The following is a 180,489-nucleotide window of genomic DNA, read 5'->3' on the forward strand; positions in this document are numbered from 1 at the left end:
CCGGCCTGGTCTCCGACCGCGCCGCCGAGAGGTGATCACCCACCGGACAACACGCCAGGCCAGCACGCCCGAGTCTCAATCGAGCACCACGCCGTAAGCATTCCCGGGTCCTCGTCTGCGCAGTGTCGGCTCCTACGCAGGTGCGCGCCCGGCACACACGCCCCGGGCATGGTCATCTGAACGGTGTGGCGGAGCCGGTGACTTCGACGTCGCTCATGTCGTTCTGGTCCAGGTAGAGGCGCAGGCTGCTCATGCTGGCTTCCCGGTCACCCCCCGGTCCGACCTGGATCCGGTAAACCGGCAGCGGCCGCCTGGCTCGGTTGCCGATGACCTCGGGCAGGTCCAGGGCCACGTACGGCGCGATCATCCCTCGGGCTTCGCGATACCTCAGCTCCGGGGCGGAGGGGTGGGGCTGGTGGCGGTAGATCAGACGCCACTCGCTCTCTTCGGCGAAGTCGGGGTGCTTGCAGGCGGTGGCGAAGTCGATCACCCCGTCCTCAAGACGGTATCCGAACTCATTCAGGAGCCTCAGGTCCATCGGGTCCTGCGGGTCCTGCGGGTCCTGCGGGTCCTGGTCAAGGATGACGACCAGTTTGCGGACGAGGTCTTCGCACAACTGCTCCTGCCGGGCGCGGTCGTAGATGACCTTGCGCAGGCGCAGGCCGTGATTGGCCCCGCTGGCCCACACGTGGGGGTCCTTGGGCTTGAATTCGAGGGCGTAGGCGCCTCCGCCGGTGCCGGCCGCAGTGTAGGCGCGCCACTGGCTGAGCACGTTGCCCTTGGAACAGAAGCAGGTGACGAACAGGTGCGGTCGCTTGCTGAAATAGTCGTTCAGCGCGGCGCCGTCGTGAGCGGTCAATCCGGCGAGAACGCTTCGGGCGCTGTCGCTCTTGACATACTGGACGGCGTCCTCCAGATAGTGGAGGACGATTCCGAGTCCGTACGAGAACTCGGAGGTGTCGTTGAGGTGGTGGACGTGAGTGGCCCACAGGGTATTGGAGCCGAGGATTCCCATGAGACCGGCGGCATTGGTGTAGTGCCACAGGGCTTCAGGCAGATCGGCCTGGTCCTGGTGAATCTGCCCGTCTCGCCACTCGTGGTAGGTGTCGGCCATCGCCTGCACCAGCGTTGACGCGTCAGGGGCGTGCGGGTGGCCTGACGGAGGGTTAGTGGTCATGTCTCTCCATGTGTTTGTGCCGATTCGTTCGTTGCGACCATCATACCAAGCTTTAGCGTCATATTGACGATAACTAGTAGGTGTACCTCGGCACCGTGTGCAGCTGGCCTGCCGAACTCGATCACCTCGGCTTCGACGAAGCCGTAGTGCGCATGTCGGACAGGCCTCAAAAGCGCCGCAGCGCAGTCTGGCCGCCCACGGCAGGCCCGTGGGCGGAGCCCCTGCGTCCTAGGCTGGTATCAGGGCCTTAACCGAACCGGGCCGGGAACACCGCTCAACACTGGGACGCACATGGACGAGGATCCGCAGCCCGCACACGTCACCCGATGGGACGTCACCTCCGAAGACATCCCCGCACCGCTGCTGGCAAAGCCGGCCTCGGATCGGGTGTACCTGCTGCCGGACAAGACAGTGAACGGAATCGGGGTCTACCGCGACGACGTCGCCGGCCTGGTCAAGACGCTGCGGTATGAGAGCGTGGACGTGGAGTTCGCGTACCCGCGGGAGTCCCGTCGGTATCTGAGCGAGTACAGTGCGACACCCGTCGTGGCCACGATCGCCGTGTCGGTCTCGGCGTCTCTGACTACAGCGCTCGTCCAGTGCATCGTCAGGATCGCCTGGGCACGGGCCCGCTCAGCGATGGGCGGCAACCCTCCGACGGCCGAGGTCGGCAGCGCACAAATCACGGTGAAAATCGCAGAGATCGAGCGCACCGACGCCGGGACCGTCGTGCGGGGCCTCGAGGTGACCGGCCCCGTCGGGAACCTGGAGGAACTCCTTCGGGCGGCGGTCACCGGTCCGCAGCCGGGCGCTCCCGTACTGCCTGAGGGAAGCCCTCAGGCACCTCAGACAGGTGAGGAGGCTGGCACGTGAGGTTCTCCGGCCAGTTGATCCGCAGCAATGTTCGGCTCCCGCCGGCTGCGGGGCCGCTGCGCGAACAGATGCTTCTACACGAGGGGGCCTCGGTCTTCCGGGAGTCGGTACGGGGCTACGCGGCGGTGTGCCGGACAGCAGGGTTGTACCTGCGAGACGGGCAAAACCTCCCGGCGTGGCAGCGGACCACCTCGCACCTCGAACGCCTGGGGATCCACCGAGTACAGCCCCAGCAGGAGTACCTGCGCGGCGTCTGGTCACGCGCCGCGAAGGAGGCCCACAGCACAGCGTGGAGGCATGAACTCGGCCCGACACAGACAGTACTGATGGGCCGGAAGGCGCGGACCGACGCACCAGATACGGACCGCTACGGGCTGGTTGCGGACAGAATCGCCGTCGTGCACGCGGGTCCGTTCGAGCGCGCGGGTGCCGGGTGGGGCGAGCTGGAGGAAGTGGCGCGCCGCTCGCTGAACCAGGCCGTGGACGCCTTCAACTTCCTCGAGGACAGCCACCTGTCGGACCTCGCGCACCGACATGCCCACGAGGTAGCCGCCCTGACTTCGGGCCTGTTCGGGTGCGCTTTTGAATACCGTGAAGGCACCTACTGGGACGTGTGCCCGGTGTCGCTCATGCACCAGCGATGGGGCATGTCGATGGGGTTCACGGCGATCCGGATGTGCTCGATCTGCAGCGAGGACCTGGATACCTGCCCCCATCTACTCGGCACCCGCTATCAGGTGACCGTCACGCGGACGGATGAAGGTCAGTGCAACGTCTGCGGCACCCAAGAGTGCCCTCACAAAGTTGGCCAGAGCGTTGGAGCGTACCCGTACCCGGTCATGGCTGACGGCGCGATCCACGAGGTGAGCATGGTGAGCAGACCCCGTGACCCCCTGGCGCGTCTAAACAAGATCGAGATATCCATGGATCTTCTTACAAAGACACTCGGCAAGGAACCCACCGGACAGAAAATCACCTGCTACCGATGCCTGCATCCGTGCAGCGGCTTTACCCATCCCTTCGAAACGCCGTGAACTGGTTGGCGCTCGACGATCCTGCGGCGCGTGACGATGCCCGACCGAAGCCGGGGAGCAGCGCCCGCCTCCGGATGTCAGCCTTCGCCAAACGACAGTCCGGCGACAACATCACGCCACATGGCCAGCACTTCCGGTTCAACCCTGCCGAAGCGTTGCGCCGAGGCCAGGTCAGCAACAAGCCGAGCTCGCAGGAGAGGCCGGTCCACCACACCGGTCCGACTGGCAAGCAGCAGGTGGGTCATCGCCCGCAGCACGTAGGCCTCGGAGGGCGCGGGATGGAAGCGAACCGCCTGGTCGCAATGATCTACAACCTCGTCCCAGCGGTCCTCCTCCCGGAGTAGATTCACCAGACTGGGCGGAGCATGTGCAGCTGCATGTCCGCAGCGAAGTCCCGCTGAGTGCAGGGGATGCGGTCGCGGATCGCCGGCGGCAGGCGCTGGGGGATAGTGGCAACGTACGCCGGGTGTCGTGGTGGAGTTGGTTGAGCGGTCGGTCGCCGGGATCACCATGCATGCCCGTGTGCGTGCGGCCGAGGGGCTGTGCCCGCACTGCGGCAGGACGTCCGATCGAGTGCACGGCCGGTATCTGCGACGACTGTCGGATGCGGCGGTCAGCGGCGCCCGAGTGGTGATCGAACTGCTGGTCCGCCGGTTCCGGTGCCTCAATGCCGCGTGCACGGCCGTGACGTTCGTTGAACAGGTCACGGGGCTGACCAGCCCGCACGCCCGCTTCACCCCGCTGTTGCGCGGGATGTTGACCAGCATCGCGGTGGCGCTGGCCGGGCGGCCGGGGAGCCGGCTCGCGGTGGCCCTGGGGGTTCCGGTGGCCAAGGACACGCTGTTACGTCTCCTCCGATCTCTTCCAAAAAGCCCACAACCAGTTCGGCGCAGCTGCAGGAACCATCCTCGAATCGCACTCCTGACCGACGCGTTCCGCCTGTCCGGCACGTCCCGCACTCGCAGCGCGGGGGCCGCTGGCGGGCAGTTCGATACGGCTCTACTTGCGTGGGGTGCGGTGGTGCCAGCTGGCATGCAGGCCGGCGAGGGCGGCGCTGTAGCCGGCCAGGGCCTGCGGGTCGACGTGGCCCACCAGGACCAGCGCGCATCCCGCAACGAGGATCGCCAGAAAAACGGCCAGATCGGTAGGAAAAGGGCCACGCGGGGATGGAATCGTCGGCATGCTGGACTCCCGGAAGTTGACGCCTCATCGGCACAGTGCCCTGAGGAGTTCGCGGTCCCCGCACAACCGGTGCGGGCTCGTCTCCGTCCAGATTCGGGACCAGCGGTTTGTAGCCGAAAGAGCGTAGATCGTTCTAGTTCCACCCGCACGAAAGAACAGGGGGCATCCATGGCGGGGACGCAGACGCCGGACAGCGCCGACGGCGACAGCAACAGTGAGGACGGCACTGCGGGGCCGCGCTTACCAGGGCGTCCGGCCAACAGACTGGACCCAGCCGACTTCACGCCGGCTGTCTACACGTGGTTGGCACACCTCCAGGAGCTGACCGAACGCGTCTTCACCACCCGCGCTGCGGCGGCGAAAGCATTGGCCGTGCATCCGACCACGCTGTCCAAACGCCTGAACGGGCACGACCTGTGCGACCGCGAATTCGTCACCCGGTTCCTCGACGCATGCGAGCGGGCCGGACATCCGCCCAGCCCCCAGGTCCGCCAACACACCACAGACCTCCACCTCGCCGCCCTGGCAGCAAGCACGAAGGCCGCCGACAGAGCAGCGCACCGCGGCTACCTACAGGCCGACGCCCTCCAAGCCGCGCACCTGCGCCAGGCACAACTAGAGGCCCAGGTCGAAGGGCTCCAGGACCGGGCCCAGCAGGCCGAGGCCCAGATGCGCCAGGCCCACGCGCAGATCCACGCCCTGCAGGACACCCACACCCACCAGCACGAGGACCTCGTCCGCGAGCGCGACACCGCCGTACACGAACGCGTCCAGGCCGAACACCACCTCGCAGACACCCAACAGCACGCCCAGGCCATCCGCCAGGAACTGCACGACACCCGCGAGCAGCTGCGCCAGTCGCGGCTGGAGGTGGCAGCGCTGACCGAGGAGCTCCTGGCCACCCGGGGGCAACTGGAGTCGCTACGCACCGAGCAGCAGCGCCGGCGTGACGACGACGCGGTGGTGGCCGAAGCCCTGGCCGTCACCGAACGCGCCCTGTCTCAATCTCACGAAGCCGCACGCCAAGCCCTTGTTCCATCAGCCGCAACAACCCCGACCACGCCCGCGCCCGCGCAGACCGCGCCGTCAGCGCCGCCCCCGCCCTCAGACTGGGTGCCCCTGTCCCGAAGCATGTTCAACCTCGTCCACGAACTGGAGACCATGAACGGCCCGGTCGGCTTCTGGCGGGCACGGCGGCGACTACGCGCCGTCGCGCGCGAATGGACCCCAGAAGAGATCAACGGCCTGGTACAGCACATGAACCTCATGCACTGGTACTCCCGCGACGCCCGCCGGGTCATGCGCTACACCCGCGTCCGAGTCCACCCCCTGCTCGAACCCCCCAGCCCACTACGCCGAACCTGGGCCAAACTACGCCGCACCCGCCTGCAACCAGCAACCTTCACCTTCCACCGCCCACCCAGAACCACCCCCGACACCGACTCCGAATCGAACCAGTGGGTCGGGATCATGTAAGCCACCGATCCCAGGGCACCGGCCCAAGACGCGCACCGCCTGGCACGTCCTGCTCGCCCGCCACCAGACCCGAAGGCCAGCGCGAGTTTTTCCAGACCTGGGGCAACGCCTGACCCCCGCCGCCCCGACCGCCGCACGAAGAGAAGGCCAACCCCCTGCTCGCCCTGGACCGGTCAGCCCAGCAGGTACAGCCAGGCAGACCAGCCCAGGACAGGGGATGTCCGAGTCCGCGACCGCCCGCACACAGCAGCCGACCTGCATAAACGTGCTGACGGTCCAGCAGCGGACGCGCACCCTACAGCACGGCATACGACACCCCATACGGCACCGCATACGACGGGGCAGACGGCACCCCATACGGAAGGCCCACCTACCGGTCGCCGAACTGACCCTTCAGAGCCTCGCCGTACAGCCGGTCCCGGCCGGTCGCCGCCCGGGCGGCCTTGTCCGCCCGGGCCTTGGCGTCCTGGAGCCGTTCCTGCTCGCGCCGCGCCTCGGCCTCCGCTGTCGGTAGGTTCGGATATTCGCCTGTGCGGAATAGTCGTTGTGCTCACAGCTCCGACAGCACCGATGCGGAGGTGGATGCCTCCGGGGGCGTTGAATCGTGGTCGCTGGCGGCTGTCTAAAGTCACGTGCATGTCGAGGACCACACCGTCGCGCCCGCTCGATGTCGAGGCGCTCTTCCCGGAGCTGACGACTTACCGGGGTACCACCACCCGGCTCCATCCGCGCCCGGGACGACCGGATGCGACGGTGAGCTCCGTGGGCGGTCCGCTGCTGTGGCCGTCGGACGAACCCTGGCCGGCGTGCACCGAGCCTCACAGCCACGCAGGCGGCCGACGTCCGGCGGACATCCACCAGCGACGGCAGGTCCTGGCAGCGGCATGGCGTCGGGAATCGAACCCTGGTCCTACCGACGAAGAACGTGAGCTGCTCAAGGAACTCGATCGACGGCATCGCGTTGAAGAGGCCGCGGCAGCCGATCCGCTGTCGCTGATCGGCCTTGCCCAGCTGTATCGGAGGGATATCCCGGACTTGCCGGCCGGGCCGGACGGCTGCGATCTGCTCCAGGTGTTCTGGTGCCCGTTCGACGCACACGGCCCGAGCGGCTCCGGGATGCTGCTAGACCTTCGCTGGCGCCGGTCTTGGGAGGTCACCGACGTGCTGACCGCGCCGCCGCAGCCGCAGGTCGTCGGCTATGAGGGGTACGTGCCGGAGCCGTGCGTGCTGCATCCGGAGCAGGTGGTCACGTACCCGTTCGCCGGCCTCCTCCCGGAAGACTTGTGCGCCCGGATTGACGCCTGGGAAGAAGCCCTGGAGGAAGAGGCCGAGCAATCAGCCGACGAGAACGCCGCGGCACCGGTGGGTTACCAGTACGACCTGTCCATCCCACCGGGCTGGCGGGTCGGTGGCTTCGCCTCCTGGCACGCCACCGACCCGTACCCGATGGACTGCCTGACTTGCGCGACACCGATGCATCTGCTGCTGACCATCGACAGCACGGAGTGGGACGGCGGAAGCGGCAGCTGGAAACCGCTGGAGGAAGAGGACTTGCCCCCGCACCCTTCCGCCAGGCCGACCGAGGTCACCGTGGGCCGCTGGGGGGAACTCAACATCTTCGCCTGCCCCGACGATCCCGACCACCCGCACCGCTGGAGCATCCAGTAGAACCCTCACGATCGGCGAGCGACTTCCGCCGCGTAAGCGGTTCTGGTGGCCCCGGCGGCCCAGCGTTCGGCAGCTGTGGGGCTGATACCGAGGTGACGTTGGAGGACCGCGGGGGGATCTGCGTGCAGAGGTCGAGGAGGGCCGCGCATCGGCCCGACTCGGGCGGGAGTCCGACCTGTCGGAGCCGTATCGCGAGCGATTTGTTGTTCAGTGGCTTCCCAGGACGCTGGGTCGGAAAGAGCCAGGGTGCGTTGAGCTCGTTCGAGTTCACCGGACGCGCATGGTCGTTCGCGATCTCGACCAGCTGGAGGACAAGCTCGTCCAGGGGCTGCGACAGTCTCAGTCCAGCGCATCGTTGCGATCCTCGGCCGTCCCAGGGGATAACCGCCACGGGCCGCCACGCTGCTCCCACGGGTCGAGGAGCACGTTGCGATTCTCGGCCGTCCAGGGGACGACCGCCACCCCGTCTCACCGGTCATGCAGGGCGTGATCCAGTGGGAGTTGCGATCCTCGGCCGTCCCAGGGGACAACCGCCACGCCTCCACCTCGTCCTTCGCCGCCTGAACCATGGGGTTGCGATCCTCGGCCGTCCCGGAGGCCGACCGCCACGCTGCCTGAGCAGCGAATAGACGCTACTCGATGGCCGAGGTGCCGGTCCTCGCGGCGATCAAGTGCTGAGAATTCGGACATTTGGCAGATCCCCCTGGGGCGGGTCGGGGTGGGTCATCCGACGAGGCGGGTGAGGGTGACGCCGTCGGGCAGGTCGGTGTCCTGGACGGTGATGGTGTAGTCGTTGATGGTGCGGGCCGAGGCGTCGCCGGGGCCGGTGGCGGTGACCCGGTCGAGCAGGCCGCGGGCGGGGGCGCGGCCGTACTTGTCGTCGTGGGAGAAGACGTACAGGCCGCGCAGGCTCAGGCCGCCGCGGGCGGCGGCGCGGTCGTGGTCGAGCATGAGGGTGAAGGCCCGCCAGAACATGGCCAGGTCCTGGGAGGTGACGCCGGTGCGGGCGGCCAGGGGGGCGCTGAAGTGTCCCTCGCCGAGGTAGAGGCCGTAGGGCACGATGTGCTTGGAGCCCATCTCGGTGACCTTGCCCGCGTCGACGTCCTCCTGCTTGGTGGGGGTGACGCGGGTGATGCCGAACTCCAGTGGGGTGATCGGGTCGATGGAGCGGGAGAAGCCGAGCTGCATGGGGCCCTGGACGCGGCCGGCCTGCTTGTCCTTCTTCCCGGTGGTCATCACTGCGCCGAACATCCGCACGTCGAAGAACGCGGCGCACATCCAGGTGCGGGCGTCGAGCTGGCCGGCCCCGTCGCCCAGGGCCGTGTAGGCGCGTTCGTGCTGGGCGTTGAGGGCGACGCCGGCCTCGACGTAGATGTCGTAGCCGGGGGTCTTCTCGTCGTCGTTGAACATCGCGACGGTGTTGCGGATCTTGCGCTTGATGGCGACGTCGGTGATCAGGCCCTGGCCGGAGACCGGGTCGGTGCGCGGCATGCCGCCCATGTCGGGGTCGCCGTTGGGATTGCTGTCACGGGCCTCGATGAGGAAAGCGAAGTCGTGCTTGCGGTTCGGGTCCAGGTGCGGGGGCAGCTGCGCGTCGGTCATGGCAGGTCCTTAAGAAGGTCGGGCGGTCTGGGAGGACCGGGTGTCGCTGATGTCCGTGAACGCGAGAGCAGTGCAGCGGGTGGTGGCAATGCGTTGGGCCGGGTTGCCGGTGGGAAGTCAGTCCTGGTCGGGTGCCGGGTCCTCGGCGTCGCGGTCGCGCTTGGCGGCCATGTAGGAGGCGCGGGCGGCGTTGTCCTCGGCGCGCTGCTGCTCGTAACCCAGGACGAAGCGGGCCTGCTGGCGCATGGTGAGCATCGCGGGAATCTCCCGCTCCCGGGTGGGACCGGCGATCGCGGCGAGGACGTCCGTCAGCTTGTCCCGCAGGGCCCGTTCGGTGCCGGGCTTGTCCCGGCGCAGGCGCTTGAAGTGGGCGTTGGCGCCCTTGCGGAGGTTGGGCAGGACGGCGGCGGGCGCGGTCATCACCGAGCCGAAATACTTGTCGCCGATGGTGGTGTTCAGGTCCGGCAGCGCCGAGCGCTGCACCGCCTCCAGCACGGCGAAGGCCCGGCCGCACAGGTAGGCGACCTCGGTGTCGTTCTCGTCCAGACGGGGCATGGGCCGCGTCCCTTCTTCACGAGTGGGATTGAGGAGCAGCCTGAGCAGGGCTGTGCGTGGGGCGTCCAGGCGGTGGTCGGCGCGGATGCGCTGGAGCAGGTGCGGCAGCAGCCGCTCGGGCACCGGGCCGCGGCGCAGTGCGGCGCGCATGAGGTCGCTTTCGATGCCGTGCAGGCCGCTGCGGGGGGCGTACTTCTTGGCCTTGGGGTCCCAGCGTCCGCTGGCGGCGGCCATCTGCCAGACCGGCACGCAGCGCAGCCTGCCCTGCCAGCCGTCGAAGACCTCGTGGTCGGCGAGCCAGGCTCCGATGTTGGTGCGCAGTTCCTGTACGGGGATGTCGAGCCAGTCGCGGACCACGACGCGGGCGTTGTTCAGGCCCAAGGTGAGCGCGTAGTAGGCGTTCGGGTCGACCCGCCGTGCGGCCACGGTGTCGGGTCGCTCGTTGAGGGAGTCCCGCAGCCGGGCCACGGTCTGCGGTTTGGGGTCGTTCAGTGCAGCGAACAGCTGTTCCTGGACCGGTTCGCGGGTCCACCACACCGTCACCGAGTCGGCGGTGCGGCGCCGGTGCTCGTCGTGGGCCAGGAGGGAGTTGAGGGCGGACATCGCGCGCGAGCCGCAGCGCTCGCACACCGGGGTGTTGGCCAGTTGCAGGACTCCGCCGCGTCCTTGGGCGGCGGCGTTGATGCTGACGATCTGCGCGTCCTTGCCGAGCCCGGTGGTGGGGATGGCCCCGGACTTGATGCTTTCGGGGATCGTCGCCAGCAGGTCGCCCTCCTGCCCGCACACCAGGCACAGCCCCTGCGGGCCGCCGCCGCTCTTGCGCCGACGTACCGCCTCGGCCCAGAAGCGCTGCGCGGAGGGCAGCAGATGCAGCCATTGCCCGTCGACCATCGGTGCGACCGTGTCGCTGTGCGGCAGGTCCTCGGGGATGTCGAGGTCGATCAGCGCGTTCTCGTCGCGCAGGAACCGCGCCACGGCCCGCGCCCCGGGGTCCTCGGGTGCGCCGGCGGCCCAGTCCCGGACCAGGGCCGTGTACTCGTCGTTGCGCCGGGCTCCCTCGCTCCTTGCGGCGGCAGACGCGGTGCCGTCCGTGAGGTCGGGTTTGGGCTGGCCGAGGACGTACTGGGCGGTGTCCACCAGCAGGGACGGCGGCGGGGTGCGCCCGGAGCGGTAGGCGTAGGGGGCGTCGGTGACCAGGGCGGTCTCCTTCGAGCCCTTGGGCACACGGCGCGGCGCCAGGGTGGCCCCCGCGCCGTCGGAATCGATGATCAGGGCCCAGTGGATCTGCTTGGGCCGGTAGTAGGCCGGCGGCAGCGACGAGGCGGGACTGCCGGCGTACTCGACCAGGCGGTGCAGCAGCATCCCCCGCTCACCGCCCCTGCGCATCGGCACGCCACGGCGCGGCGGGCATCGCGACCTCGTCCTGGCCCAGCGGGTTCAACGGGACCTCCATCACCCCGTCCACCAACCGCGCCCGGAACCACCGGTACTGCTCGGCTCCGTCGGCCGTGTGGGCGATGGAGTGCAGCATCACCCCCAGCTCCTCCGTGCGCTCGATCGGCGCCAGGTCCGGACTGGCGGGGCGGAACGCGGCGCTGAACTCCCGGCAGCCCAGGAACGGTTCGGAGAAGCACGCGCCGCGCTCCACCCGGCGGCGCAGCTGCTCGCGGTACTTCTCCTCGGTCGTGGTGGCGTGCGGGGCCAGCAGCACCTGGGCGTGGATCCGGTAGGCGACGTCCTTCAACGCCATGGTGTTGCGCTGGTCCCGGTCCCCCTCCACGTCGTAGCGCCGCCGCGGATCGCGTCGTAGCGCTGCGACCTCGGTGGCGCTGATGACGGACTTGACCTCGTTGCGGCGCACCGACATCCACTCGATCCGCCGGAGCACCTCGATCCGCGTCACCACATAGCGGAACTCCGGCTTCCAGAAGATCGCCTCCAGGACCCCGACCGCCGCCGAGGGCGTGATCACCGGGTAGGAGACCCGCTCCACCTTCAACTCCGGGCGCGTGAAGCACGCCATGGGTCCGGCGACCTCCACCACCAACGCCGGAAACGGCCAACCACCGTTGCCACGTACCTGACGGCGCGGCACTTTCACTGTCGTATCCATGGGCCCGTTTCTCAACTCCTGCCCTCCGAAACGCCGGAGTACGAGCCCCTGCATACGAGGCTTGCCGACACCCGGGGACGCTATCCGCCCCCACTGACAATCCACCCCCCCAGGACAGCCCTGCGCCCGAGGATGTCCAAGGCCGTCCATATCGGGGCTGAAGTTGGACACTTGCGCCAAGTCGTGAGGCAGCCTCACTGTTCAACAGGCCGCTCGCCGACGTGCCCGCATACCTCGTGGCGGTTGCCGCCACAGGGACGTCAGACAACGAACCCGGCGCGGTCCTCCGGTGTGCTGGGGTCCAGACCGCGGCGCTGGTCGTAGTCGCCGTGCCACAGCAGCAGGTCTCCGATGACGGGATCCGCCAGCCCGGACTTCACCGCGGCCTCGGCCTCGTGGCGAGGGAGTGAGGCGATGTGCGGCTGCAGGCCGCGCAGGACCTCCGGGCCGCGGGGGTAGGGGGATCGCAGCATGGCCACAGCCGCCTCGATGGCGTCGCGCTCGTCCTCGCGGCGGATTACCACGACGGGACGGCTCAGTCCGTCCTCGATCATCTGGAACCGGGTAGCCACCTCGGGGAAGTCGAGATTGCGGCGCAGTTCCTCGATCTCGGCGCCCAGACCGGAGTCCTGCGTGCCCTGCTGCAGCGCGTAGCGTTGCGGGTAGTAGCGCTCCAGCGCCGCCAGGTCGTCGGGATCGGCCAGTCCCGGGCCGAAGTACATCCCGGTCGCGGTCAACGCCGCCTCGTAGGCGGAACCCTTGGGCTGTCCGGCATCGGCGGCGGTGAAGACCACGACCACCCCCTCGGACAGCCGTCCGTCGCGGTTGCAGCGTCCGGCGGCCTGCTGCATCGACTCCACCGGCGCCCATGCCCGGTACACCCGGGGGAAGTCGAGGTCCACGCCAGCCTCGATGAGCTGGGTGGACACCACATGCACCGCACGCCCCTGGGCCAGCAGTGTACGCACCTGGTCGATCGCCTCCCGGCGGTGACCGGCGGTCATCCGGGTCGACAGGTGGATCACCGTCGCATCGTGCGCCGCCGCGTCCTCGATCAGACGGTGCAGCGTGGCCGCGTCCTTGGTCGTGTTCACCACCGTCAGCGTCTGGGCGTGCTCCACCGCCTCCGCCGCCATACCCGCCAAGGTCACGTCCGGACCGACCCGCCACTCGTAGCGCACCCGCCGCAACTGCTCGAACAGCCCCGCCACATCCCGGACCAGGGATCGGCGTTCCACGCCCGCGAACCCCTGGAGCGACCAGAAGCTGGGCTGCGTCGCCGACACCAGCACCACCGTCGCCCCGAAGTGGTCCACCAGACCCCGAAGCGCGCTGAGCACCGGACGCAGCAACCGGTCCGGCAGCGCCTGCACCTCGTCCAGCACGATCACCGAACCGGCCAGACGGTGCAGCTTGCGCATCGCCGACGGCTTCGAGGAGAACAGCGACTCGAAGAGCTGCACCGTCGTAGTGATCACGAACGGGGCATCCCAGTTCTCCGCCGCCAGACGCGACCATCGCGACCGCTCCGCAGCCTCCGCCTTCTCCGCCTGCGTCAGCGCGGAGGTGCCCCCGTCCTGGTCCAGGTCGACCGAGCTGTGGTGCTCCAGGACCGCCCACCGCTCGCCCGACCCGGCGTCCGGTTCCAGCAACTCCCGGTAGACCGCGGCGTTCTGCTGGGTGATCGAGATGTACGGGACCGCCAGGACCACCCTGCCCAGCCCGTTCGCCTGCGCGTGCCGAAGCGCGAATCCGCCGGCCGCGATGGTCTTCGCGCCCCCGGTCGGGACATGCAGCACATACATCCCCGGTGGCCGTGCCGCCGCCTCGCACGCCTGCTCGTAGACGTTCTGCCGCACGGCGTCCACCGGCGAGGGCGGCCGGTCCGCCAGGAACTTCGACCGCCGCTCCTCGTACCGGGCCAGCAGCGCGGCGAAGTCCGCCTGCGGCCGCAACCGCACCGGGGCCGCGTCGAAGTGCGACTCGGTGTCGAGGTAGTCCGCGTCCACCACGCAGCTGAACAGCATGCGCATCAGCAGGTCCACACCCAGCCTCGCCTCCGGTAGCGCAAGGCCCGTCAGCCACGCCGGCAGGGGAGGCCGCGGATCGGGATGAATCTCCGGAATGATCTTCTCGACCAGTCCGATCGCCTCGGCGGCCATCGTCGCCAGCTCGCCATCACCACGGATCCTGGTGAGCTCCTCGGCCAGCCGCTCGGTATCGGGCAGCCCGCCGTGGTGGCCGTACACGACCGCACCGAACTGCTCCGGCAGGTACCTGGCCGCCAGGAACGTCCCCGCATGCTTGTGGGGCACCCCCACCGGCCCGCTCCCCCTCCACTCCGCCCGCCGCAGGCCCTCCTGCCAAAGGCAGCAGCCCTTCCCCACGTCATGCACCAACGCCAGGTACGACGCACAAGATCCCGCCCCGAACACCGCACCGAACCGCGCCGCAAGGGCCGCAGAACCACGCAGGTGATCCTCCAACAGATGCCGGACACCGGGAGCCTTGTTCCGGCTGTGCCCCAGCAACTCCCGCCCGCGCGATACCCGGTCCCCGCCCCCACTAAAGCCGACAGTCTCCATGGTCCGGACCGTAGCGGCAGCCACTGACACCGGCGCCAGAACGACCAACCTGCCCGAACTCCGACACCGACCTGCCGACATAAGCCAAAGTGACACATAGCAAATCGGAAGCCTCAGGACACCGGACGCCCGGGGCAACACCCACTTCGGAACCTCAAACACACACACGACACGCGGATCGCCCCGAAGGACAATGCCCGAATTGCCACTACTCGACCATCCACAGTCCGGCACCCCCGGACTTCCAGTAATGTCTTACCCCTGCTCCAGCGGAGTGGCGGTCATCCCCCGGGACGGCCGAGGATCGCAACTGTTCGGTCTCCGCTGCGGCACCCGAACAACTTCCGGGTGGCGGTCGTCCTCCGGGACGGCCGAGGATCGCAACCTGGTGAGCGCCGGCATCGTGTACGAGATCATCGCGGGTGGCGGTCGTCCTCCGGGACGGCCGAGGATCGCAACACCCCGCACTCCACCGTCAAGCGCAACCGGGCCGGCGGTGGCGGTCGTCCTCCGGGACGGCCGAGGATCGCAACGCCGTTGTCGAGCCACCAGCTGAGCGGGTGCCAGCGCGTGGCGGTCGTCCTCCGGGACGGCCGAGGATCGCAACGTCTACGTCGGCGACGGCCAGATCGTCGAGGCTGAGGTGGCGGTCGTCCTCCGGGACGGCCGAGGATCGCAACACCGTGACGTGCCACCCGTGCATGAGCGCGATGGACAGTGGCGGTCGTCCTCCGGGACAGCCGAGGATCGCAACGTCACGCCCGGGCCCGTCACCCGGGACGCCTCCCCGTGGCGGTCGTCCTCCGGGACGGCCGAGGATCGCAACATCGTCGGCTCCGGCATGATCGTGGCCCTGTCCTGGTGTGGCGGTCGTCCTCCGGGACGGCCGAGGATCGCAATTGGATCGCGGTGGTGACCTCGCCGATCAGAGCGACGTGGCGGTCGTCCTCCGGGACGGCCGAGGATCGCAACACGATGTCGTGCAACTGCTGCTGCGTATACGGCATGTGGCGGTCGTCCTCCGGGACGGCCGAGGATCGCAACAACGCCTACGAGTCCGACCGTGCAGGCGAGCAGTGGTGGCGGTCGTCCTCCGGGACGGCCGAGGATCGCAACACCATGGTCTGCAAGTACTTGTACCGCAGCTCGTCGTGGCGGGCGTCCTCCGGGACGGCCGAGGATCGCAACATCGACGACGCCATGTTCGTGGCGTCCACCGGCTGGTGTGGCGGTCGTCCTCCTGGACGGCCGAGGATCGCAACGGCGAGTACGACGGCGGGTCGGCGATGACCGCGACGGGTGGCGGTCGTCCTCCTGGACGGCCGAGGATCGCAACATCCTGACCGCGGCCGGCACCCCGGTGGCGGGCCTGGTGGCGGTCGTCCTCCGGGACGGCCGAGGATCGCAACTGGCGTCCGGACTGGCACGCTGCCGTCGTAGCGGGTGGCGGTCGTCCTCCGGGACGGCCGAGGATCGCAACGCTCCTGCGCTCGTCCACGCGCAGATGATCGAGCCCGTGGCGGTCGTCCTCCGGGACGGCCGAGGATCGCAACTTCCCAACGGTGGCCTGGGGGCCGCAGGGGTGGGCGGTGGCGGTCGTCCTCCGGGACGGCCGAGGATCGCAACCTCGGCACGCTCCCGCGCTGAGACTGCTACGGCTGGTGGCTGTCGTCCTCCGGGACGGCCGAGGATCGCAACCGGGACGGAATCGGTAGGGTCCGGAGTCATGGTCTGTGACGGTCGTCCTCCGGGACGGCCGAGGATCGCAACCAGCTACTCGCGGACCGCAAGATGATGAACCACGCCGTGGCGGTCGTCCTCCGGGACGGCCGAGGATCGCAACCAGGCCGTGGGCGCTGTCACCGGCTTCGCCCAGGTGTGGCGGTCGTCCTCCGGGACGGCCGAGGATCGCAACGACACGCAGGTGAGCAGGTCGGCGCAGACGAACAGCGTGGCGGTCGTCCCCCGGGACGGCCGAGGATCGCAACGAACCGACGACGCGCAGGTGCCGCCCCGGATCCAGGAGTGGCGGTCGTCCTCCGGGACGGCCGAGGATCGCAACGAGGTTGTCAACACCGAGACCAACGAGGTGAAGGCGAGTGGCGGTCGTCCTCCGGGACAGCCGAGATTCGCAAACGGGTCCATGCCCGTCGAGTCCGCATAGCCCTGCAGGGTGGCGGTCGTCCTCCGGGACAGCCGAGGATCGCAACAGCCAGCACGGCCTGGGGACCTGCCGACACTGCCGCCAGTGGCGGTCGTCCTCCGGGACGGCCGAGGATCGCAACCACAAGTGGGTCAAGCCCATGCCGACGAGCGCCAACGTGGCGGTCGTCCCCTGGGACGGCCGAGGATCGCAACCTCACTGGCACCGGCACCGGCGAGCCCCAGGGCTTGTGGCGGTCGCCCTCCGGGACGGCCGAGGATCGCAACACCGCGATGGTCACCGTGACCGTGACCGACCCCGGGTGGCGGTCGTCCTCTGGGACGGCCGAAGATCGCAACGGTCAAGAGCGGCGGCAGCCAGGACAGTGCCGTCGCCGTGGCGGTCGTCCTCCGGGACAGCCGAGGATCGCAACTTCTTGGTGCCTATGGCGGTGCCCAGGATGCCGGTGTGGCGGTCGTCCTCCGGGACGGCCGAGGATCGCAACAGCGCCATGTGCATCGCCCGGCCCAACGCCACGGGGTGGCGGTCGTCCTCCGGGACGGCCGAGGATCGCAACCGCGCTTTGGCGGCCACATGGGTTATAGGCGGGCCAGTGGCGGTCGTCCTCCGGGACGGCCGAGGATCGCAACGTAGCGATGTCGTCCGATTCGGCGAACGCCACGGGGTGGCGGTCGTCCTCCGGGACGGCCGAGGATCGCAACACCACGGTCACCGCGAACGTTGCCGAGGTGAAGCCGGGTGGCGGTCGTCCTCCGGGACGGCCGAGAATCGCAACACCTACACCACGGGCCAGAAGACGACCGCGCTGGAGGTGGCGGTCGTCCCCTGGGGCGGCCGAGGATCGCAACATCGCGTGCGCGCTCTCGCCTGGGCTTGTCGCGGGGCCCCTCAACCGGACGACCCCTGCTCCATCGCAATGCGCAGCGCCTCGAGTCCACGTGATCCGTACGCCTTGACGGACCCGATCGAAATGCCGAGTGCGTCAGCTACCTGCGCTTCGGTCATGTCCGCCATGTAGCGCAGCACCAGGATCTCCCGCTGACGGCGTTGCAGCCCGCGTAGTGCCGTCCGCAACTGATCGCGTTCCAGTGCCTCGTACGCGCCTTCTTCAGCGCTGGCCATGTCCGCTGTGAAGCTGGGCAGCAGCCGCAGTCCCATGAGCCGGCGGCGCAGGGTGGAACGCGACAGGTTGACGACGGTCTGCCTCAGGAAGGCGAGGGTCTTCTCCGGGTCGTGCACCCGGCGGCGGGCCACATGCACGCGGATGAATGCCTCCTGGACGACGTCCTCGCAGGAGGCGAGGTCGTCCAGGAGCAGGGCGGCCAGGCCGAGCAGCGGCCGGTAGTGCGCCTGGTAGATCTCCGTGAGGGAGTAGACGGTGATGCCGTCCAGGTTCTGTGAGGCCCGCACTTCGCTGGTTCCGAGCGACGAGGCTTGCACCGTGCTGAGGAACCGGCCTGCCTCTTGGCCTGCGCTCCCGTCGGGGAGCCGGTCCAGTACCCCGCCAGCGGACCTGATCTGACGGATACCAGTGGACATGCGCTGTGCCTCATGCGCGTGGGCCGGATCGTGGGCGGCGTCGCGCGAGGCGGCGTCGGCCCGGTCGAGGAGTCCCTCGTCGAGGTGGTGGGCGCTGCTCATAGTAGGCCGCCCTCCTGGAGGTCGTTGCGCAAAGTGCTGCGGAGCCGGTACAGGCGGGTGCGTACGCGTGCGGCCGGAATCGCCAACTGCGCGGCGATCTCGCCGGGTGGCACTCCGTTCAGCCGCAGCTCGACGATGCTGCGGTTGGTCTCGTCGAGGGTGGCCAGGTAGGAGGTGATGGTGTCGCGGCCCACCACCTCAGCCTCCAGAGTGGTGGAGGTCGCGATCAGGGAGAGCCAGCGGTCGATGTCGTCGCCTTCATCGGTCAGCCTCTCGCGGGCGAGGTGCGCGTAGTCTCGCGCCCAGCGCTTGAACGTGTCCTTGAAGGCAAGGACGACCGCGCCGACGAAGAAGCTCCTCAGTGACGCACCCAAAGCTGGATTCCATAATCCTTCGTGCAGAGCACGACGGTGAAACAGCGCCAGGCCCGCCACCACCGCGTCATGAGCCAGCTGCTCACGGGCATCGCCGTCCTCGCGGAGCAGGGCACGCAGGTCCTCGGTGAGTGTGACCGGATGCCCCCGCTCGGCACTGTGCCGATAGATCTCACCGGTGAAGATCCACTTACGCAGCAGCGGGCGGCCGTACGCGGCCAGCTCTCCCCGGAAGACCTCGTAGCGGACCCCGGCGAACCCGGCCGCATGCAGTTCCCGGAAGAGCTCTACATCCGCACCGTGTCGGCCACTGTCCTCGATCGCACTCCCCCACGCACCCGGACCACCGGGGCCCGGGGGGCGACGAACAGTCACCTCGCCCTCGGGCGGGGCAGCGGGTCGCACGCTGCGCGTGTACGACCACCCCATCACGTCTCCAGGCGCCTCGTCGATGCGGGCGCCACCGCAGGGCTGGGCCAGCACATCGTTGTATGGCGGACGGTTGTACGGCCGTGACGGTCTTTTTCAAGATTTTTTGAAAACCTTCCGGAACCCCGTCACAACAGTCCCCTGCATCTCCCTATAGACCACTGTGACAGGCCCACGAATGCCCGCGGCACGCCGCTGCGAACTCGCCTGAGACCCGAACGCGCCTTCTACTGGCGGCCGCTGACGACACGATGGAGGACCAGCACCGTGGCATCTCCCAAAAAAGACCCCGACCAGCGCTGGCGGGACCCCTCCACGATGTACGGCGCCGTACTCGCCGCCCTCCTTGGCAGCCTGATCTTCTGGGGCATCACCACCCTCACCCAGCACCTCACCATCCACTGGCACTAGACGACCCGAAGCGAATGGATATCCCGCCACCGGCGACCGAGCGCTGGGTCTACGTGAAGACGGGTCCTGTCCCGGATGTCTCTGGGTATATCCGGGTCCTGACCAGCGGTGAGTAGAGATGCGTGGGACGCCGTTCCGGCGCCTTGTCGGGCAAATCGGTCGGATTGGCCTCGTGCCTACAGACGACCGGGACCCGATACTTCGGCGGGACGGGCCTGTGTGACTGGTGTGTTGCGTGCGCACGGCGCCACTGGAGTTAGTACGGTACCCCCAGGAACGACAGGCCCGGGGTCTCGATCCGCCCAGCCACCCCGACATAGCCCAAGGAAATGTCCAGGCGCAGCTGCGCCAGGGTGAAGACCGTCAGCCACGCCGCCCCCGAGCGAGGCGTCCAACGAAGAGGTGCCCAGCCGCTCGATCGCCTTGGCGACAGTGACCTGATCGACCGGGCCCTCAGTGTTCCACTCGAACCGGGCCACCGGCTCCTGAAGCTGGTCGGCCATACGCCTCGAGAGCCGGGACGCCGACGCGATGTAGTCGACGTTCAACGCCCCCACCCCGACCACCTCAACACGCCGTAACCCGGCCACCGCACCCCCTGCCGACACACCGTCAAACCGGCATCTCCCCCAGGGATACAGGCACCGCCGCAGGCACGACAAGGACGCAGCGTGCTACCGCGCCCCGGGGCATCGAGCCCCGCCATGACGCACCGCCTCGGACCTGCTCACGCAGACCTCGGATCCATCCGGGATGACTAACCAAGAACGTAAATCTTGATTGACGATTTTGATTTTACTTCAAAGATTGCTACCTTGGTTGCATGAGTGAATCAGAGCACCCTCGCCTGATCCCGACCGGCACCTGTTGGTGCGGCTGCGGCGCGGAGGCCGGTATCGGATCCTTCTTCGCACGTGGCCACGACAAGGTCGCCGAAGCCGCCCTGCTGGCCGTCGAGTACAGCAGCTCGGTCCCCCAGCTCCTGCACAAGCACGGCTACGGCCCCGCCCGCTCGGTGTCCGCCGAGGCGGTGCGCAGCGGTGGGTGGCAGGAGTGCCCGCTGGGCTGCGGGTACAAGGGCGCGCCGCTGAGCGTGAAGAACCACTTGAAGAAGCACTAGCCAACCCACCCGCCGGGCCGAGGACGAGGGATCTGTGATGGACAGCAAGGCTTACAGCGCCGGGTTGGCTGACCTGCGCACCCTGCGGGACGAGATCAAAGTCCTCCGCAAGGAGCTCGATGCCCTGGAGGGAGACCGCGACCGCGCTGTGCGCGAGCTGGGCAGCCATGCCAAGGCCAACCCCGACCGGATCGCCCCGGCCGCCGGCCTGACGGTGGGTGAGGTCGTCGCCCTGGTGCCCGCCCTGCGAGGCCCGGCACCGACCTCCGGACCTGACACGCCCCCACCGGCCCAGGAAGGCGTAGCAGGTGGTTCCGCGCCCGCGCAGGCCGCGCAGGCGATCGCGGCGCCGGTGGGTGCGCTGGCCCCGGACCTGCGCGAGCAGCCGATCCCGGCGACGGCCGAAGCCGTTCTCGAGTCCGCCGAGGTGCCCGACGTCGAGCAGGCTGCCACGGTCGCCGAGCCCGCCGCGGTGGCGGAGGTCGTTCCGCAGGAGTCGGAGCCTGCGGCCGCATCTGCAAGTGCCTGGGCCGGTGCGACGGTACGGGCGCAGGTGCAGGTCTCGGTGGAGCGGGAGCTGCCCTCGATCCCGGCCGGAGAGGCCGGAGACCGGTGGGCAGCGGTGACGGCGAACCTGACCTCCAAGCGCCCGAACTTCACCCAGCAGCCGCGCGCGATGGCGTTCCTGGACGCGGCAAGTGGGGTGCTGGTGCACCGCGACCAGGTCGTGCGCGTCGACCTCGGGGGTGGGTCGGCGGCCGAGATCCTGGCTGCCGTGTACGCCACGGTGCCCGAGAGTGTGGAGCGGATCTACATCACCGCCGGCGACCCCTGGCATCGCGACGCCGCCCGCTACCCCTTCCTACGCGACGCGGTCGCCGCCTGGCTCAACGCCGACGTACCCGGCTGGCAGGTCGAAGCCTCCCGCGGCAAGGACCGCCTGGCCGGACACCTGGTCCACCCGCGCAACCCCGTCGGCCGCTGGCAGCGCGGCGACCAGCACACCGAGATCCGCAACGTCGCCGAATGGTTCGACCCCGACGGCGCCGACCCCGCCATCGTGCGCGACGCCTTCGTCCTGCTGTGGAAACAGCTGCACCACCTGTGGCCCGACGTGGTCCTGATGGGCTCACCCTCCCAGACCGGACGCGACCTGTGGTCGCGCACCATCCCCTCCAAGGCGGGCTCCAAGTGGGCCGACGGGTTCCCGGTGATGTCCGAGGAGATCCGCGGCCTACTGCACGCCACCGCCGGGCAAGGCCGCACCGAGCTGTTCCAGCCCCCGCAGGTGCCCGCGCAGCTGCCGCAGCTGGTGGAGTTCGACCGGACCTTCGCCTACGCCAAGCACGTCTGGGCCTCGGGGGTCGGCGCCCCGCAGCGCGTCACCGCCGCATCCTTCGCCGCCTGGTCGACCAAGGAGCAGACGAACGCGTTGTTCGCCCCGTCGCACTGGCACATCCGCGTCACCGTGCCCGAGGGCTGGAACCATGTCGGAATCCTCCCGGCCCCTGCCCCCGGCGAGCGGGCCTGGCACTACCCCCACACCCCGGGGCAGTCGTTCACGACCTGGGCCGGGGGCGCGGAGGTCAACCTCGCCCTGCGCAACCCGATCGCCCCGTGGCGCATCGAGATCCTGGACGGGCTGCTGTGGGAGTCCGGCACCCCGCTGCGCGAGTGGGGCACCCGCCTCAAGGACTCCTGGGGTGCCCTGCAGGCAATGAGCCAGATCCACGTGGATGAGCGCCAGCGATTCGCCGCCCGCCTGGCCTCCCGCGCCGTGCGGAGCATCCTGTTGTACGGCATCGGCGGCTTCGCCCAGCGCCCGAGGATCACCACCGGGTCCACGCCGATCGGGCAGGAGTCCCAGGTCCCGGCCGGGGCGCAGATCATCGGCATGGACACTGAGCGCATCACCTGGCAGCGCAACACCGGCTTCGCCCGCGACCCGTACGCCCACCCCGAGTGGTCTGCCGGCGTCTGGTCTGCCGCCCGCGCCGCCCTGCTGTCCAGTCGGATGCGTGAGGACGACGTCTCGGTGGGCGCACTGCACCTGCCGCCCGGGGCGGTGGTCGCGTTCCGCACCGACGCGATCTACACCACCGCGGATGCCACCTGGCCCTACCACGGGCAGCCCGGCGACTACCTGAAGAAGGGTCACCTGTCCGGTCCGGTGGCGGCACCGACGACGGAGGAGGAGTTCTTCGCCCTCCAGGCTGCCGGACGCCTTCAGTTCGCGCAGGCGCAGGCTGAGGCCGGGACGCAGGCGGGCCGGTGACCCCGCGCCGACGCCGCCCCGGAGGTCAGGGCCAGTCGCCGCAGCAGCCGAACGAGGCCGCCCAGCTCACCCAGCAGCTTCTGAACGCGGGCTACACCAAGAAGGACGTCGGCCAGATCATCGGCCGCGACCCCTCCCTCGTCAGCCAGTTCTTCACCAAGGGCAAGGGCGCCTCGTTCGTCACCGCGCTGCGCACCGCAGTGCAGGCCATGACCGTGGGCGCGGCCAACAACGTCGCCGAACTGAAGGCGGTGGCCGCCCCGCAAGTATCCCGCCGCACCACCAATACCGGCCGCAAGGCCCGCGTGCGGGCCAAGGACGTCGTCGCCACCCCCGGCAACTCCTTTATGGCCCGCGCCGCCCAACAGCACATCGCCTCCGGCGGCGCCCGCCTACGCCCGGTCGTGGAGAAGACCGCGGCCGTCGCAGGGAAGCTCGCGTTCACGGTCCGGGCGAAGAAGGGCGCATTCACCCACAACTCCGGACGCCTGGCCGACAGCGCCGGGATCCGTCGCAACGTCGTCCAACGCCGCGACGGCACCGAGGAACGCGCATACGGCAACAGCCTGGGACCGGGCACCGGCGAATTCGGCTTCGACGCCGTCGAATGGATGCACCGCGTCGACCAGGCCGACGGCGACGTCACCGCCGCCGTCCGCGGCTGGCTCATCGAGACCGGACGCATCCACCCCGACGCCGTCATCACCCACATCGAGATCCGCGGCTGGAAGCCCATCGACTGAACTGGTCAGGAACCCTCCCGGGCGGTCTGGGTCCGCATGTCCGACGCGCTCATCCAGATGCCGACCACCTGGGCCGTACAGGCCCATGCGCGCGGGCGGCCTCTACGGCTTCACCTGGAGCGGTCCTGCCGTCGGCGCCGGCCACGGCGTCGACATCCCCCTCCATCTTCGTCAACGCCGTAGCGATCTAGCACAAGGCGATCTGGCCATCGGCTGGCCGCAACGGCGCAGGAAGGCTCGTGTCGTTGCCCAAGGCAGCGTGCAGGCGCAGGGTCAGAGTGGTGTTGCGGTGGGGTTCGGCGGTGGCAAGGGCGCGGCGTAGGGCTTCCTCTTCGCCGACGAGGATGACTTTGTGTTTGCCGCGGGTGACGGCGGTGTAGAGGAGGTTGCGGCGCAGTATGAAGGCGCCGGTGGTGGTCAGGGGGATGACGACGATGGGGTATTCGCTGCCTTGGGCGCGGTGGACGGTGATGGCGTAGGCGTGCAGGACGTCGTCGAGCTCGTCGAAGGTGTAGGTGGCAGTGTCACCGTCGTCCAGGGCGATCTCGAGTTCGCGTTGTTCGGTGTCCAGGTGATGACGGTGGCGGTGGTGCCGTTGAAGACGCCGTTGGTGCCTTTCTTGGGGTCGTTGCGGGTGGGCATGACGCGGTCGCCCAGGCGGAAGGGGCGGCCGTCGCACCAGTGCTGGGCGTCTGTCTCGAGGGCGGGGTTGAGGGCGTCCTGCAGGCGCAGGCCCAGTTCGTGGGTGCCGGCGGGGTGCTTGCGGGTGGGGCACAGGACCTGGATGTCGCCGGGGCCGACGCCGTAGGCGCCTGGGAGGCGGTGGGTGACCAGGAGGGTTCCAGGACCAGGTCGGGGATGTTGTTGGGGTTGTTCTCGCGCAGGTACCAGAAGTCGCCGCCACCTCCTTCCTGCATGGCGTGGGGTTTGCTACCTGACGCCCTGGCGGATCTCTTCGAGCCGCGTCATCAGCCGCTGGTAGCGCTGGGACGCGGCCTGGGAGGAGCCCAAACCCTGGTGGGGGGCGATCTGCCTCCAGTCCATGCCCCGGCGCCGGGCCTCGATGACGACCTGCGTCTCCAACTGGTCGACCTGGTTGCGGATCTGCTCGAAGAGTTCGAGCGCGGCAGCGAGGTCGTCGGTGGTGACGTCCGGGATCCGCCCCTCGGACTGCTGGTGGTTAGCGGAGGCGAGCAGCACCTTGCCGAGCAGCGCAGCGTCCAGTTCCAACTGTCGGGCAGGTGCCCAGTGGGCCTTCGGGTCGTTGACATCAGGGCGCCCGGCGACGCCTTCGAGTCGGCCGCGGGCCTGCTGGTGCGAGTCGAGTGCCATAAACCGATCCTGCCACAACGAATCAATTAAACAACGCAATGTTGCCTAATTGGGCAACGAGTGCCAGGTGGCCCCCCGGCGCCACCCGCGCGAGGGGCGGAGCGGACGCGGCCGCGACGGCGGTTGGACTACGCGTCGTTGACGAGCCCGAGCCTTCTGGAGAGAGCCCCTGATCCGGTGGTCAGTGGTGGCTGTTGTTGTGGCGGAGTTGGTCGGTATGGCGGGTGATGGTGTCGATGCGGGCTGCGAGGTGGGGGTGGGTGGCCTGCAGGTGCTGGTGGGTGTCGGCGAGTGGGTCGATGAGGTTGGCGGCGTCGTTGTCGGCCAGGGCGGCGGCGAGTTTGGTCAGTGGGGTGTCGGCATGCGCGGACAGGTCGGTCAGGGCGGTGATCTGGCCGGCGAGCTGGCGCAGGTCGGCGGCGTTGGCCCGGGCCCAGGCGGCGATGGTGCGGTCGGCGGCGCGGCGCTCACGGGTGGCTTGTACGCGTTGTTCGCCGGTGGTGCCTGGGGTTCCGGGGCGTATGCGCAGGTAGCGGCGTTCGGCGGCCTGGCGGCTGGCGACGCCCAGGGGGTGGGCGAGGTCGGCCCAGCTGGCGCCCGCCTCGCGGGCTGCTTCGATCAGTCCGGGTTCCCATCCGGCGAGTTGGTCGCGCAGCTCGCGCAGCAGGAGCAGAGCGGCCAGGGCCTGCTGCGAGCTGGTCTGCCTGGGTTCGGGTTGCTGGCTCGTGGGTGGCGCCTGCGCGGTGTGTACGGCCTCGTTGATCGCGCTCAGCGCTGCCGCGGCGGCGAGGAAGGATCTGGGGTCGCCGGGCTGCTCGGCTGCGGTCATGGGGCGCCCTCCATCGGCGTCGTCCAGTTGACGACATTGTGCTTGTCATCGTTTGGATGACATGTTACAACGGTGTCAGGTGAAGCGCATTGGCAGTTCCTGCCTGAACCTTTGGAGGTGTTTCGCGATGTTGATGCGCACCGACCCGTTCCGCGAACTCGACCGGCTCGCCCAGCAGCTGACGGGGACCAGCGGTACCTGGTCCCGGCCCTCGGCGATGGCGATGGACGCCTACCGCGAGGGCGAGGAGTACGTGATCGCCTTCGACCTGCCCGGTGTCACCAAGGACGCGATCGACATCGACGTCGAGCGGAACATGCTGACCGTCAAAGCCGAGCGTCGGCCGGTCACGAAGGCCGACGACGTGCAGATGGAGCTCTCCGAGCGGCCCCTGGGCGTCTTCTCGCGCCAGCTGGTGCTGGCCGACACCCTGGACACCGAGCGCATCGACGCCCACTACGACGCCGGAGTCCTGACCCTGAGGATCCCGATCGCCGAGCGCGCCAAGCCCCGCAAAATCTCCATCGGCGGGGAGTCCGCGCACAAGCAGATCAGCGGTTGAACCGGGTTCACACCCGCGCAGGCGGCGGAGGACGGGAACCGATCTCTCTCCCTCATCCCGTCCTCCGCCCCTCCTACCGGTACCAAGACGAAGGGGGCCATGGTGGCCATGCGATGGGATGCGTTCCTGAAAGAGGTTCAGGACCGCGGCGAGTACGGCACCCAGCTGGAAGCCGAACGGGCAGCGCGCACTGTCCTGGCGCTGCTGGGGGCACATCTGGTCGGTGAGGTCCGGGCCGAGCTTGCCGCCCGGCTCCCGGAGACCTTCGCTGTGATCCTGCTCAACCCGCTGAAGGCCGCCGAACCGCTGCCCGCGGACCGGTTCGTGCGAGCCACAGCGGCCTGGATCGAAGGCGCCACCGAACAGACGGCGACCTGGGACGTCAGCGCCGTACTGAGCGTGGTCGCCGACGCCGCGGGCACGGACCTCACCCGCCGCATCCTGCTCCAACTCCCCGTCGGCTACGACCTTCTCTTCGGCCACCCCCAACCCACCTGACCTGAGGACAAACCCCCCGCGCAGCAAGTAGGCGCGAGCGGGGTTCGCCTCGGGAAGGGCGCCAGCCAACGAGAACATCCCTCGCACGAGAAAGGCAATCGTCCACCGATGTCCCCCCAGCCTGAACCGGCTCCGACCACGCCGGGCATGACCTTCGAGCAGATGCTGGAACGGATCCGCTACGAAGGCCTCTACCCCACCCGGGAGAAAGCCGAAGAGGTCATGCGCGCCGTGCTGGGGGCCCTCGGCCGTCAGCTCACCGGCGACGAACGCGCGGAGCTCGCCGCGCGCCTGCCCGTCGAAGCCGCCCTCACCCTCACCGCCCAGCAACCCGAGACCGAACCGCTCACCGGCCTGGGCTTCGTCAAGGACCTCGCCACCCGCACGGGCTCCACCCCCGGCACCGCACGCTGGGACACCGGCGCCGTCCTCGCCACCATCACCCACCTGACCGGCCCCGGCCTGATCGACCGGATCCTCGCCCAGCTCCCCTCCGGCTACGCACTCCTGTTCGGCCGCGCCGAACTCACCCAAGCCGCCTGAGACACCCGACTCCGATCTCGGTACAACGCGTGCCGTTGGCTGTGGACCTGATTTGCACAACCATGCCGGCTCCGGCGATGACATCGCCGGAGCCGCGTCTGCGTGTGTGCCCGTTGGTCAGGCCGCGACGCCGCCGGCGGCCGGCGGAACATCACCGGGGGCGCCTGCCGCCTGCCGCCTGCGGTCCGCGGTCCGCGGTTCAGGTGCCGGTCTTGCGGTGGGGGTCGGCAGCGCGGTGGCGCAGTTCTTCGTTGATGCGCAGGGCTTCTTCGAGTTGGTCTTCGAGGATGACGATGCGGCAGGCGGCATCGATGGCGGTGCCCTGGTCGACCAGGTCGCGGGCGCGCATCGCGATGCGCAGCTGGTAGCGCGAGTACCGGCGGTGGCCGCCCTCGGAGCGCAGCGGGGTGATGAGGCCGTGTTCGCCCAGTGAGCGCAGGAAACCGGCGGTCGTGCCGGTCATCTCGGCGGCGCGGCCCATGGTGTAGGCGGGGTAGTCGTCGTCGTCGAGGCTGTCGGGGGTGTGGGGTCGGTTGGTGGCCGTGGTCACTGCACCTCTTCTTGTGGTTGGGGGACGCGGCGAGGGGCCCCGGCGCCGTTGCGGCTCCGGGGCCCCGAAGGGTTTGACACCATCTACCGGCCTTGGCCGGGTTCCCTATGTCCGCACTGCCCCTGGGGGATGGGGGCTGTGCGGGGATCGCGTATGCGTGACCGGAAACCACCGTCCTTCGTACTTGGGGGTCTGCGGTGTCCGCCCGGGTGAATGCCTCACGGGCCGGGCGATCCTGATGGCGCTCTGTCCCTCCGTTCATCCTCTAGTACTGACCGGAACTGCGAACTGCGGGTACTTCTCGGTAACTGCTGAACTGCGAACTGCGGGTACTTCTCGGTAACTGCTGAACTGCGAACTGCGGGTACTTCAGAACTGCCACCTACTGGTACTGCTCCGGCGGCCCGCATCGGCCACCTGGTCCGACAGCCAGCCCCGTCGCCCGACCTGCTCACCTGCTTGGCTTGGAACCCCACTGCCGAACTCCCAGCACGCGCGCCCGCAGTCCGGCGCCTTTGCTGAGATACCGCGTACTTCACCTGCTGGCCCTGCCCAACACAACTTCACTTGCCGCACCTGTACGGGCTGCGGTAAGCGCTGGTGGCAGCCCCTGACACTGCGGGCCACCCGGTCCGGCTGCCGACCCCGTCGCCCTACTGCACCAACCCTGGCTTCAGGACTCCGCAACCGTGCCGACCTGCGCACTTCTCTACTACTGCCGCCAGTTCGTGTCTGGCGGGTACCGCTTGACCGCGTCTACGAGAGAAACACTAACCACAGCGGCCCCCGATGTCTACTCCAGCCAGCACAGTTTTTGAGCTGTTTGAAGGGAAGATTGTCTCCGCCCCCGCAACGCCCCTGCCCAGGACGACGAGCGGAACCAAGGGAGAGTGGAAGGGCCACAAGCCGCGGCGCCGGTGCGCGCACCCGAGCCCCGCGCCTTTCCGAAGCGGCCCTGCGCCTGCTGACCCATCGCCAGTTCCGCACCCTCAGCGACGATGTCCGCCTCACAGCACTGTCGGTGCTCGGCGTTGGCGTGCTCGACGCAGATCCGGCGGGAGGACTGGCGGCGACGCATTTCGCGCCAGCCGTACCGCTCGGTCAGCGGCGCGTTGTCGATGTCCTTCGGCCTCCTGGGCGGGGCCGAGACCTGGCCGGGAAACTCGTTGGCCAGACCCCGGTAGCCGTCATCGACCTCTGCTTTGACCTGCGGATACTGGCGGAATTGCTCCGCGATGCCTTCGGTGCGCACGGCGGTTTGGTCGTGCATCCGGCCGGGCCGCTCGGCGCCGGACCACAGGGTCCGGCCCTGCTGGTCGCTGATCGTGGTCGTTTTGATGGTGTTCTGCCTGCGCTTTCCGGAGATGAACGCCCGCCTGCCGGGGCGGCCCGCCTTCGGACGGCGAACCTGGGTCTCCATGCCGTCGATGCGCAAGCTCACGCCCTCGGCATCGGCGTAGGCGAACACGTCCTCCAACGTGCGCAGCCGGATGCCCGGCCGGTCCGGCACGGCGAACCCGCGTGCGGCCAGCAGCGGTCGGACCTCGCTGATCGCCCGGCCGACGGTGGAGGAGCCCACCTCGTAGATCACGCCCAGCGCCGCATGCGTCAGCCCGGTCCGCAGATGGACCAGTGTCACCAACACGCGGTCGATGAAGACCAGTTCGTAATTCGGGCCGGCTCCGATCTCGCGTTGCCGGGCGCCGGCACGCCGCTCGTGGCGTCCGGACTCGCAGCGTGCTTCCCAGCACGGCGCGAGCTCCTCGATCAACTCGCCCAGATATTGGCGCGAGATGCCGCAGAAGGCCGGGTGGGCCATGGCCGCGCGGGCCAGCTTGATGTTCACACCGCAAGAACCCGCGCGGCCCTCGACACGTCACGGCCTGCCGGGCAGAGGTCAGACCCGGTCGAGGGGCCGATGCGGCTCGTCCGGGAGTTCTACTGTGATCGTGTCGCCGGGACGCACCACGCCGCCCACTTGGACGACGCTCATGATTCCGGCCTTGCGCACGATGGCCCCGGCCTCGTCACGGCCGACGACCTTCTTCAGCAGCCCGTCCTGGAAGTTGTCGATCTGCAGGCAGGGATTGCGCAGGCCGGTGACCTCCACGATCGCCTCGCCGCCGACACGCAGCAGTGTCCCAACGGGCAGGGCGAGCAGGTCGATGCCGCTGGTGGTGATGTTCTCGCCGAGATCGCCGGGCGTCACGTTGAATCCCTCTCCGCCGACTTCGGTGAAGAGTTCCTCGTGGATGAGGTGGACCTGGCGCAGGTTCGGCTGGGTGGGGTCCTGCGCGACACGCGAGCGGTGCTTGACCGTGACGCCGGCGTGTACGTCCCCCTCCACACCGAGCCCGGCGAGCAACGTGATGCTGGCCCGGTTGGGCTTGGTGAACGAATACTCGCCGTTGCTGCTGACTGCCGATACTGCCCCGCCCATCCCGCGGACCCCCTGCTCGGTAGCGATGGTTCGCCAAGAGCCTAGCCTGCGGTTCTGAGGGCACAGCACCCCGCGAGCAATCGCGGGTCAGGCCGTTAGAGATCACACAGTTGGGGGCTGGCGTGCTATCTTTGTGAGCGATCGTTCAACTATGGAGGTACGGGTGGGCCGCAGACAGCTCTGGGACCGGGCAGAGGTCCTGGCCTCGGCTATGCGACTCTTCCGCCACCGGGGTTACCTCGGCGCCTCGCTGCGGGACATCGAGGAAGCGACCGGGCTGCACCCGGGCAGCCTGTACCGGGTCTTCGAAAGCAAGGACGGCCTGTTCCGCGCCGCCCTGGACGCTTACAACGACCAGGTGGTACAGGGCCGGGTCCGGGCCCATCTCCTTGAGCCGATGGACCCCGTGGCGGGCATCCGGTCGTTCTTCACCTCAGCGTTCGAGACCGGCCTCGATCCCGATCCGGGCTGTCTGCTCACCAACACCGCCGTGGAGTCCTTCACCGTTCCGCAGGCCGCCGCCGGAGTACGCCGAGGGCTGGACGCGATCGAGTCCGGCTTCGCAGACGCGCTGACGCGGGCCCGCGCCCTGGGCCTGCTGTCGGCGGATCTGGACGTCGAGGCGTCGGCAGCCCGGCTGTTGGCGCTCTATCAGGGTCTGCTGGTGCTGGTAAGGGCCGGCACGCCCCTCACGAAACTGCACACCATCACCGATGGCGCGATGGCGTCGATCGGCCCCGAGAAAGACGGACAGCGATGAGTGACTCACAGCAGCTCTGGACGAACTATGCCGCGTGCTGGTCGGCCGACCCCGACGAGCGGCTCGCCGCCCTTCGCGCGGTGGCGGTCGAAGACGTCGCCTACCGGGACCCAGGCACGGAGGTCGGCGGGCTGACCGAGCTGGCCGCCTACATGACCGGATTCGCAGGAGCCTTCCCCGGTCACCGGTTCCGCATAGACGAGGTACTCGACCACCACGACCGCTCGCTCGCACGGTGGACCCAGCTCGGCGAGCAGGACGAACCCGCCATGGCAGGCGTGAGCACCGCGCTCCACCGCGACGGCCGACTCGCCGACATCACCGGGTTCTTCTTCGCGTGAGCGGATCTCGCAGCCTCGCCGAGCATGTCGCCGATCAACTGGCGCCGCTCGGCGAGGTCACCATCCACCGCTACTTCGGCGGCTGGGCACTGCGCAGCCACGGCAGGCAGTTCGCAATGGTGATGGACACCCTCTACCTCCGCGTCGACAGCGCGGCCCGCTCCTTCTACGAGAGGGCCGGGTCCACGCCGTTCACCTACCACGCCGCGGGCCGCGAGGTGGTGGTGCACACCTACTACAGCGTCCCGCCGGACGCGATGGACGATCAGGACGGACTGTGCTCCCTGGCCCGCACGGCACTCCGCTGATCAGCCGATCCCCAACCGCCGCACCGACGGCACACCGCTCAGAACTCCGCCCCCCCGGTCGCTGCAAGCGGCCCGTCCGCCCCTCGAAAGGGTTGTCGTCCCGCTCATGGCCCCGGCCGGACGTACAGGGCTCCGGCCAGGGCCGGTCCCGGTGGGCCTGAGCAGTTCCGGCGCGCCCTGCGAGACCCGATCAGGACCGAGCGCGCGTGCCGGCGTCCTCTCCGGAGGGCCCGGGGACCGGGGAGATGGCGTTGTCGCGGATGGTCCTGGCGTACCAGTGCGCGCTGTCCTTCGGAATGCGGCGCTGGGTCGGGTAGTCGACGTAGACCGCTCCGAAGCGCTTGGAGTAGCCGTAGGCCCATTCGAAGTTGTCCAGCAGCGACCACAGGAAGTACCCGCGCACGTCGACTCCGTCGGCGATCGCGCGGTGCACGGCGGCGAGGTGTGCCTGGACGTAGGCGATTCGCTGCGGGTCGTGGACCTGGCCGTCGGCGGTGAGTTCGTCGTGGTAGGCCGCGCCGTTCTCGGTGATCACCAGGGGCAGCCCGGGGCGGGTGCGGGCGACGTCGGTGAGCAGGTCGTAGAGGCTGTCCGGGTCGACCGACCAGTTCATCGCGGTGAGTTCGCCAGGAGACTGGTGGAACACAACGGTCTCGGAGCCGGGCCACGGCGAGTGGTCGCTGGCGCCGTGGGCGTCGTTGCGGGCGGCCTCGCGCGGTGTGAGCCCGGTGCCCTCTGCGGGGGCGGAGACCAGGGTCGGTGAGTAGTAGTTGATGCCGAGCAGGTCGATCCGGGCGCCGATGGCTTCCTCGTCGCCGGGACGGACCAGCGTGTCCCAGTCGACCAGGTGCGCGGTGTCCGCGCGCAGGTCCTGCGGGTAGCCGCCGCGCAGGATGGGACCGGTGAAGATCCGGTTGCCGACGGCGTCGATGCGGCGCGCCGCGTCGAGATCGGGCTCACTCGTGGTGAGGGCACGGACCTGGTGCAGGTTCAGGCTGATCGCCGTTCGGGCTCCGGCGGGGAGCTGGGCACGCAGGGCGGCCAGGGCGCGGCCGTGGCCGAGGTTCAGGTGGTGTGCGGCGCGTAGCGCGTCACCCGGGTCGGTGCGCCCCGGGGCATGGACGCCCGATCCGTATCCCAGGAAGGCCGAGCACCACGGCTCGTTGAGCGTGGTCCACACCGACACCCGGTCGCCGAGTGCCTCCGCCACGAGGGAGGCGTACTCCCCGAAGCGCTCGGCGGTGTCACGATGCGGCCAACCGCCCGCGTCCTCCAATTCCTGCGGCAGGTCCCAGTGGTAGAGGGTGACCACGGGGTCGATCCCGGCCTGCTCCAGTTCGTCGACCAGGCGCCGGTAGAAGTCCAGTCCGCTCTGCAGGGCCGGGCCCCGGCCGGTGGGCTGGACCCGGGACCAGGAGACGGAGAACCGGTAGGCCTTGAGCCCTAGTTCGCGCATGATCGCGACGTCGTCGCGGTAGCGGTGGTAGTGGTCGACGGCGACATCGCCGGTGTCCCCGCCGGCGACCTTGCCGGGAGTGTGGCTGTAGGTGTCCCAGATCGAGGGTGTCCGGCCGGCCTCGGCGGCTGCGCCCTCGATCTGGTACGCGGCTGTCGCCGCGCCCCACACAAAGCCGGGCGGGAACACGAGTCGCTCGCGCTGCGCTTCGGTACGAGGCCGGGGGGAGCGCTGCACGGTGGAGGTGGGAGGGTTCACGAGAGGGTCTCCTGGAGGAGTGAGAGGGAGTCGGGGGCACACAGCGGGCCTTTTGCCAGCCGGGCTCAGCCCTTGATGGCGCCTTGGGTGATGCCGCCGACGATGTGCTTGCCGAACAGGACGAAGACGAGGAGCAGGGGCAGGGTGCCGATCAGGGCGCCGGCCATGATGACGGACCAGTCGGTGGACCAGCCGGTGCCCAGTCCGGCCAGGGCGACCTGGACGGTGGGGTTGGTCGAGCCGTTCATGGCGATGATGGGCCACAGGAAGTCGTTCCAGGACTGCACGAAGGTGAGCATGCCGAGCACCGCCATGGCCGGCCTCGCGATGGGGACGACCACGTGCCAGACCGTGCGCAGCGAGCTGGCGCCGTCCATCCTGGCGGCTTCGAGCAGTTCCGTGGGAAGCGCCTGGACCAGGTACTGCCGCATGAAGAAGACGCCGAAGGCGGTGACCAGGGTCGGCAGGATGAGGGCGCCGAGGTGGTTTCCCAGGCCGAGGTTGCGCATCAGGATGAAGAGCGGGACGACGCTCAGCTGGGCCGGCACCGCGAGGGTGGCGACGACGAGGCCCATCAGCACGCCCCGGCCACGGAAGTGGAGCTTGGCGAAGGCGAACCCCGCGAGGACCGAGAAGGCGACTGTGCCCAGGGTCACGGACCCGGCGACCAGGGTCGAGTTGAGCAGGGCGACGCCCATGCCGCGACCGCCGGCGTTGCTCCACACGTAGGCGAGGTTCTTGAACAGGTTGCCGCCCGGCACGAGCGGGGGCGGAGTGGACACCACGCGGTGGGCGTCCGTGGAGGCGGCGACCAGGGTCCAGTACAGCGGGAAGAGCGAGGCCAGCGCGACGAGCGCGAGAACGACGTAGGTCAGCGGTCCGGCGTGGTGCTGGCGGCCCGCGCGGGTCGGGCGAGGTATCAGTCGGCGACGCCCGGGGTGCGCGTCTGCCGGTGACGGCTCTGTCGGCGAGGGCGTGACCGCGGCGACCTGGCCGTGGCTGGGTTGGGTGGTGGTCATGGGTTGTCTCCCGTCACTGTGAACGGCGCAGGCGGCGGGCGATCAGGGCGTTGGCCGCTCCGACGAGCAGCAGCAGCGCGAACATGATCCAGGCGATCGCGGAGGCCCGGCCGAGCATGCTGTTGCGGAAGCCCTGGTCGTACATGAACACGCCGAGCGTTTCGTACTGGTTGGCGGCGCCGCCCTGGTGACCGCTCTGGCCTCCGAAGAGGTAGGGCTCGCCGAAGAGCTGGGTTGCACCGATGGTGGAGACAACGACCGTGAACAGGATGGTCGGGCGGAGCGCGGGGATGGTGACGTGCAGGAACTGCTTCCAGCGTGACGCGCCGTCCAGTGCGGCCGCTTCGTAGAGTTCACCGGGCACGGCCTGCATCGCCGCGAGGTAGATCAGGGCGTTGTAGCCGGTCCACCGCCAGGTGACGATGACCGCGATGGCGATCTGCGAGGTCCAGTGGCCGGCCTCCCAGTGCACCGGACCGGCGCCGACCAGGCTGAGGAGCCAGTTGGCCATCCCGCCCTCCGGGCTGAAGATCAGCGCGAAGACCAGGGTCGCGGCGGCCACGGAGGTGGCGTAGGGGGCGAGCAGAGCGGTCCGGAAGAAGGCGCTGCCGCGCATCTTGTAACTGAGCAGGTGGGCCAGGCCCATGGCCATGAGCAGCTGCGGCACGGTGGAGAGCACGCCCAGGGTGACGGTGTTGCCCAGGGCGTTCCAAAAGAAGTGGCTCGGTGGGCCGGTGAACAGGTCGAGGTAGTTCCCGAGGCCCACCCACTGGGACTGGTTGACGTTGTACAGGCTCACCTGGTGCAGCGAGAGCCAGCCCGTGTAGAGCAGCGGAAACAGTCCGAAGGCGGCGAAGACCAGGAAGAACGGCGCCACGTACACGTACGGGGATGCCTTGGTGTCCCACCGGTACAGGCGACTGCGCCAGGCCTGACCCTGCGCCGCCCGGCCTCGGTCTTGATCCGGGCCGTCGGGGGGTGCGGATCTACTACGGCCGCCGCCGCGCCAGTGTGTCGAAGTGGCCACGACTAGGGCTCCCTTTCTCGGGTTTGGTCGGCTGTTCGCCTTCCGTCGGTGCAGGACACCGACGGAACCGGCACCCGGGCGGGTCGGCGCGTCCCGCCCGGGAACGAACGGCTACTGGACGCTGCTGTCGATCTGCTGGACGGTGGCGTTCCAGGCGTCCGTCGCGCTCTTGTGGTTCTGCTCGACGAGCAGGATTCCGTTGCCGAAGTCGCTCTGCAGGTCGCCCGAGTGCGGGCCGATCTCGGCGGGTTGGATGGCCTTGGCCGCGGTGGAGAAGATCTGACCGATCGGCGCGTTGGGGCCGATGAAGGGGTTCTTGAAGTCGGTCACCCCGGCCAGGCTGTACGCGCCCACGTTGGAGGGGATGTTGCCGACCTTCTCGAAGACCTTGGCCTGCTGGGCGGGTGCGGTCAGCCACGCGGCGAGTTGCTCAGCCGCCTGCGTGTGGGCGCCCGAAGACGGCACGGCCAGGAAGGAGCCGCCCCAGTTGCCGGCGGCGGGGGCCTGCGCCACGTTCCACTTGCCGGCGTTGGCCGCACCGGAGAACTTCTGGATGTTGGCCTGCTGCCAGGACGGGCAGATGGTGGTGGCGAAGGTCGACTGGGAGAACGCGGTCTGCCAGGGCGTGTCGAACTCCTTGAGGCCCTCGGACTCGCCCGCCGCGTCGGCCTGCATCGCCAGACTCCAGGCCTGCTTCACGCTGGCCGAGTTCTTGTAGTCGAGCTTGCCGCCCGAGTAGTACTGCGTGGTGCTGCTGGAGACGACGCCGTTGAACAGGCCCGTCGCGGAGTCCATGAAGTGGGTGCCCTTGGGCGCCTTCGCCTGGAACTGCTGGCCGACCTGGACGAACTTGGCCCAGTCGCCCGCCCACAGCGCGCTCACCGCTGCCGGGTCCGAGGGCAGTCCCGCGGCCTTGAAGAGGTCCTGGCGGTAGCAGACGGCCATCGGGCCGACGTCGGTGCCCAGCCCGATCGTCTTGCCGGAGGCGGTGGTGGCCTGCGCCCACTTCCAGGGCAGGTAGTCGCTCTTGTTGACGCCGGGCGCCTTGCTGAGGTCCTCGAACGCACTGCTGAGCGCATCGGAGGTGGCCAGGGAGATCCGGCCGACCTCCAGCGCCTGAATGTCGTCCAGCCCACTCCCGCCGGCGAGGTGGGTCTGCAGGGCGGTCCAGTAGTCCGTCTCCAGGGTGGTGGTGTCCTCCTTGATCGTAATGTTCGGGTGCGCGGCCATGTAGGCGTCGAACAGACCCGCCTCCTTGTAGCCGAAGGTGCCGAAGTCACCGACCGTCAAGGTGATCTTGGCGTTCGGGTCGGCCGCGCCCTGGGACCCGCCGGCGCTCGACGAGCAACCCGAGGCGAGCAGCCCGACAGATGCGGACACTGCCAGCGCCGTGAACACAGCTCTGCTACGAGACCGGGCGACGCGGACAGCGGGGGACGTACGCATGGGAACTCCTTGATCGGACGGTGCGGCTGGGCGAAGTGGCTGGGCCGACAGGACTGGGTGGGGCGGGAACCGGCGTGAGGCCTGGCTCATTCTGGAAGCGCTCCCATGAATTTGCCTGACTCTCAGGCATATAACAGCAGGGTGATTGGATACCCATGGCCATAACTGGGAGCGCTTCCAGTTGCCTGGCGTGAAGACTGCTTCCTGCGCGGCCACCGTGTCAAGGGGGAGTCGACCAAGTTGCCGGAGTGTGTCCAACCGCCGAGGAGGGTCTACGCTTCGGGCGTTCACTCCGGATGACGGATAGAAGAACGAGCGAGGTGCACGTGAAACGAGGGACCACCCACGACGGGCCCGGCCCGTCGGCAAGTCCCCCCGCGGCACCCCACCCCGGTGGGGCGACTCTCGACGATGTGGCGGCGCTGGCGGGAGTGGCCCGTAGCACGGCCTCCCGAGCGGTCAACGGTTCGCACGAGGTCAGCGAGAAGGCCCGGGCCGCGGTCCAGCGGGCTGTCGCCGAGCTCGGCTACGTGCCCAACGGCGCGGCGCGCGCCCTGGTCAGCTCCCGTACAGACGCCATCGCGCTCGTCGTCCCGGAGACCCAAACCCGGTTGTTCTCCGAACCGTACTTCTCGGACGTCATCAGCGGGGTCTCCATGGAGGTCGCAGCCGCCGACATGCAACTGCTGCTCATCCTGGTACGCAACGAAGGCGAACGCAGGCGCCTGACGGCCTATCTGCGCTCGCACCGCGTGGACGGGGTGATCCTCGTGTCCGTGCACCGCGACGACCCGCTGCCCACGCTGCTCGAGGAACTCGGGACCCCCACCGTGCTGGCCGGACGCCGGGGTGAGAACGAGTCTCTCAGTTACGTGGCCGGGGACAACCACGGCGGCGCGCGAACGGCCGTGCAGCACTTGATCGGCGCAGGACGCACACGCATCGCGACCATCGCCGGACCACTCGACATGGAGGTGGCACGGACCCGCCTGGCGGGCTACCGCGACGCTCTCCAGCGGGCCGGACAGGCTCCGACCGACGATCTGGTTGAGGTGTCGGACTTCACCGAGGAGGGCGGTGGAACGGCCATGCGCGCCCTGTTGCGGCGCGCTCCGGACATTGACGCAGTTTTCTGCGCCTCCGACGTCATGGCGGCCGGCGCACTCCAGGCGTTGCGATCGGCCGGGCGGCGCGTGCCGGAGGACGTGGCCCTGGTCGGCTTCGACGACTCCATCATCGCGCGCCACACCACCCCCGCCCTCACCAGTGTCCGACAGCCGGTCGAGGAGATAGGCCGCGCCATCGCCCGGCTCCTGCTCGACCAGGTCGCCGAGCCCAAACGGCCAAGACGTCAGCTCATCCTGCCCACCGAGCTGGTGGTACGCCAGTCGGCTCCCGGTGACAGAACGTCGGCAGCGAAGAGCTGACTCCGGCGCACGCGGGAGCGCCGGAGGGGCGGTTCACGCGCTGCCCGGCGTCGCGGACTCCGGCGGTGATGTCCCGAGGACCTTGCGCGACCGCTTCACGCCGAAGCGGCCCCGCAGGCCGGACAGCAGAAAATGCCGCTCCTGTGACAGCGGGGGCGGCAGGGTGTACCGGGCCACGTCAGTGACACACCAGCACGCGTCAGCAGACGAACCCCGAAGCAACCGGACCCTGTCAGTGCCGCTCCCGACATCCCACGGTCTGTCAGAGGGGCATGGAGGCATACGGGGGCGTGAAGATCTCATTGGCGTTCACGAACACCGTCTGGTCACCGAGGGCATCGCTGCCGAGGTCAACGGCTTCGGGGGCGGCGTCCGCCGGGTCGTGACCACTGCGGGTCGAGGAGCCGCAGGAATGCCTGCTGGGCGTCGCGCGTGAAATTGGACTGCCTGTCGTGGCGCCAGAGCTTCCCATCGTCTCCGGCGCCCGGGCAGCGCGTGTTCCACGCATGGCGCAGGTCCTGCCAGGTGCAGTCGACGGGCTCGACGTAGTAGACGAACGAACCCGGCGGATCCGCCTTGCGAGGCCGCCCCCGGCGCTCGGCGTCCCGAGTGTTGACGGGGTGGTGGAGCAGGTGCGGGCCGACGTGCTCGGCGAGACGGTACGAGCGCAGTGCCTGGGCGCGCATCGGCGGATCTGCCTGCTCGCCGAACGGATCTGCCGTACAGCTCAGCGACCTGCTGCGGAGGCAAGGACGGGTCGACGGTAAGGACGACCCGGGTACCGGCGGCACCGCTCGTGCCGTGACGGATCTCCGCGGAGGCCGTGTAGGTGAGGACCGTCGGAGAGAATCCGGTCAGGACGAACTGGGTTGCCCAAGCCGGTGCCAGCGGTAGCGTCCGGCGAGCTTCTGGGACAACTCAGCGAGCTCACCGAGCACGCCGGTGCCGGGGACACTCTGCTTGACCGGCAGTCCGGGCTGAGTATCGGCCCCTCACGCTCCGAGATGCGAGGCCAGTTCCCCAGAGGGAGCCTGGAGATCATGGCCGCCGCCCGGCGGCCCGAGGCGAGATCCAGCTACTCGGAGGTTCTCATGGCCCTACTGATTGAGATCGACTTCCCAGGTGTGACCGCGAAGCAGTACGACACCGTGGACACGGCCGCAGGCACACGATCGTCGCAACCGCCCGAAGGGCTGCTCTTCCACTCGGCAACTATCACGGACGCGGGTCTGCGCATCGTGGACCTCTGGAAATCATCTGGCGCGCTGGACGCGTTCATGTCGAGGATGCTGCCAGCGCTCAAGGAGGCCGGCTTCCCGGAGGTGGGTCCGCCCAAAACCACAGAGGTCTACTACTACTACCCTCAGCGATGACATAGTTTCGCCGGTCTCCTGCCCTGCCCGCCATCGCACTGTCCGCTCGGCCGCGACCTGCCCGACACCGGCCGGGAAGCCAGCGTCACCCCGCCTGCGACCGGCTGTCATCACTGCCCAGTGCCGGTTCGGTGCGACACAAGGGCTCTCGACCAGGTGGCCGTGCTGTTGGCCTGACCTGGTGTCATGCCGCCTTGGGCAGGGCGCTCGTGGTCGGCGGTCCGGTTTTGAGTCCGCCGGCCGGAGTCGCAGCCATATCCGTCCGGGCAACGGTTGACCCGCATCTGCACCCTGGCTTCGAGCTGTGCGTTGACCCTGGCCAGCTCCTGCTGCATTTCCTTGTGCTGTGCGCTCAGCGCCTCGAAGTTCACCATCAGCTGCTTCAGCAGTTCCTCCGAGCGGCAGTTGGTCTCGAAGTCGTGCTCGGCCAGCTCGCTGGAGATCTGGTCGCTGCGCTTCGCGGCGATCAGCAGGATCGCGCCCTGCATAGCCGCCAGGCAGGACAGCACCAGGTTGAGCAGGATGAACGGGTACGCGTCGAAGCCGTGCGTGCGGTTGAGGCCCATCCACACGGCCAGGACGGGTCTACAGGGTGATCCGGCCGGTCAGCCACCAGACGATCCGCGGCTCCGCTCGAGTGCTGCAGGTCAGGGCTGGTCGCCCACGAGGGCGATTGCGCGCGTCTCGGGAACTCCCAGCATCAGCAGGCTCGTGATCGTCGCTGCTCGGGCGCCGAGGGTCCCGTTCGACAGGTCGCTGTCCGCGATGGCGAACACGACGCCGTAGGCAACCTGGCTCAGAATGCCCGCCGGCAGGTGCTGTGCGAACACGTCGCTGTCCTGGCCCCGTTTCACGAGGTCGGCGAGGAGCTCATCGACTGGCCCGAGCAGGCCGTGGATCGCCTCGCCGTACTCGCCACGGCGCAGCGCCAACAGCACTCGGTACCGGTGCGCCACCGGCCAGACGCGGGCGATGAATTCGACCCACGTCGCGTCCGCTTCTGCGTCGGAGGCGTTGACTTCGGTGAGCACGGCTGTCACCTCGGTGACGGCCCGTTCCGTGAGTGTCCGAAGCAGGTCGAGGCGCGAGGGGAAATGGCCATAGACCGTGCGACGGACGACGCCGGCAGCGGAGGCGATGTCGCCCATTCCGGCGTCGGGGTTCTCTCCCAGCACATCGAGGGCGACGTCGAGGATGCGATCGCGTGTCTCGTTCATCGAGCGCACACGGGAGGACTCGGTGGGCACGACACCATTATTGCACACCAGTGTGCAATGAAGTAGATTGCACACTGGTGTGCAACGGAGAGTTGCGCTGTGCTTCGAAGCTCAGGAGAGAGAAGAAGGCAATGACCGCACCGACACCGCCGGCCTCGACCCTCGTCCGCCCGTTCACCGTCTCGATCTCGGATTCGGAGATCGACGACGTGAAGCAGCGACTGGCCAGAACTCGATGGCCGGACCCGGAAACGGTGGGCGACTGGTCGCAAGGGGTTCGCGTAGCGAACGCCAGATCTCTGGTCGACTACTGGGAGCGCGGCTACGACTGGCGGCGCTTCGAGTCCGAGCTCAATCGCTTCCCCCAATTCCTGACCGAGATTGATGGGCTGGACATCCACTTCATCCACGTCAGGTCCAAGAATCCCAACGCGATGCCGCTGATACTCACGCACGGATGGCCGGGCTCGATCGTCGAGTTCCTGAAGCTGATCGGCCCGCTGACCGATCCGGTTTCGTTCGCAGGAGACGCCGCCGATTCATTCGACGTCGTCGTCCCGTCGCTCCCCGGGTTCGGGTTCTCCCAGAAGCCCACGGAGACCGGGTGGACTGTATCGCGCATCGCAAGCGCGTGGGTGGAGCTGATGAAGCGTCTCGGCTACACGAGATGGGCCGCGCAAGGCGGCGATTGGGGTGCCGTCGTCACCACCGCCCTCGGGGCCATGCAACCTGAGGGGCTTCTCGGAATTCATCTGAACACCCAGTACGCCTTTCCCGCACAGATACCCGACATCTTGTCGCCCGAACAGCGCTACGCCGTGGAGACCCTCGCCCTCTACACCGGCGATCTCGGTGGGTCGAACCACCTTCAGGGCACGAAGCCGGAGACTGTCGGATTCGCCCTGGCGGACTCTCCCGCCGGTCAGGCAGCCTGGATCTACGAGAAGTTCCAGTCCAAGACCGACAACCACGGGCTCGCCGAGGACACCCTCAGCCTGGACGACATGCTCGACGCGATATCCCTCTACTGGTTCACCAACAGCGCAGCGTCGTCCGGCCGCATCTACTGGGAGAACAAATCGGCCACTCTCGCCGGCCCGAAGCTGACGCTTCCGGTCGCGGTGACCGTCTTCCCGAGGGACATCCCACGCCTGCCACGAAGTTGGATCGAAGACACCTACAGCAATCTGATCCACTACGGCGAGGCCGACAAGGGCGGGCACTTCGCGGCCTTGGAACAGCCCGTGATCCTGGTCAGCGAAATCCGCACCGGCCTGCGCACCCTTCGTTCCTGACGCCAACGCGCGCGACATCCGGCCGCCGGACTTCGAGGCCGGCATCGAGCGCGCGGTGCGCGGCCTGAGAGGACCGGAGGGCCACGACGGGGCCATCATCAGCTGGCACCTGGCCACCGCCCTGTCGCGGATCATGCCCCGCGAGGCGTTCCGGCCCCTGCTGGGCTGAATGCCGCGAGCCCTCCGCCGAGATCGCCGCCAGCACGGCCGCCCGCCGGGCTGAGCAGGCGCTGGCTCACGCGGGAAGCTGACCGACCGGCCGGGGGCCGGGGCGACGCGCGGTCGACACGGTGCGCCGCCCCGGCAGGTCGACCATGCGGGTGGCCTCCCCCGGACCAACGAGCACACCGGGCCACCGTCACGGGCCGGTCGTAGGATCGGCCGGTGCCCGACGACCACACCCCCGACCCCTCGCCGACCGATCGCCAGTGGGACGCCCTCGGAGAACTCCGCCGCCTCCAAGAGCAGGACCTCCCCGCAGGATGGGGAACACCCAGTCCGCACCTCGCGACGCTGAAGCCGACGGTGACCATGGGCCTGGTCGACCTGGAGGAATCCGGCACCCCCGACCGGCGCCGACGCCAGTGGACTGCTGCCCTCACCCAGGCCGGGCACGACGTCCTGGACCAGGACGACGCGGAACCCACCGAAGCCTGAATCAATATGACGAGATTGGCGGCGTGGTCGATTCCGCCGGTCGGCCTGGTCGCGAGCGCCGTTCGCGCTGCAAGCTTCCGACGAGGCCGACCGATGTCTTGCCGCCCCGTCCGCGCGACTGGAACCCTCTGAGGGACCGACAGCCGCAGCGCCGCGGGAGGCCCTCCGCATGGATGCGCACCTGCACCCCCACGTCAGTCCACGCCGCCGAGCGGCGCTCGGGACCGTACTGCTGGCCGCCACGCTCGCCGTGCTCCCCGCCTGCGGCTCCTCGAAGGACCTCACCGCCGCGGTCTCCTCCACCGGCTCATCGGCCGCCACAACCGCGAGTTCCAGCCAGACCGCCGGCACCTCCGCGAGCCCAAGCACCTCTGCGAGCGGGAGCCCGTCCGCAAGCGGGAGCGCCTCCGCGAGCACGAGCCCGTCCGCCACCCGCGCAGCCGGCGTGACCGTCAAGCCGGACCCGACCCGCGCCGGGACCTCTCTCACCCTCACCGTCTCCGGTTGCAAGGGCACCGGCGGCATCGGCTCCTCCACCGCCTTCAGCGCCGACGCGCCGCTCTTCCCCGCGTCCGGCGGCGGCAACCTACTGACCGGCCACGCCACCGTCAAATCGGGTGCCCTGCCCGGAACTTACTCCGTCAAGGCCACCTGCAGCGGCGGCGGCATCGTGACCGGCACCCTCACCGTGATGGGCGCCCCGCCCTCCAGCGGCCACATCGGTACCGGCGCAGGCGGCAGCGTCACCCGCGGCACCGACCCGGCGCTGGCCGTCCTCGGCGCCCTGCTGCTCCTGGGCGGCGCCGCCGCCTGGTGGCGGGCACGACCCCGCGCCGGCGGTCATGGCCGCGCCCGCTGACGACCCGGGGCGGCGCCGCGAGCGCCGCAACGCGCTGCTCGTCGGCGTGGTGGGCGCGCTGCTCATCTGGATGGCCGCCCACGGCGGCCTCCAGACGGCCCCTCAGCCGCCTCCCTCCGCGGCCCTCGCCCGCACCGTCGACGGACGCGGGCCGCTGCCCGCCTCGGCCCCCGAACGCGTCCGCATCCCCGCGATCGGCGTCGACGCCCCGACCACCGTCCTCGGCCTGGCCGCCGACGGCCGGATCGCCGTGCCGTCCTACCGCGAGGCCGACCGCATCGGCTGGTACCGCTACTCACCCGTCCCGGGCGCGTCCGGCACCGCCGTCCTGGTCGGGCACGTCGACACCCCCACCGGCCGCGCCGTCCTCTACCGCCTCGGCCAACTCCGCCCCGGCGACCGCATCCTGATCGACCGCCGGGACGGCAGCACCGCCGTCTTCACCGTCACCCGCGTCGCGGCCTACGCCGACAGCGCCTTCCCAGCCGGCCAGGTCTACTCCCTCTCCAGCCCCCCGCAGCTCAGCCTCATCACCTGCGGCCACGGCTACGACCCCGCCACCCACCGCTACCTCGGCAACGTCGTCGCCTTCGCCCGCCTCACCACCTGACCATCTCACCGCTTCCGGAAAACGCAAAGCCGCAGCCGCACTGGAATTCCAACCGGGACCCCAGCCGCCCTCCGCACCGCGGCCCGCCCCAGCGGCACCCCCTAGGGCGGCGCAAGACCGACGGCTGGATCCAGGCGGGGTGTGCCGCCGCGGCGAGCAGATTGCCGCCTGCCAGGCCGGTGTTCCGTCGCTCCAGGCCGCCCGTATGACCGCCGACCCGCCGGACACCAGGTCGACCGACCGGTGCCCCCGGCCCCCGGCCCACGCTTTCAGCGTGGGCGCAGCAGGTGAGCCGCGGAAGGGCTCGGCAGCACGCGTGGCCCTCCGAGGACTTCAGCCAGGCCTGGACCATGCAGAGCCCCAACAACAACGCCCTCGAGCATGTCCGCGAACACCTGCAGCTGGCCCGCGAGCAGGAGATCCACGTCTTTCGGATCCCCGGGACCGACTTCATGTCGACGACGATCGAGTACATGGTCGGCTAAGCCGACCACCACGGGAGCGGAGCAGGCAACCGGGACGGCGCCAAGGCCGAGGCCCTACTGCCCCACCTGCGGGATTCCTGGCAGGAGGACCAGTCCTACGCCTCACCTCGCCAGCGATACCAGGACCTCCAGAACTGGAGCGGCGCCGCCCAGGCACGCGGCCAGCAGTTCGAGATCCTGTGGCGTGACGCCCTGGCCCTGTACGGATGGCACCCCAAGAAAACCCGCATCCAAGGCGAGGACAACGACTTCACCGCCCTCTACAACGGCCTGCACATCCTCGGCGAAGTCCGCTGGTTCGCCGACCCGATGACCGGCGCAAAGATGCGCGAATTCCTCGGAAAACTCGACCCACGCCCCCAGACCATCGGCCTGTTCGTCTCCCAAAGCGGCTACGACCACGGAGCCCGCAGCGTCGTACGCCGAGCAGCCAACTCCAAGACCGTCATCCTGTTCAGCCAACCCGAAATCGACGACGTACTCCTGAACCGAACCAACCCGGGCACCCTCTTCAACGAACGACTGCGCGACGTCTACGACTACCTCTTCGAAAACCAGCAACCTCAACACCCATTCCCCCGCCGTCATCAGACCCACCACCCCCGTGACAGCCCCGAGCGCCCCGAAACACCACCCCACGACAGTGAAAAACACCCGCCGTGCCACCCTCATGACAGCAGCACCAACACCCACCAGGCCCGGCTGAACAGCTAGAACGGCCACCCAGCTGACATACCGTCACTGACAACGTGCCCACTGACACCAAACCGGCATGTCGCATGTGGTGGGTCAGGGCGTCGGCCGATCGGTGTGGCGGTGGAGCCGTCCGTGGTTGCGCCACCACAGGACCTGTCCGTCGGGTCCGCGCAGGAAATCGCAGCGGGTGCCGATCGGCCGGCCGGAGGTGTCGAGGTCGAGTCCGAAGTCGGGGCGGTAGAGGGCCACGCCGAGTTCGCTGGTCTCGTTCTGGGTGGTCAGGGTTCCCTGCAGGCGGCCCTGGTGGGCGCGGAACTCGACGTGGGCGTCCTCCCACGTGCCGGCTTCGTTGATCCGCCTGCTCAGGTAGTGGCCCTCGTAGGGCGCCAGTTCCGCGGCGCTCAGGTGTCGGGGTTCGGCGGGAAGGTTGCTGACCTGGGCGAACCGCCGCAGTGCCCAGTCGTCGGTGAAGAGCTCGTCGCGCAGGCGCGAGCCGCCGACCGAGTTGGTGAGCAAAGTGAGCGCGAAGCCGCGGCCGGGCACCATCAGGAAGCCGGAGATCTGGCCCGGCCAGGTGCCTCCGTGTTGCACGATCCGTGGTCCTTGGGCCGTGGGCCGCAGCATCCAGGTGATGCCCATCCCGTCCAGTTCAACGACGAGCGTGCCGCCGGGTCCCGGCCGCGAGCGCATCTGGGTCAGTGACGCTTTGCTCAGCAGCCTGGTGCCGTTGCGGGTGGTGCCGTCGCCGAGGTGGAAGCGGGCCCAGTCGAGCTGGTCGCGCACGCTGGAGATCAGGCCGCCGGTCGGCGCGAGACTGCGCGGTTGAGGCCAAAAGGAAGGCTCCACAACCGCTTTGCCGTTGATGACGTTGTGCGGGGCGGCGATGTTGAGGCCGATGATCTCGTCGCTGAAGAAGTGGCTGTGGCGCAGCTCGAGCGGGTCGAGGAGCAGGCGGCGTACCGCGGCCTCGTAGGTGAGGCGGCTGGCGACCTCCAGGATGCGGCCGGCGACGCAGAGCCCCGCGTTGTTGTAGGCGAACGTTCGGCCGGCCGGTGTGAGCTGGGGCAGGCGGGTCATGGAGTCCACGAGGCGGGCGACGGCGTTGTCGCCGCGGCCGAAGTCCTGGTAGTCGTCGCCGAGCCAGCCGGAGCTGTGGTTGAGGAGTTGACGTAGCGTCACCTTGCGGGAGGCGCTGCGGTCGGCCACCGCGAACTCGGGCAGGTACCGGCGGACGGGGGCGTCGAGGTCGATCGCGCCGCGTTCGACCAGTCGCATCAGCGCCGTGCCGGTGAAGGTCTTCGTGGTCGAGCCGACCCGGAAGAGCGTGTCCGCGTCGACGGGCACGGGCTGGTCGACGTTGGTAACGCCGTAACCCCTGACGTATGCGCGGTCCCCCAGCAGCACACCCACCGCCGCCCCGGGGATCGCGTAGGCCGTCATGGCGGTCTCGATCTTGGCGTCGAGCTCGCACAGCAGCGAGGAGAACGCGCTGTCCCCGGTGCCGGTGGATCGTCGGACGGCGGCGCGGGCCGGTGCCGGTGTGAGCGACAGGGCCGCGCCGCCCGCGGCGATGGCGAGCAGGTTGCGGCGCGAGAGGGGGCGGGCGGCCTGGTCCATGGCTGCCTGCTTCATCTCGGCGCAATGACGAATCGCACGGGCCGCACCGAGGCCACGCAACGGGTGTCGGGGGCTTCGGGGCGTTCGTAGAAGGAGGTGATCACGTGTGAGCCGCAGGGGTTGAAGATCACGCCGTGCGCGACGCCGGCGAGCGTCACCACCGTCGAGTTCCGCAGCGTCAGCGCTGCGTAGCGTCCCCAGACCGCGCCCGTCTGCGCGTCGAAGCTCCCGGAGATGGCCAGGGTCGGGATGGTGCTGCGGGTGACCGCGCGGATGGACGGGTCCGCCGCGGGGACGTCCCAGGCCCGGCAGGCCTGGCGCAGGAACGCCAGCTGCGGCGCTTGGGCCAGGACGGACGTGGGGAAGGTCGGGAAGGCCCTCAAGCCGGCCGTCAGCTGCTCGCGCGCGGTCTCGAAGGGGACCCATTCGCTGCACCACACGCTCAGGGACAGGCCGTGGGCGAAGATTCCCTCGCTGCCGGGCAGGCGGGTGCTCGCCCACTGCTCGGCGACCAGCTGCGGGTTGCCGTGCGCCAGCTCGTCCACGGCCAGCGGGAAGTCGGCGGGAGTGTGGCTGGCCCGGATCATCCAGTTCACCAGTGCTCCGCCGTCCAGGACCACCCTCACCGGCCCGACCACCCCCGGCACGGTCACCCGGGTGGTGACCGGGTGGGCCTCCAACCGGCTCACCAGGTGGGTGAACACGGCGGCGAGCTGCGGGTAGCGCCTGCGGCAGGCGGGCTGCGCCGCGCACGCACCGGTCATGTTGTCGAACGACTCCTTGACGCTGCTCCAGGTCCAGCCGGGCGTTGCCACCGATGGCGGCACCACCCCGTCAAGGGTCACCGAGCGGATCCCCTGCGGGTGCCGGCGCATGTAGGTCAGCGCCAGCTCGGTTCCGTAGGAGTGGGAGAACACGTTCCATTCCCGGATGCCGAGTGCCGTCCGCAGGTCCGCCAGGTCGGCCGCGCTCTCGGTGGAGTTGTACGCCGCGAGGTCAACGCCCTCGGCGGCCAGCCGGTCGCGGCAGGCGGACACCGCCTGCACGTACAGGCGACCGGTGGAGGGGGCGTCGTAGCGCAGCCCGATCCGCTGTTGGTAGAACCGGTCGATCTCGGGGCAGGTCAAGGCGGGTGGCGAGGACAGTGTCCCGCGCTGCGACATGACGACGAGATCGCGGTCCCGGTTCAGGCCGGTCTCGGTGAGCACCGGAATGTCGCTGATGGCGTCCTGCCCCGGGCCCCCGGGCAGGAACACGATCGGGTCCCCGTGCGGCCCCGGAGACTGGGAGGGGACGATCGCGACGGCGAGTCGAAGCTTTCGCCCGTCAGGCCGGGTCCGGTCCTGCGGCACCACCAGGTATCCGCAGCTGGCCCTTACGCCGTGCGGAAGCGTGGGCGGGCACGGGCCCGGCACGAACCGCGACGTGTGCCCCGTCCTCACCACGGACCCTTCGGCCGCGGCTCCGCTCGGCACCGCCGCCAGAGTCGTAGCCAGCAGGCCGGCCAGGACGGTCAGCTTCGCGGCTCTCATCACGACACCTCAAATCTGCTGCAGACACCCGGAGTCACCGGCCCGCGACTGGCAGGTCGACACGCCATCAGGTACCCGGTCCCACGCACAGCTCACCGAGGATCACCCTTTAGAAGGACACGGCCTACTGGCTTCGTAGGTGACGCTCACATACGAAGCCAGACGTGGTTGCCAGTCCCATCCACCGTTCAGGCGGCACCGTCGCCGACTCGACGACAGATTCCGGTTGGAGCAACTAGCTCGGGGGGACCGGGACGTCGTAGATGTTGCCCGGGGTCACGATCTCGGTGATCGCCCGGGCGAGAAGCGTGGACGGCGCCTGACCCTTGGAGCTGATGTCCGTGTTGATCAGAAGTACCAGTGTGGCCTTGTGCGAAGGCAGGTAGACGGTCACGCTCTCGTAGCCGGGCGTGGAGCCGTTGTGCCCGATCCATCCGTTGGCCTCGAAGATGCCGAGGCCGTAGCTCGCACCGGGGAAGCCCGTCGGAAGCACCTTGAGCCGCTCTGCCTGGGTCTGCGGACTGAGCAGGGCTCCGGTGGCAACGATCTCGGCCCAGCGACGCAGGTCCTGGAAGTCGGAGATCATCGCCCCGGCCGCCCAGGCCCAACTGGAGTTCCAGTCGGTGGTGTCCGCGATGTCGCCGCTCAGCGTCTGGTTGGTGTAGCCGTGTGCGTGCGGCTCGGGGATCTGGGCGCCCTGGGGGAACAGCGTGTGGTGCAGGCGGGCCGGGCGCAGCACCCGCTGGTGGATGAAGTCGGCGAGGTCCAGGCCGCTGACCTTCTCGACGACCAGACCGAGCAGGATGAGGTTGGTGTTGGAGTACTGGAACGTCTCGCCCGGCCCGAAGGTGTTCTGGTGTTTGAATCCGTAGGCGAGCAACTCCTGCGGAGTGAACGAGCGACTCGGGTCGCTCAACAGAGCATGCTGGAAATCCGGGTCCGAGGTGTACGGGAACAGGCCGCTGCGCATTTCGGCGAGCTGACGCAGCGTGATCTGGTCACCGCACGGGACGCCGTCGATATAGGTGGAGATCGGGTCGTCGAGCCGGATCCCGCGCTCGTCGACGAGCTCGAGCAGCGCGGTGACCGTGAAGGTCTTGGTCTCGCTGCCGATCCGCATGAAGAGGTCGGTGGTCATCGGTCTGCCGGTGGCGGTGTCGGAGACACCGGTCGCGCGTGCGTAGCTTCCCCTGCCCGGCAACCACACACCGGCGATGACGCCGGGAATGGCGGCCTGCTGGCGGACGCCCTCGATGGCCGCGTCCAGCCGAGCGGTCAGCTCCGGACCGAGCCCGCCGGGCGGGCAGTCGTCCTCGTCGTGCGGGGTCCTGCTCTTGCCGTGAGCCGCTGCGGTGGAACTCGTTGCCATCGGGGCCAGCACCGACGCCGCGAGGAGCGCCGCGGTGAACGCACGACGGGAGGGGTTGCTTTGCATATCGGACGCTTCTTCCGGGTCATGGGCTCAGGTGGCAACGTCACCATCCGGACCCCGGCTGGAGGTCTGTGTCCGGTGCGCGTCCTGGCGAGTCCACTCGTTTGGAGCCGCGCAGGTATTCGAGTGCAACGGGTCACCAGTCCACGAAGCGAAGCAGCCCGGCGGACCTTCCGGTCACAGCGCCAGCCTGGCTCGGCGTCTCGCGGAAGCGGAAGAAGCGTTGGCAGAACGGGGGCTGGTCGATGTCGAGTGGGCCGATGCTGACTCATCGACGAGTGGTCCGCCGGCGGCATGCCGCGCGACCTCGGGCGGGAATGGGTCCCTCAACGCCCCCGGCCCTCACTACACGATGAAGCGGCCGTGACAGGCGCAGTGAGAAGGAGACCCACGGATCGAGACGGACGAGGTAAATCCCGCCGCTCAGAGCACGACGCACTGAGAATCCGACACCACGGATGAGACTGAGTGAGTACCCGCCAGCTGCAATGCGACAGGACAGATGTTCGCCACTCGGCGCGCGAAGCGGACGCTCAGTACACCGCTGTTGGCATCTGCCGTCGCCTGCAGATTGCTGGGCAGGGACGACGGGAGGGTGTAGGTCCAGGTCCCGTCCGAGGTGGTCGTCGCAGTGCCGATGGTCGGCAGCGCCGCATCTTGCGAGGTCTCGGTCAGAGAGTCCGCGCCGCTGAGCGTGACGGTCATGTTGGGTACCGGAACGCCCTTGGGTGTGGCTCCTTTGAAGGGAAGGGTTGACCAGGCGCTTCGCCAGGTCTGATGGTTGGGCGCGGTGGCAGCGCACCGGCGTTTCAGCAGGTGGGCGGTGGCCACCGACACGCGACCTGCGTCGGCCGCGTCCGTGATGGCAGCTGCAGTCCGCAGCGGCCGAAGAGGATTACGTGCTGATGCGGCCGATCCCAGGTCGGTGCAGGTCAGGGCTTCCCAGGAGCTACACCCTTCGCACGATGGAAAGCATTCCGTGCGAGCGTCGCTCCTGTGGACGGTCGGGGCGGGCCCGCTCCGGAAAGCCCTCCCCCGCCCGGACTGGCCGACAAGACCGTCGTCCACGGCGTCGCTTCCATCTGCCCCCAGACCACCACCGTGGCCGGGAAGAACGGACCCGAGATCGACTACGCGGTGAACGCGTCCGGCAACTGCGTCGTGGAAGCCACCACGGCCACCGGTTGATCGGGCCCGGTGTGCCCGTGCTGCTGCGGGTCACCTGCCTGCCGGAGAAGGCCCGCTGTCTGCTCGACCTGCGGCTGGTCGGGTTGTGCGGGGATAACGCCGGACGTCGGTCGAGCGGACGCACCGTCAACTTCTGCGGCCCGACGCTCCTCTGAAGCGCTTCGACCCGACGTCGTGCCAGCCATCCCCCGTACGCCCTTTCGACTGGTCGAACGCACCGAGCTCTGCGGCTCCAACTCACTCACTGCGACGGTGCCATCCTAGGGCGCGACTGCAGCCGCCGGGGCGGTGGTGGTGCCGAGCCGGAGTTTCAACGCCGCCTGCCCTGGTGTCCGCTGTTTCTTCCGGTGTTCCAGGGGTTGTCGCCACCGGGAGGACTCTGACTTCCGGTGCTCGACGGAGTTGTCGTCGGCTCCGTGGACGTGGGCGGCGCTGAGGGGATGCCGCTGGTGGGTGGGGCGGAGGGGGTGGCGTCGGCTGGACTGGTGGCCGGTGCGGGTGGTGCGGTGGATCGGGTGGGACGGGGAACCGGCGTCGCCGGGGCGGAGGCGGTGGCATGGCTGTGCGGTGTAGGCAGAGCCTTGTGGGTGGTGGGTCTGGGGTTGGCGCGGTGTGTCGGCTCCGAACTGCTGCGTGGTGTGACGGCAATGGGCGAGGGGACGATGCTCGGCATCGATGGGCCCTTGTGGACGAGGGCGGGTCTGTCGGCATTTTGGTCCAGCCAGGCTCCCAGTCCGGCTGCGACCCCCAGAACGGTCACGGCTATGCCGACCGGCACTGCCAGTCTCCGAGCCCTCGTGGTCAGCACAGTCCGGCCCAGGCTTCGGACGAGGCTTCGGCCCAGGCGGGCGAGGAGGTAGATGGTTGCCGCAAGGGGCGTCGCGAGCAGGAGGAATCCGAGGACTGCGGCGATGCTGCCGACCACGTTTCCGTGGGAGATTGCGCTGGTTGCGGCCTGGGCCTGCGTGGTGAGGGACCGTAGACCGGTCCGGATCAGGCTTGGAAGGTTCCACACCATGTAGATGAGTTCGGCCGCGATCAGGGGGATGACGGTTGCGACCCAGGTGGTGACGATGATTCGGGAGCGGCGGGTGAGCTCTACCGGGCGCGGGCCGGCGTCGCGGCGGCCCGGCAGGGCCCGGCGCAGGACGGGCTTGATCTGTCCGAACAGGTCGGGAACGCCTGCCAGGTCGGAGAGGATGTAGTAGCCGTCGAGCCGCACGATCGGCACCAGTTGCTCGAGGATCTCGAAGTGGCCCAGGTAGATCGCCGCGAGCAGGAACGGCTGATCCGTCAAAGCGTAGATACCTGCCAGGGCGAGCATGTAGACGACGTTGAAGTAGACCCCGCCGAGGTCCGTACGCAGCCGTCCGGTGCGGGTGATGCGGTAGACGTCGGTGACGTCGGTGAACAGGGACGGCCACAGGAGGTAGATTCCGCAACCGATGCGGCCGGGCTTGGCACCTCCGAAGTGGCAGGCGGAAGCATGTCCGAACTCGTGGAACAGGAGCGAGGCCACGGCCAGGCCGAATACGGCGAGGAGGAGCACGGGTTCGTTGAGGACGCCCAGGAGGGCGGATACGGCCCCGTGGATGAGGAAGAGCCACGCGTCCATGGCTGCGGCTGCAAGCAGGACAAGGACGACGATGGGCCCGTAGTGGAGCCAGGACAGAGCCCGAGCGATCCTTGCTACGGCTTTGGGTGCGACCAGCGTGCGGCGTCCTTTGAGGGCGAGCAGCAGGTCGGAGCGTGGGGCGTCGGCGGCAACCCGAGTGTGACCGGGTGCTGCGACGACGCCGAGGGGCTGGAGCTTGCGGTCGATGAGGAAGTCGATGTCCTGGGCGGTCACTTCGCGGGCGAAGGTCGCGCTGACGCGGGCCGCGATGCGTTCGGCGTCCCGCGCTCCGTCGATCGCGCAGACGAGGTGGTAAAGCAGTTGGGACAGCTGGACGACCTGGCCGTCGATTCGGCGGACGGTGAATGTGGGCTCGGCGAATCCGGCTCCGTGGTATTTGCCGTGCAATACCAACCCGTCGGTCAGCCTGGGCACTTGGGCATGATCCTTTGCCCGGTTCTGCGCGGGGGGCTGGGGCTCTAGTGCTTGTGCTTGCGCTTGTGGCACCGCGGCTACAGGACCGGGGCGGGTTTGTCTTCCCGCTGCGTGCCGACCGCGTTCCGTGGCCACGATGACGGTGCCTCCTCCCGTTGTCGGGATTGTCGGGTTGAACGCCAAACCGGGGTGCACCCGTTGATACGGGGAGCGGGGGTGGTGCGTGATGTGCTGGTGGCGCTTTGCGGCAGAAGTGCTTGGCCGGGTTGTGCCTGTGCGGAACGGCTGTGGAGGGGGCGGGGGTGGTCCACCCGGTCGGGCAGAATTCGGTTCCGGGCGAGTGGAAGAGTTGTGAGGCGCGGATGCGCTTCGCCCCGGTATTAGTGACGTGGTGGCACCAACGGAGGGCCGTTGGTGCCACCAGTCTGTGCAGTGCGCGCCTTCGGGTGGGACGACTAGCGGTGGCCGCGGTCCCTGTCGCCGTCGTGACCGCGGTGATCGCCACCGTCGTGACCGCGGTGATCGCCACCGTCGTGACCGCGGTGGTCACCACCGTCGTGACCGCCCCAGTCACCGCCGCGGTGGTCGCCACCGTTGTGACCGCGGTGGTCACCACCGTCGTGACCGCGGTGGTCACCGCCGCGGTGGTCGCCACCGTTGTGACCCCCCCAGTCACCGCCGCGGTGGTCGCCACCGTTGTGACCGCGGTGGTCACCACCGTCGTGACCGCCGTTGTGACCGCCCCAGTCACCGCCGCGGTGACCGCCGTGGTGGCCGCCCCAGTCGCCGCCGCGGTGGTCACAGAGGTGGCTGCCGAGGTGCGGGGCGCCGGCGAGCGGGACGTTGGTGTGCGTCGCGGCGCAGTCAACGCCCTGCGACCCGACTACCAGGACTTCACCGCGGTGGTGATGGATCGGGAAGGAGTAGCGACCGCCCCCCGAGCAGTTGAACTTGAGCATGCCCAGGGCCTCTCGGTTCGGGAGAAGACCCGATTCCTGGGCCTCAAGTTCGTTCTGGCTGAACACAGATGTTTTCCTTCCATCGGATTGCCCGGCGATTGACCTGGCGCGGCGCTATCGAGCGCCGCGGTGCTCGCCGGAGATCTGCTGGGCCAGACCGTATGGGTGCTTTGGCGGATTAAGCAAGCGCCTCCAGTAGGTGTTTCGCGGATCGTGCAGGCATCGGGCAGACATCTCATTCCGTCAATAGATGCCCTGTGACCTGGGAAAATCGATAGGGGTGCTGATTTTATTCCACCGCCTTTGCTGGGAGAAATTCGCCACCTCCGATGGGTGGCATCCGTGTGCACACGCCCCTTCGGATCAGCTCAGCACGGGGACGCTTATTGGATTTCACCGCATTTGCTGGAGAAAATTCGCCGTTCCGGGCAGGAGCGTCACCCGAGGCGGGTGCGTCCGACGCCTGCGGAAACAGAACACGGGCGGTTCGTGCAGACCGGGGCGGAACCTGCCGCGTGTCGCGGATCGCGGCGGCGGGCGGGCAGATGGGCCGCCTCGCCAGGCGCGGTGTGTCAGCTTGCGTGCGTGCGCCGACTGGGGGCTGCAGCCTGCAGCGATGTCGTGGCTCGCGCTTCACTGGCCGCAGCTTCCCGGCGGTGGCCAGGGGTGGCGCAGTGCTGGCATTCCGGACGCAGGCGCAGGAGCCTCAGGGCGTGGGTGAAGGAGGAGTACCGGCAGCGGTAGCCCAGCGCCGCGACTTCCTCGAAGAGTTCAGTCGCCCGCAGGTGGGGCTGTTCTGCCAGGCGGAGGCGGCAGTATTCCTCGAAGGGAGCGAACGAGCCGGGCGCCGCACGGCGGGCGGCCGTGGTGCGGCCCCCGTGGATGTACGCGCGGATCGTGGCGCGATCCCGGGCGAGATGTCGGGAGATCGCGGCGATCGGCCAACCCTGCCGGAAGAGGGCATGAGCTGTTTTCTCTTCTGATTCGGTGAGCATGCGTCACCCCTGTGTTTGTCCTGTGTGCGAGTAGAGGTTCGGTCAACCGGCTGACACGCGCAGTCAAACCTGGACGCCGTCACCCGTATGGCCCACAGAATGATTACGCAGAGTAGCCAATTTGTAGTGACGCAGTGTATCCAGATGCCGGTGGCTGCCGCAGGTCCGGCGACTGGCCCCCGGTCGTGATCCGGCAAATCAACTCCCGCTCAGGCCCTGCTGCACCGGCTCGAAAAATCCTCGCCCGCTGGTATCTGAACTGGCCTTTTCGCTGACCGTTGACAGCCTTTGGCGCCGACTTGCATCTACTGCGCGAATCTCCGACCGGATCCAGGAAAGACTTGTCGGCCAAACGAGTGAGGTGCGCGATCCGTTTCGACGGTGGCATCCGGAACTCTACGTAACAACCGTGTAACTGACTGGAGCTTTTCCATTACTCAGTGCCACTCTTGCCCATGCCTTCCCAACAACGATCGGAATCAGCACCATGACACGCCAAACCTCTGCCCTGGGCGACATCTTCGGCCGCGAATCGGCATGCATCGAGCTCGGAGCCGAGCCCAGCCGGTCCTCGCGAGCTCTACGGCGCACACGTCCGCGCCACCTGGTTGTGCTCCTCGCGGCCTGCGGGGTCGCCGGCGTCGTTGCCGCGGCGAACAGCATCGGACTGAGCGCCGCCGCCAACCGCACGGCCATCGCCACGAGTTCCCCGTCTGTGATCAGCGGTTCCACCGGCTCCGCCGCGCTGGGCATCGCCGCCTGGCTCGGCGCCGGAGGGCAGGCCGAACTCACCGCCCTCGGGAGCGACTTCAGCCGACTCGCCGCCGATGCCTCGACCAGCGGCGCCCTCGACAACTCCACGTTCGCACAGCACTGCTCACACCTGGTCGCAGACGTTGCGGACGCCGAGCGTTTTCGGCCGATCCCCGACACCCAAGCCCAGGCTTACTGGTCCAAGGCGCTCGTCGCGATGCACACCGGCGGCGTCGACTGCGTGGCAGGAGCCACTGGTCGCAACCGCGCCCTGCTCGACCAGGGCTTGGCAGAGGCCGCCGCCGGCACCGACGATGTCCAAAACGCGGCCGACCGCTTCCAGGCTCTGACGGCCCGAGCCAAGTCCTGAGGATCATTTCGCGTGGACGGCCCTGACGGCGTCCCAGTTCGAGATTCTGCAGCACAGGGTTTCCGCCCGCCTGCGCGAGCCGCCGGGGGTGTTGAACGGCGCTCAGGATGTGCCCGTGAACCGCGAGCCCGGAACGCTTGCCGGCGGGACACCCCCCGGTTCACACGCACGGCGCCAAGCCTGCCAAGCATTCACCATCACGAGTCCCCCTGCGCTGCTCCAATTCCGCGTCGATTGCTCTCCTGTCGCCTTACCCCGAAAGCGCGGCCGCCGCGAACGGGGCCGCTCTCGTCCTTTGGAAGGGCGCCGGAGTCAGTCGCGGGGATTCACATCACACACCCCTTGCGCTACGTTGGAAAACATGTTTAACAGCGAATTAAGTGGATCTCAGGGACCCTTCAACCAAGTCCCTCCGCCCTCCGATCCCGCTATCCGCGGCCTCGTTGCCGCGGTACGCGAAGGGGACGACCTGTCCGTTCGCAGCCTTCTGCGCTGCATGGCCATGTATGCCGGCTGCCGCACCGTGGTCGGCCTGTACACAGCGCTGTACGAGGAACTCGGCCCCCCTTAGGAAGATACGTGCGACCCAAGGAGTGGAATCGCGCGCCGGTGAACCACACGGGCAATTGTCCGGCGGTCCGACTCATAGCCACGGCTCCGGCGGACCTGAATTGCACACGCCCGACAGCCCAGGATCTTCGCGAATGTGGGAGTGAGCACGACAATGACTCGGTAGCTGGAATTCACGAACAAGGGGTGTGACGTCGGCATATGCTTGCTGCCCATGACGCCGGGCGCCAGCTCGAACCGGGTCGGCTTCCAGTCACCACGGCACCTCGGACGCGTACGAGACAGACTCCCGGCGATCCGGATCAACGCCGACGCCTTGCCTCCGGACCCAGTCGACGTTGCCGAGGCACAGCGGGAGCGCAGGAACTAGTCGTACCGGAGCGGAACACGGACACCGGTGGTCGGATCGCGAGCCGCAGGGGGCGGTCCACGCAAAGACCCCTGAGCCTGGCTGGGGACGCGCCGACGCCAGGCACAACGGAATCATCGGGACTGCTGCGCCAGTCCCCCAGCCAACCAGCATCGTCGGCAACTACGGAGTCACCCCATGGCACACGTCCACGTCCCGCTGAATCACAGGGACAACGCAGGCAAGTCCACCCGCACCGCCGACCAGGGGGTTCCCCGTGACGGCGAGAAGGACCTGGAGCACACGCAGAGCCCTGTCCGCCGCACCGGGTCCCCGACGGCCGCAGTTGTGGTCCGCTACTGCACGATGCGTACCAGGGCGGCGGCCGACTCCTCGAGGCGGGCGAAGACCTGCTCAAGCCTGCCCTGGAGCAGACCCTCGACCGAAGGTGCGGTCGATGACAGGTAGCCGGCAGCCGGACCGCAGCGACCTGCCCGGCGACTCGGCGGTGACGCCGACCCCGACGGACGAGCGACCGGAGAGGTGGCCCGCGCGCCTCATCCCGATCGAACGGTGCGCAGCCAATCCGCGCAACCCACGTGACGGGACGGGAGACCTGTCGGACCTGGAGTCCCTGGGGGAAAGGCAGTTGCAGAGCTGCCTGGCCGTCACCTCCGAGGCGTACCTGAAACTGTGGCCGGAAGACGCGGAGGCGATCGGGGCTCGGGCGGAGGTCGTTGTCATCGCGGGGAACCGACGCCTCAGGGCCGCGCGCCGGTACGGGCGGGCGGACCTCATCGTCGTGGTGGATGACTCGCTGGCGGTCAGCCGGGCAAAGGTCATGCGGGCCGCCCTGGACGAGAACACCATGCGTCGAGACCTCGATCCGATAGAAGAGGCCAAAGCCGTTGTGGCAGTGGTGGCCCAGTACGACACCGCGAAGGACGCCGGGGACGCGGAAGGCTGGTCCGGCACGTGGATGACCCAGCGCAAGCAGCTCCTCAACCTGCAGGCAGAGGTGCAGGAGCTGGTTCGGGCGCGGGCGCGTGATCCGCACGCCTACGGCATCCCGATCCGGGACGCACGTCGGCTGGGCGCCATCAAAGGCGTCGCCCGCCTGTCCGCGGCTGAGCAAATCGCCCTGTGGATGCAGATGCGTCTCCATGACCGTGCCCGGAAGGTGTCGGACAGCGCCGCCAGGCGGAAGGCGAAAGACACTTCGGCCACTTCCGCATCGACCGAATTTTCCGCGGAAAATCGGGAAGCTGCCGTTGCGGCGGGCTCGGAGCGGAGACCACCGGGACCGGCCACCGCCGCCTCAGCCACGGATGCCGACGGCCGATCGGCTGCCAAGCCCGGTCGTCTGGCCGGAGTCCCTGCTACCAGCCCGCGCCGGCGTGATGCCGCCGAAGGGGAGAAGCAGTCGACACGCGATCGTCCGGATCCGGTGGTCACCGACCCGACCGCAGCAGCGATACAGGTACCAGCATCCAGGAGCGGTCACCGGCCGGCGCTCCACGGTGATCCACCACCACGCCACGATGTGGTGCCGGCTCACGAAGCCGGCGTCGGAACCGTCGACTGGAGCAGTCCGAAGTCGATCGCGGAGCAGATCATCGCGCACCTGACGCCTGCTGAAATCGTCGATGTCGGCGGATTCCTCCTTGAATACGTGGACAGCCTCCCGCACTCGGCGCGCTGACCAGCGGTCCCGGACCTCTTTGGGCGGGGGTAGGCCCTGTCGGGGCGATCAAGTAGGACCAGGCGCGTCTGCGGCTCGAAACGTTCGCGGCGCGGACGGTGGGCTCGCTGGCACACGGGGGTCAGCGAGCCCACGGCGACCGAGGCTCCACGACGCGAACGTGTACCACCTGCGCGACGCCGACTTCGCCGCGTGTTCCCGGCCGGGGCCCAGAGCTCCGGAATCGTCCAGCACCTCGGGCCCGGCCCGCAGTTGGTCCACCCTGGTGGCACAGACGAAACAGCAGTGAGCGCGCGTCCGCGGGACGCCGGGCGATCAGCGGAGCGGCGTACGGCAGCGTCCAGCCGGGCCGGAGACCGGCCGGCTGCAGCGCCCGGCGAACCAGGCGAGCGGTGATCCACGAGGACGTGCTCGCCGTGGTCCGCGTAGGGCCTTGAGCTTCGTGGTTCCCGTTCGGCTCTTGCTATTGAGGATCTAGGCTCGGAGCGACGTGGTCGTGGACTTGTGGGAGGGGCATGTCGGTGGAGACTGCTGGGCTGGTGGAGATCGCTTCGGAGGATGAGCTGCGGGAGTTGCTCGGTGCGCCGACGCCGCGGGACGCGGGCAAGGTGCGGACGGTGTTGCACGAGCACGACAAGGCGTGGTTGGCGGCGTCGCCGTTCTGCCTGCTGTCGACGGCGGCGGCCGACGGTAGTTGCGACACGTCCCCGAAGGGCGATCCTCCCGGCTTCACGATGGTCCTGGACGACACGACGATTGCGATCCCGGAGCGGCCGGGCAACCGACGGGCGGATGGCTTTCGCAACGTGCTGAGCAATCCTCACGTCGGCGTGCTCTATCTGGTCCCCGGGCGCGGCGACACCCTGCGCATCAATGGCCGGGCTCGTCTGATCCGGGAGGCGCCGTTCTTCGACCAGATGACGGTGAAGGGCCACCGGCCGCAGCTCGCGTTGATCGTGGAGATCGAGGAGATCTTCTACCACTGCTCCAAGTCGTTCCTGCGGTCCGCACTGTGGAAGCCGGAGACGTGGGATCCCCAGGCCGCGCCCTCCCGCGCGCGTATCGCCAAGAGCCTGGAGCGGCCCGAGGAGGCCCTTGAGGACCTCGAGCGTTACTACGGACCGCAGTACGGCGACCGCATCTACGGCTGACGGCACGAGTCCACTGCCGCGACCTGGCAATCGGACGTTTCGCCTCGGCTGGTCCGCCGACGTCTGCCCGCCGAGATGGGCAGCCGAGGTGGGGGCAGCCGCGCCGCAGGGATCCCCTCCCCCGGTCGCAGTCGGCTTCGGCACGCGTGGTCCGGGGTGGGGAAAGGACTTGCTGCACGGCGGCCCATGAGTGGGCCAGTGGATTCGCCAAGGAGCTGAGGATGACCCGAGGGCTAGGGCGATGCCGCAGGGTCGGCCACAAGGCCAGCGAGTCCCCTCTCCTATAGATGATCTATGGCGTGGGCTAGGCTGTCCCCGTGACCATCACCACCATTCAGGTCGACTCCGAAGTACGCGACAGGTTGCGCGCTCTCGCCGAGGCCGAGCACACCACCATCGGCCGCGTCGTCGCACGCCTGGCCGCCCAGGCCCTCACCCCCCAGGAGGTCGAGGCGCGCAGGGAGGCGGCCCGCACCACCCTGCGCGCACTGGGGGCGAACCTGGAGGACGACCCTGCAGCCAGGGCCCGCGCCGTGGACCTCTGGTCCCGGATCGAGGCACCCGGCGCGTGAGCCCCAGCATCATCGCCCTGGACCACACCGCGCTGGCCGCGCTCGGATCCGGGCACCGCTTCTTGTCCCACGTCGTCGACCAGGCGCATGCCAACCCCGACCGCAGAGTCCTGATCGCCACGGCCTGCCTGGCCCAGGCCGAGCAGGACCGCCCCGGCTCCGCCGAACACTTCGGCGCACTGCCGGCACTCGCCTTCATCGACCTCGACTTCGCCGCCGCCTGCACCATCGGCAGCCTCGCGGCCCGCGGCCACTCCTGGGCCGTCGCCCACGCCGCCCACCTGGCCCGGCCCAGCGTCGACTGGCCCCACGGCCTTCCCCTGCTCACGGCCGTCCCCGACGCCTACCGGGACCTCGGCGTACGGGCCTTCCCGATCGACCCGCCCTCCTGAGGCGCGCCACAGACGATCTGCCCGTCCGTCGGCAAGGCCGGTCCGCGCGGCACCCGATACGCCGGCAGCATCGCACCTGGTGGCCTGTCAGCGGAGGCGGACAGCACAGTGCCCCGTGGACCGGGGCTTGCCGGTCCACGGGGCGCAGCGGCAACCGATCAGTGACCTGTTGCCTTTGCCTCCAGGACGAAGACCGGGATCTCACGGTCCGTCTTCTTCTGATAGTCGGCGTAGTCGGGGTAGGCCGCAACTGCGCGGTCCCACCACAGGGCCTTCTCTTCTCCGGTGACCTGGCGGGCGGTCATCTCCTGGCGCACAGGCCCGTCTTGGAGTTCAACGCGCGGGTCGGCCACGACGTTGTGGTACCAGACCGGATGCTTGGGAGCACCGCCCAGAGAGGCGACCACGGCGTACGTACCCTCATGTGCGACCCGCATCAGCGGGCTCTTGCGAATCTTGCCGCTCTTGGCGCCCCGCGTCGTCAGGATGATGACGGGCATGCCCCGCATCGTCGTCCCCTCGGTGCCGCCTGAGCTCTCGTACAGCTCGACCTGATCACGGACCCACTGCGCCGGGCTCGGCTCGTACTCACCCTCAAGAGGCATGCTGCCCGTCCCATCTCCGAAGTCTCGCATCGCGATCACCGCAGCCGCGACGCGTCCGCCACCCACCAGGCCACGAGGCCTTCGCTCAATCTATCCGGCCCACGGCACTGCGACCGCTCTATCCCACGCGGTGTCGGCGAGTGCGGATCCTGTGCCGCGCCGGGCGTGGTGAGAGCCGGCCGTAAGCAGATCGGCACCCGGGGAACGGCTTTGCACAGGTCAGCGCCCTGGAAGTCGGTCGCCCGCGGCATGCGACCGGCCGCCCGCCGTGCTGCCCGCCGACGCGCCACGTACTGCCTCACACCAGGATGCAGGTCACGACGCACTCGGGATGCGCTGATGAGCGGCGAGGTGAGGGATCGGGGTGGAAGGCCGTTGGTTAGAGCCAGCCTCTTTGGGCGGCTTTGAGGCCGGCTTCGAAGCGGCTGGTGGCGTTGAGGCGTTCCATGATGGAGGCCATTTGGCGCCGGACGGTGCGCAGGGATATGCCCAGGCGGTGGGCGGCGGTTTCGTCGGTCAGGCCGGAGCCCAGGAGGCGTAGCAGTTCGCGTTCGGTCTCGGTCAGGCCGGTGTCAGGGTCGTGGGTGCGGGTGGCGCCCAGGGGGACGGCGGTGGCCCAGGCTTGTTCGAAGAGGTGGGCCAGGGCGGTGACCAGTCCGGGTTCGGTGACGTAGAGGGCGCCTTTGCGGCTGTCGGCGGGGTCGATAGGGACCAGGGCGTGGGTGAGGTCGGTGATGATCAGGCGCTGGGGGACGACGGGGGCGGTGCGGACCTCGCCGCCGTTTTCCATCAGCCAGTTGGCGTGGGCGGTGGTGGACGGATCGTTGCGCACGCTGTCTTGGTACAGGGATCTGATGCGCACGCCGCGGGCGAGGGCCTGGGCGTTCAGGGGGCGGCCGGCGGCCAGGTCCTCGGGGCGCTGGGCGCCGCCGGGCATGACGCCCAGACAATCGGTGGTCACGGTGCGGCCCATGGTTTCCAGGCGGCTCTGGATGGCGTCCATGCCCAGCAGGCGCTCGCCGTGGGTGGCGCCGGTGTCGTGGGTGTCGGCGCGGTCGGCGACCAGGCGGGTGACCGCGGCGCGGGAGGCGGCGAGTTGGGCCTGGCGGGCGGCCAGGTCGGCTTCCTGACGCAGCAGCATGTCCGCGAGCCCGACCTGCGGCTGGACCGCGCGCCATTGGCCGGGGCGGTCGCGTGAGGCGCGTACCAGCATCAGATCGGCCAGGTCGTCCAGTGCGATGTGGATCTGGGTCTGGCCTATGCCCAGAGTCTGGGCGAGGTCGGCGACCCCGAGGCCGGGGTGGTCGAGCATGGCCTGGTAGACCGCTTCGGCGGTCGTGGACAGGCCGAGTGTCTCCAGCATGGTGATCCCCCCTCGATGGCGCCGCCTGCGCGGCGGTTCCGAAGAGCTCGATGGCAGCCAGCCCACAAGCCCGGGGGACGGTCTGCCGCGCAGCCGCCTGCGGCAGGCCGTCCCGGAAACCGGCGCGCAGATCGGCGACCGCGAGCAGACGAGCACAGTGCAGGGAGATGTCGCTGGCCTCCCCCGGCGCTACCTGCGTGCAGGCGCGGCGCCCCCCGACAGGGTAGCGTTGCATAGATGCGACGCGTTGCATAGATGCGACCTGGGGGGGCTGGTGGTGCGCACGGGACGACCGCACCTCGCGTCGGCCCTGGGCCGCAGACCCCGCGCGCCGACACGAGCATCCACACCTGACAGCGGATCCAGAGCTGCTCTCCTCGGGCCGACTTCGGCGCTTCCGCTGGTCTGCCCGGTGTGTATCGTCAGCGCGGTGAGCAGTGCCGGGCCGCCCGTCGCGGGGCACGCATCCATAACGAGCCAGGGGATTTGGGGATTCAATGACGCCGAGCGACAGACGGGAGGGGCCCGCCGTGGCGATGGGCGAGGACACGCCTGAGCGGCGCACGCTGGCGCAGAAGATCGAATACCTGCGGCGCCACACGGCCGAGGATCCTGACCGGCCGCCGTCCTACCCGCAGATCGCCGAGGCGATGAACGCGTCGGCCGGCGAAGGGAGCATCACCCGCCAGCACCTGTGGAAACTGGCCACCGGTCACGCCGACAACCCCTCACTTCGGCACTTGGAGCTCCTGGCCGAGGCATTCGGTGTCGACCCCTCCTACTTCGCCAGCCGCTCACCCGACGGGCTACGCCAAGCCGTCCAGGCGGCGACCGTCGACGGCCGGCGTCACCCGCTGGGACAACTGCTGGACCTGCTCGCCGACTACTTCGGGGTCGACGTCGCCTACTTCTTCGACGATGAGGCGACCAACCGCATCAATGAGGAGATCAAGTTCCTGGACGCCATCGCCGGCGGGGACATCCGCAGCATCGCCCTGCGCTCGGCGGGACTGTCCCCCCAGGCGCTGGCTGAGATCAACCGACAGATCGACCTGGCACGACGCGAGGAAGGCCTTGATTAACCCCCTGGCCCGACGGCGACATCCGCGGCGTCCAGCGCCACAAGGTCCCACGCTCGCCGAACTGATGGACCGGGCCGAGGAGCGTCTGGCCCATCTGCCGCCCCTGCCCCAGCCCTTCACCGCCGAGTCCCTGGCCGCAGCCCTGGCCGAACAACGCGGACGGGCGATCATCATGCGCCCCCTGCTGGCGGCCGGCCCGGGCCTGCCGTGCGGCCTGTGGCTCGCGTTCCCGACCTGGGACCTGGTCTGCTACGCCGCCGACGGGTCTGCTCTGCTGCGCGAACAGATAAAACTCCACGAGCTGGCCCACATGATCTGCGACCACCGCGGCGACCTGGACGACACGGCACTCGCCGCGATGCTGCCCGGCTGCTCCCCGCGCCTGGTCCGCCGCAAGTTGGGCGCGCAAAGAGTCAGCGCACTGGGACGTACCAGCTACACCAACGCCCAGGAGCAGGAGGCCGAGATGCTGGCCACGTTCATCGCCGAGCGTGCCGCCGAAGAGCCGCTGCGCGCCGACCGGCTCCTGATCAGCCTCGCGGACCGGCGTCCGCCCCGCCGCCGGGAGGAAACCCCGTGACCTGGTTCGTCCACGTCCTGCTGCCCGTCCTTCTCCTCGCCTTCTCCGTGTGGGGCCTGCCCTCCGCCCGCGGCACCTACCAGCAGCGCTCCCTGATCGCCACCCTGGTCCTGCTGGCGGTCGCGCTCACCATCGGCGCCCCTGCGGTGAGCCAGGCACTGGACCGCGTCCTGGGGGTCACCTCGATCACCACCGTGCTCCTGGTCCACCTGGCCATCGTCGGTGGAGTCGTGTGCCTGACGGACTTCACCCACGCCCTGTGCACCGGGCAGGCAGCCTGGCAGCTGCGGCCCCGCCACACCGTCGCAGCCGCCCTGGCAGCAGCACTGAGCGTGCTCTACCTGGGCTACATGCCCCATGACGCGTCCGCTCTGGACTACACCCAGTCCCGGGGCCGCACCACCGAGATCGTCTTCCTCACCCTGTTCTACCTGTGGATGCTCTACGTCGGCGTGCAGGTGTCCGCGCTGATCACCGGCCGTAGCAGGCAGCTCAGAAAGGAGCGCAGGCCTTCGGGCGGCATCGTGCTCCTGGCAGCCGGCAGCGTGACCGGAGTCCTGTTCGCTACCTGGCGCGCGCTCTACATGATCACCCTGCTGGTCACCGGCAGCAGCATCATCAACACCGCGGAGGTCATCTCGAAGTACCTGATGACCACCTCCATCCTGCTGTTCGTAGCCGGCGCCGTCACCGCCCCCGTCACGGCGCTGCTGCACACGATCCGCGGACTGTGGGTACTGCACCGCCTCAGCCCCCTGTGGTCCGACCTGACGTCGAGCGTTCCCAACGTCGTGCTCAGCCAGCCGCCTTCGACCCCCTGGCGGCAGATCCGCGCAGGCAGAGTGGGCGTGCAGGTACGCCGCCGCGCCGTGGAGATCCGCGACGCCACACTGACCCTGGCCGGCCACACCCCGAGCGACCTCATGGACCGCGCCCGCACCGCCGTCGCAGCGACCGCACTGCCGCCCTCACAAGCCCCGTTCCACGCCGAAGCCCTCTGGCTGCGCGCCGCACTGGCACTACCGCGCACCGACCCCCCGGTATCGACGGCCTCGCTGAATCACGACCACAGCCACGACCACGACGGCAAGCTCGAGATCAGCCGTCTGGTCCGGCTCGCACGCGCGTACCGGCGTCCCGCCTGCCCCGATCTCGCGCCAGCACCCACCGATTCCGCATCCGCCCCCCTCTCGGGGGCGCCACCGGTAGCCGGGCCAGGGCGGACCTGACCTCGATGCTCGGCACGCGGCCTCGGCTGCTGGTGCAGCCTCAACGTTCCTGTACGCCAACGGCACCGCTGGCGTGGCGAGCGCCGACGCGGGACAGCGGCCACCTGCCGATCACCTGCTGACGCAGTGGGTGGGGTGGACCGCCTCGGATTGGGCCAAGCAGATCGGCACCGGCCCGACCCGCGCAGGCACCGAGATCCGTCGCGTGCGGGCCAAGCCCGTTAGCCGGCATGCAAGTTGGCTGGCCACAGGAAGGCGTCCGTCACCGCGGGCAGCCCCAAAGGCCCTGCCCGGACGATCTCGACCACCTGCACGCACCATGACGAACACCCCGACTCGGGCGCGTAGTTGGCGGAGGTCGTGGCACCAAGATGCAAGCGCGGTTGGTGCCAACCGAAAACCCTTCTGTGCAGGTCAGCGGTCCGGCAGAGTCTTCCTCAGAAGGAACGGCCGCCAACACCGGCCACCAACAGCGGGTCCGCCCGCCGCCTTCACCGCACCGCGTCGATCACCCACCTGCGCCGCTGAGAGGGAACCACCATGTCTTCTACCGCCCGCCACACCACCGCCGTCGCCGCCACCGCCCTGGCCCTGGGCCTGGCCGCGCTGCTGGGCGGGCAGGCCACCACCGCCCAGGCGCATACCCGCCCGGCCACCGCCACGGGCGTCACGCCGGTCTCGCTCTCCGCCGCCACCGTGCAGCCCGACGAACTCACCTGGGGATGAGCCACGATGCACCTGGTCCTCGCCTGCCTGATCCGCAGGCAACCGGGGCGCACCCACCCACAGGAGGCAGCAGAGGTCGTGGACATCCTGTGGGCCCACGCCACCGCGGCCGACCACCTGGAACACGCCCGCGCCCACGCCCACCCAAGTCGCGTCGACCTCCTGCTCTTCCTGCGCGAAACCGCCGATCAGGACCCACAACACCAAGCAGCCACGCTGCTGGCCCGCTGCCACCGCGCCTCACCCCTGCTGCGCGAGAGGTACCGGCCACCAGCACCGGAATACGGGCAACCCCCCGCACCGCTCACACCCCTGACCAGCGGCCACCTGACGTCTCCCACACCTGAGGAGGACACCCCGTCGTGATCGCCATGGGCCGGCAGTGGCAGTTGCGCAGGAGTCCTTCGGCACCCAGTAGGTCCGCGTCCGCGATCGGCCCAGAAGCCGAAGGCAAACGTTCTGGAGGTCAGTGCCGAAAGGCGCCTGAAGCCGCACGAGCGGCATCCCACTGATCGTCAGACCGCTGCACCCGCAGGGCATCGGTCCTTGAACATCAACCCGAACCCCCGGGCCGCCCGCCCTCGCGCTGAGCCCATCCGATCCCGGCCCCGCACAACCCTTCCCACCCTATCCCCGGCTCTTCACGCACAAGCCCTGCCCACGGCTGTTCCTGCAGGCCAGCCGACCCCCGGCGCCCGTGCACCGCGGCCACTGCCCGCACTGCCCACTGCCGCGTCCCGCGCCTCCAGGGCCGACGGGAGAGCCCGCTCTGCCACGACACCACCGCACACGCGGTTAACCAACTTGCCTCGCCCTGACGGCTGTTCCTGCAGGTCAGCCGTCCGACCACCCACACCCGAAGCCGACTCGCACCTGACCCACATGACGCACCACCACATTCACGTCCTCAGGAGGATCCGCCATGTCCACGCGCCCACGCACAGCCCTTGCCCTGTCCATCGCCGTGGCAGCCGCAGCCGCAATCGGCCTGGGAGGGACCACCTCCTCGTTCGCAGCCACCTCGCCCCATCCCGGCCACTCCAACCCCGCAGCGCCATCGGCGCACAAGGACCGCGGCGGCAACGGCCAGGGCCCCGTCACCCCCGTCACGGGGACCACCGGGACCACCCGCAGTGCCCGAAGCCTGATGTCCCCGATGGTCAGCGCACCGACGATCACCCGTAGCCAGGTCCTGAGCCGGGCCGACTCCTGGGTCAACCTCGGCCTGTCCTACGACCAGAGCGGCTCCTACGCGGGCTACCGCACCGACTGCTCCGGCTACGCCTCCATGGCCTGGCACCTGGACGCCTCGCTGGACACCACCAGCTTCGTCCCCTCCGGTGTGGCGTCATGGATCAGCAAGGGTGCCCTCAAGGCCGGAGACGCACTGCTGAACGACTCCGCCGGCAACGCCGGGCACATCGTCGTGTTCGACCACTGGGCCGACTCGTCCCAGAGTTCCTACGTGGGCTACGAGTTCACCGGCAGCGGGGTCCACCACCGGACCATTCCCTACCCCTACTACGCCGGCTACGGCACGTTCAGCCCGGTCCACAACAACAGCGTCGTCGACGACCCCACCAGCCCGCCGCCGGCGCCTGCTCCGGACCCGGCGTTGGGGGACAAGGGTTCGGTACTGGGGCTGGGGACGAGCCCCACCGCGTACACGTTCACCCGTGACGCTTTGACCGGGCACCTGCAGGTCACCACGCTGGGCCCGGGAGGATGGGCCACCAAGGACCTGACCAGCAGCGTCGGCACCCCCGTCTCGGCCGGTGGGGCACCGGCGGCATTCGTCCAGCAGGGCGGCACCGTGGGCGCGGTCACCGCCGACGCCGCCAACGGACACCTGCAGATCACCTACCTGTCCACCGCCGGCGCATGGGCCACCGCCGACCTGACCGCATCCGTCGGCACCCCCGTCACCGGCGGCGCCCTCAGCACCGCCATCGCCCCCGACGGCACCCTGTACATCTTCAGCCGCGGCTCCACCAACAGCGGCCACCTCTCGGCGACCTACCTGAGCGGCACGGGCGGGGGCTGGGCCACCGCCGACATGACCACGATGGTCGGCACCCCGGCCTCGGCGGGCGGAGCACCCTCCACCTTCCTGCAGACCAACGGCACCCTCGGCGTCGCCACCGCCGACGCGGCCAACGGGCACCTGCAGATCACCTACCTGCCCAAGGGCGGCGCCTGGGCCACCTCCGACCTGACCGCGTCCGTCGGCACCCCCGTCACCGGCGGCTACACCAGCAACCTCATCGCCCCCGACGGCACCCTGTACATCTTCAGCCGCGGCTCCACCAACGGCGGCCACCTCTCCGCCACCTACCTCAACACCAGCGGCACCTGGGCCACCGCCGACATGACCAACCAGGTCGGCACCCCCGCCTCCGCCGGCGGCGCACCCTCCACCTTCCTGCAGACCAACGGCACCCTCGGCGTCGCCACCGCCGACGCGGCCAACGGCCACCTGCAAATCACCTACCTGCCCAAGGGCGGCAACTGGACCACCTCCGACCTCACCACCCAGGCCGGCACCCCCGTCACTGGCGGCGCCGTCAGTGCCATGACCGACGCCGACGGAACCCTGGCCATCTACAGCATCGGCTCCACCAACAACGGCGACGTCCAACTCACCTACCTCCCCACCAACGGCACCTGGACCACCGTCAGCATGACCACCACCGCCGGCACCCCCCACGCCGGATAACCCCACCCCACCACCGAAGAGCGCCGGCGCCGGCCCCGCACCACGCCCCTCGGGGTGAGCTGCGGGGCCGGGCCCTGCGGCCCCGTTTTCCTGGCAGCACCGAGATGAGGATCAGTCATGACTCCGACCAGCCGCCGCACCTCGACGCGCAGCGCCCTTGCCGCTCTCGCCCTGGCCGCAGCCCTGAGCGCAACGGCCGCGGGTTCCGCCCAGGCCGCCACGGCGAGTTCAGCCACACAGACAAAGACCGTGTCCTACCGCGGCCACCAGTTCCGCATCCCCCTGTCCTGGCCGGTAGTTGACCTGAGCGCGCACCCCACCAGCTGTGTCCGGTTCGATCAGCACGCCCTGTATCTGGGAACCCCGGGGGCCGACCAGAACTGCCCCGCCAACGTCTTCGGCCACACCGAGGCCCTCCTGGTGGAGCCGGCGACCAACAACGCTGCCGGCCAGGGCACCACGGATCAGAGCATCAACCACCAGTACCTGACGACAGCCGCAGACATTCAGGTCACCGCGACGTACGACACGGACAAGCAACTCGTCCGGTCGATCCTCGCCAGTGCCGCCCTGCCGACCACCGCGCCAACCACGCGCCCCCAGGCGGCCCCGCGCAGTACGGCGTCCTCGCAAGCCGTAGCCGCCAACGCGACCAACTACACCGGGAAGGGCTTCGACGCCTGCGCCGCGCCCAGCGCCGGCAGTATGTCCACGTGGAAGGCCGATTCCCCGTACGGTGCCGTGGGCATCTACATCGGCGGTGCGGACCGCGGCTGCAGCCAGCCCAACCTGACCTCCTCATGGGTCCAGCAGCAGGCCTCCGCCGGCTGGCACTTCATGCCGCTGTACGCCGGCCTGCAGGCGAGAGCGATCACCTCCCCGACCAGCGACGGCACCGCCGCCGCGGACGACGCCGTCGCCCAGGCACAGAGTCTGGGCTTCGCAGCCGGCACTCCCCTGTACTACGACATGGAGGACTACAGCCACGCCTACAGCTCCACGGTGCTCAGCTACCTGTCCGCCTGGTCCAAGGAGCTGCACGCCAAGGGCTACAACTCCGGCGTCTACAGTTCCTCCTCCTCGGGCATAACCGACGTGGTCAACAGCAAGGGCAGCGGATACGCCCAGCCCGACGTCCTGTTCGACGCCAACTGGAACGGCGTTGCGGATACCAACGATCCGGTCATCCCGAGCGGTGACTGGGCGCAGCACCAGCGGGTCCACCAGTACACCAGCAATGTTCAGGCGAGCTACGGCGGCGTGTCGATCCCGATCGACCAGGACTATCTCGACGTCTCCTTGAGCGTTCCCTCTCCTCCTGCGCCTGCTCCGGCGTTGGGGGACAAGGGTTCGGTGCTGGGGCTGGGGACGAGCCCCACCGCGTACACGTTCACCCGTGACGCTTTGACCGGGCATCTGCAGGTCACCACGCTGGGCCCGGGAGGATGGGCCACCAAGGACTTGACCAGCAGTGTCGGCACCCCGGTTTCGGCCGGTGGGGCACCGGCGGCGTTCGTGCAGCAGGGCGGCACGGTGGGCGCGGTCACCGCCGACGCCGCCAACGGACACCTGCAGATCACCTACCTGTCCACCGCCGGCGCATGGGCCACCGCCGACCTGACCGGCTCCGTCGGCACCCCGGTCACCGGCGGCGCCCTCAGCACCGCCATCGCCCCCGACGGCACCCTGTACATCTTCAGTCGTGACTCGGGCGACAGCGGCGACCTCTCGGCGACCTACCTGAGTGGCACGGGCGGGGGCTGGGCCACCGCCGACATGACCACGATGGTCGGCACCCCGGCCTCGGCGGGCGGAGCACCGTCGACGTTCCTGCAGAGCAACGGCACCTTGGGCGTGGTGACCGGGGACGCGGCCAACGGGCACCTGCAGATCACCTACCTGCCCAAGGGCGGCGCCTGGGCCACCTCCGACCTGACCGCGTCCGTCGGCACTCCCGTCACCGGCGGCTACACCAGCAACCTCATCGCCCCCGACGGCACCCTGTACATCTTCAGCCGCGGCTCCACCAACGGCGGCCACCTCTCCGCCACCTACCTCAACACCAGCGGCACCTGGGCCACCGCCGACATGACCAACCAGGTCGGCACCCCCGCCTCCGCCGGCGGCGCACCCTCCACCTTCCTGCAGACCAACGGCACCCTCGGCGTCGCCACAGCGGACTCCGCGAACGGCCACCTGCAGATCACCTACCTGCCCAAGGGCGGCAACTGGGCCACCTCCGACCTCACCACCCAGGCCGGCACCCCCGTCACCGGCGGCGCCCTCAGCGCCATGACCGACGCCGACGGAACCCTGGCCATCTACAGCATCGGCTCCACCAACAACGGCGACGTCCAACTCACCTACCTCCCCACCAACGGCACCTGGACCACCGTCAGCATGACCACCACCGCCGGTACCCCCCACGCCGGATAACCCCACCCCAACTCGACTAGCGACAACCGCAGTTGATTCTCGCCTCCAGTGGGTCCACCTGGCCCGGTCCCGCCCGATTCATGCGATCGGGCGGGACCCCTTTCTTCTCCATGCCCGAGCAGGCAACCGTCCTGCTCCACCACCACCGAAATCCTCTGAGGACTCACCGTGTCCAAGCTCACCCGCAGGAACACGCTTCTGGCCGCGCTGGCCGCTGCTGCGGTCTCCACCCTTCCGATCCTCGCTGCCGGTCCGTCGCATGCTGCCTCCGTCAGTACCTGGGAGAAGGTCGCCCAGTGCGAGAGCGGCGGCAACTGGAGCATCGACACCGGCAACAGCTACTACGGCGGTCTGCAGTTCTCGCTGAGCACCTGGGACGCCTACGGCGGTCAGCAGTACGCCGCGTACCCCAACCAAGCCACCGAGGACCAGCAGATCCTCATAGGTGAGAAGGTCCTCGCAGCTCAGGGCCAGAAGGCATGGCCCACCTGCGGCCCGGCAGCGGGGCTGGGCGCCGACACGACCCCGCCATTCCCCACCGCACCCCCTACCAGCCCGCCGCCTGCGCCTGCTCCAGCGTTGGGGGACAAGGGTTCGGTGCTGGGGCTGGGGACGAGCCCCACCGCGTACACGTTCACCCGTGACGCTGTGACCGGGCACCTGCAGGTCACCACGCTGGGCCCGGGAGGATGGGCGACCAAGGACCTGACCAGCAGTGTCGGCACCCCGGTTTCGGCCGGTGGGGCACCGGCGGCGTTCGTCCAGCAGGGCGGCACCGTGGGCGCGGTCACCGCCGACGCCGCCAACGGACACCTGCAGATCACCTTCCTCTCCACCGCCGGCGCGTGGGCCACCGCCGACCTGACCGCATCCGTCGGCACCCCCGTCACCGGCGGTGCCCTCAGCACCGTGGTCGCCCCCGACGGCACCCTGTACATCTTCAGCCGCGGCTCCACCAACAGCGGCCACCTCTCCGCCACCTACCTCAGCGGCACCGGCGGGGGCTGGGCCACCGCCGACATGACCACGATGGTCGGCACCCCGGCCTCGGCAGGCGGAGCACCCTCCACCTTCCTGCAGACCAACGGCACCCTCGGCGTCACAACAGCGGACTCCGCGAACGGCCACCTGCAGATCACCTACCTGCCCAAGGGCGGCAACTGGGCCACCTCCGACCTCACCGCGTCCGTCGGCACCCCCGTCACCGGCGGAGCCCTCAGCACCGTGGTCGCCGCGGATGGGACGCTGTACATCTTCAGCCGCGGCTCCACCAACGGCGGCCACCTCTCCGCCACCTACCTCAACACCAGCGGCACCTGGGCCACCGCCGACATGACCAACCAGGTCGGCACCCCCGCCTCCGCCGGCGGCGCACCCTCCACCTTCCTGCAGACCAACGGCACCCTCGGCGTCGCCACCGCCGACGCGGCCAACGGCCACCTGCAAATCACCTACCTGCCCAAGGGCGGCAACTGGGCCACCTCCGACCTGACCACGTCCGTCGGCACCCCCGTCACCGGCGGCGCCCTCAGCGCCATGACCGACGCCGACGGAACCCTCGCCATCTACAGCATCGGCTCCACCAACAACGGCGACGTCCAACTCACCTACCTCCCCACCAACGGCACCTGGACCACCGTCAGCATGACCACCACCGCCGGCACCCCCCACGCCGGATAACCCCACCCCACCACCGCTGGTCGGCCTGCGGGTACGCCGAGGGTGCCGGGGCGCTGTCGGCAGGGTGGCCGCGGGCGAGGCGAGGTCCGGCGGCGCTCGTCACGGCAAGTTGAGTGCGTCTGCGACTGTGGCGAGGTAGTCGATGTGGGCGTCGACGGAGTCCAGGCCGAGGCCCATCGTGGCCACCGAGACGTGGGTGCCGCCTGCCTCGCGCCAGGCGTCGACCTCCGCCGTGAGGCCGCCTGCGCCGCCTGCGCCGCCGTGAGGAAGCACCACATACTCCGCGCCGAAGGCTTCGACCGACCTGCCGAGGCCGTCCACGCGATCACGCAGCCGTTGCCAGGCGTCGACGACGTGGTCGGTGCCGCCGCCACCGAAGAAGATGAAGCCGTCCGCGAGCCGGGCGGCCCGGTCGAACGCGGCTTCGCTGGATCCGCCGAGCCAGATCGGGACGGGCCGCGTCGGCCTCGGCACGAGTGCGGCTCTGTCGACCCGGTCGAAGCGGCCCGAGAAGTCGACGACAGGTTCGGTGAACAACCGGCGGAGCAGCCCGATCTGCTCCTCCTGCCTGGCGCCACGGGTGCGGAAGTCCTGCCCGAGGGCCTGGTACTCGACGTGGTTCCAGCCGACCCCGACACCGAGGCGCAGTCGACCGCCGGACAGGAGATCAACATCGGCCGCCTGCCGGGCCACGAGCGCTGTCTGACGCTGCGGAAGGATCAGGACCCCGGTGGCGAAACTGATTCGCTCGGTGATGGCGGCCAGATGGGCGAACATCACGAACGGGTCGTGGAACGGGTCGTGCTCCGCGTAGGGGCCGGTGAGCCGAGGCGTCCGGTCGGCGTGAACAGCGCCGAGCACGTGGTCGTAGGCGAGGAGATGGTCAAATCCCAGGTCCTCGACTGCTCTCCCGAACCGCCGAACAGCGCTCGGATCTCCTCGAAGCTCGATCTGCGGGTACACGACTCCGATCTGCATGGTCCTCAGTCTGGCCCGTGACGGGCGGGCCGGGCGCACCGAACCGCCGGTGTCACCTGCGGGAACGTGCCGGTACCGCGCGGTCCTTGGCCTGACCGCGTTCCGGGTTCGTCGCGGGGATCACCCCCTGTTCGGACGACGTGCCGCTTTGCAGCGCACCGGTCCATCGCGGTCGGGCCGAGCGGCCGGTTTCGGCTGGCCGCTGGTGACCGCTTGTCTCCACCGGGCCGGCCCGGGGGTTGGTGTGAACGCCTCGCCACGGTCACGTCTGCGCGTCGGCGGCATCGAGTTCACCCCACCGAGCAGCTCGCGCAGCTGGCCGCACTCCGGCACGACGGCCGGGAGCGAGCGGGCGCACTGCTGAGGTCACCGGCTCCGGTGTCCGGTGGCCGCTGAAGTCAGCAGCAGCCGCGGTGGCCGATGACTTCGCTGGTGAGAAGCTGTGCTGACTCCTCGTCATGCCGCGGATGCGGTCTCCAGGGCCGGTCGCCTGGTTACGACCGGGAATCGGTTGTGTGGCGAATCAGCCGACTGTGGAGCGCGCCGGGCTGCAAACACATCCCATCGGCATGACCCATACCTCCCGCTCCGCCAGACGGGGCTTTGCTTGGCGCGTGACGCTGGCTGTTGCGACCGTGTCGACGGCAGTGCTCGCCACGGGCTGCGCATCGACCCACGCGTTCTACGGCGTCCGCGCTGTCCCGCCGACCCCCTCGGTCGTGGCCACCGGCAGCGCCTATCCCTACTACCTCTACATCCACTGCGGCATTCGTTTCGCTCACTTCGCGGGGCGCTGGTGGCAGGCGGACGCACCCGGGCCGGCCCCCACGGCAGCAGGGGCGAACACCGAGGCGTACGGATCGATGGAGCTGATCGATGCGAACCACGCGCGCTTCCTGGGCGACGGTGTCCCCACCGTGGACTTCCACCCGTACACCGGCACGCCGCCCGCGTGCAGCTAGGACCGGCTCAGCGCCGGGGGCTGCGCCAGATCTGCTGACAGGGGTTCAACTGTTCTATGGTCATCTGGTGAATATGGGACGGGTGAGCAGTGCGGCGTTGATGTTGTCCGGGGCGGCTGGGGTTGTGGTGCCCGAGCGGGTGGGTGTCGCGCTGGGTGTGTCGGCCGTAAGCGCGCGGGGGATGGCCGAGATCCGGGCCGGCCTGGGAGGTACCTACGCTGCCTTGGGCGGCTGGGCGCTGGTCTGCGCCGAGCCCGCGGCCGAGACGGCGGTCGGGTTCACCTGGCTCGGCGCGGCGGCGGTTCGGGTCGCTTCGCTGGTGCTCGACCGCCCGCGGACCGACTGGACGTACTGGGCCTATCTGGGCGCCGAGGTCGGCTTCGGGGTGACTGCCCTGGCATCGGCGAGGGCGCGCAAGCACGCGGCGTGACGGCTGAGGCGCGCGAGTCTTTGCCCTGGGTTGGCGAACCGGCGCGGTGAGTGCCTCGGGCCGTGGCGGCGGGCCGTCAGTGCGGTGTCGGGGCCATGCCGGTGCTCGTAGCGCAGCGGCCCGCGTTCTCGTCGGATGGGGTTGCGGGATAGGCGCAGATCGAGCGCGCCGTGGTGGCCAGGAAGGTGTGCGAGTCCTCGGAGCACACCGGCCAGGTATGGTTTACCGCGATGCTGAACGGAGCGCGTGATGAGTCACGCCCGCTGGAAGACAACCCGCGAGAGGAAGCTCATCGAGGGCTACCGGGAGTCCGCGCAGATCCAGGAGGAGCGCGCGGAAATCCGCCTGTGCATGGCCATTGCGAAGGTCATCTACGATCGGCGCGTCGAGCTGGGGCTCTCTCAGTCCGAGCTGGCGCAACGGGCAGGCCTGACTCAGACTCAGTCCAAGGTGTCGCGTATCGAGGGTGCCGACGCGGTACCGACACTGCCCCTGCTGCGGCGCCTGACCACGGCCCTCGACGGCTCGTTGAGCATCGTGCTCGACGGCAACACTGAGGAGATCCGCTTCGTTGCCCACGCAGCCTAGGCTGCCGAGCCCTTGAAGCATCGGCACCGCAGACGCCCGGGCAAAGCTGTTTGCCCTCCGGGACCGGGTGGGAAATGATCTCGGCCGTGACGACTCTGCTGCCCATCGTGCTCGCCGTTTTCTTCGTCGGGCTGATCAGACGCTCCCCGGGCCGTGCCCGCCTCGCGCGTTGGATCGGCCCCTTCAACCCCAGCGCGCGATGGGCCCGTACCCGGTTCGACCCGGCCGCGTACGCACTCGCCCCCCGGGAGCAGCTCAGCGCGCGGCGGGCCGGGCCGCCCCCGCCCGCCTACCGGCTCAAGGAGATGCAGGCCATCGCTGACGCGGCGTGGGAGGGTGACTGGCGCCCGGCGGCCGCGTATGTCGAGGCGGCGGGCCAGGACTGGGACGAACGCTGGTCCCGGCTGGAACTGTTGCAGGAGATCGCCGCTCGGGGCGACGCGTGGCTGGGCGACTGGCGGCGGGAGCGGCCGGACAGCTGTGACTCAGCCACGTTGCACGCCCAGCTGCTCGTGCACCGCGCCTGGGAGATCCGGGGCAACGAGTACGCGAACCGGGTTCCGGCGGCGCGGATGGCCACGTTCAGGGAGTTGCTGCCCGCCGCGATACGGGTTGCGCGTGAGGCCGCCCTGCTGGCGCCGCAGGACCCCGGCCCCTGGGTCGTGATGGTCACCGCCGCCCGCGGAGCCCGGTACTCCCGCGATCAGTTCCGCCCGCTGTGGGAGGGGCTCCTCGCTCGCGCCCCTCATCATTACACCGGCCACTGGCAGGCCCTGCAGTTCTGGTGCGCCAAGTGGGCCGGCTCGGACAGGCTGATGCTGGAGTTCGCCGAACGTGCCGTGCGCTGCGCGCCGGTCGGCAGTGCGCTGGCCGGGATGCACCTGCACGCGTTGTACGAGCTCGAGAAGCGCGGCGCCACCGCGCTGCCGTCCTCCCGCAAGGCCAAGGTCCTGCTGGAGGACGTCGCCCGATCGCTCCACCAGGTTCCCGCCGACGACGAGCGGCTGCCGCAGCTGCGGCATCTGCTGGCGTACTACCTCGGCAGGGCCGGCCTGTACGACGCGGCGCTGGAGCAGTTCCGGCTGATCGGGCCCTGGTGCGGAGCGGAGCCCTGGACGAAGGAGCCCGACGCCGTAGCGGCGTTCGATCGTGCCCGCGCCGTGGCGGCGCGGAAGGCTGCGGCCAGCGCGGGCTGACGCGCTCCGGCGGGCGAAGGCGTGGCCACGGGGCCGCCGACCGTGGCGAGGTGGCCCGTAGCCGGCGTGGGTGCCAGGCCTTGCCCTTGCGCGGCAGGAGGTTGAGCGGCCCGAACTCGTCCACGCGTACCACCCGGCCATCGGCCAGCGGGCTGTCGTAGAGCGCCAGGACCTTGTGTATCTTGGCGATGAAGTCCGGGTCGTTGGAGGACTTCCAGGTTGTGGTGGTCTGCCAGGAGACCTTGCCCTCGCAGGATTCGCCGTAGCGTCTCGCCGCCTATCGCCGGGACGACGGTCTGCGTGACCCTGTGCTCGGCCGGTTTGGTCAGGCTCCATGTGGAGAAGGCAGTGATCTTCCAGTCGGCAGGGAACATCCGGGCGATCAGGCAAATGTGCTCGCGCACCTGGCCGCTGATCGTCCTGGGCCGACCCCCGCTCCATTTTTGGGTCCAATGCCTCGAACCCCCGCTCGTCGAACGCGTGGATGACGTCACGCACGTAGTCGGCGCCGACCTGCATCAACGAGGTGATGTCCGGGACCGACTGGCCTTGCGCGGACATCATCACCACGATCGCCCCCCGCGGGTACCGGATCCTTCGCGGTTCGGCTGACCCGCTGCAACCGGCGACCCTCCTCCATGTTCACCGGCCGGACGAACACTCCTGGACGACGCCCCACAAGCACCTCCACGATAATGACCTGAAAGCAAACTGCGGATCAATTCCACGGCCAAGGATCTGAGACGAGCCACTAGCCGACTCCTGTCCCCCAACTCTGGCCCCTGGCACCGACAGTTGTGTTTATTGGCGGTGGTTTGACGCTCCGTCACAGTGCTGGCGGGGGCGTCTCGGTCAGGGCTGTTCAGGTAAGCAGTCCCGCAACGAAGACGAATACTCCGCCCAGGGCAGCCAGGGCCATGGAGTACTGGACGTGGCGGTGCTTTCTCCAGGCGATGTCGCTCATCTTGACAAGCTGAAGGCTGAGTACGGGCAACATGTCCTGATTGAGGAGCGCATCGGGGAGCCTGTCCGGATCCCAGTGCCGAAGGTGGCCGAAGTAGATGAGGTTCCGGGGGGATTCCGCTTGGAGGTCCTTCACTGATCGAAGCCGGGGCACAACTACGAGGATCGCGAAGGCCGCGGACATCAGAAGGAGCAGGACCCCGAGCCACAGTATGGCTTTGTCGCCCAGCCCATGCAGGTGACCGAAGACGTGGGTCGTCTGGGAGAGCGCGACGACCCCCGCAAGCGCCGCGGATTCCAGGGTCAATGCGAAGGACGCCTTCGCGTCAACCCTGGCTGTCCACTCCCCGATGGCGCCATGGATTCGCCAGGCGGTCTCGGTCGCTTCCTCCGGGGTCACAGCTTCCACCAGTTGCTCGGCATGAAGGTCATCTGGCCGGTGCGCCCCACCCCGCGCATCTCGCTCGCCGGCATGTCGCGGGCACCAGCATTGTGTGGCGTGGGTGTGCCGCCACGACCGCTGCCCTCCGGCAGTAGCAGCGGCCGGATCCGCTCTCGACGGGGCATCACTCAGATCTCGCCATCGACGAAGTCCAGTGGCACCGACCGGTACCCCTTGACCTCCTCCGGGACTTGGAGTTGGCGAACCCTTGCGGATGCCACGAGCGAGTTCAACAGGCTGGTGAGGGCAGCGGAGAGCGCATCGCTTGTGTTCTGCACGCCCTCCTCGGCGACGAAGGCCGCTACCGTGGAGATCTTCTGCAGCACGGCTTCACTCGCCGCGCCGAAGCCGTAGGTGATGATGTGCGGGTACAACCTCCAGGCTGGGTTTCGGAGTTCGTCCAGGTCCTGCTGCCATGATCCCGCGGGCTGGTCGGTGGGAACGCCATCGGTGAGCAGGAAGACCACCGGACGCAGCACCTGCGTTCCGGCCTCGGACAGGGCCCGCACATCGTCGGTGATCCGGGTTCGCAGAAGCTGCATCATGGGGCCAAGATTCGTCAGCCCCTCGCAGGTGACGGTGGGCAGGCTCTGCAGTTCCTCGATGTCAGTCATCGGGGTGACGAGATGCGCCTGGGTGTTGAACGAGATCACTGACAGGTGGATGAACTCCGAGGTCTGCGGACTTGTGAACAGTGTGTCGTAGATGTTCAGCAGCGTGGAGTTGAGCAACTCCTCGTAGCGTTTCATGGAGCCGGAGGTGTCCAGTACGAGGTAGGCAGGCAGGCCTTTGGATTTGAAGTCCGCAGCGAACTCGGGGCTTTGGTTCACATTTTCCTCCAGTGGTTGGTCGACCGCCCGAGCTAGACCCAGCCGAGGGCGAAGTGCGCTAGGAACAGGGCTATGAGGAGCAGGACGGCGCCGGTGACAACGACAAGGGCATGGTTGCTTGACTCCTGCCGTTGTACCGGCTGGGGCGATGCAGTGGTCGCGACAGGCGGCTCGGGGGCGGAGGTCGGTGTAGGCAGCGGTGCCGAGACGGACGCGGGCTCGGGCGCGGACGTTCGCTGCGGCGTGGCGGGCTTCGGCACACGGTTGCGCAGGTCGACGTTTCCGGTGACGTTGCCGGGGTTGGGCACCGACCGGACGGCCGGGTCCACCAGGGACGGAGAAGACGGCGCCCCCACCCTGATCTGGCCTGTGACATTCCCAGGCGTGGCGTTCACCGGCACGTTCGCGGCAGCATGGACCGGCGCGGCGGCGAAACCCTGATCCGCTGTGTGGCGAAATGCCACGACCAGCTCAGTCGGCCCTGGGCGATCGGTCGCGCGTGACGCCGTGAGGGCTTGCTCCAGCGTGTCGGTGAAGGGATTGCTGCCGATCAGATCGACCAAGGCCCGGTATGCTTCCATGGGATCCTGGCGTACGCCCGTCAGGCACCGCACAGTCAGCATCGCTAGCTTGTAGCGGTCACTGTGGATGGTCAACGGTTGCTTTTTCTTCTCGGGAAACAGCGGATCTTCCCAACCGACCGACTGGATCCACTTGCGCGTCCCGAACGCACAGGTATCCATGTCGATGACGAAGGCCGCGCCGGTTCCCTGTTCCCAAAACGCGTTGTTGTACGACCAGTCCGCGTAGACGATGTCGTACCGGGCGAACAGAGCGCCCACTGCGAGCAGTTCCGCCATGGCTCGCAGCCGCACGCTCAGATCGGCGGGCTGGATACCCCGCTTGGCGCAGGCATCACCGGACATGACCAGCCAGTCGAGCAGCAGGGGCGTGGCGTCCGTTGCTGTCCCGCTCAGCTTCCGCAACCGCACGAAGAACGAGTCCGGGGCCTTGGCCATCACCACGCCGACCACTTGCGGTCCGTCGAGGATCCTGGCGACCGGCCAGGCGATAGAGGCGTCGACCAGGGTCTGGTCGCGCTGGGACATGAGGGTCGGCAGGTAGACGAGCTTCCGCAGATCCGCCGCAGCGGTGTCCGACAGAGGTTTCTTGTACATCTTGGCGATCCAGCCCTTGCTGCCAGCGATTTCGTAGACGATCCGCGACTCGCCGTTCTCACGGTCCAGTACCCGCCCTTCCGGGACCTCCTCGGGGCCCACCGCAGGGCAGAACGGGCTGTCCGACCACGTCCTCAAGACTCCCGCCTCCCATCTGTGCACCAGACGACAACTGCGGTGCGGTCGTCGTGCATCTGTGCCTGGTCAAAGCCAACATCGAGGAGGAACGCACCGACTGCGGGCGGCTGCTGCCATCTTTGAGCGAACCAGCGCCGCGCACCAGGGCCGGTGGCGAAGGCGTCAGCGATGCCATCGGTCGTCAGCGCCAGCGCGTCTCCAGACTCCAACTCGTTGACTCCGTAACTGACGTGGTCGAGGTCGTGGGGCAAAAAGTGATCGATGGATCCGGCGTCATAGCCGCCCTTTTCCTGGCCGATCAACTGGTCCCACGCGCCTTCGCGCAGTCTCCAGGCACTCACGTCGGCCACGGCCGCCAGCCAGACTCGGCGGATGCCGTCGGAGTGCGGACGCGCGGGTACAACGGCGGCGACCGCTACGGCCCGGACATCGTCCGCGTCCCAGTTGCGCTGCTTGGCAGCGGCGTACATTTGCCGGGCGGCAGCCAGGAACACCTCCCTGTGGTCGATGCACTCTAGTTCCGTACCGCGGTCCAGTGCTTCGCGCAGCGCGCCAACCAGCGCGGCAACCGCAACCTGTGCCCCGATCTCGGAATGTCGGCTGTCGGACATGCCGTCAGCCACGGCCGCCACGAGGTGACGGCCGGCGCTGTCCTGTCCGATCCGGTACGCGTCCTGTCGGGCGATGGCCCGGCCGCGGTGACCGGGACCGATGACCGACGCTGCCCGGATATCCAGGCCGCCGAGCACCGCCTCGTCGGCTGCGATGCCGGGTGGCGAGGGCATCGAGGGCAGCAACCACGGCGCTCCGGTGGCCCGCGACGCCTTCTGCAACACAGGAAAGCGGCCGTCCGTCGGCCGTGGTACACCGGAAGGGACCTCGGCCAACGCCGGTTCACGGGCGGCCTGCGGCTGGTCCGTGAGGGGTCGCGGCGGTGACGCGGCCTGTCGGCGGGCGCCCGGCAGGAGCACAGCTCCGTTGTCCTTCCGTGTGAGGGAGACGCGCTGCGGCAGGTCGAGGGGCAGCCCGCTCGTCGCATCCCGAGGCGTGCGGTACGGGATGCGCGTGGCAGCGCCGGGCGGCTGCGGTGCCGCGACAGGCGCTTGGTCCGGGCCGGTCGCCGCTGTCCTGACGCCCTCCTCGCGCTGGGTGGAACGCAACCGCTGCCACGTGAGTCCGCCAACGAGTGCCAAGGCGCCCGCGACAGCCGCACCGAACGGCCGGAATCCAGCCAAAGCAATCCCTCCCCCTAGGAACACCGCGCCGACGGCCATGGTGGTCACCGTCAGCCGCATGAGCCGTAGCGCGGCGCCCGCGTGCCGTCGCGGGTCCCGCCCCGACCGGGCGGGCGCCTCGCTAGAGCCCGCCCTGTGCTGCCCTTGTCGTCCGTTCATCCCCCGTTGCCGCCGCTACCGTTGTCACGCCTTCGGCCCACCGGGGTGGTGCCAGTGACGTTCGCGGAGCCCGACGGATCGGCGGCATCCGGCTCGGCAGCGGGCGGCTGCGGCGCGGGAGCCGGCGGGAACGGGGGCGGGGGTGGGACGTCTCCCTTCGTCAGGGTCGTTTCCGGCTGTACGTGCAACTGCGGGGGCTGTGCCGGGTTGGAGACGGCCTGCTTGTCGTCGGGGTGGTAGCGCGGTTTCGGTGGGGTGCCGTTGGTGGCCGGGCCCATGACGATCCCGGCCACCACTTGGGCCTGCTGCGGCTGTCCGGGGACCGGCGCCTGCCCGGCCATGCTGCCGGGACCCTGCGTGGAGGATCCAGGCGGCATCCCGGTCCCTGGTTGGAGCTGGGCGGGCGCGGGACCAGTCGGCGCGGACAGCTCCTGCGGTCCGGTCCCGAACAGGGGCACCGGCCGGTGCATCTCCTGCCACATGGTCTGTGCCTCGGCGGGCTGGATCAACTTGGCGTCGATCAGGTCGCGCAGCATCTGGGCCTTCTGCTCGACCGCCACGTCGTGCCGGTTGCCGAGCTGCAGCATGATCTCTTGCAGCTTGCTGGGATCCTGGGCGATCAGCCGCAGCACTAGGCCGCCCTCGCCCCGAGCCGCGGCCAGGAGTGCCTTCTCCCGTTCGGCCTGCAGCTCCGCCTCCAGCTTGTGCTCCGTCATCGCCACCACGTGTCCGGCCTGAGCTAGTTGATTGTCGAACTCCTTCTGCTTCACGGCCCGCAGGTGGTTGGAGGCATGCTCGTCCAGATACAGCCGTACGGTGAGGGTCGTGACGGTGATGCCGATGGGCAACGGGTGCTGGTAGGGGCACACCGACATCCGCACGAAGCTCGCCAGGTCCTCCAGCCGCTCAATACCGTAGAGGCCCGAGTGCTGCCACAGCAGGTCCCTCATGGCGACGCAGACGGCGACCTGGCCGTCAGCCACGGATTTGATGCCCCGGTTAACCACCTCAGCGGCATTGGTGACCTTCCATCGCGCCTCCAAGGACGATTGGAAGGGGAATCCCCCAGTGCCGCTGGGCAGGACATCACTCCACCCGACCACATGGTCGCTGGTGTCCACCTCGTAGCGGAACTCGTATTTCATCGAGGCCCACGCCCCCGGCCTGCGGCTCAGCTCCACGACCTGTCCATCGTCCGTAGAGAACAACAACACCCGGCCGGGGCGGGCCGGGGCTCCGCGGTCGCCCATGGTGACCGGGGACGGCCCTGTGATGAGCAGGTCTGTTGGCATGTCGTTCACCATGCGGTACTCCTTCCATTTCCATCGAGATAGGCCAGAACGGTGCGGCCGGTCAGAGGAGCGCCGCGCCCCCCCGAAGCCCGAATCCATTCCATAGCCAGATGCCGAGCGATCAAGGTCGTGCGCCGGTCGTCGGCGGCACGGTCGAGCAGCGCGGCCAGCGCGGTACGTCCGCGCGGTTCGGACTCGACGAGGTAGGCCCATTCGGACAGCACCTCATGGGCTGGTTCATAGACGTCCGGAGAGTTGAGGGTCTGCTTCCACAGCGCCGCCACCTCGCCGCGCCGCACCGGGTCTTGAGCAGTGGTCGCCAGCAGGCCGGGCCACATCTGTGGGTCGTCTGTGGCCCGCTCGACACGCGTAGTCGCGTCGCTGTCAGGCAATGGGTCGACAAGGTCGGCGGCCGCGTAGAGAAAAGCCAGTTCGCCGACGAAGCGACGCTGCGTGCCGTGGTTGCCGGAGACAGTCCACTGGTCGATCAGGTCCAGGGCGTCCCGGCAGTAGCGGCCGTCCTCCAGCGCCATGTACTCGGTGAGGCTGCGGCAGACCGCGTCGATGACCATGGCTTCCTCGGCGCCAGCCAGCGCGTGTAGCAACGTCCATGCCTGCTCGGTACCGCCGTCCAGTTCGAACACCACCCGCCAGGCCCGTGCGGCGGTGGCTTGCAGCCTGGGGTTGCTGTCGCTGCTCCATGCCTGCACCAGGTTGTACGCAGCCGTGGCGTGGCGCGCCTCGGTCGATACGACATGCAGTGCGGTGGCCGCGGCATCCCGCAACTGCGGGCTTTCGTCGCCGGCCCACGGCAGGAGGATCTTGGCCCGCACCGTTTCAAAGGCGTGCTTGGCCAGGACGCCCGCAGCCACGGCCGCCCGTACTCCCACCGTCGGCAGTACGGTCGCGGCAGAGGCGCGGAGCCAGGCGGGCAGCACCTCGCGGATTTCGTCGTACTCGCTCCACACGTGCTCGAGGACCTTCAGGGCCACGCCCTGGTCGCGGTAGCGCACGACGAGACCTCGGGCACCGCCGTACCGGGTCTCAACTTCAGACTCAACGAGGGTCGCGTGGATCGACTCCAGCCGGGCAAACCGCGTCCGTGCGAGCGCGGTACCGCGCGGCCGGTCGGGATTGTCCGGGCTCTCCTGGATCTGTAGCCGCTCCTCGAGGTCACGCGCCAACGAGGCGACGGATTCGTAAGCTTCCCCGCCGAACGTGGCGACTGAGATGGCCAGGCACTGGCGCGCCAAGTCTTGGAGATTCTCCAGCCATCGGGCGAACGACTGCCCGTCGCGCAGCTCCAGCCGGTCGCGGACCTTGGCGGCCACCCCGTCCTCGGCGACGGCGGTGGCTGCTTCAGCGAGCAGCCTGCCGAGTTCTGCGGCCCGCGCGGCAGGCGCCCCGTCCAGCAGGTCCCGCAGAAGCTCCGCCACGTCGGGCTGGGCCAGGATCCGGCGGCTGCGGGCTGAGTCGGCAATGCCGAGGCGCCAGCGCAGCTGTGCCGAGGCGATATCGGTCCCGTCCGGAGGTGTGGGCGCGTCGATCAGGTCGCGCACAAGTCCGGTGTCGGGGAGCTGCACGGTGGCCGCCACCGTAATGACGAGGCGGGCGCCTTGTTTGAGCAGTTCGGAGCCCAAGCGTTGGACGTCGAAGAGCGTCAGCCCGTCCGCGGTGGTCTGGGGCAGGTCGGCCAGTACGTAGCCGCAGCCCTGCTGCAGGTCGCCACTGTCGACACGGCTCAGGTCAGTGGCGGGGTCGAGCAGGTACAGGCCCCGGTGACCGGCCCCCAGGAGCAGCGCGCGCGCCAGTGCCTCCTTGCCAACACCAGCGGAACCGCGCAACAGAACAACGGACCGTGACCGCATCAACTGGATCAGCGCGCTGTGCTCGGCGGGCGACACGAATGGCACGAACGCCTGACGCGTCTCGTCGAGTTCCTCGGCGGACAGTGGACACACGCGAATGGAGTGCCCGCTGGTCATGTTGTAGACGTACTGGCTGCCGCCGAAGATCTGCGCGGCATCGACTCGCAGGCCGCTGATCGCATCGCGTTCGGCGCCAAGCCGCTCGCCAGCGGCGCCCGGTCGGCCCGAAGGGACAGACAGCCCCTCGCGTGGATCCTGTTTGACGTCGCCGGTCGCGGCCCCGCCGTCGCCCTGGAGCGCGGGCTCTGCGGCGGGCTGGGGGGGCACCGGAGCGCCGCCGTCTACCTCTGCTGGCATTACTCGGTACCGTCCTTTTCGTGCTGGTCGCTGCGGCGGCCCCCCTGGATGAAGGTCTGAGGCCCGTGGACCACCTGGTCGCCGCCAAATACCTGTCCGACGTCTCCGAAGGTCGGGTTGGAGAAGGGTCCGGACAGCGCCGGTGCCCCAGCTGTCGGTGTGGGAACATGTGGGCCGGTGGCAAGGGCAGGTCCGGGTGTCGAGCCGTTGTCAGGGGCTGCCTCCTCGATGCCTGGTGGAATGTCATAGCCGGGTACGCGGATCCAGGCACTCTCACCCTGGATCTCCTTGGCCTCGAAGAGCACTCGGCGGAACGTCTGACGTTCCACAGCCGGATGGCCGTGGCGCACTGTGCGGCGATACCAGTCGCTGGAGACGGCCAGTGCCATGCCGGAGCGGCGGGCCTGGGCCAGTGCAGTGCGCAGCGGCGCGATGTCAACCAGTCGGCAGGCGCTGTTGAGCTCTTCGCCTGCCCAGCCGTGCTCGTCCTGGGCGACATCCCCGTCGTGCAGGGCGACCCGTAGGCGCATGGCGCCTTCCTCGCTGCTCGTCCTGGCGTGTTCGCGCAGGTTGTCGTGGAGCAGGTCCACGAAACGTCCCGTCAGGTCGACTTTGTCGACCGTACCGGGGAGCAGCCAGAAGAATCCGTCGCCCCGGTCGGCTGGCCGCGGTCCGTTGCGGTGATCGATGCCGGCTTCGTCGAAGGCGGCCTCGACCAATTCGTACAGCCGTTTCCGGAGCCAGAGTTGGACCGGGTTGCTTCTGCTGCCGAACTTCTCGATGTCGACGACGAGGATCGAAAAGTGCTGTGCTTTGGTTCTCATGCAGCTCTCTGTCCTTCCACCGGTGCGGCGCCCAGGCCGTCGTCCCCCGGATCGTGCAGCTCGGCGGTCTGGGCACCTAGGTCATGGATAGACCTGGGGCGTGGGGCTCACAGCGTCAGATGACGCACTCGGGCGGTCCGGGCCTAAGCCGTCTCTCGTTGGGCTTCGCGCTCACTCCTGGGCCCATCTGCGGAGTCTGTGCAGGTCGAGTACTACGGTGCGACCACGACTGGTGACCACCAACTCGGCCTGCTGCATTGCGCGCAGGACCCGCACGACTGATTCGCGGGATATCGCCGCAGCACCGGCCAGTTCCTGCTGGTTCATCTGCACCGCGAGGGCACCAGGGGGTTCTGATATCTCAACGCCGTGCCGCACTGCGACGTCCAACAGCACTCGCGCGAGCATGGATCGTGCCGAACGTGCGCCGTGCTCGGCGCGCTGGTCGTCCGACTGGCGCAACCGGGCGACGACACTACGCAGGACAGCCAGGGCCAGCGTGCCATGCTGTTCGAGCAGCCGGCGGAAAGCGTCGGCTCCAAGGACGACGCCCTCCACACGCTCGAGGGCGGTGACCGTCGCCGAGCGGGTGATACCGTCCAGGCAGGAGAGCTCTCCGACGAGTTCTCCGGGGCCGCGCAGGGCGAGCACGCTGGTGTAGCCGTTCTCGGATTCTGCTGTCACCTTGGCCAGACCGCCAACGACCAGGACGACATAGTCGGGGGGGCCGCCCTCGCGCATGAGGCACTCGCCACGCTCCCATCCTCTGACCCGTCCAGCAGACCGGAACAGGAGCAGTTCTTCCGGTGTGAAGGGTTCGTTTGGTTCCGAACGGCGTGCAGAGGAAGGCTGGAACATCACTCGTGGCACTCCCCCCCGGGCTGTATAATCACTGTACAGATAAGGGGAGTTGCCGTGCGTCACTTCCCGTAGAGACCTTTCGCCGCGGACCGACCGCGGGCGCGTGCCCGTCCAGGACGTGACGGCAGTTCTCCCAGCGCCAGGCCGCGGTCGGTTCTCCCGCCCCGGGCGACCCGCGGAACGCGTCTCAGCGCCACCTACCGAGGCAGAGCAGTGCGGTCTGCTGGCTGGGCCGCCTGGCCGGGCGCCGAAGCTGAGCCTGCTCGGTTGTGTCGGCGCAGATGTTTCGCCGCGGCATTCCCCGGTGGCGAGCGCAGAGACACGGGTGCTCCGGACAAGGAGTCGTGGTCGGTAGGGTGGCCCGCGGGCGAGGCGATGGCGCCGTCGGCCTGCGATCGGGTCTGGAGGCGTTGGTGGTGGGCGTTGCGCTGTTCACGCTGGGCGGCACGATCGCGATGGCGGGGCCCGGGCAAGGCGGTGCGGGCGGGCTCGTGGTCGCCCGGTTGAGCGGGGCCGACCTGACGGCGGCGGTACCGGCCCTGGGCGAGCTGGGGGTGCCGCTTGAGGTGCACGACCTGGACGCGGTGCCCAGCGCCGACCTGACGTTCGCCCAGATCCTGGCCCTGGTCGACTCGGCGTCGGGTGCGGTGGAGGCCGGGGCGTGCGGGGTGGTGGTCACCCAGGGCACCGACACCCTGGAGGAGACCGCCTTCCTGGTGGACCTGCTGTGGCCCCGCGCCGAGCCGTTCGTGCTGACCGGGGCGATGCGCAACCCCACGCTGGCCGGGCCCGACGGCCCGGCGAACCTGCTCGCCGCGGCCCGTACCGCCGCCTCGCCTGCTGCCCGCGGCCTGGGCGCGCTGGTCGCGTTCAACGACGAGATCCACGCCGCCCGCTGGGTGCGCAAGACGCACAGCACCAGCACCGCCGCGTTCGCCTCGCCGAACACCGGCCCGATCGGCCACGTCATCGAGGGCCGGGTCCGCGTGCTCACCGCCCCGGCGCGCCACCGACCCTTGCCGCTGGGGCCGGTGGCGGTGGACGGTGTCCGGGTGGCGCTGCACACCGTCACCCTGGACGACGACGCGGACACGCTTCTCCCCCTGGCCGGAACAGCGCAGGGGCTGGTGGTCGCCGGCTTCGGCGTCGGCCACGTCCCCTCCGCGCTCGCCGGCCCGCTGGGCGCCCTGGCGCAGCGCATGCCCGTGGTCCTGACCTCGCGTACCGGCGGCGGCTCGGTGCTGCGGCACACCTACGGCGCGATCGGCTCCGAGACCGACCTGCAGCGCCGCGGACTGATCAACGGCGGCCTGCTGGACCCCTACAAGGCGCGGATCCTGCTGCGCCTGATGCTGGCCGGCGGCGCCGACCGCGAGGCGATCGCCGCCCGGTTCGCGGAGCACGGCTGACCGGTGGGGAGGCGCGGGCGGCGGCTTGAGCCAGGGCAAGGGGTCTCCGCGTCGCAGGATGGCCCCGGTCGATACCTGCGGCTGCGGCCGCGCGCGATGTCAACGATGTCGGCGCGGCTGCCCGGGAAGGGCAGGCGGCTTCAGTCGGTCGCAGGGCTAATGAGCGGTGCTGCTGGGCCTGTCGGCTGTTCGGAGAACGACTTCGCCGTCTCGAGGGGCGCCAACTGTTGGCCGCTTCATCAGCGTCTCTCAATGATTCGGGCATTTCGGCTGGTTGTCAGTGGTGGCCGATAGGTTGACGTGGTGATCACGACGCACGCCTACCGGTTTGCGCTGGACCCGACTGCGCGTCAGGTCGGCGCGCTGCTGCGGCATGCCGGTGCGGCTCGTGTGGCGTTGAACTGGGGTCTGGCGCGGGTGAAGGCGAACCTGGGCCAGCGGGAGGCGGAACGGTCCTACGGTGTCGCCGAGGCCGAGCTGACGCCTTCGTTGTCGTGGTCGATGTATGCGATGCGCAAGGCGTGGAACCAGGCCAAGGGCGAGGTAGCGCCGTGGTGGTCGCAGTGCTCGAAGGAGGCGTACGCCACCGGTCTGGATCACCTCGCCCGCGCGCTGGGCAACTGGACGAACTCCAAGAAGGGCAAGCGCAAGGGCCCGCGTATGGGCTTCCCTCGCTTCAAGTCGAAGCGGAAGACGAACCCGTCGTGCCGGTTCACCACCGGCACGATCCGGCTGGAGGAGGACCGCCGCTATGTCACCCTGCCGGTGCTGGGCACGATCAAGACGCGTGAGTCCACCCGCAAGCTGGAGCGCCGGATCGCGAACGGCACCGCCAGGGTGATGTCCGCGACGGTCCGCCGGGAGGCACCCCCAGGCCGTGCCGTCGACGTGACCCGGCCCGCGCGGTCGCCACCGGCAGGTGGGGGCGGTCGCCAGCCGCGCGGCCCCCGGGACCCGGCGATGCGCGCGCCTGCGCACGAGCGTGCTTGGTCGACTCCAAGAAATGAACGCGGAAGCCCCGTAGGACCCGGGGTTCCGGTTCCGGAACAGGGTTCCCTGTTCAACTCATTGACGCGTGCATGGCGCGCGAGTTAACTCGCATTCCAGTTCCTGTCGTGACGCCCACTCAGCACCTCGACTACGAACGGATGGTCCCATGCGCGCTGCGCGGAGAATCCCACGTCGCACGACCGGTCTGGTGGCGGCCGTGGTCACCGTCGCCACCCTGGGCGGACTGGGGGCGGCCACCCCCGCCCCGGCCGCCGCCGGCACCCCCGCCTACCTCGACGCCCACCTCCCGGTCCCGGCCCGGGTCGCCGACCTGCTGCACCGGATGACGCTCAAGGAGAAGATCGGCCAGATGGACCAGCTGGCCCTGGTCACCGTGCAGGGCAACTGCCAGTGGAGCGGCGGCGCGCTCAACCAGTCCTGCCTGCACAGCGTCCTGGTCGACAACGCGGCCGGCTCGATCCTGTCGGGCGGAGGGATGCCGCCGGCCACCAACAGCCCCAAGGACTGGGCGGACCTGACCAACCAGATCCAGCACTACGCGATCGCCAACTCCCGCCTGCACATCCCGATCCTGTACGGCATCGACGCCGTCCACGGCCACAACAACGTGCTGGGCGCCACCATGTTCCCCCAACAGATCGGCATGGGCTCGACCTGGGACCCCGCGCTGGAGCGCAGCGTCGAGCAGTCCACCCAGCGCGCGGTGGCCGCCACCGGCATCAACTGGGCCTTCGGGCCGGTCACCGAGATCGCCAGGGACCAGCGCTGGGGCCGCTACTACGAGGCGTTCTCCGAGGACCCGCTGCTGACCGGCACTATGGCCGCCTCCGCGGTCAAGGGCCTGCAGGACGCCTCCAGCGGCACCCGGATCGCCGCCACGGTCAAGCACTTCGCCGGCTACTCGCAGCCGCTGAACGGCCACGACCGGGTGCCGGCCGACTACTCCGCCCGCTACCTGCAGGACACCGTCCTGCCCGCCTACAAGCAGGCGCTGGCGGCCGGCGCGCTGAGCGTGATGGCCGACTCGGGCGCGGTCAACGGCGTGCCGGTGACCGGCTCGCACTACCTGCTCACCACGGTGCTGCGCGGCCAGTACCACTTCGACGGCGTGGTGGTCAGCGACTGGAGCGACATCCGCAACCTGCAGAGCGCCTACCACGTCGCCGCGAACTACCCGCAGGCCATCGCCGAGGCCGTCACCGCGGGCGTCGACATGGCGATGGAGCCGACCAACGCCGCCGACTTCACCGCCTCGGCGCTGACCGCCGTGCAGCGCGGCCTGATCTCCCCGCAGCGCATCGACCAGGCCGTGTCCCGGATCCTGGCCATGAAGTTCAAACTGGGCCTGTTCGAGCACCCGTATGTGGACGCGTCCAAGGCCGACGCGATCGTCGACGGCGCCGACCTGGGCCTGGCCCGCACCGCGGCCACCGAGTCCTCGGTGCTGCTGCGCAACCAGAACAACGTGCTGCCCTTCCGCGCCTCGGTCCACAAGATCGTGGTCACCGGCCCCTCGGCGGACAACCTGAACAACCAGCTCGGCGGCTGGTCCATCGGCTGGCAGGGGGTGCCCAACGGCGTCACCGTCCCCGGCACCACGGTCCTGGCCGGCCTGCGCAAGGGCGCCCCGCCCGGAACCGGCATCGACTACCAGGCCGACCCGGCCGCCGCCGTCAGCGACCTTCAGTCCGCGGACGCGGCCGTGGTGGTGGTCGGCGACACCCCCGGCGCCGAGGGCCCCAACGACCACCCCAACCCCACCCTGGACCCGGCCCAGCAGGCGCAGGTCGCCGCGCTGCAGGCCACCGGCAAGCCGGTGGTGGTCGTGGTCCTGGCCGACCGCCCGCTGGTCCTGGGCAGCGCCGCGGGCACCGCGGGCCTGCTGATGGCCTGGCTGCCCGGCACCGAGGGCGGCAACGCGGTCGCCGACATCCTGTACGGCAGGGCCAACCCGAGCGGGCGGCTGTCGGTGTCCTGGCCCAAGGCGATCGGCAACGAGCCCGAGTTCTACACCCAGCTGCCGGGCACCAACGGCGGCGCCGACTCCGGCTACAGCCCGCTGTTCGCGTTCGGCGCGGGCCTGTCCTACACCACCTGGCAGATCGGCGCGCCGGCCCCCGACCGCACCAGCACCGCGGGCAGCGGCGCGCTGCACGTCGCCGTCCCGGTGTCCAACACCGGGGCCAGGGACGGCGAGGTGGTCGTCCCGCTGTATGTCTCCCAGCCGGTGAGCCGGGTGCTGACCCCGGCCAAGTGGCTGGTCGGCTTCACCCGCGTGCACCTGGCCGCGGGCGCGCACGCCACCGTGCGCATCGAGGTCCCGCTGTCCGCGCTCGCCCACACCGAGGGCGACGTCGACGGTGCGGGCAGCCCCACGGTGGAACCCGGCCAGTACACGCTCCTGGCCGGCGACAGCACCACCGGCACCGCGTTCACGGTCAACTGACGGGCACTCACCGGGGTGTGGGCGGCGGCGTTCGGGGCCGGCGCCCGCGTCCCGGTGGGTGCGCCACAGTGGGAGAGGCCGCCTGACGGCGTGTCATCCGCCGTGGCGGGGGCGGCGTGGCGCACTGCGCGGCCTCTCCGTCACGGCGCGGCCTCTCTATGCGACCGGCCAGGTGCCCCAGGGAAGCATCAGGTGCGGATGTCGCGCTGCTGCACGTCTTTGAGGACGGAGGCCACGGCTACGAAGTCGTTGTCGACGTGCAGGACGGTGAGCCCGTGGTGGACGGAGGTGGCGCACATCAGCAGGTCCAGCGCCCCCGCGCTGCGGTGCTGGCCGGCCTGGGTGAGTTTGTACTGCGCGGTGTCCACCCATCGCCATGCCGTCTTGGGTACCGGGGCGCGGCGGCACAACGCGTCGAGGTCCTCGGCCAGTTCGTCGCGGTGCGCGGGGCCGGTGGCCGAGTACAGGAACTCGGCACGGGTCGGCTCGGCGAGGTGGAAGACCCTGGCCTGGATGTGCCCCGCCCACGCCTGCCGGGTGCCCGCGTTGCGAAACAGGTACCACAGGGCGGAGGTGTCGAGGAGGTAGGTCACCCGGCCCATGCCTCCCTGCGGGCCCGCTTGGCCGCCGCGTGTGCCTCGGCGGCCTGGTCGAACTCACCCCGGGCGCCCCGTGCGGCGAGCCGGTCGAAGGCCTCGAGAGCCTTGAACCCGGCCACGACGTCGCGCAGCGCGGTGTTGACCGTGTCCTTCTTCGTCTTGGTGCCCAGCAGGCGCATGGCCTCGGCCAGTGCTTCGTCATCGAGTTCGATCTGCGTCACAGACATCGGAGCCGCCCCTTCGTATCCTTTGTATGTAAACAGCATACGCTACATACAAGCTTCGCTCAGTGTCGATGCGGGCCAGGTCGGCGCGGCCGGATACGCCACGGCGGGCCAGGTTGCCTGACGGCGTGTCATCCGTCGTGGCGGGGGCGGCGTGGTAGAGGTGGTACTCGGCGCGGTACAGGTCCCGCGCGATCCGAGACCCGAGGGAGGGTCGACAGGCGATGGCCGACGAGGCGGACGTACCCGGGCACCCGGCCGCACCCGGGACGGTGACGGTGGCCAGCCCGTTCCCGGTGCCGCGGACGGTCGACCGGCTCGAGCGGGCGATCGAGGCCGCCGGGCTGGCGCTGTTCGCCGTCGTGGACCACAGCGGCGCGGCCCACGGGATCGGGCTGGCCATGAACGACACCAAGCTGCTCGTCTTCGGCGATCCGCGGGCCGGCACGCCCGCGATGCTGGCCGCCCCGCTGCTGGCCCTGGAACTGCCGCTGAAAGTCCTGGTGTGGGCCGACGACCGGGCCCGGGTGTGGATCACCCGCCAGGACGCCGCCGAGCTGGGACGGCGCTACGCGGTGCCCGAGGAGCTCATGCGGCCCCTGGCCGGTGTGCCGCGCCTGATCACCGCGGCGCTGGCCGGCTGAGCAGCCGCGGGCGCGCGGCAGGTGCCGGGGCGCGCGGCAGGTGCCCGCGCCGCTGCTCGGGCCGCTGCTCGGGCCGCTGCTCAGGCCGCTGCGCGCACCGAGGAGTCGGTGTCCTTGCGGGCGGCCTGCGCGGGCGAGGGCCGGTAGTCGACCATGAAGAAGGCCACCACGGCCGCGACCAGCAGGACGCCCAGCGCGACCGTGGTCGCCACCGTGTAGCCGTGCACGGCGGCGACCGCCTGCACCAGCGAGGAGTGGGCGTTGCGTCCGAGCAGGTAGGCCGTGGTGGCGCTGGCCGCGATGGTGTTGAGCAGGGCCGTGCCGATCGAGCCGCCGACCTGCTGGGCGGTGTTGATGGTGGCCGAGGCCGCGCCGGTCTCGTTCGGGGCGACCCCCAGCGTGGCCAGGCTCATCGAGGGCATGAAGACCAGGCCCATCCCCACGCCCAGCAGGACCTCGGCGGGCAGCACCATCGCGTAGTACGGGCTGGACACCTTCATCTGGGTCAGCAGCGCCATGCCGGCGGCGGCCAGCAGCAGGCCGGGCACGATGAGGTTGCGCGAGGGCACCCGGGTCATCAGGCGCGCGGCCAGACCGGTCGAACTCGCGATGATCGAGGCGGTCATCGGCAGGAACGCCACACCGGTCAGCACCGGCGAGTAGCCCTTGATCACCTGGAGGTAGTAGGTGAGGAAGAGGAACAGCCCGAACAGTCCGACCACGGCCAGGCCCACCGAGAGCGCGGCGCCGCCGCGGTTGCGGTCCGTCACGATGTGCAGCGGCAGCAGCGGGTGCGTGGTGCGCCGTTCGACCAGGACGAAGCACACCAGCAGCACCACGCCCAGGGCCAGGCAGGTCAGCACGAGCGGGTCGATCCACCCGCGCGGCTCGGCCTCGGAGGTCCCGTACACGATCGCCAGCAGGCCGCCGCAGCCCAGCACCGCGCCGGGCAGGTCGAGCCGGATCCGGGTGCTCTTGCCGATGTGGTCGCGGGTGAGCAGGAAGAACGCCGCGCAGGCGGCGGCCAGGGCGATCGGCACGTTGACGAACAGGCACCAGCGCCAGGACAGGTACTCGGTCAGCAGGCCGCCGGCGATGAATCCGATCGCGCTTCCGCCGCCGGCGATCGCGCCGAAGATGCCGAACGCGGTGGAGCGTTCCCTGGGGTCGGTGAAGGTGGTCGACAGCAGGCCCAGGGCCGAGGGTGCCAGCAGCGCGCCGAAGGCGCCCTGCAGCGCCCGGGAGGCGAAGAGCATCGCGGGGGTGAGCGCGAAGCCGCCCAGCGCGGATGCGGCGGTGAAGCCGAGCAGGCCGATCATGAAAGTGCGCTTGCGGCCGAAGAGGTCGCCGATCCGCCCGCCGAGCAGCAGCAGGCCGCCGAACGCCAGCGTGTAGGCGGTGATCACCCACTGCCGGTCGCCGTTGGAGATGCCCAGGTCCTTCTGCGCGGAGGGAAGGGCGATGTTCACGATCGTGATGTCGAGCACGATCATCAGCTGGGCGACGGCGATGACGGCGAGCGCCCGCCAGCGGCGGGGGTCGGGCATCGGGTCGGCAAGGGCGCGTTGTGAGGACACGGGGCCAGCCTTCCGACGGGGGTGCCGTCGGGCGTGCGCAGACGGCACTTCTCTCCAGCGAAGCTCGCCGGCCGGCACGAGGCAAGAAAATATCGGATCAAATGCTGATGAAACAGAATTTTCGCGCCGGCCCGGGGCGGCGGCGCCGCCGGGCGCGGCCGCCGCGCATCGGGCCCACCGGTCGGATCACAGCGCCGGTGCCTCCTCCAGCAGGGGGTGTCCCCACGTGTCGGTCAGTGCCGCCTCCAGGGCCGCGCCGACCCGGTACAGCCGGTCGTCGGCCATGGCGGGGGCGATGATCTGCAGGCCGACCGGGAGATCGTCCTCCGGGGCGAGGCCGCAGGGCACCGACATGGCCGCGTTTCCGGCCAGGTTCGACGGAATGGTGCACAGGTCCGCCAGGTACATCGCCATCGGGTCGTCGGCGCGCTCGCCGATCGGGAAGGCGGTGGTGGGCATGGTCGGCGAGACCAGCACGTCCACCTGGGCGAAGGAGCGGGCGAAGTCCTGGGTGATCAGGGTGCGGACCTTCTGCGCCGAGCCGTAGTACGCGTCGTAGTACCCCGAGGACAGCGCGTAGGTGCCCAGGATGATCCGGCGCTTGACCTCGGCGCCGAACCCCGCCTCGCGGGTCAGCGCGGTGACCTCCTCGGCCGAGCGGGTGCCGTCGTCGCCCACCCGCAGCCCGTACCGCATGGCGTCGAACCGGGCCAGGTTGGAGCTGGCCTCGGACGGCGCGATCAGATAGTAGGCAGGCAGCGCGTAGGTGAACGACGGGCAGGAGACCTCGAGGACCTCGGCGCCCAGGGCGCGCAGGACCTCCACGGACTCGTGGAACCGCTGCATCACGCCGGCCTGGTAGCCCTCGCCGCCGAACTCCTTGACCACGCCGACCCGCACACCCCTCAGGTCGCCGCCGGCGCCTTCGCGGGCGGCCTGCACGACCGGCGGGACGGGGGCGTCGATGCAGGTGGCGTCGAGCGGGTCGGGCCCGGCGATGGCCTGGTGCAGCAGCGCGGTGTCCAGGACGGTACGCGCGCAGGGCCCGCCCTGGTCCAGCGAGGAGGAGTACGCGATCAGGCCGTAGCGCGAGACCGCGCCGTAGGTCGGCTTCACGCCGACGGTGCCGGTCAGCGCCGCGGGCTGGCGGATCGAGCCGCCGGTGTCGGTGCCGATCGCCAGCGGGGCCTGGTACGCGGCCAGGGCCGCGGCCGAGCCGCCGCCGGAGCCGCCGGGCACCCGGGACAGGTCCCAGGGGTTGCCGGTGGGGCCGTAGGCGGAGTTCTCGGTGGAGGACCCCATCGCGAACTCGTCCATGTTGGTCTTGCCCAGGATCACCACGCCCGCGTCCTTCAACCGCCTGGTGAGCGTGGCGTCGTAGGGCGGCAGCCAGCCCTGCAGGATCTTGGATCCGGCGGTGGTGGGCACGCCCTTGGTGGTGAAGGCGTCCTTGAGCGCGAGCGGGACCCCGGCCAGCGGGCCGAGTTCCTCGCCCCTGGCGCGCTTGGCGTCCACCGCGTGGGCGGCGCTGAGCGCGCCCTCGGTGTCGACGTGCAGGAACGCGTGCACCTTCTCGTCGACCGCGCCGATCCGGTCCAGGTGCGCCTGGGCGACCTCGACTGCGGACACTGCGCCGGAGGCGATGGCTGCGGCCGTCTCGGCTGCGGTACTGCGGACGATGTCGGAGGCGTGGATGAGGTCTGTCATGGCGGCTTGGTTCACTCCCAGGATCTGCGGCGTCTTGAGACGCTGGTGCTCAAGGCCGAAGTACCGGAGAGTACTTGCTCGCGGGCGGGTCGCGGGCGCACTACCGGGCCGCGAAGGCCGTCACGCGGTTGGTGACGTCCTCGAGCGGCTTTCTGCAGGGCGTGCCCGCGCTGCCGGCGGTGCCGATGTTCAGGGCCCCGAGCAGCCGTTCGTGGTCGGCGAGCCGCAGCAGTGCCGGGGCGGTGGGGCTGGTGGCCAGGCGGCCGGTGCGCCAGATGCTGCCGTAGCCGCGGGCGTGCAGCAGGAGCATCAGCGCGTGGGCCATCGAGCTGGTCGCGGCCAGCTGTTCCCATTCGGGCACCTTGTGGTGCTCGTGCGGGGTGAAGACCAGCACGGCCAGCAGTGGGGCGCGCAGGTGCTTGCGTTTGATCTGCTGGTGCAGTTGCGCCGGGCCCTCGGCGGCCAGGGCTTCGGCGAGGGCTTCGCGGTCGTCCCCGCGCAGCAGGATCCAGCGCCAGGGCCGGAGCCTGCCGTGGTCGGGGGCGGTGGCCGCGCCGCGCAGCAGGTAGGTGAACTCGGCTTGGCTCGGCGAGGGTTCGGCGAGTACCTGCTCGCTGCGTCGGGTCAGGATCGCTGTCATGACGTCCACCGGGACCTCCGTCGGGCCGGTCGTGTCGGATGGTGCGGGTCGGGTCGGATGTGCGGGTCGGGTCGGGCAGGTCGCGTCGGGCCGGGCAAGTCGCGTCGGGCCGGGGCGCAGGGAAGGTGCAGGGATCGGCTTGGACCGACCGGCACATGGGGGGCGGGTGAAGGAGCGGGCCGAGGGCCGGGCGAGCGCCTCCCCCACCCTTCGGGCGGGAGGTGCCCCCTTGCCCGCGACGCCGCCCCCCATGTGCCGGTCGGTCTCAGTCCTCCTTGCAGCCCGGTGGCTGGGCGGCGCGGCGGCGGGAGGTGGCTGGGGCGCGGGGGCCGCGGGGGCGGTGCTCGGCCAGGGCTTTGCGGTACTCGACGGCGACCCGGTCGAACTTCAGGTGCAACTCGTCGGCGATGTCGTGTGGCAGTTGCTCGGGGCGCTGGCTCTCGACCACGATCCGGTCCTGCTCGGCCAGGGTCTCCTGGAAGGAGATGTAGCGCTGGTCGTCGCCCGCCAGGTCGAAGTCGCGCGACTGGTAGCAGTAGCCGACCGAGGTGTCCTGGTCGACTGGTTGCGCGGCGAAGAACAGGACGCGGCTGCGCCCGCTGTGCGGGTAGTGGCTGCGCAGGTGGATCGTGTGGGGCAGGGACAGCAGGTAGGTGTTGGTCATGGTGCCGGCGGCGCTGTCGAGGTCGTTGACCCCGTCGGCCGAGGGCACGTTCATGGTCAGGCTGTAACGCAGTTCGTGGCCGGTGCGCTCCACCCGGTGCTCGGGCACCACCAGGTCGCTGCGCAGGCCGAGCAGGCCGTCGTGGAGCCAGCCCAGGTGGCCGAAGTCGGTGAAGTTCTCGACCATCCGTGCGGCACTGGTGCGCCAGGTGTAAGGGGGGCAGGGCGCGTGGCGGAAGCCCGCGGCGCCCCACTCGGGAAAGGCGGGGATGCCCGCCCTGGGTGTGCCCAGGCACACCCAGGTCATGCCGTAGCGCTCCTCGCAGTGGAAGGCGGGTACCGCCGCCCCGGCCGGAACGGCGCGGTCCGCGGGCAGTTGCGGGATGGTGGTGCACCGGCCGTCCCCGGCGAAGCGCCAGCCGTGGTAGGGGCAGGTGATCTGCCCGTCGACGACCTCCCCCAGGGACAGTGCGGTGCCGCGGTGCACGCACAGGTCGCGCAGGCAGCGGGCGGTGCCCGTGCGGTCGCGCCACAGCACCAGGGGGCGGCCGAGCAGGACCGTGCGCCGCGGTGCGTCGGTGAGGTCCGATGCCCACCCCACCGGGTGCCACCAGTCGAGCAGCGAGTCGGGGCGGTCGACTTCACGCCGGGTCAGGCCGCGGCGTGCGCCGGCCCGGGGTTCCTGGTGCGCTGGGGTGGTCATGGCAGAGCTTCCCGTAGGCGTGGTCTATGGGCGTGGTCTAGGAGGGTGCTGAAGATCTAGGCCGGATCAGGGAGCGGCGTCCTGCGGCTTCGATTGCAAGGCGGAGGAGGGAGCCAACCGTGGTTGGTTGGGGACCGACGACAACGCGGCAAGCGGAGTCGCAGGGCGTCGCGAGCCCGGCCTAGATCTTCAGCACCCTCCTAGTAGTCGGTGCGGTCGGCGAACGCCGTCCAGGTGTCGAAGGGGCGGCCTTGGCGCTGGTGGCGCAGCCGGGTGACGGGCATGGACCAGGTGGAGCGCGGCCGTTCCAGCAGTTCGTAGAACTCCAGGTCGTCGAAGCCGGCCTGGGCGGCGTCGTGCCGGTCGGCCGCGAAGACCACGCGTTCGACGCGGGCCCACAGCGCGGCGGTCAGGCACATGGGGCACGGTTCGCACGAGGAGACCAGGAGCGCGCCGTCCAGCCGGAAGTCGGCGATGGTGCGGCAGGCCACGCGGATGGCCATGACTTCGGCGTGGGCGGTCGGGTCGTGCGAGACGGTGACGCGGTTGCCGCTGCTGCCCAGGACCTCGCCGTCGCGCACGATGACCGCGCCGAAAGGGCCGCCGCCCGCGCCGACGTTGCTCACGGCCAGGTCCAGGGCCAGTTCCATCCAGGCTTCTTCCCCGGTGGTCGTGGCGGTGCGGGCGGCGCGGAGCCGCTGGGTGACGGACATGGGCTGGCCCTTCGGGTTCGGTGTGGGGGGTGGTTCTCGTCGGTTGGGATGTGCCCGGCGCCCCGGGCGGGTGGGGCGTTGGGGCGTTCAGCCGGACTTGGCTCCGGGCAGGTCGTCCTGCTGCAACTCCTCGGCGAACGACTGCCACACGTCCGCGTAGCCGTGCACCAGTTCCGACATCGGCCCCTTGCAGTGCAGCGGCACCACTGCGGCGATCTTGTGCCGGTCGCGGACCACGACGGCGCAGGCGTCGAGCATCCGCAGGACCAGGCGCCCGGTCTCGCTGAACCGCAGCGACGGGTCGCGCCGCAGCGAGTCGAAGATCGCCAGTAGTTCGGCGGGCGACTTCGCGCCTGCGCTGCGGCGCGGCGCGGCGCGTTGCGGCTTGGGCTCGACGGCCTTGAGGCCCAACTGCTGGGCGGGGACCGGGTCGTCGCCGCGGCGGATACGGTCGCGCACGTCGGCCACGGTGGCCGGGGAGATGCCGGCCTGCTGGCCGATCTGCCGCAGGGACGCCTGGGGGTCCTGCCGGATCAGCTCGCCGGCCAGGGCGCGGGCGCGGGCGGAGTTGAGCGGCCTGGCCCGGCCGTCGCGCCCGATCCGGCGGCCGCACTCGGTGGTGTCGTCGCCGGTGCGGCGGCGTATCTGCGAGACCTTCTTCGCCGACAGTCCGGCGATGGCCGCCACCGCCCGGTCCGACCATGCCGGGTGGGAGGCGAAGATGCGCTCGGCGGCGGCCGTGCGGTCCTGCAGTGACAGCGGGAGCCCCTGGGCGACGTTCATCGCCACCGCGAGGAGGAAGGCGTCCTGTTCGTCGCCGTCGAAGAACCGCGCCTGGATGTGGTCCTGGCCCCTGAGTGCGGCTGCGCGCAGCCGGTGTGCGCCGTCGACGACCTGCATGGTCGCGCGGTGCACCAGGATCGGCGGGAGTACTGCTTCGCACTGGGCGAGCGAGCGTGCGTAGTCCAGGTCCTCGCCGGCCACGCGCGGCGTGTAGGCCACCGCCAGTGCCGCGAGGGGAACCAGTTCGACCGGGCAGTCTCGAATTCCCTTGTCCCGCAACGCGATCAGGTAGTCCGAGCTGTCGCCGGCGCTGGGGTCCGCTCGCTGACTGGTGTTCATTGCGACTCCTCTGGGCACGGTCGGCATGGCTCTGGCACGGTCGGCATGGCGATGAACCACTCGCTGAGAAGCTGTCGTCCGGATTACCGGGCCCCGGTCACGGTCCCCAGGTCAGGTCGTTGGGGGTCGCGGACGCCACCGGCTGGACGGTGGTGGCAGCGCGCTGGACCGCGGTGGCGCGGTGGTGGATCGGCGCGGAGGTGTGGGTGCCGAGCGCGGCCGGGGTGAGCAGCAGCAGGCCGGCGGCGAGAAGGGAAAGGGGGAGTATCTTGGCGGCGGGCACGGCGGACAATGAATCGTTCCCCTATGAGGATTGAGGTGTCCGGAGAATCCCCGGAAGTGGCTCCGGGATGGTTTTCCGACCTATTGGCTGGTCGTTCTCCGGTTGGTGTGGCATTCACTGTGCCCACCGCCTCAGGCGGCGGGAAGGGCCGTGGCCTGGACGGATCCTGCAGTGGCATATTGCGTCCAGCGTGCGCTACGGCGGGCCCGGCTCGCCGGTGTCGGTGCGGCCCAGGAGCTGCTCGTAGTAGGCGACGGGCAGGACGGCGTTGCAGGTGAGCAGGCGGAATCCGCGCAGTTCGCGGCTGCGCAGGGCGCGTCGGCACAGGAGGGCCGCGGCGTCCTCGGCCGCCTCCAGGGTGGTGCCGAGCAGGAACAGTCCCAGGACGGGGCCGGGTGCGGGTGCGGCGCTGGGGTGCAGTACGACGTGTTCGAGTCGGTCCGCGGAGCGTGCGCAGCGCAGTATGACTTCGGGGGTATCTGCAGGCAGCTCCTCGTTGCTCTCCGACACCAGCTGAGCGTGGATGAGATACATGCATCAATGGTGGTTCCGCACCAATCCCAGGCATAGGTCTGCAATGTGGACCTTTTATGCCATTGCAGAAAGCGTCCTCGGTGATCCGGCTCCGCGGGCGGGCGCGGGCGGGCGGATCACCGGGTTTCCTGCGCGCTTTCTGTGATTCCAGGGCGAGCCGGTCGGGCATAAGATAATATCGGCAGTTGTCGACTGGCGAAGGCGTGTGATGCTGGAAGCTCTGGGACTCGATCCGTTGTCGGAGCAGTTGTACCGCTCGATGCTGGCGCATCCGAGTGAGGGCGTGGCGGAACTATCGGTTCGCCTCGCAAGAGCCGAGACGGAGATCCTTGAGGCACTGGCCCGGCTCAGCAAGCTGTCGCTGATCCGCCCCTCGGAGCAGGACGGCAGTGGATTCCATCCGGTCGCGCCCGAAATCGCCATGGAGCTGCTGCTGACCCGCCAGCGGGCCCGGCTGGCTGCGGAGCAGTCGAAGGTGGAGGCCTCGCGGGCAGCGGCAGCCCAGCTCATCGCGGAGTATTCGACGCTTCGGCCCCAGCGCGGCGACCCGGACTCCGAGCGGCTGGTCGGCGTCGAGGCGATCCGCGAGCGGCTGGCGCGCCTGGGGCAGGACACGCAGTGCGAGGTCATGACGTTCGCGCCCGGCGGCGCGCATCCCGCCTCGGACCTGCAGGCCAGCCGGGGTCCCAACGCGGCGCTGCTGGAGCGGGGGGTGCGCATGCGCACGGTCTACCTGGACAGCGTGCGCAACCACCAGCCGACGCTGGAGCACGTGGGCTGGCTCAGCGCCCGGGGCGGGGAGGTGCGGACCACCGCGAGTCTGCCCACCCGGCTGATCATCATCGACCGCCGGCAGGCGCTGCTGCCCGCCCAGCTGGGCGATGCCCGTGAGGGGGCGGTGCTGCTGTGGGGCGAGGGGACGATCGCGGCGTTGTGCGCCCTGTTCGAGTCGGTGTGGTCGGACGCCACCCCGTTCGGCACCAAGCCGGCGCCGGACGCCCGGGGGCTGCCGCGTCAGGAGGCGGAGGTGCTGCGGCTGCTGGCCCTGGGACTGACCGACGAGGCCATCGCCAACAAGCTCGGGGTCTCGCCCAGGACGGCCCGGCGCATCGCCGCCGAGCTGCTGGAGCGGCTGGAGGCGCGCAGCCGCTTCGAGGCCGGGGTCCATGCCGTCCAGGACGGCTGGCTGCCCCCGACGCGGTAGGCGCCGGGGCCGGGGGTCACCGCCCGCCGGCCGGCGGGGTCCGCGGCGCGGGCGGCCGCTTCCAGGGCGGGAGCAGGATCGGGTCGGAACCGGTCATCAGCGTGTTCCTTTCTGCGCCGGGTCGGGCGGGGGGTTGGGGGTTGGGGGTTGCGGGTTTTGGGTTGCGGACGGTCGCCGGGGTCACGCGGCGACCGGCTCCTTCCTGGTTCCGAGCCGCTCGAAGGCCTCGTCCACGCTGTCGGCGACCTGGATCAGGCGGCGTTCGCCGACGGACAGGAAGCCCTCGCCGACCAGGTGGTCGAGCATGTCGAGCATGGGGTCGAAGAACCCCCGGCAGTTGACGACGACCAGGGGCTTGGCGATCAGGGCGAGCTGGTTCCACGTGGCCACCTCCATCAGCTCGTCCAGGGTGCCGATGCCGCCGGGCAGGATGGCGAACCCCGAGGACAGCCGGTACATCAGGTCCTTGCGCTGGTGCATGGAGCGGACCACGAAGATCTCCCCGCGGGCCTGGTCGGCGCGTTCGCGCTCGTGCAGGCTGTGCGGGATGACCCCGGTGACCCGGCCGCCGCCGGCCAGCACCGCGTCGGCCAGCGCGCCCATCACCCCGATCCCGCCGGCGCCGTAGACCAGCCCCACCCCGCGTCGGGCGAGCGCCGCGCCGAACTCGGTCGCGAACTGGATGTACTCCGGGCGGACGCCCGCGCGGGCTCCGCAGAACACGCCGATGCGGTCGCGTTCCTCGATGGTCGGGTGCATGGCTTTCCTCACTGACGATTGGGGTCCGGGAACTGCGAGGGGGCGCACGGGCGCGGGGCCCGGGTGCCGGCGATGCGAAGCGCGGTGCGCAGGAGCACCTGGGCGCCGGCGGCCAGGTCCTCGGGCTTGGTGTCCTCCTCGGGGACGTGGCTGAGTCCGCCGATGCTCGGAACGAAGATCATCCCGATGGGTGCGATGTCGGCGACCACCTGGGCGTCGTGCCCGGCCCCGCTCGGCAGCACCTGGTGGGGCAGGCCCAGTTCCTGCGCGCTTGCCTCGATGGCGGTGCGCAGCGCGGCGGCGGCGGGCACCGGCCGGGACCGGGTGCGGGCCACGACGTCGATGGCGGTGCCGGTCTGTTCGGCGATCTGCCGCAGCGCGTCGCGGAAGGCGTCCTCGGCGTGCTGCATGCGTGCGGCGTCGGTGTCGCGCAGGTCCGCGGTCAGCCGCACGCAGTCGGCGATGGTGTTGGGCGAGTTGGGGTGCACGTCCAGCTGTCCCACGGTGGTCACCCGGCAGATCCCCTGCTCGCGGGAGATGCTCTCGGCGGCCAGCGCCACCCGGGCGGCCGCCGCGACCGCGTCGCGCCGCCCGTCCATCGGGGTGGTCCCCGCGTGCCCGGCGACCCCGCGGACCTCCACGGTCAGCACCGCGCGGCCGGTGATCACGTCCACGATCCCGATCGGGGTCGCGCTGCGCTCCAGGACCGGGCCCTGTTCGACGTGCAGTTCCAGGTAGGCCGCCACCGAGCCGGCCGGCCACACGGCGCTGCCCAGGGCCCCCAGGTCGCCGCCGGCCAGCGAGAGGGGCTCGCGCAGCGGCCGCCCGTGGTGGTCCAGCGGTTCCAGGGGCAGGTCGGCGAGCCGTCCGGCGAGGACCATGGAGCCCCAGAACGGCTGCGGGAACAGGGCCCCCTCCTCGTTGGCGAAGGCGACCGCGACCGGTTCGTGCCGCGGGTCCAGGCCGGACTCGGCGACCACCTGCACGACCTCCAGCGCGGCCAGCACGCCGTAGGCGCCGTCGAGCCGGCCCGCCTGGACCACCGTGTCCAGGTGGGAGCCCATCAGCAGGACCTTGCGGTGCCCGGCGCCCGGCGCCCGGCGGCGGCGGATCAGGATGTTCCCGGCGGCGTCCACCGAGGGGACCAGGCCGGCCGCGGCGGCCTGGTCCATCAGGTAGGACCGGGCCTGGCGGTCGGCCGCGCTGAAGCCCTCGCGGGTGATGCCGCCGGTGGCGCCGCGGCCGATCCAGGCGAGTTCCTCGATGCGCCGGATCAGCCGGTCGGTGTTGACCGCCAGGTCCAGCGGCAGGTCCAGCGACAGGTCCAGCGGCAGGTCCGGCGACGCGGTGCCGTGCTGGACGACGGTAGAGCTCATGGGTCCTCCCCAACCTTCTTCGATGGCACCAAGGAGCCGGTGACCGTGGCCGGTCGTCTCACAGGTGGCGGCCCCACCACTCCAAGATCGCCTCGAAGCGCGCCACCCGGTGGCTGGGCAGCCCGGAGCGCGACATGTCGTGGCCCTCGCCGGGGAACAGCAGCATCTCGACGGGCACCCCGCGGGTCTTGAGCTCCACGAACATCCGCTGGGCCTGCTCGGGGGGGCAGTGGCCGTCCTCCTCGGACTGGATGATCATCATGGGGGTCTCGATCTGGTCCACGTAGGTGAGCGGGCTCATCTCCGCCCAACGCTCGCGGTCCGGGCCGTACAGGGCGGTGGCGACGGCCACCCCGGCGTCGCTGCAGGCCGCGTAGCTGTCGATGGCGTACAGCCCGCGCTCGCCGATCGCGGCGCCGAACCGCTTGCCGTGGTGGGCGAGCATCCACGCGGCCATGTAGCCGCCGAAGGAGCCGCCCATCACCCCGACCCGGTCGGCATCCAGGTCGGGGGCCTCCAGCGCGGTGTCCAGGAGCGCCAGCAGGTCGGGGGCGGACCTGCGCGGCAGGTCGTCGTTGACGTAGCTGCCGTGCGCCTGCCCGTAGCCGGCACAGCCGCGGGGGTTGCCCAGCACCACCGCATAGCCCGCGCTCGCGTACACCTGTGCCTCGTCGAACGCGGCCGGCCCGGTCAGGGTGTAGCCGAACTGGGTGAACGGGCCGCCCTTGATCTGCAGCAGTACCGGGTGCGGCCCCTGCCCCGCCGGGCGCACCACCCAGCCCTGCAGCGGGTAGCCGTCCGGTGCCACGGCGGTGAACTCCTGCATCGGCAGCAGCTCTGCGCGTTCGGCCAGTTGGCGGCCGAAGGAGGTCAGGGTCCGTTCGGTGCCCGCGCGCAGCGCCACCAGGTCGCCGGCGCTTCCCGCGGTGGACACGACGGCGGCGATCGTGGTGCCGTGCGGTCCCGCGGCGACCGCGTACCCGTTGACCTGCCGGGCTCCGGTGAGCACCGGCTGCGGGGTGCCGCCGTCGTGGGGCACCAGGACCAGGTTCACCTCGCCGCGGTGGTCGTTGGCGAAGTACACGCCCTCGGCGGCCGGCACGATGGTCTGGCTGGCGAAGCTGAGGTGGTAGCTGTCGTCGGTGAGCAGGCGGGGGCGGGCCGAGCCGTCGGCGGGCACGGTCCACAGCCCGTAGCTGCTGGTCGCGCTGGGGTGGTTGTGGGCGTCCAGCGGGGCGCCGACGAAGTACACGCCGGCGCCGTCGGGGGAAAAGCGCGGGGTGAACTGGTACATCCCGCCGTCGGTCAGGGCGCGCAGGCCGGTTCCGTCCGGGGCGCACAGCCAGATGTCGTTCCTGGAGTCGTCACCCCAGGTCTGGTGCCGGGCGGAGATGAAGGCCAGCAGCCGGCCGTCCGGGCTCCAGGCCACGTCGCCGTGGTCGTGGTTGCCGCTGGTGACCTGGGTGGGTGCCGGGTCCTGGGCGAAGGGGTCGGTGACGAAGATGTGGCGCGGGCGGTCGAGGGTGTAGCCGAACCCGTCCATGCGGTGGTGCAGCTTGGTGATCCGCCGGGGCCGCTCGTTGCGCGGCGCGCCCTGGTACCGGCCCGCTTCGGGCACCCGTGCGGTGTAGGCGATCCGGCGCGAGTCCGGGCTCCAGACCGGCTGCCCGGTGCCCAGCGGGTGGTCGGTGACGGCGCGCGGTTCGCCGCCGTGCAGGGGCAGCAGGTGCAGCTGCGCCGGGCCGCCTGGGCCCGGGCGCTGGAAGGCCAGCCAGTTCCCGTCGGGCGAGAAGGCAGGGGCGCCGTCGTGCGGGCCCTGGGTCAGGCGGCGCGGCGGGGTGTCCCCACTGGTCTCTGCCAGCCACAGCTCGCTGCTGTAGTCGTCGGCCTTCAGGTCGGGGCGGGTCACGGCCACGACGGCGTACCGGCCGTCCGGCGACAGTGTGGGCAGTCCGAGAACCGGGAGCAGATCAATATCGGTGGGAAGCATGAAAGCGAATTTATTTGCGGGGCATTGGCGTGTCAATGGAAAGCGGATTGGGCGGATGAATTGCGCCCGTCCGGGCCTGCGGCCGCTATCCGCCCGGGCCCGGGAAAGCGGAATCATTCGCGTGCGCGGGCGCACCGGTTTTATGCGTGCACCGGTTTGTCCGTGCGCCGGTTTTGTCCGTGCGCCGGTTTCCCCGTATCCGGGGAATGCCTGGTGCCCGACAGTCCGCCGACTGCCGGGTTCGTGTTCGCCGCGGAATGCGTTCGGCGGCCGTCCGGATTTCACGGGCAGCATTCACCGCCGGCGGCCAGGCCCCGGCCCGGGTGGAAGCTGCGGCGCCACCTGGCCGGGACCGGCACCGCGGCGCCGGGCCCGGTGGCGGCGCAGTGCAGCGCCGCGCCGGGGCCGCCCGACGGGTAGCGGCCCGGGAGGCACTCCTCCAGCAGCAGGCCTCGCGGGGGTGCGTTCAGCCGGTAGCCGCGCACGGTCGTGGCCGGGTCCTCGCGCATGCTCTGCCTCCTGGGTCTGCCGGCCGGTCCCCCGGCCGGGCGTCGGTGCCGGGCGTGGGTGCCGGGTGTCGCTGCCGGGCGTCGGTGCCGGGCGTCGCTGCCGGGTGTCCGGATCGCGGCAGCGGTCCTCACACCAGGGCGAACCGTGCCTGCGGGGCGATGTACAGGCGGTCGCCCTGGTGCACGTCGAAGGCCTGGTAGAACGCCTCGACGTTGCCCAGCACGCCGTTGCAGCGGAACTCCGCCGGCGCGTGCCGGTCGGTGGCCAGACGCTCCAGCATCCGCTCGGGGGTGCTCTTGGCCCGCCACATCGACGCCCAGTGCAGGAGGAACCGCTGCACCTGTTCGGTGCGCGCTGCCTCGCCCCGGCGCCGGGGCGCTCGGGGCCCGGCGGCCAGGTGGTCGGCGAAGGCGCCCTGCGCCACGGTCAGACCGGTGATGTCCGCGATGTTCTCGCCCACCGTGCGGGTGCCGCTGACGGTGTGACCGGGAAAACCCCGCGGCTCGTACCGGTCGCACTGGGCGACCAGCAGCGCGGTGCGGCGCGCGAATTCGGCGCGGTCCTGGGGCGCCCACCAGTCGCGCAGGCGGCCGCGTTCGTCGTAGCGCGACCCGCGGCTGTCGAACGCGTGCGACATCTCATGGCAGACGATCGACCCGAGCAGCGCGAAGTTGCGGGCCGGGTCCCCGTCGGGGGAGAAAATGGGGGGCTGCAGCAGGGCCGCGGGAATCACCACCTGGTTCAGCCCGTGCCGGTAGTACGCGGTGACGGCCTGCGGGGTGACCTTCCAGTCCGAACGGTCCACCGGGGTGCCGAGTTTGGCCAGTTCCCGCTCGATGTGCCGGGCCCGTCCGCGCTTCACATTGCCGATCAGGTCCGCGGGATCCACCCACGGGTCGGTGCGCGCCTCGGCGTTGCGGGGGAAGCCGATCTCGAAGACCATGCCGTCGAGCTTGCGCAGGGCCGCCGCGCGGGTGCTCTCCTGCATCCAGGTGGCCTGCTGCAGGCGTGTGCGGTAGCTGCGCACCAGGCGGTCCACCAGCCCCGCGGCTGCGTCCAGGGTCCCGGGGGCCAGGTGCTCGGTGAGGTAGCGCTCCCCCACCGCGTCGCCCAGGAAGGTCTCCACGAACGAGATGGCCCGCATCGGGCGCGGCCGCGGCCGGGTGAAGCCCTTCAGGGCCTGGGCGTAGAAGCTGAAGTTGTCCGCGAACACCTCGCGCGGGCCAAAGGGCACCATCTCGTGCACGTACCGCCAGGTCAGCCAGAGCTTGAGGGAGTCCAGGTCGTGCGCGTGCCACCAGGAGTCGAGGGCGGCCAGGAACGCCGGCTGCCGCACCCACACCGTCGCCTGGGGCCGCACCTGGCCCAGGCCCTGCAGCCAGGGCGCCCACGGGAAGCCGCCCTCGTGCGCGGCCAGGTCGGCCACCAGGGACGCCTGCGGCTTCGCCGACGCCGCTGCGGCGGGGGCCGCGGGGGTGTGCCCTGCTGCCAGGTCCGTCTCCAGGCGCAGGACCTCGGCCGCGGCGCGGGACGGGTCGGGCAGTCCTGCGTGGGCGAGCATCACGCGCACGTGCGCGGCGTACTGCTCGCGCAGCGCCCAGCTGTCGGCCCGCTGGTACTGGGCGGCCGCGGGCAGGCCCAGGCCCCCCTGGGACAGGATGAGCACGTACTGGCTCGCCTGCGCGGTGTCGGTGGACACCGCGAAGTCGACCGCGCCGCCCACGCCCTGCGCCTGGAGCCGGCCCAGGACCCGGGCCAGCTCCTGGCGGCCGGCCGCTGAGCGGACGCTGTCCAGATCGGCCTGGAACGCCGCCGCTCCCCGCTGCTCGATCCGGTCCTCGTCCATGAAGCTGGTGTACAGGTCCGCGATCTGACGCCCGGTGACATCGCCCGCGCTGCGCGGCCCGGTCACCGCGCGGTGCACCAGCGCGGCCACGTCGTCCTGCACCTTGTCGGCCAGCAGGGTCAGCATGCTGGCCTCGGCCCGGTGCGCCGGCAGGACGAACGCCTCGCTCCACCGGCCGTTCGCGAAGCGGTGGAAGTCGTCCTGCGGCCTCACCGCCAGATCCAGGTCCAGATCCAGGTCCGGGTCCAGAGCCGGGGCCAGGTCCGGGGCCAGGTCCGGGGCCGGGTCCAGGTCCGGGGCGGGGTGCTGGGGCAGCGCGCGGGGGGTCGGCGCGGCGTCGTGGGCCAGTGTCATCGTGGCGACCCGGCGCCGGCGGACCGGGCATCGAGGGCCGGCTCGGCGGACCTGCGCACGCCGTTGAAGAACACCAGCACCGCCAGCAGTGCGAAGGTTCCGGCGGCAAGGAACCCGTAGCGCGGCTCCATGAAGCTCAAGATCGCTCCTCCCACCACGAAGCCGATGGCCGGGCCGGTGTTGGACACGGCCCCCAGTGCGGCGAACGCCCGGCCGCGGTGGCTGTCGGGGACCCGCAGGTTGATCAGGATGTGGGTCACGGTGGCCTGGGCCCCGTTGCCGATCCCGCCGAGCACGTAGCAGGGAACGATCCACCACACGCCCGGGGCCAGGCCGGTGCCCAGGATTCCCAGCGCGATGCACACGAAGGAGCCGATGAGGATGGCCTCGTGGCTCAGCTTCTTCATCCGGCGCACCACCAGCCCGCCCGGGACCAGGCCCGCCATCCACGCGGACATCACCAGGCCGTAGACGCCTTCGGAGGCGTGGAAGGTCTCCCGGACGTAGAAGACGATCAGGACGTTGATGATGCACGCGCAGGCCATCACCGCGCCGCTGAGCACCAGGACCGAGCGCAGGAAGCGGTCGGACCTGACCTGGTAGTCCTGCACGGCCTGGTCGGCGGGACCCTGCGGGGCCCGGGCCGCGGCGCCGCGGCGGCTGTTCAACCGGGTCCGGATGGCCAGGCCGCCCAGGGCGACCGCGACGAAGCTCACTGCGTCGATCACCAGCGGGATCGTCACCCCGAAGTGACCGGTCAGGAACCCGGCGACGCCGGGGGCCGCCACCATGCCGGCCATGGCCGTGGTCTGCGAGATCGAGGAGGCACGCGGGACGTTCTCCTTGCCGACGATCGCGCTCGGCAGCCCGCCGAACACCGGATGGGTGAAGGCCAGGCCGGCCGAGAGCAGCACCGACAGGGCGATGAGCACCCCCGGGGAGGTCCACTGGGTCATCGCCAGGCACACCAGCGCCTGCAGCGTGGCCACCGTCACGATGAGCTTGCGGCTGTCGAACCGGTCCGCGACCTTGCCCGTCAGCGGGGAGAGCAGGACCGCCGGCACCGTCGCCGCCAGCAGCAGCGCCATCACCGCGTAGGAGCCGGCTCCGCCCGCCTGCAGCATCAGCGTGATCGCGGTGGCGGCCGCGATGTCGCCGGCGAACGACAACCCGCGCATGCCCGCCAGGATGTAGACGTCGCGCCAGGCCACGCCCGCCGGGGGATCCAGGCGGGCCGGGGCGGTCAGTGAAGCGGTATCGGCCATCAGGTCTCACGTCCTCTTCTCGTCAGCGACTTCAAGGACGCCGAGTCGGGCGAGTCCCTGCGCGGCGCGCAGGGAACGGGTTTCGGAAACTCCAGGGAAGAAGGTGGCGGCCGTCACCGCGGGACCGCTCTCCAGTGCCCGCAGCGCGGCTGCCACCGCGTCCGGTACCGCCAGCCGGTGGCCCTTGACGAACAGGCTGGTCCTGGCCCCGTCGCTGGCGCCGATCTGCACCGGGACCGCGCTGCGGCGCACTCCCGCGCCGGGGGCCAGGGTGTCCGCGGCCGAGAGCCGCTCGAACTCGCGCGGGCGCGCCGCTCCGCCGCGCACGCGTCCGGTCCCGGCCAGGCGCCGGGCCTCTGACGCCGGGTCGACGGCCGCCAGGCGGTCCTGCAGCAGCCGGAGCCGGGCGGCCAGCGCGGTGACCGCGGTGGGCTCCTGGTCGCCGTCCAGCGAGGGGAACCCGTGGAACGCCTCGTCGGCCACGATCGCGTCCACGGTCTCGCGCAGCAGGTCGCGCCACCGGCGCGGCTGGACCCCCACCGACAGGTGCAGCGACATCTCGCGGTTGGCCGCGGCCGCGTGCGGGGTGCCGTGGGGCACGTAGAGCACGTCACCGGGGGTGAGCGTGACCTCGATGACCGGCTCGCCCAGCTCTTCGAGGGTGTGTGACCCCTCGTCACCGGGCCGCACCTGCGGGGTGCCCCAGACCTTCCAGGTCTTGGTCCCGTTGACCTGCACGACGAACACGTCGATCGAGTCGTGGTGGGGGGCGAATCCGTCGTTGCCGGCGGGCGTCACGAACAGCACGACCTCGGTGGGGCAGGCGAACGCGTCCGCGAAGGGCTCGGTCAGCCGGCGGGTCGAGGGCAGAATGTGGTTCAGCGAGTTCCAGGTGACCGTTCCACCCGATCGGAACAGCTCGTACACCTTGTCCGCGCTGACCGCCTCCGCGAGCGCCGCCCCGCGTGCCACCGTGCGGGTGTAGGCGCTGCTCGGCACTCCCTTGCCGCCCTTGGTCACCCGCAGGTACGAGGTGGGGGCCACCTCCAGGGCGAGCAGGTCGTCCAGCTGCCCTACCGAGGGCAGATCGTGAAGGCGACCGGCCAGGGCGCCCTTGTGCAGGAGCGGCTTCTTGTTGAAGTGCTCCGCGAAGAACACGTCCCGGTCGCCGACGAAGTCCTCGAAGGAGTAGGTTTCCACCTTCTCTTGCCTCCACTAGTGGTGTGTGGCCCTGCCATGGGCCGGTCCTCCCGCCGCAGGACACCGTCCAAGGGCGGTCGTCCGAGGGCGCGTTGTCCCGAGGAGCGTTGTCCCAAGGGCGTTCGTCCGAGGGCGGGAGGGCCGGCCCGCCGGTCAGCCGGCCGCGGCCAGCTCGAACACGCCCAGCCGGGTGAGTCCCTGCGCGGCCTTGGTCGAGCGGACCGCGTCCACGCCCGGGAACACCTGCGAGGCCGCGATCGACATCCCCGAGCCCAGGGCCGCCAGCGTCTCGGCGACCGGCGAGGGAACCGCGATCTTGTGGCCGCTGACGGTCATCTGGGTGCGGCCGTCCACGTTCGGGCCGAACACCACGGGCGCGCTGGTGCGCCGCAGTTGCGCGTCCGGGCCCAGGCCGTCCATCCGCGCGACGGTCTGGAACGTGTTGCCCGACGAGCTGCCGTCCATGTGCCGGCCGCGTTCTGCCAGGCGGTCGAGCTCGGCCTCCGCGTCCACCGACTCCATCCGCGCCGCCAGGGCCAGGATCTTCTCCTTGAACAGCGACCCCACCGAGGAGTCGCGCAGTTCCCCGATGTGCGGGTACCCGGTGAACTCGGCGTCCTGGACCACCTCTTCGAAGGTCTGCTGCAGCAGGTCGCGCCACATGCGCGGACGCATCATGATCGACAGGTGCAGCGACGCCTGGCCCTCGGCGGTCGCCGCGTGCGGCGTGCCGTACGGCAGGTAGAGCACATCGCCGGGCTCCAGGGACACCTCGATGGCCGGCTCCCCCAGCCCCTCCAGGGTGTAGTGCCCGTTGTCGCCCAACCGCTGCGCCGGCGGGTTCCACAGCCGCCAGTGCTTGGTGCCCTCGAGCTGGACGATGAACAGGTCGACCGGATCGTGGTGGGGCGGGTAGCCCTTCTTGCCCGACGGCGTCAGGAAGGCGACGGAGTCGGTCCGGACCGCCATCTTGTCGCTGATGATCCGCGTGAAATCCCGCAGTTCAGGGACGATCTGGTTGAGCGAGCACCAGGTGACCGTGGCACCGGCGCGAAACAGCTCGTAGATTTTCTCCGGGTCGACCGCGTCCGTGACTGTGGCGCCCTGCACGACGACATTACGGGTGTACCCCATCTCGGGAACCCCGTCGCCCTTCAGGTTGACCTTGATGTAGGGCGGTCGGATGACCTCGAGATTGACCAGCTCATCCAGCCGGCGGAGGGAGAGAACCTCGCGCGGATCCCCCGGAAGAGCCTTCTTCCGCAGCATCGGCTTCTTGTCGAAGTACTCGGCGAAGAACGTCTTCTCGTCTCCCACCAGGCCCGCGAATGTGTATTCCGTCATGCCTGCCCCTCATTCATTCTCGTGTTTCCAGAACTTTGGAACGCTGGATTCGCTTGACATAGAGCCATGGACAGGACGGGGGCGCCGCGCGTGCCGTCAACCAACCGCGCGGCGCTCTTCGCATCGCCCGTGACCAGGAAAGCCCCACCTCGTACAGCGTCATCGCGAATCTATCAACGAGGCTGATGGGCTCACTGTTCGTCTACGGTGAAGGGGCGGCGTCGAGTGCAACGCCGCCCTTCACACTACGTCCTACACCTAATTACTGGATGTTGGTGTAGTACGAGGTCGCGAGCAGCTCGTCGGCACCCTCGATGAACTCGATGTCATCGAACTCAACAACAACGGTGGTGGTCTCCATGTCCTTCTCCTCTGCTTCGTTTCCAGCGAATCCTTTTGACCCGCTCGAACTGATGCAATCTTGTCCCGGCGGCAGATGGGCGTCAAGGATCAGTGGAGTCGGCGGCTCTTGTACGGTCCGCCGCGGCGTGTTTATCAGCGCACCTTCCGTCCGGAATTGAGGAGAACCGGTACGTGTGCGGTCTTCTTCGGCGTTCGCGGCGGCGGGCTTTTCCGGCGCCCGGGCGTGCGCCGGGTGCCGGCCGGGTGCCGGTTCCCGCGTTCAACCGCGGACCTCGGCAGTTGAACAGCCCCGCGCGGGGCCGGCGCAGCCGGCGCCCGGCAGCACTTCGCCCCGCCGGATCAGTCCGGCGGGGCGAGGCAGGAGGCGCAACGGTCCTACGGCGCGCGGCCGCAGGCCCCTTGGGCCCCGGTCGGCGCGCGCCGACCCTACCGGGAGCCGTCCACGACGGTCCTGGCGTAGTTGGCCAGCGAGCGGTTGTACCGGGGCAGATGGCGCGACAGCGCGCCCAGCGCGAGCCCCGCCGCCTCCCGCTCCCTGCCGGTGTCGATCAGTGCCAGCGCCAGGAACGCGGTGACCGCGTCGTCGAGGGCGTCGGACCCGGCGTCCCGCTCGGCGCTCAGCAGGGCGACGCTCTCCTTGGCCTGGCCCAGGTTGCGCAGGGTGCTGGACAGTTGGATCACCGCGCGGCGGCGGCGCTGGCCGGTCAGACCCACCGCGAGGGCCTCCCGGTACAGGGGTTCGGCCAGGTCGCCCTGGCCGGTCGAGTCGTGGGCGCAGGCCCGCTCGAACAGCGCGATCGCGTCACCGGGCGGAAGCTCGGCGGTCAGGGCTTGGATCCGGGCGCGGAAGTCGGCGGGATCGTAGTCGTCAATTGCGGCCCACAGCGCGGCGATGCGCTGCTCCCACGGCTGTTCGGTTGTCGTCATCGCCTCAGCCTTTCAGACCCCGGGCCGGATTCCTAGTGTGCACGAAGGAACGCCGCCGCCTGGGCCGACCGCGGGTCAGGCCACCCAGTGCGGACGCGCCCCAGCGGCGGTCAGCACCGCACCGTTGTCCAGGGTGGCGGCCAGCCGGCGCACCGCCTCGTGCAGCGTGTCGGGGGGCAGGGCGTAGGGGATGCGCAGACGGTGCTCGAAGGTCCCGGGTTCCGCGCCGAAGCGGGCACCGCTCTCGATGCGGACGCCGTGTTCGACGGACCGGTCCGCCAGAGCCGAGGCGATGGGCTGGCCCAGGTCGACCCACAGGGCCAGTCCACCGGTCGGCTGCCGCCAGGTCCACTGCGGCGTGTACCGGCCCAGCGCCTCGGCAAGGGCGGTGCGCTGCTCGCGTACCTGTCCCAGGCGCGTGGCGCGCCACCCGTCGGTGCTCTGCAGCAGCGAGACCGCCAGGAGTTGGTCGACCACCGAGCCGGCCACGTCCATGCTCACGCGCACGCCGGCGAGTTCGGCGACCAGGCTGGGCGAGGCCCGCAACCAGCCGATGCGCAGACCGGCCCAGTGGCTCTTGCTGAGCGAGCCGATCGTGATCACGTGGTCGTCCTGGCCCGGCGCGGCCAGCGAGGCCAGCGGCGGCGACACGGCGGCGTCCAGGGCCAGGTCGGTGAGCGTCTCGTCGACAACCAGCCAGGTGCCCGACCGGCCGGTGGCGTCCAGCGCGTGGGCGCGCTGTTCGGCGGGCATGAGGCAGCCCACCGGATTGTGGAAGTCCGGGATCAGGTAGGCCAGGCGGGGCACCACCTGACGCAGGGTCGCGTCCAGCGCGTCGAGGTTCCAGCCGGCGCCGGTGACCGGGACCGGGGCGGTGCGCAGCCGGGCCCGGCGGATCGCGTCCAGGGCGTTGGGATAGGAGGGGTTCTCGACCAGGACCCGATCGCCCGGTCCGCACAGCAGTCCCAGCGTCAGCGTCAGCGCCTGCTGCGCCCCGGAGGTGATCAGGATCTGGTCGATGCGCGTCGGCAGGCCGCGCCGGGTGTACCGCTCGGCGACCGCGGCCCGCAGCTCCGCCAGCCCGAAGGGGTAGTAGCCGGGAGTTCGGGCGAACTCGGCCAGGCGTGGCGCGGTCTGGGCGAAAGCCTGGGACAGCGCGTGCTGGGGCAGGCCGAAGGCGGCGGTGGTGAGGTCGATGCTGGTGTCCGGGGGCGGCAGCAGGCGGCTGTCGCCCGCCGGCCCGGGCAGGGCCGTCCAGGTGCCCGCGCCCCGGCGGCTGTGCAGATACCCGCTGTCGCGCAGCAGACCGTAGGCCGCGCTGACGGTGGTGCGGCTCAGCTGCAGTGCGGGGGCGAGTTCCCGCTCGGGGGGCATCCGGGCGTGCAGGGCGATCCGGCCCTCCAGGATCAGGGTCTGGATCGTGGCGGCCAGGTGCTGGTACGCGGGCCGGTCCACGGCCGCCGTGGGCTGGAGCAGTGCGGCAAGCCGGCGAGCGGCCAGCGTTCCGCCTGCCGCCTGCTCGGTGCGTGTCTGCGACATTGCGCTGCCCCCAAGAGCCGTACTGCCCGGACCAGGTGAAGGTACAGACTCCCGCGTGTGCCGCGCTCGCTCAACGGGACCGCGCACCGCTCCGCGCGCTCACGGCAGGCAGCTGCGCTGCCGGTCCGAGCGGCCTGGCGCCGCGTCAACCGGCGAGGGCCCGGGTATGGCGCAGGTCACGACCGGGGGCGCCGGCTCAAGATCCACAGTGACCGGGTGGTGGGCGCTGCTCACCGCGTGTCGACGATGTGGGGCAGCTCACCTGGGCCCCGGTGTGGCCCGGGCCACTAAAACCGCCGCCCGGGAGGGGGCAGCTGGCCGGATGTGCGGTCGAAATGCGTGATTTCCTAGATCAATACCGTGGGTAACGCCACGGTGGCCTGCGGTTTCTGTGAATCCCTTGGACGCGCGCCGCTCGTTGCCTACGTTCGAGGAAGTGCAACGAGCACCCCGGGTCCGCCCACCTGCGCATGTTCTCCGCCTGTCAGCGAGAACACGCCCGCCGCCCTCGTCCCGAAGCGGCCAACGGTGGGGACCGGACGGCACGGTGACGCCTCCCGCGTGAACCGGCCGTCCGCGAGGAAGCCGAGCAGCGGATCGAAACGCGCCCACAGCGCGCGCTGCGCCGTGCCGTCCCGGGCCTGTCGAGAGGAACCTTTTGCTCTTCCGCCGCCAGTCCGACGCTGCCCGCACCACCACCCGCACCACCACCCGCATCCGTGCCGCCGTCATCGCCGGTGTGGTCGTCGCCGCCCCCGTGGCCGGCCTGGTCGCCGCCACCGGCGCCTCCGCCGCCGACACCACCTCCGCCTGGAACGCCGTCGCCCAGTGCGAGAGCAGCGGCAACTGGGCCGCCAACACCGGCAACGGCTTCTACGGCGGCCTGCAGTTCACCACCTCCACCTGGGCCGCCTTCGGTGGCACCCAGTACGCCGCCAGCGCCAACCAGGCCAGCTCCGGCCAGCAGATCGCCGTGGCCCAGCACGTCCTGGCCGCCCAGGGCCCCGGCGCCTGGCCGGTCTGCGGCCCCAAGGCCGGTCTTTGACCTGACCTGCGGCCCAAAACGCCACAGCGGTGGGCCCGCACCCCGCGAGGGGGGCGGGCCCACCGCTGTGCGCTGCCCGCCCGGGCACGGGCCCGCGAGGGGTGCGGACGCCCGCGCGCCGGCGGCGGGATCGGGGCGCGGGAGCGTGTCTTGTCCCGTCCCGCTGCGAGCGTCGCGCGACCCTTCTGAGACCGTGGAGCCCGCCGCGAGCAGCAGCCCCGGCACAGCAATCCCACTGGAGGAGTCGCACGATGGACCTGGCCCGCGCCCCGTACGAGTTCGCCGGCGCTGCCGCCGACGAGATCCGCGCGTTGAACTACCGGACGCTGGACGGCGGTTACCCCTCCCCCGGCGACGTGTACGACACCGCCCACGCGCTGAGAACCCTGGCGCAGCGCCTGCCGCAGGCGCTGGAGCAGTTGGGGATCGGGCTGGCGGCCCTGGCCGACGGTGACCAGGTCCGGATCACCTCGGGCGCGCCGGGCACCGACACGGTGCCCGAGCGGCGCCGGCAGATCGCCGAGGCGCTGGACGCGGGGCTGCGGGCGACGGACGTGCTGGAGCAGGCCCTGGCCGTGGTCACGCGCCTGACCAGCGACCTGGTCTGACGGCCTGGTGCGCGCGGCCGCCGAGGTCCGGGGGCGGGGGGCTGTCAGAGGTGGTGGCGCTGGTGCTGTTTGGCGTCCCGGTAGCGGTCGTGGGCCTGGCGGGCCGCGGGGCGGTTCGAGGTCTCGGCGACGGCCACGTCCCACCAGGCGTGGGCGGCCAGCGCGGGCAGGGTCGGGTCGGGCGGGGCGGTCTCCGCGTAGACGGCCGTCGGCCGGTCGGCGGCGCGGGCCTCGCGCAGGGCCTCGCGCAGCTGGTCGACGGTGTCGGCGCGCAGCACGGCCAGGCCCAGGCTGCGCATGTTGGCGGCCAGGTCCACCGGGAGCGGGTCGCCGGTGTAGCTGCCGTCGGGTGCGCGGAAGCGGTAGGCGGTGCCGTAGCGTTCGGCGCCGACGCTCTCGGACAGGCCCCCGATCGAGGCGTAGCCGTGGTTCTGCACCAGCACCGGGATGATTTTGATGTTCTCCTGGACGGCGGTGACCAGTTCGGTGGGCAGCATCAGGTAGGTGCCGTCGCCGACCAGTGCGAAGACCTCGCGGTCCGGGGCGGCCAGGCGCACCCCCAGGGCGGCGGGGATCTCGTAGCCCATGCAGGAGTAGCCGTACTCGACGTGGTACTGCTGCGGGTCGCGCGGGCGCCAGAGCTTGTGCAGGTCCCCGGGCATCGAGCCGGCCGCGTTGACCAGTACGTCGCGGGGTTGGAGCACCTGGTCCAGGACGCCGATGAGTTGGGCCTGGGTGGGGCGGGCGGCACCGTCGGGGGCGGCGTAGGCGTCGTCGACGGCCCGGCGCCACTGGTCGGCGTCGCGGCGGTACTGCTGTTCGTGGGCGGTCGGCACGCGGTGGCCGGCCAACGCGCGGGCCAGCTGGTCCAGGGCGGTGCGGGCGTCGGCGACCAGGGGGTGTCCGGCGAGTTTGTGGGCGTCGGGTGCGGCGATGTTGAGGTTGACGAAGCGCACCTGCGGGTCGGTGAACAGGGTCGCGGAGGCGGTGGTGAAGTCGGTCCAGCGGGTGCCGACGCCGATGACCAGGTCGGCGCGGCGGGCGGTGGCGTTGGCGGCGGCGGTGCCGGTGTGGCCGATGCCGCCGAGCGCGGCCGGGTGGTCGAAGGGCAGGGATCCCTTGCCGGCCTGGGTCTCGGCGACGGGGATGGCGGTGGTGTCGGCGAAGTGGCGCAGGGCCTGCTCGGCGCCGCTGTGGTGGACGCCGCCGCCGGCCACGAGCAGGGGGCGGCGGGCGGCGCGTACCAGGTCGGTGGCGCGGGCGAGTTCGTCGGGGTCGGGGTGGGGGCGGCGGATGTGCCAGGTGCGGTCGGCGAAGAAGTCGGCGGGCCAGTGGTGGGCCTGGGCCTGCACGTCCTGGGGCAGGGCCAGGGTGACCGCGCCGGTGTCCACCGGGTCGCTGAGTACCCGCATCGCCTGCAGGGCTGCGGGGACCAGCATCTCGGGGCGCCAGATCCGGTCGAAGAAGCGGCTGACCGGGCGCAGCGTGTCGTTGACGCTGAGGTCGCCGGCCCAGGGGGTCTCCAGTTGCTGGAGCACCGGGTCGGCCGGGCGGGTGGCGAACACGTCGCCGGGCAGCAGCAGCACCGGTAGCCGGTTGATGGTGGCCAGGGCGGCGCCGGTGACCAGGTTGGTGGCGCCCGGGCCGATGGAGGTGGTCACCGCGTGGGTGCTGAGCCTGCCGCGCTGGCGGGCGTAGCCGACCGCGGCGTGCACCATCGCCTGCTCGTTGCGGCCCTGCAGGTAGGGCATGGCGTCCGCGCCCTGGGCGCCGGCCTCCAGCAGTGCCTGGCCAAGGCCGGCGACGTTGCCGTGGCCGAAGATCCCCCAGCAGGCGGTGATCAGGCGCTGCCGCCGGCCGTCGCGCTCGGTGTACTGGTGGGCAAGGAAGCGCACCAGGGCCTGGGCGGTGGTCAGGCGCACGGTGCCGGGGGCGGCGGTGGGCGGGCTGGTCATCGGGGGCGGCCTTCCGTGGGGGCGGGCGCGGTCGGGGCGGGTCCGGTCGGGGCGGGGGCGGTGGGGGCGGTGTAGAGGGGCAGCCGGGGGTCGGCCGGCTCGTGGGGCCAGGTGTCGCGGACCCAGGCGTGGGCGGGGTCGTCGCAGATCAGCCAGGACCGTTCGGGGCCCGGTCCGGCCATCACGTTGAGGTAGTACATGGGGTAGCCGGGGGCGGCCATGCAGGGGCCGTGCCAGCCGTCGGGCACCAGCACCGCGTCGCCGGTGCGGACTTCGGCCAGGACCTCGGAGCGGCTGGCGCCGCCGGAGGGGTAGACCCGGTGGTAGCCGGTGCCGGGGCCGCCGTGGGGGGCGTCGGCGATGGTGAACCAGTAGATCTCCTCCAGCCGGGACTCGTGGCCGGGCCGGTCCTGGTCGTGCTTGTGCGGGGGGTAGGAGGACCAGTTGCCGGCCGGGGTGAGCACCTCGACCGCGATCAGCCGGTCGGCCTCGAAGACGTCGGCGGCCGCGAAGTTGTTGACCTGGCGTGCGGCGCGCCCGGCGCCGCGCAGTTCGACGGGTACCGCGCAGGCGGGGCCGTAGCGGACCGGCAGGCGTTTTTCGCAGCGGGCGCCGGCCAGGGCGAACCGGCCGCCGGCGGCGGAGGTGAGCTGGGCGGTGCTGTCGCGGGGCAGGTAGGCGAAGTCGCTTACCGCGCTGAAGACGTCGGGGCGCCCGTGCAGTTCGAGGCGCTGGTCCTGGCAGGTGACGGTGAGGGCGCCGGACAGCGGCAGGACGATCCACTCGCTGTCGCGGGTGTGGAGGCGGCGCCCGGCTCCGGGGTCCAGGTCCAGGATGCGCAGGGAGGTCCGGTCCCAGCCGGCGCTGTGCGGGTCGATCCGGCAGCGGTAGCCGTCTCGGGCCGCGCTGCCGTCGGGCAGGTGCAGCCGCCGGGGCGGCCCGGCCGGGTCCAGGGCGCGGTCGGCGGCGGGGCCCGGGGCGGGGCCGGGAGCGGGGCCGGGAGCGGGAGCGGGGGCGGGGCCGGGGCCGGGGGCGGGGCCGGGGGCGGGGCCGGGGGCGGGGTCGGGGGCGGGGGCGGGGGCGGGGGTCATGCGGTCACCGGCCGGGGGCCGGCGGGGCGCGGGGCTGCGGGGCGGGGGGTGGCCGGGGGGACGGCCAGGGGCGGATCGCCGGGCCTGCGGCGGCGGTGACGGACCATCAGCGACTCGATCTCCTGGGGGTCGGGCATGTCGTCGGCGCAGGCCAGGCGGCCGGCGACCAGCGCGCCGGCGGCGTTGGCGGTCTCGATGACCTCGCGCAGCGGGCGGGCGGCGCGCAGTCCGGCCGCCAGCGCCCCGCCGAAGGCGTCGCCTGCGCCCAGGCCGTTGACGACCCGGACCGCCAGCGGCTCCACCCGCACCTCCTCGGTGGCGGTGCGGGCCAGCACCCCGGCGGGCCCCTGCTTGACCACCGCCAGGCGCACCCCGCGTGCCAGCAGCAGGTCGGCGGCGCGGTCCGGGTCGCGGGTGCCGACGGCGACCTGGACCTCGTCGCGGTTGCCGACCGCGACGGTGGCCGCCTGCAGAGCGCGGGCGTACCAGTGGGGCGCCTGGGCGGGGTCGGCCCAGAAGGAGGGCCGCCAGTCCAGGTCGAGCACGACGTCGGCGTGCGCGGCGGCGTGGTCGGCGGCCAGCAGGGTGGTGCTTGCGGAGGGTTCGACGGCCAGGCCGCCGCCGGTGATCCACACGATCGCGGCGCGGCCGATCGCGTCCAGGTCCAGGTCCTGCGGGGTCAGGCACTGGTCGGGGGCGACGGGGTGGCGGTAGAAGAGGATGGGGAAGTCGTCCGGGGGGTGGATCTCGCAGAAGACCACCGGGGTCTGCCGGCCGGGGACGGTGACCACGTGCCGGTCCTCGACGCCGAAGCCGCGCAGCGCCTGGCGTACGTAGGGCCCGAAGGGGTCCTCGCCGACGCCGGTGACCACGGTGGTGCGCAGGCCGTGGCGGGCGGCGGCGACCGCGACGTTGGTGGCGGTGCCGCCCAGCGACTTGGCGAAGGTGCGTACGTCGGCCAGCGGCACTCCGGTCTGCTGCGGGTACAGGTCGACGCCGACCCGGCCCAGGGTGACCAGGTCGTACGGCGCGGGGGTGCAGGGCGCGGAGGCGGGGGTGGGACGTGCAGGGGTGCTCACGGTGCGACCGTCCCGCCGGGGCCGGTGGCCAGGGCGGCCAGCAGGTCCAGGCCGGTGCGCACGTCGCGGGCCGGGCCCTGGCCGGGGGCGGGGTCGGCGTGCAGCACGGTGTCCTGCTCCAGCACGTACCAGCCGCGGTAGCCGCCTGCCTCCAGGGTGCGCACCAGTGCCGGCACGTCCAGGTCGCCGTGGCCCAGCGGGCGGTACATGCCGCGGGCGACGGCGTCGGCGTAGGAGGTGCGGCCGGCGCGGACCTGGTCGGCGGCGGTGGTGTCGACGTCCTTGAGGTGGACGTGGGCGATGCGGTCCGCGGCGCGCCGGGCCAGGGCCAGCGGGTCGGTGCCGCCCGCGAGCAGGTGGCCGGTGTCCAGGCACAGGGCGATGCCGGCGCCGTCCAGGACCCGCAGCACCTCGGGTTCGTGTTCGACCATGGTGCCGATGTGCGGGTGCAGGGTGGCGGTGATGCCGCGGGCGTGGGCCAGGGCGGCGAGGTGGTCGAGGTTGGCCAGCAGGGTCTTCCAGCCGGCGGTGTCCAGGTCGGGGCGGCCCTCGTAGCCGTCGCGGCCGGTGGCGGCGGCCAGCACCAGGGTGTCCGCGCCGCAGGCGACGAAGGCGTCCAGGGCCGTGGCCAGGGCCGGCAGCGGGTCGTTGGCCGGGTCGTGCAGCACGGCCGGTACGAAGCCGCCGACCGCGGCCAGGCCGTGTGCGCGCAGCGTGGCGGCGCGGGCGGCCGGGTCCTCGGGCAGGAATCCGTCCGGGCCGAACTCGGTGGCTGTGAAGCCCAGTTCGTGCATCTCCTCGAGCACCCGGGCGACGGGCAGTTGGTGGCCCCAGCCGGGGACCTCGCACACCCCCCAGGAGATGGGGGCGGCGGCGACGCGCTCGAGCAGCGGGGCGGCGGCGGGGGTCGTCATCGGGCACGCTCCTGGGTGACGGGGGCGGGGGCGGGGACGGCAGCGACGGGGGCCGCGGGTTCGCCGAGGGCGGTGAGGGCGGTGAGGGCGGTGGTGCGGACGGTGTCGAGTTCGACGGGTGCGCCCAGGCGGCGGGACAGTTCGCAGGCCTCGGCGATCAGCAGTGCCTCCAGTGCGTCGCGTCCGGTGCAGGGGCTGGGCGCAAGGCCCCGGGCGACGTCCAGGAAGGCGTCGAGTTCGGCGAGGTAGGCGTCGTGGAAGCGGCTGAGGAAGTCGGGCCAGGGGTCGGCGGGCGCGCCCGGGGCGCCGGGTTCGGCGGAGGTCATCGGCGCCCTGGGCCCCAGACCCACGGTCAGCTGGTCCTTGCTGCCGGCCAGTTCCATCCGCACGTCGTAGCCGGCGCCGTTGTAGCGGGTGGCGTTGCAGCTGACCAGGGTGCCGTCGTCCAAGGTGAGCAGGGCGGCGGCGGTGTCCACGTCGCCGGCCTCGGCGAAGAAGGACGCGCCGCGGTTGGACCCGGTGGCATACACCCGGGTCACCTCGCGGCCGGTGACCCAGCGCACGATGTCGAAGTCGTGCACGCTGCAGTCGCGGAACAGGCCGCCGGAGGTGGGCACGTAGGCCGCCGGCGGCGGGGCCGGGTCGGCGGTGACGGCGCGGATGGTGTGCACGAAGCCCAGCGCGCCGGAGCGCAGCGCTGCGCGGGCGGCGTTGTAGCCGGCGTCGAAGCGGCGTTGGAAGCCCAGTTGCAGGGCGGTGCCGTGCCGTTCGACCTCGCGCAGGGCGCGCAGGGTGCCGGCCAGGTCCATGGCGATGGGCTTCTCGCAGTAGGCGGGCAGGCCCGCCCGCGCGGCGCGGGCGATCAGGTCGGCGTGGGCGTCGGTGGCGGTGGCGATGACCACCGCGTCCAGGCCCGCGGCCAGCACCGCGTCCACGCCGTCCACGCTGTCCAGGGCGGTGACGGCGGCCGGTGCGCCGGCGAGCCGCTGGGCGGTGGCCCGGGCCGAGGCCGGGTCCGTGTCGGCGACCAGGAGCTCGGCGACGGCGGGGTGGTGGGCCAGGGTCCTGGCGTGGAAGGAGCCGATGCGGCCCGTTCCCAGCAGACCGACGCGCATGGTGGATGCCTTTCATTGAGCAGCAGCCTCAGTCCAGGAGGCCGGAAGGGTCAGACATCGGGCCGGGGAGTCGGGTCCCGGCCCTCCGCCGGGTCAGCTCGGCCGCGGTGATGTCCGCCTTCTCGAAGCAGCCCAGGACAGCACACGCCGGTTCTCACGATTCTCGCTGTACTTCGGGTGCCCGCACGGGTTGCACATCTGCGACACAGCGGGACCGGGTCGAGCGGTCGATTCTGATCAGCGAGGTGAGGAAGAGCATCCGGGGCTCCGCATTGGGCCAAGGGGGTGGGGGCCATTATCCGTTGCTTCGACTATCAAGGAATCTCGGCACCCCCGGCCTTTCGGTCCGAAAGGTCCGTAACGGTGTCACCACAGCGTGAGGGCCGCGCGCGGCGGCCCGCGCACCCGGCCGGGCGGCCGGGCGGCCGGGGACCCGAACGCGCCGCGGGCGGCCGAGGATTAAGGGCGCCCTATCGGCACCTGATGGCTGGTCTAGACCCTTGACGCCGGGATTGGTCCACACCACTGTTTCCCAGAACGGCCGCTCGGTCCGGCCCCGCGCCCTCCTGGCGCGGCGCCGGTCCCTGCCGCGCCCGGTCCCCGCTCAGCCAAGCCGTACCCTCTCGGAGGCGCCACGTGCACGTACGCCGACCCCACCGCGCCGTGGCCGCCCTGGTCACCGCCGCCCTGGTCGCACTCGGTTTCACCGTGGTCGACAGCACCGCGAGCGCCGACGCCACGAACCTGGTCGCCAACCCGGGCTTCGAGAGCGGCAACCTGTCCGGCTGGACCTGCGACACGGGTACCGCCGGCGTGGCGGCCTCGCCGGTGCACTCGGGCTCGTACGCCCTGGCCGCGGTGCCGACCGGGTCCGACACCGCCCAGTGCACGCAGAGCGTCGCGGTGCAGCCCAACTCCAGCTACACGCTGTCCGCGTACGTCCAGGGCGCCTACGTCTACCTGGGCGCCACCGGCTACAGCTCGACCTGGACGCCGTCGACGAGCGGCTGGCAGCAGCTGTCCACCTCGTTCACCACCGGTGCCTCGACCACCTCGGTGACCGTGTACCTGCACGGCTGGTACGCCCAGGGCGCCTACCACGCCGACGACGTGGTGCTGACGGGCCCGGCCGGACCGGGCCCCAGCCCCAGCCCGACGCCGACCCCGACGCCCACCCCGACACCCACGCCCACGCCCACCCCGACGCCCACGCCCACGCCCACGGTGACGCCGACGCCCTCGCCGACCGGCACCGGTGGGGGCGGGTCGCCGTGGCACCCGTCCTCGCTGTCGATCGGAACCGTCTACACCCCGGGCAGCACCGTGGACGCCTTCTTCAGCACCCTCAAGTCGCACGGCAAACTGCCGAACTACGGCTACGAGTACCTGATCGGCAGCGACTTCCCCAACTGGGCGGCGACCACCACGACCATGGTCACCCACTCCCAGCAGCTCGGAATGACCCCGGTCATGGTCGACTACGGCATGAACGGCAACATCGACGGCTCCGGCGTCGACTACACCAACATGCAGAGCAGCAGCTGGCTGACGACCTACTTCCAGGCCCTGCGCAGCGCCGCGACCGCGGCCGGCACCGCTGCCGCAGGAAAGCCGGTCGGCTGGGTGGTCGAGCCGGACATGCTCGGCTACCTGCAGCAGAACTACGCGGCCGGCTACGGCAACGACGCCGCGAAGATGCCCGCCGCCACCGGCGCCGCCTACTCCTCCGGGGTGCTCGCCGCCGGCAGCGACCCGGCCTTCGGCAACAGCCTGACGGGCCTGGTCGCGGCGATCAACTACACCATCAAGAAGTACGACCCGTCCGCGTTCGTCGGCTGGCAGGTCAACACCTGGGCCGTGCGCGACGCGCTGAAGGACACCGACACCCAGGGCTGGAGCGCCGGGCGCCAGTCGGTGACCAACGTGGCCACCCAGGTCGCGGCCTTCGCCAAGAGCGCCGGCATCGGCGCCCGAGCCGACTTCGTGGCCTTCGACCAGTGGGGACAGGACTTCGGCATCCTGCGCGACCCCAACCCGGCCGCCGACATCCGCTACCTGAACGCCGCCCACTGGAGCAACTACCTGCTGTACGTGCAGACCATCCGGCAGTCGCTCGCCCTGCCCGCGGTCCTGTGGCAGATCCCGGTGGGCCACCTCAACTCGACCCTGACCGCCAGCCCGACCTACTGGAACGCCTCGGGGAAGTTCCCCGACCTGAGCGACACCGCCGAGCAGAGCCAGGACTCCGCCTCCACCTTCTTCTACGGCGACTCCTTCACCGCCGGCGGCAACAACCTGGCCTTCTACAGCGCCAACCCGGGCGCGGACCCGAAGATCTCGGTCAGCGGAAACACCGTCAGCTGGGGCCCGCACATCCCCGAGGCGGCCGCCGCGGGCGTGGTGGCGATCCTGTTCGGGGCGGGCACCGGCACCGGCACCTACGGCGTGCCCGAAATGGTCGGCACCGACCAGAGCGCCCCCGGCGACTTCGACTACTGGGTCACCCGCACCCAGTCCTACCTCGCCAGTCCGACCCCGCTGCCCTGAACCGGCCCGGCCTGCGGCTGCGCCCGGCGGGCGCAGCCGCCGGGCGGGATAGGGTGATCGCGTGACATCAGCAGCCTCGGGCGGACCGGGGCCCCGCGTCGGCCAGCGCCCCGCCACCTTGCGCGCCGAGTACCGCGAGCAGACCAGGCGGCGGCTGCTCGCGGCGGTGCGCGAGGTGCTGGAGGAGTCCGACTACGCGGCCACCACCGTCGACGAGGTGGTCGGCCGGGCGGGCACCAGCCGCGCCACCTTCTACCTGCACTTCCGCTCCAAGGCCGAGGCGGTGGGGGCGCTGCTGGAGGAGGTCACCGCGTCCGACCGCGGCTGGTACACCGTGCTGGAGCAGGCGATCGGCTCGCAGGCCCGGCTGCGGGTGTGGATGGACGACGCGCTGCGCTGGTACGAGTCGCACGCGGGGCTGCTGGCCGCGCTCAACGAAGCCGGCGCGGTGGAGCGCACGGTGGCCGAGCGCCGCTCGGCCTCCATCGAGCGGCTGGTGTCGACGATGACCGGCTACCTGGAGCGCCGCCCCGAGGGCCCGGCCCGCGCGCAGGCGCAGCTGCGGCTGCAACTGCTGGTGCGCCAGCTGCACCAGGTGGCGATGGACACCGCGGTGCAGCGCAGCTGGCAGCCGGACCGCGAGGCGCTGCTGGACGTGATGGCGGCCAGCTGGCACGCCGCCCTGGGAGCGCCCGGCCAAGAACCCTGATCCCTGACGGACTCAAGGGCCCTGGCCGGGCGGCCGCGGGGCGCTACTCGGCGCCGGCGCCCAGCAGGACGCGTTCCTGGACGGCGGCGAAGTCCGGCTCGGCCGCGGCCTTGCGCCGGCCGCGGACGCTGCCCGCCCAGCCCAGCGCGAACGCGGCGGGCACCGAGACCAGGCCGGGGGTCTGCAGTGGGAACCAGGCGAAGTCGGCGTGCGGGAACAGCGCGAACGCGGACCCGGAGACGGTGGGCGAGAACGCCTGCAGGCCCACCGCGCACAGCAGTCCGCCGTAGACCGTCCACAGCAGTCCGGTGCGGTTGTAGCGGCTCCAGAACAGGCTGTAGAGCAGGGCGGGCAGCACCGCCGAGGCGGCGATGGACACCGCGAGGGAGGACATGAACTGCACGTTGTAGCCCTGCGCGGCGATCGCCAGCACGATGCCCAGGGTGCCGACGGCCAGCACCGACCAGCGCACCGCGCGCACCTCGCCGGCCTGGGACAGGCGGCCCTTGCGCACGGCGTGCGCGTGCAGGTCGTGCGCGAGGGCGGCGGCCGCGGCCAGGGTGATGCCGGCGACCACCGCCAGCACGGTCACGAACACCGAGCAGGCGACCGCGGTGAACAGCGCGCTGCCGGCGGTGGTGCCGGTGCCGCCCTGCAGGACCCCGGCCAGCAGCAGCAGCGCGCCCTGCCCGTTGGGGTTGACCGCGCCGATCATCCGGTCGCCGACCAGGGCCGCTGCGCCCAGCCCGATGACGGCCACCAGCAGGCAGAAGGCGCCGACCATGCCGATGGCGTAGCGGGTGGAGCGCCGGGCGGCGCTGCCGGTCGGGGAGGCGTTCACCCGCATGATCATGTGCGGCATGCAGGCGGCGCCCAGGACCACGGTCAGCTGCAGGCCGATGAAGTTGAGCCGGCCACTGGCGGTGGTGCCCAGTTGCAGGCCCGGGTGCAGGTAGGCGGCGCCCTGCCCGCTGCCCGCGGACGCGGCGCTGAGCAGGGCGTCGATGCTCCAGTGGAAGTGGCTCAGCACCGACAGGGCCACCGCGACCACCGCGGCGAAGGTCAGCACGACCTTGACGATCTGCACCAGGCTGGTGCCGCGCATACCGCCCAGCACGGTGTAACAGATCATCAGCACGCCGATCAGGGCGGTGCAGACCTGCTGCGCGCCGGGCCCGGTCAGGCCCAGGACCTGCGCGGTGGCCGAGCCCGCACCGGAGAGCTGGACCACCAGGAAGGGCAGCGAGACCGCGAGGGTCACCACGGCCGCGGCGATGCGCGGCGCGGCGCCGCCGGCGCGCATGGCCAGGACGTCGCCCAGGGTGTAGCGGCCCGCGTTGCGCAGCGGGCGGGCGATCAGCAGCAGCACGCCCAGCGCCAGGACGGTGCTGACGGCCAGGGTGAAGCCGTCGTAGCCGGACATCGCCACGATGCCGGTGGTGCCGAGCAGGGTGGCCGCGGAGATGTAGTCGCCGGACAGGGCCAGCGCGTTCTGCAGGGGCGTCAGGGTGCGGTTGGCGGTGTAGAAGTCGGCGACCTCGTCGCCTTCGGGGCCGACCATCACGCACAGCAGCAGCGAGGCGCCCACGAAGATCAGGAAAGCGATCAGGACCAGGGTCTGGGTGTTCGCGCCCAGGGCGGCGGGGTTCATCGGCCGGTCACCGGGCGCTGGTCCCACGGGTCCTGGTAGCGGGGGGCGGCGCCGTAGCGGTCCTCGCGCGGGTTGCCGTGCGGGGCCTGGCGCGGGTCGCCGTACTGGCTGTGGTGCAGGCCTTCGCCCAGGGTCTCGGCCAGCGGGTCGCAGGTGCGCGTCGAGCGGCGGTCGAAGCGGGCCGCGGTCCACAGCAGCCCGACCGCCTGCGCCACGCCGAGCACGATGCCCAGGGTGACGCGGCCGAACACCTCGGTGCCCAGCAGTCCGCCGCCGGTGCAGGCCAGCAGCACCATGACGGCGAAGCCGGCGGCGTTGGCCACGGCGAAGCCGCGGCCCAGGCGCGCCGTGGCGCGGTTCAAGGTGGCCAGTTCGCCCGCGGCCCGGTCGCGGGCGGCCCACGCCGCGGGCGGGTCCAGCGGCGCGCCGGGGTGGCCGGCCGCTCGATGGCGGGAGCGGAAGCTGTCGGGCGGGAGGTGTGCGGCTGGCATAGGGGCGTTCCTCGAGCGGGGGTGAGGGGGGTGAGGGGGTGGGGTGCGTCGCCTGTCGGGTGGTGCGCCACCCTAGCCAGCCCCATGCCTAGTGACTAGACATCTGTCCAGTCACTCCACATTCGAGACCAAGGCGGTATCCGGCGCCCATCGGGCCGCGACCCCAGGTTCCATCCAGGACAGGAACAGTCCTGGATGGAACCTGGGGTGGGATCACCGCGATCAACCGGACGGCGGTCGATCGTGCGCCCGCGCGACCAGTCCAACCGGGCCGACTCGTTCCGCCTGGTGCAGGACGAGAGCGTGCAGGACGTGCTGGCGTTCTGCAGGCAGTCGCCAAAGAGACCGCCGAGATCGTCGGCGCGCTGCCGGACCTGGTGCACACCGTCGAGCTGCCCAAGGCCCCTGGGTTTCACCTGGTCGAGGAGCTCGCCGGCACGCCGACATCCTGCGCGAGTCCATCGACGGGGTGACCGCCTTCGCCCCGCTCGGCTGGAAGCGGCGCGGCGGCCCCGCCGGTAACCGCGGGCCGGGGCCGGGGACCCCGGCGGGCGGCCTCGCGGCCCTGTGGGCCTGGAAGTTGACGCTCCGTCGACCAGGGGCCACCCCTTAGGCTGGCGAGGTGATCGTCAAGGAAACCTTCCACATCCGCAGGACCCTGCCGTTCGTGCGGTTCGACCTCCTGCTCGCCGCGGTCAGCGGCACCGCCGCCTACCTGCTGGTCGACCTCGCCGGCCTGCGCTGGCTCGCGCTGCCCTCGCTGCTGGCCACCGTCCTGGGCACGGCGCTGGCCATCCTGCTCGCCTTCCGTGCCAACACCGCCTACCAGCGCTGGTGGGAGGCGAGCACCATCTGGGCCCAACTGACCGGCCAGTGCCGCACCCTGGTGCGCGTGGCGCGCACGGTGACCGACGCCAAGCTCGCCGACCCCGCGGTGGACCCCGACACCGTCCACGCCTGGCAGCGCGACCTGGCCAACCGCCAGGCCGCCTGGGCGCACAGCCTGGCCCGGCAGCTGCGCGGCCAGGACCCCACCCCCGAACTCACCCGCCTGCTGCCGCCCGAGGAGGCGCCGCTGGTGCTGGCCGCGGACAACCGGCCCGCTGTCCTGGCCCGGCTGCAGAGCCAGGCCATCTTCCGCGGCTACGCCGCCGGGATCCTGACCGGCCTGGACAACTTCCAAATGGAGACCGCGCTGGCCGGGCTGTCCACCCAGCAGGCTCTGGCCGAGCGGATGAGCACCACCCCGATCCCGCGCCCGCACGACTACCTCAGCCGCATGTTCGTGCACTGCTACGTGGTGGTGTTCCCGTTCGCCGCGATCAGCGCCCTGCCCGCCTACCGGTGGCTGGTGATCCCCAGCGCGCTGCTGATCGCCGTGTTCTTCCGGATGGTCGAGCGCGTCGGCGCCTCCACCGAGGAGCCCTTCGCCAACCGCACCCAGGACGTGCCGATCACCGCCCTGGCCACCAACCTGGAACGCGACCTGCTCGAACTCCTCGACGTCCCCCAGCGCCCGGCCAAGCCCGTGCCCGTGGAGGGCTACCTCTGGTAGGCGGCCGGCCCGAGGTCAGGTGCGCGGTTTGGTGCGGCGGGTCGCATCGGCGGTGGCCGGGTCCTCGGGCCAGGGGTGGCGCGGGTAGCGGCCGCGCAGGTCGGCGCGCACGGCCCGGTAGCCCTCGCGCCAGAAGGAGGCCAGGTCGCCGGTGACCGCGGCCGGGCGTCCGGCCGGGGAGAGCAGATGGACCGTCAGCGCGACCCGTCCCCCGGCCAGGGCCGGGGCCGCGCTCCAGCCGAGCAGCTCCTGGACCCTGGCCGCCAGCACCGGGCGCTCGCCCGAGTAGTCCACCCGGATCCGCGAGCCCGACGGCACGGTGATCCGCTCGGGGGCCAACTCGTCCAGCCGCCCGGCCGCGCCGCTCGCCCAGGGCAGCAGGCGGGTCAGCGCCGCCGCGGTGTCCAGGCGTTCCAGGTCCGCGCGGCGCCTGGCCCGCGACAGCTCCGGTTCCAGCCAGGTCCCTGCCCCCGCCTGCAGGGCCTGGTCGCTGACGTCGGGCCAGGGCTCGCCGAGCCAGCGGTGCAAGAACGCCAGCCGCTCGCGCAGCGCGGTGGCCCGGGCGGTCCAGGTGAGCAGGCCGCCGACGCCCTCGCGGGCCAGACCCTCCAGCAGTGCGGCGCGCAGCAGCGCCGGGTCGGGGTCGGCCAGCGCGTGGGCGCTGAGCTCGATGGCGCCCAGCGCCTCGACGCGCCGGGCCGCCACCTCGCCGCGGCGGCTGCCGGCGGGCACCGTCCAGCGCACTTCCTCACGGGTGGTCAGCAGCGCGGCGCCGGCCCGCCGGGCGGTGTCCTCGTCGATGACGGCGGCGTGCTGGATGCGGGCCGAGGGCGAGCCGGCGGGGCGGTCGGCGACGGCCACCGCCAGCCAACTCGACGCGGGCAGCGCCGAGCCCGCGCTGGTGGTGGCGGCGGTGCCCGAGGCCATCAGGTAGCTGCCGCGGGCGCCGGGTTCGGGGCCGGCGGCGGCGCGGGCCTGAGCGATGCGTTCGGGGAAGGCCAGGGCGACCAGCAGCCCGGCGACGGCCCGGTCGGCCCGGTCGGCGGGACCGGCGGGACCGGCCTGGCCCGCCGGTCCCCGGTCCGGCACGGGCAGGTCGGGCGACAGCGGTCCGGGCGCGGGCAGTTCGGGCGCGGCCGGGTCGGGCGCGGCCGGGTCGGGCGCGGCCGGCTGCGGCGGCGGGGTGCCGCCTTCGCGCAGGTGCCGGCGCAGGCGGCGCGCCTCCTCGCGCCAGCGCGCCGCGTACGGGTCGCGCCCTTCTCGCACCGTGCGCCACACCGCGGACAGGTCCTCGCCCAGCGCCCGCGGCGGCTCCTCGGACAGCAGGGCGACCAGTTCGGCCGCGCGCCGCTCCCCCACCAGCGGCGCGCCGTCCAGCAGCGCCCGCGCCAGCCGCGGGTGCAACCCGGTGCGCGCGATGCGCAGGCCGCGGGCGGTGGCCCGCCCCTTGGCGTCGACCGCGCCCAGCGCGGCCAGCGCGGCACCGGCCGCGGCCATCGCCCCGGCCGGCGGCGGGTCGGGCAGGGCCAGGCCCCGCGCCTGCGGATCGCCCCAGCAGGCGGCCTGCAGCGCGAACGAGGTCAGGTCGGCCAGGGCGATCTCCGGGGTCGGCAGGCGCTGCGCCCGGGCGTCCTCGACCTCGGCCCAGCACCGGTAGACCGCGCCCGGCGCCTCGCGCCCGGCCCGCCCCGCGCGCTGGCGCCCGGTGGCCAGCGAGGCCCGCACGGTCACCAGGCGCGAGAGCCCGCGCGCGTGGTCGGTGCGCGGCTCGCGGGCCAGCCCGCAGTCGACCACGGTGCGTACCCCGGGCACGGTCAGCGAGGACTCGGCGACCGAGGTCGCCAGGATCACCCGGCGCCGCCCACCCGCGCTGAGCGCCGCGTCCTGCACCCGCGCGGCGGCCCGGCCGTGCAACTGCAGCACCTCGACCGCCCCGCCGGGCCCGCCGACCGCGCCGGCCGCGTCGGGTCCATCGGGTCCGCCGGGCCCGCCGAGCAGGTGGGCGACCCGGCTGATCTCGCCCGCGCCGGGCAGGAAGCACAGCACGTCCCCCTCCCGCTCCCCCAGCGCCCGGCGCACGGTCGCCGCCACGTGCTCCAGCAGCGCCGGGTCGGTGCGCGTGCCCTGCGCCGGGCGCACCGGGCGCGGCGCTGGCGTCCACAGCACCTGGACCGGGTACGCGGCGCCGTGCGCCTGCACCACCGGCGCGGGCCCGCCCACGTCGCCCAGCAGCGCGGCCCAGGCGGCGGTGTCGGAGGTGGCCGAGGCGCAGACCAGGTGCAGGTCCGGGCGCAGCGTGGCGCGCACGTCGAGGAGGAACGCCAGGGCGGTGTCGGCGTCCAGGTGGCGCTCGTGGCATTCGTCGAGCAGGACGGTGTCCACGCCGGCCAGTTCCGGGTCGCGTTGCAGGCGCTGCAGCAGCACGCCGGTGGTCACCACCTCGACCACGGTGTGCGGGCCCACCCGGCGCTCGCCGCGCATGGTGTGGCCGATGCGCCCACCGGCCCCATCGGCCGCTTCGGTGGGTTCGCCGAGCAGCCAGGCCATCCGCCGGGCGGCGGCGCGCACCGCCAGCCGGCGCGGTTCGGCCACCAGCACCCGCCGCGGCGGGCCGGGCAGCTCGTCCACCAGGCCGGCCAGGGCCAGCGGGACCAGGGTGGTCTTGCCCGTGCCGGGCGGGGCCGCGAGCACGGCGGTGCCCCGCCGGGCCAGGGCGCGTTGCAGCTCGGGGACGGCGTCGCGGACGGGGAGATCGAGCCAGGCGGGGTTCACCGTGGCAGTCTCGCCGATCGCCGGGCCGCGCGGCGATCGGCGCCCGCGCCCGCGCCGCCCGCCGCGTCCCGGTACCGGGCCACGGCGGTGGCGCCGGGCGCGGTCCGGCTCGGGGCCGGCGCGGCCCTGCGGGCGCATCGCCGCCGGCCCGTGCCCCGAGCCCTGCGCCGTCAGCCGTGGGCAGTCCCGGGGGCCGGGCAGCGGCGCCCGGCCGTGTCCGCAGGTCGTGGGCGGGGTAGGGGGCCGGTAGGCGGCTGCGCGGGCGAACCGGCTCGATGCTGCGCGCCGGCACGCGGCCCGCGGAGGCGGTCATGCGATTCGCGATCGGCCGGGCCCACGGGCACGGCCCCGGGGCACAGGCCCGCCCCCCGATCGAGGGCAGGGTCCTGTTCGGCTCCGCGCCGCCCACCCCCGCCGCGCCGCCGCCGCGCCGGCGGCGGCCGCGGCGCGAGCGCACCGGTACGGAACCGGTGACCGCGCTCAGCGACCTGCCCGCGCGACGGCTCCTGGCGGGCATCTTCGCCCCGGTCTACCTGCTCGGCGCCGTCCTGTTCGCGCTGCTGGCGGCCAACGTGCGGGCCTCGGACCAGTCGGGACGCAACTTCTTCACCGGCCTGGCCGCGTTCTGCGCGCTGCTGGCCGCGGCCGCCGCGGTCGACCTGCTGGTGATCAGGCGGCGGATGGCGGCCGAGCACCGCGCCGGCACCGACCGGCGCCACGACCGGCCCCCGGTGATCCGCGGGGACGTGGTGCGCGGCGCGATCGAGCCGGTGCGCTCCTTCCGCCTCGAGCACGCCGGACACACGATCACCGTGACCGTGCGCGGCGGGCCCGCCCCGCGGATCGAGCTCCTGGTCGACGGCGCCGCGCTCGCCTACCGGTACCCGCACGGCGCGGGCCCCGCCGTGCTGGACGGCGAGCTGCCCGGCGATCCCCCGCGCCCGTTCCAGGTGCGCGTGGACCACCCGCGCCCGGGCCCGCGGGCGGCGTGCACGCTGCTGCTGGACGGCCACGAACACCGCGTCCCGGAACAGAACTGAGGCGGTACTGCCTGCGACCGCAGATGTCTGAGGAGGAGGCGGAGCTGCTGCACGAAGCCGCTGCCCGGCGGCGGGGGCCGGTCCGGCTCTGCCGGGCCTGTCAATCGAGGACCGTTGGTGGGTGGCCGCCCGGTCAGCAGCCGGACGGGGCGGGCGCCAGCGGGTGGGGCTGATGCGCTGGTCGGCGGCAGCCGAGTAGCCCCGTCCAGCTGGGTTTCCTGAACTCGCCCGTGCCAGTTGGCCTTCCGCCCATGCCCGGTGACCTCGACGCGGACGTCCACGTCCGCGATGAAGTCGCGGCCGGGCACGTGGCGCGCATCGGCCCGGCCTGCGCGGATCTTGGAGTCGAGCACCGCGCCGCGAGACTGAAACCTCCAGCCGCAAACCGGTAGGAACGCCGTCCTACCGCGCGCTACAGTGGGGGCATGACTGCGAGAAAGCTGTCGATCTCGGTACCGCCCGAGGTCGAAGCGACGATCAAGGAGGCAGCCGCCGAGGAAGGCAAGCCGGTCTCCGCCTGGCTGGCCGAAGCCGCTGTCGAGAAGGCCCACGCCGCCGCCCTGCACGCGGCCGGTCGCGCGGCTGCCCGTGAACTGGTGGCCGAGTACGAGACCGAGCACGGCTCACTGCCCGAGGAGTCCCGTAGCCGTGCCCGTCAGTTCCTCATAGAGGCCGGCCTGTTGGACGAGGAGCCCTGGCCGGCGGCCGGATAGTGCGCACGATCGTCTACGACACCGGCGCGCTCCTGGCCGCCGAGCGGCGCAACCCCGACTTCCTCGCCCTGCACGACGAACTCACCGCCGCCCGCATCCGCCCCCTGGTGCCCGTGGTCGTCCTGGCCCAGGCATGGCGCGGTGGACCGCAGCACCAGATCTCCCGTGTCCTCAAGGGCTGCGACGTCCTGCCCGACGACCAGCGCGTCGGCCGCGCCGCCGGTATCGCCTGCGGGGCCTCCGCGACCGCCGATGTGGTCGACGCCATCGTCGTGGTCACCGCCGTCCAGTACCAGGCGTCCGTGGTCACCAGCGACCCGGGCGACCTGCACCATCTCGCCCAGTCCATCGGCGTCAAACTGAAGGTCTTCACCGTCTGAGGACTGCGTTTAGGCAGGTCAACGGCGGTTTGGTGGTGCGTCGAGGTGCGTGGTTGTGCGCCGAGGTCCAGGATTGTTGCCGTCAGCACTGCCGTCAGAGGTATAGACCACTTCTCGGCGCTGGAGCACCGGGACAACTCCTGGGTCGGCAGCGGTCCCGGACCCCACACTGAGCACATGACCGTACGCGAGGAAGCACACCGCCTGCTCGACGCGGTGCCGGAGGACCGGCTCCCCGACGCCGTCGAGCTACTGCGCCAGTGGGCTGAGGTGGAGCGCGGCGAACGCCCCCGCCGTCGGTTCCGCACGACTGCCGTCTTCGACGGCGAACCTGACCTTGCCGCGCACTCGAAGGACATTGTCCGCGCCGCCTGGGCCGGCGAGGAGCCTCGGAGCGCGTGATCGTCATCGACGCCGGCCCGATGGTGGCCAACGCCAACCGCAAGGACGACTACCACCTGCAGTGCGTCGACCCGCTCCAGAACTTCCCCGGCCCGCTACTGCTGCCCGCACCGCTCCTGGCCGAGATCGGCTCAAACCGGCGATAACTAAAGGCCGGAGCACTGCGGATAGTTCCGGTAGCGCTCCTTGCCGAAGCCGGGTGGCCGGCCCCGGCCCTGCCTCGCCTGGCGCGGTTGGTTGCCTGGTCGGCCCTCTCGGGGATTGCGTGCCGGATCCCGCGTCTACGCAGGTGGCAGGTGGAGGCCCTGCTGCGGGACGCCCTGGAGCCGTCCCGGGCCGAGGAGGGCACCGTCATCTGGTTCGCCTTCAAGCAGAGCCCGACCGTGTTCGGAGTCTTACACACCTTCGAGGACGAGCAGGGCCGTCAGGCGCACATCGACGGGCGGATCGCCGACGCCCTGAAGCAGGTCGGGCCCACGATGTTCGCCACCGCCCCCGAGGTGCGCACCACCGACATCCCGACCGTCAGCTCCCGCCCGCCTGAGCGCGAAGGACCCGCGCCCGGCCCGCGCCCCGGCGGCACGGGGCGCGGTCGGCGGTTCCATCGTCAGCTTCGGGTTGACGATCCACGATCGTCAACCTATGGTTGACGCATGGAGAATCCCGTCCGCGCGACGAATCCCGTCCGGCTCGACGACCTGATCGAGGCCATCAAGAAGGTCCACTCCGACGCCCTGGACCAGCTGTCCGACGCGGTCATCGCCGCGGACCACCTCGGCGACGTGGCCGACCACCTGATCGGCCACTTCGTGGACCAGGCACGGCGCTCGGGTGCGTCCTGGACCGAGATCGGCCGCAGCATGGGCGTCACCAAGCAGGCAGCCCAGAAGCGCTTCGTCGCCAAGGGCCCCGACGTGCCGTCAGACCTCGACCCCAGCCAGGGATTCAGCCGCTTCACCCCCCGGGCCCGCAACGTGGTCATGGCGGCGCAGAACGAGGCCCAGGCGGCGGGCAACGACGAGATCGGCCCCGGGCACCTGGTGCTGGGGCTGCTGAGCGAGCCGGACGCGCTTGCCGCGCGCTCGCTCCTGAGCCAGGGCGTGACGCTGGAGGCGGTGCGGCAGGCCGCGACCGCGGCGCTGCCGGCGCCGGCCGAGCAGGTGCCCGCGCTGGTGCCCTACGACGCCCGGGCGAAGAAGGCGATGGAGCTCACCTTCCGCGAGGCGCTGCGGCTGGGCCACAACTTCATCGGCACCGAGCACATCCTGCTCGCGCTGCTGGAACTCGAGGACGGCGCCGGCCCGCTGACCGGCCTGGGCATCGACAAGGCCGCCACCGAGGCCGACATCGTCCAGACCCTGGCCGCCATCACCGCCGCCCGCGAACAGCAGTAGACCCGTACGACGCTCACCCCCGCGCCGGGCCGCAGCCCCGGCGCGGGGGTGAGCGTCGTGCGCGGCGTCACACCTGCGGGCACACGCGCGGACAGCGCCGGGGCGGGCGCTTGACAGCCGAAAGCTAATCGCAGTAGCTTTATGGCTATCAAAGCTCGCCAATGGAGGTCGGCATGAGCACCACCGCACCGAACGGCGCCGCGCCGCCCGCGACCCGGTACCTGCAGATCCCGCGCGCCGACGGCAGCACCGGGCGCATCGCCTACGACGAGCGCGGCGCCGGCCCGCTGGTCGTGCTGGCGCCCGGGATGGGCGACATCCGCGCCACCTTCCGCTTCCTGGCCCCGCTGCTGGCTGAGGCCGGCTACCGGGTGGTCACCGTCGACTACCGCGGCCTGGGCGAGTCGGACACCGGCTGGCAGGAGTACGACTCCCAGGCCACCGGCCGCGACCTGGCCGCGCTGCTGCGCCACCTGGACGCCGGGCCCGCCCTGCTCTACGGGAACTCCTACACCGCCGCCTCCGCCGTGCACGTGGCCGCCGACCACCCCGAACTGCTGCGCGCGGTGGTGCTGGCCGGGCCCTTCGTCCGCGACGCGCCGGCCACCCTGGTCGGCCGGATCGGCACGGCGCTGATCACCCGTCCGCTGCTGACCCGCCCGGTCTGGTTCGCCTGGTGGCCCAAGATGTTCCCCCAGCGCCCCGCCGACTACACCGAGTACCTGGCGCGGGTCACCGCCAACCTCAAGGAGCCCGGACGCACCCAGGCCTACGCCCGGATGTGCGCCGGCAGCCACGGCCCGGCCGAGGCGAAGCTGACGCGGGCCAAGGCGTCGGGCGTGCCGATGCTGGTGGTCATGGGAACGGCCGACGCCGACTTCGCCGACGCCGCCGCCGAGGCCCGCTGGGTCGGCGAGCAGCTGGGCGCCGGGGTCGAACTGCTCGACGGCCGCGGCCACCACCCGCAGGTCGACGCCCCGCGCCAGGTCGCCGACCTGGTCCTGGGCTTCGACCCGCAGTCGCCGACCAGCGCGAAGTAGGGACGCACCCGATGGCCCGGGCCGGACTGACCCAGCAGATCGTGACCACCCACGCGCTCGACGTCCTGGACGCCGCAGGCCCCGCCGGGCTGACGCTGAAGGCGGTGGCGCAGCGCGCCGGTGTCGCGGCGCCCTCCCTGTACAAGCACGTGCGCAGCCTGGAGGACCTGCGGGTGCTGATGGCCGTCCGGGTGCTCACCGAGGCCGCCGAGCGGATCGGGGCCGCGGTGATGGGCCTGGCCGGGGACGAGGCGCTGCGCACCTTCCTGCGCGAGTTCCGCGCCTACGCCGGCCAGTACCCGCACCGCCACACCCTGCTGGAGAGCCCGCCGCCCGCCGCCGGCGAGCACGGGCCGGCCCTGGAGGCCGCCAGCGCGCACCTGGTGGAGATCGCGTTCGCCACCGTGCGCGGCTACGGGCTCACCGGCGACGACCTGGTCCACGCCGTGCGCGCGCTGCGCGCGGTGGTGGTCGGCTTCGTCGGCCTGGAACACAGCGCCGGCTACCTGCTGCCCACCGACCTGGACGCCAGCTTCGCCTTCCTCACCGACCTGCTCGCCGCTGGCCTGAACCGCCACGCCCACCCACCGGGGACCCAGGACCGGGCGTGACCGCCGCCGGGCGGCCAGCCCGGACTGTCACTTCACCAGTGGCCGCAGGCGGGCGGGCCGCAGCGATACGATCCCGCACATGAGAGCCGCCGGAACGTTCAGCGTCGCATCCTTCGTCCCGACCGAACTCGTGCCGCAGCCGGCCGTACCCACCGGGACCCCGGTGGGGGTCGCGACCATGGAGAAGCACTTCGAAGGTGAGGTCGTCGGCCGCTCCGCGACGCTGTTCACCGCCGCGTTCGACCAGGCCAGCGGCGTGGGAACGTACGTGGCAATGGAGTCCTTCGAGGGCTCGCTGCACGGCCTGCAGGGCGCTTTCAACTTCGCGCACTCGGCGACGACCTCCGGCGCGGACCGCTCCGCCGAGTTCTTCACCATCGTGCCGTCCAGCGGCACCGGGGAGCTTGCCGGGATCTACGGCGCCGGGGGGATGGCGATCGACGCCGACGGCACGCACCGGATCTGGTTCGACTACGACCTCAGCTAGAGCCCCTCCGTGATGCTTCCGCGCGCCCCCTCTTCTCTTCGGGCCCCGTGACGGCCCAGACCCATCAACACGGTCGGCGTGCCTCGTCAGACGGGGCGGCGGGCTACTGACGCCGGCCGTTTCCACCCCCGCCCGGCGCGCAGGCCCGAAATCGCCGAAGCAGCTCAAGAGCGGGAGGGCTGCCTGGATCGAAGCCGTGAATCCCCTGCTGTCCGGCAGGAACGCTCGGTCCCCACAGTCGGACACCGTGGCAGCGGAAGCAGAAGGCGATCTCGAACAGGAGGTCGGTCGGGCTGCGCGCACGGATCCCCCAGCCGGGGATGAAGCACCGATGCAACTCGCTGCCCGGCACGTCGGCGATCAAAGCCAGGACCTGCCGGACGTGATCGTCGTCCCACAGCGCGACGCTGTCGCCGACCATGCCCTGCGAGTAGGGGTAATTCATACGGCCAGTGATGCGGACGACCTCGAGCAGTTCGGTCCTCTCACGGGCGGCGGGAAGCAGCACGGGAACAGAATTGCTGATCATGGGCCCGCGCGCCAGAGCCGGGAGCGAGGACGGCACGCGCCTCAAGGGGCCGATTCGCCATGCCGGGGCAAGCAATATGGGGATACACTTAATGTAAGTGTAGTTCTATATTCTGGCGGTGTCGTGGACAAGCCTGCAGCCATGTTCGACCGGGACCACGAGTGGTCCGCGTTGTCGCGTTTCATCGAAGATCCGCAGGCGGGGGCGACGCTGGGGGTTGTCTCCGGGCGGCGCCGCCAGGGTAAGACGTTCCTACTCGACGCCGCCTGCACCGCCGCCGGCGGGTTCTACTTCGGCGCCACCGAGGCCACCGACCCCGAATCGCTGCGCCGGATCAGCACAGCGCTCACGACCTACTCCCGTCCGGCCAGCCCGTACCATTTCGCGGACTGGTCCGAGGTGATCGACGCCCTGCTGGCGCTCGGGCGCGAACGGCCCGTCCCGGTGGTCATCGACGAGTTCCCCTACCTCGCCAAGGCCAATCCGGAACTGCCCTCGCTGATTCAGCAGGCCTTCCGTCCGCTGCGTCAGGAGCGCACCGGCTCGCGGACCCGGCTGCTGCTGTGTGGCTCGGCGCTGTCGTTCATGGGCAAGCTCCTGTCGGGGAACGCGCCGCTGCGCGGCCGGGCCGGACTTGAGCTGCTGGTCCGTCCCCTGGACCATCAGCTGGCGGCCCGCTTCTGGGACATCACCGACCCCCGCCTCGCCCTGCAGGTCAACGCCGTCGTCGGTGGCACCCCGGCCTACCGGCGGGAGTTCGCGCGCGGTGACAGTCCACGCGACCTGGCGGACTTCGACGACTGGGTCACCCGCACCGTCCTGAACCCCGAGACCCCGTTGTTCCGCGAACCGCGTTACCTGCTCGCGGAGGAACCCGACCTGCGCGACACCGCGCTGTACCACTCGGTGCTGGCCGCGGTCGCCGAGGGCAATGCCACCCGCAGCGGCATGGCGAGCTACCTGGAGCGCAAGGCGGCCGACATCGCGCACCCCATCACGGTGCTGGAGGACGCCGGCCTGCTGCACCGCGACGCCGACGTCTTTCGCGACAACCGGCCCGCCTATCGGATCGCCGAACCGCTGATCGGCTTCTACCACGCGATCATGCGCCCGGTCTGGGACCAGTTGGAGCGCCCCGGCGCCGCTCCCCGGGTCTGGCAGGCGAGTCGGCGGCGTTTTGCCAGCAACATCTTGGGGCCACACTTCGAACAGGTCTGCCGTGAGTGGACCCTGCACCACGCCCCACCCGACGTGCTGGGCGCACTACCCGCCCGGGTCGGCCACGGCACCGTGAATGACGCCGCACGCCGCACCGGCCACGAGGTCGATGTCGCGGTCGTCGGCATCGCCGACGGGGTGAAGGCCCCGCTGCTGGCGATCGGCGAGGCCAAATGGAACGACACCATGGGCCTGGGGCACCTCGAACGCCTGCGCCATATCCGCACCGTCATCACCGCCGCAGGCCGCTACGACACCCGAGCGACCCGGCTCATCTGCTTCAGCGGCGCCGGCTTCACCAGCGATCTGCGGGACCTGGCCGAGCAGGACGAATCCGTCCAACTGGTCGATCTGCGACGGCTGTACGCAGGAATGTGACGCTCCGCGTCCCAGGCCCAGGCCAGGTCGGGGCACTCCTGCCGCATCCGGCGCGGGGACACGCTTCTGCAACCCCCGGGCCGCGCCTCCCCCGGGGGGCGGGGGCGGACGGCGCGTCAGGTGGGGGTGGTGATGGCCGCGGGCGGGCGGGTGTAGCTGAACTGTTCGGCCACCCGGATGCTCAGCGGGCCGGGGTGGGCAGGGCGGAGGCGCGCGGGGGCAGGGCCGGGGAATCCCCCGGGAGTGATTCGTGCACGGCGGACCGGACCTGCTTGGCGCGGCCGGCACGCGTCAGGCCGTCCCCTGTCACTCCTTCGCTTGTCCCGCATGGCGAGGGACTCGGCGGGCTCCGACGATGAGGGCGCGGACGCAAGCCCGCGAAGAGATCGGAGACCGCGCGTGGCGACGTTGACGGTTGGGTGTCTTCCCACGCCGACAGGAGCCGAAGCCCCCTTGGACACCCTCACGGACCTGCAGAAGCAGCAGTTGATCACACTTCAGGACTGGGCGGTGGTGACCTGGCCGCAGGGCGCCGAGAAGCCCAGGACCCACCATCTGGCCGGTCTCACCGGGGTGGGCGCGCACGAGGCGCACTGAGCCGACGCCACCGCAACCGGCAGCCCGGGGCCCACGGGCCGGGCAGCCGGCGCCCCGGGCCGCGGCACCCTGCGCGGAGCGTCACCGGCCTTGACCGACGCCGACCCCGACTGCTGCCGCCCGGCCGGAACGGAGACCCGATGACGCAGTCCACCGACGCGAACGGCGCCGGGGGTCCAGTCGCACGCCTGCTGCCGGGATTCGCGGTGCTCCGCTCCTACCCGCGGGACTGGCTTCGGGGGGACCTGCTGGCCGGCGTCACCGTCGCCGCGTATCTGGTGCCGCAGGTCATGGCGAACGCGAGCGTGGCGGGCCTGCAGCCGGTCGCCGGGCTGTGGGCCATCCTGCCGGCGCTCTTCCTCTACGCCTTCCTCGGCTCCTCCCGGCTGCTGTCGGTCGGGCCCGAGTCGACCACCGCACTGATGACGGCCAGCGTGGTGGGGCCACTGGCCGGCGGTAACGCGGAGCACTACGCCGTCCTCGCGGCGGCGCTCGCGGTGGTCGTGGGGTTGATGTTCCTGCTCGCCTGGGTGGCCCGCCTGGGCTTCGTCGCCGACCTCCTCTCCCAGCCGGTGCTGATCGGCTACCTCGCCGGGGTCGCAGTGATCATGATGGTGGACCAGCTGACCAAGATCACCGGGGTCGAGACGACCGGCTCCGGCGCTTTCCCGCAGCTGGTCTCCTTCCTGCAGAACATCTCCCAGGCCCACCTCGCGACAGTGGTCTTCAGCGTCGTCACGCTGCTGTTCCTGTTCCTCGCGGCCGCCTTCCTGCCGGGCGGCGCACCGGTCCCGCTGCTGGCGCTCGTCCTTGGCACCGCGGCGGTCTCGGTGTTCGGCCTGGAGGCGCACGGCATCGCGGTGATCGGGAAGATCCCGACCGGTCTCCCGCACCCGTCGTTCCCCTCGCTGAGCGAGTTCCACAAGCTGGCACTGCCGGCCGTCGGTGTGCTCCTGGTGGGCTACACCGACGTGATCCTGACGGCGCGTGCCTTCGAGTCCCGGGGCAGCGGCGAGCGTCTGGACGCCAATCAGGAGCTGCTGGCGCTGGGCGTGGTCAACCTGGGCACCGGCGTCCTGCACGGGTTTCCGGTGAGCAGCAGCGCCAGCCGCACCACCCTGGCCAAATCCGGGGGCGGCCACTGCCAGGCGTACGGACTGGCGGCGGACATCGTCGTGGTCGCCGTGCTGCTGTTCCTGGGCCCGGCGCTCTCCCACACGCCGTCGGCGATCCTGGGCTGCCTGGTGGTCTTCGCCGCCGTTCGGATGATCGACATCGCGGGCTTCCGGCGGCTCGCCTCGTTCCGCCGCCGCGAGCTGCTGCTGGGGCTCGGGTGCCTGGTCGGCGTCCTGGCCCTGGACATCCTCTACGGAGTGCTGGTGGCGGTGGGTCTGTCCGTGGCCGAGCTGCTCACGCGGGTGGCGCGGCCGCACGACGCGGTGCAGGGTCTGGTGCCCGGGGTGGCCGGCATGCACGACATCGACGACTTCCCCGAGGCGCGGACGATCCCGGGTCTGGTGGTCTACCGCTACGACTCACCGCTCTTCTTCGCCAATGCCGAGGACTTCCGGCGGCGCGCGCTGGCGGTGGTGGCCGAGCAGTCGAGCCGTGTGCGCTGGTTCGTGCTCAACACCGAGGCCAATGTCGAGGTGGACATCACCGCGCTGGACTCGCTGGAGGCCCTGCGCGACGAACTGACCGGCCGCGGCATCGTGTTCGCCATGGCGCGGGTCAAGCAGGACCTGCGCGACGAGCTGGACGCCTACGGGCTGACCGAGTCCGTCGGTGCGCAGCGGATCTTCCCCACGCTGCCCATGGCGGTGGCGGCGTACCGGTCCTGGGGCGGCGCCGGCGGGAACGACCCGGGTGACGAGCGGCCGGGGTCCGGCCCGACGGGCCCCACCGGCAGGCCCGGATGAGCGGTGCCGATCCCACCGCAGCGCACCGCGGGCCGAGTGGCGAGCCCAGGTCCGCTCACCGACGCTCGGCTCCAGACCTCGGTGCGGTTCGACTCGACGACCAGGCGAAGCTCTCGGTGGCATCGCTCGGTATCCGGGCGCGGACCGGGGCGGCCAGCCGCCCCGGTCGAGCCACCGTGAGCGGAGCAGAAGGGCAGGTGCGGAAATGACGGACAAACAAGCCAAGCGCATCGCGAAGTTCATCAAACCGCTGCGGGTGAAGCCGGGGTCCCAGGTGGACCTGCGCGACTTCGATCCCCGCTACAAGGCGGGGATGAAGAAGCGGCAGGGGGTCGAGCTGCTGAAGACCGGTGTCTCGTTGCTGACCGAGTATCAGACGCGGCTGGCCGCCCAGGACACCTACGGGGTGCTGCTGTGTCTGCAGGCGCTGGACGCCGGGGGGAAGGACGGCACGATCCGCCACGTCATGAGCGGGGTCAACCCCCAGGGCGTGCATGTCAGCAGCTTCAAGGTGCCGTCGGTGGAGGAACTCGACCACGACTACCTGTGGCGCTACGCGAAGAGGCTCCCCGCGCGCGGGGACATCGCGATCTTCAACCGCTCGCACTACGAGGAGGTCCTGGTGGTGCGGGTGCATCCGGAGCACCTGGACCGGCAGCGGCTGCCGGAGGCGGCACGCGGGGCAGGCATCTGGGAGCGTCGGTACCGGGAGATCAACGACTGGGAGCGCTACCTCACCGACAACGGGTTCACGGTGGTGAAGATCTTCCTGAACCTCTCCAAGGAGGAGCAGCGCACCCGCTTCCTGCGGCGCATCGACCTGCCGGAGAAGAACTGGAAGTTCTCCCAGGCCGATGTCCGTGAACGACGGCGCTGGGACGACTACCAGCAGGCATTCTCCGAGATGCTCTCGGCCACCAGTACCCCGTGGGCGCCGTGGTACGTCGTACCGGCGGACCGCAAATGGTTCGCCCGTATCTGTGCCGCCGCCGTACTGGCGCACACGCTGATCACGATCGACCCCCGGTACCCGGTGGTCAGCGAGCAGGCCCGCCGGGATCTGCTGACCGTCAAGCGCGAGTTGGAGGAGGAGGCTCCCGCCGGGGAGCCGGCCGATCCGTTCGCCGCCGAGCAGAGCCGCCACCCGGAATGAGGGCCGGAGTGCGGGCCGGGGCGCGGGCCGGGGCGCGGGCCGGGGCGCGGGCCGGGGCGCGGGACATGGGCGCCGCGCAGCGCCGACACGCGAGTGGCTCGCCGGCGGCCAGGCGCGGACAACCAGATCGGAGAAGGCAAGCATGAGCACCGAGGCAGACCCCGTGGGGCGGCGGCCGCCCGAGCGGACCGACTGGTACGCGCGCGCGCCGCAGGAGGTCGCGCGCGTGCTGGGCGTGGATCCGCAGATCGGCCTGTCGGCTGCCCGCCGGTCCCGGAGGGCCACGGCAGGTTCCTGAGTCACCCTCCATGCCGCCAGTGCCGCGCCTGCCATCATGTTGATCTTGCTGTTGGCTTGGTGGGTCTTGGTGGTGAGGGGGTCGTAGCAGGTTCCGTCGCGCCGGCAGGCCCACAGGACACGCAGCCGGGCGCGGGCCAGGCTGCGGATGGCGTGGGGGCGCCGGTTTGTGGCGGTGCCGTGCCGGTGTTCGGTGCCGGGCGGCCAACGCCGGTGGTCATTCGTCCGAGTGGTCGGTCCTTCGGCAGGCCAGGACCCCGGGCAGCCTGCTGAGCTGGGCCATCAGCAGCTGCTGGTCGCCGGAGCCCTCCACCCCCAGGGATACTTCCGCCGTGTGCTCCTCGCCGTGCTTGCCATCCGCGCTGGAGCCGCCGTGATCGCCCGTGAGAGAGGCCAGCTCGCTCAGGACGAATCCGGCGTTCAGGCAGGTCAGCACCAACTCGCGGAGCATACCGATGCGCTGGACGTAGGTGATCCGGAACGTGTAGCTCACCGCGCGCATGACCGGCAGGCGATGGGCGACCGGGCGAAGCACGAGAGTGATCAGCAGATACCCGGCCGTCGCCATGGACGCCAGCACCGGCAGGCCCGCTCCGGCCGCTGAGCCGATCGCGGCGACCAGCCAGATGCTCGCCGCTGTGGTGAGCCCGCGCACCGAGCTGCGCTGCACGAAGATGACACCCGCCCCGATGAAGCCGACCCCGGAGACGATCTGCGCGGCCATCACGGCCGGGTTGATCCGCACGGCGGGCCCGTACTGCACCATGTCGAGGAATCCGTACTTGCTGACGAGCACGAACAGCGCGGCGCCCACGCCGACCACGGTGTAGGTGCGCAGGCCCGCCGCTTTCTGGCGGACCTCGCGTTCCAGGCCGACGATTCCGGACAGCACGAAGGCGATGCCGAGCTGCGCGAGCTGCGCCCAGCCCTGCCCGAAGGGTTCCGTGATTCCTGCCGCGGCCCACGTCATCGCACTATCGTGACCTGGATTCCCACGCGTGGGGGGCACGTGGCCGGGGTGTGTCGTGTGCACCCACAAGACACAGCCGTTCCCCGCGGCCGGCTCGAGCCGGCGACCCCGGCTGCGGCGCACCCCACGCCGCGCCTGCCGAAACGCCCGCCCCCGGGGGGCGGGGGCGGAGGGTGCGTCAGGTGGGGGTGGTGATGGCTGCGGGCCGGCGGGTGTAGCTGAACTGTTCGGCCACCAGGACGCTCAGCGGGGCCGGGGTGGGCAGGGCGGAGGCCCGCGGGGGCAGGGCCGGGGCGGGGACCGGCAGTTGCGCGGACACGGTGTCCAGGCGGCCCTGGGACACGGTGGCGGACAGGGTCACCACCGCGCCGCCCGGCCGGTGCGCCAGCGCGTCCAGCCAGGTGCGGTCGCCGGGCGGCTCGTGCGCGGCCAGCTTGGCGGTGTCGACGCCGACCTGGTACGCGGTGTGCTGTCCGGTGGCGTCCTCGCTGACCACCGGCTCCAGGCCGGTGACGCTGTCGCTCCAGGCCACGGCGCCCAACAGGGTGGTCAGCTGGAACGGGTCCAGGCCCGGGGCCTGGATCTGCGGGAGGGTGTCCGGGTCCTGCTGCCCGGCCTGGGCCAGGTCGTGGCCCTGGCCGTTCAGCGCGGCCGGGGTGGAGGCCTCGAAGAACACGTCCCCCACCCGCACGGCGACCACGGTCCTGGTGCCGCCGACGGTGAGCTGGGTCTGCCCGGTGCGCCGGGCGAACTCCAGCACCACGCTGCCCTGGCCCGCCAGGACCGGGCTTGCGCCCGACTGGAGGGTCTCGGTGACGTCGGCCGCCACCGCCGGCAGCGCGGTGGTGTGCTGGTAGGCGTCGCGCAGCGCGGCCAGCACCTGCACCTGCACCCCGCCGGCCGCGGGGGTGGCCGCGCAGCCGGCGCTCAGCGCCAGCACCGACAGCAGCGCCAGCGCGCCGGCCACCGCGGCGGCCGGGCGGGGCTGGCTCACGGGCCCTCGCCCGGGGCGAAGTCCCCGCTCAGGGAACTGACGACCCATTGCCCCGCGGCGTTCTTGACCAGGGTGGCGGTGTAGGTCATCACGTTGACCGGCGAGGCCGTGGTCCACGAGCCGTTCGGCTGGCGCTGCTGGAACTTGGCCCACACGGTGACCTGGGCCTGCACGGTGGCCCTGGACCCGGCGACGGCGACCTGGGTGAAGGCCACCTTCGAGGCGCCGGCGCCCAGGTTGCGGAACGCCGGATCGGCCTCGTAGGACACCGCGTTGCGCAGGCCGATCGCCTCGTGCTGGGCCTGGGCAGGGGTGAAGTGCGCCGCCAGCGCCGCCAGTCCGCCGGCCAGCTGCTGCTGGCGCACCTGCGGTGCGGCCTGGGGCGCGACCTGCCCGGCGAGCAGCGGGTGCAGGGCGCCGGCCGGGGGCGCGTCGGCCGCGCGGTCGGCCTGGATCGCCGCGGTGAACGCGGACTTGACGGTGGCCAGCTGCGCGGCGTCGCTGTGGACCGCGCCGGCCACCGTCTGCTGGTCGCCGGACGCGGACTCGGACCAGTTCACCGCGGCGGCGCCGGCCGCCGCGGTGAGCGCCAGCGCGCCGACCGCCATCCGGGTGCGCCGGGTTCGTTTCACCGGGGTCATCGTCCTGCTCCCAATCGCTGTAGTCGTGCTGCTCTGGCGGCCCGTGCCGGTTGGCTGTACTGGCGGGGCCGGTCAGTTGCCGGCGTTGATGTGCTCGAAGTAGATCGTGGTGGTGGCGTAGAGGGCGTTGTAGGGCTTGAGGGACCAGAACGCGTGGTAGCGGTTGGAGGTGTGCTCGTCGATGTAGTTGCCCTTCCAGGTGGGGCTGTTGGGGTCGGTGCCGTAGCCCACCTGCATGGTCACGTGGCTCACCCCGGAGCCCTGCCCCCAGTCGAAGAACAGCGCGTCGCCGGTGACCATGGCGTCCGGGGTCCAGTACCCGGTCGAGGAGCCCGGGGCGGAGCCCTCCGAGGAGCCGCCCGGGTTGTCGGCGAACAGGAAGCTGTAGTAACCGTCGGCCGCCACCCAGGCGTTGGCCCAGCTGAAGCCGCCCGAGCCGGAGGCGAACCACCAACTGGTCGCGCCGGCGGGGCTCTTCCCGGCGTTGCGGAACGGGTAGCCGCCGGCCCTGGCCGCCTGCGAGAAGAAGTTGGTGCAGTCGTTCTTGACGAACATCGGGTACGCGGCGGTGTTGGGCGTCAGCGCCCACTTGTCGGCGTACTGGGCGGCCTGGCCCCCGTTGTAGGCCAGGGCCGGGCTCGCGGTGGCGGACACCAGCGACACCGTCAGGGCGGCGGTGCACAGGGCCGCGAGGCGGCGCCTGGGCGTGGGACGGATCACTGCGGCTCCCGGGGTGGAGGGGTCGTGGCGCGGTGCGCCTCGCGGATACGTCCGCAGATCGCATCCGCGTGCGGGCAGCGTGAGCCTAACGGGCCGCGCCGCCGCGTTCGAGCCGGGGTCCCGTCCCAGTTCAGGCCGTGCACGACCGGCCCGCGCCCGCGCCACGGCGGGCCCGGGCGGACGGAAGCGGCGCGGGCGGGTCCGGCAGGTGCGGCATAGCGCACGGGCGCGGCGTAGGCGGTCTGCGGGGCGCGGGTGGGCGCAGACGGACCCGGGCGCGGCGTAGGCGGTCTGCGGGGCGCGGACGCGGGCGCAGCGCGGCGGGTGGACGCGGCGGCGTGCACGGCGGGGCAGTGTGCGCGGCGGGGCGTGCGGAGGCGGCGGCGTGCGCGGCAGCGCACGGCGGGCGGTGGGCGGTGGGCGGCGGGCGGCGGGCGGCGGGGCGGCGCACCGCGCACGGGCCTTGACTTCTCCCGGTCGCGGTCCCACGTTGTCGCCTGACGGACCGTCATATACGGTGCCGCGCCCGGCCCCCCGGCCCGGATGTCCCGCACCGCGGCCGGCCCGCAGGCGCCCCCGCACGCTCGGAGGACCCGACCGATGGCACACACCAGTCACCACCCGGCCCCCGACGGCCCGCCGCGCGGGGCCCTGTCGCGGCGCGCGCTGCTGGGCGCGGCCACCGGCGCGCTGGCGCTGGGCGCCGTGCAGTGGACCCGGCGCGCGCGGATCCCCGCGACCAGCGCCGCGGCCACCCTGACGCCCCCGCCCGGCTTCCCCGCCGGCATCGCGCTGTACCAGCAGACCTTCCAGAACTGGTCCGAGGAGGTGACCGTCGAGGCCCTGTGGACCTGCGCCCCGGCCACCGCCCAGGACGTGGTCACCCTGGCCAACTGGGCCCACGCGCAGGGCTGGCGGCTGCGCCCGCTGGGCGGCGGCTACAGCTGGGCGCCGGTGGTGGTCGCCCCCGGCACGCCGACCGATGTGGTCCTGGTCGACACCACCGCGCACCTGACCGCGGTCACCGTCACCCCCGCCGTGCCCGGCTCCCCCGGCACACCGGCCGCCGTGACCGCCCAGCCGGGCGTGACCATGGACGCCTTCCTGGGCACCCTGAAGAACGCCGGCTACGGCCTGACCGGGTTCCCGGTGATGGGCGCCGCCACCCTGGGCGGGGTGCTGGCCACCGGCGGCCGCGGCACCGGGGTGCCCGCCGCCGGCGAGAGCGCGCTGCCCGGACACACCTACGGCTCGGTGGGCAACCTGGTCACCAGCCTGACCGCGGTGGTGTGGGACCCGGCCGCCTGCGCCTACGCGCTGCGCACCTTCGATCGCACCGACCCGCAGATCCAGGCCCTGATCACCCACGTCGGCCGGGCCTTCGTCACCGAGGTCACCCTGCGCGTGGGCGCCGACCAGCGGCTGCGCTGCCAGAGCTGGTTCAACGTCACCGCCGCCGACCTGTTCGCCCCGCCCGCCACCGCCGGCCCCCGCTCGCTGGCGAGCTACGTCAACAGCTGCGGGCGGGTGGTGTGCATCTGGTTCCCGTTCACCGCCGCGCCCTGGCTGCGGGTGTTCACCCCCGCCCCGAGCAGGCCCTGGACCAGCCGGGAGGTCACCGGCCCCTACAACTACCCGTTCAACGACATCGTCCCCAAGAACCTCTCCGACCTGCTGGCCCAGATCGTGGCAGGCGACGCCGGCGCCACCCCCGGCTTCACCGCCGCCCAGATGGACGCCATCAGCGCCGGGCTCATCGCCACCGGCAGCTGGGACCTGTGGGGCTGGTCCAGCGACATGCTCCTGTACGTGCGCCCCACCACCCTGCGGATCACCTCGACCTGCTGGAACGTGGTCACCAGCCGCGCCAGTGTCCAACGCGTCGTCAGCGAGTTCTTCGCCGCCTACAACGCGCACCTTGCCGCCTACCGGGCGAAGGGCCTGTACCCGATGAACGGCCCGCTGGAGATCCGCGTCACCGGACTGGACGACCCGGCCGACTGCCAGGTCCCCGGCGCGCTGGGCGCGCAACTGTCCACGCTGCGCCCGCGCCCGGACCACCCCGAGTGGGACACCGCGGTGTGGTTCGACATGACCACCGTGCCCATAACGCCCGGCGACCACCGGTTCGCCGGAGAGATGGAGCAGTGGATCCGCGGCAACTACACCGGCTCCTACGGCGCGGCCCACGCCGAGTGGTCCAAGGAGTGGGCCAACACCGCCGCCGGGGCCTGGACCGACCCCGCGGTCATCACCGGCGCCGTCCCCGACTCCTACCGCGCCGGGCACGCCCCGGGCGACGGCTGGGACGCGGCGGTGGCCACCCTCGACGCACTGGACCCCGCGCGGGTCTTCAGCAGCTCCTTCCTGGACGCACTGCTGGTGTGAGCGGGGCCGGGTGCCCGGGGTCCGGGGGCCCCGGTGCGGCCCGGTGCGTTTGCGGGTCTCGCGCGGGCCGGGCGCCAGCGGCGATGCTGGAGGGGTGAGCAACCAACCGATCGACCTCAAGTCCGCGCTGGCCGGCTTCGAGCAGCTGTGGAGCCCGCGCATCGTGACCCGTGTCAACGACTACGACGTGCGCATCGCCAAGGTGGCCGGCGAGCACCTGTGGCACGCCCACGCGGACACCGACGAGTTCTTCCTGGTGGTGGAGGGCGAGCTGAGCATCGCCCTGCGCGACGGCGACCCCGACTCCGGCGCAGACAGTGGCGGCGGTGAACGCGTGGTGGTACTCCCCCGGGGCTCGGTGTTCGTGGTCACGCGCGGGGTCGAGCACAAGCCGTCCTCGCCCGCCGGCGCCTCGATCCTGATGTTCGAACCCACCGGCACCTCGACCGTCGGCGACCGGCACGATCCGATCCCCGCCCACGTCGACGCCACCACCGGGCATCCGCTGGGCTGAGCCGCGCCGCTCAGCGTCCCGGGGCGGTGGTGAGCGGCGGGCGGCGGGTCCGGGACGGTGGGGCGCAGGCCGGCGGCGGTGAGCCGGTCGATCAGGGCGGTGTCCAGAGCGGCGGCGGTCACCTGCCCGGACGTGGGCGGCAGGTCGTCGAAGGCCGGGCACAGCGCGCACCCGGCCCGGCCGGCGAATCTGACGGTGAACCAGCTCGTGGCGCGTCGCTGGAAGCCCGGGCCCTGGCCCGGGCTTCCACGCGCCAGGGCGGGCTCTGAGGCCCGGGCGCGCAGTGCGCCGATCGAGCGCGACCCGCCTGCTGTCCGTGCCCGCGGAAGGACACCGTCTCCCGCGTGGAGCCGCCGACCATCGGGACTCGACGGCGAAATCGGCCCCTCCCCTCCCCCCTCCCGCCGACATCCGAGGTACTGTGGATGTCATGACGACGGCCTACGAGGATGTGCCTTTCAGCGAGCTCCTGCACCATCCCGCCGCGACCACGCGGCGGCTGGACGCCGTGCGCGCGCTCAGGCTTCGCCGACGCGACGCCGGGGACCTCGCGCTGATGCGCGTCGAGCAGATGGAGCGCGACGCCACGGTCGTGGACTTCACCTCGCGCTTGCTCACCAGCCTGGTCCGCACCGAGAACATCGCCGCTCTGCGGCAGGCCCTGCCCGAGGCGCTGCCGTGGAGCACGTTCCTGCCGCCCGAGGACGTCGACATACTTCTTGCTGAGCTGGTGGACACGGCGCGCGGCGCGGTGTCGCTGGACAACCTCGCCCCGATCGCCCTTCTGCTGACCCAGTGGAAGCACAGCGCCGAGATCTACGCGGATCCCGCCCTGCTCGCGATTCTCACCCGCGAGCCCGACGGTGACCTTGGCCCCGTCCCCGTGCCCGAGGTGGGCCAGTGAGCCCCAAGCGCGGAGACAGGGCCGCGCCGCCGCCGATCGGCGACGAGTACGACATCCGATTCGCCAACAGCGAGGCCGCCGACGGCTGGGAACACCTGTGCCGCCAGGCGGCGGGCAACCTGCGGCGGGCATTCGAGAAGATCCGCGCCACGCCGCGTGCCGCCGACAACCCCGAGCGCCAGCACCGCCTCAAGGGCAAGCTCGGGACCGCCACGTTCAAAGGGCAGGAGCTGGAGCGTTGGCAGTACGAAGTTACGGGCGGCGGACGCATCTGGTACCTGCTGGACGACGCCAACCGCACCGCGTGGATCACCTACGCGGGCACCGGCCACCCCAAGGCCACCGACTGACCACCGCGTCGGTCGCCGAGTCGATGAGGGGCACCAGGGCGCACCGCCCGGCAGCCCAGACTGTCGGGACCTGGATCGCGATAAGGTTCGGGCGGCTGGCGCCCCGGCCGCTCAAGTACGCACGACACCGGGCGAATCAACGCGGTGCGGCGCCCCCGCCGGTGCAATGATCTGCCGTACGAGGCGACAGGGAGAGGCGATGTGACTGCGGCGCGCGAAGTGATTGCCGGTCCAGAGGTCCCCAGCGCGATCGGCCCGTATTCGCCTGCCGTCAAGGCGGGCGGGTTCCTGTTCGTCTCCGGTCAGCCGGGAGTGGATCCGGGGGCCGCCCAGCCGGTCGGCGACACGTTCGGCGAGCAGGCACGGCAGGCGTTCGCGAACCTGGCCGCGGTGCTGCGCGCCGGCGGCAGCCGTCCCGCACTGGTCGTCAACACGACCGTGCTGGTCGCCGACGCGGGCGATTTCGGCGAGCTCAACGACCTCTACGCGGCATTCTTCCCCAGCGAGCCGCCGGCGCGGATGACCATGCAGGTGCCGCTGCCGCGCGGTCTGCTGCTCTCGATCGGGTGCGTGGCGCTGGTCGGAAGCTGATCAGGTGCGGTAGGGCTCGCGGTAGAGCTCGGCGTGGACCTGCGCGTGGACCTCACTGCGGGCCTGGCGCAGGGGCGGGCCGCCGAGGTAGCTCCGCGTGCGGGCGTGCCCGACGGGCTCGATCAGGCCGAGCCGGCGCAGGGTGCGCAGGTCGCAGAGGGCCTGGTCGCAGGTGAGGGATTCCTCGCCCTGGTAGCCGGTGCGGCGCAGGTGTCCGTGGGCCGCTGCGTACAGGGCGGAGACGGTGCGCTCGTCCAGGCGGTGCTGTGCGGCGAGGGCTTCGAGGCGGAACCAGAGCCGGGCGGCGGCCTCAAAGCGGCGCTGCACCTCCTGGGCCTGCAGGTGGTGGGCCGTCAAACAGAACCGGACCCAGGCGTGGGCGTCGCGCTCGGGCTGCCAGGACCCGGCCTGCACGGTGCGCAGCGCGGCGTAGTACTCGCGAGTGTTGAAGTCGTCGGCGCCCAGCCATTCCTCGATGCTGGAGAACTCGGGTGCCAGGACTCCTTCCCGGGCCAGGACCAGCGTGTGCACGGCCCTGGACATGCGGCCGTTGCCGTCGCGCCAGGGGTGGATGGAGACCAGGTTGAGGTGGGCCATCGAGGCGCGCACCAGCGCGGGGGCGGCCGGGTCGCCCTGGTCGAGCCAGTGCAGGAGCTCGCCCATCAGCGCGGGTACCTGCTCGGGGTCCGGTGCGGTGTACACCGCCGGGCGGTTGGGTCCGCCGGAGACCCACACTCCCGCGGTGCGGTACTCACCCGGTCCCACGTCGTCGCCGGCCCGGGTCATCATGAAGTGCAGGGCGGACAGCAGGGTGTGGTCCCAGGAGAAGATCCGGAACGCCGATGCCCGGTGGATGTAGGTGAGTGCGTCACGGTATCCGGTGACGGCGTTGCGGGTGGCGTCGTCTGTCCCGGCGGAGATCTCTCCGCCGGCCATCAGGGTCTCGGCGTCCTCGCCGCTGATCGTGTAGCCCTCGATGTGGGTGGACCCGCGCACCGCGGCCGCGGTCAGGGACCGCCGAAGCTGGTTCTCCCAGCGGCGCGGCTCGGCCAGGCGGTGGTGCAATTCCGCGCGGAGCGCCTCGATCTCGTCGAGGACCTGCAGGTCCTCGGATGTCAGCGCCGGGGTTGCGAACAGCATCCTGCGAACCTACGACACACGTCGGGTCCATGCCGGGCACAAGGGTGGTGCCGACGACGTGCACTCCTGGGTCCCGAGGGGGACCGGCCGGGCCTGGCGGTGGGTCAGGTCAGGCGGACGCGGGGGTCCAGGGCGGCGTACAGGAGGTCGACGACGATGTTGGCGGCCACGATGAACACCGCGGCCAGCAGCACGATGGCGATGACCACCGGCTGGTCCTCGCGGGTGATGGAGTTGACCGACAGCTGGCCCAGGCCCGGCAGGCCGAAGATCCGCTCGGTGACGATCGCCCCGCCCAGCAGGGTGGCCAGGTCGATGCCGAACTGGGTCACCACCGGGGTCAGCGCGGCGCGCAGCGCGTGCCGGTAGGTCACCCGGCGCTGGCGCAGCCCCTTGGCCTTGGCGGTGCGGATGTAGTCCTCGCCGAGCACCTCCAGCATCTGGCTGCGCGTCAGACGCACGTAGGTGGCCGCGGTCACGAACGCCAAGGTGAGCCAGGGCAGCACCAGGTGCTGGGCCCACAGCCGACGCTGAGGCCGTGGAACTGGGCAGTTGGTCGGCCGCGGCGCTTTGACGGCAACCACGACGGCAACGCCGGCGAAGGTCACACGTCCTCGGCGATCAACTCTCTACGTCGAGGAGTTTCGCGGCGGCGATGGGGTCCATGAGGTTGGACCAGGCCTGCTCGGCTGCCTCCAGCGGCCGCTCGGGCAGGGAATACTCGGGGAACCAGTCGTCCAGGGCGCAGCCGGGGATGAGGTCGAGGACGGTGACGGTCACGGCGTCGGGAACGGAGCCGGTGATGCGCACGGCGACGTAGGTCTCGTGTCCCTCGTTCGCGCGGATCTGGAGCCCGAGCCTGGCTCCGCCGACGGTGGCTTGATGCTCGTGGCCGTCGAGCAGGGATGCGCGGGCAAGGTCATGGACGGTGGCGGCCAGGCGGCGTTCCAGGCGGGCGGCGGCCTCGGCGCTGTAGCGCGCTCGGTCTTGCTCGTCGGGGAGCAGGTGCGCGGTGTAGGTGCTGGTGGTCAGTGCCGGGGTGTGGGTGCTGTTGTAGCGGGTGCGGGCGGCCTTGGCCGCGATGGCGAGGGCGGCGTAGAAGTCGGTAGCGCTGCCGTCCTCGCGGCGGCCGGCGGCGACCAGCCAGAGCGGGATCTCGGCTGAGGGATCGTCGGGCCAGACCGCGCCGCGCCACCGCCTGACTTTCACCTTGAAGAGGACCTGGTCGTCCACGGCGGCAATGCGCTCGTGCGGTGTGCCGGGGTCGGCGAACTGCTCCTGGGCCTTGGCCAGCAGCGGGTGGTCGATCTCATCCAACGGCCGGTCTACCGGCCCTGCGGGGAGCTCGAAGTCTTCACGCAGGCAGCGCAGGGTCGGTCGGACGCGGTTCATTGCAGCGCGGTCAGTCCTTCTCGTCGACGCCGCCGACAGCGTCGAGCTGCTCGCGGCTCAGTCCGGCCAACAGTGCGACGCGGGAGGCGCGGGTGCCGTCGAGCTGGCGCATCAGGTCCTGCATGCGTCGGCGCATCTCCTCGCGCCGGGCGTCGAGGTAGAACTGCACCGCCTCCGCCACCAGATCCTTCTTCGTGATCCCGAGGAAGTTCGCCCCGGAGGAGATCAGCTCGTCTATGGCCGGATCGACCTTGAGCGGTGCCTGTCGGCGCGTGGTGCCGGCTGTGGTCATGGCAGGCCTCCTTCGCCCTCGCATCACGGTACCTCGGGTACCTCAGGTCAGCAAGGCCATACCCTCCTGCCCGCGCCGCGGCACCTACCTCCAGCACTCCGCCGCCGGGCACCGGTATCGCCCGGAACCGACACCCCCCTGGGCGACCGCCCGAGCGCTTCCTCGTCCGCGGGCCTGGCGGTGGGTCAGGTCAGGCGGACGCGGGGGTCCAGGGCGGCGTACAGGAGGTCGACGACGATGTTGGCGGCCACGATGAACACCGCGGCCAGCAGCACGATGGCGATGACCACCGGCTGGTCCTCGCGGGTGATGGAGTTGACCGACAGCTGGCCCAGGCCCGGCAGGCCGAAGATCCGCTCGGTGACGATCGCGCCGCCCAGCAGGGTGGCCAGGTCGATGCCGAACTGGGTCACCACCGGGGTCAGCGCGGCGCGCAGCGCGTGCCGGTAGGTCACCCGGCGCTGGCGCAGGCCCTTGGCCTGGGCGGTGCGGATGTAGTCCTCGCCGAGCACCTCCAGCATCTGGCTGCGCGTCAGGCGCACGTAGGTGGCCGCGGTCACGAACGCCAAGGTGAGCCAGGGCAGCACCAGGTGCTGGGCCCACAGTGCCGGGTTCTGGGTGAAGGGCACGTAGCCCGAGGGCGGGAACCAGTCCACCCCGGCCAGGTGCAGCTTGAAGAACAGCACGTACAGCAGCAGCAGTCCGACCAGGAACGAGGGCATCGACAGGCCCACCAGCGCGAAGACGGTGCCGGCGCGGTCCAGCACGCTGCGCGGGCGCATCGCCGACAGCACGCCGATGGCCACCCCGCCCACCAGCCACAGCACGCCCGCGCCCAGCGCCAGCGAGGCCGTGATCGGCAGCGCCGCCTTGATCAGCGAGGTCACCGGCTCGGAGTTGTAGTAGGAGTAGCCCAGGTCCCCGTGCAGCAGCCGGTCCACGAAGTGCCCGTACTGCACCAGCAGCGGGTCCTTCAGGCCCAGTTGCCGGGTGATCAGCTGCAGCTGCTCGGCCGAGCACAGCCGCCCGCACAGCAGCCGGGCCACGTTGTGCGGGGCCACGAAGAACAGGCCGAAGGTGAAGACGCTGATCAGCCAGACGACCAGCAGCCCGGACAGGATCCGGCGGATCAGGAAGCGCAGCACGGGAACCGCCTTCTACTCGGCGAACAGTCGCTCGGTGCGCGGGTCCAGCGCGTCGCGCACGCCGTCGCCCAGGAGGTTGAAGGCCAGCGTGGTCAGCAGCAGCGCCAGGCCCGGGAACAGCGCGAACCACCACGAGACCTGGTAGAACGGCAGCGCGTCGTTGAGCATGTTGCCCCAGGTGGGGGTCGGCGGCACCACGCCCAGGCCCAGGAACGACAGCGTCGCCTCGAACACGATCGCGATCGGGATCAGCAGCGTGGTGTAGACGATGACCGGCGCGGTCAGGTTGGGCAGCACGTCCACGAACATGATCCGCAGGTCGCCGGCGCCCAGCGAGCGGGCGGCCTCCACGTACTCGCGCTCGCGGATCGACAGGGTCTGCCCGCGCACGATGCGCCCCACCGCGGCCCAGGAGAAGAACGCGATCACGAACACCGTCAGGGTCAGGCTGCTGCCGTAGATGGACACCAGGGCGATGGCGAACAGCAGGAACGGGAAGGACAGCACCACGTCCATGAACCGCGACAGGACGCTGTCGACCACCGTGCCGAAGTAGCCCGCGGCCAGGCCCACCACCACCCCCATCGCCACCGCCAGCAGCGTGGCGGCCACCCCGACCAGCAGCGAGACCCGGGTGCCGTACACGACCCGCACCAGCACGTCGCGGCCCAGGTCGTCGGTGCCCAGCAGGTGCCGGGCGCTGGGGCCCACCGGCAGGCCCGCCGAGGTCAGCCCCTGGGCCCGGTCCTGGTCGGCCGGACCCCAGCCGATGACGTGCGCCAGCAGCGGCGCGCCCAGCGCGACGGCCACCAGCAGCACGATGAACACCGCCGACGCGACGGCGACCTTGTCCGCGCGCAGCCGCGCCCAGGCCAGCTGCCAGGGGCTGCGCCCCTGGATCTCGCCGGGCGCGGCGCCCCGCTCACCACCGGCCGGCGCCGCGGCCCAGCTCTCCGGGATGCTCATCGCCCCGCCCTCCTGCGCTCGCCCGTGCCCGCCCGCGGCACTCGCCGCTGCCCGCTCATGCCCGCTCATGCCCGCTCACGGCTGCTCACGGCTGCCTCTGCGGTGGGATCAGGCCGGTCCCGGCCGCGGTCAGGTCCTCGCCCGGCTGGACCGGGAAGTGGCAGGCCGTCAGGTGCGTGTCCGGGTCCCCCGCCTGCGCCAGCAGCACCGGGGCCTGCACGGTGCAGCGCTGCTGGGCCTTGGGGCAGCGCGGATGGAACCGGCAGCCGTCCGGCGGGGTGACCGGCGAGGGCACGTCCCCGGCCAGCACGATCCGCCGCCGCTGGGCCGAGCGGTCCGGGTCGGCCACCGAGGCCGCCGACAGCAGCGCGTTGGTGTAGGGGTGGCGCGGGCGCTGGTGCAGGTCGCCGGTGGCCGCCAGCTCCACGACCTGCCCCAGGTACATCACCGCGATCCGGTCGCTGACGTGCCGCACCACCGACAGGTCGTGGGTGATGAACAGGTACGTCAGCCCGAACTCGCCCTGCAGGTCGGCCAGCAGGTTGATGATCTGCGCCTGGATCGAGACGTCCAGCGCCGAGACCGGCTCATCCGCGATGACCAGCTCCGGGCGCAGCGCGACCGCGCGGGCCACCCCGATGCGCTGGCGCTGGCCGCCGGAGAACTCGGACGGGAAGCGGTTGTAGTGCTCGGGGTTGAGCCCGACCAGCTCCATCAGCTCCTGCACGGCGCGTTTGCGCTGCGCGCCGGCGGCGGTGCCGTGGATGGCGAAGGGGTCGCCGATGATCGAGCCGACCCGGCGGCGCGGGTTCAGCGACCCGTACGGGTCCTGGAAGATCATCTGGATGCGGCGGCGGTAGGGCCGCACCTGGCGCCGGCCCAGCGCGGTGATGTCCTGGCCGTCGAACAGGACCTGGCCGGAGGTGACCGGGTAGAGCCGGTCGGCGCAGCGGGCCAGGGTCGACTTGCCGCAGCCGGTCTCGCCGACCAGGCCCAGGGTCTCGCCCCGGCGCACCGCAAGGCTGACCCCGTCCACCGCGTGGACCCGGCCGATCTCGCGCTTGACCACGATGCCGCGCCGCAGCGGGAAGTACTTGACCAGGTCCCGCAGTTCGAGCAGCGGCCCGCCGCCGGGGCCGGGGCGGTCGGCGGGGCCGGGCTTGTCCCCGGGGCCGGGTCCGGCGGCGGGGGCGGGCTTGGGGGCGGGGTCGGGGAGGGCGGCGGGGGTCATGCGGTGCCTCCGGGGTGGCTGGGGGCGGTGCGGCCCGCGTCGGCGGCGCGCAGGCGCTCCTGCTCGGTCGCCTCGTCCAGGCCCACCAGGTGCGGGGGCAGCCAGCAGGCCGAGCGGTGCCCGGTGCCGCCGCGCACCGCCAGCAGCGGCGGGTCCTGGGTGCGGCAGCGGTCCATCGCGAAGGCGCAGCGCGGGTGGAAGGCGCAGCCGCCGGGCAGCCGGATCAGGCTGGGCGGCTGGCCGGGGATGGGGCGCAGCCGCTCGCGGGCGCCGCTGGAGGAGGGGACCGACTCCAGCAGGCCCTTGGTGTAGGGGTGGTGGGGCTGGTAGTAGGCGGTGCGCCGGTCGGCGATCTCGGCCGCCTTTCCCGCGTACATCACCAGGACCTGGTCGGCCATGCCGGCGATCACCCCCAGGTCGTGGGTGATCATGACCAGGGCCATGCCCAGGTCGCGCTGCAGGCGGGCGAGCAGGTCCAGGATCTGGGCCTGCACGGTGGCGTCCAGGGCGGTGGTGGGCTCGTCGGCGATCACCACGGCGGGGTCCAGGGCCAGGGCCATGGCGATCAGCGCGCGCTGGCGCATGCCGCCGGAGAACTGGTGCGGGTAGTCGTCGACGCGGCGTTCGGGGTTGGGGATGCCGACCAGGGCGAGCAGGTCGACGGCCTGGCGGCGGGCCGCGCGGGGGCCGGCGGGGGTGTGGGCGCGGATCATCTCCACGATCTGCCAGCCCACCTTGTAGTGCGGGTGCAGGCTGGACAGAGGGTCCTGGAAGACGGTGGCGATCTGGGCGCCGCGGATCGTGCGCAGTTCCTCGCGGTCCATGCCGAGCAGGTCGCGGCCCTCGAAGCGGGCGCTGCCGGTGACCTGGGCGCCGGGGGTCAGCCCCAGCAGGGTCTGGGTGCACACGCTCTTGCCCGAGCCCGACTCGCCGACGATGCCCAGGGTCTGGCCGCGGTCCAGGTCGAAGGAGACGCCGCGCACCGCCTGCACCACGCCGTCGGCGGTGCGGAAGGACACGGTGAGGTCGCTGACCTCGAGCAGGTGCATCGGACCTCGCAGGTGGAGGGGTGCCCCGGGGGGCGCGGTCGCGCAGGAGCGCGGGTGCGGGCGTGCGGGGCGCGGGGGGGTGCGGGTGCGCGGGGTGCGGGTGCGCGGGGTGCGGGTGCGCGGGGTGCGGGTGCGCGGGGTGCGGGGTGCGGGGGGTGCTGGGTGCGGGGGGTGCTGGCGTGCGGGGGGTGCTGGCGTGCGAGGCGGGGCGGGGTGTGCGGGGCGCGGTGCCCGCCGCGGCCCTGGTCGGGGTCGCGGCGGGCGCTGGTTGCCCGGGCCGGCGCAGCCGGCGGTGCGTCAGGTGACGGCCGGTCAGCTGGTCGGGGAGAGCCAGACCTGGGTGATGTCGTAGGCCTGCGAGAACGGGAAGAAGATCGCGTTGTGGACCCGGGTGGAGCGGAACAGCGCGGTCTTCTGGGTCTCGAACGGCACGAACGCCGCGTCCTGCATGATCTGCACGTCCGCCTGGTGCCAGAACCCGGCCGCGGTGGCCGTGTCCGGGGCGCTGAGCGCCTTGTCGATCAGGGCGTTGGTCACCGCGCTGTTGTAGTCGCCCCAGTCGGTGGACCCCGGTCCGTAGGTGCGCCCGTCGAACAGCGCCTCGATGGTGGCGCGGCCGTTGTTGCCGTACCAGTCGGGCACCCAGCCCGGCTCGCTGATGTCCCAGCCGCCGGCCTTGGCGCTGGCCGGGTCGTTGAGGTACTTGCCGTAGTAGTCGCCCTGGCTGACCGGCAGGATCTTGGTGGTGATCCCGCAGTTCTTCAGGTCCGCCTGCACCGACTGGGCCACCGCGGGGTGGTTGCCCGCGTTGCGGGCCACGTCCTTGAGGACCAGCCCGCCCGGGTAGCCGGCCGCGGCCAGCATCGCCTTGCACTTGGCCGGGTCCCCCGCGTTGCCGGGCGTCGCGTAGGGGTCGATCTTCTGGTAGCCGACGCTGCCGGGCGGCACGACCTGGTCCAGCGGGGTGTTCAGGGCCGGGCCGCCGTAGATCTTGCCGATGGCGGTCTTGTCGATGGCGTACTCGATCGCCTGGCGCACCGCGGCCTTGCCCAGCGCCGAGCCGTTGCTCGGGCTCTGCTCGTTGAAGATCAGGAACGGGTTGCTGTCGCCGGCCGGGAAGACGCCCAGGCGGGTGTCGGAGGCCGCCTGCAGGGCCGGGATGCTGGGGGTGGGCACGATGGTGTCGAACTCCAGGTCGGCGGTGCCGGCCTGGATCTGCTGCTGGACCGGGGCCGCGTCCTGGCCCTCGGTGACCTGGATCCTGTCCACGTACTGGTGCCGCACCGGGTCGGTGGACTGCTGCCAGGCCGGGTTGCGGCCCAGCACGACCGACTGGTTGGCGGTGTAGCCGGTGATCGCGTACGGCCCGTCGGACAGGGTGTGGGTGCGGAAGTTCGCGTCGTCGGGCAGGTACTGCAGGTACTCCTGCGGGGCGGGCGAGGAGAATGGCAGCGACAGGATGTTCAGGAAGTCGCTGGCCGGCCGGGTCAGCGTGAACTGCACCGTGGCCGGGTCCAGGGCCCTGACCCCGGAGATGTCGTGGCCGGTGATGTAGGCGTCGAGTGCGGCGATGGTGGGGGCCGCCTTGGCGAAGCCGTCGCAGTACTGGGTGAACCCGGCGATCACGCCCTGGTAGTAGCCCGGCGCGCCCACCGCGTTCTTCGTCGGGTTGCACAACCGCTTCATGCCCAGCACCTCGTCCTGGGCGGTGACCGCGCGGGCCGGGCTGCTGTTCCACATCACCCCCGGGCGCAGGTGCACGGTGTAGGTCAGCCCGTCCGCGCTCAGCCCGCCGTTGGCGGTGGTGGGCAGTTCGGTGGCCAGGTCCGGGACCACGGCGGCGGCGGTGGCCGGGTCGGTGGAGGCCGGGTAGGTGAACAGCTGGCGGGTGTAGGCGCGTTGCAGGGTGAAGGTCGCGGTGTAGTAGGCGCTGGCGGTGTCCAGGTGGTCCACGTCGCCGCTGCCCAGCAGCCGCAGCGTGCCGCCCTGGACCGGGGCCCCGGCCGCGTTCTGGTTGCCCCCGCCGCCGCTGGGGGTCCCTGCGCCCGGCTTGCCGCCGCCCGAACTGCAGCCGGCCGCCGCCAGCGCCAGGCAGGCCAGCAACGCGGTCGCCCCCGCCCCCCTGCGCGCCGCCCACGTGCATGATCGTGTCATGGTGCACCTCCTGTGACCGAGGGATGTTCGGATGCACAAGTGGCGCCGGCCGACCGTCCACGCGCCGGGCCGCGACGCAGCGCGCCGGGGGCCGACCCCTGGACGGTCCACGGCGTCGCGGTGCTGGGTTCCAGCACTGCGGCAGAGTCTGACGCACAGTCAATCCCCGGGCCAGGCCCCGGTCCGAATCGGCACCGGAGCGTGACCTGTGCGCGTCACACATGTTGCACGGAGACTTGCCGAACGTGGATCGGTCGGGCCGCGCGGGGGCAGCGGCGGCGCGGCGGGCGGGCCCGGATCAACGCGCAGCAATGGCGAGTCGACTCGGGACACAGCTACCGCCTGGGACCTATTTTGTTGACTGCACATCTCACCGCACTGCACGGGCCGGACGCACGAAGGCGGAAGCCATGCCCGAACTCGACATCACCTTCACGCACGAAGTGATGTCCCAGATCCGCGACGCAACTGCTCAGGAGGGGACCAGTTTGGAGACCTTCGCCCACGACGCGGTAACTCGCGCAGCTCCACCGCCGCAAGGCCACCGACACGGCCGTCCGTGCCGCCCGCATCTCCGCCGGCCTCAACAGGCGCCTCGCGGAGAATTGACCGCACGTCACGACGGGCTGCCCGCCGCACTCGCTCGCAGCCCCCGCACGGCCGCATTCGGGTCCTCGGCCTGCGGTGCGGCCACGGGCCATTACCCTGCGTCCAGCGCGACGGCGCCCCTCAAGCGGGCATGTCGACGGTGAGCCCTGCGGCAGTGGCCGCATCGGCGAGTCGCTTGTCGTAGGTGACGAAGGACGTCAGTCGCGCCCGGATACGCAGGGCCGTGCCCAGGTGGATGGCGTCCAGGCTGCGGACGGTCGCCGGCTTCGCGGTCTGGGCGAGGATGCGGATGCTCGGGTCCAGGTCCACCAGGTCGATCAGGTCCAGCACCGGATGGAGTCGCGCGACGGCTTGCGGCGCGTACCGCGCCAGGGCCCGGAACGATTCGATCTCCACCAGGACCGAACTCGTCCAGCCGGTGTCCGCGCGCTCGTCCAGCCAGTCCCGCAATTCCTGCGATTCGGACTCGGCGTGGACGAGTTTGACGACTGCGGCCGAGTCGAGATAGATCATCAGCGCTCTTCCCCCCGGCTGCGGGAGATCTCATCGGCGATGTTGACGCCGTCGGGTTCGCCCAGCGGCATGCTCAGCACCGCACGCCGCATCGCCGCCGCACGCTCCTGGCGCATGGCGCTCTCCAGGACGGCCCGACGGATCGCGGCCGAGCGCGAACTCCCGTCGCGGGTGAGGACGTCCAGGGCATGCTCGGTCTCTGTGTCGCTGCGAATGGTGATGGTGTCAGCCATGGCACAAGCGTAAGACGGATCGTCTTACATGGCGAGGTTCGCCGCGCCCGGGCGGCCACCCCGGCGGCGTCGGTGCGGGGCGGTCGCCGGGCCGTCCAGGGCCTCGCGGCGGACGGGGTCAGGGCAGGAGGGTGTCGAGGAAGGTGTTGGTGTAGATGCGGGCGGGGTCGTAGCGGTCCAAGGTGGCCAGGGCGGTGTCCCAGGTGTCGCCGGAGGGCTGGCCGGCGCGGTAGGCGGCGGGGATGGTGGTGGCGATGACCGCGGGGTCGGCCCAGGCGGCGGTGCCCGAGTAGCCCCAGCCCTTGGACCACTCGGGGCGCACGGCCGCGTAGCTGCCGGTGTAGTTGGCCAGGACCCACTGCTCGGTCTGGCGGTAGAACCGCTGGCACTGCGCGGTGCCCGGGACGGTGAGCAGGTCCATCCACACCGCGGTGTCCCAGCCGGGGTGGTCCGGGCGCGGGCGCACCGCGCTGAGCTGGGGCTGGACCGCGCCGGGCACCTGGCAGTCGGCGGGGTTGTCCAGGCCGGCGCAGCGCACCTCCCAGGGCCCGTTCATCGGGTACTGGCCGGCCGCGCGGTAGGTGTTCAGGGCGTTGTCGAGGTAGGTGTAGAACTCGCTGACGACGCGTTGGACGTCGGCGCGCGCGCACACGATGGCGTAGCCGTTCGCGGTGACCTGCAAGGTGGTGGGCCGCACGTACAGCTGGGTGTTCTTGGCCCAGCCCCAGATGTCCCAGGTGCCGGTGGTGATCAGCCCGGAGCCGACGATGCTCATCTCCAGGTTCTCGAACGCCGGGGTGACCGAGACGTCGCCGGCCAGGATGGAGGCGATGAACTGGGACTCCTGGGTGCTGACGGAGTCGGCGAAGGTGTAGTTGAAGGGGCTGTCGACCTGGCGGGAGAAGAAGGGCTTGCTGGGGGCCAGCGACCACACCTTGAGCCAGGGCACGGTGGTGAAGGGGAACCAGATCGTCTCCACCCGCCCGCTCGCGTCCAGCAGGGCCGCGAAGGAGTCGGGGCCGGCCTGGGCGGGCGGGGCGAACAGGGTGGCCACGTTGGTGGTGTAGCTGCTCTGGCAGCGCAGCCGCACGTTGGCGCCCACCCGCAAGGTGGCCTCGGTGACGAAGGCGCGGCCCAGGTGGACCAGGAACGCGGCGATGTCGGGGTCGCTGCGCTGGAAGGTCTTCAGCGCGTAGGCGCCCTGGGCCCGGTCCCACACCACCGCGGTCAGCGAGGTGACCAGGTTGCTGACCGAGCCGTAGGTGTGCCCGGGCGCGGGGCTCTCCCCGCTGGCGGGCACCGAGGTGCCGTGGCCGTCGATGGCCAGCACCCCGCCCAGGGTCAGGTCGCCGGGGGCGGGGGTGTTGGTCAGGCCGTAGCCGGCGTTCTCCAGGGCGGTGAGCAGGGCGAGCATGCTCACCCCGGTCTGGGCGGTGACGCTGGCCGGGTTGGCGCTGGTGACGGTGACGGCGGTCAGGTGCGCGGTGGTGTCGACCAGGAGGATGTCGCCTGAGGCGCCGGCCGGTTCCAGCAGCGGGGACCAGTTGTGGCCCATGCCGCGGGCGCGCAGCTTCCAGCCCTGGGCGTGGGCCCAGTTGGCCAGGGTGACCACCTGCGCCGGGGAGGCCGGCGCGCAGGTCCACAGCGCGCTGACGGCGATCTCGCCGGACCAGTTGGTCCACGCCTGCTGGTAGACGTCGATGCCCGCGGGGAAGTTGGGCGGCGCGGCGGTGGCCGCCTGGGCCGGGGGCACCCTGAAGGCGGGGGTCCAGGTCAGGGAGCTGAGCGCGGCGCCGGCGCCGGCGGCGCCGAGGAACGCGCGGCGCGACAGCGGCGGGACGGGCCGCTCGGGGCGGGGGCGGTCGGCGTGCGGGCGGTCGGCGTGGGGGCGGTCGGGGTGCGGGTGGTCGGGGTGCGGGTGGTCGGGGTGCGGGTGGTCGGCGTGGGGGCGGTCGGGGTGCGGGTGGTCGGGGTGCGGGTGGTCGGGGTGCGGGTGGTCGGGGTGGGGGTGGTCGGGGTGGGGGTTGCGTGTCATGGGGACCCTCCGCGGATGGGTGGGGGCGGGTGGGCGTGGGAGCAGCGGTACTTGGGAGCAGCGGTGCTGCGGGGCCGTGCGGGCCGGGTGTGCGGGCGCGCCCGGGTGGGGGGCGTGCGGGCATGGCCGGACGGCGCGCCTTGGGGGCGGGCGGGTGCGGGCCGGGCCGGGTGGACCGGGTGCGGGGCGCGCGTGGGCGTGGGGCGGCGACCGGGGTGCGCATTGGGGGTGCGGCCCGCGCGGGGCGCTCCAGGCGGTGGCGGCCGGCCGCCGAACGCGCCGGGAAGCGGTGATGGTGGTGCGCACCCCTGGTGGCGGCGGGTCGGGGGGCGGTCCCGTCCGGCGACCGGCCGCCGCGCGCGGGTGCGGTGAGGGTGAGAATCCAGCGGTGGCCGCGAGAAGTCAATGACGGTGCGTCAGCTCGCGTCCGGGTCGGTGTTTCCCGGGTCGGCGCTAGGTCAGGCGGGCTGCAGGGAGCCCTGGGTGATGACGCCGGCCGCGACGGTGTAGGTGCCGGCGTAGTCGGCGGTGGAGCCGTCGGTGTGCACGGCGTGCAGGTGCACCGCCACGCTGGGCCCGCTGACGGAGTCGATGGTGAGGGTGTCGCTGCTGGTGTCGGCGAAGCCGGCGGCGAAGGCGGAGTAGCTGCCGCCCAGGTTGCGCCCGCCCAGGTTCCAGGCGGTGCGGTAGTCGTGGGCGTTGATCGCGGCGTAGTAGGCGGTGACGGTGGAGGCCGGGTCCGCGGCCGGGGTGGTCGTCGGCGCGGGCGGCGCGGCCGGCGGGGCCGGGAGGCTCGCGCCGGCGGGCACGGTGGACCTCGGCGCGGTGGCGGGCCCGGTGGTGGGCGCGGAGCTGGAGCTGGGGGTGGGGGTGGGGCTCGGTGCCGCGGTGGACGCGGTGGCGGTGGCGGCGGCGTCGGGGCGCGGCGGGTGCGCGTCGGCGACCAGTACGGCGGTGGTGCCGCCGGCCAGGGCCGCGGCCAGCGCGGCGGCGCCCAGCAGGAGCCAGGCGCGGCGCCGGCGCGCGGGCCCGGGTACCGGGTCGACCCGGGTGGGCCCGGTGCCCGGGCCGTAGCCGGGGCCCGGGCTGCAGCCGGGGCCCGGGCCGTAGCCGGCGGGCGGCGGATACCCGGCGCCGGGGCCGGGCAGCGGCGGGTAGGCGGGCGGGTAGGGCGGCGGCGGGGGCGCGGCGAGCCGCGCGTCCCGGGGCCCGGGGATCGGCTCGGTGGCGGTGGTGCGGCCCTGGGCGACGTCCTGGAGCATGCGCAGCGCCTGGTCGGCGGTGGCGCGTTCGGCCGGGTCCTTGCGCAGCAGCGCGGCGATGACCGGGAACAGGGGTCCGGCGTTGCGCGGCACGGGCAGCGGGTCGGTGATCACCGCCTGCAGGGTGCCGATGGTGGAGCTGCGCTGGAACGGGGACTGGCCCTCCAGTGCCGCGTACAAGGTGGCGCCCAGGGCCCACAGGTCCGATTCGGGGCCGGGGCGGTGGCCGGTGACGCGTTCGGGGGCCAGGTAGTCGGGCGAGCCGACGATCTCCCCGGTGCGGGTCAGGCCGCCGGCGCCCTCGAACACCGCGATGCCGAAGTCGGTGAGCACGACCCGGTCCTGGCGGTCGATCAGCACGTTGGCGGGTTTGACGTCGCGGTGCAGCACGCCCAGGCGGTGGCCCTGGGCCAGGGCGGACAGGATCTGGGCGCCGATCCGGGCGGCGTCGCGCGGCAGCAGGGTGCCCTCGGTGGTGATGATCTCGGCCAGGGAGCGGCCGTCGACCAGCTCCATCACGATCCAGGGGCGGCCGTCGTGGTCCAGCACGTCGTGGATGGTGATCACGTTGGGGTGGCCGATCCGGGCGGCGGCCCGGGCCTCCTGCTTCATCCGGGCGTGCAGGGTGGCCAGGGCCTCCTGGGGCAGGGCGCCGACGTGGAGCTCCTTGACCGCGACCTCGCGGTCCAGGAGCTGGTCGCGGGCGCGCCAGACGATGCCCATGCCGCCGCGGCCCAGCCGCTCGCCGAGCAGGTAGCGGCCAGCCACCAGCCGCTCCGGCCGCTCCGGCTGCTCGGGCCGGGCGGGCTGCTCGGGCCGGTCGGGCCGGTCGGGCTGGGCGGGCTGGGCGGGTTGGTCCCCGGGCGGGTTGGTGGTCAACGGCGCTCCCCCGTGCTGCTGTTGCCCCCGGGTGGGGAATCCCATCATCGCGGGTTCGCTCCCTGCGGCGCGAGCACGGTGGCGCAACGGTCCGGGCCCAACCGGGCCGGGCCGCGCGGGGGTTGGCGGCGGATCCTTGGGTCCGGGGCCCGGGGTGCGGGCAGGCGGGCGATACTCGGACGCACGTGCCGACGTCGTGGTCCTGGAGTGGCGGATGTGGTGTGCTGGAGTGTTGCCCGTCGGTGCGAGCGGGGCGGCGGTGGGACGGTGAGCGGGGCCGCGAGCGCGCCGCTGGGCGGGGGCGACGGTTTTGATCCGCACGCGCCGGCCACCGACAGCACCGCGGCGGGCGACCTGGTGACGCTGGCGACCGGGCGGGTGGAGGCGTTCAGCGACGGGGTGATCGCGGTGGCGGCCACGCTGCTGGTGCTGGACATCAAGGAACCGGCGCCGGGCGTGGACATCTGGGCGTTCCTGGGCCAGCAGGGGCCCTCGCTGATCGCCTACGCCATCTCGTTCCTGACGATCCTGATCTTCTGGGTCAACCACCACGCGCTGTTCCACAGCGTGGAGCGGGTGGACCGGCCGATGCTGTTCATCAACGGGCTGCTGCTGCTGGCCATCTCGTTCATCTCCTACTCCACCGCGGTGCTGGGCCACGCGCTGCAGCGGGCCGGGCACTACGACCGGTCGGCGGCGGTGCTGTACGCGCTGACGATGACCGCGGCCTCCTCGTGCTTCTGCGGGCTGTGGCTGCACCTGTCGCGGCGCGGGCACCTGATGGTGCCGGTGGCGCGGCTGCGCACCACCGCGGCGCTGCGGCGCAGCCTGATCGGGCCGGCCCTGTACGCGGCGGCCACCGTGGTCGCGCTGGTCAACGCCCCGGCGTCGCTGGCGGTGGACGCGGTGGTGGCCGCGTACTTCGCGCTGCTGCCGCGCCATCTGCGCCGGGCGCGCCCGGGGCGCTGACGGCGCGCCGGTTCGGCTCCGATGCCGTTGGCGGTCGCCGACACCTGCGGACGCGGCGTCAACTGCGCGCACGCGGGCCGCGATCCCCCTTTGCCCGCCAGCCGGGCCGGGCCCCTGCGCGGGCCTGCGGTACGGGCAACGCACAGTGCGGCGGCGGGTCGAGGAGACCTGCGGATCCACCGCCCGGCGCCCGGGCGCGTCGATCGGCACGGCCGCCCACCTGCCCCTGCGGGCGCGGTTCGGGCAGGTGCGCGGGCTGCGGACCGGTGGCCGGCGGATCCCCGGAATCCTGGACACCCAGCGAACAACTGGATAGGTTGACAGATGTAAAGTCTCTTGTCATCTACTTGTACAGCACAACAGTCGGCCCTGGTGCGGGAAGGCACGGTAGGTATGACCGGACTCGATCCCACGGCCCGTTTCCTGATCGGGCTGGCCGTGCTGCTGGCCCTGAGCCGCGGCGCGGCCGCGCTGGCGGTGCGGCTGGGGCAGCCGCCGGTGCTCGCGGAGATCCTGACCGGGGTGGCGCTTGGCCCCTCGCTGCTGGGGCGGGTGCTGCCCGCGGTGCACACCGCGTTCTTCGGGCCCTCGGTGATGCCGCTGGTGGGCGGGCTGGCGCAGGTGGGGCTGGCGCTGTACGCGTTCGAGATCGGCAGCCACCTGGCCGCGCCGCGGCCCGGCAGCCGCGACGGCGCGCGGAGCGTGCTGTGGGTGGCCGGGGCCTCACTGCTGGTGCCCGCGGGCGCCGGGCTGGCGCTGGCGCCGGCCCTGCACGCGCGCGGGCTGGCGGGCCCGCACGGCTCGGTGGCCGCGCTGGCGGTGTTCCTGGCCTGCGCGATGGGCGTGACCGCGGTGCCGGTGCTGGCCCGGCTGCTGCAGGACCGGGGCCTGGAGAACACCCGGGTGGGGCGGCTGGCGCTGGTGGCGGCGTGCCTGGGCGACGCGGTGTGCTGGTGCCTGCTGGCGGTGGCGCTGCGGGTGGCCGGGCTGGTGGGCACCGTGCAGATGAGCGCCGGCGCTCTGGGGGCGGCGATGGCCGTGGTGCTGATCCACCGTCGGCACACCCACCCGCCGGGCGGCACCGAGGACAAGGCGTGGGGGCTGGGCCCGCTGCTGGCGGCGGTGTGCCTGGCCGCCGGGGCCTCGGCGGCCGTCGGGCTGCACCCGATGCTCGGCGGACTGCTGCTGGGCGCGGCCTGGCCCGCGTCGCGCTGGGGCGCGAGCCTGGCGCGCGGCGTGCGCTCGATGGCCTCGGTGCTGCTGCCGTGCTTCTTCCTGGGCACCGGGCAGCAGATCGACGTGGGTTCGGCGCTGTCGGCGCGCGGCTTCGTGCCGCTGGTGGGGGTGCTGCTGGCGGGGGCGGTGGCCACCAAGCTGGCGGCGTGCACCACGGTGGGGGCGCTGCGCGGGCTGCCGCGGCGCGAGGCGCTGCGGCTGGGGGTGCTGATGAACGCCAAGGGGCTGACCGAGATCGTGGTGCTCAGCGTCGGCTTCCAGGCCGGGCTGATCGGGCGCACCCTGTTCGAGGCGCTGGTGGTGGTCGCCCTGGTCACCACGGTCCTGGCCGGTCCGGCGCTGGTGGCGCTGGAGCGCCGGGCCCCGGCCGGCGGCCCGCAGGGGCCCGCGCAGCCGGGCGCCGAACCGGGCACGGCGCCGGACGCGGACGCGCCGGGCACGGACGCGGACGCGCCGGGGCCGGTGCGGCTGGACGGCGCGGGCGCAGCCGGCGGCGGCGCGCGGCGCTGAGCCGCCCGCGCGGTCGGCGGCGGGCGGTTGCGGCGGGGCGGCGGTTGCGGCGGCGCGGGTGGCGGCGGGGGTTGCGGGGGTTGCGGTGGCGGTGGCGGGGTGTCTACTTGCGGATGGCGTAGTAGACCGGGGTGCGGAAGCCGTCCATCTGCACGTGGGAGACCGCCGCGGAGTATCCGGCGACGCTGTCCTGGTACCACAGCGGGATCGCGGGCATGTCGGCCACCAGCAGCTGCTCGGCCTGCTGGAACAGGGCGTTGGCCGCGGCGCGGTCGGGGGCGGCGTTGGCCTGGTCGACCAGCTGGTCGAAGGCGGGGTTGCGGTAGCCGGGGTCGTTGAGCGCGCCGGTGGTGGTGTAGAGCGGCTGCAGGAAGAACTGGGCCAGCGGGTAGTCCATCGAGGTGGCGCTGCGGAAGGCGCTGGTCATCTGCTTGCCGACGATCATGTTGCGCAGGGTCGGGAAGGTGGCGATCGGATTGCCCACGCAGGCCCGGTCGTTGCCCAGGGCCCGGTTGATGCTGTTGCAGACCGCGTCGACCCAGGGCCGGTTGCCGCCGTCGACGTTGTAGCTGATGGTCATCGAGCCGCCGGGCAGCCCGCCGCCGGCCTCGATGAGCTTCCTGGCCGCGACCGGGTCGTAGCTGCAGTACACCCCGCACAGCCCCGCCCGGTAGCCGCCCGAGGCGCCGAGCACCGGGGCGGTCCAGTCGCTGGCGGGGCTGACGGTGCCGTGCAGGATCGTGGCGGAGATCAGCGGCCGGTCGATGGCCATCGAGATGCCCTGGCGGACCTGGGCGGACCGGGCCGCGCTCCAGTTGCGGTCGTACAGCGGGAACACCAGGTGGGACAGGGTGCCTGCGGGGCTGACCAGCAGACGCCCCGCCAGGTCGCGCTGGGCGTTGGCCAGTTCGGTCAGCGGCAGGGTGTCGTCCACGTCCACGGTGCCCGAGCGCAGGTCCGCGTAGGCGGAGGCGGGGTCGGCGTAGACCTTGAGGGTGACGCCCTTGTTCTGGGGCTTCTGCAGCCCCCGGTACCCGGGGTAGGGCACCAGGTCCAGCTCCTTGTTGACGCTGTAGGAGGATATCTCGTACGGGCCGTCGCCCACCGGGTGCTTCGCCCAGCCCTGCGGGTCCTTGAAGAAGGAGGCCGGCAGCGGGGCGTAGACGGTGTCGCCCAGGGTCTGCGGCCAGGTCGAGAACTTCTGGGTGAGCGCCACGGTGAAGGTGGTGGCGTCAAGGACCCTCAGTCCGGACATCGTGGCGGCGGTGGGCTTTTCCCCGGGCGCGGGCGCGACCGCGCCGTAGCCCTGGACGTAGTGGAAATACGCGCTGTTGAGTTGCCGGTGGGTGGCCAGCGCGGTGTAGTTCCAGGCGTCCACATAGGAGGCGGCGCTGACCGCGGTTCCGTCGCTGAAGGTCCACCCCGGTTTGATCCTGATGGTGAAGTGCTGCTGGTCCGCGGTGGTTATCGAGGCGGCGTTCTCATAAACAGGAGCCGATGTCGTGGGATCGTAGCTGAGCAGTCCGGTGAGAATGCTGCCCAGGACCTTGTTGCCGTTCGACTCGTTCGTGTCGCCGGGCAGCAGCGGATTCTGCGGCACCCCCCACACCGCGGTGACCACACCGCCGGGGCCACTGGGCGCGCCCCCCGAGCAGGAGGCGGTGGGCAGGGCTGCCGCGGTCATGACCGCCATCGCGGTGGCGCCCCTCACCCGGGTACCTCGGCGCACGGAAAACCCCTCCCCCAGAGACATTTCATGCAAATGCCGTGCTTTAGGTCACTCGCCCGCCGGCGGCGCCGCCGACCCGCAGCGCGGGCAGGGGAATGAACAGAGCGTTCGGCGCCATCTTGGCATACGACCCACCGGCCGCCGCGCCCCGGGGCAGCATGGCTCAAACCCGTCCCACCGCACCGGAGTTCCGCAACCGGAGCGGTCGGCCGGCGAAAAGAAACTTGTTTCCCGTTCAAATATCCCGAATAGCGCGGCGGCGCCCGGAGCCGGGGCCGGCGGGCCCGCGGACAGGCCGGCCCCGGTGCGCCGTCGGCGCACCGGGGCCGGCCGGGGCAGGGCGTCGGTGCGCGGCGCCTCGGCGGGCCCCGGGCGGGAACCCGCGGACAGGCCGGTCGCCCCGGGCCGGCGATCTGCCCCGTCGCGGCGCGGTGGGGGCCGCAGCGGCACTGCAGCGACGGCGAAACGGCAGGCGGCGCCCCTCAGCAGCAGCCGATCCCGCTGTCAGCGGGCTTGTTGACGGCCACCAGCGGATGGACGGGCACGGCGGGCACACGGCTCTCCAGGGTGTGCACAGACACCGCTACCACCAAGGCGAGCGCACCCAGGGCTGCGCCGAGCGGAGCAAGGATCCTTTTCATGATCTTCCTTGGAGCTCGAGCTGCGGAGCATGACAGGGAAAGTCAATTCGATTTCACAGATCGAGTCAAGTATGTTCTCCGGTAGCAGCCCCGCAGGAGCCCACTCCTCGCCACGGAGACTTAACTCTCATGGAGGTACTCCGGTAGCATCTGATGACTTGCTGGGTATGTATAAGTCATGTATGCAGTGGTTGTGGGGCCCCAGACCATCCGCTGGCGCTCTCCCGACAGCCCTACCAGGAGGTAACCCCAGTGTCCGACGAGCACCTGCAGGGCACCGGCTCCGCGGAGATCGGCCGACGCCTGCGAGAACTGCGCCTGGCGCGCGGGCTGCTCCAGCAAGACCTGGCCACCGCCGAGATCTCGACGAGCTACGTCTCCCTGATCGAGGCCGGCAAGCGCCGCCCCTCGCCGGCGATCCTGGCCGCGCTGGCCGAGCGCGTCGGATCGTCGGTGGAGTACCTGTGCACCGGCCGCGACCAGGCCGATGTGAAGAACCTCCAGCTGGAGCTGGGGTTCGCCGAGATGGCGCTGCGCAACGGCTCGCCGGGCGAGGCCCTGCAGAGCTTCAGCCATGTGCTGACCAAGACCTCCACCCTGAGCCCGGACATGCTCCTGCGGGCGCGTATCGGACAGGCCACCGCGCTGGAGAAGCTGGGCCGCCTGGAGGCGGCCGTCTCCCTGCTGCACGAGCTGGCCGACGACCCGGGGCTGGCCGCCGGCTCGGCGCAGTGGGCGCAGGTGACCGTGGCGCTGTGCCGCTGCTACCGGATCGTGGGCGACATCAACATGAGCGTGGAGATCGGTGAGCGCGCGGTGCGCCGGCTCGACGGGCTGGGCCTGGACGTGACCGACGATCACATCATGCTGGGGGTCGACCTGGTCGGCTCCTACTACCGGCGCGCCGACTTCACCCGCGCCCACCTGCTGAGCTCCCGGCTCCTGGCCCAGGCGGAACAGAGCCAGTCGCGATCCGCCCGCGGGATGGTCTACTGGAACGCCAGTCTGATCGCCGAGTCCCGCGGCCAGCGCGAGGAGGCCATCGCCCTGGTCGAGCGGGCCCTGGGGTTCATGGCCGAAGGAGACAGCCCCCGCTACCTGGCCCTGCTCAAGGCGGTCCACGCCATGATGCTCTTCCGATCCGGCACCGGGGACCTCGAGCAGTCCCGGGCCCTGCTCGACCAGGCCAAGGCCACCTTGGACGAGGTGGGCAGCGTGCACGAGCGCGGCGACTGCGAGGTGAACCTGGCCCAGGTCACCATGCGGCTGGGCCGATCCGAGGAGGCGCTCGAGCTGGCCGCGCGCGCCGTGGACATCCTCAGCGGCGAGAACCCCGGCAGCCTGGGAGCCGAAGCGCTGGTGACCCTCGGCGAGGCCCAGCTCCTCAACGACCGCACCGCCGAGGGGCAGGCCTCCCTGCACGCGGCCGCGCGCCAGCTGCGCCAGCTGCCCCGCTCCCGGGGGGTGACCGCGGTCTACCGGTACCTCGGCGACGTGTGGCACTGGCACGGGAACACCGGCGAGGCGATGCGGGCCTACCAGGAGGGGCTGGCCGCGGGGGGCGCCGGCGCCCTGCCGGCCCCGCCCCAGCACCGGGCGGTGGCCCGAGCCACCTGAACCCCGCCCGCGCGGCGACCAGCACCCCGCCGGGCGCCGGCGCCCGGCGCACGCTGCCGCGCAGGGCGGTACTGCCGCGCAGGGCGGTGGCGCGGCGCAGGGCGGTGGTGCGCGACCGGGCCGCGGTCGCGCGCCGCGACGGGCGGACCCCTCGGCACACGGGCCCCGGGCGGGTGACAGTCCTGGAGTGCGCGGGGGAGCCGGGGGGTAGGGAAAACTTGACATGGCCACACCAGAAGACGAGGCTCCGGCCCAGGCCGGCCACCAGCCCCAGCTGCGGATCGGAAGACAATGGACCACTCAAAGCGCGATCCGGGCAGCATCGGGCAGCGGCTTCGCCAGCAGCGCCAAAAGCGCGGGATGAACCAGCAGGACCTGGTCTCCCCCGACATCTCGGCCAGCTACATCTCCCTGATCGAGACCGGCAAGCGGGTCCCCTCCGAGGGGGTCCTGGAATCCCTGGCCGAGCGCGTCGGCTGCTCGGTGGAGTACCTGCGCACCGGCCGCGACGACTACAAGGTCAAGGAGCTCGAACTCAAGATCGCGTTCGGTGACATGGCGCTGCGCGGCGGCTCCACCGGCGAGGCGCTGGAGGCCTACAGCGAGGCGCTGACCGCGGTGGCGCTGCTGGACGACGCCGCCCGGCGCCGGGCCCGGATCGGCCAGGCCCTGGCCCTGGAGGGGCTCGGGCGCCTGGAGCCGGCCATCGCGCTGCTGGCGGAGCTGTTCGCGGACCGCGAGACGGTGGCCGGGTCCGCCGAGTGGGGCCAGATCGCCATCGCGCTGACCCGCTGCTACCGCGACGCGGGCGACCTGGTGCTGAGCGTGGAGATCGGCGAGCGGGCGCTGCGGGCGCTGGACGCGCTGGGGCTGGACGCCACCGACGACCACTGGCGGCTGGGCTCGGTCCTGATCGACTGCTACCGCCTGCGCGGGGACCTGACCCGCGCCCACATGCTCGCCGACCGGCTGCTGGCCACCGCCGAGCAGCCCGGCGCCCCGGTCGCGCGCGGCACCGTGTACTGGAACGCCGCCCTGGTCGCCCAGGCCCGCCACCGCACCGACGAGGCCCTCACCTTGGCCGAGCGCGCGCTGATGCTGATGTCGGAGACCGACAGCGCCCACCACCAGGCCGTGCTCAAGAAGGTGTGCGGCGAACTGCTCCTGGACTGCGGGCGCGAGCAGGCCCAGCAGGCCAAGCAGCTGCTCGAACAGGCCCAGCAGGTCATGGTCGCGGTGGGCACCACGGTCGAACAGGCCCGCGGCGACATCGCCCTGGCCAAGGCGCTGCTCGCGCTGGGCGAGCCGGACCGGGCCGCCGAGCACGCCAGCCGGGCGCTGGGGCTGCTGCGCAGCCAGCGCCCGCACCAGGGCGCCGAGGCGCGCACCGTCCTGGCCCAGGCCCAGTTCGACCGCGGCCAGGCCGACCGCGCCCACGCCTCGCTGCGCGCGGCCGAACGCCAGCTGGAGCTGCTGGCGCCGGCGCGCTCCAACGCCGAGGTGTGGCGCCGCATCGCCGACCTGTGGCACCGGCACGGCCAGCTGCCCCAGGCCCTGACCGCCTACCAGAAGGCCCTGACCCAGGCCGGGGTGCCGGCCGATGTTAGCGTGCGCGCGATCCCGCCCGCGGTGCGCTGACCCCACGCCGCGCACCGCGCGCCCCCCGGCCCACCGGCCGCCCGCCCGGCGCGCGGACCCCACCCCCGCGGCCCGCCGCCCGGCCGGCGCCGGACCTGCGACCCGGCCGGCCGGTGCACCCGGCCGGGGCCACGGCGGCGGGACCGAAACTGAGGTCGGGTCAGGTCATGCGGCCTGCGCCTCGAAGGCAACCGTGGAGGTTTCGCCCTCCAGGGCGATGAGTGCGCCCTGGCCCTTCGTGACATCACCGGTCAACTTCCCGCCCCTGGACGCAGCGCGCGTGCAGGCTCGGCGCTTCGGCCACTCCCCCTCGGCGGCGGCGGGCTACCGGAGTGCGTGGCGCGCCCGCGGCTCAGATCCGCCAGCTGCGGATGTGGTCGGCGACCTGGAACACGTCCGTGTGCTTGCCTTGCACCGCGCGGCAGACCTCCACCATCGCGCCGTAGGGCGGGTCGATGCCCTCGCCGCTGCTGTGCATGTACACCGAGGCGCACAGGGACGCGTAGAGGGCGTTGCGGGCCGGCAGCGGGCGCAGCAGCACGAGCGTGTGCAGCAGGGCGGCGGCGCGCCGGGCCGCATCGGCGGGGTAGTCGATCTTCGGGGGATCCACCCGGTGCCGGGCGACCGCGGCGACCAGTCCGGAGTAGTCGTGGACCTCCGGGTGCTCGGGCAGGACCTGCGCCTGGCGTTCGAGGAGCCAGCGCAGGTCGATCAGCAGGTCCACGGCTAGGCCGCCCGCGGGTTGCGGGTGTCACCGGCAGGGGCGGGTTCCTCGTCGGGGAAGGATTCGGCGAACTCGGCTGCGTGCCGGGCCAGGAACGCCGCTGCTGCGCCGGCGCCCTGGTTCAGGCGCGGGTCGCGCACGGCCGCCTCGGTAACCAAGGCGGTGACGGTGGTACCTTCCGCGCGGGCACGGGCCTGGAGCTGCTCGTACACCTCGTCGGGGATGCGGATCGCGACAGTCTTCGACATGGACCCCACCGTATAGCTTGACGCTATACGGATGGAAGGGGGCTTCCCGCGCGCGGCCGGGTGAGCGTGCCGCTCGGAGCGGGCGGGCGCGCTGACCCCTGCGTCCCCAGGCACGGCAAGGTCCTGTCCTGACCCTCGGGAGTGGGTGCGCCGGCACTCCCCCGCACCCGCGCATGACATCGTCGCGCGTTCGCGGCTTGCGGAAGACGGCCGGAAGCCGCACTCAGCGCCGGTAGCGCCCCTTGTCCTCGAACCGGCCCAGGTCGAACCCGCCCTCGGCAGCCGCGCCCCGCAGCCGCGAGAGCGCCGGGGCCCGCCGGCGGTACTGCAACACCTCCCGCAGCGCCATGGTCACCGTCTCCCCCTTGGTGCCCGTCCCCAGCGCCTGCGCAACGTCCGCCACCAGAGCGTCATCCAGGTCGATCACGGTCCAGGCCACACCACACCTCCCGGAGGCACACAGCTCTGCATGAGTGATATCACCACGCACGCCTGCAGGGCGGGGCTCCGGTCTGCTGGCGCCCCGCGGGCCGACCAGGGGGCCGCTGGTGGGGCCTGTCAGATCCGGGAATGTCCCCGACCCGGCACGCGTCAGGGGGCGGATGCGGCCTGTTGCAGTCCCAGGTGGCTCCAGCGCACACCATCGCGGCCCAGGGGGTCCTCACGCTCGCTCAGGTGCACCAGGTTCAGGCCGTGGCCACGGGCGAGTTCGAGCGTCTCGTTCGCCGTGACGTCGAACATCCGTCGCCCCGCGGGGACGGGGCCGTGCCGCAGGGACAGGACCACGTGTCCCTGGGAGGCGAGCATGCCCGCGATGCTCTCCATCGCCAACACCCGCTGCTGATCGTCCAGATGCATCCACACGGCGGTCAGCAGGATCAGGTCGAAACGTTGGCCGCGACGGCGAAGCACCCTCAGTTCCGGCAGAGCGTCGTCGACCCACTCGATGTCCTGGCCGGCGTGCAGCCGCCGGCCCAGGGAGCGCAGTTCCGCGGTGGGCTCGACGGCCAGCACCCGGTGCCCCAGCCTGGCCAGGGCGGCGGCATCGCGGCCACTGCCCGCACCGATGTCCAAGATCGCGCTGGGCGTTGAGGGGAACAGGTGCACTACGTCGCGGTGGACGTCGGCGAAGGACACGCTCTCGTACTGCTCAACGAGCGCGGCGGCGGCTTGGCCGTAACCGGCGGTACTGGCAAGGGGCTTCGGTTCGATCACTCGTGCACATTAGCGAGGAGGGTCCGGGCGGCCGGATCCGGCGGCCCCTCCCCCGGCGCCGGCCGGCGCTTGTGCGGGCGTCGCGCGGCGCCCCGGGGCCGGCTGGCCGGGTACGGCCTCACCCCGGGCCTTGGCCGGGCGCACCGGGTGGGGGCGCTGACCTTTCGTCGGCGGGCGGCGCCGGTTCAGGCGGGGGTGAGCCACAGGGTGGCCAGCGGGGGCAGGGTCAGCTCGGCGCTGGTGGGCTGGCCGCTCCAGCCGGTGGGCTCGGCCTTGACCGGGTCAAGGTTGCCCGCGCCGCTGCCGCCGTAGCGGGCCGTGTCGGTGTTCAGGACCTCCAGCCAGCGCGCGCCGTGCACGCCGTCACTGGCGTACGGCAGGCCGACCCGGTAGCGGTGGCGCGGCAGGGGCGAGAAGTTGCTGACCGCCACCAGGGGGCGCCGGTGGCGGTCGTAGCGGATGAAGGAGAACACGTTGTCCTCGGCGGCGTCGGCGTCGATCCAGGCGAAGCCGGCCGGCTCGGTGTCGAGCTGCCACAGCGCCGGCGAGTCGACGTAGAGCCGGTTCAGGTCGCGGACCAGGTCCTTA

Annotated in this window: 168 protein-coding genes, 3 pseudogenes and 1 CRISPR repeat array; of the genes and pseudogenes, 76 read left to right on the plus strand and 95 right to left on the minus strand. The window is 71.3% G+C overall.

The window, feature by feature from the left end; translation table 11 throughout:
* Nucleotides 1–172: 172 nt before the first annotated feature.
* A complete protein-coding gene (locus ABIA33_RS23005; protein WP_370084272.1) occupies nucleotides 173–1,177 on the minus strand; it encodes a DUF2971 domain-containing protein in 1,005 nt (334 codons plus the stop codon).
* Between the two features lie 387 nt (nucleotides 1,178–1,564).
* Here ABIA33_RS23005 and ABIA33_RS23010 point away from each other — a divergent pair, with 387 nt between their 5' ends.
* Together ABIA33_RS23010 and ABIA33_RS23015 are read left to right on the plus strand one after the other, a co-directional pair.
* Nucleotides 1,565–2,050, plus strand: a complete 486-nt coding sequence (locus tag ABIA33_RS23010) for a hypothetical protein (protein WP_370084273.1) — start codon at nucleotides 1,565–1,567, stop codon at nucleotides 2,048–2,050.
* Entirely contained in the window at nucleotides 2,047–3,084 is a 1,038-nt protein-coding gene (locus tag ABIA33_RS23015) for a hypothetical protein (protein WP_370084274.1), read from the plus strand. The genes ABIA33_RS23010 and ABIA33_RS23015 overlap by 4 nt, the downstream gene beginning before the upstream one ends.
* Before the next feature lie 77 nt (nucleotides 3,085–3,161).
* Here ABIA33_RS23015 and ABIA33_RS23020 read toward each other — a convergent pair whose 3' ends face one another.
* A complete protein-coding gene (locus ABIA33_RS23020) occupies nucleotides 3,162–3,434 on the minus strand; it encodes a hypothetical protein (RefSeq protein WP_370084275.1) in 273 nt (90 codons plus the stop codon).
* Between the two features lie 160 nt (nucleotides 3,435–3,594).
* On the opposite strand from ABIA33_RS23020, the pseudogene ABIA33_RS23025 reads away from it, so the two are divergent.
* A pseudogene (locus ABIA33_RS23025) lies at nucleotides 3,595–3,738 on the plus strand (transposase family protein); the annotation flags it as partial.
* Nucleotides 3,739–4,083: 345 nt separating this feature from the next.
* On the opposite strand, the gene ABIA33_RS23030 reads toward ABIA33_RS23025, so the two are convergent.
* Nucleotides 4,084–4,266 carry a hypothetical protein gene (locus tag ABIA33_RS23030; RefSeq protein ID WP_370084437.1) on the minus strand — a complete coding sequence of 61 codons (183 nt, stop codon included), beginning with the start codon at nucleotides 4,264–4,266 and terminating at the stop codon, nucleotides 4,084–4,086.
* Nucleotides 4,267–4,434: 168 nt separating this feature from the next.
* On the opposite strand from ABIA33_RS23030, the gene ABIA33_RS23035 reads away from it, so the two are divergent.
* Nucleotides 4,435–5,742: a hypothetical protein gene (locus ABIA33_RS23035; protein ID WP_370084438.1), complete on the plus strand. Its 1,308-nt coding sequence runs from the start codon at nucleotides 4,435–4,437 to the stop codon at nucleotides 5,740–5,742.
* Nucleotides 5,743–6,378: 636 nt separating this feature from the next.
* Nucleotides 6,379–7,410, plus strand: a complete 1,032-nt coding sequence (locus ABIA33_RS23040) for a hypothetical protein (protein ID WP_370084429.1) — start codon at nucleotides 6,379–6,381, stop codon at nucleotides 7,408–7,410.
* A gap of 723 nt (nucleotides 7,411–8,133) precedes the next feature.
* On the opposite strand, the gene cas7c is transcribed toward ABIA33_RS23040, so the two are convergent.
* The 6 genes from cas7c to ABIA33_RS23070 all read right to left on the minus strand — a co-directional run bounded on the left by cas7c (nucleotide 8,134) and on the right by ABIA33_RS23070 (nucleotide 18,849).
* Complete coding sequence (gene cas7c, locus ABIA33_RS23045) at nucleotides 8,134–9,012, minus strand: type I-C CRISPR-associated protein Cas7/Csd2 (protein ID WP_370084276.1); 879 nt, start codon at nucleotides 9,010–9,012, stop codon at nucleotides 8,134–8,136.
* A gap of 117 nt (nucleotides 9,013–9,129) precedes the next feature.
* Complete coding sequence (gene cas8c, locus ABIA33_RS23050) at nucleotides 9,130–10,929, minus strand: type I-C CRISPR-associated protein Cas8c/Csd1 (RefSeq protein ID WP_370084277.1); 1,800 nt, start codon at nucleotides 10,927–10,929, stop codon at nucleotides 9,130–9,132.
* A 7-nt stretch (nucleotides 10,930–10,936) separates the two neighbouring features.
* Entirely contained in the window at nucleotides 10,937–11,680 is a 744-nt protein-coding gene (gene cas5c / locus ABIA33_RS23055; protein WP_370084278.1) for a type I-C CRISPR-associated protein Cas5c, read from the minus strand.
* A gap of 260 nt (nucleotides 11,681–11,940) precedes the next feature.
* Entirely contained in the window at nucleotides 11,941–14,346 is a 2,406-nt protein-coding gene (locus ABIA33_RS23060) for a CRISPR-associated endonuclease Cas3'' (protein WP_370084279.1), read from the minus strand.
* Nucleotides 14,347–14,539: 193 nt separating this feature from the next.
* Nucleotides 14,540–17,277: a CRISPR direct-repeat array (repeat unit 37 nt; unit sequence GTGGCGGTCGTCCTCCGGGACGGCCGAGGATCGCAAC).
* Nucleotides 17,278–17,317: 40 nt separating this feature from the next.
* The gene (locus ABIA33_RS23065; protein WP_370084430.1) at nucleotides 17,318–17,869 is read right to left on the minus strand and encodes a SigE family RNA polymerase sigma factor; all 552 of its coding nucleotides are present in this window, start codon (nucleotides 17,867–17,869) and stop codon (nucleotides 17,318–17,320) included.
* Nucleotides 17,870–18,066: 197 nt separating this feature from the next.
* Entirely contained in the window at nucleotides 18,067–18,849 is a 783-nt protein-coding gene (locus ABIA33_RS23070; RefSeq protein ID WP_370084280.1) for an RNA polymerase sigma factor, read from the minus strand.
* Between the two features lie 291 nt (nucleotides 18,850–19,140).
* On the opposite strand from ABIA33_RS23070, the gene ABIA33_RS23075 reads away from it, so the two are divergent.
* The 4 genes from ABIA33_RS23075 (at nucleotide 19,141) to ABIA33_RS23090 (ending at nucleotide 23,422) form a co-directional block, all read left to right on the plus strand.
* Nucleotides 19,141–19,284 (plus strand): hypothetical protein, encoded by a 144-nt coding sequence (locus tag ABIA33_RS23075; protein WP_370084281.1) that lies wholly within the window; start codon nucleotides 19,141–19,143, stop codon nucleotides 19,282–19,284.
* 823 nt (nucleotides 19,285–20,107) lie between these two features.
* Nucleotides 20,108–20,404 carry a hypothetical protein gene (locus ABIA33_RS23080; RefSeq protein WP_370084282.1) on the plus strand — a complete coding sequence of 99 codons (297 nt, stop codon included), beginning with the start codon at nucleotides 20,108–20,110 and terminating at the stop codon, nucleotides 20,402–20,404.
* A gap of 37 nt (nucleotides 20,405–20,441) precedes the next feature.
* Complete coding sequence (locus tag ABIA33_RS23085) at nucleotides 20,442–22,679, plus strand: Mucin-19 (protein ID WP_370084283.1); 2,238 nt, start codon at nucleotides 20,442–20,444, stop codon at nucleotides 22,677–22,679.
* Nucleotides 22,676–23,422 (plus strand): hypothetical protein, encoded by a 747-nt coding sequence (locus ABIA33_RS23090; RefSeq protein ID WP_370084284.1) that lies wholly within the window; start codon nucleotides 22,676–22,678, stop codon nucleotides 23,420–23,422. Before ABIA33_RS23085 ends, ABIA33_RS23090 begins: the two co-directional genes overlap by 4 nt.
* A gap of 187 nt (nucleotides 23,423–23,609) precedes the next feature.
* On the opposite strand, the gene ABIA33_RS23095 is transcribed toward ABIA33_RS23090, so the two are convergent.
* From ABIA33_RS23095 to ABIA33_RS23105, 3 genes are all read right to left on the minus strand, one after another.
* Nucleotides 23,610–24,101 carry an ATP-binding domain-containing protein gene (locus ABIA33_RS23095; RefSeq protein ID WP_370084285.1) on the minus strand — a complete coding sequence of 164 codons (492 nt, stop codon included), beginning with the start codon at nucleotides 24,099–24,101 and terminating at the stop codon, nucleotides 23,610–23,612.
* Nucleotides 24,102–24,352: 251 nt separating this feature from the next.
* Nucleotides 24,353–24,754 (minus strand): hypothetical protein, encoded by a 402-nt coding sequence (locus ABIA33_RS23100; RefSeq protein ID WP_370084286.1) that lies wholly within the window; start codon nucleotides 24,752–24,754, stop codon nucleotides 24,353–24,355.
* 181 nt (nucleotides 24,755–24,935) lie between these two features.
* A complete protein-coding gene (locus ABIA33_RS23105) occupies nucleotides 24,936–25,583 on the minus strand; it encodes a type III effector protein (protein ID WP_370084287.1) in 648 nt (215 codons plus the stop codon).
* A gap of 127 nt (nucleotides 25,584–25,710) precedes the next feature.
* Here ABIA33_RS23105 and ABIA33_RS23110 point away from each other — a divergent pair, with 127 nt between their 5' ends.
* The 3 genes from ABIA33_RS23110 (at nucleotide 25,711) to ABIA33_RS23120 (ending at nucleotide 27,186) form a co-directional block, all read left to right on the plus strand.
* Nucleotides 25,711–26,145: an Hsp20/alpha crystallin family protein gene (locus tag ABIA33_RS23110; RefSeq protein WP_370084288.1), complete on the plus strand. Its 435-nt coding sequence runs from the start codon at nucleotides 25,711–25,713 to the stop codon at nucleotides 26,143–26,145.
* 108 nt (nucleotides 26,146–26,253) lie between these two features.
* The gene (locus tag ABIA33_RS23115) at nucleotides 26,254–26,643 is read left to right on the plus strand and encodes a DUF2267 domain-containing protein (protein ID WP_370084431.1); all 390 of its coding nucleotides are present in this window, start codon (nucleotides 26,254–26,256) and stop codon (nucleotides 26,641–26,643) included.
* Nucleotides 26,644–26,751: 108 nt separating this feature from the next.
* The gene (locus tag ABIA33_RS23120; protein WP_370084289.1) at nucleotides 26,752–27,186 is read left to right on the plus strand and encodes a DUF2267 domain-containing protein; all 435 of its coding nucleotides are present in this window, start codon (nucleotides 26,752–26,754) and stop codon (nucleotides 27,184–27,186) included.
* Between the two features lie 199 nt (nucleotides 27,187–27,385).
* Here the strand turns inward: ABIA33_RS23120 and ABIA33_RS23125 are convergent, their stop codons facing one another.
* The 3 genes from ABIA33_RS23125 to ABIA33_RS23135 all read right to left on the minus strand — a co-directional run bounded on the left by ABIA33_RS23125 (nucleotide 27,386) and on the right by ABIA33_RS23135 (nucleotide 30,176).
* Entirely contained in the window at nucleotides 27,386–27,736 is a 351-nt protein-coding gene (locus ABIA33_RS23125) for a MerR family transcriptional regulator (RefSeq protein WP_370084290.1), read from the minus strand.
* Nucleotides 27,737–28,529: 793 nt separating this feature from the next.
* Nucleotides 28,530–29,582 (minus strand): transposase family protein, encoded by a 1,053-nt coding sequence (locus ABIA33_RS23130; protein WP_370084291.1) that lies wholly within the window; start codon nucleotides 29,580–29,582, stop codon nucleotides 28,530–28,532.
* 51 nt (nucleotides 29,583–29,633) lie between these two features.
* A complete protein-coding gene (locus tag ABIA33_RS23135; protein WP_370084292.1) occupies nucleotides 29,634–30,176 on the minus strand; it encodes an MOSC domain-containing protein in 543 nt (180 codons plus the stop codon).
* Nucleotides 30,177–30,339: 163 nt separating this feature from the next.
* On the opposite strand from ABIA33_RS23135, the gene ABIA33_RS23140 reads away from it, so the two are divergent.
* The 3 genes from ABIA33_RS23140 to ABIA33_RS23150 are packed head-to-tail and all read left to right on the plus strand — an operon-like array spanning nucleotide 30,340 to nucleotide 31,585.
* Nucleotides 30,340–30,936, plus strand: a complete 597-nt coding sequence (locus ABIA33_RS23140) for a TetR/AcrR family transcriptional regulator (protein WP_370084293.1) — start codon at nucleotides 30,340–30,342, stop codon at nucleotides 30,934–30,936.
* Nucleotides 30,933–31,277, plus strand: a complete 345-nt coding sequence (locus ABIA33_RS23145; RefSeq protein WP_370084294.1) for a nuclear transport factor 2 family protein — start codon at nucleotides 30,933–30,935, stop codon at nucleotides 31,275–31,277. The genes ABIA33_RS23140 and ABIA33_RS23145 overlap by 4 nt, the downstream gene beginning before the upstream one ends.
* A complete protein-coding gene (locus ABIA33_RS23150; RefSeq protein WP_370084295.1) occupies nucleotides 31,274–31,585 on the plus strand; it encodes a TfoX/Sxy family protein in 312 nt (103 codons plus the stop codon). The genes ABIA33_RS23145 and ABIA33_RS23150 overlap by 4 nt, the downstream gene beginning before the upstream one ends.
* Nucleotides 31,586–31,775: 190 nt before the next feature.
* On the opposite strand, the gene ABIA33_RS23155 is transcribed toward ABIA33_RS23150, so the two are convergent.
* The 4 genes from ABIA33_RS23155 to ABIA33_RS23170 form a co-directional block, all read right to left on the minus strand.
* The gene (locus ABIA33_RS23155; RefSeq protein WP_370084432.1) at nucleotides 31,776–33,278 is read right to left on the minus strand and encodes a glycoside hydrolase family 1 protein; all 1,503 of its coding nucleotides are present in this window, start codon (nucleotides 33,276–33,278) and stop codon (nucleotides 31,776–31,778) included.
* Nucleotides 33,279–33,364: 86 nt separating this feature from the next.
* Nucleotides 33,365–34,318: a carbohydrate ABC transporter permease gene (locus tag ABIA33_RS23160; protein WP_370084296.1), complete on the minus strand. Its 954-nt coding sequence runs from the start codon at nucleotides 34,316–34,318 to the stop codon at nucleotides 33,365–33,367.
* A gap of 13 nt (nucleotides 34,319–34,331) precedes the next feature.
* Entirely contained in the window at nucleotides 34,332–35,345 is a 1,014-nt protein-coding gene (locus tag ABIA33_RS23165) for a carbohydrate ABC transporter permease (protein WP_370084297.1), read from the minus strand.
* A 111-nt stretch (nucleotides 35,346–35,456) separates the two neighbouring features.
* Nucleotides 35,457–36,791 carry an extracellular solute-binding protein gene (locus ABIA33_RS23170; protein ID WP_370084298.1) on the minus strand — a complete coding sequence of 445 codons (1,335 nt, stop codon included), beginning with the start codon at nucleotides 36,789–36,791 and terminating at the stop codon, nucleotides 35,457–35,459.
* 413 nt (nucleotides 36,792–37,204) lie between these two features.
* Between ABIA33_RS23170 and ABIA33_RS23175 the strand changes: the two genes are divergently transcribed.
* On the plus strand, nucleotides 37,205–38,218 hold the full coding sequence (locus tag ABIA33_RS23175; protein WP_370084433.1) for a LacI family DNA-binding transcriptional regulator: 1,014 nt from the start codon (nucleotides 37,205–37,207) through the stop codon (nucleotides 38,216–38,218).
* Between the two features lie 350 nt (nucleotides 38,219–38,568).
* On the opposite strand, the gene ABIA33_RS23180 is transcribed toward ABIA33_RS23175, so the two are convergent.
* The gene (locus ABIA33_RS23180) at nucleotides 38,569–38,904 is read right to left on the minus strand and encodes a hypothetical protein (RefSeq protein ID WP_370084299.1); all 336 of its coding nucleotides are present in this window, start codon (nucleotides 38,902–38,904) and stop codon (nucleotides 38,569–38,571) included.
* Nucleotides 38,905–39,087: 183 nt separating this feature from the next.
* On the opposite strand from ABIA33_RS23180, the gene ABIA33_RS23185 reads away from it, so the two are divergent.
* Nucleotides 39,088–39,591 carry a hypothetical protein gene (locus tag ABIA33_RS23185; RefSeq protein WP_370084300.1) on the plus strand — a complete coding sequence of 168 codons (504 nt, stop codon included), beginning with the start codon at nucleotides 39,088–39,090 and terminating at the stop codon, nucleotides 39,589–39,591.
* Between the two features lie 110 nt (nucleotides 39,592–39,701).
* Here the strand turns inward: ABIA33_RS23185 and ABIA33_RS23190 are convergent, their stop codons facing one another.
* Together ABIA33_RS23190 and ABIA33_RS23195 are read right to left on the minus strand one after the other, a co-directional pair.
* Nucleotides 39,702–40,163 carry a DUF1003 domain-containing protein gene (locus ABIA33_RS23190; protein WP_370084301.1) on the minus strand — a complete coding sequence of 154 codons (462 nt, stop codon included), beginning with the start codon at nucleotides 40,161–40,163 and terminating at the stop codon, nucleotides 39,702–39,704.
* A gap of 75 nt (nucleotides 40,164–40,238) precedes the next feature.
* Nucleotides 40,239–40,838, minus strand: coding sequence for a TetR/AcrR family transcriptional regulator (locus ABIA33_RS23195; RefSeq protein WP_370084302.1), 600 nt, complete (start codon nucleotides 40,836–40,838; stop codon nucleotides 40,239–40,241).
* 101 nt (nucleotides 40,839–40,939) lie between these two features.
* Here ABIA33_RS23195 and ABIA33_RS23200 point away from each other — a divergent pair, with 101 nt between their 5' ends.
* From ABIA33_RS23200 to ABIA33_RS23220, 5 genes are all read left to right on the plus strand, one after another.
* Entirely contained in the window at nucleotides 40,940–42,103 is a 1,164-nt protein-coding gene (locus ABIA33_RS23200) for an epoxide hydrolase family protein (RefSeq protein ID WP_370084303.1), read from the plus strand.
* A 384-nt stretch (nucleotides 42,104–42,487) separates the two neighbouring features.
* A complete protein-coding gene (locus ABIA33_RS23205; protein WP_370084304.1) occupies nucleotides 42,488–42,760 on the plus strand; it encodes a hypothetical protein in 273 nt (90 codons plus the stop codon).
* A gap of 169 nt (nucleotides 42,761–42,929) precedes the next feature.
* Entirely contained in the window at nucleotides 42,930–43,619 is a 690-nt protein-coding gene (locus ABIA33_RS23210) for a hypothetical protein (RefSeq protein WP_370084305.1), read from the plus strand.
* Complete coding sequence (locus ABIA33_RS23215; RefSeq protein ID WP_370084306.1) at nucleotides 43,603–44,229, plus strand: class F sortase; 627 nt, start codon at nucleotides 43,603–43,605, stop codon at nucleotides 44,227–44,229. The genes ABIA33_RS23210 and ABIA33_RS23215 overlap by 17 nt, the downstream gene beginning before the upstream one ends.
* Before the next feature lie 287 nt (nucleotides 44,230–44,516).
* Nucleotides 44,517–44,714: a hypothetical protein gene (locus ABIA33_RS23220; RefSeq protein ID WP_370084307.1), complete on the plus strand. Its 198-nt coding sequence runs from the start codon at nucleotides 44,517–44,519 to the stop codon at nucleotides 44,712–44,714.
* A gap of 102 nt (nucleotides 44,715–44,816) precedes the next feature.
* Here ABIA33_RS23220 and ABIA33_RS23225 read toward each other — a convergent pair whose 3' ends face one another.
* The 5 genes from ABIA33_RS23225 to ABIA33_RS23245 form a co-directional block, all read right to left on the minus strand.
* Nucleotides 44,817–45,437, minus strand: coding sequence for a hypothetical protein (locus tag ABIA33_RS23225; RefSeq protein WP_370084308.1), 621 nt, complete (start codon nucleotides 45,435–45,437; stop codon nucleotides 44,817–44,819).
* 66 nt (nucleotides 45,438–45,503) lie between these two features.
* Nucleotides 45,504–47,042 carry a serine hydrolase domain-containing protein gene (locus ABIA33_RS23230; RefSeq protein ID WP_370084309.1) on the minus strand — a complete coding sequence of 513 codons (1,539 nt, stop codon included), beginning with the start codon at nucleotides 47,040–47,042 and terminating at the stop codon, nucleotides 45,504–45,506.
* Nucleotides 47,039–48,559, minus strand: a complete 1,521-nt coding sequence (locus ABIA33_RS23235) for an alpha/beta fold hydrolase (RefSeq protein WP_370084310.1) — start codon at nucleotides 48,557–48,559, stop codon at nucleotides 47,039–47,041. The genes ABIA33_RS23230 and ABIA33_RS23235 overlap by 4 nt, the downstream gene beginning before the upstream one ends.
* A gap of 235 nt (nucleotides 48,560–48,794) precedes the next feature.
* A complete protein-coding gene (locus ABIA33_RS23240; protein ID WP_370084311.1) occupies nucleotides 48,795–49,994 on the minus strand; it encodes a serine hydrolase domain-containing protein in 1,200 nt (399 codons plus the stop codon).
* A gap of 420 nt (nucleotides 49,995–50,414) precedes the next feature.
* The gene (locus ABIA33_RS23245; RefSeq protein ID WP_370084312.1) at nucleotides 50,415–50,696 is read right to left on the minus strand and encodes a hypothetical protein; all 282 of its coding nucleotides are present in this window, start codon (nucleotides 50,694–50,696) and stop codon (nucleotides 50,415–50,417) included.
* A gap of 291 nt (nucleotides 50,697–50,987) precedes the next feature.
* Here ABIA33_RS23245 and ABIA33_RS23250 point away from each other — a divergent pair, with 291 nt between their 5' ends.
* The gene (locus ABIA33_RS23250; RefSeq protein ID WP_370084313.1) at nucleotides 50,988–51,179 is read left to right on the plus strand and encodes a hypothetical protein; all 192 of its coding nucleotides are present in this window, start codon (nucleotides 50,988–50,990) and stop codon (nucleotides 51,177–51,179) included.
* Nucleotides 51,180–51,489: 310 nt separating this feature from the next.
* On the opposite strand, the gene ABIA33_RS23255 is transcribed toward ABIA33_RS23250, so the two are convergent.
* Nucleotides 51,490–53,229, minus strand: a complete 1,740-nt coding sequence (locus tag ABIA33_RS23255; protein WP_370084314.1) for a hypothetical protein — start codon at nucleotides 53,227–53,229, stop codon at nucleotides 51,490–51,492.
* 461 nt (nucleotides 53,230–53,690) lie between these two features.
* Between ABIA33_RS23255 and ABIA33_RS23260 the strand changes: the two genes are divergently transcribed.
* On the plus strand, nucleotides 53,691–54,290 hold the full coding sequence (locus ABIA33_RS23260; protein WP_370084315.1) for a hypothetical protein: 600 nt from the start codon (nucleotides 53,691–53,693) through the stop codon (nucleotides 54,288–54,290).
* A gap of 470 nt (nucleotides 54,291–54,760) precedes the next feature.
* On the opposite strand, the gene ABIA33_RS23265 is transcribed toward ABIA33_RS23260, so the two are convergent.
* The gene (locus tag ABIA33_RS23265) at nucleotides 54,761–55,183 is read right to left on the minus strand and encodes a hypothetical protein (protein WP_370084316.1); all 423 of its coding nucleotides are present in this window, start codon (nucleotides 55,181–55,183) and stop codon (nucleotides 54,761–54,763) included.
* A 487-nt stretch (nucleotides 55,184–55,670) separates the two neighbouring features.
* Between ABIA33_RS23265 and ABIA33_RS23270 the strand changes: the two genes are divergently transcribed.
* From ABIA33_RS23270 to ABIA33_RS23295, 6 genes are all read left to right on the plus strand, one after another.
* Complete coding sequence (locus ABIA33_RS23270) at nucleotides 55,671–56,306, plus strand: hypothetical protein (protein WP_370084317.1); 636 nt, start codon at nucleotides 55,671–55,673, stop codon at nucleotides 56,304–56,306.
* A 1,117-nt stretch (nucleotides 56,307–57,423) separates the two neighbouring features.
* Nucleotides 57,424–57,693, plus strand: coding sequence for a hypothetical protein (locus ABIA33_RS23275; protein WP_370084318.1), 270 nt, complete (start codon nucleotides 57,424–57,426; stop codon nucleotides 57,691–57,693).
* Nucleotides 57,683–58,927 (plus strand): ParB/RepB/Spo0J family partition protein, encoded by a 1,245-nt coding sequence (locus ABIA33_RS23280; protein ID WP_370084319.1) that lies wholly within the window; start codon nucleotides 57,683–57,685, stop codon nucleotides 58,925–58,927. The genes ABIA33_RS23275 and ABIA33_RS23280 overlap by 11 nt, the downstream gene beginning before the upstream one ends.
* Before the next feature lie 515 nt (nucleotides 58,928–59,442).
* Entirely contained in the window at nucleotides 59,443–60,078 is a 636-nt protein-coding gene (locus tag ABIA33_RS23285) for a pyridoxamine 5'-phosphate oxidase family protein (protein WP_370084320.1), read from the plus strand.
* Between the two features lie 317 nt (nucleotides 60,079–60,395).
* Complete coding sequence (locus tag ABIA33_RS23290) at nucleotides 60,396–60,650, plus strand: hypothetical protein (RefSeq protein WP_370084321.1); 255 nt, start codon at nucleotides 60,396–60,398, stop codon at nucleotides 60,648–60,650.
* Nucleotides 60,647–61,042, plus strand: coding sequence for a hypothetical protein (locus tag ABIA33_RS23295; RefSeq protein ID WP_370084322.1), 396 nt, complete (start codon nucleotides 60,647–60,649; stop codon nucleotides 61,040–61,042). Before ABIA33_RS23290 ends, ABIA33_RS23295 begins: the two co-directional genes overlap by 4 nt.
* 158 nt (nucleotides 61,043–61,200) lie before the next feature.
* On the opposite strand, the gene ABIA33_RS23300 is transcribed toward ABIA33_RS23295, so the two are convergent.
* Both ABIA33_RS23300 and ABIA33_RS23305 read right to left on the minus strand, forming a co-directional pair.
* Nucleotides 61,201–61,647 carry a nitroreductase family deazaflavin-dependent oxidoreductase gene (locus tag ABIA33_RS23300; protein ID WP_370084323.1) on the minus strand — a complete coding sequence of 149 codons (447 nt, stop codon included), beginning with the start codon at nucleotides 61,645–61,647 and terminating at the stop codon, nucleotides 61,201–61,203.
* A 379-nt stretch (nucleotides 61,648–62,026) separates the two neighbouring features.
* Nucleotides 62,027–63,010 carry a LuxR C-terminal-related transcriptional regulator gene (locus ABIA33_RS23305; RefSeq protein ID WP_370084324.1) on the minus strand — a complete coding sequence of 328 codons (984 nt, stop codon included), beginning with the start codon at nucleotides 63,008–63,010 and terminating at the stop codon, nucleotides 62,027–62,029.
* A gap of 530 nt (nucleotides 63,011–63,540) precedes the next feature.
* Between ABIA33_RS23305 and ABIA33_RS23310 the strand changes: the two genes are divergently transcribed.
* The 8 genes from ABIA33_RS23310 to ABIA33_RS23345 all read left to right on the plus strand — a co-directional run bounded on the left by ABIA33_RS23310 (nucleotide 63,541) and on the right by ABIA33_RS23345 (nucleotide 73,459).
* Nucleotides 63,541–64,092, plus strand: a complete 552-nt coding sequence (locus ABIA33_RS23310) for a hypothetical protein (protein WP_370084325.1) — start codon at nucleotides 63,541–63,543, stop codon at nucleotides 64,090–64,092.
* 64 nt (nucleotides 64,093–64,156) lie between these two features.
* Complete coding sequence (locus ABIA33_RS23315; RefSeq protein WP_370084326.1) at nucleotides 64,157–64,672, plus strand: ParH-like protein; 516 nt, start codon at nucleotides 64,157–64,159, stop codon at nucleotides 64,670–64,672.
* Nucleotides 64,669–65,901 carry an MAB_1171c family putative transporter gene (locus ABIA33_RS23320; RefSeq protein ID WP_370084327.1) on the plus strand — a complete coding sequence of 411 codons (1,233 nt, stop codon included), beginning with the start codon at nucleotides 64,669–64,671 and terminating at the stop codon, nucleotides 65,899–65,901. The genes ABIA33_RS23315 and ABIA33_RS23320 overlap by 4 nt, the downstream gene beginning before the upstream one ends.
* Nucleotides 65,902–66,441: 540 nt before the next feature.
* A complete protein-coding gene (locus tag ABIA33_RS23325) occupies nucleotides 66,442–66,627 on the plus strand; it encodes a hypothetical protein (protein ID WP_370084328.1) in 186 nt (61 codons plus the stop codon).
* A 6-nt stretch (nucleotides 66,628–66,633) separates the two neighbouring features.
* Nucleotides 66,634–66,993 carry a hypothetical protein gene (locus ABIA33_RS23330; protein WP_370084329.1) on the plus strand — a complete coding sequence of 120 codons (360 nt, stop codon included), beginning with the start codon at nucleotides 66,634–66,636 and terminating at the stop codon, nucleotides 66,991–66,993.
* Between the two features lie 556 nt (nucleotides 66,994–67,549).
* Entirely contained in the window at nucleotides 67,550–69,343 is a 1,794-nt protein-coding gene (locus tag ABIA33_RS23335) for a hypothetical protein (protein ID WP_370084330.1), read from the plus strand.
* 117 nt (nucleotides 69,344–69,460) lie between these two features.
* Nucleotides 69,461–71,779 carry a glycoside hydrolase domain-containing protein gene (locus tag ABIA33_RS23340; RefSeq protein WP_370084331.1) on the plus strand — a complete coding sequence of 773 codons (2,319 nt, stop codon included), beginning with the start codon at nucleotides 69,461–69,463 and terminating at the stop codon, nucleotides 71,777–71,779.
* 168 nt (nucleotides 71,780–71,947) lie between these two features.
* Nucleotides 71,948–73,459 (plus strand): transglycosylase family protein, encoded by a 1,512-nt coding sequence (locus ABIA33_RS23345; protein ID WP_370084332.1) that lies wholly within the window; start codon nucleotides 71,948–71,950, stop codon nucleotides 73,457–73,459.
* 99 nt (nucleotides 73,460–73,558) lie between these two features.
* Here the strand turns inward: ABIA33_RS23345 and ABIA33_RS23350 are convergent, their stop codons facing one another.
* Nucleotides 73,559–74,437 (minus strand): LLM class F420-dependent oxidoreductase, encoded by an 879-nt coding sequence (locus ABIA33_RS23350; RefSeq protein ID WP_370084333.1) that lies wholly within the window; start codon nucleotides 74,435–74,437, stop codon nucleotides 73,559–73,561.
* 614 nt (nucleotides 74,438–75,051) lie between these two features.
* Here ABIA33_RS23350 and ABIA33_RS23355 point away from each other — a divergent pair.
* The 4 genes from ABIA33_RS23355 (at nucleotide 75,052) to ABIA33_RS23370 (ending at nucleotide 77,613) form a co-directional block, all read left to right on the plus strand.
* Nucleotides 75,052–75,399, plus strand: a complete 348-nt coding sequence (locus tag ABIA33_RS23355; protein WP_370084334.1) for a hypothetical protein — start codon at nucleotides 75,052–75,054, stop codon at nucleotides 75,397–75,399.
* A 67-nt stretch (nucleotides 75,400–75,466) separates the two neighbouring features.
* Nucleotides 75,467–75,829: a hypothetical protein gene (locus tag ABIA33_RS23360; protein WP_370084335.1), complete on the plus strand. Its 363-nt coding sequence runs from the start codon at nucleotides 75,467–75,469 to the stop codon at nucleotides 75,827–75,829.
* 249 nt (nucleotides 75,830–76,078) lie between these two features.
* Entirely contained in the window at nucleotides 76,079–76,417 is a 339-nt protein-coding gene (locus tag ABIA33_RS23365) for a helix-turn-helix domain-containing protein (protein ID WP_370084336.1), read from the plus strand.
* Nucleotides 76,418–76,503: 86 nt separating this feature from the next.
* A complete protein-coding gene (locus ABIA33_RS23370; RefSeq protein WP_370084337.1) occupies nucleotides 76,504–77,613 on the plus strand; it encodes a hypothetical protein in 1,110 nt (369 codons plus the stop codon).
* A gap of 862 nt (nucleotides 77,614–78,475) precedes the next feature.
* Here ABIA33_RS23370 and ABIA33_RS23375 read toward each other — a convergent pair.
* From ABIA33_RS23375 to ABIA33_RS23415, 9 genes are all read right to left on the minus strand, one after another.
* Nucleotides 78,476–78,976: a Pycsar system effector family protein gene (locus ABIA33_RS23375; RefSeq protein WP_370084338.1), complete on the minus strand. Its 501-nt coding sequence runs from the start codon at nucleotides 78,974–78,976 to the stop codon at nucleotides 78,476–78,478.
* Complete coding sequence (locus ABIA33_RS23380; RefSeq protein WP_370084339.1) at nucleotides 78,973–79,143, minus strand: hypothetical protein; 171 nt, start codon at nucleotides 79,141–79,143, stop codon at nucleotides 78,973–78,975. The genes ABIA33_RS23375 and ABIA33_RS23380 overlap by 4 nt, the downstream gene beginning before the upstream one ends.
* A gap of 3 nt (nucleotides 79,144–79,146) precedes the next feature.
* A complete protein-coding gene (locus ABIA33_RS23385; protein WP_370084340.1) occupies nucleotides 79,147–79,848 on the minus strand; it encodes a VWA domain-containing protein in 702 nt (233 codons plus the stop codon).
* Nucleotides 79,849–79,880: 32 nt separating this feature from the next.
* Nucleotides 79,881–81,128 carry a hypothetical protein gene (locus tag ABIA33_RS23390; protein WP_370084341.1) on the minus strand — a complete coding sequence of 416 codons (1,248 nt, stop codon included), beginning with the start codon at nucleotides 81,126–81,128 and terminating at the stop codon, nucleotides 79,881–79,883.
* A 32-nt stretch (nucleotides 81,129–81,160) separates the two neighbouring features.
* The gene (locus tag ABIA33_RS23395) at nucleotides 81,161–82,000 is read right to left on the minus strand and encodes a protein phosphatase 2C domain-containing protein (RefSeq protein WP_370084342.1); all 840 of its coding nucleotides are present in this window, start codon (nucleotides 81,998–82,000) and stop codon (nucleotides 81,161–81,163) included.
* Nucleotides 82,001–82,554: 554 nt separating this feature from the next.
* Nucleotides 82,555–83,862 carry a hypothetical protein gene (locus tag ABIA33_RS23400; RefSeq protein WP_370084343.1) on the minus strand — a complete coding sequence of 436 codons (1,308 nt, stop codon included), beginning with the start codon at nucleotides 83,860–83,862 and terminating at the stop codon, nucleotides 82,555–82,557.
* Nucleotides 83,856–86,075 (minus strand): hypothetical protein, encoded by a 2,220-nt coding sequence (locus ABIA33_RS23405; RefSeq protein WP_370084344.1) that lies wholly within the window; start codon nucleotides 86,073–86,075, stop codon nucleotides 83,856–83,858. The genes ABIA33_RS23400 and ABIA33_RS23405 overlap by 7 nt, the downstream gene beginning before the upstream one ends.
* Entirely contained in the window at nucleotides 86,075–86,899 is an 825-nt protein-coding gene (locus ABIA33_RS23410) for a hypothetical protein (protein ID WP_370084345.1), read from the minus strand. Before ABIA33_RS23410 ends, ABIA33_RS23405 begins: the two co-directional genes overlap by 1 nt.
* Nucleotides 86,900–87,070: 171 nt before the next feature.
* Entirely contained in the window at nucleotides 87,071–87,757 is a 687-nt protein-coding gene (locus ABIA33_RS23415; RefSeq protein ID WP_370084346.1) for a Crp/Fnr family transcriptional regulator, read from the minus strand.
* Nucleotides 87,758–88,176: 419 nt separating this feature from the next.
* Here ABIA33_RS23415 and ABIA33_RS23420 point away from each other — a divergent pair, with 419 nt between their 5' ends.
* The 3 genes from ABIA33_RS23420 (at nucleotide 88,177) to ABIA33_RS23430 (ending at nucleotide 92,626) form a co-directional block, all read left to right on the plus strand.
* On the plus strand, nucleotides 88,177–89,169 hold the full coding sequence (locus tag ABIA33_RS23420) for an asparaginase (RefSeq protein ID WP_370084434.1): 993 nt from the start codon (nucleotides 88,177–88,179) through the stop codon (nucleotides 89,167–89,169).
* Between the two features lie 303 nt (nucleotides 89,170–89,472).
* Nucleotides 89,473–90,264, plus strand: coding sequence for a helix-turn-helix domain-containing protein (locus ABIA33_RS23425; RefSeq protein ID WP_370084347.1), 792 nt, complete (start codon nucleotides 89,473–89,475; stop codon nucleotides 90,262–90,264).
* A gap of 61 nt (nucleotides 90,265–90,325) precedes the next feature.
* Nucleotides 90,326–92,626 (plus strand): glycoside hydrolase family 3 N-terminal domain-containing protein, encoded by a 2,301-nt coding sequence (locus ABIA33_RS23430; RefSeq protein WP_370084348.1) that lies wholly within the window; start codon nucleotides 90,326–90,328, stop codon nucleotides 92,624–92,626.
* Between the two features lie 188 nt (nucleotides 92,627–92,814).
* Here the strand turns inward: ABIA33_RS23430 and ABIA33_RS23435 are convergent, their stop codons facing one another.
* Nucleotides 92,815–93,219, minus strand: coding sequence for a PIN domain-containing protein (locus ABIA33_RS23435; protein WP_370084349.1), 405 nt, complete (start codon nucleotides 93,217–93,219; stop codon nucleotides 92,815–92,817).
* Nucleotides 93,216–93,452, minus strand: a complete 237-nt coding sequence (locus ABIA33_RS23440; protein WP_370084350.1) for a type II toxin-antitoxin system VapB family antitoxin — start codon at nucleotides 93,450–93,452, stop codon at nucleotides 93,216–93,218. Before ABIA33_RS23440 ends, ABIA33_RS23435 begins: the two co-directional genes overlap by 4 nt.
* A 221-nt stretch (nucleotides 93,453–93,673) precedes the next feature.
* Here ABIA33_RS23440 and ABIA33_RS23445 point away from each other — a divergent pair, with 221 nt between their 5' ends.
* Nucleotides 93,674–94,093: a DUF302 domain-containing protein gene (locus ABIA33_RS23445; protein WP_370084351.1), complete on the plus strand. Its 420-nt coding sequence runs from the start codon at nucleotides 93,674–93,676 to the stop codon at nucleotides 94,091–94,093.
* Nucleotides 94,094–94,173: 80 nt separating this feature from the next.
* Here the strand turns inward: ABIA33_RS23445 and ABIA33_RS23450 are convergent, their stop codons facing one another.
* The 8 genes from ABIA33_RS23450 to ABIA33_RS23485 all read right to left on the minus strand — a co-directional run bounded on the left by ABIA33_RS23450 (nucleotide 94,174) and on the right by ABIA33_RS23485 (nucleotide 102,035).
* Complete coding sequence (locus tag ABIA33_RS23450) at nucleotides 94,174–95,640, minus strand: MFS transporter (RefSeq protein WP_370084435.1); 1,467 nt, start codon at nucleotides 95,638–95,640, stop codon at nucleotides 94,174–94,176.
* A 216-nt stretch (nucleotides 95,641–95,856) separates the two neighbouring features.
* On the minus strand, nucleotides 95,857–97,377 hold the full coding sequence (gatA, locus tag ABIA33_RS23455; RefSeq protein WP_370084352.1) for an Asp-tRNA(Asn)/Glu-tRNA(Gln) amidotransferase subunit GatA: 1,521 nt from the start codon (nucleotides 97,375–97,377) through the stop codon (nucleotides 95,857–95,859).
* Between the two features lie 100 nt (nucleotides 97,378–97,477).
* Nucleotides 97,478–98,017: a nitroreductase family protein gene (locus tag ABIA33_RS23460; RefSeq protein ID WP_370084436.1), complete on the minus strand. Its 540-nt coding sequence runs from the start codon at nucleotides 98,015–98,017 to the stop codon at nucleotides 97,478–97,480.
* Between the two features lie 265 nt (nucleotides 98,018–98,282).
* Nucleotides 98,283–99,383: a Rieske 2Fe-2S domain-containing protein gene (locus ABIA33_RS23465; RefSeq protein WP_370084353.1), complete on the minus strand. Its 1,101-nt coding sequence runs from the start codon at nucleotides 99,381–99,383 to the stop codon at nucleotides 98,283–98,285.
* Between the two features lie 200 nt (nucleotides 99,384–99,583).
* Nucleotides 99,584–100,096, minus strand: coding sequence for a nucleoside deaminase (locus tag ABIA33_RS23470; RefSeq protein WP_370084354.1), 513 nt, complete (start codon nucleotides 100,094–100,096; stop codon nucleotides 99,584–99,586).
* An 87-nt stretch (nucleotides 100,097–100,183) separates the two neighbouring features.
* Nucleotides 100,184–101,218 carry a ParB N-terminal domain-containing protein gene (locus ABIA33_RS23475; protein ID WP_370084355.1) on the minus strand — a complete coding sequence of 345 codons (1,035 nt, stop codon included), beginning with the start codon at nucleotides 101,216–101,218 and terminating at the stop codon, nucleotides 100,184–100,186.
* A gap of 97 nt (nucleotides 101,219–101,315) precedes the next feature.
* Nucleotides 101,316–101,501 carry a hypothetical protein gene (locus ABIA33_RS23480; RefSeq protein WP_370084356.1) on the minus strand — a complete coding sequence of 62 codons (186 nt, stop codon included), beginning with the start codon at nucleotides 101,499–101,501 and terminating at the stop codon, nucleotides 101,316–101,318.
* Nucleotides 101,502–101,696: 195 nt separating this feature from the next.
* On the minus strand, nucleotides 101,697–102,035 hold the full coding sequence (locus tag ABIA33_RS23485; protein WP_370084357.1) for a hypothetical protein: 339 nt from the start codon (nucleotides 102,033–102,035) through the stop codon (nucleotides 101,697–101,699).
* A gap of 208 nt (nucleotides 102,036–102,243) precedes the next feature.
* Between ABIA33_RS23485 and ABIA33_RS23490 the strand changes: the two genes are divergently transcribed.
* The gene (locus ABIA33_RS23490) at nucleotides 102,244–103,239 is read left to right on the plus strand and encodes a LuxR C-terminal-related transcriptional regulator (protein ID WP_370084358.1); all 996 of its coding nucleotides are present in this window, start codon (nucleotides 102,244–102,246) and stop codon (nucleotides 103,237–103,239) included.
* A 180-nt stretch (nucleotides 103,240–103,419) separates the two neighbouring features.
* Here ABIA33_RS23490 and ABIA33_RS23495 read toward each other — a convergent pair whose 3' ends face one another.
* The 10 genes from ABIA33_RS23495 to ABIA33_RS23540 all read right to left on the minus strand — a co-directional run bounded on the left by ABIA33_RS23495 (nucleotide 103,420) and on the right by ABIA33_RS23540 (nucleotide 116,712).
* Nucleotides 103,420–103,998 (minus strand): TIGR00730 family Rossman fold protein, encoded by a 579-nt coding sequence (locus ABIA33_RS23495; protein WP_370084359.1) that lies wholly within the window; start codon nucleotides 103,996–103,998, stop codon nucleotides 103,420–103,422.
* Nucleotides 103,999–104,006: 8 nt separating this feature from the next.
* Entirely contained in the window at nucleotides 104,007–105,374 is a 1,368-nt protein-coding gene (locus ABIA33_RS23500) for a Zn-dependent hydrolase (protein WP_370084360.1), read from the minus strand.
* Between the two features lie 58 nt (nucleotides 105,375–105,432).
* Entirely contained in the window at nucleotides 105,433–107,364 is a 1,932-nt protein-coding gene (locus ABIA33_RS23505; RefSeq protein ID WP_370084361.1) for a prolyl oligopeptidase family serine peptidase, read from the minus strand.
* A gap of 281 nt (nucleotides 107,365–107,645) precedes the next feature.
* Nucleotides 107,646–107,873: a hypothetical protein gene (locus ABIA33_RS23510; RefSeq protein WP_370084362.1), complete on the minus strand. Its 228-nt coding sequence runs from the start codon at nucleotides 107,871–107,873 to the stop codon at nucleotides 107,646–107,648.
* Between the two features lie 128 nt (nucleotides 107,874–108,001).
* Nucleotides 108,002–110,074 carry a M13-type metalloendopeptidase gene (locus tag ABIA33_RS23515; RefSeq protein WP_370084363.1) on the minus strand — a complete coding sequence of 691 codons (2,073 nt, stop codon included), beginning with the start codon at nucleotides 110,072–110,074 and terminating at the stop codon, nucleotides 108,002–108,004.
* Nucleotides 110,071–111,339 (minus strand): MFS transporter, encoded by a 1,269-nt coding sequence (locus ABIA33_RS23520; RefSeq protein ID WP_370084364.1) that lies wholly within the window; start codon nucleotides 111,337–111,339, stop codon nucleotides 110,071–110,073. The genes ABIA33_RS23515 and ABIA33_RS23520 overlap by 4 nt, the downstream gene beginning before the upstream one ends.
* Before the next feature lie 6 nt (nucleotides 111,340–111,345).
* Complete coding sequence (locus ABIA33_RS23525) at nucleotides 111,346–112,539, minus strand: cupin domain-containing protein (RefSeq protein WP_370084365.1); 1,194 nt, start codon at nucleotides 112,537–112,539, stop codon at nucleotides 111,346–111,348.
* A gap of 153 nt (nucleotides 112,540–112,692) precedes the next feature.
* Complete coding sequence (locus ABIA33_RS23530) at nucleotides 112,693–113,883, minus strand: cupin domain-containing protein (RefSeq protein WP_370084366.1); 1,191 nt, start codon at nucleotides 113,881–113,883, stop codon at nucleotides 112,693–112,695.
* Between the two features lie 789 nt (nucleotides 113,884–114,672).
* Nucleotides 114,673–115,173, minus strand: a complete 501-nt coding sequence (locus ABIA33_RS23535; protein ID WP_370084367.1) for a tetratricopeptide repeat protein — start codon at nucleotides 115,171–115,173, stop codon at nucleotides 114,673–114,675.
* 75 nt (nucleotides 115,174–115,248) lie between these two features.
* Entirely contained in the window at nucleotides 115,249–116,712 is a 1,464-nt protein-coding gene (locus tag ABIA33_RS23540; protein ID WP_370084368.1) for a PLP-dependent aminotransferase family protein, read from the minus strand.
* Between the two features lie 715 nt (nucleotides 116,713–117,427).
* On the opposite strand from ABIA33_RS23540, the pseudogene ABIA33_RS23545 reads away from it, so the two are divergent.
* Nucleotides 117,428–117,739: pseudogene (locus ABIA33_RS23545) on the plus strand (transglycosylase family protein); the annotation flags it as partial.
* A gap of 269 nt (nucleotides 117,740–118,008) precedes the next feature.
* Nucleotides 118,009–118,365 (plus strand): hypothetical protein, encoded by a 357-nt coding sequence (locus ABIA33_RS23550; RefSeq protein ID WP_370084369.1) that lies wholly within the window; start codon nucleotides 118,009–118,011, stop codon nucleotides 118,363–118,365.
* Between the two features lie 44 nt (nucleotides 118,366–118,409).
* Here ABIA33_RS23550 and iolD read toward each other — a convergent pair whose 3' ends face one another.
* Genes iolD through ABIA33_RS23575 form a run of 5 tightly spaced genes read right to left on the minus strand, consistent with a single transcriptional unit; the run spans nucleotide 118,410 to nucleotide 124,519 of the window.
* On the minus strand, nucleotides 118,410–120,320 hold the full coding sequence (gene iolD / locus ABIA33_RS23555) for a 3D-(3,5/4)-trihydroxycyclohexane-1,2-dione acylhydrolase (decyclizing) (protein WP_370084370.1): 1,911 nt from the start codon (nucleotides 120,318–120,320) through the stop codon (nucleotides 118,410–118,412).
* Entirely contained in the window at nucleotides 120,317–121,411 is a 1,095-nt protein-coding gene (gene iolB, locus ABIA33_RS23560; RefSeq protein ID WP_370084371.1) for a 5-deoxy-glucuronate isomerase, read from the minus strand. Before iolB ends, iolD begins: the two co-directional genes overlap by 4 nt.
* On the minus strand, nucleotides 121,408–122,490 hold the full coding sequence (iolC, locus tag ABIA33_RS23565; RefSeq protein WP_370084372.1) for a 5-dehydro-2-deoxygluconokinase: 1,083 nt from the start codon (nucleotides 122,488–122,490) through the stop codon (nucleotides 121,408–121,410). The genes iolB and iolC overlap by 4 nt, the downstream gene beginning before the upstream one ends.
* A complete protein-coding gene (locus ABIA33_RS23570; protein ID WP_370084373.1) occupies nucleotides 122,487–123,404 on the minus strand; it encodes a TIM barrel protein in 918 nt (305 codons plus the stop codon). Before ABIA33_RS23570 ends, iolC begins: the two co-directional genes overlap by 4 nt.
* The gene (locus ABIA33_RS23575; RefSeq protein WP_370084374.1) at nucleotides 123,401–124,519 is read right to left on the minus strand and encodes a Gfo/Idh/MocA family oxidoreductase; all 1,119 of its coding nucleotides are present in this window, start codon (nucleotides 124,517–124,519) and stop codon (nucleotides 123,401–123,403) included. The genes ABIA33_RS23570 and ABIA33_RS23575 overlap by 4 nt, the downstream gene beginning before the upstream one ends.
* Before the next feature lie 636 nt (nucleotides 124,520–125,155).
* Between ABIA33_RS23575 and ABIA33_RS23580 the strand changes: the two genes are divergently transcribed.
* Nucleotides 125,156–127,066, plus strand: a complete 1,911-nt coding sequence (locus tag ABIA33_RS23580) for a carbohydrate binding domain-containing protein (RefSeq protein ID WP_370084375.1) — start codon at nucleotides 125,156–125,158, stop codon at nucleotides 127,064–127,066.
* A 61-nt stretch (nucleotides 127,067–127,127) separates the two neighbouring features.
* Nucleotides 127,128–127,775, plus strand: coding sequence for a TetR/AcrR family transcriptional regulator (locus tag ABIA33_RS23585; RefSeq protein WP_370084376.1), 648 nt, complete (start codon nucleotides 127,128–127,130; stop codon nucleotides 127,773–127,775).
* Between the two features lie 43 nt (nucleotides 127,776–127,818).
* On the opposite strand, the gene ABIA33_RS23590 is transcribed toward ABIA33_RS23585, so the two are convergent.
* Nucleotides 127,819–129,426 (minus strand): cation acetate symporter, encoded by a 1,608-nt coding sequence (locus tag ABIA33_RS23590; RefSeq protein ID WP_370084377.1) that lies wholly within the window; start codon nucleotides 129,424–129,426, stop codon nucleotides 127,819–127,821.
* Nucleotides 129,423–129,917 (minus strand): DUF485 domain-containing protein, encoded by a 495-nt coding sequence (locus tag ABIA33_RS23595; protein ID WP_370084378.1) that lies wholly within the window; start codon nucleotides 129,915–129,917, stop codon nucleotides 129,423–129,425. The genes ABIA33_RS23590 and ABIA33_RS23595 overlap by 4 nt, the downstream gene beginning before the upstream one ends.
* 622 nt (nucleotides 129,918–130,539) lie before the next feature.
* On the opposite strand from ABIA33_RS23595, the gene ABIA33_RS23600 reads away from it, so the two are divergent.
* Entirely contained in the window at nucleotides 130,540–131,472 is a 933-nt protein-coding gene (locus ABIA33_RS23600) for a bestrophin family protein (protein WP_370084379.1), read from the plus strand.
* Nucleotides 131,473–131,487: 15 nt separating this feature from the next.
* On the opposite strand, the gene ABIA33_RS23605 is transcribed toward ABIA33_RS23600, so the two are convergent.
* Complete coding sequence (locus ABIA33_RS23605; RefSeq protein WP_370084380.1) at nucleotides 131,488–134,244, minus strand: ATP-dependent RNA helicase; 2,757 nt, start codon at nucleotides 134,242–134,244, stop codon at nucleotides 131,488–131,490.
* 311 nt (nucleotides 134,245–134,555) lie between these two features.
* On the opposite strand from ABIA33_RS23605, the gene ABIA33_RS23610 reads away from it, so the two are divergent.
* From ABIA33_RS23610 to ABIA33_RS23630, 5 genes are all read left to right on the plus strand, one after another.
* Nucleotides 134,556–135,284 carry a hypothetical protein gene (locus tag ABIA33_RS23610; protein ID WP_370084381.1) on the plus strand — a complete coding sequence of 243 codons (729 nt, stop codon included), beginning with the start codon at nucleotides 134,556–134,558 and terminating at the stop codon, nucleotides 135,282–135,284.
* 425 nt (nucleotides 135,285–135,709) lie between these two features.
* Nucleotides 135,710–135,997: a hypothetical protein gene (locus ABIA33_RS23615; protein WP_370084382.1), complete on the plus strand. Its 288-nt coding sequence runs from the start codon at nucleotides 135,710–135,712 to the stop codon at nucleotides 135,995–135,997.
* Nucleotides 135,997–136,377 carry a hypothetical protein gene (locus ABIA33_RS23620; RefSeq protein ID WP_370084383.1) on the plus strand — a complete coding sequence of 127 codons (381 nt, stop codon included), beginning with the start codon at nucleotides 135,997–135,999 and terminating at the stop codon, nucleotides 136,375–136,377. The genes ABIA33_RS23615 and ABIA33_RS23620 overlap by 1 nt, the downstream gene beginning before the upstream one ends.
* 177 nt (nucleotides 136,378–136,554) lie before the next feature.
* Entirely contained in the window at nucleotides 136,555–136,779 is a 225-nt protein-coding gene (locus ABIA33_RS23625; protein WP_370084384.1) for a hypothetical protein, read from the plus strand.
* Nucleotides 136,776–136,925, plus strand: coding sequence for a hypothetical protein (locus ABIA33_RS23630; RefSeq protein ID WP_370084385.1), 150 nt, complete (start codon nucleotides 136,776–136,778; stop codon nucleotides 136,923–136,925). The genes ABIA33_RS23625 and ABIA33_RS23630 overlap by 4 nt, the downstream gene beginning before the upstream one ends.
* Nucleotides 136,926–136,952: 27 nt before the next feature.
* Here the strand turns inward: ABIA33_RS23630 and ABIA33_RS23635 are convergent.
* A pseudogene (locus tag ABIA33_RS23635) lies at nucleotides 136,953–137,101 on the minus strand (IS5/IS1182 family transposase); the annotation flags it as partial.
* On the opposite strand from ABIA33_RS23635, the gene ABIA33_RS23640 reads away from it, so the two are divergent.
* The 5 genes from ABIA33_RS23640 (at nucleotide 137,076) to ABIA33_RS23660 (ending at nucleotide 140,311) form a co-directional block, all read left to right on the plus strand.
* Entirely contained in the window at nucleotides 137,076–137,429 is a 354-nt protein-coding gene (locus ABIA33_RS23640; protein WP_370084439.1) for a putative quinol monooxygenase, read from the plus strand. The pseudogene ABIA33_RS23635 and the gene ABIA33_RS23640 overlap by 26 nt on opposite strands.
* Before the next feature lie 3 nt (nucleotides 137,430–137,432).
* Nucleotides 137,433–138,173 carry a Clp protease N-terminal domain-containing protein gene (locus ABIA33_RS23645; RefSeq protein WP_370084386.1) on the plus strand — a complete coding sequence of 247 codons (741 nt, stop codon included), beginning with the start codon at nucleotides 137,433–137,435 and terminating at the stop codon, nucleotides 138,171–138,173.
* 173 nt (nucleotides 138,174–138,346) lie between these two features.
* Nucleotides 138,347–139,213, plus strand: a complete 867-nt coding sequence (locus ABIA33_RS23650; protein WP_370084387.1) for an alpha/beta fold hydrolase — start codon at nucleotides 138,347–138,349, stop codon at nucleotides 139,211–139,213.
* An 11-nt stretch (nucleotides 139,214–139,224) separates the two neighbouring features.
* On the plus strand, nucleotides 139,225–139,824 hold the full coding sequence (locus ABIA33_RS23655; protein WP_370084388.1) for a TetR/AcrR family transcriptional regulator: 600 nt from the start codon (nucleotides 139,225–139,227) through the stop codon (nucleotides 139,822–139,824).
* A gap of 79 nt (nucleotides 139,825–139,903) precedes the next feature.
* Nucleotides 139,904–140,311 carry a DUF3224 domain-containing protein gene (locus ABIA33_RS23660; protein WP_370084389.1) on the plus strand — a complete coding sequence of 136 codons (408 nt, stop codon included), beginning with the start codon at nucleotides 139,904–139,906 and terminating at the stop codon, nucleotides 140,309–140,311.
* A 103-nt stretch (nucleotides 140,312–140,414) separates the two neighbouring features.
* On the opposite strand, the gene ABIA33_RS23665 is transcribed toward ABIA33_RS23660, so the two are convergent.
* Nucleotides 140,415–140,819: a hypothetical protein gene (locus tag ABIA33_RS23665; protein ID WP_370084390.1), complete on the minus strand. Its 405-nt coding sequence runs from the start codon at nucleotides 140,817–140,819 to the stop codon at nucleotides 140,415–140,417.
* Nucleotides 140,820–140,963: 144 nt separating this feature from the next.
* Here ABIA33_RS23665 and ABIA33_RS23670 point away from each other — a divergent pair, with 144 nt between their 5' ends.
* From ABIA33_RS23670 to ABIA33_RS23690, 5 genes are all read left to right on the plus strand, one after another.
* Complete coding sequence (locus tag ABIA33_RS23670; protein ID WP_370084391.1) at nucleotides 140,964–142,436, plus strand: ATP-binding protein; 1,473 nt, start codon at nucleotides 140,964–140,966, stop codon at nucleotides 142,434–142,436.
* Nucleotides 142,437–142,889: 453 nt separating this feature from the next.
* Complete coding sequence (locus ABIA33_RS23675) at nucleotides 142,890–143,033, plus strand: hypothetical protein (protein WP_370084392.1); 144 nt, start codon at nucleotides 142,890–142,892, stop codon at nucleotides 143,031–143,033.
* Nucleotides 143,034–143,173: 140 nt separating this feature from the next.
* Nucleotides 143,174–144,952: a SulP family inorganic anion transporter gene (locus ABIA33_RS23680; RefSeq protein WP_370084393.1), complete on the plus strand. Its 1,779-nt coding sequence runs from the start codon at nucleotides 143,174–143,176 to the stop codon at nucleotides 144,950–144,952.
* A gap of 205 nt (nucleotides 144,953–145,157) precedes the next feature.
* Entirely contained in the window at nucleotides 145,158–146,105 is a 948-nt protein-coding gene (locus ABIA33_RS23685) for a polyphosphate kinase 2 family protein (RefSeq protein ID WP_370084394.1), read from the plus strand.
* Nucleotides 146,106–146,247: 142 nt separating this feature from the next.
* Entirely contained in the window at nucleotides 146,248–146,403 is a 156-nt protein-coding gene (locus ABIA33_RS23690; RefSeq protein WP_370084395.1) for a hypothetical protein, read from the plus strand.
* Between the two features lie 216 nt (nucleotides 146,404–146,619).
* On the opposite strand, the gene ABIA33_RS23695 is transcribed toward ABIA33_RS23690, so the two are convergent.
* From ABIA33_RS23695 to ABIA33_RS23710, 4 genes are all read right to left on the minus strand, one after another.
* Nucleotides 146,620–147,372, minus strand: coding sequence for an MgtC/SapB family protein (locus ABIA33_RS23695; protein WP_370084396.1), 753 nt, complete (start codon nucleotides 147,370–147,372; stop codon nucleotides 146,620–146,622).
* A gap of 178 nt (nucleotides 147,373–147,550) precedes the next feature.
* Complete coding sequence (locus ABIA33_RS23700; protein ID WP_370084397.1) at nucleotides 147,551–148,366, minus strand: DHH family phosphoesterase; 816 nt, start codon at nucleotides 148,364–148,366, stop codon at nucleotides 147,551–147,553.
* Nucleotides 148,363–148,998, minus strand: coding sequence for a hypothetical protein (locus tag ABIA33_RS23705; protein WP_370084398.1), 636 nt, complete (start codon nucleotides 148,996–148,998; stop codon nucleotides 148,363–148,365). The genes ABIA33_RS23700 and ABIA33_RS23705 overlap by 4 nt, the downstream gene beginning before the upstream one ends.
* An 81-nt stretch (nucleotides 148,999–149,079) precedes the next feature.
* Nucleotides 149,080–149,727, minus strand: a complete 648-nt coding sequence (locus ABIA33_RS23710; RefSeq protein ID WP_370084399.1) for an amidase domain-containing protein — start codon at nucleotides 149,725–149,727, stop codon at nucleotides 149,080–149,082.
* A gap of 600 nt (nucleotides 149,728–150,327) precedes the next feature.
* Between ABIA33_RS23710 and ABIA33_RS23715 the strand changes: the two genes are divergently transcribed.
* From ABIA33_RS23715 to ABIA33_RS23735, 5 genes are all read left to right on the plus strand, one after another.
* Nucleotides 150,328–152,115 (plus strand): cholesterol oxidase substrate-binding domain-containing protein, encoded by a 1,788-nt coding sequence (locus tag ABIA33_RS23715; RefSeq protein ID WP_370084400.1) that lies wholly within the window; start codon nucleotides 150,328–150,330, stop codon nucleotides 152,113–152,115.
* 94 nt (nucleotides 152,116–152,209) lie between these two features.
* Nucleotides 152,210–152,629: a cupin domain-containing protein gene (locus ABIA33_RS23720; protein WP_370084401.1), complete on the plus strand. Its 420-nt coding sequence runs from the start codon at nucleotides 152,210–152,212 to the stop codon at nucleotides 152,627–152,629.
* A gap of 430 nt (nucleotides 152,630–153,059) precedes the next feature.
* The gene (locus ABIA33_RS23725; RefSeq protein WP_370084402.1) at nucleotides 153,060–153,533 is read left to right on the plus strand and encodes a hypothetical protein; all 474 of its coding nucleotides are present in this window, start codon (nucleotides 153,060–153,062) and stop codon (nucleotides 153,531–153,533) included.
* Nucleotides 153,530–153,883 carry a hypothetical protein gene (locus tag ABIA33_RS23730; protein WP_370084403.1) on the plus strand — a complete coding sequence of 118 codons (354 nt, stop codon included), beginning with the start codon at nucleotides 153,530–153,532 and terminating at the stop codon, nucleotides 153,881–153,883. The genes ABIA33_RS23725 and ABIA33_RS23730 overlap by 4 nt, the downstream gene beginning before the upstream one ends.
* 201 nt (nucleotides 153,884–154,084) lie before the next feature.
* Complete coding sequence (locus ABIA33_RS23735; protein ID WP_370084404.1) at nucleotides 154,085–154,474, plus strand: Rid family hydrolase; 390 nt, start codon at nucleotides 154,085–154,087, stop codon at nucleotides 154,472–154,474.
* Here ABIA33_RS23735 and ABIA33_RS23740 read toward each other — a convergent pair whose 3' ends face one another.
* From ABIA33_RS23740 to ABIA33_RS23800, 13 genes are all read right to left on the minus strand, one after another.
* Complete coding sequence (locus ABIA33_RS23740) at nucleotides 154,475–155,614, minus strand: Fic family protein (protein ID WP_370084405.1); 1,140 nt, start codon at nucleotides 155,612–155,614, stop codon at nucleotides 154,475–154,477. It abuts the gene before it with no gap.
* A gap of 104 nt (nucleotides 155,615–155,718) precedes the next feature.
* Nucleotides 155,719–156,222 carry an ABC transporter permease gene (locus ABIA33_RS23745; RefSeq protein WP_370084406.1) on the minus strand — a complete coding sequence of 168 codons (504 nt, stop codon included), beginning with the start codon at nucleotides 156,220–156,222 and terminating at the stop codon, nucleotides 155,719–155,721.
* Nucleotides 156,223–156,235: 13 nt separating this feature from the next.
* On the minus strand, nucleotides 156,236–157,006 hold the full coding sequence (locus tag ABIA33_RS23750; protein WP_370084407.1) for a hypothetical protein: 771 nt from the start codon (nucleotides 157,004–157,006) through the stop codon (nucleotides 156,236–156,238).
* 10 nt (nucleotides 157,007–157,016) lie between these two features.
* Nucleotides 157,017–157,298 carry a hypothetical protein gene (locus tag ABIA33_RS23755; RefSeq protein WP_370084408.1) on the minus strand — a complete coding sequence of 94 codons (282 nt, stop codon included), beginning with the start codon at nucleotides 157,296–157,298 and terminating at the stop codon, nucleotides 157,017–157,019.
* Between the two features lie 185 nt (nucleotides 157,299–157,483).
* Nucleotides 157,484–158,443, minus strand: coding sequence for an ABC transporter permease (locus ABIA33_RS23760; protein ID WP_370084409.1), 960 nt, complete (start codon nucleotides 158,441–158,443; stop codon nucleotides 157,484–157,486).
* Between the two features lie 12 nt (nucleotides 158,444–158,455).
* The gene (locus ABIA33_RS23765) at nucleotides 158,456–159,409 is read right to left on the minus strand and encodes an ABC transporter permease (protein ID WP_370084410.1); all 954 of its coding nucleotides are present in this window, start codon (nucleotides 159,407–159,409) and stop codon (nucleotides 158,456–158,458) included.
* A gap of 85 nt (nucleotides 159,410–159,494) precedes the next feature.
* Complete coding sequence (locus ABIA33_RS23770) at nucleotides 159,495–160,640, minus strand: ABC transporter ATP-binding protein (protein WP_370084411.1); 1,146 nt, start codon at nucleotides 160,638–160,640, stop codon at nucleotides 159,495–159,497.
* A complete protein-coding gene (locus ABIA33_RS23775; RefSeq protein WP_370084412.1) occupies nucleotides 160,637–161,689 on the minus strand; it encodes an ABC transporter ATP-binding protein in 1,053 nt (350 codons plus the stop codon). Before ABIA33_RS23775 ends, ABIA33_RS23770 begins: the two co-directional genes overlap by 4 nt.
* Nucleotides 161,690–162,001: 312 nt before the next feature.
* The gene (locus ABIA33_RS23780) at nucleotides 162,002–163,843 is read right to left on the minus strand and encodes an ABC transporter substrate-binding protein (protein WP_370084413.1); all 1,842 of its coding nucleotides are present in this window, start codon (nucleotides 163,841–163,843) and stop codon (nucleotides 162,002–162,004) included.
* A 729-nt stretch (nucleotides 163,844–164,572) separates the two neighbouring features.
* Nucleotides 164,573–164,965, minus strand: a complete 393-nt coding sequence (locus ABIA33_RS23785) for a type II toxin-antitoxin system VapC family toxin (RefSeq protein ID WP_370084414.1) — start codon at nucleotides 164,963–164,965, stop codon at nucleotides 164,573–164,575.
* A complete protein-coding gene (locus ABIA33_RS23790) occupies nucleotides 164,965–165,198 on the minus strand; it encodes a hypothetical protein (RefSeq protein ID WP_370084415.1) in 234 nt (77 codons plus the stop codon). The genes ABIA33_RS23785 and ABIA33_RS23790 overlap by 1 nt, the downstream gene beginning before the upstream one ends.
* Before the next feature lie 118 nt (nucleotides 165,199–165,316).
* The gene (locus ABIA33_RS23795) at nucleotides 165,317–167,233 is read right to left on the minus strand and encodes a cholesterol oxidase substrate-binding domain-containing protein (RefSeq protein ID WP_370084416.1); all 1,917 of its coding nucleotides are present in this window, start codon (nucleotides 167,231–167,233) and stop codon (nucleotides 165,317–165,319) included.
* Nucleotides 167,234–167,691: 458 nt separating this feature from the next.
* Nucleotides 167,692–169,374: a serine/threonine-protein kinase gene (locus tag ABIA33_RS23800; protein ID WP_370084417.1), complete on the minus strand. Its 1,683-nt coding sequence runs from the start codon at nucleotides 169,372–169,374 to the stop codon at nucleotides 167,692–167,694.
* Nucleotides 169,375–169,641: 267 nt separating this feature from the next.
* Here ABIA33_RS23800 and ABIA33_RS23805 point away from each other — a divergent pair, with 267 nt between their 5' ends.
* Both ABIA33_RS23805 and ABIA33_RS23810 read left to right on the plus strand, forming a co-directional pair.
* On the plus strand, nucleotides 169,642–170,343 hold the full coding sequence (locus tag ABIA33_RS23805) for a TMEM175 family protein (protein ID WP_370084418.1): 702 nt from the start codon (nucleotides 169,642–169,644) through the stop codon (nucleotides 170,341–170,343).
* Between the two features lie 393 nt (nucleotides 170,344–170,736).
* Complete coding sequence (locus ABIA33_RS23810) at nucleotides 170,737–172,089, plus strand: cation:proton antiporter (RefSeq protein WP_370084419.1); 1,353 nt, start codon at nucleotides 170,737–170,739, stop codon at nucleotides 172,087–172,089.
* A 103-nt stretch (nucleotides 172,090–172,192) separates the two neighbouring features.
* On the opposite strand, the gene ABIA33_RS23815 is transcribed toward ABIA33_RS23810, so the two are convergent.
* Together ABIA33_RS23815 and ABIA33_RS23820 are read right to left on the minus strand one after the other, a co-directional pair.
* The gene (locus ABIA33_RS23815; protein ID WP_370084420.1) at nucleotides 172,193–173,782 is read right to left on the minus strand and encodes an ABC transporter substrate-binding protein; all 1,590 of its coding nucleotides are present in this window, start codon (nucleotides 173,780–173,782) and stop codon (nucleotides 172,193–172,195) included.
* A 518-nt stretch (nucleotides 173,783–174,300) separates the two neighbouring features.
* Nucleotides 174,301–174,459: a hypothetical protein gene (locus ABIA33_RS23820; RefSeq protein WP_370084421.1), complete on the minus strand. Its 159-nt coding sequence runs from the start codon at nucleotides 174,457–174,459 to the stop codon at nucleotides 174,301–174,303.
* Nucleotides 174,460–174,711: 252 nt separating this feature from the next.
* Between ABIA33_RS23820 and ABIA33_RS23825 the strand changes: the two genes are divergently transcribed.
* On the plus strand, nucleotides 174,712–176,076 hold the full coding sequence (locus ABIA33_RS23825; RefSeq protein WP_370084422.1) for a helix-turn-helix domain-containing protein: 1,365 nt from the start codon (nucleotides 174,712–174,714) through the stop codon (nucleotides 176,074–176,076).
* Between the two features lie 291 nt (nucleotides 176,077–176,367).
* Nucleotides 176,368–177,714: a helix-turn-helix domain-containing protein gene (locus ABIA33_RS23830; RefSeq protein ID WP_370084423.1), complete on the plus strand. Its 1,347-nt coding sequence runs from the start codon at nucleotides 176,368–176,370 to the stop codon at nucleotides 177,712–177,714.
* 352 nt (nucleotides 177,715–178,066) lie between these two features.
* On the opposite strand, the gene ABIA33_RS23835 is transcribed toward ABIA33_RS23830, so the two are convergent.
* The 5 genes from ABIA33_RS23835 to ABIA33_RS23855 all read right to left on the minus strand — a co-directional run.
* A complete protein-coding gene (locus ABIA33_RS23835) occupies nucleotides 178,067–178,438 on the minus strand; it encodes a toxin Doc (protein WP_370084424.1) in 372 nt (123 codons plus the stop codon).
* A 2-nt stretch (nucleotides 178,439–178,440) separates the two neighbouring features.
* Complete coding sequence (locus tag ABIA33_RS23840) at nucleotides 178,441–178,686, minus strand: hypothetical protein (protein WP_370084425.1); 246 nt, start codon at nucleotides 178,684–178,686, stop codon at nucleotides 178,441–178,443.
* Nucleotides 178,687–178,909: 223 nt separating this feature from the next.
* Entirely contained in the window at nucleotides 178,910–179,125 is a 216-nt protein-coding gene (locus ABIA33_RS23845) for a type II toxin-antitoxin system VapB family antitoxin (protein ID WP_370084426.1), read from the minus strand.
* 152 nt (nucleotides 179,126–179,277) lie between these two features.
* On the minus strand, nucleotides 179,278–179,901 hold the full coding sequence (locus ABIA33_RS23850; RefSeq protein WP_370084427.1) for a class I SAM-dependent methyltransferase: 624 nt from the start codon (nucleotides 179,899–179,901) through the stop codon (nucleotides 179,278–179,280).
* 185 nt (nucleotides 179,902–180,086) lie between these two features.
* Nucleotides 180,087–180,489, minus strand: a 403-nt coding sequence (locus ABIA33_RS23855) for an alpha amylase C-terminal domain-containing protein (protein ID WP_370084428.1), incomplete at its 5' end; no start/stop codon positions are given.

The sequence above is a fragment of the Streptacidiphilus sp. MAP12-16 genome (genome assembly GCF_041262165.1).
GTDB lineage: Bacteria > Actinomycetota > Actinomycetes > Streptomycetales > Streptomycetaceae > Streptacidiphilus.

What these genes read in the sequence shown, in the direction of transcription:
- ABIA33_RS23005 (WP_370084272.1), bottom strand. Translation starts at nt 1,177, where the DNA reads ATGACCACTAACCCTCCGTCAGGCCACCCGCACGCCCCTGACGCGTCA.
- ABIA33_RS23030 (WP_370084437.1), bottom strand. Translation starts at nt 4,266, where the DNA reads ATGCCGACGATTCCATCCCCGCGTGGCCCTTTTCCTACCGATCTGGCC.
- ABIA33_RS23035 (WP_370084438.1), top strand. Translation starts at nt 4,435, where the DNA reads ATGGCGGGGACGCAGACGCCGGACAGCGCCGACGGCGACAGCAACAGT.
- ABIA33_RS23040 (WP_370084429.1), top strand. Translation starts at nt 6,379, where the DNA reads ATGTCGAGGACCACACCGTCGCGCCCGCTCGATGTCGAGGCGCTCTTC.
- cas7c (WP_370084276.1), bottom strand. Translation starts at nt 9,012, where the DNA reads ATGACCGACGCGCAGCTGCCCCCGCACCTGGACCCGAACCGCAAGCAC.
- cas8c (WP_370084277.1), bottom strand. Translation starts at nt 10,929, where the DNA reads ATGCTGCTGCACCGCCTGGTCGAGTACGCCGGCAGTCCCGCCTCGTCG.
- cas5c (WP_370084278.1), bottom strand. Translation starts at nt 11,680, where the DNA reads ATGGATACGACAGTGAAAGTGCCGCGCCGTCAGGTACGTGGCAACGGT.
- ABIA33_RS23060 (WP_370084279.1), bottom strand. Translation starts at nt 14,346, where the DNA reads ATGTCGGCAGGTCGGTGTCGGAGTTCGGGCAGGTTGGTCGTTCTGGCG.
- ABIA33_RS23080 (WP_370084282.1), top strand. Translation starts at nt 20,108, where the DNA reads ATGAGTGAATCAGAGCACCCTCGCCTGATCCCGACCGGCACCTGTTGG.
- ABIA33_RS23085 (WP_370084283.1), top strand. Translation starts at nt 20,442, where the DNA reads ATGGACAGCAAGGCTTACAGCGCCGGGTTGGCTGACCTGCGCACCCTG.
- ABIA33_RS23100 (WP_370084286.1), bottom strand. Translation starts at nt 24,754, where the DNA reads ATGGCACTCGACTCGCACCAGCAGGCCCGCGGCCGACTCGAAGGCGTC.
- ABIA33_RS23105 (WP_370084287.1), bottom strand. Translation starts at nt 25,583, where the DNA reads ATGACCGCAGCCGAGCAGCCCGGCGACCCCAGATCCTTCCTCGCCGCC.
- ABIA33_RS23110 (WP_370084288.1), top strand. Translation starts at nt 25,711, where the DNA reads ATGTTGATGCGCACCGACCCGTTCCGCGAACTCGACCGGCTCGCCCAG.
- ABIA33_RS23115 (WP_370084431.1), top strand. Translation starts at nt 26,254, where the DNA reads ATGCGATGGGATGCGTTCCTGAAAGAGGTTCAGGACCGCGGCGAGTAC.
- ABIA33_RS23120 (WP_370084289.1), top strand. Translation starts at nt 26,752, where the DNA reads ATGTCCCCCCAGCCTGAACCGGCTCCGACCACGCCGGGCATGACCTTC.
- ABIA33_RS23135 (WP_370084292.1), bottom strand. Translation starts at nt 30,176, where the DNA reads ATGGGCGGGGCAGTATCGGCAGTCAGCAGCAACGGCGAGTATTCGTTC.
- ABIA33_RS23145 (WP_370084294.1), top strand. Translation starts at nt 30,933, where the DNA reads ATGAGTGACTCACAGCAGCTCTGGACGAACTATGCCGCGTGCTGGTCG.
- ABIA33_RS23160 (WP_370084296.1), bottom strand. Translation starts at nt 34,318, where the DNA reads ATGACCACCACCCAACCCAGCCACGGCCAGGTCGCCGCGGTCACGCCC.
- ABIA33_RS23170 (WP_370084298.1), bottom strand. Translation starts at nt 36,791, where the DNA reads ATGCGTACGTCCCCCGCTGTCCGCGTCGCCCGGTCTCGTAGCAGAGCT.
- ABIA33_RS23180 (WP_370084299.1), bottom strand. Translation starts at nt 38,904, where the DNA reads ATGCGCGCCCAGGCACTGCGCTCGTACCGTCTCGCCGAGCACGTCGGC.
- ABIA33_RS23200 (WP_370084303.1), top strand. Translation starts at nt 40,940, where the DNA reads ATGACCGCACCGACACCGCCGGCCTCGACCCTCGTCCGCCCGTTCACC.
- ABIA33_RS23210 (WP_370084305.1), top strand. Translation starts at nt 42,930, where the DNA reads ATGGATGCGCACCTGCACCCCCACGTCAGTCCACGCCGCCGAGCGGCG.
- ABIA33_RS23215 (WP_370084306.1), top strand. Translation starts at nt 43,603, where the DNA reads ATGGCCGCGCCCGCTGACGACCCGGGGCGGCGCCGCGAGCGCCGCAAC.
- ABIA33_RS23230 (WP_370084309.1), bottom strand. Translation starts at nt 47,042, where the DNA reads ATGAAGCAGGCAGCCATGGACCAGGCCGCCCGCCCCCTCTCGCGCCGC.
- ABIA33_RS23235 (WP_370084310.1), bottom strand. Translation starts at nt 48,559, where the DNA reads ATGAGAGCCGCGAAGCTGACCGTCCTGGCCGGCCTGCTGGCTACGACT.
- ABIA33_RS23240 (WP_370084311.1), bottom strand. Translation starts at nt 49,994, where the DNA reads ATGCAAAGCAACCCCTCCCGTCGTGCGTTCACCGCGGCGCTCCTCGCG.
- ABIA33_RS23245 (WP_370084312.1), bottom strand. Translation starts at nt 50,696, where the DNA reads ATGACCGTCACGCTCAGCGGCGCGGACTCTCTGACCGAGACCTCGCAA.
- ABIA33_RS23265 (WP_370084316.1), bottom strand. Translation starts at nt 55,183, where the DNA reads ATGCTCACCGAATCAGAAGAGAAAACAGCTCATGCCCTCTTCCGGCAG.
- ABIA33_RS23270 (WP_370084317.1), top strand. Translation starts at nt 55,671, where the DNA reads ATGACACGCCAAACCTCTGCCCTGGGCGACATCTTCGGCCGCGAATCG.
- ABIA33_RS23275 (WP_370084318.1), top strand. Translation starts at nt 57,424, where the DNA reads ATGGCACACGTCCACGTCCCGCTGAATCACAGGGACAACGCAGGCAAG.
- ABIA33_RS23280 (WP_370084319.1), top strand. Translation starts at nt 57,683, where the DNA reads ATGACAGGTAGCCGGCAGCCGGACCGCAGCGACCTGCCCGGCGACTCG.
- ABIA33_RS23285 (WP_370084320.1), top strand. Translation starts at nt 59,443, where the DNA reads ATGTCGGTGGAGACTGCTGGGCTGGTGGAGATCGCTTCGGAGGATGAG.
- ABIA33_RS23300 (WP_370084323.1), bottom strand. Translation starts at nt 61,647, where the DNA reads ATGCCTCTTGAGGGTGAGTACGAGCCGAGCCCGGCGCAGTGGGTCCGT.
- ABIA33_RS23305 (WP_370084324.1), bottom strand. Translation starts at nt 63,010, where the DNA reads ATGCTGGAGACACTCGGCCTGTCCACGACCGCCGAAGCGGTCTACCAG.
- ABIA33_RS23315 (WP_370084326.1), top strand. Translation starts at nt 64,157, where the DNA reads ATGGACCGGGCCGAGGAGCGTCTGGCCCATCTGCCGCCCCTGCCCCAG.
- ABIA33_RS23325 (WP_370084328.1), top strand. Translation starts at nt 66,442, where the DNA reads ATGTCTTCTACCGCCCGCCACACCACCGCCGTCGCCGCCACCGCCCTG.
- ABIA33_RS23330 (WP_370084329.1), top strand. Translation starts at nt 66,634, where the DNA reads ATGCACCTGGTCCTCGCCTGCCTGATCCGCAGGCAACCGGGGCGCACC.
- ABIA33_RS23335 (WP_370084330.1), top strand. Translation starts at nt 67,550, where the DNA reads ATGTCCACGCGCCCACGCACAGCCCTTGCCCTGTCCATCGCCGTGGCA.
- ABIA33_RS23340 (WP_370084331.1), top strand. Translation starts at nt 69,461, where the DNA reads ATGACTCCGACCAGCCGCCGCACCTCGACGCGCAGCGCCCTTGCCGCT.
- ABIA33_RS23350 (WP_370084333.1), bottom strand. Translation starts at nt 74,437, where the DNA reads ATGCAGATCGGAGTCGTGTACCCGCAGATCGAGCTTCGAGGAGATCCG.
- ABIA33_RS23365 (WP_370084336.1), top strand. Translation starts at nt 76,079, where the DNA reads ATGAGTCACGCCCGCTGGAAGACAACCCGCGAGAGGAAGCTCATCGAG.
- ABIA33_RS23380 (WP_370084339.1), bottom strand. Translation starts at nt 79,143, where the DNA reads ATGCCCCGTCGAGAGCGGATCCGGCCGCTGCTACTGCCGGAGGGCAGC.
- ABIA33_RS23400 (WP_370084343.1), bottom strand. Translation starts at nt 83,862, where the DNA reads ATGGTGAACGACATGCCAACAGACCTGCTCATCACAGGGCCGTCCCCG.
- ABIA33_RS23405 (WP_370084344.1), bottom strand. Translation starts at nt 86,075, where the DNA reads ATGCCAGCAGAGGTAGACGGCGGCGCTCCGGTGCCCCCCCAGCCCGCC.
- ABIA33_RS23410 (WP_370084345.1), bottom strand. Translation starts at nt 86,899, where the DNA reads ATGAGAACCAAAGCACAGCACTTTTCGATCCTCGTCGTCGACATCGAG.
- ABIA33_RS23415 (WP_370084346.1), bottom strand. Translation starts at nt 87,757, where the DNA reads ATGTTCCAGCCTTCCTCTGCACGCCGTTCGGAACCAAACGAACCCTTC.
- ABIA33_RS23430 (WP_370084348.1), top strand. Translation starts at nt 90,326, where the DNA reads ATGCGCGCTGCGCGGAGAATCCCACGTCGCACGACCGGTCTGGTGGCG.
- ABIA33_RS23440 (WP_370084350.1), bottom strand. Translation starts at nt 93,452, where the DNA reads ATGTCTGTGACGCAGATCGAACTCGATGACGAAGCACTGGCCGAGGCC.
- ABIA33_RS23445 (WP_370084351.1), top strand. Translation starts at nt 93,674, where the DNA reads ATGGCCGACGAGGCGGACGTACCCGGGCACCCGGCCGCACCCGGGACG.
- ABIA33_RS23450 (WP_370084435.1), bottom strand. Translation starts at nt 95,640, where the DNA reads ATGCCCGACCCCCGCCGCTGGCGGGCGCTCGCCGTCATCGCCGTCGCC.
- gatA (WP_370084352.1), bottom strand. Translation starts at nt 97,377, where the DNA reads ATGACAGACCTCATCCACGCCTCCGACATCGTCCGCAGTACCGCAGCC.
- ABIA33_RS23460 (WP_370084436.1), bottom strand. Translation starts at nt 98,017, where the DNA reads ATGACAGCGATCCTGACCCGACGCAGCGAGCAGGTACTCGCCGAACCC.
- ABIA33_RS23465 (WP_370084353.1), bottom strand. Translation starts at nt 99,383, where the DNA reads ATGACCACCCCAGCGCACCAGGAACCCCGGGCCGGCGCACGCCGCGGC.
- ABIA33_RS23470 (WP_370084354.1), bottom strand. Translation starts at nt 100,096, where the DNA reads ATGTCCGTCACCCAGCGGCTCCGCGCCGCCCGCACCGCCACGACCACC.
- ABIA33_RS23475 (WP_370084355.1), bottom strand. Translation starts at nt 101,218, where the DNA reads ATGAACACCAGTCAGCGAGCGGACCCCAGCGCCGGCGACAGCTCGGAC.
- ABIA33_RS23485 (WP_370084357.1), bottom strand. Translation starts at nt 102,035, where the DNA reads ATGTATCTCATCCACGCTCAGCTGGTGTCGGAGAGCAACGAGGAGCTG.
- ABIA33_RS23490 (WP_370084358.1), top strand. Translation starts at nt 102,244, where the DNA reads ATGCTGGAAGCTCTGGGACTCGATCCGTTGTCGGAGCAGTTGTACCGC.
- ABIA33_RS23495 (WP_370084359.1), bottom strand. Translation starts at nt 103,998, where the DNA reads ATGCACCCGACCATCGAGGAACGCGACCGCATCGGCGTGTTCTGCGGA.
- ABIA33_RS23500 (WP_370084360.1), bottom strand. Translation starts at nt 105,374, where the DNA reads ATGAGCTCTACCGTCGTCCAGCACGGCACCGCGTCGCCGGACCTGCCG.
- ABIA33_RS23505 (WP_370084361.1), bottom strand. Translation starts at nt 107,364, where the DNA reads ATGCTTCCCACCGATATTGATCTGCTCCCGGTTCTCGGACTGCCCACA.
- ABIA33_RS23510 (WP_370084362.1), bottom strand. Translation starts at nt 107,873, where the DNA reads ATGCGCGAGGACCCGGCCACGACCGTGCGCGGCTACCGGCTGAACGCA.
- ABIA33_RS23515 (WP_370084363.1), bottom strand. Translation starts at nt 110,074, where the DNA reads ATGACACTGGCCCACGACGCCGCGCCGACCCCCCGCGCGCTGCCCCAG.
- ABIA33_RS23520 (WP_370084364.1), bottom strand. Translation starts at nt 111,339, where the DNA reads ATGGCCGATACCGCTTCACTGACCGCCCCGGCCCGCCTGGATCCCCCG.
- ABIA33_RS23530 (WP_370084366.1), bottom strand. Translation starts at nt 113,883, where the DNA reads ATGACGGAATACACATTCGCGGGCCTGGTGGGAGACGAGAAGACGTTC.
- ABIA33_RS23535 (WP_370084367.1), bottom strand. Translation starts at nt 115,173, where the DNA reads ATGACGACAACCGAACAGCCGTGGGAGCAGCGCATCGCCGCGCTGTGG.
- ABIA33_RS23540 (WP_370084368.1), bottom strand. Translation starts at nt 116,712, where the DNA reads ATGTCGCAGACACGCACCGAGCAGGCGGCAGGCGGAACGCTGGCCGCT.
- ABIA33_RS23550 (WP_370084369.1), top strand. Translation starts at nt 118,009, where the DNA reads ATGGACCTGGCCCGCGCCCCGTACGAGTTCGCCGGCGCTGCCGCCGAC.
- iolD (WP_370084370.1), bottom strand. Translation starts at nt 120,320, where the DNA reads ATGACCAGCCCGCCCACCGCCGCCCCCGGCACCGTGCGCCTGACCACC.
- iolB (WP_370084371.1), bottom strand. Translation starts at nt 121,411, where the DNA reads ATGACCCCCGCCCCCGCCCCCGCCCCCGACCCCGCCCCCGGCCCCGCC.
- ABIA33_RS23570 (WP_370084373.1), bottom strand. Translation starts at nt 123,404, where the DNA reads ATGACGACCCCCGCCGCCGCCCCGCTGCTCGAGCGCGTCGCCGCCGCC.
- ABIA33_RS23575 (WP_370084374.1), bottom strand. Translation starts at nt 124,519, where the DNA reads ATGCGCGTCGGTCTGCTGGGAACGGGCCGCATCGGCTCCTTCCACGCC.
- ABIA33_RS23590 (WP_370084377.1), bottom strand. Translation starts at nt 129,426, where the DNA reads ATGAACCCCGCCGCCCTGGGCGCGAACACCCAGACCCTGGTCCTGATC.
- ABIA33_RS23595 (WP_370084378.1), bottom strand. Translation starts at nt 129,917, where the DNA reads ATGCCAGCCGCACACCTCCCGCCCGACAGCTTCCGCTCCCGCCATCGA.
- ABIA33_RS23610 (WP_370084381.1), top strand. Translation starts at nt 134,556, where the DNA reads ATGCGATTCGCGATCGGCCGGGCCCACGGGCACGGCCCCGGGGCACAG.
- ABIA33_RS23615 (WP_370084382.1), top strand. Translation starts at nt 135,710, where the DNA reads ATGACTGCGAGAAAGCTGTCGATCTCGGTACCGCCCGAGGTCGAAGCG.
- ABIA33_RS23625 (WP_370084384.1), top strand. Translation starts at nt 136,555, where the DNA reads ATGACCGTACGCGAGGAAGCACACCGCCTGCTCGACGCGGTGCCGGAG.
- ABIA33_RS23645 (WP_370084386.1), top strand. Translation starts at nt 137,433, where the DNA reads ATGGAGAATCCCGTCCGCGCGACGAATCCCGTCCGGCTCGACGACCTG.
- ABIA33_RS23650 (WP_370084387.1), top strand. Translation starts at nt 138,347, where the DNA reads ATGAGCACCACCGCACCGAACGGCGCCGCGCCGCCCGCGACCCGGTAC.
- ABIA33_RS23655 (WP_370084388.1), top strand. Translation starts at nt 139,225, where the DNA reads ATGGCCCGGGCCGGACTGACCCAGCAGATCGTGACCACCCACGCGCTC.
- ABIA33_RS23660 (WP_370084389.1), top strand. Translation starts at nt 139,904, where the DNA reads ATGAGAGCCGCCGGAACGTTCAGCGTCGCATCCTTCGTCCCGACCGAA.
- ABIA33_RS23680 (WP_370084393.1), top strand. Translation starts at nt 143,174, where the DNA reads ATGACGCAGTCCACCGACGCGAACGGCGCCGGGGGTCCAGTCGCACGC.
- ABIA33_RS23685 (WP_370084394.1), top strand. Translation starts at nt 145,158, where the DNA reads ATGACGGACAAACAAGCCAAGCGCATCGCGAAGTTCATCAAACCGCTG.
- ABIA33_RS23690 (WP_370084395.1), top strand. Translation starts at nt 146,248, where the DNA reads ATGAGCACCGAGGCAGACCCCGTGGGGCGGCGGCCGCCCGAGCGGACC.
- ABIA33_RS23695 (WP_370084396.1), bottom strand. Translation starts at nt 147,372, where the DNA reads ATGACGTGGGCCGCGGCAGGAATCACGGAACCCTTCGGGCAGGGCTGG.
- ABIA33_RS23715 (WP_370084400.1), top strand. Translation starts at nt 150,328, where the DNA reads ATGGCACACACCAGTCACCACCCGGCCCCCGACGGCCCGCCGCGCGGG.
- ABIA33_RS23725 (WP_370084402.1), top strand. Translation starts at nt 153,060, where the DNA reads ATGACGACGGCCTACGAGGATGTGCCTTTCAGCGAGCTCCTGCACCAT.
- ABIA33_RS23740 (WP_370084405.1), bottom strand. Translation starts at nt 155,614, where the DNA reads ATGCTGTTCGCAACCCCGGCGCTGACATCCGAGGACCTGCAGGTCCTC.
- ABIA33_RS23750 (WP_370084407.1), bottom strand. Translation starts at nt 157,006, where the DNA reads ATGAACCGCGTCCGACCGACCCTGCGCTGCCTGCGTGAAGACTTCGAG.
- ABIA33_RS23755 (WP_370084408.1), bottom strand. Translation starts at nt 157,298, where the DNA reads ATGACCACAGCCGGCACCACGCGCCGACAGGCACCGCTCAAGGTCGAT.
- ABIA33_RS23765 (WP_370084410.1), bottom strand. Translation starts at nt 159,409, where the DNA reads ATGAGCATCCCGGAGAGCTGGGCCGCGGCGCCGGCCGGTGGTGAGCGG.
- ABIA33_RS23770 (WP_370084411.1), bottom strand. Translation starts at nt 160,640, where the DNA reads ATGACCCCCGCCGCCCTCCCCGACCCCGCCCCCAAGCCCGCCCCCGCC.
- ABIA33_RS23775 (WP_370084412.1), bottom strand. Translation starts at nt 161,689, where the DNA reads ATGCACCTGCTCGAGGTCAGCGACCTCACCGTGTCCTTCCGCACCGCC.
- ABIA33_RS23780 (WP_370084413.1), bottom strand. Translation starts at nt 163,843, where the DNA reads ATGACACGATCATGCACGTGGGCGGCGCGCAGGGGGGCGGGGGCGACC.
- ABIA33_RS23785 (WP_370084414.1), bottom strand. Translation starts at nt 164,965, where the DNA reads ATGATCTATCTCGACTCGGCCGCAGTCGTCAAACTCGTCCACGCCGAG.
- ABIA33_RS23790 (WP_370084415.1), bottom strand. Translation starts at nt 165,198, where the DNA reads ATGGCTGACACCATCACCATTCGCAGCGACACAGAGACCGAGCATGCC.
- ABIA33_RS23795 (WP_370084416.1), bottom strand. Translation starts at nt 167,233, where the DNA reads ATGACACGCAACCCCCACCCCGACCACCCCCACCCCGACCACCCGCAC.
- ABIA33_RS23810 (WP_370084419.1), top strand. Translation starts at nt 170,737, where the DNA reads ATGACCGGACTCGATCCCACGGCCCGTTTCCTGATCGGGCTGGCCGTG.
- ABIA33_RS23815 (WP_370084420.1), bottom strand. Translation starts at nt 173,782, where the DNA reads ATGGCGGTCATGACCGCGGCAGCCCTGCCCACCGCCTCCTGCTCGGGG.
- ABIA33_RS23820 (WP_370084421.1), bottom strand. Translation starts at nt 174,459, where the DNA reads ATGAAAAGGATCCTTGCTCCGCTCGGCGCAGCCCTGGGTGCGCTCGCC.
- ABIA33_RS23830 (WP_370084423.1), top strand. Translation starts at nt 176,368, where the DNA reads ATGGACCACTCAAAGCGCGATCCGGGCAGCATCGGGCAGCGGCTTCGC.
- ABIA33_RS23840 (WP_370084425.1), bottom strand. Translation starts at nt 178,686, where the DNA reads ATGTCGAAGACTGTCGCGATCCGCATCCCCGACGAGGTGTACGAGCAG.